Origin of the sequence: Chryseobacterium indologenes (assembly GCF_018362995.1) — a bacterium.
Taxonomy (GTDB): domain Bacteria; phylum Bacteroidota; class Bacteroidia; order Flavobacteriales; family Weeksellaceae; genus Chryseobacterium; species Chryseobacterium indologenes_G.
Map to the genome: position 1 here is coordinate 3573445 of NZ_CP074372.1, position 230686 is coordinate 3804130.

Annotated in this window: 189 protein-coding genes (2 of these 189 running past the window's edge); 75 read left to right on the forward strand and 114 right to left on the reverse strand. The window is 36.6% G+C overall.

Annotation, left to right across the window (positions count from 1 at the left end):
• The 4 genes in view from hemE to hemA are tightly spaced (at most 52 nt apart) and all read right to left on the reverse strand, a layout consistent with a single transcriptional unit that may run on beyond the window.
• On the reverse strand, positions 1–16 hold the 5' portion of the coding sequence (gene hemE, locus DYR29_RS16230) for a uroporphyrinogen decarboxylase (RefSeq protein WP_213277685.1). 1016 nt of this gene lie to the left of the window's left edge; only the first 16 of its 1032 coding nucleotides appear in the window; its start codon is at positions 14–16; the stop codon falls past the left edge of the window.
• A 47-nt stretch (positions 17–63) separates the two neighbouring features.
• Positions 64–747, reverse strand: coding sequence for a uroporphyrinogen-III synthase (locus DYR29_RS16235; RefSeq protein ID WP_213277686.1), 684 nt, complete (start codon positions 745–747; stop codon positions 64–66).
• Between the two features lie 52 nt (positions 748–799).
• A complete protein-coding gene (gene hemC / locus DYR29_RS16240) occupies positions 800–1708 on the reverse strand; it encodes a hydroxymethylbilane synthase (protein ID WP_213277687.1) in 909 nt (302 codons plus the stop codon).
• Positions 1695–2969 carry a glutamyl-tRNA reductase gene (gene hemA / locus DYR29_RS16245; RefSeq protein WP_142717305.1) on the reverse strand — a complete coding sequence of 425 codons (1275 nt, stop codon included), beginning with the start codon at positions 2967–2969 and terminating at the stop codon, positions 1695–1697. Before hemA ends, hemC begins: the two co-directional genes overlap by 14 nt.
• A gap of 450 nt (positions 2970–3419) precedes the next feature.
• On the opposite strand from hemA, the gene DYR29_RS16250 reads away from it, so the two are divergent.
• The 6 genes from DYR29_RS16250 to DYR29_RS16275 all read left to right on the forward strand — a co-directional run bounded on the left by DYR29_RS16250 (position 3420) and on the right by DYR29_RS16275 (position 9778).
• Positions 3420–4445 carry a rod shape-determining protein gene (locus DYR29_RS16250; protein ID WP_045491741.1) on the forward strand — a complete coding sequence of 342 codons (1026 nt, stop codon included), beginning with the start codon at positions 3420–3422 and terminating at the stop codon, positions 4443–4445.
• A 28-nt stretch (positions 4446–4473) separates the two neighbouring features.
• Entirely contained in the window at positions 4474–5328 is an 855-nt protein-coding gene (mreC, locus tag DYR29_RS16255; RefSeq protein WP_047422195.1) for a rod shape-determining protein MreC, read from the forward strand.
• Positions 5321–5827, forward strand: a complete 507-nt coding sequence (locus DYR29_RS16260) for a hypothetical protein (protein WP_002982456.1) — start codon at positions 5321–5323, stop codon at positions 5825–5827. The genes mreC and DYR29_RS16260 overlap by 8 nt, the downstream gene beginning before the upstream one ends.
• Positions 5824–7869 carry a peptidoglycan D,D-transpeptidase FtsI family protein gene (locus tag DYR29_RS16265; RefSeq protein WP_213277688.1) on the forward strand — a complete coding sequence of 682 codons (2046 nt, stop codon included), beginning with the start codon at positions 5824–5826 and terminating at the stop codon, positions 7867–7869. Before DYR29_RS16260 ends, DYR29_RS16265 begins: the two co-directional genes overlap by 4 nt.
• Complete coding sequence (gene rodA / locus DYR29_RS16270) at positions 7866–9095, forward strand: rod shape-determining protein RodA (RefSeq protein WP_213277689.1); 1230 nt, start codon at positions 7866–7868, stop codon at positions 9093–9095. Before DYR29_RS16265 ends, rodA begins: the two co-directional genes overlap by 4 nt.
• A 107-nt stretch (positions 9096–9202) precedes the next feature.
• Positions 9203–9778 (forward strand): pentapeptide repeat-containing protein, encoded by a 576-nt coding sequence (locus tag DYR29_RS16275; RefSeq protein ID WP_213277690.1) that lies wholly within the window; start codon positions 9203–9205, stop codon positions 9776–9778.
• 188 nt (positions 9779–9966) lie between these two features.
• On the opposite strand, the gene DYR29_RS16280 is transcribed toward DYR29_RS16275, so the two are convergent.
• Complete coding sequence (locus DYR29_RS16280) at positions 9967–10677, reverse strand: C40 family peptidase (RefSeq protein ID WP_047422199.1); 711 nt, start codon at positions 10675–10677, stop codon at positions 9967–9969.
• Between the two features lie 339 nt (positions 10678–11016).
• Complete coding sequence (locus DYR29_RS16285; protein WP_213277691.1) at positions 11017–13212, reverse strand: glutamine synthetase III; 2196 nt, start codon at positions 13210–13212, stop codon at positions 11017–11019.
• 495 nt (positions 13213–13707) lie between these two features.
• On the opposite strand from DYR29_RS16285, the gene DYR29_RS16290 reads away from it, so the two are divergent.
• The 6 genes from DYR29_RS16290 (at position 13708) to DYR29_RS16315 (ending at position 19962) form a co-directional block, all read left to right on the forward strand.
• The gene (locus DYR29_RS16290) at positions 13708–15399 is read left to right on the forward strand and encodes a DUF6909 family protein (protein WP_213277692.1); all 1692 of its coding nucleotides are present in this window, start codon (positions 13708–13710) and stop codon (positions 15397–15399) included.
• A 46-nt stretch (positions 15400–15445) separates the two neighbouring features.
• Entirely contained in the window at positions 15446–15928 is a 483-nt protein-coding gene (locus tag DYR29_RS16295; protein ID WP_213277693.1) for a cysteine peptidase family C39 domain-containing protein, read from the forward strand.
• Between the two features lie 4 nt (positions 15929–15932).
• Positions 15933–16403 (forward strand): DUF1572 domain-containing protein, encoded by a 471-nt coding sequence (locus tag DYR29_RS16300; protein ID WP_213277694.1) that lies wholly within the window; start codon positions 15933–15935, stop codon positions 16401–16403.
• 147 nt (positions 16404–16550) lie between these two features.
• A complete protein-coding gene (locus DYR29_RS16305) occupies positions 16551–18389 on the forward strand; it encodes a M1 family metallopeptidase (protein ID WP_213277695.1) in 1839 nt (612 codons plus the stop codon).
• Between the two features lie 223 nt (positions 18390–18612).
• On the forward strand, positions 18613–19371 hold the full coding sequence (locus DYR29_RS16310; protein ID WP_213277696.1) for a type III pantothenate kinase: 759 nt from the start codon (positions 18613–18615) through the stop codon (positions 19369–19371).
• Between the two features lie 63 nt (positions 19372–19434).
• The gene (locus DYR29_RS16315; RefSeq protein ID WP_213277697.1) at positions 19435–19962 is read left to right on the forward strand and encodes a GNAT family N-acetyltransferase; all 528 of its coding nucleotides are present in this window, start codon (positions 19435–19437) and stop codon (positions 19960–19962) included.
• Positions 19963–20059: 97 nt separating this feature from the next.
• On the opposite strand, the gene DYR29_RS16320 is transcribed toward DYR29_RS16315, so the two are convergent.
• The 13 genes from DYR29_RS16320 to DYR29_RS16380 all read right to left on the reverse strand — a co-directional run bounded on the left by DYR29_RS16320 (position 20060) and on the right by DYR29_RS16380 (position 37799).
• A complete protein-coding gene (locus DYR29_RS16320) occupies positions 20060–20242 on the reverse strand; it encodes a hypothetical protein (RefSeq protein ID WP_142717296.1) in 183 nt (60 codons plus the stop codon).
• A gap of 104 nt (positions 20243–20346) precedes the next feature.
• Positions 20347–20778: a nucleoside deaminase gene (locus tag DYR29_RS16325; protein WP_213277698.1), complete on the reverse strand. Its 432-nt coding sequence runs from the start codon at positions 20776–20778 to the stop codon at positions 20347–20349.
• Positions 20779–21396: a hypothetical protein gene (locus DYR29_RS16330; protein WP_249413520.1), complete on the reverse strand. Its 618-nt coding sequence runs from the start codon at positions 21394–21396 to the stop codon at positions 20779–20781.
• A gap of 53 nt (positions 21397–21449) precedes the next feature.
• On the reverse strand, positions 21450–22370 hold the full coding sequence (locus tag DYR29_RS16335; protein ID WP_047422207.1) for a helix-turn-helix transcriptional regulator: 921 nt from the start codon (positions 22368–22370) through the stop codon (positions 21450–21452).
• A 216-nt stretch (positions 22371–22586) separates the two neighbouring features.
• Positions 22587–24938 (reverse strand): M14 family metallopeptidase, encoded by a 2352-nt coding sequence (locus DYR29_RS16340; protein ID WP_213277699.1) that lies wholly within the window; start codon positions 24936–24938, stop codon positions 22587–22589.
• Positions 24939–25414: 476 nt separating this feature from the next.
• On the reverse strand, positions 25415–25801 hold the full coding sequence (locus DYR29_RS16345; protein WP_213277700.1) for a hypothetical protein: 387 nt from the start codon (positions 25799–25801) through the stop codon (positions 25415–25417).
• Positions 25802–25805: 4 nt separating this feature from the next.
• Entirely contained in the window at positions 25806–28487 is a 2682-nt protein-coding gene (locus DYR29_RS16350) for a hypothetical protein (RefSeq protein WP_213277701.1), read from the reverse strand.
• Positions 28487–28843, reverse strand: coding sequence for a hypothetical protein (locus DYR29_RS16355; protein ID WP_213277702.1), 357 nt, complete (start codon positions 28841–28843; stop codon positions 28487–28489). Before DYR29_RS16355 ends, DYR29_RS16350 begins: the two co-directional genes overlap by 1 nt.
• A gap of 16 nt (positions 28844–28859) precedes the next feature.
• Positions 28860–33014 (reverse strand): hypothetical protein, encoded by a 4155-nt coding sequence (locus DYR29_RS16360; RefSeq protein ID WP_213277703.1) that lies wholly within the window; start codon positions 33012–33014, stop codon positions 28860–28862.
• 128 nt (positions 33015–33142) lie between these two features.
• On the reverse strand, positions 33143–35374 hold the full coding sequence (locus tag DYR29_RS16365; protein WP_213277704.1) for a M14 family metallopeptidase: 2232 nt from the start codon (positions 35372–35374) through the stop codon (positions 33143–33145).
• Positions 35375–35604: 230 nt separating this feature from the next.
• Positions 35605–35775, reverse strand: a complete 171-nt coding sequence (locus DYR29_RS16370; RefSeq protein ID WP_213277705.1) for a hypothetical protein — start codon at positions 35773–35775, stop codon at positions 35605–35607.
• Between the two features lie 230 nt (positions 35776–36005).
• The gene (locus tag DYR29_RS16375; protein ID WP_213277706.1) at positions 36006–37043 is read right to left on the reverse strand and encodes a patatin-like phospholipase family protein; all 1038 of its coding nucleotides are present in this window, start codon (positions 37041–37043) and stop codon (positions 36006–36008) included.
• Between the two features lie 255 nt (positions 37044–37298).
• The gene (locus tag DYR29_RS16380) at positions 37299–37799 is read right to left on the reverse strand and encodes a M15 family metallopeptidase (protein WP_047422210.1); all 501 of its coding nucleotides are present in this window, start codon (positions 37797–37799) and stop codon (positions 37299–37301) included.
• A 194-nt stretch (positions 37800–37993) separates the two neighbouring features.
• Here DYR29_RS16380 and DYR29_RS16385 point away from each other — a divergent pair, with 194 nt between their 5' ends.
• Together DYR29_RS16385 and DYR29_RS16390 are read left to right on the forward strand one after the other, a co-directional pair.
• Positions 37994–39577, forward strand: a complete 1584-nt coding sequence (locus tag DYR29_RS16385; RefSeq protein WP_213277707.1) for a Na+/H+ antiporter — start codon at positions 37994–37996, stop codon at positions 39575–39577.
• 182 nt (positions 39578–39759) lie between these two features.
• Positions 39760–41031 carry a Y-family DNA polymerase gene (locus DYR29_RS16390; RefSeq protein WP_213277708.1) on the forward strand — a complete coding sequence of 424 codons (1272 nt, stop codon included), beginning with the start codon at positions 39760–39762 and terminating at the stop codon, positions 41029–41031.
• Positions 41032–41033: 2 nt separating this feature from the next.
• On the opposite strand, the gene DYR29_RS16395 is transcribed toward DYR29_RS16390, so the two are convergent.
• Together DYR29_RS16395 and DYR29_RS16400 are read right to left on the reverse strand one after the other, a co-directional pair.
• Positions 41034–41645, reverse strand: a complete 612-nt coding sequence (locus DYR29_RS16395) for a YdeI/OmpD-associated family protein (protein ID WP_213277709.1) — start codon at positions 41643–41645, stop codon at positions 41034–41036.
• 5 nt (positions 41646–41650) lie between these two features.
• Positions 41651–42784, reverse strand: coding sequence for a serine hydrolase domain-containing protein (locus DYR29_RS16400; RefSeq protein ID WP_213277710.1), 1134 nt, complete (start codon positions 42782–42784; stop codon positions 41651–41653).
• A gap of 99 nt (positions 42785–42883) precedes the next feature.
• On the opposite strand from DYR29_RS16400, the gene DYR29_RS16405 reads away from it, so the two are divergent.
• Positions 42884–44212, forward strand: coding sequence for a M48 family metalloprotease (locus DYR29_RS16405; RefSeq protein ID WP_249413521.1), 1329 nt, complete (start codon positions 42884–42886; stop codon positions 44210–44212).
• Between the two features lie 126 nt (positions 44213–44338).
• Here DYR29_RS16405 and DYR29_RS16410 read toward each other — a convergent pair whose 3' ends face one another.
• A complete protein-coding gene (locus DYR29_RS16410; RefSeq protein ID WP_213277712.1) occupies positions 44339–45868 on the reverse strand; it encodes a hypothetical protein in 1530 nt (509 codons plus the stop codon).
• Positions 45869–45950: 82 nt separating this feature from the next.
• On the reverse strand, positions 45951–47492 hold the full coding sequence (locus DYR29_RS16415) for a glycine--tRNA ligase (protein ID WP_213277713.1): 1542 nt from the start codon (positions 47490–47492) through the stop codon (positions 45951–45953).
• A 182-nt stretch (positions 47493–47674) separates the two neighbouring features.
• On the opposite strand from DYR29_RS16415, the gene DYR29_RS16420 reads away from it, so the two are divergent.
• Entirely contained in the window at positions 47675–48370 is a 696-nt protein-coding gene (locus DYR29_RS16420; protein WP_213277714.1) for a pseudouridine synthase, read from the forward strand.
• Positions 48371–48759: 389 nt separating this feature from the next.
• On the forward strand, positions 48760–49797 hold the full coding sequence (locus tag DYR29_RS16425) for a quinone-dependent dihydroorotate dehydrogenase (RefSeq protein WP_213277715.1): 1038 nt from the start codon (positions 48760–48762) through the stop codon (positions 49795–49797).
• Positions 49798–49827: 30 nt separating this feature from the next.
• On the opposite strand, the gene DYR29_RS16430 is transcribed toward DYR29_RS16425, so the two are convergent.
• Together DYR29_RS16430 and DYR29_RS16435 are read right to left on the reverse strand one after the other, a co-directional pair.
• The gene (locus tag DYR29_RS16430; protein WP_213277716.1) at positions 49828–50718 is read right to left on the reverse strand and encodes a hypothetical protein; all 891 of its coding nucleotides are present in this window, start codon (positions 50716–50718) and stop codon (positions 49828–49830) included.
• A gap of 21 nt (positions 50719–50739) precedes the next feature.
• Positions 50740–51984, reverse strand: coding sequence for a DUF445 domain-containing protein (locus DYR29_RS16435; protein WP_213277717.1), 1245 nt, complete (start codon positions 51982–51984; stop codon positions 50740–50742).
• A gap of 95 nt (positions 51985–52079) precedes the next feature.
• Here DYR29_RS16435 and msrB point away from each other — a divergent pair, with 95 nt between their 5' ends.
• Positions 52080–52607, forward strand: coding sequence for a peptide-methionine (R)-S-oxide reductase MsrB (gene msrB, locus DYR29_RS16440; RefSeq protein WP_213277718.1), 528 nt, complete (start codon positions 52080–52082; stop codon positions 52605–52607).
• Positions 52608–52734: 127 nt separating this feature from the next.
• Positions 52735–53490: a murein L,D-transpeptidase catalytic domain family protein gene (locus DYR29_RS16445; protein WP_213277719.1), complete on the forward strand. Its 756-nt coding sequence runs from the start codon at positions 52735–52737 to the stop codon at positions 53488–53490.
• A gap of 33 nt (positions 53491–53523) precedes the next feature.
• On the opposite strand, the gene DYR29_RS16450 is transcribed toward DYR29_RS16445, so the two are convergent.
• Positions 53524–54897: a HAMP domain-containing sensor histidine kinase gene (locus DYR29_RS16450; RefSeq protein WP_213277720.1), complete on the reverse strand. Its 1374-nt coding sequence runs from the start codon at positions 54895–54897 to the stop codon at positions 53524–53526.
• Positions 54894–55580, reverse strand: a complete 687-nt coding sequence (locus tag DYR29_RS16455) for a response regulator transcription factor (protein WP_213277721.1) — start codon at positions 55578–55580, stop codon at positions 54894–54896. The genes DYR29_RS16450 and DYR29_RS16455 overlap by 4 nt, the downstream gene beginning before the upstream one ends.
• A 239-nt stretch (positions 55581–55819) precedes the next feature.
• On the opposite strand from DYR29_RS16455, the gene DYR29_RS16460 reads away from it, so the two are divergent.
• From DYR29_RS16460 to DYR29_RS16470, 3 genes are read left to right on the forward strand one after another with little or no spacing between them, the layout of a single operon-like run.
• Positions 55820–57148, forward strand: coding sequence for a porin (locus DYR29_RS16460; RefSeq protein WP_213277722.1), 1329 nt, complete (start codon positions 55820–55822; stop codon positions 57146–57148).
• A gap of 11 nt (positions 57149–57159) precedes the next feature.
• Positions 57160–57579, forward strand: coding sequence for a Dabb family protein (locus tag DYR29_RS16465; protein ID WP_213277723.1), 420 nt, complete (start codon positions 57160–57162; stop codon positions 57577–57579).
• A 21-nt stretch (positions 57580–57600) separates the two neighbouring features.
• Entirely contained in the window at positions 57601–58080 is a 480-nt protein-coding gene (locus DYR29_RS16470) for a hypothetical protein (protein ID WP_223598376.1), read from the forward strand.
• A 140-nt stretch (positions 58081–58220) separates the two neighbouring features.
• Here the strand turns inward: DYR29_RS16470 and fabF are convergent, their stop codons facing one another.
• The 6 genes from fabF to DYR29_RS16500 form a co-directional block, all read right to left on the reverse strand.
• A complete protein-coding gene (gene fabF / locus DYR29_RS16475; RefSeq protein WP_213277724.1) occupies positions 58221–59462 on the reverse strand; it encodes a beta-ketoacyl-ACP synthase II in 1242 nt (413 codons plus the stop codon).
• A 2-nt stretch (positions 59463–59464) separates the two neighbouring features.
• The gene (locus DYR29_RS16480; RefSeq protein WP_047422224.1) at positions 59465–59890 is read right to left on the reverse strand and encodes a PaaI family thioesterase; all 426 of its coding nucleotides are present in this window, start codon (positions 59888–59890) and stop codon (positions 59465–59467) included.
• An 11-nt stretch (positions 59891–59901) separates the two neighbouring features.
• Positions 59902–61170, reverse strand: coding sequence for an acetyl-CoA C-acetyltransferase (locus DYR29_RS16485; RefSeq protein WP_213277725.1), 1269 nt, complete (start codon positions 61168–61170; stop codon positions 59902–59904).
• A 10-nt stretch (positions 61171–61180) separates the two neighbouring features.
• Positions 61181–61786 carry a TetR/AcrR family transcriptional regulator gene (locus tag DYR29_RS16490; RefSeq protein ID WP_213277726.1) on the reverse strand — a complete coding sequence of 202 codons (606 nt, stop codon included), beginning with the start codon at positions 61784–61786 and terminating at the stop codon, positions 61181–61183.
• A gap of 174 nt (positions 61787–61960) precedes the next feature.
• Complete coding sequence (locus DYR29_RS16495; RefSeq protein WP_002982623.1) at positions 61961–62380, reverse strand: OsmC family protein; 420 nt, start codon at positions 62378–62380, stop codon at positions 61961–61963.
• Positions 62381–62468: 88 nt separating this feature from the next.
• A complete protein-coding gene (locus DYR29_RS16500) occupies positions 62469–63335 on the reverse strand; it encodes a helix-turn-helix domain-containing protein (RefSeq protein ID WP_213277727.1) in 867 nt (288 codons plus the stop codon).
• A 200-nt stretch (positions 63336–63535) separates the two neighbouring features.
• Here DYR29_RS16500 and DYR29_RS16505 point away from each other — a divergent pair, with 200 nt between their 5' ends.
• The 12 genes from DYR29_RS16505 to DYR29_RS16560 all read left to right on the forward strand — a co-directional run bounded on the left by DYR29_RS16505 (position 63536) and on the right by DYR29_RS16560 (position 84238).
• Positions 63536–64414: an AraC family transcriptional regulator gene (locus DYR29_RS16505; protein WP_047422228.1), complete on the forward strand. Its 879-nt coding sequence runs from the start codon at positions 63536–63538 to the stop codon at positions 64412–64414.
• A 388-nt stretch (positions 64415–64802) separates the two neighbouring features.
• A complete protein-coding gene (locus tag DYR29_RS16510) occupies positions 64803–67766 on the forward strand; it encodes a SusC/RagA family TonB-linked outer membrane protein (RefSeq protein ID WP_213277728.1) in 2964 nt (987 codons plus the stop codon).
• Between the two features lie 10 nt (positions 67767–67776).
• Positions 67777–69399, forward strand: a complete 1623-nt coding sequence (locus DYR29_RS16515) for a SusD/RagB family nutrient-binding outer membrane lipoprotein (protein WP_213277729.1) — start codon at positions 67777–67779, stop codon at positions 69397–69399.
• A gap of 172 nt (positions 69400–69571) precedes the next feature.
• Entirely contained in the window at positions 69572–70873 is a 1302-nt protein-coding gene (locus tag DYR29_RS16520; protein ID WP_213277730.1) for an MFS transporter, read from the forward strand.
• Positions 70874–70903: 30 nt separating this feature from the next.
• Positions 70904–71875 (forward strand): glycoside hydrolase family 130 protein, encoded by a 972-nt coding sequence (locus DYR29_RS16525; protein ID WP_129038662.1) that lies wholly within the window; start codon positions 70904–70906, stop codon positions 71873–71875.
• 128 nt (positions 71876–72003) lie between these two features.
• Positions 72004–74235 carry a GH92 family glycosyl hydrolase gene (locus tag DYR29_RS16530; protein WP_213277731.1) on the forward strand — a complete coding sequence of 744 codons (2232 nt, stop codon included), beginning with the start codon at positions 72004–72006 and terminating at the stop codon, positions 74233–74235.
• A 31-nt stretch (positions 74236–74266) separates the two neighbouring features.
• A complete protein-coding gene (locus tag DYR29_RS16535) occupies positions 74267–75694 on the forward strand; it encodes a glycoside hydrolase family 125 protein (RefSeq protein WP_213277732.1) in 1428 nt (475 codons plus the stop codon).
• Positions 75695–75802: 108 nt separating this feature from the next.
• Positions 75803–77956 carry an endo-beta-N-acetylglucosaminidase H gene (locus DYR29_RS16540; protein ID WP_213277733.1) on the forward strand — a complete coding sequence of 718 codons (2154 nt, stop codon included), beginning with the start codon at positions 75803–75805 and terminating at the stop codon, positions 77954–77956.
• Positions 77957–78012: 56 nt separating this feature from the next.
• Positions 78013–80421: an endo-beta-N-acetylglucosaminidase H gene (locus DYR29_RS16545; protein ID WP_213277734.1), complete on the forward strand. Its 2409-nt coding sequence runs from the start codon at positions 78013–78015 to the stop codon at positions 80419–80421.
• Positions 80422–80551: 130 nt separating this feature from the next.
• A complete protein-coding gene (locus tag DYR29_RS16550) occupies positions 80552–81412 on the forward strand; it encodes an ROK family protein (protein ID WP_213277735.1) in 861 nt (286 codons plus the stop codon).
• A gap of 21 nt (positions 81413–81433) precedes the next feature.
• A complete protein-coding gene (locus DYR29_RS16555) occupies positions 81434–83716 on the forward strand; it encodes a GH92 family glycosyl hydrolase (protein ID WP_213277736.1) in 2283 nt (760 codons plus the stop codon).
• Between the two features lie 24 nt (positions 83717–83740).
• Positions 83741–84238 carry a phosphoheptose isomerase gene (locus DYR29_RS16560; protein ID WP_213277737.1) on the forward strand — a complete coding sequence of 166 codons (498 nt, stop codon included), beginning with the start codon at positions 83741–83743 and terminating at the stop codon, positions 84236–84238.
• A gap of 94 nt (positions 84239–84332) precedes the next feature.
• On the opposite strand, the gene DYR29_RS16565 is transcribed toward DYR29_RS16560, so the two are convergent.
• The 10 genes from DYR29_RS16565 to DYR29_RS16610 all read right to left on the reverse strand — a co-directional run bounded on the left by DYR29_RS16565 (position 84333) and on the right by DYR29_RS16610 (position 99035).
• Positions 84333–85685 (reverse strand): sugar porter family MFS transporter, encoded by a 1353-nt coding sequence (locus tag DYR29_RS16565; protein WP_213277738.1) that lies wholly within the window; start codon positions 85683–85685, stop codon positions 84333–84335.
• Between the two features lie 5 nt (positions 85686–85690).
• A complete protein-coding gene (locus tag DYR29_RS16570; RefSeq protein ID WP_213277739.1) occupies positions 85691–87445 on the reverse strand; it encodes a class I mannose-6-phosphate isomerase in 1755 nt (584 codons plus the stop codon).
• Positions 87446–87456: 11 nt separating this feature from the next.
• The gene (locus tag DYR29_RS16575; protein WP_213277740.1) at positions 87457–88395 is read right to left on the reverse strand and encodes an ROK family protein; all 939 of its coding nucleotides are present in this window, start codon (positions 88393–88395) and stop codon (positions 87457–87459) included.
• A 54-nt stretch (positions 88396–88449) separates the two neighbouring features.
• Positions 88450–91776 (reverse strand): glycoside hydrolase family 38 C-terminal domain-containing protein, encoded by a 3327-nt coding sequence (locus tag DYR29_RS16580; RefSeq protein WP_213277741.1) that lies wholly within the window; start codon positions 91774–91776, stop codon positions 88450–88452.
• A gap of 61 nt (positions 91777–91837) precedes the next feature.
• Positions 91838–92599 (reverse strand): GntR family transcriptional regulator, encoded by a 762-nt coding sequence (locus tag DYR29_RS16585; protein WP_213277742.1) that lies wholly within the window; start codon positions 92597–92599, stop codon positions 91838–91840.
• Between the two features lie 171 nt (positions 92600–92770).
• The gene (locus tag DYR29_RS16590; RefSeq protein WP_213277743.1) at positions 92771–95476 is read right to left on the reverse strand and encodes a TonB-dependent receptor domain-containing protein; all 2706 of its coding nucleotides are present in this window, start codon (positions 95474–95476) and stop codon (positions 92771–92773) included.
• 69 nt (positions 95477–95545) lie between these two features.
• On the reverse strand, positions 95546–95908 hold the full coding sequence (locus tag DYR29_RS16595) for a hypothetical protein (RefSeq protein WP_052186342.1): 363 nt from the start codon (positions 95906–95908) through the stop codon (positions 95546–95548).
• 19 nt (positions 95909–95927) lie between these two features.
• Positions 95928–96569, reverse strand: coding sequence for a hypothetical protein (locus tag DYR29_RS16600; protein WP_213277744.1), 642 nt, complete (start codon positions 96567–96569; stop codon positions 95928–95930).
• Between the two features lie 72 nt (positions 96570–96641).
• Positions 96642–97328 (reverse strand): response regulator transcription factor, encoded by a 687-nt coding sequence (locus tag DYR29_RS16605; protein ID WP_002982671.1) that lies wholly within the window; start codon positions 97326–97328, stop codon positions 96642–96644.
• A gap of 162 nt (positions 97329–97490) precedes the next feature.
• The gene (locus tag DYR29_RS16610) at positions 97491–99035 is read right to left on the reverse strand and encodes a sensor histidine kinase (protein WP_213277745.1); all 1545 of its coding nucleotides are present in this window, start codon (positions 99033–99035) and stop codon (positions 97491–97493) included.
• Positions 99036–99236: 201 nt separating this feature from the next.
• Here DYR29_RS16610 and DYR29_RS16615 point away from each other — a divergent pair, with 201 nt between their 5' ends.
• Complete coding sequence (locus DYR29_RS16615; protein ID WP_213277746.1) at positions 99237–99728, forward strand: SRPBCC family protein; 492 nt, start codon at positions 99237–99239, stop codon at positions 99726–99728.
• A gap of 110 nt (positions 99729–99838) precedes the next feature.
• On the opposite strand, the gene DYR29_RS16620 is transcribed toward DYR29_RS16615, so the two are convergent.
• The 5 genes from DYR29_RS16620 to DYR29_RS16640 all read right to left on the reverse strand — a co-directional run bounded on the left by DYR29_RS16620 (position 99839) and on the right by DYR29_RS16640 (position 104129).
• Positions 99839–100180, reverse strand: a complete 342-nt coding sequence (locus DYR29_RS16620) for a hypothetical protein (RefSeq protein WP_047422243.1) — start codon at positions 100178–100180, stop codon at positions 99839–99841.
• 111 nt (positions 100181–100291) lie between these two features.
• A complete protein-coding gene (locus DYR29_RS16625) occupies positions 100292–100582 on the reverse strand; it encodes a four helix bundle protein (RefSeq protein ID WP_249413523.1) in 291 nt (96 codons plus the stop codon).
• Between the two features lie 7 nt (positions 100583–100589).
• Positions 100590–102635, reverse strand: a complete 2046-nt coding sequence (locus DYR29_RS16630; RefSeq protein ID WP_213277747.1) for a S9 family peptidase — start codon at positions 102633–102635, stop codon at positions 100590–100592.
• A gap of 171 nt (positions 102636–102806) precedes the next feature.
• Entirely contained in the window at positions 102807–103547 is a 741-nt protein-coding gene (locus tag DYR29_RS16635; protein WP_149834373.1) for a uroporphyrinogen-III synthase, read from the reverse strand.
• 12 nt (positions 103548–103559) lie between these two features.
• Positions 103560–104129 (reverse strand): DUF4271 domain-containing protein, encoded by a 570-nt coding sequence (locus tag DYR29_RS16640; RefSeq protein ID WP_342213422.1) that lies wholly within the window; start codon positions 104127–104129, stop codon positions 103560–103562.
• Positions 104130–104470: 341 nt separating this feature from the next.
• Here DYR29_RS16640 and DYR29_RS16645 point away from each other — a divergent pair, with 341 nt between their 5' ends.
• The 4 genes from DYR29_RS16645 (at position 104471) to DYR29_RS16660 (ending at position 107949) form a co-directional block, all read left to right on the forward strand.
• Positions 104471–105187 (forward strand): polyprenol monophosphomannose synthase, encoded by a 717-nt coding sequence (locus tag DYR29_RS16645; protein ID WP_047422245.1) that lies wholly within the window; start codon positions 104471–104473, stop codon positions 105185–105187.
• A 79-nt stretch (positions 105188–105266) separates the two neighbouring features.
• The gene (locus DYR29_RS16650) at positions 105267–105635 is read left to right on the forward strand and encodes a DUF4296 domain-containing protein (protein WP_213277748.1); all 369 of its coding nucleotides are present in this window, start codon (positions 105267–105269) and stop codon (positions 105633–105635) included.
• Between the two features lie 64 nt (positions 105636–105699).
• Positions 105700–106830, forward strand: a complete 1131-nt coding sequence (tgt, locus tag DYR29_RS16655; protein WP_142717246.1) for a tRNA guanosine(34) transglycosylase Tgt — start codon at positions 105700–105702, stop codon at positions 106828–106830.
• A 6-nt stretch (positions 106831–106836) separates the two neighbouring features.
• Positions 106837–107949, forward strand: coding sequence for an LptF/LptG family permease (locus tag DYR29_RS16660; protein ID WP_142717245.1), 1113 nt, complete (start codon positions 106837–106839; stop codon positions 107947–107949).
• Here the strand turns inward: DYR29_RS16660 and DYR29_RS16665 are convergent.
• Entirely contained in the window at positions 107943–108656 is a 714-nt protein-coding gene (locus DYR29_RS16665; RefSeq protein ID WP_213277749.1) for a biotin--[acetyl-CoA-carboxylase] ligase, read from the reverse strand. The two genes, DYR29_RS16660 and DYR29_RS16665, sit on opposite strands and share 7 nt — an antisense overlap.
• An 87-nt stretch (positions 108657–108743) precedes the next feature.
• Between DYR29_RS16665 and rsfS the strand changes: the two genes are divergently transcribed.
• From rsfS to DYR29_RS16700, 7 genes are all read left to right on the forward strand, one after another.
• Positions 108744–109109 carry a ribosome silencing factor gene (gene rsfS / locus DYR29_RS16670; protein ID WP_047422250.1) on the forward strand — a complete coding sequence of 122 codons (366 nt, stop codon included), beginning with the start codon at positions 108744–108746 and terminating at the stop codon, positions 109107–109109.
• 21 nt (positions 109110–109130) lie between these two features.
• Entirely contained in the window at positions 109131–111152 is a 2022-nt protein-coding gene (ftsH, locus tag DYR29_RS16675) for an ATP-dependent zinc metalloprotease FtsH (RefSeq protein WP_213277750.1), read from the forward strand.
• Positions 111153–111288: 136 nt separating this feature from the next.
• Positions 111289–111870, forward strand: a complete 582-nt coding sequence (locus DYR29_RS16680) for an LUD domain-containing protein (protein ID WP_047422252.1) — start codon at positions 111289–111291, stop codon at positions 111868–111870.
• A gap of 24 nt (positions 111871–111894) precedes the next feature.
• Positions 111895–112767: a phosphatidate cytidylyltransferase gene (locus DYR29_RS16685; RefSeq protein ID WP_213277751.1), complete on the forward strand. Its 873-nt coding sequence runs from the start codon at positions 111895–111897 to the stop codon at positions 112765–112767.
• 4 nt (positions 112768–112771) lie between these two features.
• Complete coding sequence (locus tag DYR29_RS16690; RefSeq protein WP_047422254.1) at positions 112772–113428, forward strand: phosphatidylserine decarboxylase family protein; 657 nt, start codon at positions 112772–112774, stop codon at positions 113426–113428.
• 429 nt (positions 113429–113857) lie between these two features.
• The gene (locus DYR29_RS16695) at positions 113858–114850 is read left to right on the forward strand and encodes a helix-turn-helix transcriptional regulator (protein WP_213277752.1); all 993 of its coding nucleotides are present in this window, start codon (positions 113858–113860) and stop codon (positions 114848–114850) included.
• Positions 114851–115046: 196 nt separating this feature from the next.
• Complete coding sequence (locus DYR29_RS16700; protein WP_213277753.1) at positions 115047–116849, forward strand: hypothetical protein; 1803 nt, start codon at positions 115047–115049, stop codon at positions 116847–116849.
• A gap of 49 nt (positions 116850–116898) precedes the next feature.
• On the opposite strand, the gene DYR29_RS16705 is transcribed toward DYR29_RS16700, so the two are convergent.
• The 4 genes from DYR29_RS16705 to DYR29_RS16720 all read right to left on the reverse strand — a co-directional run bounded on the left by DYR29_RS16705 (position 116899) and on the right by DYR29_RS16720 (position 120780).
• Entirely contained in the window at positions 116899–117246 is a 348-nt protein-coding gene (locus DYR29_RS16705; protein ID WP_213277754.1) for a DUF1801 domain-containing protein, read from the reverse strand.
• An 18-nt stretch (positions 117247–117264) separates the two neighbouring features.
• Positions 117265–119103 carry an ABC transporter ATP-binding protein gene (locus tag DYR29_RS16710; RefSeq protein ID WP_213277755.1) on the reverse strand — a complete coding sequence of 613 codons (1839 nt, stop codon included), beginning with the start codon at positions 119101–119103 and terminating at the stop codon, positions 117265–117267.
• Positions 119104–119337: 234 nt separating this feature from the next.
• Positions 119338–120258, reverse strand: a complete 921-nt coding sequence (locus DYR29_RS16715) for a M28 family peptidase (RefSeq protein WP_213277756.1) — start codon at positions 120256–120258, stop codon at positions 119338–119340.
• Between the two features lie 132 nt (positions 120259–120390).
• Positions 120391–120780: a DUF4293 family protein gene (locus DYR29_RS16720; RefSeq protein ID WP_213277757.1), complete on the reverse strand. Its 390-nt coding sequence runs from the start codon at positions 120778–120780 to the stop codon at positions 120391–120393.
• Positions 120781–120923: 143 nt separating this feature from the next.
• On the opposite strand from DYR29_RS16720, the gene rho reads away from it, so the two are divergent.
• Together rho and DYR29_RS16730 are read left to right on the forward strand one after the other, a co-directional pair.
• Positions 120924–122747, forward strand: coding sequence for a transcription termination factor Rho (rho, locus tag DYR29_RS16725; protein ID WP_213277758.1), 1824 nt, complete (start codon positions 120924–120926; stop codon positions 122745–122747).
• A gap of 197 nt (positions 122748–122944) precedes the next feature.
• On the forward strand, positions 122945–123541 hold the full coding sequence (locus DYR29_RS16730; RefSeq protein WP_213277759.1) for a superoxide dismutase: 597 nt from the start codon (positions 122945–122947) through the stop codon (positions 123539–123541).
• 69 nt (positions 123542–123610) lie between these two features.
• Here DYR29_RS16730 and DYR29_RS16735 read toward each other — a convergent pair whose 3' ends face one another.
• Together DYR29_RS16735 and DYR29_RS16740 are read right to left on the reverse strand one after the other, a co-directional pair.
• Positions 123611–124030, reverse strand: a complete 420-nt coding sequence (locus tag DYR29_RS16735) for a DUF6146 family protein (RefSeq protein ID WP_213277760.1) — start codon at positions 124028–124030, stop codon at positions 123611–123613.
• A gap of 51 nt (positions 124031–124081) precedes the next feature.
• Entirely contained in the window at positions 124082–125272 is a 1191-nt protein-coding gene (locus tag DYR29_RS16740) for an endonuclease (RefSeq protein WP_213277761.1), read from the reverse strand.
• Between the two features lie 250 nt (positions 125273–125522).
• Here DYR29_RS16740 and DYR29_RS16745 point away from each other — a divergent pair, with 250 nt between their 5' ends.
• Together DYR29_RS16745 and DYR29_RS16750 are read left to right on the forward strand one after the other, a co-directional pair.
• Complete coding sequence (locus DYR29_RS16745) at positions 125523–128399, forward strand: carboxypeptidase-like regulatory domain-containing protein (RefSeq protein WP_213277762.1); 2877 nt, start codon at positions 125523–125525, stop codon at positions 128397–128399.
• Between the two features lie 26 nt (positions 128400–128425).
• Positions 128426–129850, forward strand: coding sequence for a DUF5689 domain-containing protein (locus DYR29_RS16750; protein ID WP_213277763.1), 1425 nt, complete (start codon positions 128426–128428; stop codon positions 129848–129850).
• A gap of 94 nt (positions 129851–129944) precedes the next feature.
• On the opposite strand, the gene DYR29_RS16755 is transcribed toward DYR29_RS16750, so the two are convergent.
• From DYR29_RS16755 to DYR29_RS16780, 6 genes are all read right to left on the reverse strand, one after another.
• On the reverse strand, positions 129945–130496 hold the full coding sequence (locus tag DYR29_RS16755) for an inclusion body family protein (RefSeq protein WP_142717230.1): 552 nt from the start codon (positions 130494–130496) through the stop codon (positions 129945–129947).
• A gap of 276 nt (positions 130497–130772) precedes the next feature.
• Complete coding sequence (locus DYR29_RS16760; protein WP_228408605.1) at positions 130773–131243, reverse strand: DUF6702 family protein; 471 nt, start codon at positions 131241–131243, stop codon at positions 130773–130775.
• Between the two features lie 58 nt (positions 131244–131301).
• Positions 131302–132054 (reverse strand): TIGR00730 family Rossman fold protein, encoded by a 753-nt coding sequence (locus DYR29_RS16765; protein WP_213277764.1) that lies wholly within the window; start codon positions 132052–132054, stop codon positions 131302–131304.
• Positions 132055–132062: 8 nt separating this feature from the next.
• Positions 132063–132776 carry a nucleotidyltransferase family protein gene (locus DYR29_RS16770; protein WP_213277765.1) on the reverse strand — a complete coding sequence of 238 codons (714 nt, stop codon included), beginning with the start codon at positions 132774–132776 and terminating at the stop codon, positions 132063–132065.
• Between the two features lie 68 nt (positions 132777–132844).
• The gene (locus DYR29_RS16775; RefSeq protein WP_047427230.1) at positions 132845–133261 is read right to left on the reverse strand and encodes a RapZ C-terminal domain-containing protein; all 417 of its coding nucleotides are present in this window, start codon (positions 133259–133261) and stop codon (positions 132845–132847) included.
• Between the two features lie 93 nt (positions 133262–133354).
• Positions 133355–134374, reverse strand: coding sequence for an aminoglycoside phosphotransferase family protein (locus tag DYR29_RS16780; RefSeq protein WP_213277766.1), 1020 nt, complete (start codon positions 134372–134374; stop codon positions 133355–133357).
• Between the two features lie 240 nt (positions 134375–134614).
• Here DYR29_RS16780 and xrtF point away from each other — a divergent pair, with 240 nt between their 5' ends.
• Together xrtF and DYR29_RS16790 are read left to right on the forward strand one after the other, a co-directional pair.
• Complete coding sequence (gene xrtF / locus DYR29_RS16785; RefSeq protein ID WP_213277767.1) at positions 134615–135145, forward strand: exosortase family protein XrtF; 531 nt, start codon at positions 134615–134617, stop codon at positions 135143–135145.
• Complete coding sequence (locus DYR29_RS16790) at positions 135132–135572, forward strand: exosortase F system-associated membrane protein (RefSeq protein ID WP_213277768.1); 441 nt, start codon at positions 135132–135134, stop codon at positions 135570–135572. The genes xrtF and DYR29_RS16790 overlap by 14 nt, the downstream gene beginning before the upstream one ends.
• Before the next feature lie 9 nt (positions 135573–135581).
• Here the strand turns inward: DYR29_RS16790 and DYR29_RS16795 are convergent, their stop codons facing one another.
• The 20 genes from DYR29_RS16795 to DYR29_RS16890 form a co-directional block, all read right to left on the reverse strand.
• Entirely contained in the window at positions 135582–136580 is a 999-nt protein-coding gene (locus DYR29_RS16795; protein WP_213277769.1) for a cation diffusion facilitator family transporter, read from the reverse strand.
• A 57-nt stretch (positions 136581–136637) separates the two neighbouring features.
• A complete protein-coding gene (locus tag DYR29_RS16800; RefSeq protein WP_213277770.1) occupies positions 136638–137630 on the reverse strand; it encodes an aspartate-semialdehyde dehydrogenase in 993 nt (330 codons plus the stop codon).
• A 66-nt stretch (positions 137631–137696) separates the two neighbouring features.
• A complete protein-coding gene (locus tag DYR29_RS16805; RefSeq protein ID WP_213277771.1) occupies positions 137697–138137 on the reverse strand; it encodes a hypothetical protein in 441 nt (146 codons plus the stop codon).
• Positions 138138–138223: 86 nt separating this feature from the next.
• Positions 138224–140815: a TonB-dependent receptor gene (locus tag DYR29_RS16810; RefSeq protein ID WP_213277772.1), complete on the reverse strand. Its 2592-nt coding sequence runs from the start codon at positions 140813–140815 to the stop codon at positions 138224–138226.
• 208 nt (positions 140816–141023) lie between these two features.
• Positions 141024–141884 carry a carboxylating nicotinate-nucleotide diphosphorylase gene (nadC, locus tag DYR29_RS16815; protein WP_213277773.1) on the reverse strand — a complete coding sequence of 287 codons (861 nt, stop codon included), beginning with the start codon at positions 141882–141884 and terminating at the stop codon, positions 141024–141026.
• 10 nt (positions 141885–141894) lie between these two features.
• Positions 141895–142527, reverse strand: a complete 633-nt coding sequence (locus DYR29_RS16820; RefSeq protein WP_213277774.1) for a hypothetical protein — start codon at positions 142525–142527, stop codon at positions 141895–141897.
• Between the two features lie 14 nt (positions 142528–142541).
• Positions 142542–144113, reverse strand: coding sequence for an L-aspartate oxidase (gene nadB, locus DYR29_RS16825; protein ID WP_213277775.1), 1572 nt, complete (start codon positions 144111–144113; stop codon positions 142542–142544).
• Between the two features lie 33 nt (positions 144114–144146).
• Positions 144147–144773, reverse strand: a complete 627-nt coding sequence (locus DYR29_RS16830) for an NAD(P)H-dependent oxidoreductase (RefSeq protein ID WP_213277776.1) — start codon at positions 144771–144773, stop codon at positions 144147–144149.
• 120 nt (positions 144774–144893) lie between these two features.
• Positions 144894–147152: a T9SS type B sorting domain-containing protein gene (locus DYR29_RS16835; RefSeq protein WP_213277777.1), complete on the reverse strand. Its 2259-nt coding sequence runs from the start codon at positions 147150–147152 to the stop codon at positions 144894–144896.
• A 159-nt stretch (positions 147153–147311) separates the two neighbouring features.
• Positions 147312–149570 carry a lectin-like domain-containing protein gene (locus tag DYR29_RS16840; RefSeq protein WP_213277778.1) on the reverse strand — a complete coding sequence of 753 codons (2259 nt, stop codon included), beginning with the start codon at positions 149568–149570 and terminating at the stop codon, positions 147312–147314.
• A 164-nt stretch (positions 149571–149734) separates the two neighbouring features.
• Positions 149735–150211, reverse strand: a complete 477-nt coding sequence (gene rnhA, locus DYR29_RS16845; protein ID WP_047422277.1) for a ribonuclease HI — start codon at positions 150209–150211, stop codon at positions 149735–149737.
• A 64-nt stretch (positions 150212–150275) separates the two neighbouring features.
• Positions 150276–151862, reverse strand: a complete 1587-nt coding sequence (gene dnaB, locus DYR29_RS16850) for a replicative DNA helicase (protein WP_213277779.1) — start codon at positions 151860–151862, stop codon at positions 150276–150278.
• A 153-nt stretch (positions 151863–152015) separates the two neighbouring features.
• On the reverse strand, positions 152016–154163 hold the full coding sequence (locus DYR29_RS16855) for a T9SS type B sorting domain-containing protein (RefSeq protein ID WP_213277780.1): 2148 nt from the start codon (positions 154161–154163) through the stop codon (positions 152016–152018).
• A gap of 101 nt (positions 154164–154264) precedes the next feature.
• Positions 154265–156361, reverse strand: a complete 2097-nt coding sequence (locus DYR29_RS16860; RefSeq protein ID WP_342213426.1) for a T9SS type B sorting domain-containing protein — start codon at positions 156359–156361, stop codon at positions 154265–154267.
• A 29-nt stretch (positions 156362–156390) separates the two neighbouring features.
• The gene (locus DYR29_RS16865; protein WP_213277782.1) at positions 156391–157002 is read right to left on the reverse strand and encodes a hypothetical protein; all 612 of its coding nucleotides are present in this window, start codon (positions 157000–157002) and stop codon (positions 156391–156393) included.
• 304 nt (positions 157003–157306) lie between these two features.
• Entirely contained in the window at positions 157307–158542 is a 1236-nt protein-coding gene (locus DYR29_RS16870) for an MFS transporter (RefSeq protein WP_047380341.1), read from the reverse strand.
• 92 nt (positions 158543–158634) lie between these two features.
• Positions 158635–158997 carry a hypothetical protein gene (locus DYR29_RS16875; RefSeq protein ID WP_213277783.1) on the reverse strand — a complete coding sequence of 121 codons (363 nt, stop codon included), beginning with the start codon at positions 158995–158997 and terminating at the stop codon, positions 158635–158637.
• A 69-nt stretch (positions 158998–159066) separates the two neighbouring features.
• The gene (locus DYR29_RS16880) at positions 159067–160566 is read right to left on the reverse strand and encodes a GH3 auxin-responsive promoter family protein (RefSeq protein WP_213277784.1); all 1500 of its coding nucleotides are present in this window, start codon (positions 160564–160566) and stop codon (positions 159067–159069) included.
• A 136-nt stretch (positions 160567–160702) separates the two neighbouring features.
• The gene (locus DYR29_RS16885) at positions 160703–160996 is read right to left on the reverse strand and encodes a hypothetical protein (protein WP_213277785.1); all 294 of its coding nucleotides are present in this window, start codon (positions 160994–160996) and stop codon (positions 160703–160705) included.
• A 181-nt stretch (positions 160997–161177) separates the two neighbouring features.
• Complete coding sequence (locus tag DYR29_RS16890) at positions 161178–161573, reverse strand: hypothetical protein (RefSeq protein WP_047422286.1); 396 nt, start codon at positions 161571–161573, stop codon at positions 161178–161180.
• 245 nt (positions 161574–161818) lie between these two features.
• Between DYR29_RS16890 and mfd the strand changes: the two genes are divergently transcribed.
• The 7 genes from mfd to pth all read left to right on the forward strand — a co-directional run bounded on the left by mfd (position 161819) and on the right by pth (position 170660).
• Positions 161819–165187 (forward strand): transcription-repair coupling factor, encoded by a 3369-nt coding sequence (gene mfd, locus DYR29_RS16895; RefSeq protein ID WP_213277786.1) that lies wholly within the window; start codon positions 161819–161821, stop codon positions 165185–165187.
• 372 nt (positions 165188–165559) lie between these two features.
• The gene (locus DYR29_RS16900; RefSeq protein ID WP_213277787.1) at positions 165560–166381 is read left to right on the forward strand and encodes a hypothetical protein; all 822 of its coding nucleotides are present in this window, start codon (positions 165560–165562) and stop codon (positions 166379–166381) included.
• A 2-nt stretch (positions 166382–166383) separates the two neighbouring features.
• Positions 166384–167202 (forward strand): hypothetical protein, encoded by an 819-nt coding sequence (locus tag DYR29_RS16905; protein ID WP_249413524.1) that lies wholly within the window; start codon positions 166384–166386, stop codon positions 167200–167202.
• A 9-nt stretch (positions 167203–167211) separates the two neighbouring features.
• On the forward strand, positions 167212–167949 hold the full coding sequence (locus tag DYR29_RS16910) for a hypothetical protein (RefSeq protein ID WP_213277789.1): 738 nt from the start codon (positions 167212–167214) through the stop codon (positions 167947–167949).
• A 152-nt stretch (positions 167950–168101) separates the two neighbouring features.
• The gene (locus tag DYR29_RS16915) at positions 168102–168974 is read left to right on the forward strand and encodes a hypothetical protein (RefSeq protein ID WP_213277790.1); all 873 of its coding nucleotides are present in this window, start codon (positions 168102–168104) and stop codon (positions 168972–168974) included.
• Positions 168975–169073: 99 nt separating this feature from the next.
• Entirely contained in the window at positions 169074–170012 is a 939-nt protein-coding gene (locus tag DYR29_RS16920; RefSeq protein ID WP_213277791.1) for a hypothetical protein, read from the forward strand.
• Between the two features lie 84 nt (positions 170013–170096).
• Complete coding sequence (gene pth / locus DYR29_RS16925) at positions 170097–170660, forward strand: aminoacyl-tRNA hydrolase (protein ID WP_213277792.1); 564 nt, start codon at positions 170097–170099, stop codon at positions 170658–170660.
• Between the two features lie 133 nt (positions 170661–170793).
• On the opposite strand, the gene DYR29_RS16930 is transcribed toward pth, so the two are convergent.
• The 8 genes from DYR29_RS16930 to DYR29_RS16965 form a co-directional block, all read right to left on the reverse strand.
• Complete coding sequence (locus DYR29_RS16930; protein WP_213277793.1) at positions 170794–171315, reverse strand: hypothetical protein; 522 nt, start codon at positions 171313–171315, stop codon at positions 170794–170796.
• Between the two features lie 121 nt (positions 171316–171436).
• Positions 171437–171781, reverse strand: a complete 345-nt coding sequence (locus DYR29_RS16935; protein WP_213277794.1) for a hypothetical protein — start codon at positions 171779–171781, stop codon at positions 171437–171439.
• A 2-nt stretch (positions 171782–171783) separates the two neighbouring features.
• The gene (locus DYR29_RS16940) at positions 171784–178131 is read right to left on the reverse strand and encodes an RHS repeat-associated core domain-containing protein (RefSeq protein ID WP_213277795.1); all 6348 of its coding nucleotides are present in this window, start codon (positions 178129–178131) and stop codon (positions 171784–171786) included.
• 8 nt (positions 178132–178139) lie between these two features.
• Complete coding sequence (locus tag DYR29_RS16945) at positions 178140–178661, reverse strand: hypothetical protein (RefSeq protein WP_249413525.1); 522 nt, start codon at positions 178659–178661, stop codon at positions 178140–178142.
• Between the two features lie 783 nt (positions 178662–179444).
• Complete coding sequence (locus DYR29_RS16950) at positions 179445–180080, reverse strand: carbonic anhydrase (protein ID WP_213277796.1); 636 nt, start codon at positions 180078–180080, stop codon at positions 179445–179447.
• A gap of 52 nt (positions 180081–180132) precedes the next feature.
• The gene (locus DYR29_RS16955; RefSeq protein WP_142717198.1) at positions 180133–181725 is read right to left on the reverse strand and encodes a SulP family inorganic anion transporter; all 1593 of its coding nucleotides are present in this window, start codon (positions 181723–181725) and stop codon (positions 180133–180135) included.
• A 147-nt stretch (positions 181726–181872) separates the two neighbouring features.
• Positions 181873–182172 carry a hypothetical protein gene (locus tag DYR29_RS16960; protein WP_047380370.1) on the reverse strand — a complete coding sequence of 100 codons (300 nt, stop codon included), beginning with the start codon at positions 182170–182172 and terminating at the stop codon, positions 181873–181875.
• Positions 182173–182193: 21 nt separating this feature from the next.
• Entirely contained in the window at positions 182194–182862 is a 669-nt protein-coding gene (locus tag DYR29_RS16965; RefSeq protein ID WP_142717197.1) for a carbonic anhydrase, read from the reverse strand.
• A gap of 380 nt (positions 182863–183242) precedes the next feature.
• Here DYR29_RS16965 and DYR29_RS16970 point away from each other — a divergent pair, with 380 nt between their 5' ends.
• Together DYR29_RS16970 and DYR29_RS16975 are read left to right on the forward strand one after the other, a co-directional pair.
• On the forward strand, positions 183243–184382 hold the full coding sequence (locus tag DYR29_RS16970; protein ID WP_213277797.1) for a helix-turn-helix domain-containing protein: 1140 nt from the start codon (positions 183243–183245) through the stop codon (positions 184380–184382).
• A 130-nt stretch (positions 184383–184512) separates the two neighbouring features.
• Positions 184513–185118: a DUF2306 domain-containing protein gene (locus DYR29_RS16975; protein ID WP_213277798.1), complete on the forward strand. Its 606-nt coding sequence runs from the start codon at positions 184513–184515 to the stop codon at positions 185116–185118.
• Positions 185119–185143: 25 nt separating this feature from the next.
• On the opposite strand, the gene DYR29_RS16980 is transcribed toward DYR29_RS16975, so the two are convergent.
• The 4 genes from DYR29_RS16980 to DYR29_RS16995 all read right to left on the reverse strand — a co-directional run bounded on the left by DYR29_RS16980 (position 185144) and on the right by DYR29_RS16995 (position 189394).
• On the reverse strand, positions 185144–186349 hold the full coding sequence (locus DYR29_RS16980; protein ID WP_213277799.1) for a phosphoethanolamine transferase: 1206 nt from the start codon (positions 186347–186349) through the stop codon (positions 185144–185146).
• Positions 186350–187170: 821 nt separating this feature from the next.
• Complete coding sequence (locus DYR29_RS16985; RefSeq protein WP_213277800.1) at positions 187171–187725, reverse strand: serine O-acetyltransferase; 555 nt, start codon at positions 187723–187725, stop codon at positions 187171–187173.
• An 11-nt stretch (positions 187726–187736) separates the two neighbouring features.
• Positions 187737–188885 (reverse strand): glycosyltransferase, encoded by a 1149-nt coding sequence (locus tag DYR29_RS16990; protein ID WP_213277801.1) that lies wholly within the window; start codon positions 188883–188885, stop codon positions 187737–187739.
• Positions 188886–188917: 32 nt separating this feature from the next.
• Positions 188918–189394 (reverse strand): acyltransferase, encoded by a 477-nt coding sequence (locus DYR29_RS16995; RefSeq protein ID WP_228408609.1) that lies wholly within the window; start codon positions 189392–189394, stop codon positions 188918–188920.
• Positions 189395–189540: 146 nt separating this feature from the next.
• Here DYR29_RS16995 and DYR29_RS17000 point away from each other — a divergent pair, with 146 nt between their 5' ends.
• The 3 genes from DYR29_RS17000 to DYR29_RS17010 are packed head-to-tail and all read left to right on the forward strand — an operon-like array spanning position 189541 to position 191531.
• The gene (locus tag DYR29_RS17000; protein WP_213277802.1) at positions 189541–190512 is read left to right on the forward strand and encodes a 3-oxoacyl-ACP synthase III family protein; all 972 of its coding nucleotides are present in this window, start codon (positions 189541–189543) and stop codon (positions 190510–190512) included.
• A 27-nt stretch (positions 190513–190539) separates the two neighbouring features.
• Positions 190540–190773, forward strand: a complete 234-nt coding sequence (locus DYR29_RS17005; RefSeq protein WP_047380387.1) for a phosphopantetheine-binding protein — start codon at positions 190540–190542, stop codon at positions 190771–190773.
• Entirely contained in the window at positions 190773–191531 is a 759-nt protein-coding gene (locus DYR29_RS17010; protein WP_213277803.1) for an SDR family NAD(P)-dependent oxidoreductase, read from the forward strand. Before DYR29_RS17005 ends, DYR29_RS17010 begins: the two co-directional genes overlap by 1 nt.
• A gap of 1 nt (position 191532) precedes the next feature.
• Here the strand turns inward: DYR29_RS17010 and DYR29_RS17015 are convergent, their stop codons facing one another.
• From DYR29_RS17015 to DYR29_RS17025, 3 genes are read right to left on the reverse strand one after another with little or no spacing between them, the layout of a single operon-like run.
• Positions 191533–192687, reverse strand: a complete 1155-nt coding sequence (locus tag DYR29_RS17015) for a glycosyltransferase (protein WP_213277804.1) — start codon at positions 192685–192687, stop codon at positions 191533–191535.
• Positions 192687–193526, reverse strand: a complete 840-nt coding sequence (locus DYR29_RS17020) for a glycosyltransferase family 2 protein (RefSeq protein ID WP_213277805.1) — start codon at positions 193524–193526, stop codon at positions 192687–192689. The genes DYR29_RS17015 and DYR29_RS17020 overlap by 1 nt, the downstream gene beginning before the upstream one ends.
• On the reverse strand, positions 193526–194068 hold the full coding sequence (locus DYR29_RS17025; RefSeq protein ID WP_213277806.1) for an acyltransferase: 543 nt from the start codon (positions 194066–194068) through the stop codon (positions 193526–193528). The genes DYR29_RS17020 and DYR29_RS17025 overlap by 1 nt, the downstream gene beginning before the upstream one ends.
• A gap of 167 nt (positions 194069–194235) precedes the next feature.
• Between DYR29_RS17025 and DYR29_RS17030 the strand changes: the two genes are divergently transcribed.
• On the forward strand, positions 194236–195270 hold the full coding sequence (locus DYR29_RS17030) for an acyltransferase family protein (protein ID WP_213277807.1): 1035 nt from the start codon (positions 194236–194238) through the stop codon (positions 195268–195270).
• A 45-nt stretch (positions 195271–195315) separates the two neighbouring features.
• Here DYR29_RS17030 and DYR29_RS17035 read toward each other — a convergent pair whose 3' ends face one another.
• The 17 genes from DYR29_RS17035 to DYR29_RS17115 form a co-directional block, all read right to left on the reverse strand.
• Complete coding sequence (locus tag DYR29_RS17035) at positions 195316–196254, reverse strand: glycosyltransferase family 2 protein (protein ID WP_213277808.1); 939 nt, start codon at positions 196252–196254, stop codon at positions 195316–195318.
• Positions 196255–196264: 10 nt separating this feature from the next.
• Positions 196265–197263 (reverse strand): acyltransferase family protein, encoded by a 999-nt coding sequence (locus tag DYR29_RS17040; RefSeq protein ID WP_213277809.1) that lies wholly within the window; start codon positions 197261–197263, stop codon positions 196265–196267.
• Between the two features lie 13 nt (positions 197264–197276).
• Entirely contained in the window at positions 197277–198104 is an 828-nt protein-coding gene (locus tag DYR29_RS17045) for a glycosyltransferase (protein WP_180565003.1), read from the reverse strand.
• 126 nt (positions 198105–198230) lie between these two features.
• Positions 198231–199097 carry a glycosyltransferase family 2 protein gene (locus DYR29_RS17050; RefSeq protein WP_249413526.1) on the reverse strand — a complete coding sequence of 289 codons (867 nt, stop codon included), beginning with the start codon at positions 199095–199097 and terminating at the stop codon, positions 198231–198233.
• A gap of 176 nt (positions 199098–199273) precedes the next feature.
• A complete protein-coding gene (locus DYR29_RS17055; RefSeq protein ID WP_213277811.1) occupies positions 199274–199942 on the reverse strand; it encodes an NAD-dependent epimerase/dehydratase family protein in 669 nt (222 codons plus the stop codon).
• 57 nt (positions 199943–199999) lie between these two features.
• On the reverse strand, positions 200000–200845 hold the full coding sequence (locus tag DYR29_RS17060; protein WP_213277812.1) for a glycosyltransferase family 2 protein: 846 nt from the start codon (positions 200843–200845) through the stop codon (positions 200000–200002).
• Positions 200838–201962: a glycosyltransferase WbsX family protein gene (locus DYR29_RS17065; protein ID WP_213277813.1), complete on the reverse strand. Its 1125-nt coding sequence runs from the start codon at positions 201960–201962 to the stop codon at positions 200838–200840. The genes DYR29_RS17060 and DYR29_RS17065 overlap by 8 nt, the downstream gene beginning before the upstream one ends.
• Positions 201963–201980: 18 nt before the next feature.
• Positions 201981–202901 carry a glycosyltransferase gene (locus tag DYR29_RS17070; protein ID WP_213277814.1) on the reverse strand — a complete coding sequence of 307 codons (921 nt, stop codon included), beginning with the start codon at positions 202899–202901 and terminating at the stop codon, positions 201981–201983.
• Positions 202902–202944: 43 nt separating this feature from the next.
• The gene (locus tag DYR29_RS17075) at positions 202945–204045 is read right to left on the reverse strand and encodes a DegT/DnrJ/EryC1/StrS family aminotransferase (RefSeq protein WP_213277815.1); all 1101 of its coding nucleotides are present in this window, start codon (positions 204043–204045) and stop codon (positions 202945–202947) included.
• A gap of 4 nt (positions 204046–204049) precedes the next feature.
• Positions 204050–205924 (reverse strand): acyltransferase family protein, encoded by a 1875-nt coding sequence (locus DYR29_RS17080; RefSeq protein ID WP_213277816.1) that lies wholly within the window; start codon positions 205922–205924, stop codon positions 204050–204052.
• Between the two features lie 9 nt (positions 205925–205933).
• Positions 205934–206713 carry an acyltransferase gene (locus tag DYR29_RS17085; RefSeq protein WP_213277817.1) on the reverse strand — a complete coding sequence of 260 codons (780 nt, stop codon included), beginning with the start codon at positions 206711–206713 and terminating at the stop codon, positions 205934–205936.
• Positions 206703–207110, reverse strand: coding sequence for a sugar 3,4-ketoisomerase (locus DYR29_RS17090; RefSeq protein ID WP_213277818.1), 408 nt, complete (start codon positions 207108–207110; stop codon positions 206703–206705). The genes DYR29_RS17085 and DYR29_RS17090 overlap by 11 nt, the downstream gene beginning before the upstream one ends.
• A 43-nt stretch (positions 207111–207153) precedes the next feature.
• Positions 207154–208413: an ABC transporter ATP-binding protein gene (locus DYR29_RS17095; RefSeq protein WP_213277819.1), complete on the reverse strand. Its 1260-nt coding sequence runs from the start codon at positions 208411–208413 to the stop codon at positions 207154–207156.
• Positions 208414–208446: 33 nt separating this feature from the next.
• Positions 208447–209295: an ABC transporter permease gene (locus tag DYR29_RS17100; RefSeq protein WP_213277820.1), complete on the reverse strand. Its 849-nt coding sequence runs from the start codon at positions 209293–209295 to the stop codon at positions 208447–208449.
• 174 nt (positions 209296–209469) lie between these two features.
• Positions 209470–210333 (reverse strand): glucose-1-phosphate thymidylyltransferase RfbA, encoded by an 864-nt coding sequence (gene rfbA / locus DYR29_RS17105; RefSeq protein WP_213277821.1) that lies wholly within the window; start codon positions 210331–210333, stop codon positions 209470–209472.
• A gap of 123 nt (positions 210334–210456) precedes the next feature.
• Complete coding sequence (rfbB, locus tag DYR29_RS17110) at positions 210457–211536, reverse strand: dTDP-glucose 4,6-dehydratase (RefSeq protein ID WP_213277822.1); 1080 nt, start codon at positions 211534–211536, stop codon at positions 210457–210459.
• 4 nt (positions 211537–211540) lie between these two features.
• The gene (locus DYR29_RS17115) at positions 211541–212854 is read right to left on the reverse strand and encodes a UDP-glucose dehydrogenase family protein (RefSeq protein WP_213277823.1); all 1314 of its coding nucleotides are present in this window, start codon (positions 212852–212854) and stop codon (positions 211541–211543) included.
• 215 nt (positions 212855–213069) lie between these two features.
• Between DYR29_RS17115 and rimP the strand changes: the two genes are divergently transcribed.
• The 3 genes from rimP (at position 213070) to infB (ending at position 217841) form a co-directional block, all read left to right on the forward strand.
• On the forward strand, positions 213070–213537 hold the full coding sequence (gene rimP, locus DYR29_RS17120) for a ribosome assembly cofactor RimP (protein ID WP_142717170.1): 468 nt from the start codon (positions 213070–213072) through the stop codon (positions 213535–213537).
• 16 nt (positions 213538–213553) lie between these two features.
• Positions 213554–214789, forward strand: a complete 1236-nt coding sequence (gene nusA / locus DYR29_RS17125) for a transcription termination factor NusA (RefSeq protein ID WP_047097519.1) — start codon at positions 213554–213556, stop codon at positions 214787–214789.
• A gap of 76 nt (positions 214790–214865) precedes the next feature.
• Positions 214866–217841, forward strand: a complete 2976-nt coding sequence (gene infB, locus DYR29_RS17130) for a translation initiation factor IF-2 (protein ID WP_213277824.1) — start codon at positions 214866–214868, stop codon at positions 217839–217841.
• A gap of 70 nt (positions 217842–217911) precedes the next feature.
• Here infB and DYR29_RS17135 read toward each other — a convergent pair whose 3' ends face one another.
• The gene (locus DYR29_RS17135; RefSeq protein ID WP_213277825.1) at positions 217912–218592 is read right to left on the reverse strand and encodes a hypothetical protein; all 681 of its coding nucleotides are present in this window, start codon (positions 218590–218592) and stop codon (positions 217912–217914) included.
• 401 nt (positions 218593–218993) lie between these two features.
• On the opposite strand from DYR29_RS17135, the gene DYR29_RS17140 reads away from it, so the two are divergent.
• The 7 genes from DYR29_RS17140 to DYR29_RS17170 all read left to right on the forward strand — a co-directional run.
• Positions 218994–221858 carry a SusC/RagA family TonB-linked outer membrane protein gene (locus DYR29_RS17140; protein WP_213277826.1) on the forward strand — a complete coding sequence of 955 codons (2865 nt, stop codon included), beginning with the start codon at positions 218994–218996 and terminating at the stop codon, positions 221856–221858.
• Between the two features lie 12 nt (positions 221859–221870).
• Complete coding sequence (locus tag DYR29_RS17145; RefSeq protein WP_213277827.1) at positions 221871–223547, forward strand: RagB/SusD family nutrient uptake outer membrane protein; 1677 nt, start codon at positions 221871–221873, stop codon at positions 223545–223547.
• 92 nt (positions 223548–223639) lie between these two features.
• The gene (locus tag DYR29_RS17150) at positions 223640–225577 is read left to right on the forward strand and encodes a putative porin (protein WP_213277828.1); all 1938 of its coding nucleotides are present in this window, start codon (positions 223640–223642) and stop codon (positions 225575–225577) included.
• 12 nt (positions 225578–225589) lie between these two features.
• Positions 225590–227176: a bacillithiol biosynthesis cysteine-adding enzyme BshC gene (bshC, locus tag DYR29_RS17155; protein ID WP_213277829.1), complete on the forward strand. Its 1587-nt coding sequence runs from the start codon at positions 225590–225592 to the stop codon at positions 227174–227176.
• A 38-nt stretch (positions 227177–227214) separates the two neighbouring features.
• Positions 227215–229185 carry an amino acid ABC transporter substrate-binding protein gene (locus tag DYR29_RS17160; protein WP_249413527.1) on the forward strand — a complete coding sequence of 657 codons (1971 nt, stop codon included), beginning with the start codon at positions 227215–227217 and terminating at the stop codon, positions 229183–229185.
• A 71-nt stretch (positions 229186–229256) separates the two neighbouring features.
• Entirely contained in the window at positions 229257–230132 is an 876-nt protein-coding gene (gene fabD / locus DYR29_RS17165) for an ACP S-malonyltransferase (protein WP_047422329.1), read from the forward strand.
• A gap of 10 nt (positions 230133–230142) precedes the next feature.
• A protein-coding gene (locus tag DYR29_RS17170; RefSeq protein ID WP_213277830.1) for a GYDIA family GHMP kinase crosses the window boundary here: on the forward strand, positions 230143–230686 show its 5' portion. Its footprint extends 362 nt past the window's final position; the window shows 544 of its 906 coding nt (coding positions 1–544); its start codon is at positions 230143–230145; its stop codon lies off the right edge, out of view.

Here is a 230686-nt window from a genome sequence, read left to right on the forward strand (position 1 = left end):
GGTCGTTTTTTATCATAATCTATTTAAACTAATAGTACCGGAAATATTTCGGTAACAAATATTCTAAATTCTACTTCTGAGTTCTCTTCTTATCAGTTCAAAGATCGAAATCAGTGTATTTTCTTCAGAAGTAAAAATTTCTTCCTGGGTGTAATTTCTCAACTCACCGGAAGTGGTTTCGCCAATTGAAAACAGCTTCATGCCTTCCAGAGAATTTCGCTTTGCAAAACTACGAACTCCGCTCGGACTAAAAAATACCGCAGCATGATATTTTTCATTTATTAAAGGATGAGTTTCCTCAGTATTGTATATCGTAACTTTTTTGTACTTAATGTTTTGTAAAGGAAGCTCTTTGTCCAGGACATTGATGGCAAGGTTACCACAGAAATGAAGAAACTGTTCATGCTGACATTTTCCGATAATAAATCTGGACAGTGTCTCAGCATTTTTCAAAACCTTAAATGTTCCGAAGCCATGTTTTCTTAATTCTCTCTTCGTTTTTTCGCCAACACAATAGATCTTGTTGTAATTCCTGGCTGTAAAATCCTCATTAGGCTTAAACTTGTTTTTAAAAAATGAAATGACTCCATTAACACTTGTGAAAATCAATGAGTAATTTTTCAGATCAAAAGGACTGATCATAATGGGTTTGGTCTTAATTACCTCAACACAGTCAGCCAGCATATCCTCTCCTAATTCTTTGGATATTATGCTTTGGTCTATATTTTTGGTAAATAAGATTTTCATGTCTGTACAATTAAGAAGATGAAAAAAGGAGCTGAAGAAGCGGAATCTGGAATTAAATCTGGCTTTTGATTTCTGCCATTAATTCTTTTCCTCCGTTTTCAAGAACGACTTTTGCAAACTTTTCTCCAAAATTTTCTGTTGGAGTATATACAAAGTTTTCATCCACGGCAATGCAGTTTTTCCCATCCAAAGAGCAAAGTGCAGCCTTGAAGCGGATCTGATCCCCGATGATTTCAGCAAAAGCTCCGATAGGGGCAGTACAGCCTCCTTCCAAAGTGCTTAAGAAGTTTCTTTCAATCTCTACGCAGATCTGGGTAGGATTGTGGTTGATCTGACGTACAATCTCGTTGATTTCAGGTTTGTCTGTATGTCCTGCAACGGAAATTACGCCTTGTGATGGAGCAGAAATCATTAACGGAAGCATCTCGTAATCAATTTCCATTTTCATTCTTTTGATTCCGGCCAGAGATAAAATGGTCGCATCAAAGTTTCCGTCTTCCAGTTTTTGAAGCCTGGTTTGAATATTTCCGCGGATATCCGAAAAATCAGTAGTCGGATAATTTCTCAGCCAGAAGGCTCTTCTTCTCAAACTGCTGGTTGCCAGTTTAAGCTCATGGAATTCTTTATTCCTTGCAGATTCTTTTCTGATCAGAATATCCTGAGGATAATCTCTTTCCAGATAAGCGATCATTTCAATATTTTTAGGCAACTGAGTAGGAACATCTTTTAAAGAATGTACGGCAATATCAATTTCGTCATTCAATAAGGCAATATCAAGGTCTCTTGTGAAGACCCCGGTGATTCCTAAAGAATATAAAGGTTGATTAAGATTCTTATCGCCAGAAGAAACGATAGGAACAATCTCCGTTAAATAATTGTTGTTCTGAAGGTGCCTTGCAACCTCTCTAGCCTGCCAAAGTGCAAGTGCGGAATTTCTCGTTCCGATTCTAATGCTTTTCATTGAATTCGTTGTTTGGTTGTTCAACTAATATTTCGTGCATTAATTTACTAATTTCTTCGGCTTTCAAAGGATTGTCAATGATGTATTTTGCAAAACGGTTGGTAATTTTCTGGATCATTTTGTCAGAAAGTTCCATGTCCGTGATGTTTATGTATTTATTCTTTTTGTAAAAATTATGCATTTCATTGCGTTCCATGTTCTTTAAAACAGCTTTGAAATGGTGGATATTCGGTGCTAACTTTCTCTTTTTCTCCCATTCAATAAAGTCTTTCATCAGTTCCTTGATGATTTTTTCAGCTTTCGGGATTTCTCTTTCACGCTGTTGAATCGTTTCCTGGATTTGTTTTGAAAGCTCATCCACATCAATCAATGTTACGTTTTTATTTTCAGTAACATTCTTTTCAACGTTATGAGGAATAGAAAGGTCAATAACCAGCGTTTCTTTTCCGTTCGGGAAATGAGACTGGTTGACAATAGGATGTTTAGCTCCTGTTGCCACAATAAGAATATCAGTATTTTTTAATTCCTGGTCAAAATCAGAATAATCAACGTGAGGAATATTATATTTCTGGGAAATCTTTTCAGCTTTCTCCTGAGTTCTGTTTGCAATTTTAATTTTTGGCTGATAGACATGCTTTACCAGGTTTTCAACGGTATTCTGTCCTATCTCACCTACACCCAAAAGAAGGATGTTCTTTTCAGCAATCCTTTTCTGGCTGTTTAAAATATAATGAACCGCGGCATAAGAAACAGAAGCTGCACCGTTGGAAATTCCGGTTTCATTTTTTATTCTTTTCGAAATCTGAATAGCTGCATTGATGGCTCTTTCAAGATAAGGATTAGAATTCTGTCTTTCTTTTTTGAAACGGCTGTATGCTTTTTTGATCTGTCCAATAATTTCAAAGTCTCCGATAATCTGACTTTCAAGACCGGCAGCAACTCTGAAAAGATGAATCAGAGCCTCTTCCTTGGTCAAAATATTGGCAAACTGAAGGAAATCCGTAAGATGTACTCCAATGGTTTTGCAATATTCTTCAGCCACTAAAAGGTAATTGGGAGAAGTAGTATAAATTTCGGTCCTGTTACAGGTAGAAACCACAAATGCATCCCCAAGATCTTCCTGGTGGACCCTGGAAACAAAGTTTTTGATGTTTTCATCAAAAAATGCAAACTTTCCTCTCGTTTCTACGTCGGCCTTCTCGTAGCTTATAGAAAGCACGGCAAAATTAGACGTTCGATGAATGTTGGAATACTGTAACATAAGCAGTCGCAAATTTACGCTTTTTTTAATTAATCACTCTCAGATAGTGTATATGATAATTATCGTAAAAAACTATAAGGCGGTAAAAAATTAAAGAGCAGGGAAAAAAAATGAACCTACCTCTATTAGGCATATTTCTTTAAATTTTACTATTGATTATTTTTGTTTGTTAGTTTTTTTAAGAAACCTCTAAAATTTAAATATACTGCAGGGTTGGTTAGAAGCCCGTTTAATTGTTGTATGCCGGCTTTTTACCTGTCAATGATTTCGCTTTTTCGTACTTTTAAGAACCCATTAATTTTAGTTTAACTCAAAGTCTGTAAACCTCTAAATTGAAAGTTAATAAAGAATTATAAATTTTAATAAAATTTTAACCAAATTAAGTTGGTGGGAAATTTCTTTACTAGTCTTAAATTTATATCTTTGTAATCTTAAAATCAGAAGAAAAATATGAGTTTATTTGATATGTTTACGCAAGAAATTGCGATAGACCTGGGAACGGCTAATACCCTTATTATCCATAATAATAAAATTGTTATAGATCAACCGTCAATTGTTGCAATTGAACGTTCTACGGGTAAACCCATTGCTGTAGGAGAACAGGCTAAGCATATGCAAGGTAAAACTCACGAAGATATCAAGACTATCCGTCCTTTGAAAGATGGTGTTATTGCTGATTTCCACGCTTCTGAACACATGATCAAGGAGTTTATCAAAAAAATTCCTGGAATCAAAGGTAAATTCATACAGCCGGCATTACGTATTGTAATCTGTATCCCTTCTGGTATTACTGAAGTTGAAAAAAGAGCGGTAAGAGACTCTGCTCAGAAAGTAAACGCAAAAGAAGTAAGATTGATCTATGAACCAATGGCAGCTGCAATTGGAGTAGGAATAGACGTACAGAAGCCTGAAGGAAATATGATCATCGACATAGGTGGTGGTACTACGGAAATTGCTGTAGTTGCTTTAGGAGGTATCGTATGTGATAAATCTGTGAAGATTGCCGGAGACGTATTTACCAATGATATTGCTTATTACTTAAGAACTCACCATAACCTTTATATCGGAGAAAGAACTGCTGAAAGAATCAAAATTGAAGTAGGTTCTGCAGTAGAAGATCTTGATGTAGACATCGAGGATATTCCGGTACAAGGTAGAGACCTTATTACAGGGAAGCCTAAAGAAATTATGGTTGGATATAAAGAGATTGCACGTGCATTAGACAAATCCATCATCAGAATCGAAGATGCTGTAATGGAAACTCTTTCTCTTACACCACCGGAACTGGCTGCTGATATTTACAAAACAGGTATTTATCTTGCCGGAGGAGGAGCGTTATTAAGAGGTCTTGCGGACAGAATTCACAAAAAGACAGGTCTTCCTGTGTTTGTTGCGGAAGATCCGTTGAGAGCTGTAGTTCGCGGAACAGGTATTGCCCTTAAGAATATGGATAAGTTCAATTTCTTAATTAAATAATTTTAACTTTTTACGACTTTATATCTGAATGGGATTTTTGCTGAGATTATTTTCAAAGAATACTCTTTTCGTCTTCTTTATATTTCTGCAAATTATTGCTCTGGTTTTGATATTCTCCAGAAATGCCATGCAGAAATCCTGGATTGCGGGGCAGACTGCTGCTTTCAACTCGTGGGTTTCCGGATATATTGATGAAGGAGTTTCCTATCTGAAACTAAAACAGATCAACGAAGATCTTGTGGTTCAGAATAAAGCCCTTATGACTGAACTTTACGGAAAAGACGGAGCAAAAAAACCTGTTTTCAAAAGAGTTCATGATACCATTGGTGGCGGGCAGATCTATACTTTTGTTGATGGTGAAATTGTTTTCAACAGTATCAACAGAAGAAACAACTATTTTACAATCAACCGTGGCCGTAGAGACGGAGTCTTTCCTCAGATGGGGGTAATGGCACCAAGAGGTATTGCGGGAATTGTAATTAATTCTACAGACAGTTATGCATTAGTTCAGTCGGTCTTAAGTGTTAACAAGATCAGAATTAATGCAGCACTCAAAAATTCAGGATATTTCGGGACTTTAACATGGAATGGTGATAATTCCAGAGTGATGCATCTTGCAGATATTCCAAAATATGTTGCATTGAAAGTAGGGGATACTGTTGTTACGGACGGTAAATCTGCAATTTTCCCTAAGGGAGTAACGATTGGTACTATTGCAGGATATTCTGTAGATAATAAAACCGGTTTCTGGGATATCTCCGTTGAGCTGAGTGAAAAAATGGGAGCGTTGAACAAAGTATATGTAGTGAAGAATCTTAAGAAAGCAGAAGTGCAGAAGATTCAGGACACTATGCAGGCTGTAATAAAAAAAGAAAATGATTAGCAGGACCTTATTTACTGATATATTGATCATGATTTTTCTTGTGGCATTACAGATATTTGTATTGAACAGGATTACGCTTTTCGGGAAATATACTCCAGTATTATATCCTGTATTTGTTATGTTCTATCCTTTTTTCAGAAATAAATTTCAGTTCCTGGCATTGAGCTTTTTAATAGGACTGTCTATTGACGGTTTTCTTTATTCATGGGGAATCAATGCATTTGCAACGACGCTGATTGCTTATTTCAGAACGTTGATTTTCAGGACTTCTACCGATACATCTACGGACTTTTTCTCTTTTCAGTCCCTTCAATGGGCGCAGTTTTTGCTGTTTTTATTCTCAAGTATTTTTCTGCACCAGCTTTTAGTACAGTATATCGAATTCTTTAAGTTTAGCAGATTTTTTGAAATATTGTTTAATGTGTTGGTGACTAGTGTAATTTCGTTTATATTTATAGTCATTTACGCATTAATATTTAAAATCAAACAAAAAGTTTGAACACACGTTATTTTAAAATTTTTTCCATCCTTGTTGTCATCGCCCTTATTTTTGTGGCGAGGCTTGCCTATTTACAGTTGTTTACAGACCGTTATGCATTAAATGCAGCGAATACCTCCATCAAAACCGAATATGTGATTCCACAGCGTGGAGTCATTTTTGACAGAAATGGTAAAATTATGGTAGGTAACCAGCCTGCTTATGAAGTCTCTTTTACACAGGCTTTAATGCGGCCGGATTTTGATACGCTCGGGTTCTGTAGTCTTATGAAGATTTCCAAAGCGGATTTTATCAAAAGAATTGATGTTATTAAAAAGGAAAAATACTATTCCAAACTGACTCCGATGACCTTTCTGAAGGATCTGAGCAGAGAAGAGATCGCAAGGGTTCAGGAAATTATTTTTAAATATCCGGCTTTTAATATTGTACAAAGACCTCAGCGTCAATATGAAGTCTCTACTTCAGGTAATCTTCTGGGATATACCAGTGAAGTAAATGAGCGTGAAATAAAAAAAGATTCTACCTACTATTTACCGGGAGACTTTATCGGAAAAACCGGAGTTGAAAAGTCCTATGAAAAAGAACTCCGTGGAGTAAAAGGGGTGAAATATATCCAGAAAGATATCAGGCTCCGAAATATTGGCCCTTACAAAAACGGATCTCTGGATAAAGATGTAATTACAGGGAAAGACATTACATTAACCATCGATTATGATCTTCAGAGAACCGCTGAAGAAATGCTTGTCAATAAACATGGTGCAATCGTAGCTTTAGACCCTAATAACGGGGAAGTACTGGTTGCGGCTACCGGACCGGATATTGACCCGAATCTTTTCACCGGACCTTACAAATCAAAAAATTTATATGCTCTGTCAAAAGATACGCTTTACGAAAATAAGCCCACTTTTGACCGTTCTTTGCAGGCAGGATATCCCCCGGGATCAACGTTCAAACTGTTGACTGCGCTGGCGGCCATGCAGATGGGAGTAATGGATGAAAAGACTATTTTCCCTTGTGGAGGTGGGTTTTTCTATAAAGGAAAAAGAATTAAAGGACATGGTGGAGCAGATCCGCTTATTCCTTCCATTCAGGTTTCCAGTAACTGTTTTTTTACCTACGCATTTATTGCCATTATCAAAAAATACCCTGGAAATCCTTCAAAAGGTGTTGATGAATGGAAGAAGATCATGAGCAGCTTTGGAGTTGGAGAGTTTTTAAATAATGATTTTGCCGTAGGTGCAAAAGGGAGAATTCCTTCCGGAGATTTTTATGAGAAACGATTTAAAGCCATCATGAAAGCAAGCGGTTCCAAAAGAACTGACTTTAAAAACTGGGACGAAATGTCAACCGGAGCTATTTATAACGGAATGGGTCAGGGAGATGTTTTGGTAACGCCTATTCAGCTGGCCAATTATGTAGGTGCTATCGCTAACAAAGGATGGTATTATACACCTCATATCGTTAAAGCAATTGATGGAAAACCTAATCCTGATCCAAGATTTAAGGTTAAACATAAAACATTAGTTGATCCAAAGCATTTCGAACCTGTTTTAAAAGGTATGGAAGCTGTGGTTTTGAGAGGAACGGCAAGGGGATTAAAATCCAATGACTTTACACAATTAGCCAAAACAGGTACCGCACAGGTACCGCAAGGAAAGGATAACTCTATCTTTGTATTGATTGCTCCTGCTGAAAAACCTAAAATTGTTGTAGTAGCAGTGATGGAGCATGCAGGATTCGGAGCAACGTGGGCTGGCCCGGCCTGTACGGTAATTGCTGAAAAATACATTACAGGGGATCTGAAGCGTGAAAATCTTTATAAAAAGATGATCACCTCGAGTTTCATGCCGGAATATAAAAGGCAGTGGATTTCAGATTTGAAACGTAAAGGGTTATACGTTGATCCTAAACCGGATTCAATTAAACAAAAAAGAATAAAGGACAGTCTGGATCTTGTTAAGCAACAAAAAGCCAAGCTGCAAAAGAAAATAGAAGAGGAAGCTAAAAAGAATAATACTGCTAAAAAAACTGTCAAGCAATGAAATGGACTGAAGGAATAGATAAATTAGGCCTTGGGCTGTATTTCCTGCTTTGTGTTTTTGCCATTGCAAATATTTACAGTGTTGACCAGAAACTTGGGGAAAAGCAATTGATCTTTTTCTGTATTTCGCTGTTTGTAGGACTTATTATATTTTTCAGCAGAAGTAAGTTCTTTGAAAATATGGCCGGGATTATTTACATTGGCGGAGTCTTGCTGCTTATCGGACTTTTTCCATTTGGGAAAGAAATTTTAGGACAAAAGAACTGGTATAAGTTTGGAAGTTTTACCATGCAGCCTGTAGAATTTGCGAAAATAGGAACAGCGCTGATGCTTGCCAACTATGTTTCCGGGCCGGATTTTAATCTTAAAAACAGGAAGTCTTTATTGACTACTTTAGCGATTATAGGAGTTCCGGCGGTTGTGGTTCTTGCTATTCCGGATGTAGGTTCCATGCTTGTATTTATTGCATTTTTTATTGCTTTATACAGGGAAGGACTGAGTGGTCTCTTGTTTGGGGTAGGGTTTCTTTTTGCCGGGGTTTTTCTGATTTCATTAGCTGTTCCCCCTATTTATGTTGTAATAGCAGTTCTGGTAATTGCCGGTATTTTGATTGCAATGAATTATCATAGAATGTCCTGGGATGTAATTTCTATTTCGGGAATTTCAGGATCTATTCTTTTACTGTGCGGGCTGGCTTTCGCATCTCCAACTATTTTAGAAAAACTTCCTAAACACCAGAGAGAAAGAATTGATGTTCTTTATAAAGGTGAAAAGGCATTTAGAGATACTTCAGGATACAATTTATTATATTCCAAAACAGCTATCGGATCTGGTGGACTTTGGGGGAAAGGATACCGTGAAGGATCTGTTACCCAGGGAAAATTTGTACCCGAGCAGGAAACGGATTATATATTTTGTACAGTAGGAGAAGAGTGGGGCTTTTTAGGAAGTGCAATTCTTATCTTATGCTACATGGTTTATATCGGAAGGATATACTATCTCGCAGAAAGGCAGAAGTCTACTTTTAACCGGGTCTTCGGATATTGTTTTGCCTCGATTCTTCTGATGCACTTTTCGATCAATTTAGGGATGGTTATGGGGCTTTTCCCTACGGTTGGGATTCCTCTTCCGTATTTCAGTTATGGAGGAAGTTCTCTGTTGGCATTCTCTATGATGACTTTTATTTTCTTTAAACTTAATTATTCGGATAAAAACAGCTTGGTGTAATGGTCTTTTAAGATCAAAAAAATCAACGGTTAAAAGCTGAAATTTTTATTCTTAATTTAAAATCCGCCTATGGGTGGAGTATATTGCCATTGATAAATCATGAAAATATGAAAGAAGCTTATTTCCTGGATCAGGATTTTGAAAACACAGACTTTTCTCAGCTGGAAAAAGGAGAGTATGAAAACTGTACTTTCCGCAACTGTAATTTTGAATATGCAAACCTTTCCGGATTCAGCTTTACAGACTGCGAATTTATAGAATGTAACCTCAGCATGGCAAAGCTTATGAGAACAGCTTTTCATAGTGTGATTTTCAAAGAATGTAAAATGTTTGGCCTTCAGTTTAATGATTGTAATGCTTTCGGTTTATCTTTTACATTTGATGGATGTGCTTTGAATAATTCAGTTTTTTACCAGACCTCCATTAAGAAAACGATTTTTAAAAATTCGAGGTTAATTGAGGTAGACTTTACTGAATGTGATGCATCAAATGCTGTCTTTAATAACTGTGATCTGTCAGGCGCTGTTTTCGATACTACAAACCTTGAAAAAGCAGATTTTAGAACTTCTGTCAACTATTCAATAGATCCGGCTTTAAACAAGCTTAAAAAGGCCAAATTTTCACTTTCTGAAATATATGGGTTATTGTACAAACTGGATATTGAAATCGATAAGAACAGTTAATATCTTCATCGTGTCCTAATTGCTTATAAAAATATCTATATTGAATCAATAGGAGCGGGTTTTAATCCGCTTTTCTCTTTTAATGTACATTCTTCACTACCACAAGCTGAAACTTAGTGCAAATAGGATAAATAAAAAAGCCATCAGAATTCTGATGGCTTCATTATTTAAATCAATTATTTATAAAATTAAAAATTTGCTGGTGTAGCGGGAGTGATTGCTGCTAAGTTATTGTAAGCTTCTCCTTCCTCATTGATCACTCTTTTAGCGAATCTGAACTTAGGTCCCCAATAAGAATCATTCAGTGAAGAAATCATTACTCCTTTTGATGTTGCTGCGTGGATAAACTTGATCTCACCCTCTTCAGTAACACTTTCTACAATACCTACGTGAGAAATTCTTCTTCCGTGAGAAAAGAAAATCAAATCTCCTTTCTGTAGATCTCCTTTTTCAATTCTTTCTCCTTCCTGAGCCTGAGATGCTGCTACTCTAGGTAAGCTAAGCCCTGCTGCTGCTCCGAATACAGAAAGAACAAAAGCTGAACAATCTATACCGTTTCTTGTAGTTCCTCCGTATCTGTATGGAGTCCCAAGGTATGTTTCAGCTTCTTCAAGGATACCGTCAATGGTTTTATTATGTTTGATTACTTTCGCAATCTCAGAATTCTTAACTGCTTTTTTAGCACTAGCGATAGATGCAGCCTTTTCAGCTAAGAAAGAGTCGATAAGTTTCTGCTTATCCTGCTCCATTCTTTTGTTATCTAAAGAAGCTAGTTTGGCATCTGTTTTGTATTCTTTTGTGTAAGTTGCTGGTTTTGAAACCACATAATTTGTAGCACACGATTGCAATGAAACTGTAGTAACTAAAGCAACTAAATAAAACAAAACTCTTTTCTTCATATATATTTGATTATCCGTGTTAAAAAGGAATATTTATTTTCAAAAGCAATACAAAAGTAAAGATTCCGAGTAAAAGACCCCTGATATGATAATTTTCAGGATCTTACTTTAACACATTTTAACATATTATTTACATATGTTAAAGAAAAATAAACCGCAACGGCCTATTTTTGGTAAGTATGCGGTTTTTTTTATTAAGATTCTTTAACAAACGATATCGATTTTCTTCTATATATCAGGTTTTGCAATTTAAAGTCCTCATTTCCAAGTCTGTTAATAAAACAAAAAAAATTCCCCGGAAAACCGAGGAATTTGAACTAATATGGAACTTTACAGGTGTTATTTTGTGAACAACATTTCTCTGTATTTTGTCATCGGCCATAGCTCATCGTCAACCATCATTTCCAATGCATCAGAAGCTTCTCTGATAGGATCAAATAATGGTTTTACTTTGTTACAATAAGTTTCTGCCTGTTTTTGGCTGTCTGATACGCTTTTTGCGGCTTCTCTGGCTTTGATAAGATCTTCAACACCAAGTTTAATTTTAGAAACATTTTCAGAAATGCTTGTAATTAAACTCATTTGCTCTTTTGCCAAAGATTTGAATTCTTTATCACCAAAGATATCTTTAAGACCTTTTACGTTTTCAATTAACCTGTTCTGGTAATTTAACGCAGAAGGAATGATGTGGTTTCTTGCGATATCACTTAATACTCTTGCTTCAATATCAATAACAGTAGAGTATTTTTCTAATTTAATTTCGTTTCTCGCCTCAACTTCTCTGTGGTTGAAAATTCCCATTTCTTCATACAGATCTAAGAATTTCTTATCCATTTCCTGCTTTAATGCTTCTGGAGTTGTTTTAAGGTTGTTCAATCCTCTTTTCTTAGCTTCTTTCGCCCAGTCATCAGAATATCCGTCACCTTCAAACATAATGTTTTTACACTGCTTGATGTATTCTCTCAATACATTAAAGATCGCTTCGTCTTTCTTAAGACCGGTTTCAATTAAAGCGTCAACTTCTTTTTTGAAATCATTAAGCTGTTTTGCTGCAATGGTGTTCATTACCGTCATAGATTCCGCACAGTTTGCAGAAGAACCTACTGCTCTGATCTCAAATTTATTTCCTGTAAATGCAAATGGAGAAGTTCTGTTTCTATCTGTGTTATCTAACAAGATTTCAGGAATTTTCCCAACTACATTTAATTTTAATTCTGTTTTTTCCTCTGGAGATAATTTTCCGTTGGTTACTTTCTCAAGTTCTTCCAAAACGCTGAACAGCTGACTTCCGATAAATACAGAAATAATTGCTGGTGGAGCTTCATTAGCACCAAGTCTGTGGTCATTACTTGCAGAAGCGATACTTGCTCTTAAAAGGTCTGCATATTCGTGAACCGCTTTGATAGTGTTAACAAAGAATGTTAAGAACTGTAAGTTTTTCTTTGGGTTTCTTCCCGGGCTTAGAAGGTTTTCTCCGGTATCTGTTGCTAAAGACCAGTTATTGTGTTTTCCGCTTCCGTTTACTCCGGCGAATGGCTTTTCGTGGAAAAGGATGTGGAAGTGGTGTTTATGAGCTACTCTTGCCATGATGTCCATCAACAATGAGTTGTGGTCTACAGCAACGTTCACTTCTTCAAACATTGGAGCAAGCTCAAACTGGTTAGGTGCAACCTCGTTGTGTCTTGTTGTTGCAGGAATTCCCAATTTCATACACTCGATTTCCAGCTCTTTCATGAAGTTCATTACCCTTGTAGGAATGGAACCGAAATAATGGTCATCTAACTGTTGTCCTTTTGCAGGAGAATGTCCTAATAATGTCTTACCTGTTAATACAAGGTCCGGACGAGATTGGTATAATGCTGAATCAACAAGGAAATATTCCTGTTCCCAACCCAAAGTAGGAGTTACTTTCGTTACGTTTTTGTCAAAATACTGCATTACATTCGTTGCAGCTTCGTCCACAGCGTTCAAAGCTCTCAAAAGAGGTGCTTTATAATCTAATGTTTCACCTGTATAAGAGATGAAGATAGAAGGAATACATAATGTAGTTCCCATAATGAATGCCGGAGATGTAGGATCCCAAGCTGTATAACCTCTTGCCTCAAAAGTATTTCTGATACCTCCGTTAGGGAATGATGATGCATCAGGTTCCTGCTGGATAAGCATATTTCCGCTGAATCTTTCGATAGCTCTGCCTCCTTCGATAGGAGTGAAGAAAGAATCGTGCTTTTCTGCAGTAGTACCTGTCAAAGGCTGAAACCAGTGAGTGTAGTGTGTTACACCTTTGCTCATTGCCCAGTCTTTCATTGCTACAGCTACCTGGTCTGCAATGTGTCTCTGGATCTTAGTTCCTTTTTTAATAGCATCCATGATAGAACCGAATGCTTCTTTCGTTAAATATTCTCTCATGGTTTCTTCTGAGAAAACATTTTTACAGAATAGCTCTGATAATTTCGCAGGGATTTCAACAGAGTTGTCTTTTCTGAAATCCTTAAATGGAAGGGTTTCTAATGCTTTGAATCTTAAGGTTGACATAATTGGGTTGATTTTTTACAGGGCAAATTTACAAAAAAAATGAATTGAAAATATTTTAACCCCAAAAATTTTAGGGGTGTTTTTAAAATTTACACAAATTAAACAATTGTTTGGGTGTTTTTGATGGGGTGAATTTCTGATTTATGGCTAAAATTTAACATTCGCAGGTTTGGAAAACCAGAGATATTAACTTTAGCTGTACGAAAAGAGAATATACAGTCCGATATAGTAGTGGAATTGTATACCATTAAAATTACAATTATTTTAAACTAGTTCTTGATTTTTTTTCTGAAATAAATAAAAAAATGAAAGAGAAATAGAAAATGAATACAGGAAAGGATTAAAATAATACCATAATAAGTATCAGATAAAACAATAGAGCACGTAAAAATATTCCGGAATAAACCTGCTTGCCTATAGGTTTTAAACAACTTATTAAAAGATAGTTAAAATAAGTTGAGCGGAGATTTTGTATATTTGTGTGAAATTTATTTTATGACAAATTCTAGAGCAAGAGAAACAACGGAGGCTATTGAAAGACTATACATTTCTATGAGACATTTATTTTATAGAGGGTTTTTCAAGCCGGGAGGAGTTTCAGGAGAGAGCATCAGAAGCTTGCTGAAGACAATCAACCCAGAGATTTATGGTACCATGAATATTCCAAGTAAATTGGAACTTGACGGGTTGATGTACGTTTTAGACAGACTTCCGGAAGGAATTGAGGAATGTGCTTTTATTCATCTTACATCAGATGAAGGGTTTGATAAAGGAAGTTTCGAACCTATTGTTCCAAAGAAAAGAAGAAGAAACTGTTATAGAATAGACGAGCACCAGATGAATATTGAAGTTCTTTTGGGACGTTCCGAAATTTATGACATTCTTACCCACCTGACATTCCTGTTTATAGAAGCTGATAAAATCCGTAACCTGGCATTTATCCAGGATGAAAACTGGAAACCGACCCGTGCCTTTAAGATTATCGAAGAGGTTGTGAAAGGTGAAAAAAAATTCAGCAGAAAAGAAAAAGAAGTGGCACTTATTCATCTTTCTTCTTTAATAGGAAGATCTTTTGATGAAACGCTAAGAGCTTACAATACTTTCGGTGATGATCATAATCCTGATCGTTTATTCAAAATTATCTACAACTTAGGAAAAGTAAGTCTTGAAGATGCGAAAAGCAGCAGAGAAAGAGAAATTTATTTCAGTTCTATATTAAAGGAAAGAGTAGGACACCATTATTTTGGTGAAAAATGGGCAAATAAAGTGAAAGAGGTTTTATTTGAAAATGACCTTCATATGAGACCTTTGCACATTATTTCTGCCAATATGCATTCCGTGAAAAATATGCTGTATGCCAATAATGCTCTTAAAAAGAAGCAGCATCACGAGATCGACTATAAACTATATGAAGATATCTCCAACAAAAAAGAACTTCGTGACAAAGTATTAAAGTATGCTTTGGATGAAGGGATGATTCATATTGCTGATAAAAGCGGAAGTAATATAGATGTTCAGATTATAGACCTCAGCAAAACGGATCTGAAGAATACACCGTTTGCAGACAGTAAGTTTACAGGCGATGATGTGATCATGGTCTTCGATTATGCTTTCGGAGAGCAGGCTTTTGAGGTAATGGATGAGCTTTTAAGACCTTTTGAGCACAAAGGGGAAATCTATATGATGAAAGTGAAATCTGTTTCTATTATGGGTAAAGCGGGAATTCTTACAGGAGAAAAAGGAGATATTATGATTCCTACTTCTCATATTTTTGAAGGAACTGCGGATAATTATCCATTTGAGAATGCATTGAAGCTTGAAGACTTCAAAGATGATGAATTAAAAGCTTTTGAAGGTCCGATGATTACGGTTCTAGGAACTTCACTGCAAAACAGAGATATCTTATCCTACTTTATGAATACTTCCTGGAAAGCCATTGGGCTTGAAATGGAAGGTGCACATTATCAGAAAGCGATCCAGGTAGCTTCAAAGATCAGACACCATATTTCACCCGATCTTTTTGTAATGTATGCTTATTATGCATCGGATAACCCGCTGGAAACAGGAAGTACATTATCTTCAGGAGGCTTAGGTCTTACAGGAGTAAAGCCAACATATCTGATTACTTTAAGAATCCTTGAGAAGATTTTAAGAAGTGGAAAGAAAGAAGCTTCGACTAAAAAATAATTACATTTTTAAGATGACTTTTCTTTATAAATTAAGAAATATTTTCATGAGCGTATCTTTTATGCTCATGATTTTTTTTGTATCAAGTTGTAAAAACGTAAAAGAAGAACAAAATTTTCCTTTTTACCAGCAGAAGAATGAAAATAACTGTGGCCCAGCTTGCTTAAAAATGATTTTTGAGTATTATGGAAAAATCTATTCAGAAAAATACTTAGGTGAAATGACTCATGTCAATAGTAATGGAATAAGTATGCTTGAATTATCCGATGCCTCAGAAGAGCTGGGATTTAAACCTATAGGACTAAAGGTTGATTTTCCAAATCTGAGTAAAAATGTAAATTTACCATGTATTGCTTATTGGAAATCTAAGCATTTCGTAGTAGTTTATAGGATAGAAAATTCAAAAGTTTATGTTGCAGATCCAGGAGACACCTTAAAGGTTTATGATAAGAATGAGTTTTGTAATTTGTGGGAGGATCCTCAATATATTGGTGAAAAAACTGGATATATTTTAGAAATTAATAAATAAAACTATGAGCCAAATCTTACAATTATCAAAAAGATTCAGAGAAGTTTTGCTGGATGGTCTCTGGATTGCCAATACCAATTTTAAAGACCAGCTTTCAGATGTGACCTGGGAACAGGCTGTGACAAAGATAGATTCTTTAAATACCATTGCTATGCTCACTTTTCACATTGATTATTACATTGCGGGTATTGTCAATGTTTTTGAAGGAGGAGATCTTGAAATAAAGGATAAATTCAGTTTTGATCTTCCACCCATAGAATCACAGAAGCAATGGGAAGACTTGTTAGGTAAGCTTTGGGTAGATTCTGAAAAATTTGCATCCTTATTGGAACAGATGCCGGATTCCAGACTTGATGAGGTTTTTGTGGATGAAAAATACGGAACCTACCGGAGAAATATCGATGGAATGATTGAGCACAGCTATTATCATCTGGGACAGATTACTTTAATCAAAAAACTCTTGAAAAGCCGATAAAATATCCTTGTCAAGGTTTAAAAAAGAATTTAACAACCCGAATTAAAATTCATCTAAAACCATATTAAACAGAATAAAAATCTCAAAATAACTCCTATTTGAGGGTCTTGTTTAAATTACCTACCTTTAAAAAAAATAAAATTTTAAATGAGAAAATCGGCTGCAATCATTTTTGCGTTTATCATTTCACAATTTCAGGCTCAGCAAGGAGCTTATTATCAGCAGGCTGCGAAGTACAAGATGGATATTGATGTCAATGCTGAAAAATTTACCTATCAGGGAAAACAGACTTTAGAATACACCAACAACTCTCCGGATGAGCTGAATGTAGTGTATTTCCATCTATATTGGAACGCTTTCAAACCTAATTCCATGATGGACCAAAGAGTGGCTTCCCAAGGCAAGAATGGTGATGGAAGGTTGCAGAAAGACGGTATTTCAAGGCTGGCTTCCATTCCAAAAGATCAGGAAGGAGTTCAGAATATCCACTGGATAAAACAAAATGGGAAAGATCTGAAATTTGAAGTTCAGGAAACCATTATGAAAGTTTATCTGGCAGAGCCTATTAAACCAAACTCCACTACTACCTTTACGATGGACTGGGATTCTGTGATTCCTCAGCAGATCAGAAGAAGTGGTAGAAATAACAGGGAAGGAGTAGATATGACGATGACCCAATGGTATCCGAAAATTGCAGAGTACGATTACGACGGCTGGGCAACTTTTGACTATCTGGGAAGAGAATTCCACGCTCCATTCTCAGACTTTGATGTTACCATTAAAATCAATAAAGATTATGTTGTAGGAGCAGGAGGTATTCTTGAAAACCCAACAGAAGTAAAAGGTTATGATGCCAATGCTAAAATAAAAACTGAAAAAGATAAAAAGGCAACCTGGAGATGGACAGCGAAAAACATTCTTGATTTTGCTTGGAGTGCAGACAGAGATTATTCTGTAGAAAGCTTCAATGTTCCGGAAGGTCCGAAAGTATACTTGGTTTATCAGAAAAACGATAAAACAAAAGCATGGGGTGAAGCGCAGCCTTATATTACCAAATATTTCCAGATCATGAACGGTCACTTTGGAAAATATGTATATCCTACCTATGCATTCATTCAGGGAGGAGACGGCGGAATGGAATACGGAATGTGTACCATGATTTTAGGTGAAGCGAAAAGCATTAAAGATTTAATGGGCTTAATGGCTCACGAAGGATCTCACTCATGGTATCAGCAGATGCTGGCTACCAATGAATCTGTACGTCCATGGATGGATGAAGGTTTTACAAGCTATGCGGAAGGATATACCATGTATCAGTTATTTCCTGAAGATCTGCCGAATCCATTTGCCAAAACACTTGATGCTTACAGAAACTTTATTAAAAAAGGAATCGAAGAACCTGCAGTTTGGTTAGGGGATCACCATGATAACGGTACAGCTTATACTTATGCATCTTACGTAAAAGGTGAATTATACCTGGTGCAGCTTGGATACATTATGGGAGAACAAAACCTTGCAGAAACCCTGAAGCAATATTATGATCAATGGAGCATGAAGCATCCTTCAGACAGGGATTTCCTTCACATTGCACAGAAAGTTTCCGGGATGGATCTGAAATGGTTCCATAATTATTGGATCAATACAACAAAGACGATTGATTACGGCATTAAAGATGTAAAATATGATGCGAAATCTACAACCATTACTTTAATCAACAATGGTCAGGTTCCAATGCCGATAGATTTTGGAGTGATGACAACGGATAAAAAAATCGTTACTTATCAGATTCCGTTGAATATGACTCATACATGGAAGCAAAAGGATATTTATGGTGATCTTAAAACAGTGCCTTACTGGCCTTGGACCCAAAAAGAATATACCCTTACTATTCCTTATACCAAATCTCAGTTGTCTGTCTTGGGAATTGATTTCAGTCAGAGAATTGCAGATGTAAACATGGAGAATAATTTTGTGGAAGTAAAATAATGAATACAAAATAATATTATAAACGGCGCGGAAATTTTATTTCCGCGCCGTTTCTTTTAAAGAAAAGACTGGCCGGGAAATGTTGATGTGGATATATTTTTAAGATAGACTTAATTTATAGGAGATTCAGGGCTTGTTTTTATAAAAATGATTAAATTTAATCCCTCAAAATCAAGCAGGAATTTCAATTATAAATCACGAATTTCTTCTGAAAAATATGTCAATGAATTCAATTGTAATAAACGTAGGAAACAGCAATATCAGATTTGGTCTTTTCAATGGTGATAATTGTGATATTTCATGGGTGATCAATACAAAACCTTACAGAACGGCAGATGAACTTTATGTACAGATGCTGATGCTTTATCAGACCTATAAAATTGATCCACAGGAGATTGATAAGGTAATTATCGGATCTGTGGTACCTCAGCTCACCAAAGTAATGAGCTCCGGGATCAAAAAGATTCACGGGACTACTCCTGTAATTGTTGATAGATCAACCCCTTCAGGCGTTCAGGCAAAATCTAAACAGATGGGAACAGATATCTATGCCAACCTTGTAGCAGCACACAATTTGTATCCAAACAGAAAGAAAATTGTCATTGATTTCGGAACCGCACTTACGGCAAGTTGTGTAACGGAAACGGGAGAGACGCTAGGTGTGATTATTGCTCCGGGAATTGTTACCTCACTGAATTCATTGATCAATCAGACTGCACAGCTTCCGGACATTGAACTGAAAAAACCGAAGTCTGTTTTGGGACTGGATACGGTAACCTGTATGCAAAGCGGAATGGTATATGGTTTCCTGGGAATGGTAGAAGGTTTTATCAACCGTATCAATGAAGAGGTGAACGATGACTGCTTTGTAGTGGCAACAGGTGGTGTTTCCCATATTTACAAACCTCTTACAGATAAGATTCATGTGATGGACAGACTTCATACATTGAAAGGTCTTTATTTCCTGGGGAAAGATTTATAATGAAAGATTAAGACTAATTTCAGCTTAAATTATACCCTAACCCTCAATTCTAATTTTAATACAATGGAAAAATTTCCTGTCATAGAAACGGAAAGACTTATTCTTTCACAACTGGAAGAAAAAGATGTTCCTTTTATTATTGAATATCTTCAGCATAGGATTTTTTCTGATCTTACCTCTAATATTCCTTATCCTTATGTTGAAAATGATGCCAGATCATGGCTGAAAATGTCAAAAGAAGCTTTTGATCATCAAACAGGATATACTTTTGCCATCCGGAATAAAGAAGGGCATATCATGGGTGCTATCGGGCTGCATGACAGGGATGATGATAAGGCAGAGCTGGGATACTGGATAGGAATTCTTTACTGGAATAAAGGACTGGTGACCGAAGCTGCAAAAGCGATTTTAGATTTTGGTTTTAAAAAAATGGGGTTCAATAAAATTTTTGCGACACACTTTCTTCACAATCCGGCTTCCGGAAGAATAATGGAGAAAATAGGAATGGAACAGGAGGCTGTTCTGAAACAGGAAATAAGGAAAGACGGAGAATACTTTGATATCGTGAGGTATGCTATTTTTAAAGACTGATCTCGATGAATATCAATGCATTACTGATTCTATAAAACAAAAGCCAGAGAATATCATATTCTCTGGCTTTTTATCTACTATTATTTTATGAACTATTTTAAAGTCCGCCAAGACATGCGTCGCATTCTTTTAATGGATATACCCAAACTCCACTATCATCTTGGAAAGGGAAATTTTTGCATCCTACTTTTCTTGCGCCGTTGTCATCAATATAAAAACATTGATCCGGACGGATACCTCCATTAATTTTTGCAGTTTCTTTTCTTGTTAATTTTTTCATGGTATTTTATATTAGTTGTAGTCAAATATAACTAATTATTCAATTCATTGAATATATTTTACTGAATTTTATAATTTGATGAAGAAATATGCTTTAACAAAGGTTTATCTTTTACTTTTAAAAAAATCTTTAACAATAGAAGAGCATTCGGTTTCCATGATGCCTGTAATAATTTCTGTTTTCGGGTGCAGAGAAAGATGTTTATTGATAAAACCCCTTTGTTCATCCCGCGCACCAATCACTACTTTTGAGATCTGAGACCAGGAAAGTGCACCTGAGCACATTACACAAGGTTCCATTGTTACATAAAGAGTACAGTCTTTTAAGTATTTCCCTCCAAGGAAATTTGCCGCTGAGGTAATAGCCTGCATTTCTGCATGAGCGGTAACATCATTCAATGTTTCAGTAAGATTGTGGGCTCTTGCAATGATCCGGTTATTGGAAACCACAACACATCCAATAGGAACCTCATCTTTTTCCAAAGCGACTTCTGCTTCTAGCAGGGCCATTTTCATGTAGTATTCGTCTGTAAACATTTAGTCGTTTATCGTTAAGGTCAAAGGAAGTTTAAAACGGTAGGTTGTAGGATCACCTTTTATCATTGCGGGAGAAAATTTTTCGGCCAGAGAATATAATGCAATTTCTGCCTGCCTGTTGAAAGTGAAATTATCACCCTGTGCATGAACATTGCTGACGGTGCCATCTTTTTCTACAATAAAATCAACGTCTGTTTTTATCATTTTTTCTACGGAATAGACGCCATCAACGTATAGAAGATTAGCAACTTCCTGTCTCAAAGAATTAAGTCCTCCGGGATAATCTGCAATCTTTTCTGCATCTGAAAATTTTTTAGTTGAGGTTAATTTAGGATTTTTGAGAGTTTGGAGGTCTTCCAGGTTTCTTACTTTTAATAAGGCTCCAATCAGGGCATTGTTTTCAATGCTGTCCATTTTTTTCATGAAAAAGAGAAAATCTCCTTTTATTGCCATCTTTTTATCCGTATTGGATTCAGCATCAAACTTTTTTTTGAATTCTTTATTCAGCATATTTCTGTGCTGGTTGTAATAGCTCTTTACAAGCCGGAATTCTTCTTTCTGCTGTGCCAGAAAAAAGGTGGAGATAAAGCAGCTGATGCCAACAAATAAAGTTTTCAATAAGGGTATATTTATGTAAATATAACAAAAAATATGAAATATATTTTTTATGATCAGCTTTCAAGATAACGGTTCAAAGATTCCTGCAAATGATTACGGATATCATCAACTAAACCTTTAGGTTCCAGAACAGTAACTTCTTTTCCGTAAGAAAGAATTTCCTGCATAAAGTCATAAGTAGGGTGGAGGAAGAACTCAAAGTAAATTTCTTCAGGAGTTTCTTTGGTCTCTTTCTGTGATTGATGAAGGGGGAAGCTTCTGATATATTCTCCCTGATGACGGCTGCATTTTAATACAATATTCTGCGGTTTCTGTTCCGTCAGATTCATGACTCCGAATGCATTTTTAAAATGCTCCCTGAAATTATATTTGTACTTCTCTCTAAATTGATTTTTAGCTACATCAAGATAGTTGATTCTGTCAAGCCCGAAGGATTTTAAAACTTTATCTTTTGTATCAATAGCAATAAGATACCATCGGTCCTTGGATTCTTTTAAGGCTAAAGGATGAACCTTTCTGGAGGTCATCAGTTTGTTTTTGTAATTGTAGTGTTCAAAGCTTACAACTCTTTTATTTCGGATGGCAAAGAACAGATCATAAAAATGTTCCACACCGGTTGGCTTACGGCTTTCAAAAAAGATAAAATCTGAAAAATCAGGGTGAAGATTCAGAGCGTTGCTTACCTGAAAAGACTCCAGCAGTTTTTGGTTGTATTCATCCACTTCCATGATCGGGCGGCTCTCAATATAATATCGGTTGTCACCCTTTTTCTTGTTGTGAATAGAAAGATTGAAAAGATCGGAAATCTCCCGGATATCCCTCTGCAGGGTACGGATAGAGTAGCTCTTTATTCCTGCGTCCTGGAATTCAAAAGAGTTTAAAAGATAGTCCTCCAGTTGGGAATAGGTAGCCGGAGAACTTTCTAATCTTTTTATAATTAAGGCATATCTTGTCAAATAAAAATCTTTCTTCATTTCTCTATTTTTAGGGTGCAGCAGAACTGCGTTTCAGGGTAAAGTTTTATAAGACAAATATATGCGGTTAATGCGACAAAACGTGTCGTGTTTTATTTTTTGTTGGAAATTTATGGGATAATATTCTTAAGAATACTCAGGTTGGAATACTCCCGATATTTATATTAATGGTTATTAGTTTTTGAACTTTAAAATTATGTATTGATATGATATCGATTAGTACATTCTGTTGTTATAAAAATCAACAGCATATTTACCCATTGAATAAAATGTATTTACGTAGGTTTCTATACTTCTTGTAATGACATTATTGTTAAAGGATGTTGGATCTGTTGGATTGTAATAATCACTCTGATCAGTCTCCATTGTCATTGCTACTACCTGCTGATTCCCCATCCAGGCCTGAGACATCGGAGAGCTGCCATCAATATCTGAAAAAGCAAGCAGATCTTTATCCGCTAAATAACTATATCGTTTTCTTATTTCAGCATCTAATCTGTCACATAATGAATAGATGGCATTCTGAACAGTATTAAATGATGATGCAAACCAGACAGCCCGATAATCAATATTTACTCCTGATCCAAAATTATGACAGTCAATAAATAATACAGTGTCTGTTTTAATAGCATTGAAAGTATCCCTTACCAATTGTGATTCTTTTTCGCTAAATGGTGCAGTTCCTTTATAGGATTGTGAGCCAGCGCCACCATCTGCATATTCTGCCCAGCGATAATCAAAATTTCTGTTAATATCCACACCGTTATGATTCCATCTTACCGATTCTGTACCACTCACATTTCCAACATTCAACGCATATGGATTAACCAGAGGAATCAATGTCCAGTCATAGTTAGTACGTAAAGCATCTATCATCTCATCCTTATTAGGATTTTCAAGCAACAGTTTAAAAAATAAATAGGTTGTGTAAACACTTAGCTTTTCGCCTCCATGGGTGCCAGCACATACGAATATACGAGGCTTTCTGCGCCTTTGTGTTGGTGGCATTTTTCTATTAAATGAAATATCAATTCGCAAAATATCATAAGGTGCCGGACCTTCTGTCTGGCCTATGACTGTTTTAGTGACATTATTTGAGAAGGGTGCTATTACACGATCATACATTGGATAAAGAACATCTGATGTAAGAGTTAAAGGATTGAAGGCAGGATAAACAGGAGCACTCCAATATTTAATTCCGAAATTGTCGACTGCAAATTTATTCATTTGCCGTGTGTCCTTTTGAGATACGGGAACTCCGTTTACAGAATAATTTTTCAGGCCGGTGACGTAAAAAGTAGTGAAAGCACCGCTATACCGGTAAGTAAATAAAATCAAATGGTTTAACAAAGGAGCAGATGTCTGGCTTTGAACAATGATTGTATTGTTTGTTTTATTATACAATACAACACCGGCCGTTATAGCAGAAGGCAAATCTATACCCGCAGTTGAGATGGGCAGGCTAATTCTTCCCACAGTTGTGTTTCCTGTATCAATGATTGCTCCCCCGGAAATTATGATTTTACGATTAGCTAAATCAAAATTGATGTCGGTATCATTGGTATTTAAGATGGCAACCTGTTCGTTGATCGTATAAATCGTAGATGGCAGAGGCTTGCTTTTTTTACTTTCATTTAATAACTGATCATACTTACTGGCACTGATATTCTTTAAAATATATGTGAAATCAAGACGGTCCTGCTCGGTAACGATTTCTGTTGGAGTATTCTTTTCAAAAACTATTCTCACCTGATTAGAGGTCAAATTATCTACTGAAAAGTCATTGGTCGTAACATTCTGGTTGGCAAATATTCCATCCTTATAGAAAACAACACGGGAAATTTTATATCCTGATTTCTGGCTAATCAAATATTTACCGGAAACTACCGGAATTAAAGCAGTTCTTATCCCTGTGTCAGAGGTAGAATTGAAACCATTATTTACTGCTATCCTGCCGATTTCTGTAGGAATATTCTCTCCTAAATTAATTTCTAAATTATTGTATTCTGATATGACTTTTATAGAAGCTTTTGCATTTTCTACAATATCATTAAATGTGATTGACTTAGATGAGTAACAATTAATCTTAATTGCATTTAATTCGGGCTGGGTAACTGTTTGCGTTTTGTCAATATGATGCAGGGAAACTTTCCATTTCTTTGCTGTTGCAGGGATGGTTGGCGTAAATGTTTTTGCATTTATATCCTGTTTTGAAATAAAAACATTCGTATCGGAATAATAGAAAATAGTTTGCAATAACATATCACCCAGAAGTTCAATTTGGTTGGCATAGACGATATCTAAAAAAGAATCCGTCCTTCCTCTTATAGTCGATCCTGTGGGAAACCCGACAGACCCGGAAATTGCCAGTGCTCCAACTTCCAGGGTTGGGTTCATATAATCATTGAAACTGCTGTTTTGCTGTATAATTTGGCCACTATTTTGAATTTGGTTTATTGGAATCAAATCGTTTTTATGCCAGTAAGAATCCTGCCATTCCCAGAATTCTTCCTGTACTGGAATATCCCCGTTTTCAAAATATTTTTTTAATTCTTCTTTTGTTTTCATAATAAAATTTGGTGATTTTTGTATTAAATGGTTAAGTTATTGAGGCTCAGTTTTTTAAAACTGACTATGTTTCAATCTTTAGATTCTCAGACATAGTTATGGCTGTTCAGCATTTTGTAAATGCTGAATTCTAAGAGTTTTTAAGATTTTAATGGTTTTTGTTGTGTCTTTGTTTATGCTTCAAAAGTAATTTGGGAAAACGACAAAACTTGACGTGTTTTAATTTTGTGGGAAGTTTATTAAAATAGAGAGTTTGAAATTAAAAGAAAGTTCTCCAGCTATGAATGGTTGGAGAACTTTTTAATCTTTTAATAATGAAGGCGTATTTGCCAGATAAAAATTTTTATTTTTATGTTGCAGCAGTGATGCGTTTATGGTAAAGCTTTATGAGACAAATATATGCGGTTAATACAACAAAATATGTCATGTTTAATCTTGTAGATAAGTTTTGTTATATAAAACTTATTGGAAGTGTGTTAAAAATTCTTCCTTACAAAATTTTTAAAGTCAAAATTTTGATGTTTGAAATATGTATCTTCATCAACAACAGTGTATTGATTATTTTTATCTTTTATAGCATAAACAAACCTCGGTTTGTCATCTCCTAAAAAAGAGGTCATGTGAAGAGGAACACCACTATCTAAAAAGTATATAAAAAAAGATTTATATTCATTATCATATTTTTCTTTACTATTCACACTAAAATGCCATCCGTCATGTTCATAATATCCATCATTGCCTAATGAATATACTTTTACTTTATCTTTTGTTGCTGAAGCCGTTTGCAAATTATAAGCTTCTTTAAAGACATCATCAACTACTTTTAATCCTATTTGTATGATTTGTTCTTTTGTCGGTTTCATATTTTTAATAATGTATATTTAATTTTTTTAACTCATTTTTTAAATTCCATTCTCCAGCAAGATAGTCTTTATCTAATTGTTCACTTATATTCGCATTTTTACGATATTTATTATTGATATTATCAAGCTCTATATCGAGTTCTTTTATATCTAGTGCTTTAGATTTTGTTGCTAAAAACCTGTGGACAACATATTCCTCTTTTATGTGAGTTGGTATTTTGTCAATAAGCATCTGGTATTTTTCCAATCCTAATTGTTCGATAAGTTTAGCGTGCATCTCGACGTGGAATACCTCATGTTGCAATGTATGAGCTTTGATTTTCATAAATCCATCAGAAGTATTTCCGGTAAACAGATATATTCTAGGCCCTTTTAATTTAATACCATATCTTCTGTATACTCCATTTCTAGGAATGAAAACCCCTTCTACTCTCGGTTCATTTTGCCAAGCTTTAAATAAATCAAATAATTCTTCATTATTTCTGTCAACGATATGAATATCAAAGTTTTTAAGTTTTGTTGTTTTTCTGATTCTATCTGCAATTTTGGCAACGGATTTAATGTCGACCTCTGCGATACTAGCTAAATCATCTCCAATATTTAAAGTACGAACTTTTTCTTCAACAATTTCATATAATTCGTCTAAAAGATCATCTACATTATATTTTCCTTTGGAAGCTTCTCCTATTATTTCATCCTCATGCTCCAGAATTTCTTTAGCACTTTTTCTCAATCCATTATGAATTGCTACAGAAAGTTCACCGGATAAAGATAATAATTCCAGCCAAAATAAATACTCAGATAATGATTTGCCCCATGAGGCATCTCTTGCTCCGGAAAGTTTCAGTAATGTATTGACTGTACCGCTGGTAATTTCTACTACGGCTGCTGTTGCTGCTACGGCCTTTCTTACATTCGCTACGGCTCTTCCTGCTTTACTTACAAATCTAAGCTTCTCTGCTTTCGCTGCAAATTTTGCCAGATATCTGAATTTTCCAATGTTTCCTACTCCGGAAACGGTAGTTAAAATATCTGCGACATATTCTGCGCTTGTAATGACGTTACTCCAGAACTGTTTGTCACGATTGGCTTTCAACATAAAGGCTGGGACAACAGAATCCAGCTTCATTTCTGTTTCCTGATTTTCAATATCCTTAAGATAGATAGGATAAAAAGGATGATACCAGAACTGATCTATAATAGGAATCTGCGTAGGCACTAGATTATCAGTCTTCAGACCTGGCCTCATTTCAATTTCTGTTTTTCCCGTATCATATAAAGTTTTTATCAGCCTTCCTTTTTGCTGATGGGTCTCAAAAGACATACTTACATTACTGAAATAAAACCCGAAAGCTTTTTCAGAGGCATAAGGAAGGAATAAAAGTCCGTCGGTAGTTGCAAATTCAGGATTTTTTTCTGTATCCGGATATATGAACCTTGACTTTTTCCATACCTGGCTGATCAGTTTTGCAAATTCCATGAAATTTTCACCATTGATCCTGTCATAAATAAATTCAAACTTGGAAATATTTTTGTCTCCGTCCTTTATTGTCTCTAGGAACCAATTCATGAGTTTTATTTCCTGTCCTTCTTTTTGCAGAATAATTTTTATAAGTTTTATAAAAATGTTTTCTTCCGCAAGATCTTTTTTATTTGTAAGGCTATCCCTTCTTACAGCCATTTCCATAAGTTTCCATAGGAAGTCTTCATTAAACATTACAGCTACAGATTCTGGTAAATAAAACAGCGTTTTCATGGCATCGTAGTAGGCAAGGGTACTTTTACTTTTAATGCTGTCTTCTATTTTATGTATAACCTGGTTCATAAACTGATCTCTGAAAGAATCTCTCTGGGGATTGCTGTTATCTCCTTTTTCTAAGGAGAACCCTTCACTAAACAGGGTTTGGTCTAAAAAAGCAAGTATTCCGCCGATACTTGTAAATTTTAATATAATGGAGCATTCATCATCATATAGGAAGAACTTTGGTCTGTATCCTTTTTCATAATATCTGTATTTTAGTATGAAATTCTTTAGCCCGTATTCTATCTGAAGGAAGGGAATCAAAGTCATTCTGCCTTCCTTTTCAGATTTCAGAACCTGAACCTTCTTTTCCGGATTATTCCATAAATATTGTTCATTCTCAAATAATATTTTTATAATTTTTCCAAAAGTTGTCACATGATCAGTATAATCGTAAGTATAGGTGTCATTTTCTAAATCTTTCAGATATTTTCCATTGGGGTCATAGTATATATTGTCTGGAAAAATGGTTACAGCCTTTAGACTTTCAGAATAAATGGCCACTAGATTTTTAACGGTATCATAAATGTAGGAACTAGTCCCAAATTCTAAGGGAAATTCTATAAGTGATTCATCATCAGGTATAGTTTCAGTAGTTTCCTCTAAAAGATTGAAATACTTTCCAGAAATGGTTTTTACATAATATTTATTGTTTCCACTGGTTTTCAGCAGATAAATAGCTTCAGCATTATGGCTATTCAGAATACTAAAAATTCGCTTATATTTATTAAAATCTGTTTCAAAAATATTTTTATTGACATTATAGGCAACACCATCATCCAATGCTGTTAAAAGAATTTCAGTGGGAGGTAGTGCATTTTTTGCCGCTTCTTCAGATCTTCGATAGAGTCTGAGAAATTCAATTATTTGTTCAAAATCAGCCATTATTTTTTTGTTTTAGAATTTATGGGTGATAATTCATTTTCCGGAAAAATCATTGTAAGCTTATTGTTGTAATAATGCTTCTGAATTGTTTCTTCATCTAATACGAGAAGATCCAGATAGTAATCTTTATCAAGGAGTGTGTGGGCATTTTTAAGTTTGCATTTAGCCTGTACCAAAACATCCCAGTCTTTTCCTTCCAGCGTATTCCATTCATCAAAAGGAATCCGCCCCCTGCTTCCGAAAAGAAATATCTTTTCTACAGCAGTAATATCATCAATCTTGTCCTTTAAGGTTGTGAGGATATAAGGCAGCACTTTATCGTGCTGCCAAATAGCCTCGAGTTTTACTCGGCTCATGGTTTTTTGTTTTAGATTAAATCAGGAATCTTGATAGAGAAAGCTTTTCAGCATATTCTTGGACATCAACCAGCTTATCGTCTTTATCAAAAAGTCGGTTGGATGAACCGGTGAAGAAATCATCAGCAAATTTTAGAAAAGTAATTCCATCCGTTGTAAAGGCTAATGTGTCTGACATTTCTGTATAAGGAGGTTTGACAAATTTGAAACTTTTGATTTTGTCTATGTCTACTCGGATCGTAACTCCATTTTCTGTATTGGCAAAAGCTTCAATGCCATCTATTCCTGAAAGTCCGGAGGCTAAAGCTCCATAAACCTTCACTAGAGAATCTGTTTTTGCCCATGTTGCGTCTCTTACAACCTCAATGTTTTGTCCCATACATTCGTATTTTCTAGGAAACTCACCTGCTTGGTCAAGATCACCAATGGTATTATACGAGCCTGTATTATCTAATTCTTTCAGAGAGAATTGAATCTGTTTTATGCTGGATTTGTTTCCCATTAAAGAATTATCCTTCACAAAGTTACTTTCCGTAATCACCTCTCCCGGTACTTCAAACTCATTAGGATCTTCGGCACTGAATGGTAAAGCATGCGCTACTTTTAAGCCGATGCTTTCAGCCTGAAGAATATTTAATGGAGTTGGAAGTCTGGTAATCCAGGCTTTTCCTTGTTTTATGCCTTTAGGCTGTTTCATTTCATCTACAATAGATAGATAAAGAGAATCTCCAATGACAGGAACTTCTCCTCCATTCCAGATTTTACCTGTTGCCATATAGAACTGAACAGCATCTTCAAATCCTGGGCGTACCGTAGCAACAACTCTTGCCATACCACTTTGCAGGAATGCTCTGAATAATGGGTCTACATCTTCAGCCTGGTAAAGATTAGTCCATTCTGTTTTATTAGCCCAATAGTAAGGATACAGATAATAAGAAAGGTTTTCCCATTCGAAGGCCTGTTCCATGAACTTAAGGAAGGCTGTATATTTATCCAGTGTTGATGACAGGTCTGTTTCATAATCTGTAAATGTGCTTCCGGTAGTTAGCCCTGCCATACCATAGCCATGGGTAGAATTGGCTGATCTGTTGATCATATAGGAGATACAGTTTTTACGGAGTACCGTATTCTCGATCTGACGATAGAATCCTGGATTGGATCCTTTAATCTGGATACCGGTAGCTTTTTCTTCCGCTATTTTCTGTTCGTAAATTGCTAAAGCCTTTTCATAGCTGTCAATAATGGCTTTGAATGTTTTCTGAAGCCATGCATTTCTTGCTTCCGGAGTAAGCTCTAAATTCAGTTTCAGAGTACCTTGCATAATTGGGCTTTCTCCTGTAGCAAAACTAAATTCCAGTTTATTTTTGATATTCAAGGTTGTTGTTGTTCCACTCACCTGTGTGCTGTTCGGTGAAGAAATCCAGTAAGTACCTTGCCCTCCAATGGTCATGAAAGCCTGGTGAGCCCCTTTAAAGCTGTGTGGATAGGTTTGGAAAGTATAATCAACAGTTTTTAATAAATAACCTTCCGGAACTTCAACTTCTCCGTTTCCGTTTACAATCTGAACCTTGTCATCATCTTTTCCTCCGAAGTTTCCATCACGTCCACTGAATGATTTACTTATAGCAAAGGATTCTGCAGGTCTCTCATCAATTTCGGCATTGTATTTACTTATCCAATATTTTAATGCGGCTTCGTTACCTAAAGATGAATAATTTTCTAATGGCAGATAGCTTGCTTTTCTTGGGTCTTCAGGTTTTACAAGATCACTCTTCGTTGCTGAATTGTCCAATGTCATTCCCAGCGTATGTAATTTAGCAGGTTGAGGAATCATAAATTCGAACATCAGACGCTTGCCATAATTATAGATCTGGTTTTTCATAAGTTTGTCTACCCAACGGAAAACACCTACAACATGCTTATCTCCTTTGGTATTGTCAAAGCCGTGTTTGTTATTCTCTTCGAACTCTTCAATGATCTTTTCAATTCTTTCCTCATGAACTTTTGTGACCACTCTGTCTAATGCTCTTGCTGTAATATCCTGAGCTTGGGTAAGCGCTTGTCTTGTACTTTCTTCTTTGGAAGAATGAGTGGCATATCCACCGGCAATTCCTGTACTTATTGTTGCCCCCATTGCTCCTGTTCCGGTTTTCCAGGTGGCATCAAAATGTGCCTGTACATTGGCATCTCTGGATTCCTGCAACATTTTGGCAATCTCAGTCTGCATTTCAAATCTGGTTGCAGTAGTGGTGTCTGTAAGTTTTTCTCTTTCCGTATCTGAAGATGTAGTATTGGTGTTTTCGCTTCTTCTTAGTCTTCTTGTTGCTTTTTCACGGTACTCACGGGCCATTACGTTTTCAATATGAGCCACTTCCCCTTCTACATAAGCATGGGTAGTCTGTTCAACTTTAAGATAGTCAGCAATACCGATTTGCTTAAATCCAAATCCGGAAGGGATATAAGAATCATCAGGTTCCTGCACAGGATCTTTAATTTCATTTACGAACTCAAAAGATGAGGTGTAGCAGGACTTCATTGAAATAATTCTTGGGAAGAAAGTCGTTACCTTACCATTGGTAAAGGTGATTTTAACATCCATTGTAAAGTTCTCTGTTTGAGAAATGTATACACCGTCTGTTGTTGCGCTTCCTAATAATTTACTTAAGAAAATCTTATTACCAACACGGCTTTTTTCAAAATAGGTCCCGGAAATAGGTCCTGCATTGGTATAGAAAGTATAGCTCATACTTGCTACATTCCAGGAAGCATCAGGAACATCGATAGATAAGTCCAGACATGTATTTCTTAAAATATGCCTTGGGCATAACTGATAGGTAAAAGGAATCGTTTCTACTCTTGAAACAGGAAGAATGACTCCGCCAATGCTTGTATAGCTTTCAGAATTATCCATGATATTATCCAGAATAACTTTATTAGCACTCTCCGTAGCATTGGAAATAATATCTTTTAATTCATTGAACGTATTTCTTCCTGCCAGCAAACTATCAATTAGTGATGAGTCATCAATCCTTTCTTTACCCGTCTCTGAAAAATCATATTCTAAAAGGGATAATATTGTATCAATACTGTCGGGTTTCAATCCACTTACAAGAGTTCTCGCATCAACTTCAGGGCGGAAGGAGAATTCAAATTTCGGAAGCTTCGGATAGAGAATTTCTTCTGGTTTGTTACAAGGGTCTTCAGGATCATATGGCAACTCAGGATTTCTGATCTCACAATATTTTCTCCTTGCTTCTTCTACGCGGGCATAATATTCGTCAAGGATGGATTGGTTGGATTCGTTATGTTTTTCTTCACTGGCTTTATATTCTCGTGTATATTCTTTTTTATAGCTGTTCTCAATAAGAGACATCTCTTTGGTTAACACTTCATATCTCTTAAGAAGAGCCTGGGCTTCCTGGATATTTTGCTGCTTTTCCATGTAAGAGGACGGTGATGTAACTTCTCCCGATTCTTGTTCCTCCATTTTTGAAGCAATACCAATTGGGTTGGCATCCGGAGAATCTAGCATAAGCTCTTTAGGAATAACTACTCGTGCAGATAAAAGTTCCATAAGTTCTTCGTTATTAAAGGCAGACTGATCAGTTTGAAGAGTATGAGCTGCCAGTAATACCTGCATTAATGCTTCTTTCAGATAAAAATCTTTTTGTGTGGCAATCTGATAAATTAAATTGTTCCATAAATTGATCAGATTAGGAAAAGCATACAAAGGAGATGTCTTTACTTCATGAGATTTAATCATGTACTGATTGGTAGTACAGGTATTTTTATTTTTTGCAAGCCATAATGCATAATCGTACACAATACCATAGGTTTGTTTCATTGCTTCCATATCAGCAATAAAATTGGCATTCTGTGCAAAAACAGCAGCCCTTTCTTTCAACAATTCCTGTTTAGGTCTTGTTCCTGAAGCTACAGGTATATAAAATGTATTGTCACTTTTTAAAGAATCCGGAATTGTAATGAATTTTTTATTTTGCTTATCTTCATCGGGTAATTGCGGGCTTCTTAAGCTTACGAATCTGAAAAGTGTTTGTGATGGATTGTTTGTGTTCATAGTGTTTGTTTGTTTATAATTAATAATTCCTTCTCCTATTAAGGATTTTCCGACGGTAAATGCGGATTTTGTTGATGTATTATTTGTTGGCATTTTGTTTATTTTTTTGTGAACTCAAGAGCTAGAGTAAATGAATTATTATATATAGGGTTATATAAGTTTTAGGTTTACGGAATGCCAGCATTTCCAAGGCCTAAATCACTGAATACAGAAACTATTTTCTATTTTGTCCTGTTATATTCTTCTAAATGCTCAGCAAGAAAAATTCGTAAATAGTTGGTAAATGTTTCCAAGCCAAAAGTAATAGCATCACTGTCGTGGCTTTTAAAAGCGGGATTGAATCGGAAGTTCTGACAGACTTCAAACGTTGAAGCATAAAGAGCTCCCAAAGATTTCATAGCAGAACCACTAAAGCCCGGGCCGTTATAGTTATTCGACTGTCCGATACAATAATCATCAGATTGCGGAATTAGTAAAGATTTAGTCTTATATTTTGCTGACAGTTCTTTCATTAAAATATTAGCTGAACTTTGACCTAATTCAGAACCAAGATTTACAACCCATGCCATATTGTAATTTTTTGGATCTGTCTGGGGAGTACCATGAAAATTGTGAAAGTCTATGCCCAGTATTGTGTTTGGAGTGATTTTTTCCTGCATGTATCTATATATTGCCTGGGATTCAATTTCTGATAATGTTGCTTGACCAGGATATGTAGAATCTGAAGGAGTAGTGCCTCCACCTGTCCAGAATGTTGGAAAATTTCTGTTTAAATCCACTGAGTTGAAATTCTTTCGCGTTCCTGCACCCGATCCGGCATTCCATCCGTGCGGATTAGCAAACGGAATAATAACAAATTCAACATTAAATCTTAGGTATTCTAAAAACGGATGAGATTTCCAATTCGTCAGAACTTGTTTCATGAGCTCATAAGTAACAAATGAAGGTGTTTTTTCAAAACCATGGATTGAACAATTTAAAATAATTCGTGGTAACGTCTGAGCATTATTCCCGGTAGGATCCCCAGCGGTTAGTTTTCCGGGTAAAAAAGTATAACCATAAATTGGCAGCTTTCCTTCAGCATTGGTATCTGTAGGGACATCAGTTGTAAGCGTTTCCTTACTAATTGAATATCCGGGAGGTACATTTGTTATAAGTTCATCCCACTTTAATGACCATTCTCTGCAGTCCTCATAGGGTTTTTTTGGAATGCCTGATCCATCCGGACCTGCATAACTGTCTAATGCCGGAGCAGAATAATAATCATTGAAACTGCGGGACTTTGCAAACTTTACAAATCCTAAAGGATTATTAAAGACTTCTGATTTTTTATACAGCGTCCTGCTTAGGTTACTATTATTGGTAACACCCGAGTTACTTTCAACGACTCTTTTCTGATTAGGAACCTGAGACCAGTCAATTGTTACTTTTCCATATATTGTTGTATTGGATTCCCTTTTTGTTCCTGACCTGAGAAAATAGGTTTTAACTCCTGTGTGCAATAAAGGATCATAAGGTGCAGAGAAAGCATTATTAAATTCGTCTGCATACAAGAACAGTGCAGGCTTAGCTCTTTCTGTATAAATAAAACCAAGATATGAATTGGTAGTTGTAACATTTTTTCCTAGTCCGTATAATGTAACCACCGCACTGTCTTTTACATTATAAAATTCAGCATCTAAGATGGCTTTACTAAGCCAGAATTTTTCATCTGATGTTCTGGATTCATGCCAGGTTGAAAATGTTTTATTGTATAAAACGTCAGCAGTTGCTACAGGCTTTATCGGGTAAGTGGTTGTTTCTGTTGTATTGATTAACATATATCCTTTAGCTCCAAAAACCTCCTGTAAGGTTGAATTTAGATTGAGTACATAAAACAAAACATAATCATTAATTCCCAAAGGTCTTGCTGCATTATCATAGACTGTAACCGCTCTTGCATTTGTACTTGATGTATTATAGACAATTGCATAATATGTTGGATTTGCCGAGGTGTCAACAGTCTGTGCCCTAACATTAAATACGCCTTGGTTTGTAATAAGTTTATTTGTTGAGGTACCAATTAATGTAACTGTGTTAGTAACAGTATCAATTGTTAAAGTGGTTGAATGTGATGTGAAAATACCCGGTGATTTAGGAAATGGAAAATAAATCTCCCAATTAGCATTATTACCCGGAACCGCACTTGTAATATCTATTTTAGCTTTCCATAAAATATTTAGATATCTGACAACTTCCCCAGCTTTGTAAGAGCCCAGAACCCAATCCCTGACCCCTCCTGTTTTTATATTGCCCAGCAAGTCTCCGACACTTACGGCATCAACATCCGCAATTTGGTTTAATGGAATCATTTCATCCTTATGCCAATAAGATTCCTGCCACTCCCAGAAATCTTCCTGTACCGGAATATCTCCGTTTTCGAAATATTTTTTTAATTCTTCTTTTGTTTTCATAAAACGTTGTGTGATTTTTTAGTTAATAAATTGATTATATGTCCTGCCTTTAGCATAGCAGGCTCATTATTACTATATTTTCAGACATAGTTCTGGCTGTCCAGCATTTTGTGAATGGTGAATCAAAGATGTTGAGAATGTTTAATGAGATTGCTGTGCGCGTATTATAGAGATTTCAAAGGTAATGGCAGACAGCGTCAGAACTTTGTCGTGTTTTATTTTTCTTTTATTTAAAGAGTATCTTCTTCAAGTACTGTTTCTTCAAAATCTTCTCTGAAGAAGTTTTCAATATCATTGAGATAGTTTTCATAATCTATCTCAGTCTTTTCAATGTCACTCCATTCTATAGTATAGAGGTTTTCATCGAAGAGTATGTTGGTATTAAGATTGGGAGTTTCCATGTTTTGTGTTATTGGGTGTTGGTTATATTTTGAACATATTTCAGGCTGTTCAGCATAAGTGCATGTTGAATTCAAAGGCGTTTAAAAATTTTTATAGATTGTTGTTTTGTGTTTTTTTATACTCCAAAGGTAGTGGGGCAAAACGACAAAACTTGACGTATTAAAAAAATATTTTCTAATTTTAAATATAATCTTTAAAGCTTATATTAATTAGTTATAAGGTCCAAAGCTTATATTTTATTTTTGATGAGTTTTTGAACAATCTGGTTTAAGATTTCTCTGTTGTCATCAATATAGCTCAATCCGGCCTGTATCAGATTTTCAATATTAGACCTTCTTACATTATCCATTGCAGGAGAGGCATTTTTCAGTGAAGGATTCACGCGGTAATAGTTTTTCTGATTTCTCAAACCCAGTGTCTGAAACATCTGTTCCAACTGATAGTCTACCGTTTCTGCATTGGCAGACATTAAAATATCAATAATCGGGCTTACCCAGCCAATTTTTCCGGCTTTTTCCAGTTTTTTAAAAGGATAAGGCCTGGCTTCAATTCCTGTTCCGATAGAAACAATAATCATATCATTTACACCCGGATGGTTGGCTTTCTGATGATTTTTTAAAACCTCTGCAAAAGGAATTTTTCTTGCTTCTGCATAAGCACAAAGAGCAGGATTATTTGCAAACATTCCTCCATCAATCAGACTGAAGATCTGTCCATACATGGATTTGATCTGTACCGGACTAAAATACGTTGGTGCGGCCGAAGTCGCTCTGCAAATATCTTTTACATAAAAGTTATCTGTGCTGAGGTTGGCTTTCCATGAGTTGAAAAGCTTTGCTCTTCTGTTTTCAATATCGTAACTTGTTATTAAACATGGTTTTATTAATTCTTTTAATTCTAAATTTCCAAAAAAGTCATTTAAATTCCTTTCAAGAGATTCCTGTGGAATTTTTTCATTCAATAATCCGAATGGATTAACCAGTTTTTCCCAAAAGGAAACCTGGAAGATATCGCCGCCCTTTTCCGCATATAATTCTAATCCTTTCTGAATAGAATATTTTGCTTTTCGGGTTTCGTCGGGACATAGAATAATAGAAGCAATCAGACCTCCGGTACTGCTGCCTGCCACCAGATCAAAATAATCCCCAAGCTTTGCCGTAGGCTTATCATAATACTGGAGCTGTTCTTCTATGTAGCGTAGAATAATGCAGGTGATGATTCCCCTTATTCCACCCCCGTCCAAAGAAAGAATGGTTGTCTTTTTCATGTTATTTTTTCATTTTTTTTAAGAAACATTTGGCAGCTTTAGACAAGTAAAACCAATAGATTTTCGAAAAAATGTCTATTGGTTTCAGCTTATTATAAAGGTTGCTTTTGGTGTTTTCTTATAAAGCAAAGATAGGTGGGGGAAGCGACAGAACTTGTCGTATTATAAATGATTTTAATTAATTTTGTTAAAAAATAGAGCTTTAAATCAATGAGTTAGATTTGCTTGTGTTTTTTTTAATTTGAATAAATGAAACTAAAAAACAACATAATTCTGCTTATCTCTCGGCATCTTCAAGAGTGTCCTCCAGCTAGTTTTTACAGGACCTTTTTTAGAAGGAATACTCTTTTTTTCAAAGTGGGGAAGATCCTTGAATGTTTTCCAGTTTCCGCCCCAGTCCCAGCCATGGCGGGCAAAGATCTTTACACACTCATACCAATCGGCAACCTTGTCATTGTCCCAGTCTTTTACCGTGTCCCAACTTGCTGTTTTTCCGTCGATCATCAAGCAGATATCTACAGCAAGACCATAATTGTGGATGCTTTGTCCTGCCTTGGCATTGGTCACTTTTTTTCCTGAAGTAATTCTTCCGATCGCATACAGCTTTTCCTGCTCCTCAAAAGATCTTAGTCCCTGAGTGATCCGTATTCTGGCTCTTCCGGTAAGGGCTTCATCACATTCTTGTATGATTTGCTTCACTTCATCTCTTACCATCGGGTGAAGTTTCTGAATTCGTTCTAAGGTTACTTTATCCATATTTCTTATTTTGTATGATAACAAAAGTATAGAACAGAAGCGACGGAACTTGACGTGTTTTATCAGAAATTCGGTTAAAATTTCAGAACATTCATTCTCAGGGAATAAACATACAGAACAGGAAAAAAAATTGCTTTAAATTTTTAAAAACCAAATAGAAGTAGTAAATATGACAGATAAAAACACAATATCAAATGCATACGATCTTACCTTTTTTACTTGCCATGATAGCCGCCATCGTGCTGCTGAATATGTGGGCGGCAAAACTAAAAATTGCTTATCCTATTTTGCTTGTCGTATTTGGGCTTCTTGTTAGTTTTGTGCCTGGTCTTCCGGTGGTAAAGATCAATCCGGATCTCATTTTCTTTATTTTTCTACCCCCTCTGCTGTTTGAAGCAGCCTGGTCTATCTCTTTTAAAGAAATGAAAAGATGGTGGCGTATTATTGGAAGCTTTGCTTTTTTAGTGGTCTTTTTCACCGCACTTGCCGTTGCCGTGACAGCTAATTACTTTATACCCGGATTTACTATTGCACTCGGATTTCTGCTGGGAGGAATTGTATCTCCGCCTGATGCGGTGAGCACAGGAGCCATCATGAAGTTTGTAAAAATACCCTCTACAACATCTGCTATTTTGGAAGGAGAAAGCCTGCTGAATGATGCTTCCTCACTGATTATATTCCGTTTTGCTTTAATTGCCGTAGGGACCGGTCAGTTTGTATGGCAGGAAGCTTCGTTGAATTTTTTATGGATGATAATAGGAGGGGCAGGAATCGGGTTGGTATTAGCATGGCTTTTTGTACAGGCTCACAGGAAACTTCCTACAGATGCCTCTTCAGATATTGCCTTAACACTTATTGAGCCTTACCTGATGTATTGGATTGCAGAGCAGTTCCATGCTTCCGGAGTCCTGGCTGTAGTCTGTGGAGGTTTGTATATGTCAGGCAAACGGATGATATTCTTAAATAGTACCAGTCGTATAAGAGGCTATAGTGTATGGGAGAGTTTTGTTTTCATTCTGAATGGTATTGTATTCTTAATTATCGGACTTGAGCTTCCTGAAATTGTTGGTGGTCTCAGGTCCGAAGGTATTTCTTTGAAAATAGCCATTCAATATGGGGTATTGGTGACTGGTATTCTGATTGCTGCCAGAATCATAAGTTCCTATGCTGCAATGTTTGCGACTTTGATTTTCAGGCCAAGTGTTGCGCCCCGTGCTTCTTCCGGAAGAAGACGTCTGCTGATGCCCCTTATGCTTGGATGGACGGGTATGAGAGGTGTTGTCTCATTGGCAGCTGCTCTGGCGATTCCAATTAATCTTGAAAATGGACTTCCTTTTCCCAACAGAAACCTTATTCTGTTTATTACTTTTGTTGTGATCCTGCTTACATTACTTGTTCAGGGGCTCACATTGCCATACTTTATAAAATATGGTCATGTATTTGATGACTTTACAGATGAAGAGAAAGATAAACAGGGCAGGGAAGAAATAAAGCACAAGCTGAAACAGCACATTTATCATTTTCTTAAAAATAAACATGAAAGTGAACTGAACAGCCATGCTGGATTAGAAAGAATGTTGAAGCACTGGGAAGAAAAAATACAGGCCAATGAAACTGAATGGATGAATGAAAAAACAAAAGAGATCTTTTTTGAAATGCTGGAAAGCCAAAGGAAATTTCTTTTAGAACTCAATAAAGATATTTCCGTGAATGAAGAAATTATCCGCCATCAGCTTTATCAGATTGACCTTGAGGAAGAGCGTTTGAGAATGATTTGATTTGTATCACGATAATGTTTTTAAAAACAAAATTAAAGCACTAATACGACAAAACATGTCGCATTTAAAAAAATTATTCATTTGTTTTTCAGATTGTTAAATATGATGTTAATTATGGGCTAAAAGATTATTTTATTCTTTAAAAGCTATAATTTTGTACAAATATTTACGATACAATTGTCATGTATGCTCTGGTAGATTGTAACAATTTTTTTGTTTCGTGTGAAAGGACCTTGGATCCTGATCTTGAAGGCAGACCCGTTGTGGTTCTTTCCAACAACGATGGATGTGTTGTATCCAGAAGTAAAGAAGCAAAAGACCTGGGAATTCCTATGGCAGCTCCGGCATTCAAGTACAGGGAGCTTTTTCAGCAGTATGATGTGAAAAGTTTTTCTGCAAAATTTGAATTGTATAACTATAAAAGTCAACAGGTTATCAATATTGCCAAATCCTATGTTCTTGATCATGAAGTCTATAGTATTGATGAGCTTTTCCTTGATTTAACAGGATTTAAATACATCGATATTTATGAATATTGCTTTAAAATCAAAAAAGAGATAGACGAGAAAGAAAATATTCCTGTAAGTATCGGAATTGCTCCCACTAAGACTTTATGCAAAGTTGCGAATAGAATTGTAAAAGATTTTCCGGATAATTTTAATGGAGTGTATATTCTGGATACCCCTGAAAAAATTGAAAAGGCACTAAAATGGCTTAATATCGGTGACGTTTGGGGAATCGGAAGAAGACTGGCTGTCAAAATGAATGATAATGGTGTTTATAAAGCCTGGGATCTTCTTCAGAAACCTGAAATATGGGTTCGGAAGATTATGGGAATTCATGGAGTAAGGATGATCAATGAACTGAAAGGGATTCGTCAGCTGGAACTGGATACTCCTTCTCCTAAAAAATCTATAGCTGTTACCCGAAGCTTTATGCAGATGCTTACGAAAAAAGAAGAAGTAAGAGAAAGGGTAGAAACTTTTGGAATGTACTGTTCAGAGAGATTAAGGAAGCAGAATACCTGTTGTAAAATGATCACTGTTTTTGTACAGACCAACCGTTTTAGAAAAGATCTTCCTGAATACAAAAATGCAATGACCCGGATTCTTTCCAATCCTACCAACTCATCAATTTTAATAGGAAGAGTGGTTAATGAACTTTTTGAAGCCATTTACAGGGACGGGTTTCATTATAAAAGGGCTGGAGTGATGGTGAACGACTTTGTGCCTGAAGACCAGAGACAAATCAGTCTTTTTGAAGAAGATATACAAAACCAGCACCTTCCCGTAATGAAAGCTATGGATGCCATGAACAGGAAATATGGTAAAGATAAAGTTCGCCTTGGAAGCATGAGTGGTGAAAATACCTTCGGACGTGCAAAGCTGACTCCGGAATATGAGGCTTTCCTGAAAAAAAATACATTACCGGAAGCTAATTTCAGGTTTCATTAGAATTATTTTCTTTCATATTTCCAGTTTCTTCCTTTACCTTCGGCTATCCATTCCAGAGACTGTTCCATTCTTTTATTTCTGGTGGTTTCTGTTTTGGCTTCCGTAATCCAGGAAATATATTCCTTTCTGAAGGACGGGGAAGCTTTTTCAAAAATTTCCAGCGTTTCAGGCCGAGCATCCAGGGCTGACTGAAAATAGTCAGGAACTTCCATTTCTGTCTTAGAAGGTGAGGCCTTTTTCATAGTGACACCCATATCCGTAAGTTCCATAGCTTCTTTAATAGCTTTTTGAAGCTGAGGTTTAGAGGGAAGATCTTCCACTGCTGTTATTTTTCCTAAGCTGAACATTGAATTCTTCTCAATATTCTGAGTCATCTCCTGCATGGTTTTCATTTCCTTTTCCAGCCAGAATCCAAAAGTACAGTGTTGCTTGAAGGAAGCCATAGCACACAGGTTTTTTCCTTTATAGATAAAATGAGGAAAACTCCATTTCATGGTTTCTTCAGCATCAGGGCAGAATTCATGAACCGTTTCACGGATATAATGCAGAACAGGCTTAGCAAAATCCTGTGATTTTTCAATATAGGTATCTATTTTCGGGCTGTATTTCTCCATATTGTTTATTGGAATAATTGTACAATTTCGTTTACAAAGAATTTTACCTGATCAGGTCTTCCTCTGTCGTTTTTAGGATTATTGGAGTAGCTTCCGGTTTTTACAATAACGATATTGTGCTCCGGAACCATAATGATATACTGTCCCTGTAATCCCAGGAAATAATAATGTTTGATAGGGTTGTCATGATTGATCCAAAGCCCCATTCCATAAATGTTATCAGACTTTCCTGTTGGAGTTCTCATCTGTTCAATAAAATCAGCGTTGAGAATCTGCCGATCTCCGGCTGTTCCATCATTCAGAAAAAGCTGTCCGAGTTTAGCAAAATCTCTTGCATTGGAATGAATGCAGCAATACGCTTTCTCCATACCATAATCGTCTGTGCTCCATTTCGCATTCTGCTCCATTCCCAAAGGAATCCAGAATTTTTCTGATAAATAGCTCGCCAGAGGTTGATTCAAAGCCTTTCGTAGGGCAAAGCCAAGAAGTTGTGTAGTGCCGCTTTGGTATTCAAATCTTGTTCCCGGTTCTTCTTTAAATTTTCTTGAGAATACCGCTTTTACAAGGCTTTTTCCATAATAGGCCTTGGCATTGGGTAAAAACGGATTATTGTAATTTTCATCCCAGTCCAGCCCGGATTCCATTTGAGCCAGGTTTTTAAGGGTTACCTGATTTCCGAATGTTTTATTTTTAAATTCCGGATAAAAATCAGATAACTTTTCATCAATACCAGAGATAATACCTTCTTCCAATGCTTTCCCCAGCAACATGACAGTCACTGCTTTTGCCATCGAAAAAGAATTGGTCTGTGAAAGCTGATTATACCCTTCCCAATATTGCTCATGAAGAATTTTTCCATTCTTTATTACGACAAAAGCAGCTGTTCTGGAGTGTTTTAAATTGTCAACTAAATGTTTAGGTAAATCCTTTTTGTTGTAATCCGGATCTTCTTCCCAGAGTATAGGCTCTTCTGTAGCAATGGGATTGCTCGGGAAAAGGTTTCCGTCATCAATATATGCACTTGATTTTCCTTTAAGATAGGTTTTGGAAATACCATTAAATAAATAATCATATCCCAGAAAATAAGCGGCTGCCGCACCAGCTACCGCTCCGCCTATCATGTACTTTAGTATTCTCATTTTTTCATGAATGGGTCTCTAACAAATTTAGAATAATTTGGCTATAAAAATTAAAATGAATCATCAAATAAGTTATTTTTGTTCTTATTGATGAAAACTATGACCAGAAAACTTATTGTATTGGGGTACTTCTTATTTTCAATCATGGGAATGGCCCAGATTTATAAACCGATAGACACTGCAGATTATATACAGAGGAAAGCTTTTTTAAAGAGTTTTGAAGGAAATAATGAAGCTACTGTAAAGAAATTAAAATCTCAGTATTCCGGGAAAACAGGCTCAGAATTATCCAAAATCTATAAAGAATTCGGAACAGACTTTCAAAAGCAGGTAAAGAATAAGGATTTTATCTTTAAATCTGAATTTGAAACCAGCATACAGTCTATGATTCAGCGTCTTAAAAAGAACAATCCTACCATTCCTCAGGATTTGAAAATACTGGTCGCAAAAGACAATACTCCCAATGCTTATTGCCTTGCTGACGGAACTTTTGTAATCAATATGGGGCTTTACAGCTGGCTCAATAATGAGGAACAGATTGCGGCCGTGATTTCCCATGAACTGGGGCATAAAATAGAGGAACATTCCCTGAAAACCTTTTTAAAAATTATCGAGCAGGATAAATTGGATAAGGTATTGGTTGAGAATATAAAATCAACTACCACAAGCCGAAGTCATAGCCAGAATCAGAAAGCTTTTGATATCTTTAAAAATACAGTGTATAAAAAAGGGATTGAAAAGAGGCAAAGTGAAATGCAGGCAGATTCTTTGGGGTATGTGATTTTTAAAAACAGTGATTTTAAGAAAGCAGAATTTGTAAATGCACTTCAGAGATTGCAGGATTTTGATACTATTTCACCAAGGGAACTGAAGATGGAAACGTATAAAAAGCTTTTTAATCTTCCAAAGCAGGCGTTTAACGAAAAATGGATGAAGAAGGAAGACTTTTCACTGTACAATTATAATTTCTACAAAGAAAAACTGAATAAAGATTCCCTCGCATCACATCCTGAAGTATCCAGAAGAATTGAGATGCTTAAAAAAACATTCACAGAACTTAAAACTCCAATTGCTCCGGAGAAACCGTCGGACCTGTTTGTAACATTAAAGAAAACAGCGAGAATGGAAATTTTACCTAATTATTTCCACTCAGAAGATTATGGACAGGGGATTTATGCGGCTATGCAGTTTCTGCAGGATGAAGAGGAAGAAAAATATTATAAAAGCTGGCTGGGAAGATGCTTTTCCAAAATATATGAAGCAAGAAAAAACTATAATCTGAACCGGTATCTGGATAGAATTGAACCTAAAAACCAAAGTGAAAGCTATCAGCAGTTCCTGAACTTTATGTGGAACCTAAGTCTTGATGAAATAAAGAATATTGCAGACTATTATCAGGCGAATGAAACCATAGCAAAGGTAAACTGATTTTATTATCAATGAGTAAAATATCAATAGGGACGGGCTTTAGCCCGTTGTAAATAATAAAAAATTCTATTGGCTTTAGCCAAAACGTAAAAGAACCCTGATATTTCATCAGGGTTCTTTTTTATATTAGTAATTTAATTTCTCCAAACGGATTTTATTAAATTTTTCTTTTTCATTATACTCTCTAAGAAGAATATAGCCCTCTTTTCCTACATAAGGTGTTACCGCATAATTGTCTTTTTCAGAAATAGGAATGATCTCCTGTTTGAATTTTCCGTCAATAATGGTATTGATAAATAAATTCCATCTTTTTTGCTTGGTTACTTCATCTTTCTGATAGTCGCGGTAGAAAAATACTACATCTTTTCCTCCATTGAGGTATTGTGAAAACAGGTAATCACTGTTTACCCATTTTGATTTTTCTTTTTCAAAGACCTGTACATTTTTCACTTTAAAATCTTTGTCTGTGTAGATATAAACAAGGTCTGTAGTTTTGGGAGCGTTATACTGTCCTGCAGGTTTATATTTTTCGGACAGGATTCCCACGCTTCCGTCATTCATAAAATACATGTCTTTGGTCTGAAGCATATACCCGTTTTCTACCATTCCGTTTTTATTCACTTTTGGAAGGAAAGCTGAGATATTCGGCTCATAATTGATTGTTTTAGTATCTGCAGTAAAGTTTTTCTTGTCCACCATCATTCTTGCAAACCCTACTGATTCGGAATCATCATAGTTTCTTCCCAGCAGAACGACTTTATCATCAAAATTTTTGTCATTGTCAAGCTTTCTGTAATTGGAGTAGAAGGATTCAATATTGTCTATGGTATCATCAGATAGCCCGGTTACCGGCTTGTTGGAAGTTTCTTTTCCTGTTTTCATATCAAGAACAAGAAGACTGAATGTTTTCTGTTTTTCATTCACTTTCTTCATGATGCAGTACATGTAGTTTTCATCTCTTTCCAGAACAGATAAGGTGGAATAAATTTTTTTGCTCCCGTCTGTATTGTATTTATATCTCCAAACTTCCTTCTTGTTTTCATCAAACCTCATAAGGCTGTTGTTATTTTCATACTTTCCGTAATCTTTATATTCCACAGCAAAATAACCGCCTTCTTTTAGTTCACCTACGGCAGAGACGTAGTTGTACCCCTTATCTTTTTTCTCATCACGATTTTCCTTACGCTGTTCTTTCCAGCTCTTCGGCTCGTTGATTTCTTTGAAAGTACCGTTTTCCAGATAGTCATAATATATTTTTCTGGTAATAGAGTTTGTCTTAGGATCAATCACCATAGAAACCGGTGTAAATACTTCTCTGCTTTTTACCAGAGAATAATCCATCATTGAAGGTTTTAAGATAATCTGGCCTTTAAAATCAACATATCCTAAGTAAGATGCAGCAGTGATATCACCTTCAAACTCTTTATTGGCAACAGGGTTGAGGTTTTTATCCAGAATTACATATTCAAATTTTTTGGTCTTATCACCGGATTTTCCGTAAGAATATAGAGAAACGTAGCCGTAAAGATTGTCTTTATCATCGAATAGAGCATTCATTCCCACATGATCCCCAGCGGCAAGTGTTGTCAGATCCTGGGTTTGGGAAAATGCAAATGTCTGGATCAGTCCAAACACTATCAGTGTTATTTTTTTCATGGTTAAAATTTGAGGGATAAAAATAATAAATTAACTCATATGTTGATAAAAATAAAAAAGCCCTGAAACCAGGGCTTTTAAATTATAATTGAGAAAGTAAATTTCTGAAGTTCGTTTTTTCGTCGATGATTCGTCTCAACTCTGAAACAGGAACTCTTTCCTGCTGCATCGTATCTCTGTCTCTGATGGTTACTGTATGATCAGTAAGAGAGTCGTGGTCAATAGTGATACAGTATGGAGTACCGATAGCATCCTGTCTTCTGTAACGTTTTCCAATCGCATCCTTCTCCTCGTAGAATAAGTTGAAGTCATACTTCAGATCATTGAAGATTTTTTCTGCATATTCTGCTAAACCATCTTTCTTCATCAATGGAAGAATAGCCGCTTTAATTGGCGCTAATGCCGGAGGTAAAGATAAAACCGTTCTTTCTGAACCGTCTTCCAATACTTCATCTTTTAAGCAGTGAGAGAAAATGGATAGGAATAATCTGTCTAAACCTACTGAAGTTTCCACTACATAAGGAACATAGTTTTCGTTTCTTTCAGGATCAAAGAACTGAAGTTTTCTTCCTGAGAATTCTTCATGCGCCTTTAAGTCGAAATCTGTTCTTGAGTGAATACCTTCCAGCTCTTTAAATCCGAATGGGAAGTTAAACTCAATATCAGCCGCAGCATTCGCGTAGTGAGCCAATTTCTCATGATCGTGGAATCTGTAGTTGTCATTTCCAAGACCTAAAGCTCTGTGCCAGTTCAGACGTTTTTGTTTCCACTGCTCATAGAACTCAAGCTCTGTTCCCGGAGCAACGAAGAACTGCATTTCCATCTGTTCAAACTCACGCATTCTGAAGATAAACTGTCTTGCAACAATCTCATTTCTGAATGCCTTACCAATCTGCGCAATACCGAAAGGAAGCTTATGACGTGAAGTTTTTTGTACGTTTAAGAAGTTAACGAAAATACCCTGAGCCGTTTCCGGTCTAAGGTAAAGATCCATTGCACTGTCTGCAGAAGCTCCCAGCTTTGTTCCGAACATCAGGTTGAACTGTCTTACTTCTGTCCAGTTTTTAGAACCGGTATCAGGATCTGCAATTTCAAGTTCTTCAATCAAAGCTTTTACATCAGCAAGATCTTCATTTTCCAGAGATTTTGCCAGTCTTGAAAGAATAGCCTCTCTTTTTGCTCTGTATTCCAGAATTTTTGGATTTGTGGCAACAAACTGATCTTTATCGAAAGCATCCCCGAATCTTTTCGCCGCTTTTTCAATTTCTTTGTTCTCTTTATCTTCAATTTTAGCACAGTAGTCTTCCACCAAAACGTCTGCTCTGAAACGTTTCTTAGAATCTTTATTATCAATCAATGGATCGTTGAAAGCGTCTACGTGGCCTGATGCCTTCCATGTTGTCGGGTGCATCAAAATCGCCGAATCAATACCCACAATATTTTCGTTAAGCTGTACCATAGCTTTCCACCAGTATTGTTTGATATTATTTTTAAGTTCGGCCCCGTTCTGTCCATAATCATAAACAGCGGATAAACCATCATAGATCTCACTTGATGGGAAAATAAAACCATATTCTTTAGCGTGAGAAATCACTTTCTTGAAAACATCTTCTTGCTTTGCCATAATTTTTTTACGTCTGATGTGCAAAAATAGTGAAAATGTGGGAAGATAGAAGCGGGAAGATGGAAGTTTTTATAATGCAGGAATTTAGGAGCCGGGAACCTGCTTTTCACTCTATCTTTTGCTTGCAAAAGGATGCCGTTGCAATCAGGGCTATATCGGTTGAAAATTTCTACTTTTGCACCATGTTAGAAATTCTTTATCGCGACGAGCATCTTATTGCCATCAACAAACCCAGCGGATTACTGGTTCATAAATCTTTCTATGCGGGAGAAGCCGATACCTACGCTATCCAGGAGTTGAAGAAACAGATTGGACAGAAAGTGTTTCCTGTGCATCGATTAGACCGGAAAACTTCAGGTGTTCTGCTGTTTACTTTAGATAAAGATACGCTTAGAACGATGAGCGAACAGTTTGCATCACGCGAAGTGGAGAAAAAATATCTTGCAATTCTTCGTGGTTGGGCTAAAGAAGAAGAAACCATCGATTACGACCTGGTTAATGAAAATGAAGTTAAGCAAAATGCTGTTACTTATTATCGTCGTTTGCAGACTTCGGAAATAGATTTACCTTTTTTAAAACATCAGACTTCTAGATATTGTTTGGTAGAAGCTATTCCTGAAACGGGAAGGTTTCATCAGCTGAGAAAACATTTTAAACATATTCTGCATCCTATTTTAGGCTGTCGTAAGCACGGCTGCAATAAGCAAAATAAATTGTGGCTTCAGACATTTGACATCAATAAAATGACGCTCCATGCCCATCAATTGATTTTTAATCATCCTGTTTCTAACGAAAGAATTACGGTAAATGCCACTATAGATGAAGAGTTCAAAAGAGTAGGGGATATTCTGAAATTCGATCTGAGTGCATACTCTTAATTAGAACCTTAAGATTTTAATATCCTTGTCAAGGTTTTACACCTTGACAAGGATGGGATTTCTAAGTATCTCATTCCATGTAGCGGAGAATGGAGATATTTCTCTATTATTTTAACGCAATGCTCGCAAAGTTTATTGATAAATAACTTTTATTTCCGATCGCAAAGGCACTTCGTTCAGCAAAGGCTGGTGCACGCACTTCGCTAAGTGAAACGCCCTTGCGAACAAAATGTTTTCAGGATCGAAACCTTTGCGATCATAGCGTTTTAAAAATTTATTTTACCGGTATTTTATTCTTATAGATACCATATATCAAACATTTTGATAAAATATCATAGGTTAATCGAGCATTAATTTTAAAATGAGTAATTTTGTAAAACTTTTTTTCAATGTATAAATCGCTCATTCGTCCGATTCTTTTCAAATTTGATCCTGAAGATGTTCATCACTTTACATTTTCAATGCTTAAGAATTTTGGATTTTTCACTAAATTATTTTTCCCAAAACCTGTTGAAGACAAACGTCTGGAAAGAGAAGTTTTCGGATTGAAATTTAAAAATCCTGTAGGATTGGCTGCCGGTTTCGATAAAAATGCAGTTTTGTTCAACGAATTGGGAGACTTAGGTTTCGGATTTGTAGAAATCGGAACGGTAACCCCAAGAGCACAGGCCGGAAATCCAAGAAAAAGATTATTTCGTTTGATAGAAGATGGCGGAATTATCAACAGAATGGGATTTAATAATGAAGGTCTTGAAGCGGCTATTGAAAAATTGAAATCCAACAAAGGAAAAATTATTATCGGTGGAAACATCGGAAAAAATACAGATACAAGCCCGGAAAACTATACTCAGGATTATCTGGATTGTTTTGAAGGTCTTCATCCTCACGTAGACTACTTTGTACTGAATGTAAGCTGTCCCAACGTTGGAAGTCACGCCAAACTTGAAGATGTAGAATATTTGAGAGAGCTGATTACAGAAGTGAAGAAGATCAACCAGTCAAAATCTGTACAGAAACCTATACTCCTGAAAATTGCACCGGATCTTAATAATAATCAATTAGACGAAATCATTGATCTGATCGCAGAAACAAAGATTGATGGTATTGTAGTTTCCAATACTTCTGTCAACAGAGAAGGTCTGAAAACCTCTCCGGAAGTTTTAGAACAGATTGGAAACGGAGGTTTGAGCGGAAAGCCGATTCGTGAAAGAAGTACAAAAATGATCAAATACCTTTCCGATAAAAGTAACAGAGCATTCCCAATCATTGGAGTAGGAGGAATACATTCTGCAAAAGATGCAATGGAGAAATTAGATGCGGGAGCCAGCCTGATCCAGTTGTATACAGGATTTATTTATGAAGGACCGGAACTGATCAATGAAATCAATAAGGAACTTCTGAAAAGAGCAAGCAGATTACCGAGATAAAATAAAAGAGAGTTTACACAACTCTCTTTTTTATTTTGACTTTATAATAGAAGCTTTTTTTATATCTACAGTAAATTTATAGGCCGGAGAAGAAAAAGATTTATTTACTTTATATTGTATCGTTTCTTTGTCCTTTGATTTTGTTTTCGTCGTATCATAAATGTTTTCCCAGCAGCTTTCAGTCAGGAATTCCTCGTAGTTTTTATAATTCCAGTCCTTTGTAAAATAAAGAACTCTGTAACCTTTTTCACCATCACTTGCTCCACATTGTCCGCAGGCGTTAAAATTTGAAGTCTGCTCAAAATACAGAAGGACCCTGTTCCCGTTTTCCCCTGAAGAGTAGGAAACAAGTTCATTTCCTCCGGCTTTATTAATTAAGTCGAATGTATTAATCTTTTTATTATTGGGCAGGAAGAGATAATTGTTGAGGCGGTAAATCATTGCATTACCTGTAAATAGCTGCATAGGCTGAGTTTTTTTGCCAAGCGAAAAAATCCCAGCAATCGGGTTGTTTTTCATGCTGATATTTTCCAATATAATAGATTCCAGAGGAGCTAGCTTTTGTGCTATTTCATTCGTTTTTTCTACTTTTTGCAGCGATGTTATCTGATCTTTTAAAATCCTGGAATTCTGTTTTTGTTTGGTCCCGAAATTATATAATGACAGATCACCATAATAATCATATATTCCGGTGAGCGGGATTTTCTTTTTGTATTTATCATAATAATACCATCCGTCAACGTAATGCTGATACTGATCACAATCTACGATGCCCGTGTAGTTGAGCTGCATGGTAATGGGTGCTCCTCCAATCTCTCCGGTGAAAATCTGTGAAGAATCAGTTACTTTCTTTAATTCAACTTTTTGACTGAGAAAAAATGTGAGACTTAAAGAAAATAATAAAGAAAATATTTTTTTCATGGTTGGCTGTCGTTAGTTTTTTTAGAGGAAGAAATGGGCGATGGTGTAGATAATAAGACCAACCAGCCCGCCGACCAGCGTTCCGTTGACCCGGATAAACTGCAGATCTTTCCCCACTTCCAGTTCCAGTTTTTCACTAAGCTCTTTTCCCTGCCAGTTTCCAACGGTGGTACTGATGAGGTTTCCGAATTGGTGGGTGTTTTTCAGAATATATTTATAGGCCGTTACCCGAACCCAATGATCTATTTTGTTCTGAAGGTTTTCATCGGTCTTTAAGTTCTGTGCAAATTCATTCAGGTTTTTAGAAAGATAGTTTTTCAAAGCGGAATTTTCTTCCTGAAGCTCTTTCATCAGTGTTTTTTTGATAGAAACCCAGATATCGTTAGAGTATTCATCCAGTTTATCATTTTTCAGAAGTCCGTTTTTGATGGTTTTAAATTCCTCATCCCATTTCGGGTCTTCCTTCAAATCCATAGAAAACTCATGGATCTTCTGAGTAATCAACCCTCTTACCTCATGCTGAGGATCTTCTTCTATTTCTTTAAAAAAATCAGAAAGTCCGTCAGCAATTTTATCGGCAATTTTATTATCTACAAACGAAGGAATGAATGTGTAACTGCCTTTTTTTACACGGTCTTTGATCATTTCATCGTTCTCTATGATATATTCTTTGATCTGTTTAGAAAGATTGGTAATGATTCTCTGATGATCATTTTTTTCAAGAATATAACCGATTCCGTTTCCTACTACTTTATTCAGCTTTATATCATCCGTCATTTCAGACACCTTTTTGCTGATAAACTGGCTTACCGTGGAATCATCAAGTTTACTAAGAATGTCAAGAACGATATCTGAAAGGTTTTTAATCAAAATATCCTGGCTATTTTCCTTACCCAGCCATTCACCGACAAAATTGGAAACTTTAAGTTTTTGGATATAAGGACGTATATTCTGGGGAGAAAGAAAGTTACCTACTACAAAACTTCCAAGGTTGTCTCCCAATCTCTGTTTACTGTTTTCAATCAGGTTGGTATGGGGAATCGGAAGCCCCAGAGGATGGCGGAATAATGCGGTTACAGCAAACCAGTCAGCCAGGGCCCCAACCATAGCAGCTTCGGCAAAAGCACGAACATAGCCGATCCAATGAGAGGTATTAGACTTCTGTAAAATAGTGGTTACAATGAAAATAACAGCCATCAGAACGAATAATCCTGTGGCAAATGCTTTATATTTTCTCAGTTGTTTTCTTTTTGCTTCGTCATTCATATTCTCAAATTTACTAAATTTGGTTATGAAACCGTTTAATCTTAATAAAAGCTTTTAAACCTCAAAACTTTTGTGGTTAAAGAATGAAATTTACGATGAAATTTTTAGTTTCAATCACCCTATTATTTTCTCTGCAGGCATGTACGCAGAAATACGAACCTATTAAAACCTCCCCTATGGAAAATACAGAAGCAAAAAACAATCCATACTATTCCAGAACAGATACTACAAAACTTAATGTTTCCAATGATGAATGGAAAAAAATCCTCGCGCCAGACTTGTATGCAATCGCCAGAGAAGCGGCAACAGAAAGAGCTTTTACCGGAAAATATAATGAGTTTGACGAGATCGGAGAATATTATTGCGCGGTGTGCGGAAATCACCTGTTCCGCTCTACATCCAAATTTTCCAGCAGCTGTGGCTGGCCAAGTTTCTTTGAAGCGGATAAGGAAGGAGTTTATTATGTGAGAGATCAGTCTTATGGAATGGATAGAGTAGAGGTTCTTTGCAAAAGATGTGACTCCCATCTTGGACATGTTTTCGATGATGGCCCGAAGCCTACAGGACTGCGTTACTGTATGAATTCTGTGAGCCTGGAATTTGTGGCGGATACTCAAAAATAAGACTTTTAATTCACAGAATCAGGACGTTAAAGTTTCTTAAATAGCGTTAAACTTTTTAGAGTTATAACCCCTTGGTAATTATGTTTTTATAATTTTGCCCCACTAATTTGGATTTACATATTATTGAATGAAAGGATTTTATAGCGTATTAGGCCTTGTTTACATGGTGACGACTTCATTCTACATTTCTCCAAGAATGGCGGTGAAAAGTGAGAATGTCAATACAACGAAAACAGAAAAAGTAGCTGAAACGAAATCTGAGAAGAGCACAACAGCTGTATCTTCATCAGAAGCACTATACCAATCAATTGCATTTGATCCTGAACATGAATTGAATTATGAAGTGTTCTCAAAAGCATTGACTGGGTATGAAAATTTAAAAAAAGCAGGATTGCTTACCCAAGACTCGCATTTATTAACTATTTGCGATTTTTCTATGTCTTCTAACACAAAAAGACTTTGGATCATTGATCTGGAAGACAAAAAAGTTCTGTTCAACTCATTGGTAGCACACGGAAAAAATACAGGCGAAGAATTTGCGACGAATTTTTCTAACAGGGAAAGTTCGTTACAGAGCAGTTTAGGATTTTATATCACGGATGCAACCTATCAGGGTGACAACGGATATTCTCTGAAGTTATTGGGAATGGATAAAGGGTTTAATGATGCGGCTTACAGAAGAGCAATTGTATTACATGGTGCTGATTATGTAAGCGATGCATTTGCAGCCATGCACAAAAGAATCGGAAGAAGCTGGGGATGTCCCGCGGTTCCAAGAGAACTGACACAGTCTATCATCAATACGATTAAAGGTAAAAACTGTCTGTTCATCTATTATCCCGACCAGAATTATCTTTCTTCCTCAGAATGGTTGAAAGCATAAAGATAAAAAACAGTCAGTTTTTGACTGTTTTTTTTATTTTTTGGAGGGAAATGTTACAGTAAATACACTCCCTTTTGACACTTCAGAATCGATCGTCAATTTGCCTTCGTGTATTTCTATAATCCTTTTTACAATGGAAAGACCAATACCGTTTCCTTTTTCGAAATTCTTATTGGAACCTCGGTAAAACAAATCAAAAATTTTCAAAAGATCCTTTTCTGAAATACCAATCCCATGATCAATAAAACGGATTTTTATATGGTCCGAGTTGGTCTCTATTTCAATATGGCAGCTTTTGTCTGCTGAATATTTACAGGCATTCTCTATCAGGTTAGAAAAAGCAACCTGCAGCAGGTAAGGATTACCATGAAAATCATAATTGTTTTCATCATCATCTGACGCATTACCCATATAATTGATCCCTATTTTGTAGCCAGCATTTTTCTGCAGCAATGCAAGCTTGGCTTCTGCTAAAATTTCATCCAGACGCAGATTGGTAAAACTGATCTGTGATACATCATAGCTGGCTCTGGCGAAATCCAACAAAGCAGAAGAAAGCTCCGACGCATCATTGGCATCCTGCAGGGCATTGTCAATAGAAAGCTTATAGTCATCCAGTGTTACATTCAGTTCCTTGGCAAGCTCCAGCTCTGCAATTAAGGTGGAAAGAGGAGTCCGGAATTCATGAGAAATGGTGGTGACGAATTGTTTGTGATTATTAAAAGATTTTTCCAGCCTGTTGAAGGTAGAATTAAAAGTTTCAGTCAGTTCATAAATCTCATCTTTTGCTTTGGGAATATCCAGCCGTTTATTCAGATTATGCTCCGAAATATCGCGGATCTGGAGGATAATATCCTTTAAAGGCTTAAGGGTATAGTATGAAAAAAGAAATCCTATAATAAAAATGATGACAATGGAACTGATATAAATAATGATAATATCTTTTTTAAACTCAGAAATATGGGCTTTTCCTGTGACATCTACTGCACTTCCAATGATATAATATTTTTCTCCGTTTGAGTGAAACTGAATGGCAATATACTGACGGTCGCCCTGATGCCAGAATATTCTGTTTTTATTGGATCTGATAATTTTATCCAGATATTTTTCATTGCTTTTGAGAGGAGGAACATCCGTGAAAGTTAGCTCTTTTTTACTGTTATAAACACTGATGTCTGCCTCATTAAGCAACTTTTGGTTACGCTGGTGAAGCTCACGGATTTTTTCATCACTGATTCTGACATCGAAGATAAATTCTGACCTCCAGATCACCTTATATCCTAAACGGTCGTTAAACTCATCCTCCCTGTTCTTTTCAGATACAAAATAGAGAACATAAGCAAACAAAAATAAAATGCCTGCGGTAAGGATAGAATAAATGAGTGCTGTTCTGGTTGCTATTTTCATAATTGTGAAGCGAAAATAAATCCTACTCCGGGTTTGGTGTGAATCAGTTTATGATCAAAATTTTTATCAATCTTTTTCCGTAAATAAGCAATGTAGACATCAATATAATTGGTTCCTGTGTCAAAATGATTTCCCCAGACATTTTCTGCAATCTCTTCACGGGTAAGAATTCTTTCGGCATTGTTTACCAGAAATACCAGGAGTTTAAATTCTTTGGGAGTGAGTTCTATTTCCGTTCTGTTTCTGAAAACCCTGTTGAATTTTTTATCAATCTTCAGGTCGTGATATTCAAGATCGGTCAGATATGCTTCTTTATTTCTGGCTGATCTTCTTTGCAGAATGGCTTTGATTCTTACGTAAAGTTCCCTGATTTCAAAAGGTTTTACCATATAATCATCTGCTCCGGCGTCAAATCCTTCAATTTTCTCATCAATCGTGCCCAGAGCGGTGAGCATAATGATGGGAAGATCAGGGTATTTCTCTTTGATCAGTTTGCATAGATCAATACCGCTCATTTTTGGCAGCATAATATCTGTAATCGCCAGATCGAAAGATATTTTATTCAGCAGGACAATAGCATCTTCTGCATCTTCCGAAATATACACCTGATATTCCTGGCTCTCCAGCCCTCTTTTCAAAAGACTTGAAACACGCGAATTATCTTCTACAATTAAAATTTTCATAAAGAAATACTATGGGATATATACCTTGGTTTTCAAATGTTTTTTTGATTTTAAAAGCTTGATTTTCATCTGTCCCCAAAGCACTGTACAAAGGTATTTCATATTTTTCTTTTATCAGAAAACATTAACCCTTTTAATAGTTTTCTATAAGGTTTCTAATAGATTTCTAATACCTGTCCAGACATTCCCGATCTAATTTTGTCCCGTTGAAATCAACAAAAAGATAAGAATAGAAAAATATGAAGACTACCTCTTTCAAAACTGCAATTGCTTTGTTTTCCTTAGTGGGACTCATGGGAAAATTAGAAGCTCAGAAAAAAAATGACTTTAATAACCCCGGATTGACCCATTACTTCAATGAAGAACACTCACGATATATTTCTCTTAGCGGATATGCAGAATTGTGGGCCAGATATACACAGCTTAACCCCGGAAGCCTTGTCAATAATGAGGCAAAATCGGATTTGTCTGACCTGTCTCTTCGAAGAGTTCGTGTAAAAATGACTTATAAGCCCACCGAAAAGCTGATGTTTGTTTTGCAGGGAGGAACCACCAATGTGAATGTAAATGCTAAAGGAAGTAATTATTTTGACCTTCTGGATGCTTATGCTGAATATGCTTTTAATGATAAGATTGCTTTTGGTGCAGGGCGTTCCACATGGCGCGGTCTTTCAAGATTTACCACAGGACCTCTGAATACGCTGTTATACGATCTACCAGCTTATGCAACATCCAATGCAGGGACTACAGATTATACAGTAAGAGAACTGAGTGCCTATATTAAAGGACAGCTTGGAAGATTTGACTACCGATTGGTGGTGGCCGATCCTTATACCATGGCAACTTCAGATCCGAAACTGAATGTAGCTTCATTCAGTAAAAATTCTCCGGGAAAAGACTTCTCCGGGTATTTCAGATATGCTTTTTTAGATAAAGAGAATATTTCTACACCTTTTAATTCCGGAACCTATGTAGGAAAAAAGAATGTATTGAGCCTGGGGGCTGGTTTTGATTACATTCACAATGCATTATGGCATCTGGATACAGGCAAAAATACAGTAAATGATGATATGAAGAGCTTTGCGGTAGATTTATTTTATGATGCACCGCTGAACAAAGAAAAAGGAACGTCAATAAGCGCATATGGAATGGCGATGCACAACGACTATGGACCCAATTATATCCGGTATGTAGGAACCAATAATCCTGCAACTTCTGTAGATGTTACACAAGCAAGTCTGAATGGAGCAGGAAATGCAATGCCTGTTATCGGAACCGGAAATACTTATTATGTGCAATTGGGAGGAACGCTTCCATATCTTGATAAAGAAAAGAAAAACCTGCAGCTCCAGCCTGCTGTAGGAATGCAGCTATCTGATCTGAAAGGACTTCATGACAATGCAGTGATTTATGATGCCGGAATCTCCCTGCTGATGAACGGAATGTCTTCCCGGTTAACCTTTGACGCCCAGAACAGACCAGTTTATACCAATGATCCCTCAAACAATGCTGTAGTTTCTGACCGGAAATGGCAGTTTGTCCTTAAATACAGAATAGATTTTAATTAAAATAAATGACAATGGAAAGAAGAAAATTTTTATTCCGCTCAGTACAGGCTTCTGCCCTGCTGCTGGTTTCAGGAAATATGTTTGCCTCTGCTTTACCCATGTTTAACCCTATAAAAAAGAAAAAAATGTACTTCCATTATTTGTTGTTTTGGCTTAGAAAAGATCTTTCGGAGTCTGAAGTAAAAGAATTTGAAAATTTTTTTGAAGGTCTTAAAAAGCTTCCTTATCAGAAAAATCTCCGTTATGGAAAGCCTGCCGCTTCCACCCCGAGAAGTGTTTTAGACAGCACATTTACCTATAATGCTTCTATGGAATTCGATAGTTTGGAGGAACTTGAAGCGTATGGAAAACTTCCCGAACATCTGGTTTTGGTTCAGAAATATAAACCCTTTTTTGAAAGAATGCTGGTTTACGATACTGTTTATAATTAAAAATAAAAAATTAAATTTATAATGAAAAACATCATGAAAGGCTTAAGCCTTGTTTTAGTAGTAAGTACTGTAGGATTTATGAATGCACAACACAAAAACCATAAAAATGTAAGTGTCACTGCGGAAACCTCCACTGAGTTTATTCCTGCCATAAGACTAATCAACCATCCTGACGGATCATGTGCTTTTGAGAAAGGAAAAATACCTACTCTTAAACACATGAATACCACTACATTCTGGATGAGCAATAAAACGGAAGAGTGGGAAAAAAATGCACATCCGGCGCCCAGAAGACAATACGTGATTACCATCAAAGGAAATATAAGATTTAAAGTAACAGATGGTTCCACTTTTATAATTAAACCTGGCGTGGTTCTTCTGGCTGAAGACCTTAAAGGAACCGGTCACAGCTGGGATATGGTGAAAAGCAAGGAGTGGGAAAGACTTTATATTCCGATTGCTGAAAATGCCGATGATTTTTTTATCCCGGATGCCCAATAATTACAAGTCATTTTCTTTTTTTGGAAAATATATAATTCGTTATGTTTTGAAGCAGCCAGTTTTTGGCTGCTTTTTTAGATTTAAAATCAAAAATCCCTGCATGATTTCCATACAGGGATTTTTATTATTATTTAATCAAATTAACTGAATTTCTTAAATACTACGGTGGCATTATGACCTCCAAACCCAAAGGCATTACTTAAAGCATAGGTAATATCTTTTTCTTTTGCTTCTCCAAAGACAATATTGATATCCTGCGGAATATTCTCATCAATGCTGTGAAGATTGATTGTTGGAGGAATAATTCCATTTTGAATGGCTTTAATAGAAAGAATGGCCTCTACAGCTCCCGCAGCTCCTAACAGGTGGCCTGTCATGGATTTTGTGGCACTGATATCCAGGTTTTTGCTTCCTTTAAATAATTTATTAATTCCATTGAGCTCAACAAGATCTCCAAGAGGAGTAGATGTAGCATGAGGATTAATATAATCAATATCATCTGTGTTGATTCCAGCTTCATGAAGTGCTAGTTGCATAGCTTTAATTGCGCCCACTCCATCCGGATGAGGTGCCGTCATATGATAAGCATCAGCTGTCATGGCTGCTCCTACCAATTCCGCATATATTTTTGCTCCTCTTGCTTTAGCGTGTTCATACTCTTCAAGAATCAATGTTCCTGAACCTTCACCCATTACAAAACCGTCTCTCTCTGCATCGTAAGGACGACTGGCTGTCGCGAAATCATCATTTCTTGTAGACATGGCTTTCATAATGGAAAATCCACCGATAGAGGCAGGAGAAATAGCAGCTTCAGAACCACCGCTTACAATGACTTTTGCTTTTCCAAGACGGATATAGTTGAAAGCATCCATCAACGCCGTATTTCCTGTTGCACATGCAGAAACTGTAGTATAATTAATTCCCTGCAAGCCATATTTCATAGAAATCATTCCTGATGCCATATTGGCGATGAATTTCGGAACAAAGAAAGGATTGAATCTTGGCGTTCCGTCACCGGCTGCAAAATTCATGACTTCACTCTCGAAAGTCCACATTCCACCTTGTCCTGTTCCCCAGATAACACCTACATCAAACGGATCCATATTTTCCAATTCAAGTCCTGAATCTTTCAGTGCCTCTGCGGTGGAGTACATAGCATATTGTGAGAATAGATCACTTCTTTTGATTTCGTTGTGTGTTAAATGGAGTTTTGGATCAAAATTTTTAACCTCACAAGCAAAATGTACTTTAAATTTTTCCGTATCGAAATGGGTAATCTGATTTGCTCCACTCACCCCATTGATACTGTTTTGCCAAAATTCTTCGACATTATTTCCCAAAGGCGTCACCGCGCCAAGACCTGTAATGACAACTCTCTTCATACTTAGTTATTGATTTTGAATAAATTCGAGGTTCCTCTTGCGATTAATCGTGTTTTATCTGCATTCCATATTTCGCATTGTGCATTTACGAATTGCTTACCTCTTTTAATGATTTTAGTTTCAGCTACAATATTATCATTTTCTTTTGCAGTTGAAAAATAATCTATGACATTATTTATAGTGGTAATGAAAGAATTTTCATTTAAAGAAAACATGGTGGCGCCAATAATATCATCAACAATAGCAGCGGTAACGCCGCCGTGAAGATTTCCTATAGGATTCAGCCACTCCGGTCTTACCGTATATTGAAATTCCAGTTGGCCTTCTTTAACGGAAAGAACAATTGGGTTCAGCCATTTCATAAAAGGAGATGGTGACTGATCAAATTCTTTTCCGATGAATTGCTGTAATTGTGCTAATCTATCCATACTTTCAATTTTTATTTTTCTAAAATCATGGTTACTCCCTGTCCACGGGCCGCACAAATGGATATAAAGCCTTTTCCACTGCCTTTTTCGTGAAGTAATTTTGCCAGCGTTGCGATAATTCTTCCTCCTGTTGCGGCAAAAGGATGGGCTGCAGCAAGGCTTCCTCCTTTTACATTCAGCTTACTTCTGTCAATCTTACCCAGCGCCTTTTCTAATCCGAATTTTTTAGCAAGGTCATCGTTTTCCCAGATTTTTATGGTGGCCAAAACCTGTGCAGCAAAGGCTTCATGGATTTCGTAATAATCAAAATCTGAGAGATTCATCCCAGCTTTTTTAAGCATTCTTTCTGCAGCAAAAACGGGTGCTAAAAGTAAATCCTGTTTATTTTCAACATATTCTATCCCTGCCAATTCTGAAAAGGTTATATAAGCTAAAACAGGAAGATTGTTGGCTTTTGCCCATTCTTCACTGGCAAGTAAAACGGCTGAAGCTCCATCCGTAAACGGTGTAGAATTTCCTGCTGTTAAAGTTCCGTTTTGCTTATCGAAAGCGGGTTTCAGCTGTGATAATTTTTCAATACTGCTGTCACGGCGTATGTTATTATCTTTATCCAGACCAAAAGCGGGAGTGATCATATCATTAAAGAAGCCCTCATCATAAGCTTTTGCCATATTCTGATGACTTTTTAACGCTAATTGATCCTGTTCTTCTCTGGAAATATTGTAATATTTTGCAGTGATTTCTGTGTGTTCACCCATGACAAGACCTGTTTTAGGCTCCTGTCCTTTATAAGGAATAGGCATCCAGTCTTTCAGTTTCGGGCTTAGCAGTTGTTTTAATTTCCCGAATGCTGATTTTTCTTTATTCGCCTTTAACAAAGCTTTTCTTAATCGAGGCGAAGATTCAAACGGAATATTGCTCATTGCTTCTACGCCACAAGCAATACCACAGTCTATCTGGCCAAGAGCAATTTTATTTCCAATGTAAATGGCCGCCTCAATTCCTGTATCGCACGCCTGCTGAAGATCACATGCAGGAGTTGCAGGATCAAGAGTGGTATTCATTACGGTTTCCCTGATGAGGTTGCTTTCAGAAATATGTTTGATAACAGCACCTCCGGCGACTTCTCCGAGCCTTTTCCCTTTAAGGTGATAACGTTCTATCAATCCGTTCAGAGATGCGAGCAGCAGATCCTGGTTTCCCTGTTCTGAATAAGCGGTATTCATTCTGGCGAAAGGAATTCTGTTGTATCCTATGATAGCCACTTTTTTTGTTTCCATGTTGTATAATTTATGATGGAAGAATATTGAGTTCATGATCAATCATGTGGGCAATTTTGTCTAAAGCATGGTTTAGAAAACTTTGATCACCCATTGTTTTTGAAAGCAGGATTCCGCCTTCAATAAGCATAATAAATAAGGAGGCATATTGCTCAGCATTGATTTTTTTATCAATTTCCCCATTCTTTTGTCCCTCCAGAATAGTGGCTGATATCTTGACCATCCATTGTTCAAAGGATCTTTTAACCTGAGTTTTTAAAGCCGGGAAAGAATCATCTGCTTCTGTGGCGGCATTCATTATTGGACATCCGCCATTGGAAAATACAAACTTCCAGTTTTTTCGGTAAAACGCTGCAAAAGCATGAAGCTTATCCACGGATTTAGGATATTCTTCACCAAAAGAACGACTAAGGGTTTTTCTCAATAGTCCGGCATTGTATTTATAGACTTCAATCGCTACTTCATCTTTGTTTTCAAAATTTCCATAGATACTGCCTTTCGTCAGTCCGGTTGCCTGCGTAATGTCTGACAGCGATGTGGAAATGTAACCCTTTGTATTAAAAAGAGTTGCTGTTTTCTCGATGATGTGCTGTTTTGTTTTTTCTGCCTTCGACATTATTAATGATTAAATATATGCAAATATACAAAAATATACCACTCGGTATATTTTATTTGAAAATTTACCAACTACAGATATTAGAAGGGGAAGTTTTGGCTAAAGCCAATAGGATTGTTTTTAAAATAAAAAACGGGCTAAAGCCCGTTCCTATTGATATAAATGCTTTGAATTTTAATTTTCCAAAGTAGCATTCAATGTAATTTCAAAGTTGAATGCTGCACTTACCGGACAACCTTCTTCAGCAATTTTAGCAAACTTTTGGAATTCTTCTTCTGAGATTCCCGGAACTTTTGCCGTTAAAGTCAGCTCAGATTTTGTAATCTTTCCGATATTAGGATCAAGAGTGATTACAGAAGTTGTTTTTAACTCTTCAGGATTGTATCCTGCCTGTGAAAGCTCTGCATCTAGTTTCATCGTGAAACATCCGGCATGAGCTGCTGCTAATAATTCCTCAGGATTTGTTCCTACACCATCCGCGAAACGGCTGTTGAAAGAATATTGAGTTTGATTTAAAGTTGTACTTTGAGTAGTTAAGTGTCCTTTTCCTTCTTTGATGGTACCGTTCCAAACGGCTGTTGCGTTACGTCTCATAATGTTTGTTTTTTTATTTTTAATATTGTTTGATTTTGATGATACAAAGGTAGGTCTGTGATAGGGAGTATTCAATAGATAAAAAGACTTAAATATTGTACTTTTTTCCCGAGGAGTAATTTTTCTTAAAATTAGCAGGCGTATTTCCTGTTTTGTTGGTAAAAAGACGGTTGAAATAGGCAGGATCTTCATAGCCCAGATCATAAGCAATTTCTTTTACAGGTTTATCTGTATAAAATAGTAACCTTTTTGCTTCTAATAAAATTCTGTTGATGATCAACTGATTGGGAGAATCCAGATTTAAATTTTTAAACTTATGCGTTAAGGTTTTTGGGGCAATGTGAAGCAGATCTGCATAATCTGCAACATTATGTTTTTCTCTGAAATGAATTTCCAGATGTCTGCTGAAATCTCTGAAAATATCCAGTTCATTACCTGGTATTCTGAGTGTTTCATTATCTAAATTCTGTTTTTTCCATTTTCGGGTAGCCCGGATGATAATCTGTTTTACGTAGGTTCTAATCATTTCTTCGGCAGAAGAATCTTTCCATTCAAGTTCATCTTTAATATTCTGAAAGAGGTCTTTAATAAGAGTGGTTTCGGAAGGATCAAGTTCTACAAAGGGGATTTCAAATACATTATGAAAGAGCAGCCCATCACAAGCAACTTCTTTATCATGAATCTGGATGCAGTAAAAATCGCGGTTGTAGAAAAGAAGAACAGATTCATCTTTTCCTTTTTGGATGCTTAGATGCTGGTTAGTCAGGAAAAAAAGTGAAGGTTTTTTTGTCTTATAATGATTAAAGTCTACCGTAAGTTCGTATCCTGAAGGAATGAAAAATACTTTGATATCAGTTCTGAAATGATTCCCGTTAAAATTCTCCAGATTTTCTCCTGAAAATATTTCCAATCCGAGTCTTTTATAGTGATCTTCAAAAACAAGTTGTTGTGGCATACTTTAACTTTAGTTTAAAGATACAAAAAAGCATGATTTAAGCTGTATTAAATTATTGAAACCCAAATTTCTGATGTCTGACATATAAAATTGGAATAAAATAAATCGGAAATATGTTTTTACATTGATATTATTTTATCATTTTTACAAAGATTTGTACTGCGACCTACATTATTAACCCTTTTTTCATAACTCCCTGTATGAGCGAATTAGAAAATATTCTGAGAGAAATAACTCCACTATCTCCTGAAGATAGTTTTCTCGTGTTTGACAGGATCAAAGCGTCATTCGACTTTCCGTATCACTATCATCCGGAAATTGAAATTAACTTCATCTACAAAGGGAAAGGTTACCGCAGAATGGTAGGAGATCACACCGGAGAAATCGGGAATATAGAACTGGTATTGGTAGGACCAAATTTACCACATTGTTGGGCGAATTACAGATGCAAAAACAGGAAAACCCACGAAATAACGATACAATTTAATCAGGATTTCTTTCAACAGTCGCTTATGGAGAAAAATATTCTGAAACCCATCAACAATCTGATGAAAGACTCTATCAGAGGGATTCTTTTTTCTTCCGAAACCGCTGAAAAACTAAAAGATTCGTTTCTCAATCTGTCCAAGATGAACAGCTTCGAATCTTTTATAGAAATTATGAAGATTCTGAATGAACTAGCAATTGCTGAAAATAAAACACTTTTGTCATCATATAGTATTGAGCTTGAAACCTTTGCTGACAATGACAAGATGAAGATTATCCACGACTTTGTTCATAAAAATTTTGAGAATAAGATTACGCTGGATAAAGTGGCTTCTATGGTAAATATGAGCAATGTAACATTCAACAGATTCATTAAAAAAAGAACAGGGAAGACTTTCATTAATTATCTTAATGAAATAAGAATCAGCTATGCTGCACGCTGGCTGATGGAAAAAAACCTTACCGTTTTTGAAATTGCTTTTGAAGCAGGCTTTAATAATATTGCCAATTTCAATAAAGTATTTAAGTCCATCAAAAAGACAACTCCAACTGAATTTAAGGAACAATTTAAAGGCGTGAAAAAAATTGAATAATACGCTTTTGAAATTCACTTTTTTCTGTACAATCAATTCAAAATAAAATAAAAATCCGGGTATCCACATCCGGATTATTTTTTGTTAAAAATGACGATAAATCCTCTTTTTTTGATTGTTTTTTATATGGTGTATTTTGCTGATATATAGTGATTTAATTGCTTTAAAATAAAATTGCTGAAAAAATAATATCGTTTTATGATAAAATAGTATTATATCAGACTGGTTACAAAATTTAGATTTGTGAATGTGAATTAAATCTTAACAAAACTTTAAATAATTTAATACATAAACGGCAAAGTTTTGCTGAAAAAACAATAATTTTTTTTGTATTGAAAAATAAAGCAATGTATTTGATTCTCAATTAAATCTAACGAATCTAAACCTTATGAGAAAAGCAGTTATACCTGTTCTGTTCGTTTTTTCACTTTCTGCGAATGCACAGGAGAAAAAATCGGCCGACACTACGAAGACAAACAGTATTGAGGAGGTCGTAGTCACCTCTTTGGGGATAAAAAGGCAGGCCCGCTCTTTGACGTATTCCAGTCAGCAGATCGGTGGGGATGAGCTTACAGAAGTGAAAACTCCCAATCTATTAAATTCGATCAATGGAAAAGTTTCCAACGTACAGATCAACAGAACCAATGGGGTAGGAAGCTCGGTAAGGGTGATTATGAGAGGAAATAAGTCTGTATCAAACAGCCAGCCATTGTATGTAGTCGATGGAATTCCTATCATCAATGGAACAGGGAAGTCTACAGATATAAGCCAATATGCTAATATGCCGGACCCGGGAGATGTATTAAGTTCCATTAATCCTGATGATATTGAAAGCATCAACTTTCTGAAAGGAGCATCAGCATCAGCATTATATGGTTCAGCAGGTGGAAACGGAGCTATTTTGATTACCACAAGAAAAGGAAAAATAGGTAAGAGCTCTATCTCTTACAGCACAAGCTTAACGGCAGAAAGAGCTTATAGTCTGCCAAAATTGCAGCATAGTTATTTGTCTTATGACCCATCCGATCCTACTCAATCTCCAGGGAATAATATTGAGAGCTGGGGAGCCAAAGGTGCTTCAAAAGACTATCTTAAAGATTTTCTTCAAACCGGAACAACATGGGTAAACAGTCTTTCTTTCCAATCTGGAAACGAAAAATCAACCAACTATTTTTCCATTGGAAATACTACCAATAAGGGGGTGATCCCAATGTCTTATTTTGATCAGTATAATGTCTCTTTTAGAAACTCAAGTAAGTTTCTGGATGATAAACTGACATTGGACGCTAACTTCATTGGCTCCCTGCAGGACAGTAAAAACAGACAAACACCAGGAGCTTCTTTTTCTCCTTTGACAAGTTTATACTGGTTGCCAAGAGGAGTAGATTTTGATCAATATGGACCTGACAATTATTCTTTCATAGATAAAAAGAGACTTTTACCTGCACAAAATTGGTGGGAGGTAAAGCCGGATGGAAGTTTCAAAGGAAATCCGGAAACTCAAAACCCATATTGGATTTTAAACAGAAACCCGGTTACTGTTAAAAATAAAAATGCATACAGCGCCGTTTCATTATCTTATCAGATCAATCCATGGTTGACAGCACGAGTAAGAGGAAACTATAGCTGGAATAGTTCAGACAGCCAGCGTGATATTTCTGCTTACTCAGCGCCTTCGTTATTGGCTGTGCAACAAGGAATTAATGGAAGAATGCTTAAAAATGTCTATGAAAATTCATCTACCTATGGTGACGTTTTGTTGATTGGTAGTCCAAAATTAAGCGAATCAATTTCTTTAGACTTTACCGTTGGAGGAAGTGTGAATACGACGAGCAATAAAGTAACGCAAATTGATAATGCTTATCTGTCCATTCCTAATTTGTTTGCAATAAACAATCTGCAATGGAATGTAGACCGAAGCCCGGGAGATGGATATCATAATAACTACTGGAATTTGAAAAAACAGGTGCGATCGGTTTTTGCAAGTGCTTCAGTAGGATATAAGAATATGTTTTATGTAGATATGACCTTTAGAAATGACTGGGATTCTACTTTAGCATTAACAGGAAGAAGCGGATTTGATTATGAGTCTGTAGGAGCTAATGCAATCTTATCATCTATCTTTAAACTTCCGGAAGTGATCAATTTCTGGAAAGTAAGAGGGTCTTATGCAACTGTTGGTTTAGGATTGCCAGCCAATATTTCTAATGCGATGGTAGCCTATTATAATGCATATTCTTATGGAGTAGATGCGGGAAGTATTGTATATCCAAAAAGTTCATTCGTAACCAGCCGACCAGATCTTATTCCACGCCCGGAACTTAATAAAACTTTTGAGGCAGGAACTGAGCTGAGAATGTTTAGCAACAGATTAAATTTTGATCTTACCTATTATAACTCTAATGCCAGCAATCAATTGCTGGAGACTACTATAGGCTCTAACTTTGGAGGGATTCCATCAGGGTCATATTATATTAATGCAGGTAAAATACGCAATACAGGTTTTGAAGCCTCTTTGTCATACAAAGTTTTTGGTACAGAAAAGTTTGGCTGGACAACTACAGTGAATGCCTCAGCGAACAAAAATACAATTGTTGAATTATTTCCATCAGGTTTATCTATACCCGAAAACCAGCTTTTCTCATTAACTGGAGGAGGAGATTTTACAAAACTGAGACTGGGAGGGTCTTTTGGAGACCTTTATGGGGTTAAATTCAAAAGAGATGATCAGGGACGTATTTTAGTAGATGAAAATGGAGTTCCATTAGCTACTACAGGTGATCCTCAATATTTGGGTAATCCAAACCCTAAGTTTATTCTAGGTTTTAATAACTCTTTTAATATTGGTAAACTGGGAATATCTTTCCTTATTGATGGTAAATTCGGAGGTAAAGTATTGTCTCTTACTGAAAAAGCAAATGATTTATATGGAGTAAGCCAGACGACTGCTGATGCAAGAGATGCTGGTGGAGTATCCATTCCAAATGCGGTATATGCCCCAGGAACACCTTTAGCAGGGCAGGCTTATAACGGAGTTACTGATTCAAAAGCATATTATAAGAGAACAGGTGGTGCCGGTGGTATGGGAACAGGAATTGACGAAGCTTATCTGTACAGTGCAACAACTGTACGTTTACGTCAGGCATCTATTTCATATAGCTTTGATATCCAATCGAAATATATGAGAAATGCGACAGTAAGTTTAGTAGGAACCAATTTATTCTTCTTTTACAAAAAAGCACCGTTTGATCCGGAGCAGGTATCAGGAAATACACCTGGTGGGGTAGGAGTTGATTCATTTGGACTTCCGGTTACCCGATCAATAGGACTATCATTAAAGACTAACTTCTAATTTAACGAAAATGAAATTCAATAATATTAAAACACTGGTATTGGGTGCAGCAGTCTTAATGGCTGCTTCCGGATGCAGTGATCTGGATCAGTATAACCAGGAAAAGCTGGGGAATCCTGAAAACATGTACGCAGATTATAATGCGGTTGTTAATCCTTTAAAATCCCTGCAAAGAGGTCTTCAGTCAGATTATCAGCTATATCCCAATCTAAGTGCGGATATGTTTAGTGGTATGTTCAGTACGGCAACTCAGTTTAATGGAGGGAAGAACAATACAACTTATTTTATGATGGATGGGTGGAATAACAGGATTATTGCCAGACAGCAGGATATCTTCAATTATTCTATCATCATCGATAATGCTGCTAAGAACTTCTATCCGGGAATAGATTTTACAGGGACATTTGCTGTTAAAAAGATTTTAAAAGTAATCACTGCAGCAAGAGTATCAGACAATCATGGTCCGGTAGTGTATAGTAAATATGAAACCCCCAATGCAAACGGAGTAACTGATTTTGATTCTCAGCAGCAAGCCTATCAAAATTTTATCAATGATCTTACTGTAGCTATTACGGACTTACAAAAAGTTCAGAATATGCCTGCTACAGGAAATGAAGGTGACAAAGCTGCATTAAAAAGAGCTGACCTTGTGTACGGCGGAAATATGGCTCAGTGGGCAAAACTTGCCAACTCACTAAAACTGAGGTTAGCGATGAGAATGAGCTATGCTGATCCGGCGAAATCTAAACAATATGCTGAAGAGGCATTAGCTTCATCTGCAGGATTGATCACTGACAATGCAGATAACGCTTTAATCAGTGTAGGACAATCAGAATTGAGCTTTATCATCTACTCATGGGGAGACTGTTTAATAGGAGCACCTTTGATGGCTTATATGAACGGATATAATGACCCAAGACTTCCGGCATATGCTATTCCTGCATCTGACCCAAGCTTACAAGGGAAATACATAGGAATACGTCAGGGAATTGATTTATTAAATGGTAAGTCAACTTATGGAGGATTTTCACAACCACAGGCAAAATCTGCCAACGGAGATTATTTTTCCGGGACTGATGGAAAAATGAAATTATTCACCGCTGCAGAAACATGGTTCCTGAAAGCTGAAGCTGCTTTGAGAGGATATGCAGGCGCTGGAGATATTCAAACCAACTATACAACAGGAGTTCAGCAATCTTTCGGAGAATGGGGGAAAAGTGCTAATGTTGCTGCTTATCTTGCCGATAATACTTCTACTGAAGCACCTTATCTTGATCCGAAAAATGCAGACAATAACGTACTTGTTGGAAACCCTCAGTTAAGTACCATTACGATTGCATGGAATAACGGGGATACCAACGAAAGAAAATTAGAAAGAATTATTACCCAGAAATGGCTTTCTCTTTATCCGAACGGACCGGAAGCATGGGCTGAGCAAAGAAGAACAGGATATCCGGTTCTTTTCAAAGTAAGAAAAAATGACAGTGGCGGAGCGATCAGTACAGAAGCAATGATCAGAAGAATTCCTTTCACCATTGATACCAAAACTTCACTTTATAATTACCAGCAAGCTGCACAAATGCTTAACGGACCTGATACCGGAGGCACTAAGCTATGGTGGGATAAGAAATAAAAGATATTCAGAATCACTCATCAGTAAAGAGACATCTCAAGATCAGATTTATTTGATACATTCATTGAGGCGGGAGAATAAAGTAGAATCTCCAAAAAATTTATAGTTTCGTTTTTTTAGCCTGAATGAATCCTTGAGATGTTCTCTTTTATTTAGAATCTTATTTTCAAATATGGGAAAAAACAACTCCGGAACCCGTCGGATCCAGCCAATTCTTTGGATTTCAACATTATATTTTGCAATGGGTGTTCCCTTTGTAACCATTAATGCGGTTTCAGGAATCATGTATAAAGATATGGGTGTTTCAGATTCACAGATTACATTCTGGACAGCCCTTATCCTTTTCTCCTGGACATTAAAACCACTTTGGAGTCCGTTTCTGGAGATCTATAAAACAAAAAAATTCTTTGTTGTTTTTACTCAGTTTGCCATAGGAATTCTCTTTGCATTAGTGGCTTTAAGTCTGCCGATGCATGATTTTTTCAAATATAGTATTGCACTTTTTGCAGTAATAGCATTTTGTGGAGCTACCCATGATGTGGTAGCAGACGGAACGTATATTGGCTTTCTTACCAATAAAGAGCAGGCAAAATATATCGGCTGGCAGGGCGCCTTTTACAATCTCGCGAAGATTATCAGCAGCGGCGCACTCGTTTATTTTGCAGGTGTTTTAGAAAAAACAAAAGGAGTTACCAATGCCTGGATGATCATTATGGTGATCTATGCACTGCTGTTTTTTCTATTAGCTATTTATCACTATTTCATTCTGCCGAAAGAAAACAAAGAAGAACATAAAGAAGAGAAAAATGCCGGAAATGTTCGTAAAGAATTATTGGAAGTGATTACCTCTTTCTTTACAAAAAAGAAGATTCTGTGGTGTATACTCTTCATTATTCTCTATCGTTTTGCAGAAGGATTTGCGATCAAAATAGCGCCTTTATTTTTTAAAGCTCCAAGAACTTCAGGAGGATTGGGATTATCAACTTCCGATATCGGACTTATTTATGGAACGTACGGTTCTGCGGCATTTATTTTAGGTTCTGTACTGGCAGGATATTTTATCTCAGCCCGCGGACTGAAAAGATCTTTGATATGGTTGTGCTGTGCATTCAATATTCCATTTGTGGTATATGCATTACTGGCTTATTATCAGCCATCAGATCTTTTACCTGTAGGAATTGCAGTGGTAGTGGAGTATTTCGGATATGGATTTGGTTTTGTAGGGTTGATGCTCTACATGATGCAGCAGATTGCTCCCGGAAAACACAAAACCGCCCACTATGCATTTGCAACAGGAATTATGAACCTTGGTGTGATGATTCCCGGAATGTTCAGCGGAATGATCAGTGACTGGATTGGATACAAAATGTTCTTTATCTGGGTCCTGATTGCTACGATTCCTGCTTTTTTAGCCACCTTATTCGTTCCTTTCCCTTATCCGGAAAATCAGAAAGAACAGCAAATCAACTCATAATAATTAAAAATAAAAAGTAAAAAATACTTTATGACAGCTCAATCAGTAATGATCCCCTGGCAGGATCGCCCGGAAGATTGCAATGATATCATGTGGAGGTTTTCCGAAAACCCGATCATTAACAGATATGCGATACCAACATCCAACAGTATATTCAACAGTGCAGTAATCCCTTTTGAGGATGGATTTGCAGGGGTCTTCCGTTGTGACAACAAGGCCGTACAGATGAATATTTTTGCTGGTTTCAGTAAAGACGGAATCAATTGGGATATCAATCATGATCCTATTGAAATGCAGGCAGGAAACACAGACATGATTGAATCCGATTACAAATACGATCCACGTGTCACTTTTATAGAAGACCGTTACTGGATTACTTGGTGTAACGGATACAATGGTCCTACCATCGGAATTGGGTATACTTTTGATTTTAAAGAATTTTTTCAGTGCGAAAATGCCTTTCTTCCATTCAACAGAAACGGAGTTTTGTTCCCTGAGAAAATCAATGGTAAATATGCTATGTTGAGCCGTCCTAGTGATAACGGACATACTCCTTTCGGAGATATTTATATCAGCTATAGCCCTGATATGAAGTACTGGGGAGAACACCGTTGTGTGATGAAAGTAACCCCTTTTGAAGACAGTGCTTGGCAGTGTACAAAGATCGGGGGAGGACCTGTTCCTATCAAAACAGAAGAAGGATGGCTGCTTTTCTATCATGGTGTAATCAATACCTGCAGAGGATTCAGATATTCAATGGGAGCAGCTTTGCTTGATCTTGAAGATCCTACAAAAGTATTGTACAGAACGAAGCCTTATCTGTTGGCTCCAGCTGAATTGTATGAACTGACAGGAGATGTACCGAACGTGGTTTTCCCTTGTGCAGCACTGACGGAAGGAGATAAAGTAACAGTATATTATGGTGCTGCTGATACCGTAGTTGCGATTGCCTTTGGATATATCTCAGAAATTATTGATTTTATGAAAAAGAATTCAATCTAATTAGTAATATAAAGTTTTTAGGAAATAGGTTAATCATCTTAATTTTCCCTTTTTTTGGGAATTTTATAATGGTTTTCCTATTTTTAAACCAACTTTTAAACAAAAAAATCTCCGATACCTCTCTTATCATGAAAAAAGAACTGCTTATCTGCTTTTTTACAACCCTGATTTCTGTAGCGAATGCCCAGCAAAATAAAAATGATGTTTTATCCTGGGTAGACCCTTTCATAGGAACAGGAGGTCATGGACATACCTTTCCAGGGGCGACTACGCCATTTGGAATGATACAGCTGAGTCCGGATCAGAATACGAAAAGCGGCGACTGGGATTGGTGTTCCGGATACCACTACAGCAGTAAAACGATCATGGGATTCAGTCATAACCATCTTAGTGGAACGGGTTGGGCAGACCTTGGAGATATTCTGGTAATGCCAACGGTAGGACAAGTAAAAATGGTTCCGGGATCAGAAGATCAACCGGAAACTGGTTACCGTTCAAAATTTACACACGATAAAGAAGTGGCATCTCCGGGATATTATTCCGTAATGTTGGACAGCTATGGAATTAAAGCTGAGCTGACCGCTTCCCCAAGAGTAGGATTTCATAAATATACTTTCCCGAAAAGTGATGAATCTAACATCATTATTGATCCTACCAATAAAATCTTCGGAAATATCTACCATACTTTAGTGAGTGTGGAAGGCAATAATAAAATCAAAGGGTACTGCTACAGCAATGGCTGGGGAGGTAAACGGTTTGCTTACTTCGTGATGGAGTTTTCCAAACCGTTTAAGTCTTACGGCGTGTATGCTGACGGAAAAATCAAAAATGATGAAAAAATTGCCCTTGCCAAAGATGCTAAAGCATTCGTAAGATTCTCCACAGAAGACCAGGAAAGCATTGAAGTAAAAGTATCTTTATCTCCGGTGAGTACAGAAAACGCACAGGAAAATTTCGATACCGAAGCAACAAATATTGATTTTGCAAAAGCGAAAGAAACAGCTCAAAAAACCTGGAGAGACCTTATCGGAAGATTCCAGGTGACAGGAGGAACAGACAGTCAGAGAAAAATTTTCTACACAGGCGTTTACCATACATTCATTGCTCCAAACCTTTATATGGATGTGAATGGAGATTATGTTGCCGCTCAGGAAAATATGAATACAAAATGGTTCACGAACTACAGTACTTATTCATACTGGGACGGATTCAGAGCAACACACCCGCTTTTGACCATTATGGATCAGAAACATACAAAAGAATTTGCCAATTCCTTAATCAGCAGATATACAGACCGTAAAGATCATATGCCCATCTGGGAACTTTGCGGATATGATAACTTCTGTATGTTAGGCTATCATAGTGCTTCAGTAATTTGGGATGCCATTTCCAAAGGAGTTCCGGGTATTGATGGAGAAAAAGCATTTGCAGCAATGAAAGATGCTTCTTTAACAGACAAAATGAGCAGCAGTGACGGAGGCGGAGGTCTTAATGATTATATCAAGTTAGGCTATACACCATCAGAAAACGGTGCTTCAGTTTCTGCAACATTAGAATATTCATATGATGACTGGTGTATCCAGCAGCTTGCAGAAAAATTAGGGAAAAAAGAGGAAGCAGAAGTGTATAAAAAACGTTCTATGAACTTCCTGAATACCTTCAATAAAGAAAATAATCACTTCTGGCCAAGACAAAAAGACGGGAAATTCTTAGCGGATTTCAAGCTTAATGATTGGAAAAAACTCCAGCCACACTGGGTTTCCGGAAATATCTGGGCCTATGATTTCTTTGTTCCGCATCAGATTGATGAAATGATGAATCTGTATGGAGGGAAAAAAGGATTTGAAGAAAAACTGGATAAGACCTTTACAGAAGCGCTTCATATGGAAGGAGAACAGCATGTAGATATCTCAGGATTTATCGGGTCTTTAGGATTTGGAGATGAACCTGGACATCATGTTCCATACCTGTACAACTATGCAGGAAGTCCTTACAAGACTCAGAAAATGGTAAAATTTATCCGTGACAATATGTATGCGGCAAAACCGGACGGAATAGTAAACAACGAAGATTGCGGTCAAATGTCTGCCTGGTATATTTTCTCATCATTAGGATTCTATCCTGTGACGCCAGGAAAGCCAGTTTATACTATCGGAGCTCCACAATTTCCGAAAGCTTCATTAAAACTAGAGAATGGAAAAACTTTTACCGTGATCGCTGACAAGATATCCGACAAGAATATCTACGTTCAGAAAATGTTCCTGAACGGAAAAGAATATAAAAGCTGGGAGTTGAATCACAGTGATATCATGAACGGTGGCGAACTAAGATTCGTAATGGGAAGCAAACCGGTAAAATAAGACTCATAAAATAAACGAAACAAAAGTATCAATGGAAAGGAGAAATTTTATTAAAACAAGTGCACTGGCAGGAGCCGGATTGCTGTTTACTCAAAATGTTTTTGCTAAAAATTTAGTGCTGGATGATTTTCCTGTTGTCCGTGTCCCTAAAGAGAAAAGACATTTTACCAGCGAATCCGTAGAAAATGCTATCGCTGCTTTTAAAAAGAAAGTTAAAAACAAAGAACTCGGCTGGCTCTTTGAAAACAGCTTCCCGAATACATTAGATACTACCGTTTTCTATAGTGAAACCAATGGAACGCCGGATACTTACGTCATCACAGGAGATATTGATGCGATGTGGCTTCGTGACAGTTCCGCACAGGTTTTCCCTTATCTGCAGTTCTCTAAAAAAGATGAAAAGCTGCACAAACTGATCTCAGGGGTGATTCATAAGCAGACGACTTTCATCCTGAAAGATCCTTATGCAAACGCTTTCTATAACGATGACCAGAAGATCAGTAAATGGAAAGAATATGATCATACCGATATGAAACCGGGAACCCATGAAAGAAAATGGGAAATAGACTCTCTGTGTTACCCTATCCGTCTGGCATATCACTTCTGGAAAACAACCGGAGATACAAAACCTTTCGACGCTAACTGGCTGAAAGGAATTAAACTTACCCTGCAGACTTTCACAGAACAGCAAAGAAAAAATGATCTGGGACCTTACAAATTCGAGCGTACAACAGCGTGGGCAACAGATGGAATTCCTATGGGAGGATATGGTTATCCGACAAAACCGGTAGGCCTTATCAGCTCTATGTTCCGTCCAAGTGACGATGCTACTATTTATGGATTCCTGATTCCGTCTAACTTATTTGCCGTAGTAAGCTTACGTCAGGCAGCGGAAATGGTTTCTCAGATTAAAAATGAAAAAACGTTGGCTCAACAGCTGAACAGCCTTGCTGATGAGGTAGATGCAGCCATCAAAAAATACGGAATTTACAATCATCCTGAATTTGGAAAAATCTATGCTTTTGAAGTAAATGGCTTTGGAAGCTACAACCTGATGGATGATGCGAACTGTCCAAGCTTGCTGGGACTGCCTTATCTGGATGCGGTGAAAGCTGACGACCCTGTATATTTAAATACAAGAAAATTTGTGTGGTCAGAAAATAATCCGTTCTTCTTCAAAGGTAAACTGGCAGAAGGTATAGGAGGTCCACATATCGGACTTGACATGATCTGGCCAATGAGTATCATCATGAAGGCCCTCACTACGAAGGACAAAAGTGAGATCAGATGGTGTATTGATACTCTACAGAAAACGCACGGCGGGACAGGCTTTATGCATGAATCCTTCCATAAAGACGATGCCAAAAAATTCACCAGAGAATGGTTTGCATGGGCGAATACATTATTCGGTGAGTTGTTATGGAAAACCTTTAATGAAAACCCTGAGCTACTGACATAGCCCTCCTTTTTATATGGCTTATTCATCTGAGATACTTTCATGAAAAGAAGGGATCAGGGAAAAGCTATATAAAATTCAGACACCAAAGCACCTTAAAAAAATTATACAATGAAAAAAAAATCCATCCTTACCGCACTGATTGCCATGATGCTTCAGTCAGGTTCTCTGATCAACGCACAACAGCTTAATCCTACAGGAATTTGCTATGTGGAAGTGAATAACAACAACCTCCTGAATGCGGGAGCGTACAAACTGCAGACATCGAACAGCTATCTGTTCAATGTGGTGAATATTTTTGCGGCTAATATTAATTATGACACCAGCCGTGGAAGAGCTTATCTGTATTCCAATAATAATGTCACGAAAGTGCTTACCAATGCGGATACTTACATAAAGCCACTTCAGCAGAAAGGAATGAAAGTAGTCCTGACTATTTTAGGAAATCATCAGGGAGCAGGAATCTGTAATTTTCCTACCCGCGAAGCAGCAAAAGACTTTGCATTACAGCTTGCCAATACAGTGAATACCTACGGTCTTGATGGAATTGATTTTGATGACGAATACTCTGAATATGGAAATAACGGAACTGGGCAGCCTAACGACAGCTCTTTTGTAATGCTTGTTCAGGAGCTCAGAGCATTATTGCCGAATAAGATTATTTCATTCTATTATTATGGTCCTGCTGCTTCAAGACTTTCATGGAACGGGACAAGAGTTGGAGATAATGTTAATTACAGTTGGAATGCAATGTACGGAACATTCTCCGCTCCTAATGTACCTCCTCTTACCAAAGCACAAATCTCTCCAGCCGCTGTATGGATGGGAAATACTTCCAATTCTACAACAACCAGCCTGGCCACTCAGACTAAGAACGGTGGTTACGGAGTATTTATGTGGTATGATCTTCACGGAACTAATGAAACATCACAACTTTCAGCAGGAACTCAAACATTATACGGAGAGCCGACCGTTTTAAGCGGTACTTTACAGTCATGGACACAAGGCACAAACTGTGATGCACCTATCGGACTGTACACAAGCAATCTTACCGGAACAAGTGCAAAACTGAACTGGTCAGCCGTAGGAACCAATACCTATGATATTGATTATAAGCCGGCTTCTTCAACAACATGGACGAACGCCGTATCTGCAACGAGCGCTACTTCTGTAACTGTTTCAGGCTTAACAGCCAATACAGAATACGATTGGAGAATCAGAACCAACTGCAGCGTGAAAAGCGCTTATATGTTTGCATCAAGATTTACCAGTACTTCAGGAACAACCCCTACAGGTTCTTATGCATTATCTCTGGATGGAAGCACTGAATCAGGGGCTGCCGGAAGTATGAACTTGAGCGGTTCTGCATTATCTTTTGAAGGCTGGATCAAACCTTCGTCCTTCAAGTCTGCTTCTCCTTATATTTCTTCTATCATGGGAACTGAAGTAAGTGATAGTAATTCCGCATTCTTACGATTAGGAGATGCCAGCCTGGCCAATAATAAGCTTCAGTTTGTAGTAAGTATTAATAATGTTCAGCAAAAACTGGCTTCTGCAACCGCTTTGAATGCCAATACCTGGTATCATGTTGCCGCAACATATGACGGTGCCAATATGAAATTGTATATCAACGGTGTTCTGGATGCAACTAAAGCACAAACCGGAAGTGTAAATTCAACCGGAGCATTCAACGTAGGCTATCTATACAATACTTCCCGAAATTTCAATGGCAAAATAGATGAAGTAAGAGTTTGGAAACGTGCATTGAGTCAAACGGAGATCAGTCAGAATATGTGTAATGTATCAGTTCCGGCTACATCATTGGCAGCTTATTGGAAGTTTAACGAAGGAAGTGGTTCTACTGTTCAGGATACATCAGGAAACGGAGTGACTTTAACCTTAACAGGTGTTGATGCTTCCAATTGGGGAACAGATCTGCCATGTGCAACAGGAAGTTCACTATTGGCAAGAAATGCATCGAGTCAAAAAGCAATAAACGCAGGACAGACCAACATTAAAAATCAAATCAAATTGTATCCGAATCCGGTAAGCAAATCTTCATCACTTACAGTTTCAGTTCCGGATGAATACAGCAAAGGAAAATTAACGGTTTATGATTTTAATGGAAGAATCGTTGACACAAAATCACTGAATTCCGGAGATAATCAAATTGAATTGACAAGACTTTCAGCAGGAAGCTATATCGTTCAGTTTGAATCTCATGATGGAAGTTTAAAACAATCCGAAAAACTAATTGTAAAATAACAAAACCAGTCATTGGGCTTCGGCCCAATGATTTTTCTACTACAAATTAATATACTATGAGAAAAAAATCCTTTTTTATTCCCTTAATGGCCCTCATGCTTCAGACTGCCCCGTTGCTCAAAGCACAGCAGCTTGATCCTTTGGGAGTCTGCTATGTGGAAGTGAACAACAATAATATGCTGAATGCAGGTTCTTATACTTTGCAGAATACCAACAGACAGCTTTTTGACGTTGCTATTATTTTTGCCGCCAACATCAACTATGATGTTTCTAAAAACCGTGCTTATATCTCCAACAATAATAACGTTACTAAAGTCCTGAATGATGTCAATACCTATGTAAAACCTTTACAGCAAAAAGGAATAAAAGTACTTCTGGATCTTTTAGGAAACCATCAGGGAGCGGGGATTTCTAATTTTCCTAACCGTGAGGCGGCAAAAGATTTCGCTTTACAGGTAGCTCACACTGTTTATACTTACGGTCTGGATGGGGTAGACCTTGATGATGAATATGCAGGATATGGAAATAACGGAACAGGACAGCCTAATAACAGCTCTTTTGTCATGCTTTTGCAGGAATTGAAAGCAGCAATGCCGGATAAACTGATTACATTCTATTATTACGGACCCGCTACCACAAGACAAACTTATAATGGAGACTTAGCAGGAAATTATATCGATTACACCTGGAATGCGATGTACAGTACATACAATGCTCCTGTAGTTCCCCCTCTTAATAAATCCAAAATCTCAGCAGCTGCTACATGGATTCAAAACTCGAATCCAAGCTCAACTTCTGCAACGACATTGGCAAACTTAGCGACCAGCACGAAAAATGACCAATACGGCGTTTTCATGTGGTATGACCTGGCAGGAACCAATGTTGCCAGCTATCTGAGTACAGGTTCCAATATCCTTTACAACGAAAATACGCTCTTAAGCGGTCAGTTATATTCATGGTCTCAGGGGCAAACCTGTGATCCGCCATTGGGACTGGATGTTTCCAATGTGACAGGAACTTCAGCAAAACTGAACTGGACTTCCAACGCATCCCAATCTTACAAAATTGATTACAAACCAGCCAATTCAACGGTATGGACGAATGTGGCCAATAATTATTCAGGAAATAATATTGTAATCAATAACCTTACGCTGAATACAGACTACGACTGGAGAATACAGTCCAACTGCTCACCGACATTAACAAGTACTTATATTTTTGCACCAAGGTTTAACTCCGGAAGTGGCTGCACTACGCCGTCAGGATTAATTTCCGGAAGTTTCCTTGGTAATACAACACAGCTGTCATGGGATGCAGGAAATGCAACTTCATATACATTACAGTATAAAACTGCTGCTGCCACAACATGGTCTGAAATCCCGAATATTACCACGAATTCCTATTCATTACAGAACCTGACACCTAATACAAATTATGTATGGAAAGTGCAGGCAGGATGTGCTGGAGGAACTACAAGTACCTATTCAGGAGAAGGATCATTCAACAGCGGTTTTGCTCCTGTTACAAGTCCTGGTGCAAGATCTCTTTCTTTCAACGGAAGCTCTCACTATCTGAATGCAGGTCAATTTAACCTGAGTGGAAATGCGATGACATTTGAAGGATGGGTAAAAGTAAATGCTTTCAAAACAGGATTCCCTTATATTTCATCAGTAATGGGTATTGAAGTGGGAGATAATAACTCGGCAATGCTTCGTTTCGGAGATGGAAACCTGGCCAATAACAAACTTCAGTTTATATTGAGTTTCGGTTCATCTCAGGTGAAGCTTAACAGTAATACAGCATTTAATACCAATACATGGTACCATATTGCAGCCACTTATGACGGTGCAGCAATGAAGATTTATGTCAATGGAAACCTGGATGCAAGTTCAGCAGTGACGGGTAATTTCAATGCCAACGGTATTCTTTATCTGGGTAGAAATTATGATAATTCCCGTACAATCAATGGATTCCTGGATGAATTCAGAGTTTGGAAAAGAGCCTTAACTCCTCAGGAAATAGTAAGCAATAACTGTAATGTTCCTGCCAACTCCACAGGGCTTGAAGCCAACTGGAAAATGGATGAAGGAAGTGGTAATGGTGCCTTAGATGCTACAGCCAACACTCATTTTGCAACCCTGATCAATATGACAGATGCCAACTGGAGAACAGACGTTGCCTGCGCTTCATCTCTTGCCGTGAAAGATATTGAATCTGTTAAGGAGAACAGCGCAGTCTATCCGAATCCTGTGAAAAGAGGAAATGATATTCACTTTGCTATCAGCGATAACTCAGCAACTGAAGTGGCATTGTATGATACTTCAGGAAAATTGTTCAAAAAACAGAGTATTAATCAAAATAATAACGCAGTCAATACACAGGATTTAATCAGTGGTACTTATATTTACAAAATTACATCCTCAAACAGTAAAGTACTATCGACTGGTAAAGTGATTGTAAAGTAAGATTCAGATAATGAAATAGTTATCAGAATTAATAATATAAAGTCTGAAATACAAAGCAGACAGACAGGTTGTGTATTCCTGTTTGTCTGTTTTTTCAGTCAAAGGATGTTTGAATTTAAAATAATAAATAATGCAGAATATAGTAGGAATAGATATCGGAGGATCGCATATCACGCTGGCTCAGGTAGACCCGGAAAAACGTGAAATCATTTCATCCACTTATGTAAGAGAACACGTAGATGCTTTTGAAAACAAAGAAGTTATTTTCTCCGCATGGGTTTCGGCCATTCATAAAGCGGCCCATGATCTGGTAAAAGAAGATCTTTTAATTGGGATTGCAATGCCGGGGCCTTTCGATTATGAAAATGGAATATCACTGATGCAGCAGGGGAAATTCATCGATATCTATCAGGTAAATATCAAAGAAGAGCTGGCCAAAAGATTGTCTGTTTCTCAGGCACAGATTCATTTTGTAAATGATGCGGCAGCTTTCATGGAAGGTGAGGTATTCGGAGGATGTGCTCAGGGATTCAATAAAATTTTTGGTGTGACACTCGGTACAGGATTGGGAACAACCTTCTTCAATGGAGAATTTGCTACCGATGAAGACTTATGGGATTCTCCTTTTAAAAACTCTATCAGTGAAGATTATCTGGCAACACGATGGTTCGTGAATCGTTATAAAGAACTCACCGGAGAAGAAATTTCAGGGACTAAAGAATTGTTGGATAAACCAGCGGAAATACAAACCCAAATATTTGATGAATATGCAGATTCTTTCTCTGAATTTATTGTGAAATATGTAGACCATTACAAACCGGAAGTTTTAGTTATAGGAGGTAATATTGCCAAAGCTTATCCTTATTTTGAACAAAGATTTATTCAGAATTTAACAAAGAATAATATTAACTTGCAGGTTAAAATTTCTGCCATATTTGAAGATGCAGCCATTCTTGGAGCGGCCAGCTATGCATTAAAAAAGCTTATATAAATTAACAAACGAAACGATACAATGAAGTTTATATTTTCTACCTGCTTCCTGTTATTACAGGCCTGGGCCTTTGGTCAGAATGTATCTCCCGTAGATTATGTGAATCCTTTAATGGGAACGCAGTCCAAGCCTTCCTTATCCAACGGAAATACCTATCCGGCAGTCGGACTTCCCTGGGGAATGAATATCTGGACACCGCAGACCGGTAAAATGGGCGATGGATGGGCTTATACCTACGATGCAGATAAAATAAAAGGATTTAAACAAACGCATCAGCCTTCTCCGTGGATGAATGATTACGGCGCATTTGCCATCATGCCGGGAGTAGGGAAAGTGAAATTTAAAGAAGACGAAAGAGCAAGTTGGTTCAGCCACAAAGCTGAGGTTACAACTCCTTATTTCTATAGTGTATACCTTGCGGACATCAATGTAACTACAGAATTTACACCTACAGAAAGAGCTTCCTATTTTAAATTTGATTTTCCGAAAACAGACAGCGCTTACATCGTTGTAGATGCATTGAACAAAGGTTCTTACATCAAAATTTTACCTAAAGAAAGAAAAATCATTGGGTATACCACAAAATATTCTACCGGGAAATATGATAATTTTAAAAACTATTTCGTGGTTCAGTTTGATAAAGATTTTGAACTCACAAAAACCTGGAAAGATGATAAACTGGTTAATGACCAATTAGAAATTACCAGCGATCATACAGGAGCTGTCGTAGGTTTTAAACTTAAAAATAAAGAAACGGTTTATGCAAAAGTAGCCTCTTCATTCATTAGCTTTGAACAGGCAGAACTGAATCTGAAAAGAGAAATAGGGACCAGAAACTTTGAACAGGTAAAAACCGATGCTAAAAATATCTGGAACAAAACATTAGGCAAAATAGACGTAAAAGGAGGAACAGATCAGCAGATGAGAACCTTTTACTCCTCTTTATACAGAACTTTATTCTTCCCGCAGAAACTATATGAAGTGGATGCTCAGAATAAAATAAAACACTGGAGTCCCTACAACGGTAAAATTGTTGATGGAAAAATGTTTGCAGGAACCGGTTTCTGGGATACTTTCCGTGCTTTGTACCCTTTCCTGAATCTTGTTTACCCAAGCATTAATGTAGAAATGCAGGAAGGATTGGCTAATGCTTACAAGGAAGGTGGATTTTTACCGGAGTGGAGCAGTCCTGGATATTCTGATATCATGATAGGAAACAATTCTGCATCAGTTGTAGCAGATGCTTATATCAAAGGACTTCGCGGATACGATACGGAAGCTCTTTGGCAGGCCGTAAAACACGGAGCCAATAACGAAGGTCCTATAGAAGCAGTAGGCCGTGCAGGAGTAAAGTATTATAATGAATTGGGTTATGTGCCTTACGATGTAAAAATAAATGAAAATGCGGCAAGAACATTAGAATATGCTTATGACGACTTTTCAATTTATAAGTTAGGAAAAGCATTGGGGAAACCCACTTCAGAAATTGATATTTATAAGAAAAGAGCTTATAATTATAAAAATGTCTTTGACAAGGAAACAGGTTTGATGCGTGGTAAAAATAAAGACGGGAACTTCCAGAAACCTTTCAATCCTTTCAAATGGGGAGATGCGTTTACGGAAGGAAACAGCTGGCATTATACATGGTCTGTTTTCCAGGATATTGACGGTCTCGCAGAATTGATGGGTGGAAAAAAGAAATTTGAAGCCAAACTCGATGAGGTTTTCTCATTGCCACCGGTTTTTGATGACAGCTATTATGGAGGTGTTATCCATGAGATCAGAGAAATGCAGATCATGAATATGGGTCAGTATGCCCACGGAAACCAGCCTATTCAGCACATGATCTATCTGTATAATTATGCAGGAGCGCCTTACAAAACACAATATTGGGCAAGACAGGTAATGAATAAACTGTATCATGCAACTCCTGATGGATATTGCGGTGACGAAGATAACGGACAGACTTCTGCATGGTATATTTTCTCAGCCCTTGGGTTTTATCCCGTAACGCCGGCAACAGATCAGTATGTGTTGGGAGCACCATTATTTAAAGAAGCAACCATTTATCTTGAAAATGGTAAGAAAATTGAAATAAATGCTCCGGAAAATAATTCCGAAAATCTATATGTAAAATCACTGAATGTAAACCAACAGCCTTATTCCAAAAACTGGTTAAGTCATAAAGAGTTGATGAAAGGAGCTGTGTTAGACTTTAAAATGGATAACAAACCAAATAAAGAAAGAGGTTCACAGGAAAAAGATTTTCCATATTCAATGTCAAAAGAAGAATCAAATAAATAATTTTTAATTTAAAAATATAGCTGTATGAGTACAGAAAAAAAAGAAATATTCGATAGAGTAGAAAGCATTTTGCAGACACAAGGTTTTAACATTGCAGCTAAAGACGATACAAGACCATGGGGTGGTTTCTTTGTCATTGATGAAACACAGGCTCAGGATTTTGCCAATCAGTATTTTGATGGGATTGATGTAGAAAACTTGAGAATAGGAGGGAAGCTAAGCCCAAAAATTCTTATCGTGGCTCCTGAAGCAAGATTAAGCTGGCAGTATCACCACAGAAGAGCCGAAATCTGGCAGGTAGTGGAAGGAACTGTAGGAATCAAAAGAAGCAATACCGATGAAGAAGGAGAATTAGGAGAATATGGACCAAAAGATCAGGTAAAACTTCAGCAGGGAGAAAGACACAGATTAATCGGTCTTACAGGCTGGGGTATCGTTGCAGAAATCTGGCAGCACACCGATGCATCCAATCCTTCCGATGAAGATGATATCGTAAGAGTACAGGATGATTTTGGAAGATAATCCGGAATAAGCAGATATTACAAATCCCATTTTAGTAAGTCATAGGGCTCTAAAATGGGATTTTTTTATTGAAATGGAAATAAGATAATAGTACTTAATTTTTCCAGGTTTTTTCTATCTCTTCCAGTGTTTTTCCTTTGGTTTCCGGAACCATTTTCCAGATAAAGAGAAAAGTAATCACAGCGACAAGCATATAAATCCAGAATGTATAAGCATTCCCGATAGATCCTATAAGGACGGGAAAGGTTTGAGATACCAGAAATACCGCCAGCCAAAGAAAGAAAGTAGCCACAGACATTGCCGTAGCACGGGCTTTTGTAGGGAAAATCTCAGCAATAACAACAAATGTCAAAGGCCCCAATGACATAGCAAAGCAGGCAATATAACCCAGAATTGCGATGAGTACCAGATATCCCTGCTGTTGGGTATAAAAGGCAAAACCTACAATAAACAGGCAGATAGCCATCCCGGAAATTCCCAACAGAAGAAGTTTTTTCCGGCCCCAGAGATCTACATATTTTATAGCAACAAAAGTAAAGATCAGGTTAATAACCCCCACCAGAATAGTCTGTATAAAAGCAGAATCTGATCCTACACCAGTTGATTTGAAAATTTCAGGAGCATAATACATAATCGCATTGATTCCCGTAATCTGTGAAAATACAGCGAGTAAAATTCCAATAATAAGAGCCCGTTTTAATTGGGGTTCTTTTATCTCGGAAAAAGAAAAAGGAGTTTTGTCTTTCAGGGATTCACTGATAGATTCCAGTTCCTTTTGAGCCACATGGGTTCCATTGATCTGTGTAAGAATAGCTAATGCTTCATCGTTTCGTTTTTGCTTTGCCAGCCAGCGAGGGCTTTCAGGTACAGTAAGTAGTAGCAGAATAAAGATTATTGAAGGAATAACTCCTGATCCGAACATCCAGCGCCATCCTGTAGAAACATTCCAGCTCTCACCATGAATACCTGCGATATAAGCATTCACAAAATAAATAACAAGAATACCTGTCACAATTCCCAGCTGAAAGATGGATATCAATCGCCCCCGAATTGCTGCTGGCGCCATTTCTGAAATATACATCGGAGAGAGCATTGAAGCAATCCCGATTCCCATGCCACCAATAATCCGGAATATAACAAAAATCCAGAGGTTAGGAGCTAATGCTGTACCTACAGAAGAAATGATGAATAAAATGGCAGAAAGCATTAATACTCTTTTCCTTCCCACCTGATCACTGAGTTTTCCGGAATACATGGCCCCGATGATACAGCCCAGCAAAGCACAGGAAGCTACCCAGCCAGTCATCACATCAGAAAGCTGGTAATAAATCTTCATAAAACCAATGGCTCCTGAGATCACAGCAGTATCATAGCCGAACAATAAACCACCCACAGAAGCCACCAGAGTCGATTTATAAATAATATTTGAAGAGGTGTTTGTTGACATACCGTTTATTTTAAAACTTTACCTGCAATCATTTCCGTACGGACACCGGCTTTTATCGTAGCACATTCCTTACCTGTACTTTCACCATGAGGAGTAATGGTATAAGCTCCTACATGAGCCGGAACAATAAAGGTTTCGGCATAATGAATAATATAAGGCTCAAAACTGTTATCCGGACTCTCAATAATTGCTTCACGGCCTTCCACAAGATTCAGAACATTTACAACACCTTCTGTGTGATGATGAACTTTTTGGGTAAACCAATGTCTCCGGGTTTCAATAAATGACCATGCATCCAGTCCGGTACGTTCTTCCCGCCATCCTTCTCCTTCAGCAATCAGTTCTGTGAGGTTAAGAATATGATCCTGAGTCCATGAAGCAGTACGATCCCATTGGATTACGTTTTTGCCATGGTCAAGGGAAATCGGTCTTGGCTTACCATCCAGTCCCATTCTTCCCCAATCCCAGAGTTTAAATGTAAAAATATAAGGAGTTGCACTTATTTCCAACACTACAGAATTAGCCCCTGAGCAATGTATGGTTCCTGCTGGTATTGATACATGATCATGTTTGCGGACGGGCCATTTTTGTACATATTCCTCAGCATCAAAAATGAGATGATCATTTTGAACCGCAGTAAGCGCTTTCATCATAAGATCGGGATTTACATTTTCTTTCAGGCCAAGATATACAAAAGCATTGTCTCCGGCATCCAACATATAATAGCTTTCGTCCTGGGTATAAGACATTCCGAACTTTTCTTTGATGTATTCTTTCAATGGATGTACCTGTAAGCTTAAATTTCCACCTTCCATGGTATCCAGAAAATCAAAACGGATTGGAAATTCATCCCCAAATCCTTCATAGACTTCTTTTCCAAGTAAAGCATCCGGCTGGAAAAATACAAGATTGATCGATGGAATTTCCACAACCTGATCTCCAAATTCTAATAACAAACTGTTTTCTTCCGGTACACAATCGAAGCCCCATGCATAATTGGGTGCGTTTCTGTCCAGATCACAGACTTCTTTCAGCCATTGTCCGCCCCATGGCCCCGGATCAAAGAAAGGAACCACTCTGAAAGGCTGTTTCACGGTCTGCTGAAGAGCTTCAAACAGCGCATCAGTACTGATCATTTTAGGCTGATGAGGAATGGTGGTATCCAAAACAAAATGACAGATTCTCAGAATTCTTTTTTTATAACGGTCACAGACGCGCCAGTCTACAAAATAGGCATGTTTGTACTGGTAAGAAAAAGCATCCGTATAATTAGTTCTGCCCAGATTACAGGCCGTATTGTTTCGGAAGCGCATCTGTATCTCCCATCTCGGCATATCAGCATAAATGATAAGATCAGGCTGGCTGGTAATCAAAGTTGCTCCTGGGCCTATAACTACTGTAAAGCCCTTGTTATCATCAATCTTTTGTTGAATTTCCAATACTTTTGAAGCATCAAAATAATCTTCAAGTTCTAACGGAGCCATATAACCGAATACAGGATCATCTGTAACATATTCCTGTACCATTGCCGCAATATCTTTTTCAGGTTTCATTGCTTCTGAAGTATCAATGATCAATCCGGGGTTTAAGAATTCCTGCACTGAGCTGATGATCTCTTTGAGAAAAACACCGGGATAGCATTCAATGGCAATTATTTTATGGGTATTTTTTTTAATTTCTCTGAAAATACCTTCCCAGCCTGTTATGCAGGTATGGTTTTGTATTTTAATGACAGGAAACTTATTGAAATTTGATTTCATTCTGATTTTTATTAATGATTGACAAGATGTGCGATCCCCAGCAAAGCTGCAGTACCGGGAAATGCGCCTTCTTCGATATTTACATTTCCCCAGGGAGTCCAGGCGTGAGTATCTATATATTGTTTGATATAAGGAATAATCTGTGAACTGCTGGCCATAATTCCGCCCGTCAGTACAAGGACTTCCGGATCATAGGAATGGATGAGGTTAATGGCAGCTGCTGACCATGCCTGTAAACTTTGGTCTCGTAGATGCAAAGCCATAGTGTCACCTTCTTCAGCGAGTCTGAAAACAAGTTCGTAATCAATAACGGGAGATGCAGACAGCTTACTTTTGGTAAAATCTTTATCTGATCTTGCCATTGCCGGAAGATTCCATGTAGAAGCTTCAGTTTCTACACAGCCTTTATTTCCACAGTTGCATGAATCTCCTTTATAATTAATTACAGAATGCCCACCCAATATGCCGGCTGTGAAATGCTTACCCTTAAGCAATTGCCCCTCCATGACGGCAGCGCTTCCAACACCTGTTCCTAATGTCATTAAAACAATATTCTCATAATTTTTGGCATTTCCATATTTCCATTCTCCCAGTAATGCAGAACGGGCATCATTTTCTATAGCAAAAGGCAGATCAAATGTCTTTGAACACCATTCTTTCAGATCGATATCAGGAGCATCTCCGAATTTTTTATCAATAGAAAGAATTTTTTTCTGAACACTGTCTACAATCCCCGGAGAAGCTATCCCCAGTCCTGCAATATCTGCGGTGGAAAGTCCAAGTTGATGTAACATGTTTTCCACTGTTTCCTGTATGAAAGGAAGTCTGTGCCGGAGACCTTTACCGGAATGAGCATCAATGGATGCAGAATATAGGATTGTATCATCTTGTATGATTCCTGTTTTAATTCTGGTACCACCCATGTCTATAGCAATTACTGGCTTTGACATCTGCTTTTGGTTTAAATGTTTTAAATAATATAATCTTTGATTTAAAATCAAAAACTAAAGAACTATTCTGATTTCTATTACATCCATTCCGGATAAACTAATTTTTTCGTCAGGAGATAATACTTTCCCGCTTTTAAGCTCAATAATCTTTGAAGGTTTCAGTTGTTCCCATACAAAAGCAGTTGTTTGCTCATTTTCAGAAGGGTTGTAAAGTCTGATAAGGAAACTCTTATCTTCCTGCGGGGTAACACTTGTTACAACAATATTATCATTATTCATACGGAAAAGACTTTTTCCGGCAGGTGTTTTTTCTTTGACAGGAATGGCAATAAGAGGCTGTGTAAAAGCAGTGGCGGACTTTTCATTTTCTACAGCGTCGAAAGCAGCATGAGGACGTAGTGTATAGCGATAATGCACAGGGCCTTCCTGATCTGCTTTATAGTTGGTATGCCAGTAGTTATTCATCGCATAGCTGAACCAGTTTGTCGTTCCCAGGGTTCCCTGATCTTTCCATTTTTTGTGGCTATTGTCAATTGTCATTCTTTCATCAATCATTTCTGCTGCCTCAATCAATGGTGTTTCCAGCATCATCCACTGCATTCCCTTTTGTCCGGAAGAGGCATCTACCCATCGGCGGCTGTACCAGTAATCCATATTCGAGCCGGGAAGCTGATCTTTAAGATATTTCATTGTTCCATAACCAGCATCTATTGTAATATTTTTAAAATCTGCATTGAAAGGAAAGCCAAAATGTACAGATTCTTTTGTACGGACAGGGTTTTTATCTATAATATTTTCCAGCGCTACTTCGTCACTTCCGGCTGTCAGCGTAATGATTCTTTCTAATTTTTTAGCTCCGGGAGCTTCTGATGTAATTGAAACTTTAGCGATCACAGGACCATTTTCCAATACTTTTACCATTACGTTGGCATTTGATACTGCTTCTTTCGGGTCAGATCCCGGTACGTACCAATAACTGTTTAATCCCTGATCATTGAAGCTTCCTGCATAATTTGTTGAATTGTTATCTGCAAAGCGGGTAATACTGCCTGTTTTAGGATCCCATGTCAAAGACACTTTTCCATTGGAGACTCCGGTATCTGTAACGGTAAAAGAATTTGGAGTTATCACCTTATTTTTAATGACAGTATAGATAGCAGATCCTAATGCAGGAATATCTTTAGCAAAAAATACCATTGTTCCGTTCTGCAATTTCTGAAGAGGTATTTTATTTCCTACAATATCCTGAACAGCATTTCCCCAAGCTATTTCCGGAATTGTGACCATACCGCTTCTTGCCCATGATGAGGTGTTGAAAACGGCAATTGTTTTAGAAGAAAAATCAGTGAGAGGCTGCAACAGTTCTTTTTCCAATTTTTCAGAAAGAGAATTTCCATCAAGAGAAAACTGTCTTTTCACTTTCCACTGATCTGCCACGAACGGAATATCAGGAGCCGTAATACTGTTGAAAGCTCCCCATGTATGCTCATGGAACAGAATCACATTTCTCCAGGCTTCATAAAAACTCTGATGATTATATTGAGCAGGGTTCAGCATAGCATAAAGTGTAGTAAGCTGCTGCAGTTTCAGGCTGCTGTTCCGGTTGATACCTTCTTCTTTTGCAGTGGACATTGCACCATCTTCCCAATAAGGACTGATGTCACCTTTTACTACAGGGATCTGATCACCATATTTCTTTTCAAATACTTCAAACATCTTTTCATTCGTGCTTAAGATGATCTTAGGCGAAGTATATTTTTTATTCCATTCATCTACAAATCTGGAAACCGAAGGATCTATCGGGCCATTGTCTGCTACAATATTATAGCGCCACTGTACCATATCATACGGATAGTTATTTTGAGTAAGATCATTCAGATACTCAGCAATTTTTTTCTGTCCGGTCTCAAATACAGCTCCCGGATGTACTCCGTGCCATGAAGAATATCCTCTTCCCGCCGTCCAGAATAGTATTTTTTCTTTTCCGGAAGGAGACTGCCACCATACAGGTTTATCACCCCAGTTTTTCACAAAATTTCCTACGCGATCTCCCAGATAAGGATTCGTTTTTCCTAAATAATTAGGTCCGCTGGAAAAATATTTTACTCCGGATGATGTTAAAGCAGGAACTAATGCCCAGGCAAATCCAGGTACATCAGACATCATTGCACTGTTGATCTTTAAGCCAAATTCCTTTTCAAGTTTTTGAGCATATTCTGTGTAGTGGAAAAGTTCTTCCGGCTGGCTTAGCCCTGTTAAAATATTTCCGTACATGGCAGAAAGACCGATTCCACCTTCCTTTACAGCTTTTACAAATGATTTTTTATCTTCTGCAGTCGCATTTTTCATGAAATTTTCCACATCCCAAAGCGCTTCAACATTCCATTTGAAACGGGCTTCTTCCGGAAGGTTTTTGGTTTCTTCAACCATTCTGATGGCATCGTAGATATTTTGGGTATGAATTTTTTCTACCTCGGCCTGCAGATGAGAATATCCCACATCAGTATGAGAATGATGAATAAAATAGAGCGTGCGCGGAACAACTTTTCCGGCTTCAATATTTTTCCGGAAAAGTTCCTTTTTTCCTGAGGTTACTAACAATTGTACTGAACCTCCTTCCGATGACAGGGTAACTGGGATATCAAACGTTTTGATTCCATCCGGCATGGTGAAGGAATGGATGTCTTTACCGTTGATCGTTGCCGTTATCTTTTGATCCGGACCAAAATGTAAAGTGGTAAGAGTGATCAGCCGCTTTCCGTCTTTCAGGATAAAAGGAGTGGAAGCAGCGTCTATTTTTTCTTCAAAAGTAAATTTATAGGTCATAAACCAGTCCCGGCTGTTCTGAGCCTGACCAACCAGTTTTAAACGGAGTGGTTTTCCCGGAGTTATTTTACTGACCGGAACGCGTAAGTAGGCAATTCCATAAGAATCTTTCAGACCATCCACTTTAGTTTGGTGAAATACAAAAGCAGTACTGTCAGCAGCCTTTGATATCCAATCCGGACGTTGATTGGCAGGGTAGGTGTTGAGGGTTAATGCTTTCTGATCATTGATGTACAGATCAAAATTTCGGATTCCTCCGCTGGTTCCCGATGAATGTGATACCAACCAGTTAAAATATATATAAGGACCGGTATTCTTTTGCGGTACAGGGGCCGTTTCCCATTCTATCGTTTTGGCGCCATCTGTGGTACGGGTAAGAAGTGCACGGGTAGCATGATCTGGAAAAGCAGAGAAATAATCAATGTTTTCACCTGTTATTTCACGGTTATATCCGTTAATGACCTCTACATTGCCAAAATAGGGCACTTTTTTCTGACCAGTTGCAATATTGCTTATCAGGAAAGATACAAGCAAAAGAAAATACCTGTTATACATAAGCTTAGTTTTTATAATTATATGTTAGAATGTTTGAACATATTGATTGTTAAAAAAAGAATTAACTTCCCGGAGATTTGTTAATATCTATGGTATACGTAAATTTATCCGAACGGTAATACCCTACATTATATTCTACAGGTTTACCATTGATATCGTACACAAAACGTTCACGTTTCAAAACAGGAAAAGAAGCAGATACTTTCAGTTTTTTTCCTATTACAGAACCAGCCTGGCAGGCACTTATATTTTCGCGGGAACGATGTACGGTTACTCCATGATTTTCCTGCAGCATACTGTATAACGGCATATTGAAGTCATCATTTTTATCAACCCCGATTCTTGGGTGGAAGTAGCTTTCAAAATAAACAATCGGATCTCCTGAGCTTTCTCCCTTTAACTTTGAAAGTTTAAATATTTTTTTATCCGGCGCACAAAGAAAGAAATTGCATATCTCTTCATTGGGCTGCACCATCGTTGTTTTCAGCAACTGATTGATGACATGGATTCCTTTTGCCTGCATTTCCCTGGTAAAGCTGTACCAATGATCCAGACCAGTTACCAGACTTTTCTTTTCAGCAACACGGGTTCCGATCCCTTTTTTACGAAGGATCAAACCTTCATTCTCAAGCTTGTTAGTCGCCTGACGGATGGTGTTCCTGGAAACTCCCCACAGATTGGCAAGATCAACTTCTTTAGGTAATAAAGCCCCTTTTTTATAAACCTCCATTTGGATAAGTTTACGGAAAAGATCCTCTACCTGTACATGCAGAGGGAGTTTGCTGTTATGATCAATTGTAAAATCCTGATTAGGTATGTTCATACATATAAGAAAGTGTAAATATAGTATTTTTTTGATTTGATGATGATTTTTTTTAATAAAAATGAAAAAACAGTATCAATCTGATACTGTTTTCTACTATTTAAAAGATCTGATGTGAACTTTATTGGTTGCATAAGCCTATAAGAGGCTTTGTTTCTTCTGTTCAGGGATTTAAAACGTCACATCCAGTCCCACATAGAAGTTCGCCTTCATGATCGGGGCATACACCATTCCTCCATCAAAATAATTCCCGAAAGGATTTTTAAAATCAACAATCGCATTTTTCTGATAATAAGAAGTCAGGTTTTCTCCACCTACGTAAGCTCTGATCTTTTTATTGAAGTTTCTTGAAATCTGAGCATTAAGAACCGCATAAGATTCCGAATACGCTGGCAACTGAAATTCTGCCGGATTACCTGAAGTATCAGGAAGTCTCTGTTTTCCCACCCAGTTTAATGTCGTATCAAAACTCCAGAATCCTCCATTGTTATTTTTATTGGTAGAATAGGCTAGATTCACAAATCCTCTGTGCTTTGCCATGAAAGGTACTTCTCTTCTTCCGCCAATATAATCTGCCTGTACATCATAATACTTATAAGCAAGTCTTACATCAAAGTTTTTGAAAGGAGTGAAATCCCACTGAGTCTGGAATGAGTTTGCAAACGATTTTCCTTCCAGATTGTAGAATGTCAGCTGCTGAGGAGATTTGTCAAGATCTACCAATACCTGATCCTGGAAATCTGTTCTGAAGAAATCAGCAATAATACTCGATTTTCTTCCGAATAATTTGAATTCCTGCTGTAAACTTGCACCGTAATTCCATGCGATTTCAGGTTTTAAGCCATAAATATTTCCTCCGTTGGATAAAATGTTAATGGCTCTGTTTGATGCAAAATACTGCTGGCTTTCTGCAAATACATTCGCTGTTCTGAATCCTCTTCCTGCTGACAATCTTAAAATAGTCTGAGGCGTGAAATCATACTTGAAGTTTAGCCTTGGGGTAAACTGAGTTCCTGCAAGATTATGGAAATCCACTCTGGTTCCTGCTACTAAAGTATATTTTAAACCTGTTAAAGTATACTCAGCAAAGATTCCCGGTACAATTTCATTTCTTTTCAGGTCATTCAATAAATAGGTTTCCTTATAACCGTCATATAAGAAACTTGCTCCAGCTTTGTACTTATGATTGGTATTCCCGATAATGCTTTCAAAGATTAAATTGGAATAATACGTGTGCTGCTGTCCCGCATAATTTCTCAGTCCGAAGAAACTATCCTGCTGGTGATACACATACTGGTTCATCCATCCGATGCTTTGGTATGGTTTTCCTTTAAAAACATATCCGGTCTTATTCCAAATCTGGAACCTTGAAATATCAATTCCTACTCCATAAAAAGGCTGTTTGTCCTGAGCCAGTTTTTTATCAAAACCAATTTGCCCTGCCGTTCTTTCATCTCTGATAAAATTAATTCCGAAGTGAGATCCGAATCCTGATTTTTCAAGATCATTATAATTCAACAAATAGGCAGCATTGATCTGGGTTCCTTTCGGCCTGTCCAGAAAACCGTCATCATTCATATCCGTATTCCCGAAAGTTCCGTTTCCGTGAAGAAGGAAAGTTTGTGACCATTTATCGTTGATAGAAGAAACATTGGTAATATTCACTTCCGCTCTTCCATTGAAGTCAGAAAAAAGGTTCAGTGAAGTTTCCGGAGTTTTTGCATTCTTCAAAAGTTCGGTATTAATCTGGCCTGTGATGCTTTCGTAACCATTCGTTACAGTACTTCCTCCCTTAGTAAGCTGGATACTTTCGATCCATCTTCCCGGAATGAAATTTAATCCATACGCAGAAGCCAAACCTCTGATTTCGGGCAATTGTTCTTTTGTTAAGCTTGTATATTTCTGATCCAGACCGAGCATTTTCAGCTGTTTTGTTCCGGTTACAGCGTTGCTGAAAGAAACATCAACTGTTGCATTGGTTTCAAAACTTTCTGACAGATTACAACAAGCTGCCTTTAAAAGTTCTTTTTTATCAATATTAAAAACAAGACCAGCTTCTTTCTTGCTTAAAGAAGTTGCTGCTTTAGAACCTGTTACCACTACACCATCAATGTTTTTTTCATGTTGGGAATGGTCTTCTTTAGCTGGTGAAGTCTCGTGGTCTTTATGATCTCCTGGTTTTGTTTCTTCTTCGTAATGTGTCTTTGGATTGGCTTCACCAAAAGTAAAATCTCTGTCATACAGGCAGCATCCCGGAAGGGCGTTGTATGTTGCATCCGAAGTTTTATATTTTTCATTATCATGACCAGCATCGGCAATCGCTTTTAAGATCTTATCTGCTGAAGTTTTTGACGGGTCAAAATTTAAAGTAACAGTTTGCTTTTCTGCATTCCATTCTGCGGTATCTGCACCTGCACCTTTTGAAGCCTCTTCAATTCTTGCCTTACAGGAAGCACAGTTTCCCCTAACATAGAATTCATTTTCTTTTTTATCAGAAGCATTGGTATTTGCATGATGTTCGTGATGGGTTTCCGCCGGGGATGACTGTAGATCTCTGTTATACAGACAACATCCCGGAAGGCTATTGTAAACTGCATCTGAAGCTTTGAATTTTTCATTATCATGGCCTGCTTCAGCCACTTTTTGAAGAATATCATCTGCAGATACCTTGTCTGTTTCTAAAGTTAAGGTTTGAAGATCAACACAATAGACAGCTGTTTTTGCCCCTGCTTTTTTGGCAGCACCTTCAATTCTTGTTTTGCACATTTCGCAGTTCCCTTTTACCTTGAACTGATTTTTTGAAAGTGTCTGAGCAGATATAAATTGTGTAAATAGGAATAATGCACCAAGTATCAACCTGGAAATTGGTAATTTCATTTTGTTTAAAAGTTTAAATTAATTAAAAATCAGTTCATTATAGACTATAATGAACCCATGGTGTTTTAATTAACCTATCTTAGGTGGCTGCCAGATTTCCTTTAAACGGTCTGAAAGATAAGGATCTGAATATCGGAACTGAGCATTCTTATTCGCTTTGTAATAAGACAGTTCCAGACGTAGATTTTTTGAGAAAGGAGTTTCAATAAAAGTATAGCAGGCAACACATGATGAGCAGCAGTCATCATTACATGATTTTGTTTTGTCATGTTTGCTGTCTTTTTTTGAAGAATGGTTTTTGCAGCAGTCAGTTTTTTTAGAAGATTCTGCTTTACAGCATGTTTCCTGCATTGCCTGCGCATAGAAATTGTCCTTGGGAATTAAAAAAACTCCCAGGCAAAATACAATTGCAAGTAGGTGAAACAGCTTCATATCTGCAAAAATAAGAAATTTATGGCAAAGGATCACCAACTTTTAGAGAACAGCTGTGCCAAGGTTCTCCGTGTGCAGGGTTTAGCTTGGGTTTTTCTCCCATCGCCAGATTCTGTGTTGCCGGTGCTGGAGCAGGAGTTGTCTGTACTACATTTTGGGCTGGTTGAGGAGCTGGTGCAGGTTTGCTGTTTAATGGCTGTCCTACCGGAATATCACATCGGTGACCAGGCTGTCCGTGTGGAGGGTTCATCCCCGGAGCTGTTTTTGCCAGTTTTCCGTTATTATCAAGAGTAATTTTTCCCGGGGATACTGCATTAGGATCAATCTGAACAATATTATTTCCGTTTGTATTTATATTTTGTGAAGTAGGAGCTGCAGCATGTTTGCTGTTCAGCGGTTGTCCTACCGGAATGTCGCATCGGTGGCCAGGTTGTCCGTGTGGAGGATTCATTCCCGGTGCTGTAGCCATAGGAGCAGGATTGGGGCTGGATTGGATGCCTGCCTGATCCATTAGTGATGTTTTTGAGGGTGTATTAAGGGCAACGCTGGGCTGTCCGGCATTGGCTTCTTCTTTTAAATAAGTTGCTTTTTCATCCTTTTTGCAAGATGCAGCTAATAGTGATACGGCGATCAAACCTATAAATGTATTCTTCATATCCATGGGTATGAAACAAAATTAGCAAAACATTTTCAATTGTTTTGCTAATTCTATACTTATAATTTGATTTTTGGATTAATTTTTTACCAAAAGTCTAAACCCTTCTCCGTGAACGTTGATGATTTCCAATCCTTCGTCGTCTTTTAAGAGCTTACGAAGTTTTGCAATATATACGTCCATACTTCTTGCTGTAAAGTAATTTTCTTTTTTCCAGATCTTTCTTAAAGCAAGATCTCTAGGCATGAAATCGTTTCTGTGGATACACAGAAGTTTCAATAATTCATTTTCTTTAGGAGAAAGTTTGTATTCTTTATCACCTACTTTCAACTGTCTCAGCATAGAGTCAAAGAAAATATTACTGATTTTAAACTGCTCCTGCTCCTCATTTTCCAATGTAGAACTTCTCTGAAGAATTGCTTTTATTTTGTATAAAAGAAGTTCAGTATCAAAAGGTTTTGTAATATAATCATCCGCTCCCAACTGGTATCCTTTCAAAATATCTTCTCTCATATTTCTTGCCGTAAGAAATATGATCGGTGTATTTTTATCAATCTTTTTTACATCTTCAGCCAATGAAAACCCGTCTTTTTTAGGCATCATTACGTCAAATATGCAGATGTCGAATTCATTTTCTGTAAATTCTTTAAGTCCCTGCTCCCCATCAGTGGCAAGTGTTACTTCAAAATTATTGATCGTCAAATAATCTTTAAGTACTGCCCCGAAACTCTGATCGTCCTCTACTAATAATATTCTGTTGCTCATAACTTTTAATAATTAATAATTAACAATTAAGAATGAACTTCCTCACTCTATCTTCTATATTTTGATATTTGGTTAAACTTTTTATAATTGATAAATGATCATTGATAGTTGATGTGAAGTAAGTTTTTTATCATCTATAACTGATCATTCATCATTTGTATTTTATCCCATTGGCAGTTTTATCGTAAACGTACTTCCATTTCCTTTATGAGAGTCAACGATAATCTGTCCTTTGTGTAGTTCTACAATTTTCTTCACATAGGAAAGACCTAATCCTTGTCCTTTTACGTTGTGAATATTTCCGGTTTCTTCCCTGAAGAATTTTTCGAAAATTTTGGTTTTATTCTGAGTATCCATTCCCATTCCCTTATCGGAAATTTCAATGATATACCAGTGTCCTTCATTTCTTGTTTCCACATGTATTTCCGGTGCTTCAGGAGAATATTTATTGGCATTATCCAGCAAGTTGACCAGCATGTTTGAAATGTGGAATTCGTCTATTTTAAAATTATAATGTGTGGCGTTGAATTTCTGGGTAAGCGAACCGTTTCTTTGCTGTACAATCAGATTGAAAGATTCTGTAGTCCTTTTGATCAATTCCCTTACATTGGTTTCTTTTAAAAACAGTTCTACTTCATTTCTTTCAAGTTTGGACATATTAAGCACGTTTTCCACCTGCTTTTTCATTCTCAAATTCTCCTGCTTGATCAGTTCCGAGTAATATTTTACCTTATCCGGATTGGTGGCAATTTTGTCATTTGCCAAAGAATCCGTTGCTACAGAAATGGTTGCCAGTGGTGTTTTGAACTCATGAGACATGTTATTGATGAAGTCTGTTTTTACTTCAGCAAGCTTTTTCTGCCTCATCATATAATTGATGGAAATAATATAAATTCCAAGAATAGTAAGAAGGGAAAGAAAAGTTCCTAAAAGCATTGGCCAGTTATTCATCGCCAGTGAGTATTCTTTTTTAGGGAAAACCAATGCGAGGCTGTACAGGGTATTTTTTTTATCTGCAAAAAGTGGAAAGCTGTAAATGTTACTGTCTTTTTTCTCTTTGTAAGCTTTATTCACAATGCTTGTAAGCTTGTTGTTGCGGTCAAGAACTCCATATCCGAATTTGGCAGATATTCCTCTTATTTTAAGTTCTTTAGCGATCACGGAATCAAGCGTTTTCGGATCCACTCTTTTGGTGATAGGGAGATTATTGCCATATACTTTCACAAATTCTTTCATGGAGTAATCTCCGGTTTCAATCTCCTGATTGATATCTGTGGTAAGAAGTTCACGATTGGTGGTATCTCTTTTTATTTTATAGGCTGCCTCGTCTGTATATAATGTTGTCAGCTTGATAGAATCTCCTTTTTGAGAAATCGGAAGCTGTGTTTTTTCAATAATATTTTTGGAGTAAATAATCTGTCTCTGAGTACCGGAATCTTCAACCTGTTGAATAGTCGTTAAAGAAGGCTGTTTGCTGTTCGCAAGAATATTTTTTCTGAAATCCTTATAATCCTGATTCAGGTATTTGTCGGCTTCAATCTCTTCAATACTTTTTGAAGTACTTTCCAAAACTGCATACACTTTATTTGAAAAATCCTGTTCCAGTACACCGTAATAGCCTTTCAACCAATAAAATTGGAGCGTCACAAAGACAATCAGTGAGATCGTCATAAACACTGAAATTATTGGGATGAATTTGTTATTCATTATTTAATTATATATGTTTTGGAAAAATGAATGTTAAAATTAATTGTTTTAAGACTACATGAACAAAAAACGAGCCAAATAATTGTTTTATTTTTCTTAAAAGAGTGTTTTTTAACAATTATTTATGAATTATCTTTTACTTGTCATATGAAAAGTCCCTTTCAATAAATAAAGTGCTAACTTTATTAAAAATAAAAATATATGGAATCTAATATCATTTTCAACAAAGATTTTGATGCAGCCTCTATTTATGTCATGAAAATCTATAAGGCTGATGTTTCAACAGTATGGGATCACTTTACCAAATCCGAATTATTGGATCAATGGTGGGGACCTAAACCCTGGAGATGTGAAACGGTAAAACAGGATTTCAGAGAAGGTGGAATCTGGATGTACTCAATGATAGGACCAAACGGTGAAAAAGGGCCTATGTATGCTCAGTCTCAGTATGGCGAAATTACGGAACACAGAAGCCTTGACTGGATGAGTGCTTTTTGTGATGAAAATGGGAAGATCAATGAAGATTTTCCAAGGTCAAAATGGCTGCTTGGTTTTACCGGAGTAGAAGAGGGAACCAAAGTGACGATCAATATCCATTATCATTCCCCGGATGTCATGAAAAAAATCCTGGATATGGGATTTGAAGAAGGCTTTACTATGGGACTCAGTCAACTTGAAGAACTGATTGGATAAAATTTGAAAATGTATAGAATACAGTTATTTATAAAAAAGAGGGTTTTCCATGGAAAACCCTCTTCTTATTTATCAGAATTTATTAACTTCTTACTTCTTTTTTCCAGCTTTTACAAAAGCTCTTCTTCCTGGAAGTAGTGAATAATTGCCTTTTTCATAAGCAAGCTCTGCTCATTGGGCTTTAATTCCGGAAGGTCTTCAAGTTTGTCAAACTGAGGCCATCCGTCTTCATAATGTGTGAATTTATAATAGCCAAAAGGCTCAAGCAATCTGCACACAGCAATATGAATCAGGTTTACCTTGTCTTCTTTAGTATATTTTTGCTGGCCGCTTCCCAGCTCCTGTAACCCGATCAAAAATAAAAGGGTTTCGATGGGCGGATTCTTCTCAGTCTGGAAATTGTCTTCGAAGAACTGTTCTATTTTTTTCCAATATTCGGACTCGTTGATCATAATTTGATAAATAATAAGTGATGATTGATAAATGATAAAGTCATTCCCTTAGCATTTTTCTGTACGAAGAAGTTACTTTCAATATTTCTTCAGTGTTTGTTTTTATATCTGTTAAAATTGTTTTTTGAACATATTCCAGTTCTCCAACATTTCAAGCCAAAATAAAGTTTCATCAGTTTCCTCTATCACTATGGATATTTTAGAAAATCTTTCAGCTTTTGATCTTGCTCTACACATGGCTCTGTAATTGGCTGCCATGGATGTAGAAGATCTGTATATTTGCTTTCTGATAACTGAAAACGCTTCGTTATAGGGCTGTTTAGATAATTCCTTAATAATAGTGACGGCTAGCTGCTTTGTTTTAGAAGCAAAAATTGTGTTATAATCAGGGCTATCCATCATTGATCATTTATGAATTATCATTTATTTTCAACAGAAATGCATATTCTAATGCGTCTTCTTTCAGAGATTCAAATCTTCCGCTTGCTCCTCCGTGTCCGGAACTCATGTCGGTTTTAAAGACTAAAATATTATTGTCTGTCTTTAGTTCTCTAAGTTTTGCCGTCCATTTGGCAGGTTCCCAATACTGCACCTGTGAATCGTGGAATCCTGTAGTGATCAGCATATGGGGATAATCTTTAGCTTCTACATTATCATATGGAGAATAGTCTTTCATATAATGGTAGTATTCTTCATCATTTGGATTTCCCCATTCATCATATTCTCCGGTAGTTAAAGGAATCGTATCATCCAGCATTGTGGAAACAACGTCTACGAAAGGAACCTGTGCTACAATTCCGTTGAATAACTGAGGTTCGTAATTGACCACAGCACCTACCAACAGACCTCCGGCACTTCCTCCCATCGCGTACATATGTCTCGATGAAGTATAATTTTCTTTGATTAAATGTTTCCCTGCATCTATAAAATCAAAGAATGTATTTTTCTTGAATAACATTTTTCCATCTTCATACCATTCCCTTCCCAGGTATTCACCACCACGGATGTGAGCAATAGCATAAATAAAGCCTCTGTCCAGAATAGATAATCTTACATTGGAAAAGCTGGCGTCAACCGTATGTCCATAACTTCCATATCCATACAGAAGAAGTGGAGTATCAGCCGATTTTTTGGTGTTTTTATGATATACTAATGAAATAGGAACTTTTGTTTTTCCATCTCTGGAGTCTGCCCATATTCTTTCTGAAATATAATTTTCAGGAACAAATTTTCCACCCAATACTTCCTGTTGTTTCAGGAGCTTTGTGGTTTTGTCTTTCATATTATATTCGTAAGTGGAACTAGGTTGTGTGAGAGAGGTATAACCGTAACGTAAAATTTCTGTATCAAATTCCAGATTAATTCCGATATAAGCTGTATAAGTAGGATCGAAGAATGGTAAATAATAAGATTCCTGCGTCTTCTCATCAATAATTTTGATCTGAAGCAATCCTCTTTCTCTTTCCTCAAGAACCAGATAATCTTTGAAAATTTCAAAGCCCTCTAACAAAACTTCCGCACGGTGTGGAATGACATCTACCCAGTTTTCCATACTGCAGTTGTCAATCTTTGTTTTTACAATTTTAAAGTTGATGGCATCATCAGCATTGGTAATGATGTAGAATTCATCTTCGTAATGCTCTACTGAATATTCAAGATCGTCTATTCTTGGCTGTATTACTGTCCATTCCGCAAATACATTGTCAGAAGGGATAAAACGGTGTTCATCAGAAATAGTGCTTGAACTTGCAATGAAAATATATTGTAAAGATTTTGTCTTAAATACGTTCACGTCAAAAGTGTCATCCTTTTCATGAAAGATAAGTGCGTCTTCTGAGGAATCAGTTCCTAATTGATGTCTGTATACCTGAAATGCACGGAGACTCTTGTCTTTTCTAATGTAAAAAACATGCTGGTTGTCATTTGCCCAAACTGCTTTTCCTGTTGTATTTGGAATAGTGTCCGGTAAAATTTCTCCTGTCTTTAAATTTTTGAAGTTAAGCGTATAAATTCTTCTTCCTACGTCATCAGAAGAGAAAGAAGCCAGTTCATTACCAGGGCTCACGGCTACACTTCCTACTTCAAAAAATTCTTTGCCTTCCGCCAGAATATTAACATCAAGTACAATTTCCTCCTCGTTGTCAAGGCTTTTGTGCTTTCTGCAGAAAATAGGATATTCCTTACCTTCTTCATAACGTACAATATACCAGTATTCGTTAAAGAAATAAGGCAGAGATTCATCATCCTTTTTATAACGGGCTTTCATCTCTTCAAAAAGCTCTTCCTGAAGAGCTTCTGTATCTTTCATGATGAATTCTTCGTAGGCATTTTCTTCTTCAATATATTTGATGACTTCAGGGTTTTCCCTTTCATTCAGCCAAAAGTAATTATCAATCCTTTTATCGCCGTGGGTTTCTAATATTTTTTCTATTTTTTTTGCCTGTGGAGCTTTCATCCGGATATTTTGATTTTTTATTGAACAGAGTTTGTCTTTATACTTTCTTTCTGAAAGTAAGCAATTTATGCAGACGTCTCATTCAATGTTAATTTTCGTTCAAATTTAGGTAAAAAAAAACCATCTTTCCTTTATTGAAAAGATGGTTGATGGTATTTTTATAATTAAAGACTATTTATGAAGTGCTTTAATATACTTTTCAAGGGCCATTGTCATGGAAGGAGTCTCCTTCGTAGGTGCCATTAAATCTACTTTTAATCCAGCTTCTTCCGCAGCAGCCAGCGTCGTGTTTCCGAAAACTCCGATTTTGGTTTCATCCTGCTTGAAGTCAGGGAAATTTTGTTGTAGAGATTTGATTCCCTGCGGACTGAAGAAGATCAACATGTCATAATCTTTAATGTTGATATCGGTAAGGTCGCTGCATACCGTACGGTACATGATTGCTCTTGTCCAGTCTGCATTAGATGCATCCATGGTTTTCACAATATCCGGGCTTAAAACATCTGAAGATGGCAGCAGATATTTTTCAGTTGGGAATTTTTTGAAAAGAGGAAGCAGGTCTGAGAAATTTTTCTCCCCAAAGCTGATTTTTCTTTTTCTGTACACAATATGCTTTTGAAGGTAGTTGGCAATTGCTTCCGACTGGCAGATATATCTCATTGTATCCGGAACGGCAAAACGAAGTTCTTCCGCAAGTCTGAAGTAATGGTCAATCGCATTTTTACTGGTAAAAATAATACCGGTATACTGCGTCAGATCTATTTTCTGTGTTCTGAGCTCTTTATTGTCAACCCCTTCGACGTGGATAAATGGACGGAAATCAATCTTTATTTTTTCCTTCTTCGCTATATCCAAATATGGAGAAGACTCACTAGGCGCTGGTTGAGAAACCAATATAGACTTTATTCTCATCATTGACATTTATTAAAAAAATAACAACTTCCAAAGCAATAATAATGGTGCGATTTGGAGGGTGCAAATATACAAAAATTTATAATACCATTTTTCGGGAAGAATCTTGTTCTTGTGAAATAAATAGAAAAAAACTTTGAAAATGAATACAAAAGAAAAGAAACACAAATAATACAAGAACATTTTATTTCTGTCGATAGGGAAGTAATAATGGGCTACACAAAGAATTATTAACAAAAATGTAAGGATAAAATAAAATTTTGTGGAGGTAAAATAAAAAATAGTCCATTTTTTTCCGTCCCCTATACTTTGATAAAATAAAAAACCAAATGTTGATTTTATTAAATAAAAAAACAGCACAGCCAGCAAAGTATACCCAAATTTATTAAGCTGATACCCAAAAAGCTGAAGATCGGCAATATATTTCGGTACAACAGGAATATATTGCGAGATCAGAACAGATAAAGTGAGGGTTGTCACACAGGAAGTAATGATCCAGCTGGGAAGGTTGTTGCTGGCATCAAAATACTTTTGAAGCAGAAAATCCCTGAGACTGGCATCCCTTTCTATGACGTTCATCATAAAAACATATAAAAATATACAGCCCACGAGGATAAAGATTACCCAGTCATTATTCTCAGGTATTCTTACGTGATTGATGAAGTGTTGTGATGATGGCAAAATTTAAGCTTTTATTATTTATTATTTAACTTCTGATAGCATAATCCGGCACAGATTTTCCTGTCACCTGTTTCATGTATCCGCAGTTAAAATATTTGCTCTAATCGATTTTACGTATTGTCCAGATCTGTTGAATAAAAGTTTCTGTCTCATCCGCTTAATCCCCGAGAAATATTTTTGCAAAATTATAGATTATTTTGTATAAAATAAAAAGGTTAAATAAACTATCTTTGCAAACTGAAATGAAAAAACTCGTCATTATCCCCACATACAACGAAAAGGAAAATATTGAAAATATTATTTCCGCGGTTTTTGCATTGGAGGACGACTTTCATATCTTAGTTGTGGACGATACTTCCCCGGATGGAACAGCAGAGGTTGTAAAAGAACTGCAGAAGAAACATCCGCACTATTTACATCTGTCAATAAGACATGTGAAAGACGGGTTGGGAAAGGCATATATTCATGGATTTAAATGGGCTATCGAGAATAAATACGATTATATTTTTGAGATGGATGCCGATTTTTCCCATAATCCTAACGACCTGCCGAAGCTGTTTGAAGCATGTATGAATGCTGATATGGCCATCGGTTCCCGATACTCAAAAGGAGTGAATGTGGTGAACTGGCCCATGGGAAGAGTACTGCTTTCTTATTTTGCATCAAAATACGTAAGATTTGTATTAGGTCTTCCGATTCATGATACTACAGCAGGATTTGTCTGTTTTTCAAGAAAAGTGCTGGAAGAAATAGGATTGGATAATGTAAGATTGAAAGGCTATGGGTTTCAGATAGAAATGAAATTCAGAGCATTCAAAAAAGGCTTCAGAATTGTGGAAGTTCCTATTATATTTACCAACAGAATTTTAGGAGAAAGCAAAATGAACGGTGGAATTATTCATGAAGCGGTTTTTGGAGTACTAAACTTAAAGTGGAAATCAATCATCAATAGACTATGAGACAAAGCATAAACATTTTTCTGACAGAAGAAGTATATGTGAAGTTCCATAAGATCATAAAAAATAAAAAAATTAACTGATGAAAAAGCTGATCTTTATTTTCGTTTTGCTGGGCATGTTTTCGTGCAGCGATTATATCGATAAGCCTAAAAATCTGATCGATAAAGATGTGATGGCAGAAATCATTGCAGATCTTGCTATTAATGATCAGGCGATCTTTGTATATCCTGACAAAAATATGGAGGCCGGTACAAGAGCTGTCCTGAAGTCGCATAAAGTGAAATCTGAAGACTTTGTAGAAAGTTTCAAATACTATGTGATCAAAGAAGAAATGGATGGGATTACCAATGATGCACAGCAAATACTGTTGAAAAAAGATCCCAAAGCAGATAAATACATAAAGGATAAACTGAAACAGAACGCTGTTGTACCCCCTTTGGTGAGATAATGCAGACAAAGTTTCTAACCTGTAAGAAATCACTGATAACAAGGTGAATTAAAAAAGTAGAAAGATGAAATTTTTTAATATAGAAAAAACCTCTGAAGGAAAAGCAAGAGCAGGGGAGATTACCACAGATCACGGGAAGATTCAAACTCCTATTTTTATGCCTGTGGGAACTGTGGCAAGTGTAAAAACAGTTCATCAGAGAGAATTAAAAGAAGACATTAAAGCTCAGATTATTCTGGGGAATACTTACCATCTTTACCTTCGTCCGGGTATGGAGACAATGCAGGATGCAGGTGGTTTACATAAATTCATGAACTGGGACCTTCCTATTCTTACCGATTCAGGAGGTTTTCAGGTGTTTTCACTGGCGAGTAACAGAAAAATGACAGAAGAAGGAGCGAGATTTAAATCTCACATCGACGGAAGTTATCACATGTTCTCTCCGGAAAGATCAATGGAGATTCAAAGACAGATCGGAGCCGATATTTTCATGGCTTTTGACGAATGTACTCCTTATCCTTGCGATTATAACCAGGCAAAATCATCTATGGAGCTTACGCACCGTTGGCTGAAAAGATGTATTGAATGGACGAATGATAATCCTGAATTGTATGGGTATAAACAAAGACTTTTCCCAATTGTTCAGGGCTCTACTTATTCTGACCTCAGAAAAATTTCTGCAGAAGTTATTTCTGAAGCAGGTGCCGAAGGAAACGCCATCGGTGGACTTTCCGTTGGAGAGCCTGAAGAAGAAATGTACAGAATTACAGATGAAGTGACAGATATCCTTCCAAAAGAAAAACCAAGATATCTGATGGGAGTGGGAACTCCATGGAATATCCTTGAATCTATCGGATTAGGAATTGATATGATGGATTGTGTAATGCCAACAAGAAATGCAAGAAATGCAATGCTTTTCACATGGCAGGGGGTGATGAACCTTAAAAATGAAAAATGGAAGCGTGACTTTTCGCCTTTGGATGAATTTGGAACCAGTTTTGTAGATCGTGAATATTCAAAAGCGTATCTTCGCCACCTGTTTGTATCTAAAGAGTATCTGGCAAAACAGATTGCTTCGATTCATAATCTTGCATTCTATCTGGATCTGGTGAAAGTAGCCAGAGAACATATTATTGCCGGAGATTTCTACGAATGGAAAAACTCCATAGTGCCGGTTCTTAGACAAAGATTATAAGAGATTATGCTTAAAATTGTAGACAGATATATCATTAAAAAATACCTTGGAACTTTCAGTTTCATGCTGGTGTTATTGTCTATAGTCGTATTGGTAATTGATGTTCAGCAAAAGATTCCAAGGATAGAAAATGCCAAGGCCATTGATCCGAAGCTGGATCTGATGTATTTTCTGGTACATTTTTATCCCTTCTGGATTATTAATCTTGTGGTGACTTTCCTTTCCATTCTGGTATTTATTTCGGTGATTTATTTTACCTCCAGGATGGCAAATAATACTGAAATTGTAGCCATTATCAGTAGTGGAGCCAGTTTTTACAGGTTTTCAAAACCCTATTTGGTAACTTCCATTTTTATTGGTTTGATAGCCCTTGTGGTATATCATATGGTTCTTCCATGGGCGAATATCAAGAAAAATGAGCTGGAGGCTTATACCTATAATGCCGCCAATAAAGAAAAGATTTTAGGAACTGCTCCAGCCTCTTCACAGCTGAGCAAAACAGAATATATCTTCGTTGATTCCTGGAATAAAAGAGAAAAAAGAGGATCAAGTTTCGTTTATCAGAAATATGATAAAGACAGAAAAATGACCTATGAGCTGAAAGCAAGTGAAGTGTATTGGGATAAAGCCAAAAAGCAGTTTGTTCTCAATAATTATCTGGAAAAAACAATTAATAAAGACAACACCGAAAAACTCGGCAACGGAATAGAATTAAGGAAAAACTACGGGCATTCTCCGGAAGAACTTTTCCCTAATGAACTTTTGGGCCAAAATAAAACAACACCTGAGCTTCTGAAATTCATTGAAAGAGAAAAGGCAAGAGGAAACAGTAACCTGAACTCTTATCTGAATGAGCTTCATCAAAGAACGTCAATGCCTGTTTCTATCATTATTCTGACATTCCTGGCACTTTCTCTGTCATCACAAAAGAAAAGAGGAGGATTGGGGATCAACCTGGCAATAGGGATCTCATTGGCCTTTATCTTCGTGTTTTCTTTTGAAGCCTTGAAAGTAGTTTCAGAAAATAAAAGTTTGTCTCCTGCTGTAGCCATGTGGCTGCCAAACATGGTGTTTTTACCGCTTACCCTTTATCTGTATATCAAAAGAGCCAATCAGTAAAGCAATTTTACTTCTTTGTGATAAAAAGAATGCAGTCCGTCTTCCAGTTCGATCCAGAGTTCGCCCTTTTCGTCTGCATTTCGGATGATGCCATTTTGGCGCTCTTTTTCAATTTCAAAGACAGAGATCTGGTCTTTTCTGAAAAGATTGGCGTTGAACCCATCCAGAATTTCCTGGTCAGAAGGAATGTTTTTCAGCTTCTCAGACATATATTCATGAAGGTTTAATGAAACTTCTTCCAGATCGAATGGGATACCTGTCTGCGTCAGGAGTGATCCTGCATTAGATATTTCATCAAATTTGTCCTGAAGAATATTGATTCCGGCTCCTATGATGAAATAATTATTTTGATTAATTTTTTTCTTTTCTATTAAAATTCCAACGATTTTTTTACCTTTAAGGATAATATCATTTGGCCATTTGATTTTTACCTCTGATTCAGACAATTTGGCAAGGAAATCCCGGATAACCATTGCGGTATAATAATTGAATATAAAGTCAGAGCACAAGATGTTCTGAGTATTGACTGCCAGCGTGTAAGCCAGATTTTTTCCGGCAGTTTGAGTCCAGACATTTCCATACTGACCACGACCTTTAGTTTGATTAAAAGTATGCAGTCCAATAAAATCTGAATTTTCGTAAAGTAAAAACTTTGATATTTCGTCATTAGTAGAAGAACATTCTTTCAGATAGAAGAGTTGGCTCATTTAAGAAAACTTTAAGACATTAAGAGGGTAAAAGTAAGGTTAAAGTAAAGAAAAAACAATAAATTTGCAGATTATAGTATTTTTTTAATGAATAAAACAGCAGAAAAACAAGCGTTAATAGATAAAATCGTTGAAGCTATCCAGGATGTAAAAGGAGAAGACATTATGATCTTTGATCTTTCCAACATCGAAAACTCCGTAGCAGAAACGTTCGTGATATGTAGTGGAAACTCAAATACACAGGTAGCTGCATTGGCAGGAAGTGTTGAGAAAAAAGTAAGAAACGAACTGCAGGACAGACCTTGGCATGTAGAAGGTACTGAAAATGCAATGTGGGTATTGGTAGATTACGTTTCAGTGGTGGTTCATATATTTCAGAAGCAGGTACGTGAGTACTATGATATAGAAGAGCTTTGGGGTGACGCAGTCATTACCAAAATTGAAAATCAATAATAAAAATTTTAAAAAGTCTAAATGAATAATAAAGGATTCAACTGGTTCTTTCCAATTGCAATCATAGCTCTTTTGCTCTTCTTTGGCTCCAATTTCCTTGGAGGTGACAGCGCAAAATCTATTGATGAAGATGGTTTCTTTAGAGAAATGCAGGCGGGGAAAGTCCAGAATATAATTATATACAAAGACATAGAGAAAGCTGATGTTTTCCTAACAAAAGAAGCAAAATCGGCAATGGTTTCCAAAGCCGGAAAAGAAAATAACCCTCTTTCTGCCTTTGAAATGGCTCCTAAAGCAGATTTTTCTGTGAAATATGGAGACCTTCAACTTTTCCTTCAGAAATTTGAGCAGGTGAAAGCCAGCAATCCGGTTATTAAAACAACAAAAGATTACGGAACAGGAAAAAGTGCATTAATGGACATTTTAGTTCCTGCACTGGTCTGGATTTCGATTCTGGGATTATTCTACTTCCTTCTTTTCAGAAAGATGGGCGGTGGCGGAGGCCCTGGCGGACAGATCTTCTCTATCGGTAAATCTAAAGCAAAGCTTTTTGATGAAAAAGAAAGAATCCAGGTGACATTTAAAGATGTTGCAGGATTAGAAGGAGCTAAAGAAGAAGTTCAGGAAGTTGTGGATTTCTTGAAAAACTCTGAAAAGTATACAAAACTGGGAGGTAAAATTCCTAAAGGTGTCCTTTTAGTAGGCCCTCCGGGAACGGGTAAAACGTTATTGGCAAAAGCCGTTGCAGGTGAAGCTAAAGTTCCGTTCTTCTCACTTTCAGGTTCTGATTTCGTTGAAATGTTTGTTGGAGTAGGAGCTTCCAGAGTAAGAGACCTTTTTGCTCAGGCTAAAGCAAAATCTCCGGCGATCATCTTTATTGACGAGATTGATGCTATCGGACGTGCAAGAGGAAAAAATAACTTCTCTGGCGGAAATGACGAAAGAGAAAATACATTGAACCAGCTTCTTACCGAAATGGATGGTTTCGGAACAGACGTCAATGTAATTGTAATGGCGGCTACCAACAGAGCAGATATTCTTGATAAAGCATTAATGAGAGCAGGTCGTTTTGACCGTTCTATCTATGTGGACCTTCCTGAACTTCACGAAAGAAGACAGATTTTTGACGTTCACTTGAAAAAAATCAAGCTTGATGATAATGTAGACAGAGATTTCTTAGCAAAGCAAACTCCTGGATTCAGTGGGGCAGATATTGCGAATGTTTGTAATGAAGCAGCATTGATCGCAGCAAGATATAACCATACCTCTGTTACAAAACAGGACTTCCTGGATGCAGTAGACAGAATTATTGGTGGACTTGAGAAGAAAAATATGGCCATCAAGCCATCTGAAAAAAGAAGAGTTGCTTATCATGAGGCAGGTCACGCTACCATCTCATGGTTGGTAGAACATGCATCACCACTTCTGAAAGTAACCATTGTTCCAAGAGGACGTTCTTTAGGGGCAGCATGGTATCTTCCGGAAGAAAGACAGTTGACCACTACTGAGCAGATGCTGGACGAAATGTGTGCAACACTGGGAGGTAGAGCTGCAGAACAGGTAATCTTCAACAATATCTCTACAGGAGCACTTTCTGATCTAGAAACAGTAACGAAGAGAGCACAGGCAATGGTAACAATCTACGGATTAAGCCCGAATATTGGTAATATTTCTTACTACGACAGTTCAGGTCAGTCTGAATATTCTTTCGGAAAACCTTATTCTGAAGAAACTGCTACTAAAATTGATGCGGAGATCAAATTGATTATCGAAAATCAGTACGAAAGAGCAGTAAGAATTCTTGAAGAAAATAAAGATAAACTGGATGCTCTGGCTAATAAACTACTGGAAAAAGAAGTGATCTTCCGTGAAGACTTAGAAGAAATATTCGGAAAAAGAGCATGGGATCCTGAATTGACAGAGAAACCCGTTACCAATACGATTCCTGAAAAAGATCAGCCGGTAGCAGTGGAAGCACCTCAGATCAAAGATAAAGAAGAAGAAAGCGAAATACAGGCTCCAGAAAGCCCGACACAGCTTTAAGACTCTTAAAAAATAAACCTTATAAAAACCTGACAACTCCAAAATTGTCAGGTTTTTTCATATTTAAAGAGATATTTTGGACTCTATTGTAATTTATTTTCTATTTTTGTATAAAGTTGACTAAAAATAGATTAAGTTGAATTTATTCAAGAGGATTGTAAGCAAACTTACCAACCAGCCTGAAGAAGAGGACAAACAGAGCCTGGAGAAGCTTGGGGATTCGCTGAAAAATGCGGATCTTGACTATAAGTTTGCGCAATTATTTACGCATTCGGGGGGATTTTTTAATTATTGTGCAGATGAAGCGGAGGCTCTACAAACTTTAAATCAAATTATCAAAATAGAGGGTATCCACAACCTTTTCTGTTGGGATAAAGAACTTCATAACTTTTTAAACGTTGTGAAGACTTCTTACACGTCAGAACTGCAGCCGTCTAATGATGCAGCATTCATCACTTGTGAATACCTGATCGCCTATGATGGCAGGATCATGCTTTCGCATAATAATATTCTTCACTATCATTCTTCAAGACTTCCCGATAGAATTATCATCATTGCCAATGTTTCTCAGATTGTGAACAACCTGAATGATGCCATGGGAAAAATAAAAAGAAACGGAAATATCAAGAACCTTACTTCCATCAGTGGAAGCCAGTCAAAAATGGACAGTTCTTCCAATTCCAATACAAAACTGTTTTTATTGCTGCTTGAAGATTAAGCAACCACTTCTAAATTTTAAATTTTGGATAAAAATCTCATTCAAAGAACCGTATCAGGTATAGTTTATGTAGCCGTCATTATTCTTTGTTCGACTCCGCTGGGAGCGCAACTGTTGAACAGCATTGCCCCTGGCCTTATCAAACAACAGTATCTTTTTTATGGCTTAATGAGTCTGTTACTGATTGTGGGGACCTGGGAATGTGTTAAAATCATGAAGTTTGGAAACGGCTATGAAAAATGGATCGTATATCCATTGGTCATTTTTATATTCTATATTTTTTCCAAAAGATATTTCAGCCACGATTTCTTTTTTGATTTCAGACTCAGTGAAATACTTGCCCTGGCTCTGATTGGGATTGCTGTGGTTACTTTATTCAAATATCCCAACGAATTATACTTCGACAGCGGAAAACTTATTTTTACCGTTATTTACGTAGCGCTCCCATTCAGTTTTGCATTGGGACTGCCAAAGTTCTCTAGCTATAATGATACTTTCTCACTGGAAGTTTTATTCTTGTTTATCCTCATCTGGAGTAGTGATACTTTTGCATATCTGGTAGGAAAGTTTTTTGGTAAACATAAAATGGCCCCTAAAATTTCTCCTAAAAAAACATGGGAAGGATATGCAGGAGGTGTAGTGCTTACATTGGTTTTATCCTACTTTATTGAGCATTATCAGCCTGAACTGAGAGGGAACTGGATGGTCGTAGGATTTTTAGTTGCTGCTTTTGCTCCGTTAGGCGATTTGGTAGAAAGCCAACTGAAAAGAAATTTCGGTGTGAAAGACAGTGGAAACATCATTCCAGGACATGGGGGAGTTTTAGATAGACTGGATAGTTTTATTATCTGTGTTCCTGTCGTATATTTGTACTTTATTTTAGAAAAATTTATTTAGTCTCATGAAATTACATAGAGAATCAAAAGGAACAATTACCGTTGCGACCATACTTTTTATTATTTTGGGCGCTTTAGCAATTTATTTCCTTAAAATATGGTCCCTGCTGATCATTATGCCTTTGTTGGTTATTTACAGTTTAGTTTTCTGGTTTTTCAGAGTTCCGGATCGTAATATATTGGATCACAAAGAAAACGTGATCGCTCCGGTGGACGGAAAAGTAGTAATGATCAAAGAAGTGGATGAAGATGAATTTATAAAAGGGAAAGCCATTCAGGTTTCTATTTTTATGTCCCCGCTGAATGTTCACATCTGTAGATATCCGGTTTCGGGTGAAGTGATTTACAAAAAGTACCATCCGGGAAAATATCTGGTAGCCTGGCATGAAAAGTCTTCTACAGAAAATGAGAGAACGACTGTAGCCGTACAAACTTTAACCCATCATAAAGTAGTTTTCAGACAGATTGCCGGATATGTGGCAAGAAGGATTGTTTTCTACTGTAATGAAGGTGATAAAGCAAAAGCCGGACATGAGTTCGGATTTATTAAATTTGGGTCGAGAATGGATGTATTCCTGCCTTTGGACACTGAGATTATCTGTAAGATCGGAGATATTACAAAAGGAGGCTTGGATGTTATTGCCAAACTGAAAGAAAATTAAGATTCTTATCGAATATAAACTGAAAAGAGAGCCTTTATGGCTCTCTTTTTTATTTGAAGGATGAAAGAGTAATCTGCTCATTTGAGTTTAACTACGCATGAGTAATATTGCGTATATAGGAAAGAATGCTTTTTTGTTTGTATTAAATAACTTTGCCTGTTAAAAAAACACAAGCTATTTATACTTTTAAATGAGATAGAACAAACAATATTAATTTTTATAAAAATGCTTTTTTATTTGTTTATTTTAATGTTGGATTTTAGTAAATTGTATCTGGAAAACACAAATCATATTCTTTTATCACTAAAAATTACAGACCTATATTTTGTTTTGTGAGTTTTTATTTAAAAGCTGTTAATATTGGAAAATTTATGCTTTCAGTAGTACAAATGCCAACCTGAGCTTGTGAAAACATAAAAAAACTACACGATGATTTATAAGTTTTTCTATAAGATGATCAATGATGAAACGGAGAAAATGAACGATGATTTTGACAGTAACTATCTGAATCTTATTAATCGTTATCTGCTTTTATTGTTTCTCATCTTCCTGTTTTATTCCGTTTTTATTATTACTTTTTTCGGGGATATGCTGATCTCAACATTTCTTACGGTTATTACCTTTTTCTGGTTGTTTCTAATGGCACTGAAAGGGAAAACAAAACGGTTTAGAAAGGTCTTGAAAAGTTTCATCCTCTTTATATTTGTCTTACTGACTTTCATAGTGAGTTTCTTTAATATTTATACTTATAAAAATGCGGGGGTAGAGTATTTTTATTTCTGTCTTCTGTTTGCTGTCCCATTCTTCCTGAACTATAAAAAAGATGCTTTTGCCATCTTTTTCATTACGTTTATGATCAGTATTAATTTTATTGTAGTTCTGTATTTTGATTTTGACTTCCTGTCTAAGAGTCAATTTATAAAAGCCGGGGATTTTAAAACAATAAAGTTGCTGAATATTTTATTTTCCATTGCGTCTTTCCTGATGGATATCGTTTTTATTACTCAGAAAGATGCGTTGATTCATGGCTTGATTTCTGATAAAAAAAAGAAAGATTCTACCATTAAAGATCTGGTAAAAACAAATACGGAACTGATGAAGCATCAGATCCTTATCAACCATCTTTCAGAAGAAAATATTGAGGAGATTTTAAGTCTGGCAGAAAGTAATTCTCCCATGTTTTTTGAAAAATTCCAGGTGTTTTTCCCTCATTTTATACCTGATGTTTTAAAAATAAATCCTAACCTTATTCATTCTGAGCTGTATTTCTGTGCTTTGATGAAGCTTGATTTTGATACCAAGAAAATAGCGCAGTGTACTAATAACAGTATTCGGGCTGTAGAGAGTAAAAAATACAGGATTAGAAAAAAACTTAATATTTCCTCTGAGATCAATATCAACAGCTTTTTGATTAAAATATAGACAAAATTTTGATTTTTGTTACTCACACGTAATGTTGGGTACTGGTGGGGTGGTATTTTTTGTTTTTGTGAGTTTTACTACGCGTGAGTAGTATTGCGTAGTGAGAATTAATTTGTAATTGTCTGAGGGTTATAATTTTGTGACGGTTAAATGGCTTAGTCAAAAATTTTAATCATTAAACAAATTATAACTTAAAATGATGGAAACAAAATTTACAATTCCCCCAATCAAGGTCTTGCTGATAGCGTTGCTCTTTGCCTTTGGAAAATTTTATTCACAAGCCAATAATGGTGCGGTAGGAATTAACACCACTACCCCTAATGCTAATTCTGTTTTGGATGTTATCTCAGGAAATAATAACAAAGGAGTGCTGATTCCGCGGCTTACAGAAGCACAACGAAATGCCATTGTAATTAATCAATCCAAAGACGACGGACTGACGGTTTACAATACTACAGAAGATTGTTTTAATTACTGGAGTCTTGCGGATAACGAATGGAAAAGTGTCTGCGGGCAGATGGGAAAATCTGTTTTTACTATAGATTGCTCCACGTCCAAAGCAATGGGAAGCTATGTAAAAGGAAAAGAGCTTACGAATTCTAATTATCTGACTATTGCGGTCAATGTTACAAAAGTTGGTAACTACACTATTTCCGGAACTACAACAAACGGATATAACTTTTACGGAACGGGAGTGTTTTTGAATACAGGCACCCAAACGATACAGATTCCGGGACAAGGAACTCCTCAGAATATCCAGACAGATAACGTATCACTTGAAGCCAATGGAGCAGCTGTTACCTGTACTCCGGCGATATCAATTACAGTATTGAGCCCTGCGGGAACATATACCATGAGCTGTGGAAATGCAACAGTAAATGGCGTGTACAAAGTAGGAACCGCTCTTACAGCTTCCAATACTATTACGTTACCGGTCAATGTTTCAACATTGGGAAGTTACACCATTACATCCAATACAGTTGACGGAATTTCTTTCAGTGGATCAGGAACATTTACAGCTACAGGAAATCAAAATATAACATTAGGCGGAACAGGAACACCATCTTCTACATCAGTGAAAACTATTACTATTACTTCAGACAGCCAGGGAGGAGTATCTACAACCTGCTCTGTAAATGTAGTGGTTGTAATTCCTAAGAAGACAGTACTTCATATCGGATTAGAAACAGCTTACGGATATAGTGCTTACACCGGTCCTTCACGAAGCCTGATGGATGCTCCGACAAATTTTGGCACAACAGCCTCAAGTATTGTCAAATATGAAGGTTTTACCCATATATCTTTAGGAAACTCACCTTCATCAGCAGCTCTTCAGACAGCTCTTAATAACAAGCCTGATATTGTTGTCATTGGCTATAACTATACACCTAATGCTACAGATGCAGGCTATATTGCTTCTTATCTTAATAAAAAAGGAGTTGTAATTGCCATGACAGATGATACAGGTACGGCGCAGAACTTATTCAGAGGAATATTCTCTGATCCTACCATTTCAGCTTCTTATGGAGGCGGTGCAGGTTCGGTTTATGCTCTTACCAATTCTGATGATCCTATCCTTAACGGACCTTTTGGAGATGTAAGAGGTAAAAACTGGGGGGAAGATGCTTCTACAACCGTCAATATTTCCGGATTGACAAGTGGATTTGTTCCTTACAGCTATGCACAGCCTATTAACAGTACAACTGCAAGAACAGGAATTTCGGGATTAAGAAATACCAGTTTAAACTTTATATGGTTTGGTGACGGTGGTTTTTTAAGTAATGAAAATGCGAATGGAAATCAATATGCAAGCAATACCATTGAACCTTTTGTAGCACCGAGTTCGGGAGGATATTTCCCGGTTCAGAAATCTTCTTACGGATATGCCGGAAACGGATATGCAACAGGATCAATGCAGGTTCAAAATTCGATTCTTTTTGCCAATATGATTGCCTGGGCAATTAAACAGGCAGAATTCAGCGGAATAAACACACAATGATAAAGTTTTTTAAAGAGGGCTCCGGTACGATGATTCGTGCCGGAGTTTTTTATTTTATATACTTTTTAATCTCTTCCGTGAGGTTTAATATGAATTCTACGGGAAGATCTTCTTCAGGATCAATCAAGAGGATTTTAAACTTCTTTCTGCCATCCAGAATCAGCTCCGGATAATCCAGTTTGTCACCATGATAAAAGCTGATATAATGTTTCTTGTATTTTTTGCTGTAATAAAAATAACACAGCATCTTCTTTTTGTACTTGATAAAAGGAAGCCCGAAACTGAATGTTTCCGTAATATTTTCGGGATCGGAAGCTAAAATAGAATCATGTAAAAATAAAAGAGTACTTCTCTCAGGCTCTTCGATTCTGTAGAAATACTCTTGTATAGGATTCATTTTAATTGAATTAAAATATTAGTCGAAGTTTTGAAGTTCAACAAGTTTGTTATACATTCCTTTTTTAGCAATCAGGTCATGATGTGTTCCCTGTTCTACGATGTCACCTTTTTCCATCACTACGATCCAGTCTGCTTTCTGAATTGTTGAAAGACGGTGGGCGATTACCAGGGAAGTTCTGTTTTCCATCATTTTCTCCAGTGCATCCTGTACAAATCTTTCAGATTCCGTATCCAGCGCAGAGGTGGCTTCATCCAGAATCATAATTGGTGGGTTTTTCAATACGGCTCTCGCAATAGAAACTCTCTGCTTCTGACCTCCGGAAAGCTTACCTCCATCATCTCCGATATTGGAATCATACCCTTCAGGAAGCCTTGTGATAAATGCATCTGCATTGGCAATTTTTGCGGCAGCAATCACTTCTTCTCTTGTAGCATCAGGTTTACCCATCAGAATATTATTGTAAACGGAATCATTGAATAATACAGATTCCTGGGTTACCATACCCAGAAGCTTGCGGTATTCATTTAATTTTAAATGTTTAATATTGGTTCCGTCAATCATGATTTCTCCTTCAGAAACATCATAGAACCTTGCTAAAAGATTGGCAATGGTTGTTTTACCACTTCCACTTTGCCCAACAAGAGCAACCGTTTTTCCTTTTGGAATAGAAAGTGAGAAGTTTTTAAGGATGGTATGGTCTTTATCGTAATAAAAACCAATATTATTAAACTCGATTGAATGATTTAATGTTGAGATAGAAACAGGATTTGCTATTTCATCAATTTTTACATCAGCATCCAGAATGGCTAATACTCTTTCAAGAGAAGCTTCTCCTTTCTGTACATTTGAAATTGACTGTGACAAACTTTTCACAGGAGGTAAAATCTGGAAGAAAATACCCAGGAAAACCAAGAAGTCAGCTGGTGAAATACTTTGTTCTACAATAATTTGTTTTCCACCATACCAGGCAATAATTAGGAAGGTAACCGAACCTAAAAATTCGCTCATCGGAGATGCCAGTTCCTTTTTTCTACCTAATCTTATGGAACTGTTGATCCATTTCTGCATTGACTGCATAAAACGGTTATCCATTATTTTTTCGGCACTGAAAATCTTAATCACTTTTGTAGATTTCAATGTTTCATCTACAATTGAGAAAATAGTTCCCATTTCATTCTGAGCTTCATGAGAATCTTTTTTCAGGCTTTTTCCTATTAAGGCAATCATCGTTCCCATTACAGGCAATACCAGAAGTGAGAAAAGAGTCATCTCAGTACTTAAGAAGAAAAGAGTTACCAATGTGCTTATCAACATGAAAGGTGCATTGATTAATTCCACTAAGCTTCCCAAGATATTACCTTCAACTTCACCCACGTCATTTGACATACGGGACATCAGATCTCCCTTTCTGCTTTCCGTAAAAAAGGAAACAGGTAAAGCAAGAATCTTTCTGTACATTGCTCCACGAAGGTCTTTAGTAACCCCTACACGATAATTGATCAGTAAAAACGAACCCAAATATCTGAAAAGGTTTCTCAGTAAAAACATAAAAGCCGTTATCACACAAAGCCATGCCAAAACATTAAGGGCTCCATGCTCAGTTACTAAAGTCTGAACGTAATAATTGGCGTATTCTTTTGCATAAGAGAAAAAATCTAAAATCTCTCCTGAATAAACAGGAGGATGACTGTATTTTTTAGCCTCTATGGTTCCGAAAAGCATTCCCAAAACCGGTAGAATAGTCCCAAGGGAAGCAATCTGAAATACAGAATACATAAGGTTGAAAAACAAACTTCCGTAGATGTATTTTTGGTGAGGTCTTGCGAACTTCAGTATTTTAATATATTGGTTCATTCAATGAAAAAATTGGATAGCAAAATTACGTAAAATTAAAAGATAAGACGTTCTTAATCCTGTTTTACTTTAATGGATATGTTCCAAAAAATGTCTTTTTGTTACAACTCAGGAGTATTGTACTTTATTTTTTATTAAATAATCGGACATTGAAACTCAATGTTAAAAGATAAAAGGCTGTGGCTGTTTAACAAAAGAACCGCTGAAAAAGCGGTTCTTTATAGGATAGTTTAATTAAAATTTTACCTGATCGTTATACTTTGGAGTAAAATTTTTAGGATTCAGTTTATCCAGCGTTTTTCCAAAATTATTGATAATCTGTGTCATATTATCGAAATCTACGATGTTGATATCGTCATTTTCGTGATGATAATGAGAAGCTTTTGTCATATCAACGGTAGAGAATGAATGGGCAATGATTTTCTTTTTTACAAAGCTGACATTGTCTGAACGGTAAAACAGCTGTTGTTTTGCATAGGGATCTGCATTGATTTTTAATCCGTTTACAGCATTTTTATTGAAAAGCTCATCAAGATCGGAGAATCCGTCTCCCGTCATATATAATGCATTTTTTCCCCATTGTGATTCTGTAGCTACCATTTCAAAATTGAAAAGGGCAGTCATCTTATTATAGATAGGATCCAGGTTTTTGTCCGTCGAAATTGCTCTTGAACCTAACATTCCTTTTTCTTCCCCATTGAACGCCATGAAGACCATTGAAAATTCTGGCTTTTTATTTTTAAAATAGTCGGCAATACCTACCAGAGTTGTAATTCCGCTGGCATCATCATCTGCTCCGTTATAAATGTTGTCACCACTTTTGTCACTGGTCCCGATATGATCAAAATGCCCTGAGAATCCAAGATATTGATCTGTTTTTCCCTTTTTGACCCCGCAGACATTGTATACCGTTTTCCCATTATAATCAAATGGTACCAGATATGATTTTCCGGTACAGTATTCCAGATTATTTTCTTTGAAGAGCTTAGCAATGTAGTTGGCAGCATTTTCATTTTCCTGAGTTCCGATTTCACGGCCCTTCATTTCGTCTGAAGCAAGAGTGGAAAGAACTGTTTTTACTTTTTCTTTGGAAACTTCCTGTGCAAAAGTAACTATAGAGAATAGTGATAAAGTAAGGTATGTTAGCTTTTTCATTGTCTTTTATTAAAAGTTATATGATCTGTCGTGGTTTTGATCAAAAAGGTGCATTGAAATTACAGAATATGTGGGAAATAAAAAAACAGCTCCTAAAAAGAAGCTGTTCTCACTCAAAAAATCGTTGTAAGGCTATCGAAGTCTGTCTACAGATTTTACGAGCCTCTCATCTTTACGGATATACATATTTGCAATAAGCAGACATATTACCGCAATCAATGGGAAAATCGGCTCAATACCCTTCTCAGGAATCTGAATTCCTCCGGATAAGTTTAGTAACCAGTACGCCAATACACCAATCAACAAAACGTTTATAATGATGCTGATGGTATTCAGCAAAATTTGTCTTTTTCTGTTTTTGAAACTAAAAATACTTAATGCTCCCACAATAACAAGCACTATACTGCTAATATTAAGTAAAGGAATACTGTCTGAAATCACAACATCCTGTCCCGTTATAAAAAGGAAAACAGCAGCTAAAACTGCTAATAAAGTCCATATAGTTTGTATTCTCTGTAGCATTGAATATTAAATTCTTGGCAAAAATAACATAAATTTTGCACAATTCAAAAATAAGTGTAGATTTGCATTATACAATGTACTTGAAAACCAAAGTCGCCGGACTTACTTTTCTTACTCACAATTAATTACATTTTTACATAAATATGTTTAACATAGAAACGTTAAGGTCAAAATCCGTAACGGAACTGACTAAAATCTTAAAAGATTTGGGCGTTAAAGTTGCAAGAACCAGCAATGAAAATGACAAGATCTTTGCTATTCTTGACTTTCAGGCTTCTAACCCTAAAGTTGCAAAAGATTATTTCAACGCCACAGAAACCGCCAGTATAAATACTGAAGAGGCCCCAGCAGATAAACCTGCTAAAGCCCCAGCAAGAAAAGCTGCTCCGAAAAAACCGGCAGCCAAGCCAAAAACCAATACAAAAGCTCCGGCAGAAGAACCTAAAGCAGAAGTGAAAGTAGAAGAAAAGGTATCCGCTTCTGAAGAAGTAAAACCGGAAGAACCCAAAGCTGAAGCAGCTGCAGTAACAGAAGAATCAGCAGCAAGTGCCCAGGCTAAAAAGAAAAGAAAAAGAGTTTCTACCAATACAGGTAATGCAGAAGTATCTCAGGAAAAAACAGAAGCTCCAAAAAACACAGAATCTCAAGAGCCTGCTCAGGCCGATGAAAAGCCTAACAATCCTCAACAACAGGCTAACAGATCTCAAAAAGGACACAACCATCCACAGAACAGTGGAAACCAACATAAAAACCAAAACCAGCAACACCAGCAGCATCAAAACCAGAATCAGAATCAAAACAGACATTCTGAAAAGGCAGAGGAGCAGCATGACCATAAAAAAGAATTCAATTTCGATGGTTTGGTAAGTATTGAAGGGGTTTTGGAAATATTACCGGATAACTACGGATTTTTGCGTTCTTCAGACTTCAGTTATATCTCTTCTCCTGATGACGTGTATGTATCTACTGCACAGATTAGAAATTATGGGTTGAAAACCGGAGATACTGTAAAAGGGATTGTAAGACTTCCGAAAGAAGGAGAGAAATATTTTTCACTATTAAAACCTACAGAAGTTAATGGTCGTGATCTTGCGTTCATTAAAGACCGTGTGGCTTTTGAATATCTTACGCCACTTTTCCCTGAAGAGAAATTCAATCTTGCAGGAAGTGAATCTACGGTTTCTACAAGAATTGTAGACCTGTTTGCACCTATTGGAAAAGGACAGAGAGCAATGATCGTTGCACAGCCTAAAACAGGTAAGACGATGTTGCTGAAAGATATCGCTAACTCTATTGCTGCTAACCACCCGGAAGTATACATGATGGTTCTTTTGATCGATGAACGTCCGGAAGAGGTTACTGATATGGAAAGAAGTGTAAATGCAGAAGTTATTGCTTCTACATTTGACGAAGCAGCTGAAAAACATGTGAAAGTAGCTAACCTTGTTCTGGCGAAAGCACAGAGAATGGTTGAGTGCGGACATGATGTTGTTATCTTACTGGATTCAATCACGAGATTGGCAAGAGCATACAACACCGTTACTCCTGCATCTGGTAAAGTTCTTTCCGGTGGGGTAGATGCCAATGCTCTTCACAAGCCGAAAAGATTCTTTGGTGCAGCAAGAAAAATCGAAGGAGGAGGATCTCTTACGATTATTGCCACTGCATTGATTGATACAGGTTCTAAAATGGATGAAGTGATCTTTGAAGAATTTAAAGGTACAGGTAACATGGAGCTTCAGTTAGACAGAAAAATTGCTAACAGAAGAATTTATCCTGCTATCGACTTAATTTCTTCAAGCACCCGTAGAGATGATCTTCTTCTGGATGAAGTAACTTCTCAGAGAATGTGGATCTTCAGAAAATACCTTTCTGAAATGAATCCTGTGGAAGCAATGGAATTTGTAAATAAAAACATTAAAGGAACTCTTAATAATGAAGAATTCCTGATGTCTATGAATAAATAAATTAATTTAATTATTGTTTAATAGAAAGCACGGGCCATTGGGTTCGTGCTTTTTATTGTCATGGAGATAAATATTTTAAAACGTAATTCATTCTAAATCAATATATCAATGTTAAAGATTTATTAAAGTAATATTCAATCCTTGATAATCCCTTAAATATTGGCTAATTTTGGAATATAACATTAAAAATAAAGATTATGTCATTTGAATTACCAAAACTAGGATATGCATATGATGCATTAGAGCCAACTATTGATGCAAGAACTATGGAAATCCACCATACAAAACACCACCAGGCATACATTGACAATTTAAATAAAGCAATTGAAGGAACTGAACTAGCAGGAAAAACTATTGAAGAAATCTGCCAGACAGGAACTGATAAACCAGCAGTAAGAAATAATGGAGGAGGACACTTCAATCACTCATTGTTCTGGGAAATTTTAACTCCGGGAGGAAGCAAAGAGCCTGTAGGAAATGTAAAAGCTGCTATCGAAAATTACGGAGGTCTTGAGAAATTCAAAACTGACTTTTCTGATGCTGCTAAAACAAGATTCGGTTCAGGATGGGCTTGGTTAGTAAAAAATGCTGACGGTTCTGTATCTGTTTCTTCTACCCCAAACCAGGACAACCCATTAATGCCTGTAGCAGACGTTAAAGGAACTCCGGTTTTAGGATTAGATGTTTGGGAGCACGCTTATTATTTAAACTACCAAAACAGAAGACCTGACTATGTTGCTGCATTCTTTGAAGTTGTAAACTGGGATAAAGTAGAGGAGTTATTTAATAAATAATTTTCAAGCTATATAAAAATAAAAAGGTTCAGAATTTCTGAACCTTTTTTATTGAGAGTCATTGTATAATTACCTTATGGCATCGCTTCCGGATAATCCGTTCATTCTGAGCTTATACTTCCAGTTTACATATACAAAAACCTGGTATAATTTATATTCAAACTTGATCCCATAATTTTCCTGAGGATTATAATCTATCCCGGATTCTATGATATTTCTGTATCTCCCGGAGTTATAATAACTGTTCCATTCGTTGACCAAAAATGTGTTCTTTGTCTTCAGATAAGATTCTGTATACTGGCTGATGGGTTTGGCAACAGCGCTCAAAAAATAATCGAATTGTGTATCAATGACCGTAAGGTCCCATTCTCCGTCTTCGTTTTTGGAAGGCTTCATTTCATGTTGTTCTTTATCTTTCTTTGGTTTTTCCTGAGAAAAACAGCTGTAAGGTATTAATGCGATCAATACCAATAAAATAATATTTTTCATGATTAAGGTATTTACATAAAAAAAGCACTCCAATAAGAGTGCCTAACTTGTTTATGGTTCTTTCTGAAGAACTACAAATGCCGGGAAGTGGTCACTGTAGCCTCCTGTAAATTGATCTCCATTCCAGGATCTGAAGGGATATCCTTTATAATTTCCTTCTTTATTGACTAAATAAGCCGGGGCAAAAATTTCGGTTTTGTACACCGAATATTCTTTAGTTACCTGATCTGAAATTACGTTTTTAGAAACAATAATCTGGTCAAACAGGTTAGGTGCATCCTGATAGGCAAGAGATGCCACGCCTTTTTTATATAAAGGATACATCAGATTCAGGTAAGGTGTTTCTTCACTTAAATCTTTAGGTGCTGCCTGAGCTTTCAGGTGGTTTTTTAAACTTGGGCTTACAGGATCATCATTAAAGTCGCCCATTGCAAAAAGCTTAGTTGTTGGATCTGCGGCTCTTATACTGTCCATTTGTTGTTTCAATAAAGCTGCAGCTGCATTTCTTTTCGGTAAAGAAATTGCTTCACCTCCTCTTCTTGAAGGCCAATGGTTCATAAAGAATGCCACTTTTTCATTATCTAAAAACCCTGTTACAACAAGGATATCTCTTGTATACTCTCTTCTTCCGTTGTCACCGTATATTTTCAGTTCTTTTTTTAATGAATTGGTAGGGGTGAATCTTCTTTTCTGATAGATCAATGCAACGTCAATCCCTCTGTAATCGTAAGAGTTGTAATGAATGATTCCGTAATCATATTTCTTTAAAGCAGGTTCATTGATCAGATCCTGGATAACCTGTCTGTTTTCAACCTCAATTAACCCAACTACTGCCGGAGCTGTTTTGGTATATTGTGCTCCCATTTCAGAAATTACTTTGGCTTCATTGGCCAGTTTTGCTTTATAAATTTTAGTCCCATAGTTCTTTGCACTTTTTGGGGTAAATTCTTCAGAACCACCTTGCTCTCTAACTACTTTTTTACCAATCAGAGCACCGTCACTCCATGGTCCGTCATATTTTTCAGCTTCCAGAAATTTGATAGAATCTATAGGAATACTTCTGTGAAAGGCAGGATTTTTAATGTCTTTGGTCCCATCAATATAATCCGCTGAACGGATAGTGTCCCAAAGGTTTTCTACGTTTAAAAAACCTACAGTAGCTACTTTTCTCAGTTTTCCTTGTTGCTGTGAAAATGCCATGATCGAAATAATGATGGCAAACAGACTCGAAAATCTCTTCATCCTCTTTGAGTTATTATTAATACTATTTAATTTACAAATTTACTTTTTTTAATTCACTACGTTTTAAATATTTGTAAATTTAAAAGCAATTGTCTTAGTGTCAATTATATAATGATTCTTAAAACCTTGCAGTGTTAAGGAAAAATAGGGTTAAAAAAGTTGTGAATTACAAAATTTGATTAAATTTGTGCCCCCAACTTTTAAACTGTTGAAAATTAATAAGAAAAGTATTAAAAAAATAAACATAGTCATGATTAAAAAATTATCATTGATCTCTTTATTTACTTTGCTGCCTGCTTCATATTATTATGCGCAGACAACAGTGTTTGCGTATCTTAAGGATGCGGAAGGAAAGCCTGTTGAGCAAGCAAGTGTAGATTTAAAAGGAGCAGGAAATGATGCGAAGGCAGACAAAATCGGATATTTCCAATTTACGGATTTGATGCCAGGACATTATCAGATTATGGTTACAAAGCCAAATTTTGAAACTAAAATTTTTGAATTTGATGTAACCAGTGATGAGAAAAGAAAAGATCTTGGAGTAATCACTCTTTATTCTGCATTGAACGGTGCAGATCAGGGGCTTGCTATCATAGAAGACTCGGGAGAAAGTGATAGCGGTGGTGTACAGCAAACAGCCACTGTAGGATTACTGCAGGCTTCTCAGGATGCATTCAACAGAATTGCAAGTTTCGATTTAGGACCGTACTGGTTCCGCCCAAGAGGAATTGATAGCAGAACAGGGGAGAATATGATCAACGGGGTTTCTATGGCCGCTGCGGATAATGGAGATGTAGATTTCAGTACCTGGGGCGGATTGAACGAAATTACCCGTTACCCGGAAATTTCAGCTAATCATGCACCTTCTGAATATGCTTTCGGAGGAACTACCGGAGTATTTTATAAGAATACCAGAGCCAGCGAGTACAGAAAAGGAAGTCAATTGACATACTCTCTAACCAACAGAAACTATACGAACAGACTGTCTTACAGATTCTCTTCCGGAATGAATAAGAACGGATGGGCATTTACAGGAATGATCGCAAGAAGATGGGCACAGGAAGGGATTCAGGATGGTACTGCTTATGATGCATACAGTGGATATATTGGTATTGAGAAGAAATTCAGTGATAGCCATACAATTACCTTAAATGCCATTGGTTCCAAATATTCAAGAAGCTCTTCAAGTCCAAGCACTCAGGAAGTGTATGATTTCCGAGGTGTTCATTATAACTCTTATTGGGGATGGCAAAACGGAGATAAAAGAAATGAAAGGGTGAAAAGAGGTTTCCAGCCCATGATTCAATTGCAGGATTTCTGGAAAATCAATAAAAACTCTCAGTTATGGACGTCTGTTTCTTACCAGTTTGGTAAAGAATACAGTTCTAGGCTGGATTGGTACAGAGCTAATAACCCGTCTCCAACCTATTACCGTAACTTACCAAGCTATTGGTTAAACTATACAAATCCGTCTCCGGAACAAGCCGCCAACGTCGGAATTACAAGAGACTGGTGGACCAATGATGATCAGTCGCATACACAGATCAACTGGGATAATCTTTATAATGCCAACAGAAACGTAGAGTATAATGCCATGTTTGGAGGGAGAAGAGCAGCTTATTATCTTGTGGACGATGTAAAAGATGATAAAGTATGGAATGTCTCTACACACTACACTTATAACTTTAGCGATACCTCCCGTTTTATTTTAAACTTATCTTACCAGAACTACAGATCTGAACAGTACAGAGAAGTAAACGATCTTTTAGGAGCTGACTTTGCCCTGAATATGGATCCGTTTGCATCCAATACAACAGCAGGGAGTGTTTGGGGTAAATTTAATACAAGAGAAAATGATACTGATGTTGCCAAAAGAGAAGGTGACAAAATCGGATACAGTTATATTTTCAGAAGACAGGAATTTAAAGTAAATCCTGCTTTCAAATTCTCAACAGGGAAATTTGATGTTTTTGTTTCCGGATTATTTGGTTATACAACAAACAGCAGAGAAGGATTGTTCCAACACTACCTGTATGAGTCTTCTTACGGAAAAGGAGCAGACCAAAACTTCTGGAATGCAGGGGTTAAAGGTCAGGTTACCTATAAAATCAATGGTAGAAACTTCCTGGTTTATAACGGAGCTTACTTTTCACAGTCTCCTTTCTTAAATGATATTTATTTTAATACAAGAGTAAGTGGTGTTACGACTCCGGGAATCAAGAATGTTGTTGTTGATGCCAACGATTTGAGTTATGTAATCTCTACTCCGATTGTAAAACTTAGATTGACAGGTTATCTTGTTAACACTCAGAATGAAACAAGTGTACAAAGATATTTCGCACAGGGAGTTAAGTTAACTACTCTGACTGAAAGCGGAGATCAAGCTCCTGTTCAGGATGGGGCTTTCATTACACAGGTATTGGCAGGGGCTAATAAGAGAAACATGGGGATCGAACTTGGTGCACAGGTGAAACTTACCCCTACTTTGACAGCCAGCGGATTACTAAGTGTAGGACAATATACTTATACTAATAACCCTACCGTTTATTTTGCATCTGATGCTGTAGGAACATTCAGAGAACTTGATGGAAACGGAAATATCGTATCAAGGTCTTATACCAATATGGGAGAGGCTACCCTTAAAAACTACAGACAGGGAGGAACACCTCAGGAGGCGTATACTTTAGGTCTTCGTTACAGCAGCCCTAAATACTGGTGGGTAGGAGCTACATGGAACTATTTCGGACATTCGTTCCTTGACCCGTCTCCTGTAACCAGAACAGAAAGATTCTATACAAACCCTAATACACCGGGAGTTCCTTATGATAACGTAACTGAAGAAGAACTTGCAAGAATTCTGACTCCTACAAAATTGCCATCAGCATTCTTCTTCAATGTGAATGCAGGTAAATCCTGGCTGATTGGTAAGTATTATGTATTGGTGTCTGCATCGGTAAATAATATCCTTAATAACAGAAACTTTATTACAGGAGGATTTGAGCAGACAAGAAACGTTAACTATACTGACTATGCTAATGATTATGACAGCGGAAACATGGTATTTGCTCCTAAATATTGGTATAATCAGGGTAGATCTTATTTTGTTAACCTTCAATTCAGATTCTAAAAAATTAAAATTAAAAATCGAAAACAATGAAAAATATATATTTTAAAGCGGTGATCTTTAGTGCCATTTCAATGCTGGCAATCTCGTCTTGTGTAAAAACTGATGATTATGATGTGCCGGAAATCAAATGCACCAACAAATTTGCTGCGGCTAATCACCAGTTATCTGACATTACAACCATTGCAAAAGCAAAGCCCGTTGAAGCTGATATCATTAAAGAAGATTTCATCGTAGAAGCTTACGTTTCTTCAAGTGATGAATCCGGAAATCTTTACAAAATGATGTTCCTTCAGGATAAGCCTGAAAACCCGACACAAGGTATTGAGATTGACATTGATGGTGCAAGCCAATATCTTGATTATCCGGTAGGAGCTTTAGTAAGAATCAACCTTAAAGGATTGATCGTTCAGGGAGTTAATGGAAACATTAAAGTAGGTACTTATGATCCTAACTATCCTATCGGTAGAATCAACCCAAATAAAGTTTCAAATTACATGGCAAGAGTTTGCGATGGACAGAAGCCTGTAGTAGCTGCTATGAAACCATTAGAGTTCAACTTTATCTCTGATGCTCTGAAAAACGGTGCGCACATTAATCAGCTTGTGAAAATAAAAAACGTTCAGTTTGAAGAGCCTGAATTGGCAAAGAACTTTGCTGACGAATCAGCTACAGGGGATCGTTATATCACGGATAAAAAAGCAGGCAGATTAGATCTTCGTTTCAGTAATTTTTCAACTTTTGGAAAATCTCCGATCGCTCCTAAATATGAAAAAAGTGGTGATATCGTTCTTGTTTTAAGCCGTTTTACAAGCTCAAATAACGCGACGGTTTTCACAGATCAGGCTTATATAAGAGATCTTAATGATATTAATTTCCCTAACGCCAGATTCACTCCAGGAGAGCCGGAACTTCCTTCTGCTAGTGCTGTAAATCTTTTCCCGAGCTCTGATTTTGAAAACTGGGCATCTTTCCTGTCAAGTTTAAATAGCTTTGGGCTTATGCCTTATGCATCTCAAGGTAGTGGGTTGGGGTATAACGGGACAAATTCCCTTCAGATTAAAGGTACACCTGCCAATAATGACTATGTATTTACAGCGAATGCTGCGTCAGGAATACCAGCGGCTCCAAAGAGAATTACAATGTATATCAAAGGTACTGCGTCAGGGAAATCACTTTCTTTCAATGTATATAGAGCAACACCACTGGCTCCTAATACGTCTGCTTTCTATACATTCAATTTAGGAACATTCTCTACAGGTGCTACTTTAAGCCCTGAAAGTACGAATTCATATACCGGGTCAATTAATACAAACGGACAATGGAGACTGATTGAGCTTACCCTTACAGGTCTTACCGATCTTAACGTTACCTCTGGAAAAACTATGTTTGCCCTAAAAACAGGAAAAGACGGAATATATGATCTTCAGATTGACAATATCAAAATTGAGTAATAAATTAGGATAAAATATATTCTAATATACTTTATAGAAATCGGGCAGCTCGTACGAGCTGCCCGATTTTATTTATAAGAGGTTTTATTTTCGTTTACTTAACCGTAATTGTTGGATCCCAGTAAAAGTACCCGTACAAAATCTGTTTGTTACTGTCATTCGGGTCTAAAATGTAAAGGCCGAATTGTACATAGAAGTTCTCTTTTCCAGTAGATCTAACTTTTGAGTCAATACTGGCAAAGCTGATATCTGCAGAAGTGGCAGGGAGGCCGTTTAAAGAATTTACATCTGGTACAGCAGCTTGCTTTCTTCTCACAGAATTATATACGAAATTATTAAAAACCTGATCTCCTGACCAGTATTTAATATTATAAATAATAACTGCGTCATCGGAATTCTGGTAGATGGATGTTCCTCTGAAAGAAACTGTATCTCCTGCTCTTGCGCTGAAGTTCAAGTCAGCAGAACCCTGTCCTGAGATAGCATTGGCATTGGAAACAATCATATGCTGGCTGTTATGGTCAATTCCTACAGGTCTGTTTGGATCCGTACTGGGGCTTTTATAATTTGCCCGTACATAATCCGTGTCAATTACGATCAGGATATCTATTGCCTGACTCGATGATTTAAGTGTTGCATCGTCCATGATATTTCGTTTTTAGTTTGGTATTTCTTACTCATTTGGCTTTTCAGATTTCGCCCCGTTATTAAAGTGATTCCGGCTTCACGTTTGGTTGTAATTACAATACAAATGTACATTGCTGATAATGAAAATATTATAGTGTAAATGCTGAAATTTACAGTTAAGTATTTGTACGTAATTAATCTCTTTGATGTGACTTGTTTGTTTTTCAACAAAAAAATACCCTGAAAATTTTACTTTCCAGGGTACCCATTTTATAATGGTTAAATCTAATTCACGTTAAAAAGAAACCTCATTCACTTCTTTTCCTCTTTGGAAGTTCATTGTTTTCTGGCTGCCTTTGTAGGCGATGTTCACCAGATTGATCTGCTTAGGAAAAGCGCTTAAGAGAATCGTATTTTTAATCTTTAAGGTATTGATATCTGAAACACCTCCGGTTTCAAAATACACCCATACAGTTTCTCCACTGACCTGACTTCCTGTGAAGGTTATCGTTTTAGGAGCACCATTGACAAACACATCAAAATTATTGTTCACATATTTTTTTACCTCCGCTTCAAATCCAGCCGTGTTGGGGTTGATCTTGATGGCATCAGAGATGTGGCTTGTATTCATTTTTGTGGTAAACTTCAATGTCTTGCTTCCATCAACATAATCCACTTTGGTCATTGAAGAGAAAAAGTCTACATACATAAAACTCATTAACACAAAAAATGTTAAAATTCCTGATATATATAAAAGTTTTTTCATCTTAATTAATAGATTTACAATCATACTTGCTAGTTATAAGTCACAAATAATATGCCAATTAAAAATTTACATTCACAGAATATTTATCATAAAAGGCTTTAATATGTGCTACAGCCTCGTCAGCGGTATCTACCACACGATAAAGATCCAAATCATCTTCAGCAATCATTCCTTCTTTCAACAGAGTTGCCTTGAACCAGTCTAATAATCCTCCCCAGAATTCGCTTCCTACCAGAACAATTGGAAATTTTCCTATTTTGTTGGTTTGAATAAGAGTCATCGCTTCAGTAAGCTCATCTAAAGTTCCGAAACCGCCTGGCATTACTACAAACCCCTGAGAATATTTTACAAACATTACTTTTCTCACGAAAAAGTAATCAAAATTCATAGAATAGGATTTATTGATATAAGGATTAAAATGCTGCTCAAAAGGAAGATCAATATTCAATCCGATAGATTTTCCTTTAGCATTGAAAGCACCTTTGTTTCCTGCTTCCATAACACCTGGACCACCTCCTGTGATGATTCCGAAGCCTATTTTGGTAATCTTCTCCGCAATATCTACCGCCATTTCATAATACTTGTTCTCCGGCTTCAAGCGGGCAGAACCAAATATAGAAACACATGGTCCAATCTTGGCCAGTTTCTCATAACCGTCTACAAATTCAGCCATGACCTTGAAGACCATCCAGCTGTCTTTGGCGATTGTTTCGTCCCAGGCTTTTTGTCTGAAACTATTATGTAGTTTTGTTTCGTTAATGTCAAGTTCCGGATTTACTAAACTCTCATCCCTAGTTCCATCAATTTCCATTGCAAAATTTATTTAAAGTGTTTTTCGGCTTCTGTTACAGATGAAGGTCTTCCGACGTCGATAAGAATACTGTCATGTACAAAACCGTGTATATGCTCGGTCTGCATCAGGTCCAGATATTCTTCCATAACAGAAAATTTGCCTGTTCTTTTTATTTTTTCGAAGATCGTAGGATTGATACAATGAATTCCGCTGAAAGCAAGCGCTTTAAAGCCTTTATTAAATTCTGCCAGCCTTTGTTCACCAGTTTGTACATTCAGCCAGCCTCTCAAAACCATATCATCATTGAAAAGGAGTTTTCTCGAGCTTTCTCTGTCGGAAACCGCTAAAGTAGCAAAATCTTTTATCTTTTTGTGGTATTCTACCAACGCATTGATGTTCAGGTCTGTGAGAATATCCGCATTCATGATCAAAAAATCTTCTCTATGATCAAGAAATTTTCTCGCAAAAATCAAGCCACCGCCTGTTTCAAGAAGCTCGTTGGTTTCATCAGAAATTTCAATCCTGCATCCGAAATTATTGTTTTTATTTAAGAAATCAACAATCTGATCTCCAAAATGATGAATGTTGATAACAAAATCCTTTATTCCGAAACTTTTCAGGTAATTTATATTTCTTTCCAGAAGTGGAATTTCGTTTACTTTTGCCAACGCTTTCGGATGGTGATCTGTAAATGGTTTCAATCTGGTTCCTTTTCCTGCTGCGAAAATTAGAGCTTTCATAATTGTATAAGTAATGAGTGATAGGTAATGAGTAATATAAGTATAATTAGAAAATTACTTATTGCTCATTATTGATTACTAATATTCAGTTGCGGTTGTTCATCATGCTGAAGGGTGATTTCCGTTCCTTCAGGATATTTTTCTTTGATAAATTCAGCAATTTTTATGGCACAATATACTGATCTGTGCTGTCCGCCGGTACATCCGAAGTTGATCTGCAGATGTTCAAATCCTCTCTCAAGATAGTTATCGATATTGATTGAAACAATGGATTTTACCAGTTCCAGAAACTTTGGCATTTCCGTTTTTGTTTCCAGATATTCCTGAACCCCAATATCATTTCCGGTCTGAATTTTATATTCTTCAATTCTTCCCGGGTTTAAAATTCCACGGCAGTCAAAAGCGAAACCTCCGCCGTTTCCTGAATTGTCTTTAGGAATTCCTCCTTTCTTGTATGAAAAACTGTGTATCTCGATGTGTAGCATATTCTTTCTTTTAAATTTTAAACCATTAAGGTTTATTTAGTAATGTCGAAGTGTCTTTATTTCGTTTCTGTCAGTCTGAGCGGAGTCGAAGACTTAGTTATTTAATATTTCCTCAATTTTTTGCTTTGCTCTGTCTGAAATCAGTTGTTGAATTACTTTTTTCAGTTCAGGATAATCATTCATCTGCTCCCATGAGTCGGCAAATTGTGTAATATTCTGAATTCCTTTTTCCAGGCTGGCTATGAAATGCTGTTTTCTCTGAATCAAACCTCTGAATCCATAAGCTCCCAATACCTGTAAAAATCTCATCATCTGAATGGGCATCACTGCATCTTTCAGTTGAATCTTCGTTTGAGGATTTTCAAACCGCTGAATATAAAATTCCAGCATTTCCTGTTTAAAATCGTCGGTGAAATTTGCTTTAGCCTGAAAAAGAAAAGAGATGACATCGTACATTAATGGGCCCCTCATTGCAGACTGGTAATCAATGAAAGAAACTTCATTCTTTTCATTCACCATGATATTTCTCGCCTGGAAATCACGGATCATAATTCCTTTAGGCTCAATGTTTTCAATGAGTAAAGCGATTTTTTTGAATTCCTTTAAAAGTGTTGATTTGTTGTATTCAAGCTCCAGGACATCAGCCACAAAATTTTTAAAATAATAAAGATCATGAATCACAGGAAGCTCATCATAACTTTCGTATTCAAAGGTTTTTGAAAAATCAATTTTTCCCTGCGTCTGCATCTGCATTTGGAAAAGTTTTTTCAATGTCTGCTGTACCAAAGATCTTACAGTGGAAGATTGTTGCTCTTTTGTAATGATCTCCGAAAGGGTGTGTTGTCCCAAAAATTCCTGGATGTACATTTTTCTGTCATCAGAAACAGCAAGAATAGAAGGGGTATTGAGTTTCAAATTTGAAAATAACTCAGAATAGTAAAGGAAACTTTCATTTTCCGGGATATTTTCATTGTAGGTGATGATGTATTTTTCAGTGCCGGCAGTGGCCAGAAAATTTACCCTCGCAGAGCCGCTTTGAGCTAATGTGACGAATTCGGAAGATTTTTTACCCAAATGGTTTTCAAAAAATCGTTTTGCGTTTTCAGAAGTCATAATATGGAAACAAATATACTAAATAAACGTGAGTTGGGAATTATAGTTTAAAGAAGTGAAAATGTGAGGGGAAGAGACCGTTGTAATGAAGGAATAAAAAAGTGTTGAATATTTATTTTATGGAGAATTTTAAAGAAAATTTTACAGTATTATATCCCATAATCGAAAGATCTGATGGGTGTTTTTTAAGTTTCTTGATTCAAATTCAGGATATTACAGGCTAATTTTTATCTTTGTAGAATGTTGAAAGACTTTAAACCTGTTTTAGGTATTTTATTGCGTTTCATTATTATTTACCTGGTATTGCTTTTTGCCTATCAGTTCTATCTGAATAGTGGTAAAGATGCCGGGTTGGATTCTTTTTCAAGAATAATTGCCAATCAGGTAGCTGCTCTGCAGAATAGCATAGGTTATCCTACGGAGCTTTATGATGACGTAAAGAATGAGCAGGTTTGGTTTTATGTAAAACAACGCTATGAGACGAGAATGGTGGAAGGCTGTAATGCTGTTTCTGTTATCATTTTGTTTATTTCTTTCGTTTTTGCTTTTTATAAAGGAATGAAAACCTTTGTCTTTGTGGGGGCAGGACTGATTATCCTGTATATCATGAATCTTCTGAGAATTGTTGGGTTGAATATTGTCATGACAGATCATAAGGAGTATGGTAAAGTATTCCATGATTTTATTTTTCCTGCCATTATTTATGGAAGTGTCGTTGTGCTTTGGCTGATCTGGATTAAATTTTTTGCTTTAAAACATGAAAATTCTTAATTGGCTTCTGGTTATAGCAGGAATCTGTGGATTGATAGGGGTGAGAGCTCTGGAGGATACTCTTTTTTATGATCCTTTCCTTGGTTACTTCCATGAAGCGAATAAACATATTGAATTCCCTGCATTTGAATGGGGGAAACTGATTACTGGACATTTGTTTAGATTCGTTTTAAATCTTTTGTTTTCCTGCCTGATCATTCATGGTTTATTCAAAAACAAACAATGGACATTGCAGGGCGCAGTGATGATCATTGTTGTCTTTGCTATTACATTACCGATTTACTTGTACTGTATTTATGATAAATTTGAAATAGGATATCTTTTTTCTTTCTATATGAGAAGATTTGTAATCCAGCCTTTGATTATACTGCTGATTGTTCCGATGTTTTATTACAGAAAGCAGATGATTGATAAAGAGGGAAGATAAGTGAATGTATTATTCTACGGTGTGTTTATCTACACTGGTTACATTCTCCGGAGTCCATTCTACACGTTTGACAAAATCTTTTTCGCGGACAGGGCAGTCTTTGATCTGGCAGACCGGGCATGAAATCGGTTTACAGTCATCCATATGAAAATTGAACTCAATGCTTCGTTTCATATTTTTGGCAAGAAGGATAATTACCTTTTCCATTTCACTGTGGGCATCACGAAGGTCATAATACCACGGAAGGGTAATGTGGGCATCAATATGTAGGGAAGAACCGAATTGCTGTATTTTCATATTGTGTACATCGATCCATTCTATCTGTCTGTTTCCTTCAAGGATTCTGATGACCTGATTCAGTATTTCAGGATCCTGTTCATCCATAATACCACTTAAAGATTTTCGGACGATTTTATAGCCTACAAATATGATATAAAGTCCGAAAGATAATGCCACCGCTGAATCCAGCCAATAAATTTTAGTAAAATAAACAATCACTAAGCTTCCAACTACTCCGAGGGTGGTAATGGTATCGGACTGAAGGTGTTTTCCGGATGAAATAAGAACCAGAGAGTTTTCTCTTTCCCCTTTTTTTATAGAAATATATCCCAGCAGATAATTAATAACTGCAGTGGCTGCAATAATCCATATCCCAAGGTCAATTTTACTCAGCGTTTTTCCTACGATAAGACTGTGAATCCCTTCATAGATAATCATAACACCGGCAATAGCGATAAGAGCTCCTTCAATACCGGCAGTCACAAATTCTACTTTTCCGTGACCATATGGGTGGTCTTCATCTTTAGGCTTAGCAGCAAGATGGAGGGAATATAATCCCATGAATGCGCTGATGACATTAACGACACTTTCCATGGCATCAGAAAATACAGCATCGGAATTGGTGAGCTTCCAGGCAATAATCTTTCCAATAAAAAGGATAACTCCAAACACTGCAATAAGTTTTTGAAATCCTATTTTCTCTTTGTGGGTATTTTTCTGGGTATTCATATGGAGTTTGATAAAAAAAAGAATCTCAATTTTGAGACTCTTTTTTATTTTGTTAGTTTATACTAAGTTGTTTGCTACAAGATATTCTGCGATTTGTACAGCGTTTGTTGCTGCTCCCTTCCTCAGATTGTCTGCAACGATCCAGAGGTTGAGCGTTTTAGGCTGTGACAGATCTCGTCTGATTCTTCCTACGAAGACCTCATCTTTTCCTTCTGAATATAAAGGCATCGGGTAGTGGTTGTTTTTCACATCATCCATTACGATGACACCGGGAGTCTCGGATAAGATTTTTCTTACTTCGTCCAGTTCAAATTCATTTTCGAATTCAATGTTCACACTTTCAGAATGTCCTCCCTGAACCGGAACTCTTACAGCGGTTGCTGTTAAGTTAAAGGTATCATCCCCTAAAATCTTTTTAGGCTCCTTCATCAGTTTGATCTCTTCTTTCGTGTAATCATCATCAGCAAATACATCACAGTGTGGCAGTGCATTTTTGAAGATCTGATAAGGATATACTTTTGCGATAGAATCATCTCCGCTGATTTCACCGTTTAACTGGTCTACAGCAGCTTTACCAGTTCCTGTTACAGACTGGTAAGTAGAAACAATTACTCTTTTTAAATCATATTTTTTGTTCAAAGGTCCTAAAACCATTACCAATTGAATGGTAGAACAGTTCGGATTTGCAATGATTTTATCTTCTTTTGTCAAAACATCAGCATTGATCTCAGGAACTACCAGTTTTTTATCAGGGTCCATTCTCCATGCAGAAGAATTATCAATTACTGTTGTTCCTGCTTCTGCAAACAGAGGTGCGAATTCAAGGGAAGTAGATCCACCTGCAGAGAAGATTGCAATATCCGGTTTGGCAGCTATAGCGTCCTTCATGCTTACGATGGTAAATTCCTTCTGTTTATACTTCACCTTCTTGCCTACAGATCTTTCGGATGCTACCGGGATTAATTCTGTTACAGGGAAGTTTCTCTCCTCCAAAACTTTAAGCATAACTTGTCCAACCATTCCTGTTGAACCTACTACAGCTACTTTCATTGATTTAATTAAAATTTAAGATTAAATTATTTATAAATTATAACGCATATAATTTCTTTGTCTGTTTTAAGCTCCAAAGACTCTTAGCCAAGGGAAAGCAAATGCAAATAAACCTGCCGCGATCAATCCCATAATAACTACTCCCAGAGAGATGGTGTCGTTGGACTTTACTTTTTTGTTGATAATGGTCATTAATATTGCTGCGATTAACATAGAGAATGGATGCTCAACAAATGTTTGTCTGGTGTAAGCATCTTTCATTAATGTTCCTGCATCTAAAGCGGCTTTGAAACCTGGGGAAAATATGAATAACAAGCATATTCCTATTAAAAACTGAACATGGAAGAAAATCATTGTGAAGAGAGTAGTCTTCTTTAAAAATTTGTTCACTTTTCCACTGAAGCCAAACATGGTAGCTAAAAGTGCAATGATAAATAATGCAACTAAAAGAAGTTCTAAATACCCGAATCCTTTGTGTGCACTAAGAAAAATCTTGTAAAAATCCATAATCCTATTTTTTTGTACACAAAGATAACAAAAATCCCGGCTCAAAGCCGGGATTGATATTTATAAAATCTAATATTGTGATATTATTAGAAGTTGAATGATAATGTTGCTGCCCAAGTAGTTCCGAAACCGAAATAAGCACGGTTACCTGTTGCAATACCATTGTACATTCTACCAGCCTCTTCATAAGTTTTTCCTTTGTCAGGGTCATTGTTTGCTGTAATTTTATCAGTCCCGAAGATACTTGTCGCAGAATCAGAAATATAAATTTTATCAAACAAGTTATAAACGTTAGCTCCGATTGTGAAGTACTGAGCTTCGTTTTGTAATCTGATTTTGTAAGAGAAACCTACATCAAATAAGTTAAAGTCAGGTAATTTCAATACTCCTCTATCCTGAGCAGCAACATTGGTGAATGTTCCGGCGTCAATAGTAGAATAAAGTTTACCTACATATCTCCATGTTCCGAAAATATTAAGATCTTTTACTGGTTTTACAGTAAGTCCTAATGAGGCAGTCATCTGAGGGATACTGTTGTTACTTGAACCTCCTACTTTTACTTTATCTAAGTATAGTTCGTTTCCTGCTGAACCAGCTAAAGTAACAGGATTATTATTATCGTCGAATGAAGCTACATTAGCATTTCCTTTGTAATAATAATCTCCCCAAGAGAACATCCCCTGAATTTCTAGGAAACGGTTCGGTTTGTATACTCCATCAAATTCTACTCCCTGGTGAACTTCTGTAATACCATTGATTTCAGAATAACCTGTAGTTGTTGTACCGTCTGCTAAAGTGAAAGTCTGGCTAGTTTTTCTCAACCATCTGTCTTTCCACTGTGTTCTGTACACGTTAACATTAGCAGTGAATTTTGCAGATCTGAACCCATAACCAACTTCTGCTGAAGAAATCTTCTCGTTAGTTAGATAAGGGTTAACAAGTTGTTGGTTACTTGGATAAACTGTGTTAAGGAATGGTTGCTTGCTATAATAACCTAAGTTAGCAAAAACGTTATGTTGCTCGTTAATGTTATAGTTAGCTCCCCCTTTAATATTATATCCGAAAATATTTTTAAATCCTGTTTTCGTATTGATGGTTTGGCCTCTCAATGTGCTTCCGTCTACTACGTAGTTATCAATTCTCTGGTAACCTTGGTTAGATACGGAACCTTGTAAGAATGCAGATAATTTATCTTTTGTATATTCTACCTGTGCAAATCCACTGTACCAAATAACTTCACCATCATTGCTGTATCCTACCTGATCTTCAGCTGGGGCTAATTTGCCTCCAAAAGGATTCCAAGAAAGTTTTTTGTAATCGTAAAGAGCATTTACAATTCTTGGAGCAGGTAAATTTTTGTTGGCATTATCTTTATATCCTGCTGCTCCATATAAATCGGTAAGGACTTGATAATGATAACCATAGTAATATCTGTCATCTGTACCGATTGAGAAATTCCAGTTATCGTTAACTTTATGTTGGAAGTTTGCTAAGATACCATACCAGTTGTGTGAATTGATACTTGATCGACGAACAATAGTACTTCCTGCCCCTGCAGTATTTAAATTAACTGCTGCGTTTGCTGCAAAAAGAGCATCATAGTTGATGTGTCCTGAAGCATCTGTAAAGCTGGGATCATTGATGCTTTTAGTTCCTAGTCGTCCTAAGTCACCAGTTCCACCACCTCTACCGTTTGACATATATAAAACTGTACTTAACTTAGACTTTTCGCTCATTGTCCAGTCCCAGTTTACCATCATTACAGGCTTAGAATAGTAGTTAGCTCTGTTTGCTAAAGCTACTTTATTTCCGTTTGCATCAGTGTAGTATCCAAAATCTGAGTTATATCTTCTGTAAGGATTTCCGTCATGATCAGGATTATAGTTGATATAATTTTGGATAGTTGGTGCAAAAGTTCTTTGATCGTGCCACTGAGGTGCAGAAGTAATTGAGAACTGTAAGTTATGCTTTTTGTTGATTTCATAACCTAATGCAAAGAAATATGCATAAGATTCATAATCAGTATTTTCAATATAAGTACCTCCGGCTTGTCTGCTCATTAAGAATGATGCAGAAATACCATCCTTGGATTTTCCAGTATTATAAGCAAAAGATGTTTTTAAATAGTCATTGTTACCAACTCCTAATCTAATAACCCCTCCTCTTTTCATATCTGCAGACTTGGTGATGAAGTTCATTGTACCTCCTACAGAAGCAATCGCTAATTTAGACGAACCTAAACCTCTTTGAACCTGCAATGTACTTGTTACGTCAGATAATCCAGTCCAGTTTGAGAAATAAACAGTACCACCCTCCATATCATTTACAGGCATACCGTTTACCATTACTGCAATGTTTCTAGATTCAAATCCACGCATAACAATTTGTGAATCACCAAAACCACCACCTCCTTTTGTAGCATATACGGAAGGTGTTGTGTTTAGTATTTCGACAAGTTCCTGGTTTCCTTGTCTTTCTAAAATCTGTGCAGCTTTGATAGTAGATACAGCAACAGGTGTTTTTCTATCTTTAGCGATATCCGTAACACCTCTTAAGATTACCTCGTCAATATCTTTGGACTTAGTTTGCACTGTGTCCTGAACTTGTTGAGCGTAATAAACACTAGCTGTAGATAATGTAATAACCGCAGTTAGTATCGATTTGTTGATTAATTTCATAATCGTTAGTAATAGTTAGATTTAATTTTCTGCAAAATTCGCAAAATAAAATTTAACTATTATTAACTCAATGTTAATTTTTAATCAGTCTTAATAATGTTAATGTGTTAAAAATCAGTGTTATGGTTAAAAATTGAATTTTTTTATGAAAAAAGTCATGTTATTGAATTTTTAACAAAGTGGGGGTGTTTTTGTTAAAAATTCAATGCTATTTCACTGCTTTGAGACTCAAATCTATATTCTCAGCAGAGTGTGTAAGGGCCCCTACAGAGATGAATGTAACTCCTGTGGAAGCAATTTCTTTAAGCATATCGCGGGTAATTCCACCTGAAGCTTCAGACTCACATGAACCGTTAATCATTTTTACAGCCTCCTTCATGGTCTTCACATCCATGTTATCAAGCATAATTCTGTCGACTTTTGCATTGATGGCTTCCTGAACTTCCTCAAGGTTTCTTGTTTCAACCTCTATTTTTAACTTTTTTTTGTTCTTTTTAACGTAGTCTTTGGCCATTGTCACTGCATTGGTAATGCTTCCGTTGTAATCAATATGGTTGTCTTTCAGCATAATCATGTCATAAAGGCCATATCTATGATTAGTACCGCCACCTATTGCAACTGCCCATTTTTCACACATTCTGAAGTTAGGAGTTGTTTTTCTTGTATCTAAAAGTTTAGTTTTTGTGCCTACCAACCTGGAGTCCCAGTCGTGGGTAAGGGTGGCAATACCACTCATTCTCTGCATGCAGTTAAGAACGAATCTCTCTGTAGAAAGAATAGATCTGGCACTTCCTGTTACAATAAGAGCTACATCTCCGAATTTGCAAGGAGTTCCATCTTTAATGAAAACTTCTACTTTCAGATTTTTGTCAAAAGTCTTGAAAATGATTTCCGCCAGCTCAACTCCTGCAAGAATGCAGTCCTGTTTTACTAAAAGCTTTGCACTTTGTACAAGATCTTGGGGTATGGTAGACAAGGTGGAGTGGTCTCCGTCCTGAATATCTTCCTCAAGTGCGTTTTTTATAAATGTCTTTAATGCTTTATCTGTTACGTATGCTGGTCTTTTCATAATTTTGATTTTAGTAATAAAAGGAGGATCTTTTTCCGAATAATAAATCGTGAATAATGAAGAGCAAAAGAACTTCATTTTGCTTTGCGTCTATTTTTTCAAAATCTATATTGTCTTTTATTTTTACGTTGTTTTGATTAATGGCTTGAAACTCCAATACCTGTTTTCCGTTTCGTCCTTGTGGTATGATTTTATAGTTCCATTTAAAATTATCCCAATTATATTCCTGAGTGTAGTAAGTGATTTTTTCTCTATTGAATGTTAAAATCGGATATTGAGAATTATTGATATAGTATAGCGTTAAGCGTAACTTATTATCTTTAATTATATTATTTAAATCAAATTTTAAACTTCCATAATAATCTGGTTTTCCCAACCCTTGCATGTTGCATAAAAGATTTAAAGCTAAAGGGTATTTGGATCTGGGAACAATAATCTTTTTTAATAATGTGACACTATATAATGCGAAAAAAATTTCCAAAAGCATTATTCCTGCAAGGATGGCTATGTTTGAAAAAGTATCAATTTTTTTATCTTGCTCCCAAAAATTCAATAATACTAAACCACAAGTCAATGAAAGTATCATTCTTGAATAGAATAAAATATTAACTGTTGTAAGAATATTTAAATTCAGGGTTTTCATTTGTTTAAATAAAATTAAACCAAATCTTTATTATAAAATGCTCCCTTATTCTCCGTCATTTCCATAGATTGGGTAATGATGAGGTGGGCAACGGTTGTAAGGTTTCTTAATTCCGATAATTGCGGAGAAAGAATAGAGTAGTGATAGATTTCATCTACGGCAGCGGCAATTTCCTGATGCTTTTGTAAAGCCATATTCAGACGTCTGTTGCTTCTTACAATACCTACCAGGTCGCTCATCATTTCCTGAAGCTGTTTTCTAAGATAGCTTACAATGACCATTTCGTCCATGATTTTCATTCCTTCTTCATTCCATTCCGGAACGGCTTTCAGGTCGTCAAAGTTGAAATTGTTTTCATTCAGAAGTTCTACGGTTTTCATAGCAGCATTGTGCCCGAAAACCAAACCTTCAAGAAGTGAGTTTGAAGCAAGTCTGTTGGCTCCGTGAAGTCCTGAGTTGGTACATTCACCCACAGCAAAAAGATTTCTGATGGAGGACTGTCCGTCTCTGTCAACTTCAATTCCACCCATTAGATAATGGCAGGCTGGTACAACAGGGATTAACTGAGTGAAGGGATCAATTCCTTCGTCTCTACATTTTTTATAAATATTGGGGAAATGTTCTAAGAATTTTTCATGGTTCATTTCCTTGCAGTCTAAACCGACAAATTCGTCTCCGGTAATTTTCATTTCGGCATCGATGGCTCTTGCAACAATATCTCTGGATGCTAATTCTTCACGCTCATCATATTTATGCATGAATTTTTCGCCTCTTTTGGTTCTCAATTTTGCCCCGTCTCCACGAACGGCTTCTGAAATTAAAAACAACATTCCATCCATTTTACTGTATAAAGCTGTTGGATGAAACTGGTAATACTGCATATTGGAAACTTTTCCTTTGGCACGGGCTACGAAAGCAATTCCGTCTCCGGTAGCGATGGTAGGATTGGTGGTGTTTTTATAAACATGTCCTGCCCCTCCTGTTGCAGCAAGTGTTATTTTGGAAGTGATTTTTTTGATGGTCTTGGACTTTTCATCTAGGATGTAAGCGCCATAGCAATGGATATCGCCTTCGTTGAGCTCTTTTCCGGGAACATGGTGCTGGGTAATGATATCAATGACATAATGATGATCAAGAATTTCAATATTCGGGCTGTTATTGGCTGTTTCCAGCAAGGCTCGTTCAATTTCAAAACCTGTAATATCTTTGTGGTGTACGATTCTGTTTTCAGTATGGCCTCCTTCTCTTCCTAAAGCGAATTTGCCGTTCTTCATGTCAAACTGGGCACCCCATTCTACAATTTCGTTGAATCTTGCAGGGGCTTCCCTTACTACCATTTCTACGACATCGCGCTTATTTTCTCCGTCACCGGCACGCATCGTATCGTCAATATGTTTTTGGAAATTGTCATTCTGGAAATCTGTAACAACAGCCAGACCGCCTTGTGCATATTTGGTATTGCTTTCGTCTTCGTCAGATTTTGTTACAATAATGATTTTGGCATCAGGGAGCTGTTCAGAAACTTTAATGGCATAGGAAAGTCCGGAAATGCCGGAACCGATTACTAATACATCCGCTTTTATCATATGCTTGCTTTAGGTACAATCGTTTAAAAACGATTAAATAAATTTAAACAATTTTTCGTTTGGTTTCCTTACTTTTTTCATGTGCTGAAAATGGTCTTCTTCAGAACGGTAGCCTAAAGCGAGGGTAACAGTTACTTTTTCTGTTTCGGGATTGATATTCAGAATTTCTTCTATAATATCCTGACGGAAGCCTTCCATAGGACAGGAGTCTATATTTTCAATAGCCGCGGCATACATAAGGTTGGCCAATACTATATAAGATTGTTTTTCTGCCCAGTTGAAAATTTCATCCTGTGTTTTCTGGGTGATATGCTGATTAATACTGTTTCTGAATGGATCCAGTTTTTCAACAGGAGTGTCTCTTACTTCAGAAATATGATTAAAATATCCCCGGATATAGTTCTCTTCAATGATTTTTTTTGAAATAATGACAATAAGATGAGAACAGGTAGATATCTGAGACGGATTATAGAAAGCCGGAATTAATTTCTGCTTCATTTCCTCGCTCTCAACAATAACCATTTTATAGGGCTGAAGTCCCAGAGAACTGGCAGACAGCTTTCCTGACTCAAGAATATTGTGAAGAGTTTCCTGAGGAATAATCTGATGATTGAATTTTTTTACAGAATATCTTCTGCTTAAAGCTTCCAAATAATTCATAGGACAAATTTAAGAATTGAATATGAATAAAGAGTCTTTAAAATGAAATATCTCTGCCCTATTAATACAAAAATCACCCCGGCTTGCGGGGTGATTCTTTTGATGCGATGGAAAGTGTAATTATTCTCTGTTTTTTACAACAATCCAACCTGAGAATTTTATCGGAGTACTGTTTTTATTATTTTCATTCCATGAAACAGAATACCAGTAATTTCCTGTAGGAACTTTTTTACTTCCATTAGTGGTACCTGCCCACTTGTAGCCATTGGTTTTATCGGCCTGGAACATTTTGTAACCATATCTGTCGAAGATGCCTATTTCCAGATTCTGTTTATTGGCAAGTGCAGAATAATCTACAAAATCATTAATGCCATCATCATTAGGAGTGATCACGTTGATCAGATTAGGTACCGTAATATTAACTTCCACAGGAACGCAATTATAACCGTCTCTTACATATATTTTAGCTTCTCCTCTGGCAATATTGGTGAAGATATTAGAATCCTGCCAGTTGATATTATCCATAGAATACTGGTAAGGAGGAGTTCCGCCATTGGCATATATTGTCACTGTGCTTCCTGAAATATCAACAGTGGTAACAACCGGATTATCGGAAGGATATACTGTTACTTTTTGAGTGGCAATACAATCTCCGGTTTTAAGTTTTACCCAATAAGTCCCTACACCTACATTCTTGATAGATTGAGTTGTAGCTCCTGTGCTCCATTCATAGCTTTTGAAACCTGCCCCTGCATCTAATGTGGTTGTATTTTCTATACAGATCGTCTGATCAAGTAATGTTCTTGAGAAAACCGGAGGAATGACAGTTAAAGTAACCTTGGCAATTGAATAACATCCGTTTGCGCTGAATACTTTAATGTAAACAACTCCATTAGGTGCGATGTATGCTGCCGGCGTAGAGATCGCATTTGTTCCGCTGATGGCGTCAGTTAAAGATGGGTAATATTCTTTTGTTAGTCCACCTTGAGAAACGACAGCTCCTGTAAGATTAAACGATGCCATAGATGGATTGGTTTCTATAAAGCAGGATTTTATTTCAACATCATTGACAACAACAACAGGATAGATGTTAAGTGTAACTTTAGCTGTACTTACACAACCCTGAGGAGTAGTTACTCTTACATATAAAGTAGCTGCTGCTGAAGCGTAGGCGGAAGGGTTTGTAATTTGATTAGTTCCGTTATTGAGATCATATAAAGTTGGATAGAATTCTTTGGTAGCCCCAGCTACAGTCGTTACAGCGGCAGTGTTAAGATCAAATGTGGCTGTTCCTGCATTGTTATTATTACAACCTGTAAGGCTTGCATCTGTTGCAGCAAATGGAGTAGGATTAAGCTGAATGACTCCGTCACCATTATCACAAAGCGTAGAAGTAGGATCTTTTACCACAACCTTGATGGTAGTATTTCCTGAATATTGGAAACTTGCAGGATTGGCAATAGGGGTGGAACTTCCCAAAACATAATAAGTGAAAACGTAGTTTGCAGGATTATTGACAAATTGAGAGTTGAAAGAAGTAAGGTCCACTACACCATTTCCGGTAGCGGGATTTGTACATACGAAAGGAGTTACCGTATTACTTAAAATAGGAACTTTATCTACGAATACTTTAACATCTTTAATAGAATGTCTTGCACTTGCACCTCCGGTTGCGGCAGAAAAACCGAAATACCCCTGTGACATTCCCACTGCACCTCCGGAAGGAGCAAAAGACTGATCTACGATAAGTACCCCGTTGATTCTTACTTTAATAATCCAGTTTGTGGGATTGGTAAGGTCTGTTTCTCCGTTTACTTCAACGTGTCTGTAAGTATCTCCTACAAACGGTTGAGTGGCAATAAGGTCCGGAGAATGGAATGTACTTCCCGGAGTAGTGTTGAATTCGATATTATTACCAGCTGTATTATTGGTGCCATAAAGAATGTGAACTTTACTCATCTGCCCCTCAGTAGTGTTATTGAAGATATCAAAACCAACCATTAGTCCGGAAGCATTTGCGGGAATACCAAGCCCTCCTCCTGAAACGAATCCTGTAGGTGGATTGGCAAGATACCAGAAAGTAAAGCCATCTCCTTTTCCGAACTGAGCAGTTCCGTTTCCGTCAATTCTGAAATCGAATTCCACTTTCCATTTATCACAATAGCTCAGGGTAATAGGAGTGGATAATTTTACAGCCCCGTATCTGCTGGTCTGATCGGTGGTAAGTCTTACAAAGTCTCCGCTTACTATAGCATCAGAGACAAGATCCCAACCTGTTGTATTTATAGGGTTTCCGGTAAGTTGGTATGTTTGTGAAAATAACCTTCCCGGCAAGCATAATAAGATAGTCAGTAAAAAAATGAGTATATCTTTTTTCATAGTGGATGGATTATGATGTTATTTGTTTTTTGATATAAAATTGATTTGTTACATGTTTAATTTGATTATAAAGACAATATTTAATTTCAAATTCAGGAGGTGAGAATCCTTGTTTTAATATCGAAACTACCCCATATGAGGTAGTTCCGGATACTAAATTTATTCTCTGTTTTTAACCAACACCCAGCCTGAATATTTGGTTTCTGTATTGTCTTTATTGTTCTCATTCCATGAGATCGTGTACCAGTAAGTTCCTGTAAGAACTTTTTTACCGGAAGCCGTTCCGTCCCATGTGAAGTTTCTCATTTTTCCTGCCTCATATAATTTATTACCATATCTGTCGTATACGATGAATACCAGATTTTTCTTGTAAGCAAGTGCTGAATAGTCAATAAAGTCGTTTACGTTATCGCCGTTTGGAGTGATGGCATTAATCAGATTAGGTACGGTAATCTGAACTTCAACAGGAGTACAGTTGTAGAAGTCTTTTACATACACTCTTACTTCTCCTCTTGCAAGTCCGGTGAATATATTGCTGGTCTGCCAGTTGACTCCATCCAGAGAGAATTGATACTGAGGTTTTCCTCCTGCTACATTCACTGTGATTGTGTTGTTGTCAATATCAATGCTGGAAATCACAGGATTTGCAGATGCGTTTATTTTTACAATCTGTGTTGTGAAACAGTTCCCAGTTTTAAGTCTCACCCAATAAACACCTACTCCCAGATCTTTAACAGATGAGGTGGTTGCTCCGGTGCTCCATTCATAGCCATCAAATCCAGGACCTGCATCCAGATCTGTTTTTTCACCTATACAAATGGTTTTGTCTTTCAACACCGAAGATGTTACGGGTGGTAATACAATAAGGTTGATTTTAGCAATATTGAAACATCCGTTGGCATCTGTTACTTTTGCGTACACGACAGTACTTGTAGATAAGTACTGAAGGGGATTCATGATCTCATTGGTTCCGTCTAAAGCATTAGCAATGGAGGTGTAGTATTTTTTTGTCACACCGCTGTTTAATGTAGTAACATTCGCAGTGGTCAGATTAAAAATAGCACTGGTAATATTAGTTTCAATAAAGCATGATCTAAGTGTAGCTTCCTGCACAGGAGTGTCCGGGTAAAATGCCAGCGTTATTTTTGCTGTACCTGTACATCCCTGAGGGGTTGTTACTTTTACATATACTTCTCCGGGAGCAGAGAAGTAACTGCCTGGATTTTGAATTTCATTCGTGTCTGCATTAAGATCAGCTAACGTTTTATAATATTTTTTAACAGCGCCGGGAACACCTGTGACATTTGCTGTATTCAGGTTGAAAGTGGCTGTTCCTGCTTTGTTATTGTTACATACCGTAATCGTTTTGTCCTCAGCTTTAAAAGGAGCAAGAACCAGTAATATTTTACCATCCGGGTTGTCACAGAGCAGTCCTGCATTATCTTTAATAACAACAGTAACTGTTGTATTTGCATTGAATTGATAGTTGGCAGGGGTAGCAATAGGAGTAGAGCTTCCCAGTGGATAATAACTAAATGTATAATTTGAAGGATTGCTGACAAATTGCGAGTTGAAAGATGTCAGGTTTACAGATCCGTATCCGGTAGTAGGATTAGGACAGAAAGACTGAGTTGCTGAGTTTTGTAAAATAGGAACTTTATCAGTATAAATTTTTACATTTTTAATAGAATGTCTTGATCTTGCACCTCCTGTAGAAGCTGAAAATCCAAAATATCCTACCGTCATTGCAGCAGCTGTTCCGGAAGGAGCAAAAGACTGATTACAAATTACATTACCGTCTATTGTGATTTTTAAGATCCAGCTTGTAGGAGCCGCGGGATTTACCTGTGCGGTTACTTCAACATGCTTAAAGGTGGTACCCTGAAAAGGTTGTGTGGTGTTCAAATCCGGTGAGTGAAAGGAGCTTCCTGCAACATTGAAAAATTCAACGTTATTGGTATCGGTCGTATTTTGAACCTGTCCGTAAGCAACGTGAACCTTGCTCATCGTAGCAGTGGTCGTGTTATTGTAAGTATCCAGTCCTACGATAAGTCCAACTGCGTTTTGTGATACACCCAATCCGGATCCTAATACGCTGGCGACAGGCGGATTGGCCAGATACCAGAACGCAATTCCATCTCCGTTGGAGGTTTGGTTGGAATCCATTCTGAAATCAAATTCCACTCTCCATTTATCACAATATTTTAAGTTGATAGGGTCATTCAGTCTGATAGAGCCGGATTGGTTATTGGTATCCGGGGTGAGCTGAATAAAATCTGTGTTTACCTGGGTAGGGGAAACCATCGTCCATCCAGTAGTAGTCACTGGGTTTCCGGTAAGCTGATAAGTCTGGGCAAAGGACTTCCCGGCTATACAGAGTAAAAAAACAGATAAATACAATAATAGATTTTTATTCATTTAAAGGGGACTTTGATTAATGTGTAAAGATATTAAATCCCGATTAAATAATATGTATTTAGTGTTAATTTTGCTAAAATTTTAATAATATTTTAAAAAAACACTGCTTATTATGATGTAATGGTGAATATTGTAGTATGGATTACGTATTTATATGAATTAAATTAAAATAAGGAATTGCTATCCAAACCCTCAAAATAAGTATCAATTTCGAGATCGGAAGAATTGGCTGCTGCAACTGCTAGTTTGTCGCAAAGCTCGTTCTCAAAGTGCCCTGCATGGCCTTTTACCCAATGCATTTTAGGGGTGTGTTTGTTGTATAACTCAACGAATTTTTTCCAGAGGTCGGGGTTCTTTACATTCTTCCAGCCTCGCTTGATCCACCCGGCAATCCAGTTTTGGTTGATCGCATCAGATACGTACTTGCTGTCAGTATATACATGGATCTCGTTTTCTGTAGATTTCAGTTTTTCCAGTGCAGTGATGACTGCCAGAAGTTCCATTCTGTTGTTGGTGGTTTTTCTAAACCCTTTAGAAAATGTTTTCTGATAATTTTTTTCAGGAACGCGCATGAGAATTCCATATCCGCCTTTTCCCGGATTTCCGCTGCAAGCCCCGTCGGTATAAATTTCGATTCTCAAATCTGCTTTTTAAAAATTGAATTATGGGTTGTGAATTTAAACTGAATTGGGTTTAAGCTTCAACTTAAAACGGAAAATCGTCATCATCATCAAAGTCATTCATTGATGAGCCGGAAAGTTTTGAGCTGTCCGGAAGGTCAAATGCTGCCCCTGGCTGAATGGTGGTTTTGATTTTATCAAAGCCGCTCGGTTCTCCAAAGTTGGAAGGGTATCCTCCTCCGGCTCCGTCCATTGCCGCTTCAATATCACCAAATTTTGCAAAATGCTTTAAGAAAGATAGTCGGACATCTGCCGTAGCACCATTCCTGTGCTTTGCAATAATCAGCTCGGCCTGGTTTTCAGTAGAAGTTTCCTGTCCTTCTTCATCATTATCCCAAACGGTAATTTTATAATATTCTGGTCTGAAGATGAAAGATACAATATCCGCATCCTGCTCAATCGCCCCGGATTCCCTCAAATCTGAAAGCTGAGGTCTTTTTCCCGGACGGGCTTCCACACTTCTCGAAAGCTGGGAAAGAGCAATCACCGGAACGTTAAGTTCTTTTGCAATTGCCTTTAATGAACGTGAAATCATAGAGATCTCCTGTTCACGGTTTCCAACTCCTTTTCCATTGCTGCTTCCGGCTGTCATCAGCTGAAGGTAGTCGACCATGATAAGTCTTACTCCATGCTGCATAACAAGTCTTCGGCATTTTGCACGGAAATCGAATATCGAAAGGGAAGGAGTTTCATCAATATATAAAGGAGCGTTTTCCAGTTCAGATACATTGGAGAATAGTCTCTGCCATTCTTCATCATCCAGCGTTCCTTTTCTTAGTTTTTCAGAAGAGATTCTTGTTTCAGAAGCAATCATCCTGGTGATAAGCTGTACTGATGCCATCTCGAGAGAGAAAAGAGCCATAGGAATTTTGTGTCCCACTGCAATATTTCTTGCCATTGAAAGAAGAAATGCCGTTTTTCCCATCGCCGGACGGGCTGCAATAATGATAAGGTCAGAGTTCTGCCATCCACCGGTTTCCTTATCCACATCTCTGAATCCTGAAGGAACCCCTGAAAGTCCTTGTTTATCTTTTAAAGATTTAATCGTATCAATAGCCTGCTTTACTAATGAATTGGCAGTATCGAATCCCTTTTTAATGGTTCCGTTGGTAATTTCGAAGAAAGATTGTTCTGCTTTATCAAGAAGTTCGAAAACGTCTGTTGATTCCTTATAAGAAGAGTCGATAACATTAGCAGAAACATTGATAAGGCTTCTTAAAATATATTTTTCAAGAATAACACGTACATGGTATTCAATATGGGCAGATGAACTTACTCCCATCGTCAGGTCAATGATATAGTGGTCACCGCCGGCCTGGCTTAGCTTATCTTCTTTTTTTAATTCCTGAATAATGGTCATTAAATCTACCGGATGGTTGCTTTCATAAAGCTTTAAAATGGTAGAAAAGATGACCTGATGTCTCGGATCATAGAATACTTCTGAAGTAAGAAGGTCAATGGAATGGTCAAGACCTTTTTTGTCAATCAAAAAAGTTCCGATAACAAGTCTTTCAAAATCCACTGCATTGGGAGGCATTTTCCCATCCGCAATAGACAATTCTTTTGCAAAGTTTCCGTGTGTCAGGGATGATAATGTTTCTTTCTGCGCCATGGTGCAAAGATAGTTTATTTAAAAAATAATAAAAAAATAGTATTCAACAATTTATTGGCAGTCTTTCGGAAAATGCTGTCAACAGGAGATTGATCTTGTTGATAAAAAAAATCACCTCGGTCCGAGGTGATTTTTTTAAAGATTGAGTATAACTTATTCTTTATTTTTTACCAATACCCATCCTGAATATTTGGTTTCTGTATTGTCTTTATTATTTTCGTTCCATGAGATCGTGTACCAGTAAGTTCCTGTCAGGATTTTCTTACCGAAAGCAGTTCCGTCCCAAGTGAAATTTCTCATTTTGTTGGCTTCATGAAGTTTGTTTCCATATCTGTCATACACAACGAAGACAAGGTTTTTCTTGTATGCCAGTGCAGAGTAGTCAATAACATCATTTACGTTGTCTCCGTTTGGAGTGATAGCGTTAATAAGGTTAGGAACAGTAACTGTCACCTGAACAGGAGTACAATTATAAGTATCTTTTACATACACCGTATTCTCGCCTCTTGGAAGTCCTGTGAATGTATTGGAATCCTGCCAGTTGATGCCGTCTACAGAAAACTTATATGGAGGAACTCCACCTGTAGCGGTAACGGTAATGTTGTTGTTTGAGATCTCTATCCCGGAAATCACCGGCTGAAGGCTTGGATGTACACGTACTTCCTGAAGAGTGAAACATTTTCCGGTCTGAAGTTTTACAAAATAAACTCCTACTCCTACGTTATTGATAGATTGTGTAGTTTCCCCTGTGCTCCACTCATAGCTGTCGAATCCAGGTCCGGCATCCAATGTGGTTTTGCTTTCAGCACAAATCGTTTTATCTTTTAATACTGCTGATTTTACAGGAGGTAATACTTTCAGTTCAATCTTAGCAATTGAATAACACTGTTTGTCATTGTCTACTCTTACAAATACCGTTTTGCTTTCTGAAAGATAGTTAAATGGCAATGTAATAGGGTTAATTTGGGCTTTGGCATCAGCTACCGATGTATAATATTTGATGATCGTTCCTGTAGGTGTTGGTACAGGTACTCCGATATCTGCTTTAGAAAGATCAAAAGTTGAACGGGTAACATCGTTATCAATATAACAGTTTTGAAGTACAGCATCTTTTAATACTACCGTTGGGTAGAACAATAGCCTGATGGTAGTAGTTGCTTTACACCCGAAAGCAGAAATTACTTTTACATATATAGTTGTTTCCGGAGAAATATAGTTGGTAGGGTCAGTGATTTCGTTGACTTCTGCATTCATATCATCAACGGTAGTATAATACTTGATGGTTGCTCCACCTCCGCCGAATACATTAGCTGTCGTTAAATTATATTTTGCAGTACCGGCTCCATTGTTATTACAAGAATATAAAGTAGCGGTATTGGCTGAGATGCCTACATTCACAAACTTAAATTTCCCTGTTATGAAACATCCGTTGATAGGGTTGGTTGGGTTATTCGGGTCTTTATATACAATTCTGTAATAATAGGTTGTTGTTCCGTCTACAGTTGCTATTGTAAGAGGGTTTTCTCCTGTAAGAGCATCATTGGTTGTCTTATGATACGTAACCTTGAAGTTAGTACTGTTACCATTAATGATAGCTGCTGACAGGGTTGTAAAATCGAATTGTGAAGGTAAAGAACAAACCATTACCTGGGCTGGATCATTAGGAGTAGCTCCAGGAATTCCCGGTGGGATAAATGGATTAGGAGAAAGAACAGGATCGTTAAATGCAGAGCTTAAACTTGCAGTACCTGACCATTCCATAGAAAAACCATTAATGGATCTACTGAAGTTATCAATAACCAAATAATAGGTTTGACCTACTAATACATCCATATATGGGCTCCATTTACCATTGTTCATGCTGGCTGTAGTGCCGGGAGGATTGGTAGGAAATACTGCAGGAGGAGCAAGAGCAAGATCCAGACCTGTGTCTCCCGGAGTCCCGCTATAGTTACATCTTATAGGCTGTATGAAGACGTGATCTGCATTCTGTAAAGAAGCACAGCCGTTTGCTGTAGGTCCATAGACTGCAAAATCGTAATCATCACCCTGATCGTTAGGTTTTATTTTAAATGCAAGAGTACCTGGTGTAGATACAGTGAAAGTGTACCAAACGGTATATCTTTCGTTGGTGCTGAGACATCCTCCGTTTGCGTTAAGAATTTCTATAATATTCCCAGGTCCCGAAGGCGTGTAAGAAATGTCTGAGTTACCACAGATTGGAATTGCTGTGATACAATCTGACTGTGAGTAGACTATCTGTGTTATCAATAAAATAAAAAGAAGTAGTATTTTTTTCATTGTTGAAACGATTTTTGTTAAACAAAATTGGGATCAATTAATTTTTCATGGTTTGTTAAAAGAAAAAGCCGCCAAAGCGGCTTTCTCATATTATATAATGATTATTCTCTGTTTTTTACAACGATCCAACCTGAAAACTTGAACGGAGTGTTCTTCTTGTCATTCTCATTCCATGTTACAGAATACCAGTATGTACCAGTAGGAATCTTCTTCCCTGCAATGGTTCCGTCCCATTTGTATCCATTGGATTTGTCTCCCTGGTGGATTTTTGTTCCGTATCTGTCAAAGATACTCAATACCAGGTTTTGTTTGTCTGCAATTGCAGAATAATCTACAACGTCGTTCACACCATCTCCGTTTGGAGTAATCATATTGATCAGATTAGGAACCACTACGGTAACTTCAATAGGTTCGCAGTCAAAAGCATCTTTTACATATACTTTATATGTTCCTCTTGCTACATTCGAGAATGTATTGGAAGGCTGCCATATGATTTTATCCATAGAATACTGGTAATCCGGTGTTCCTCCTATAACATTGATTGTTAATGTAGTGTTGGAAACATCAATGCTTGATACAACCGGCTGATCAGAAGGGTATACAGTGACTTTTTGTGTTGCGATACAATCTCCTGTTTTCAGTTTTACCCAGTAAATTCCTACTCCTACATTTTTGATAGACTGAGTGGTTGCTCCTGTGCTCCATTCATAACCGTTGAAGCCTGGGCCGGCATCAAGAGTTGTGGTGTCTTCCATACAGATAATCTTATCTTTCAGAACACTTGATGTCACAGGAGCAATTACTGTTAGGGTGATTTTTGCAACGGTATAACATCCGCGGTTGTCTGATACTCTAACGTATACAAATCCACTTGGAGCATTATAATTATTAAATCCTAAAATTTCGTTTGTCGCATCTATTGCATCTGTCAATGATGGGAAATATCTCTTGGTTGTGGTTCCTGTAGGACTTGTAACCGCAGCGTTTGCCAGATTGAATAAGGCAGTAGATGGGTTTGATTCTATAAAGCAAGATCTTAATGAACCATCTGTCGCTGTAACCAAAGGATAGAATTTAAGTGTAATTTCAGCAGCAGCTGTACATCCAAATTCGTTGGTTGCTTTTACAAAAACTGAACCTTCTGCCGAAACGAACATGTAAGGATTGGTGATCTCATTGGTTCCATGGGTAAGATCATACATGGTAGGATAATACTTTAATATATGATTGGGAGCAGCTCCTACAGTTGCTGTAGATAGATCATACATTGCAGTTCCTGAATTATTGTTGCTGCAAGAAGTAAGTGTTGCAGGGTTCAGTGTAAAAGATTTATCAATGAATTTTATCTGTCCGTATTCTCTACACTGATTCAAGAAGCTGGTCGAGCTATTTGGATCAACATAGCTGATTGCATAAGTGTAAGTGGTAGCTACATTAATATTCGTAGGCGTAGTAATTGCGTTTGAATCGTCTAATGCATCTGTTGCTGAAGCATAATATTTTACTACAAAATTAGGGTTGGCATTTAAGATCTGTGCAGAAAATGTAGAAAAATCATAGTTTACAATTTTCCCACATACGGGGATCTCTCCGTTTTGGGTAGGGCCAGGCTGTAAAAACGGATTAGGTTGATAAACCTGTGACGAATTATGATCAAACGGAGTAAGAAGCTTAGCTGTTCCTCCAAAAGTTAAGGTAAATGGAGCAATGTCTATAGAATAATTATTTAAAAGAAGATGGTATACTTGTCCGGGAAGCACATCAATGTATTTTACATAACCGTCGCCGCCTCCTCCTTCAGTTGTGTCCGTAGAAGTCATGTTAAGCCCGGTAGGGTTGATGATGCTTCCATTAACGCCGGCATAAGAACATCTTAATGGGGTAGCTGTTGTATTGGCGCAGTTGTGATTGGGACCATACAAGGCAAAGTCATAGTCAATACCCACAGCAGTGGGACCTGTAGGAGTTACTACAAAAGTAAGTGTTCCGGCAGTTTCTATGCTGAAAGTAAGCCATATGGAATTACTCTCTCCATTAGGGCCAAGGCAGCCCACCTGACCTTCTTTGACAGTTCCCCAGCCGTTAGGCGTAAGAGAAATAGCGGCATCGCTGCATATCGGTATGGCAGTAATACAGTCCTGCTGTGCAAAAGCCATTTGAGCTAAGAAAAATAGAAAAACGAGTAGATGTTTTTTCATGTGGATCATTTTAATTTTTTATCTTCAAATTATTGAACAGAAGGTACAAGTTGTTTTCCCCATGTTGGAGATTTACTGTCTGAAGAGTTTGGGTTGGAAAATTCGTTTAAAGCCTTACGGTATAAAATGTCAGCATTCTGTTGATCACCAGATTTTTCTTTGATTTTTGCCTGAAGAACAGTCAGTCTTGGATTGTTGACAGAGTGGGTTTCAGCTTTTACTATACTTTGAGAGATGACATCCTGATCCGGTTGACTGTTTTGAGAGCCATCAATCTGAATTTTCTGAACATACAGTAAACCTAATAATATATTGATCTCAGCGTTATCTCTTTGTGCTGTCCATATTCCTGTTGCTATTTTTCTGGCAAAAGCATTGTCATCCATAAGGCTTGCTCCGGATGATTTCTTTAACAGGGTTTCATTTTTAAGGTAGAGAGCAACAGCGGCATAATAATTAGACTGCCACGTTTCTGAAGTTTTTGCTCCTGAAAATTTATTGAAAACATTGTCGTAATCATTAGCTGTTTTGGAAGCGTTGAGCTGCAAAACGGCTTGGGTTAACGCTTTGTCAGTGAAATTCTGGGCTTTTGCCGAATAATTTACAATGAAAAAACTAAAAATTAGTAAAAGTTTATACATAGGGGGATATTTTATCAAGCAAATATAAAAAATTATTAACGTTAAATTAAAGATTTTGAGATATATTTAATGAAACTAATATATTGATTTATAATATTGTATTTTGTTATTTAAGTTAAATTATACAGAGGTCATAAAGATATTAATGGTTTCACTGAATATTTGGGATTTAATCCTTTGAATAATTTTGAAAAAACACCTATAAAAGTAAAATCAGAATAGAAAACGTTCTATTCTGATTTTAAGTATTTCGAATTCTGATTTTTTTTGTAACAGATTTTTAAATAGACTGATAAACAATAAATTAATATTGCATCTTCCTCAATTTAGGATTGGTGCTTCCTACAAGCAGGGCAACTAAAACAGTCATACAGCCGCCAAATACAACAGAGCGCACTACTCCTAGTAATTTTGCCATAACACCGCTTTCAAACTGTCCCATTTCATTGCTGGACATAATGAAAATTGAATTTACACTGAGAACACGTCCTCTTATATGATCAGGTGTTTTTAACTGTACAATGGTACCCCGGATGACCACGGAAATTCCATCAAGCATCCCGCTCATCACAAGGAACATGAAAGACAGCCAATACAATTTGGATAAACCGAAACCAATGATACAAAGCCCGAATCCGGTAACAACTGCAAGAAGTATTTTCCCCTGATTCTTTCGGAGAGGAACAATGGACAGAATGGTAATGATACACATTGATCCAATATCAGATGCCGCGTTCAGCAATCCGAAACCTTCAGCTCCCGAATTTAGAATATCAGTAGCAAATACAGGAATCATAGCCACTGCACCTCCAAAAAGTACAGCAAACATATCAAGACATAATGCTCCTAAAATTTCTTTGGTTTTGAAAATATAAGAAATTCCTTCACGCATACTTTCCACAACATTTACCGTTTCCTTTTTGTACTCCGAATGCTGTTTGTGAAGCTGCCAGAAAAACAATGAAGCCACAAATATTAATGCTAAAATAGCGACCAATGTCCATTTTACACCGATAAACCCAATAAGAATACCACCTACCGCATGTCCGCACACAGAAGATATCAGGAAAGTGGCCTGGTTCAGAGTAACCGCATTGGGAAGGTTTTCTTTCTTTACAATTTTAGGAATCATGGAAGGAACAATAGGACCAATGAATGCCCTTGCTATTCCGGTGAAAAAGATAACTCCATAGATATAATAGGTGATCTGATGTCCGGTGAAATGCATTTCTACATCAAAGAAGGCAGGAATCAGCAGCAGTCCGATCAGGAAAATATAAGCATAGTTACAGATTAGAAGCAGTCTCTTTTTCTCATTCATATCAATAACATGTCCGGCATACAGTGCACAGCTTACAGCAGGAATTACCTCCGATAACCCGATAAGGCCTATTGAAAAAGGATCTTTTGTTAATTGATACACCCACCATCCTAATAAAGTGGCCAGCATTCTGAAAGCTAAAACAATAAAAAATCTCCCGGTGAGAAGATTTCTGAACTCAACATTTTGTAATGTTTGTAACGGGGTAAAGGAAATCATGAACAAAAATAGCCCTAAAAATTTATTTAGGGCTATCCATATGACAATTTTTGAAAGATATATTAAATATACCTCAAAAGATAAAATCTATTTTAGTCAGCTCTTGAAGAACTGATTACGATGGCAGCAACACCCGCAGCTCCGATAAGAGTAGCTCCGGCAGCAATTCTTGCTTTTCTTCTGTCTTTTACAGCCGCTACATTTGATTTAGGGATGATGACTTCCGTACTGTCTTTCTTGCCTGCTGTACCTACAAGATTATCACCCACCACGTTTCTGAATAAGATGGTTTGTTTCGGAGAACCATCTCTCATTGTTACTTTGTAGATTTTTCCGGCTTCAAGATTAGAGTAGTTGTTTTTTGAAATATCTTCGCTGTATTTTGTCGTCGCACAAGACGTAATAACAAATAAAGAGGTTAGTAAAGATGATTTCAACAGTACAGATGCTTTCATTATTTTCTTTTAGTTTTTCAAATTTATAATTTTTTTCGAATATACGTTTTTGGAATTGAAAAAATATGATTATTTTTTGTAAATTTCTAAGATATCTGCAATGTTTCTGTCATTAGCCAATCTCGGAGTCTTGTTTTGGCCTCCCAATTTCCCCTGGGATTTGGCATATTCATGAAAGGCATTCTTTTTAAGTCTGGTAATATGCAGTTTCTGTAAAATATTTCCGGAAATAAGATCGTCATAATAGGTGTTTCTTGCTCTCAGCTGCAGATCCAGCTCATCTCTGAATACTTCCAAATCCTCCGGTTCCTTTTCAAATTCTATCAGCCACTCATGGTATGGAAGTCCTTCACCCGGGTTTACCTGCGGAGCAAGATGGAATTCTGTAATCTGTGCCGGATATTTTTCAAGAGTAGCTTTCATCGCTTCTTCCACTTCAAAAGCAATCACGTGTTCCCCGAATGCCGAAGTAAAATGTTTGGTCCTGCCGCTTACCAGAACCCTGTAAGGATCTTTGCTGATAAACCTTACAACATCACCGATAGAGTAGGCCCACAGTCCGGAATTAGTGGTAAGGATCAGTGCGTAATCTTTATGAAGCTCAATTTCTTTTAACGTTAATCTTCTCGCTCCAGGCTTGCCATATTCTTCCAAAGGAATAAATTCATAGAAAATTCCATGATTGGTCAGCAGCAGAAGACCTTCTTTTGTATAATCGTCCTGAAAAGCAAAAAAGCCTTCAGAAGCGGGAAATGTCTGGATGATATCTACTTTTCCTCCCAGAAGATCCTCCATTTTATCACGGTAAGGTTCGTAATTGACACCTCCGGTAACGATAAGCTGCAGATTCGGGAAAAGCTGTTTGATCTTTTTGCTGTGTTTTTCTGTTAGCTTCTCAAAATACATGATCAGCCATGGTGGAATTCCTGAGATCAGCGTCATGTTTTCACGTTCCGTTTCTTCAATGATTTTATCTACTTTGGCTTCCCAGTCTTCCATAATATTGGTTTCCCAGCTTGGCAGACGGTTTTTCTGTAGATAATTAGGGATATGATGTGCTACAATGCCGGATAATCTTCCTGTTTTTATTCCAAAAACTTCTTCCAGCTCAGGGCTTCCCTGCAGAAAAATCATTTTCCCGTTTACAAAGTCCGCATTATTCTTTTTACTGATATAATGAAATAAAGCACTTTGGGCACCGGCAACCTGAAGCGGCATTCCTTCTTTGGAAATCGGAATATATTTAGATCCGGAAGTTGTTCCCGAGGTTTTGGCAAAATATTCAGGTGTTTCTGTCCATAGAATATTGGCCTGCCCTTTTTTCACCCGCTCTATATAAGGTTTAAGATCTTCATAATCTGCTACCGGAACTCTGTCCTGAAAATCTTTCACAGAACGGATGTTTTCAAAATCATGTTCCCGGCCAAAAAGTGTTTTTTGAGCCGTATTAACCAGAGAAAGTAATAAATCCTCCTGGTTTTTCTCTGCATTTTTTTTGAAATCCTCCGCTTTTTGGACGTGTTTCTTTGCCCAAATCAAAGCCGCATTTTTCTTGAAGAAGTTTAACATGGGTCAAATTTATAAATAAGTAGAGAATATGGAATCATTTTTTACAAAGCTTCACATAAAAAAAACCGATGGAACAAGTTCCACCGGCTTTTCGAAATTTGATTATGAAAATAACAACTATATGTTAATGTTATGCTTATTTGTTCACCTTGTACCTTTTATCAGGAGTACCATCTTTTTTCAGATGCTTGTTTTCTTTATATCTCTTGTCAGGTGTGCCGTCTTTTTTCATTTTGGCAGCCGGTTGTGCAGGCTTCGCTGCTTTTGCATCCATTGCTGGTTTTGCAGCTTTTACTTCTGCAGGTTTAGCGGCTTTCACTGTAGTTTTTACAGGTGCATGAGCCTGAGTGCTTGTAGCGGGAGCAGTCTGCTGAGCAGTTGCAAGTCCTAATCCAAGGATCAATGACATTGCAGATAATAATTTTTTCATAAGAATTACTGTTTGTTTTTTGTTGAATAAAGATATGCAAAAAGCAGGCTGAAAAAGTTGGATTTTTAAACTTAACTAAAGTTTATTACTGCTTAAAAAAAAATTAAAACGCTTATTTACAATAGAAAAGCCTGTTTTCATCTGAAAACAGGCTTGCAATAATATATAAATAGACAGGAGGTTAGCGCGTACAGTTGGCTGTCCACGTTTTACCATCCTTTGCGTAGAGTATTTTTAACGTATTGTTGTCAATTCTGATATAAGAGGTTGCTGTAGAACCAATCATAACAAGAGTATGATCTCCTTCCTGATTAAACTCTATTCCGTTAAGATCCGGAATGCTGTTTGAGAAAGCGAAATTATACTTGGTACCACTGGCGATTTTCGTTACAAAAACACTCCCGTTATCTGTGCTTATATTGGTAGACCCGCCATCGTTATAAGAAACACTGCCTTTGTATGTTCCTGCAAAGAATTCATTGTTTACCGGGTCATCATCCTTACTGCACGACGAAAAAGATAATGCTGTAAATACTAACAGCATCATAACTCCTAAGATTTTAATTGCTTTTTTCATAATACTTAAATGTTTGGTTAGGCTTAAATTCCCAAACACTATGCCATGAAGGAATAATTCGTTTTTTTTAACGGGTTCTTAAATAAATTTGTAAAAATTTAAGATTTATTATGCTAAGTCATTCATTTTAAATCCGAAAGTATCTGGCTTTTTAATGAAAGAAAAAAATATCCGTACCTTTGTATATCATCAACGGTTTCGGAAAACTCCCGAAATCGCTTTTGTCGTTTATACCAATACTATTTATGCAATTAAAATCCATCAACGAAAAGTTTCTTCCAGATCTGATGCAGAAAGAGTTCGGGAAAGAAATTTTCACCCGGTTAGAAAACAACCAGCATATTGCCGTAAAGGGAAGTGCAGGATCTTCGGTTTCTATTTTTGTGGCTGAGCTTTTTTTAGTTCAAAAGAAAAATATTCTTTATCTGGTAGATGATAAAGAGGATGCACTGTATGCCAATACTGAGATGGAAGATCTTCTAGGTAAAGATAAGGTGCTGTATTTTCCGGCCACTCACCTTGAGCCTTATCAGGTAGAAAAAACACAAAATGCCAATCTGGTTTTAAGAACTGAAGTTTTAAATAAAATTAATTCCGGAAGATCTCCGAAAGTTATTGTGGCCTATGCCGGAGCTTTATCTGAAAAAGTACTGAAAAAAGAAGATTTTAAAGCAATCTCTCATCATATAAAAGTAGGGGATCAGCTGGACTTTGATTTTGTAGATGAGCTGCTCACGCATTATCATTTTCAGCAGGCAGATTTTGTTTCGGAACCGGGAGAGTTTTCTGTAAGAGGGGGGATTGTAGATGTTTTTTCTTATTCATACGAAAAGCCATACAGGATTACATTCTTCGGTAATGAAGTGGAAAGCATTAAAACTTTTGATATCGAAACCCAGCTTTCTGTAGATAAGGTAAAGGATTTTCAATTGGTTTCCAACATGAATTTCTCTGTTACAGGAAGCAGGGTGTCATTGCTGCAGCTATTGCCAGATGAAAGCTTTGTAGTTTCTAAAAATGGAATGATAGGAATACAGAAGATCAGAACATTCTATGAAAAGTCCCTGGAGAAGTATGATGCATTAAGTAAAGATATTGCCCACAGAACTCCTCAGGAGCTTTTTATTTCTGATCAGGAGTTTTTATTCGATTATAAAAAATTCAAAACAATTGATTTTGGCGGGTCAGTGATCGAAGGATTGAAAGAAATTACTGAGATTAAGATGGAGCAGCTTCCTCAGCCTTCTTTTCATAAAAACTTTGAACTGCTGATTGAAGATATTGAAGAAAAACAGAACAGCGGATTTGATACCTGGATTTCCTTTTCAACAGAAAAGCAGAAAGAAAGACTGGAGTCTATTTTTGAAGAGCTGGAACATGAACTTCCTTTTAAAAGCTTTAAATCTGAGCTGCATGAGGGATTTGTAGACAACGGCCACAAGCTTCTTGTTTATACGGACCACCAGATCTTTGACCGTTATCAGAGATATAAGGCGAAGAATACTTTTGCGAAATCAGAACAGCTTACATTGAAAGATCTGATGTCTCTGAAAATAGGGGATTATATTGCCCATATCGATCACGGGATCGGAAAATTTATGGGACTGGTCAAAGTAAATAATGACGGTAAGATTCAGGAATGTTTCAAACTGACTTATAAAAACGGAGACTTATTATATGTAAGTATTCACTCCCTGCATAAGATTTCGAAATACAACGGACCGGAGGGAAAAGAGATTGTTTTGAGCAAACTTGGTTCTCCTACCTGGAAATCCCTGAAACAAAAAACAAAAGCGAAGGTAAAACAAATTGCTTTTGACCTTATTCAATTATACGCACAGCGAAAAACGGCAAAAGGTTTTGCTTATACCCCGGATTCTTATCTGCAGAATGAACTGGAAGCCAGCTTTATTTACGAAGATACTCCGGATCAGGAAAAAGCAACAGTGGATGTAAAGAAAGATATGGAAGCTGATACCGTTATGGACAGGCTAGTTTGTGGTGATGTAGGTTTCGGTAAAACGGAAGTTGCCATCCGTGCGGCATTTAAAGCGGCGACAGACGGTAAGCAGGTTGCTATATTGGTCCCAACAACCATTCTTGCTTTTCAGCATTACAGAAGTTTTAAAGAAAGGCTGAAAGATTTTCCTGTAAATGTAGACTATGTGAACAGATTCAGAACTGCCAAGCAGAAATCGGAAACCTTAGATGCTTTAAAGAATGGAAAAGTAGATATTATTATCGGAACACATCAGCTGGTAAGTAGTTCTGTGAAGTTTAAAGATCTGGGTCTGTTGATTATTGATGAAGAGCATAAGTTTGGGGTTTCAGTAAAGGATAAGTTGAAAACACTTAAAAATAATGTGGATACACTTACGCTGACAGCGACTCCTATTCCAAGGACCTTGCAGTTTTCATTAATGGCAGCAAGGGATTTATCTGTTATCAAAACACCACCACCTAACAGACAGCCTGTAGATACACAATTGATAGGATTTAATGAAGAGATTCTCCGTGATGCCGTTTCTTATGAGCTTCAGAGGGATGGACAGGTTTATTTCATTAATAACAGGATTGAAAACCTGAAAGATATTGCAGGACTTATTCGGAGATTGGTTCCGGATGCAAGAGTGATTACAGGACATGGGCAGATGGAAGGCAAGCAGCTGGAGAAGAATGTTCTGGACTTTATGGAAGGAAAATATGATGTTCTTGTATCCACGACTATTGTAGAAAGTGGGGTGGATGTCCCGAATGCCAATACTATTTTCATCAATGATGCACAGAGGTTTGGGATGGCAGATCTGCATCAGATGAGAGGAAGGGTAGGACGTAGTAACAGAAAAGCGTTCTGTTATCTGATTACGCCGCCATATGATATGATGACTTCCGATGCCAGAAAACGTCTTGAAGCCATTGAACAGTTTTCGGACCTGGGAAGTGGTTTCCAGATTGCAATGAAAGACCTTGAAATCCGTGGTGCCGGTGACCTGTTGGGTGCTGAACAAAGTGGATTCATCAATGAAATGGGGTTTGAAACTTATCAGAAACTAATGCAGGAAGCGCTGGAAGAGCTGAAAGATGATGCCGACTTTGAAAGTCTGTTTGAAAACGAGGAAGACAGACAAAAGCTTTTCAAATCTGTGAAAGATGTCAATATCGATACTGATCTGGAGCTGATGTTACCTGATTTCTATATTTCCAATACTGAGGAACGATTGATGCTGTACCAGAAAATTGCAGAAATTAATAATGAATCGGATCTTCATCAGTTTGAACTTGAACTGATTGACCGTTTCGGAGCATTGCCGAAAGAAGCTGTCAATCTGTTGAAAAGTGTTTCTCTGAAATGGCTTGCTGCAGATATAGGTTTTGAGAAGATTGTTATGAAAAATGGAGTGTTCTTAGGATACTTCCCAGGAAATCCTCAGGATAAATTCTACCAGACGGATAGATTCAGGCATATTATTAATTACTTAACCCGAAATCCGGCTGAAGCACAGCTTAAAGAGAAGTCAGGAAAAGAAGGTAATCAACTGATGATGAGGAAGGAAAGAGTGAAAAACGTAGATGAGGTTAATATGCTGCTAAAAGCTATTATTGAGCATAATTAAATTATAGGTTTTGTTTGTTGTAAACAAATTTGTAAAAGATGTGAAAAGCGTATAAAAATCTTAAATTTTTATACGCTTTTTTGTGATTGTTATCATGTTTTTATTGGCTAATATTCCTTTAAAAGGGAATTAAGGCCGTTTTAAGCCCGTTAAAATCACTTTCCTATGATTAAAAAAATCCTGTAGATCCCCGTACAGTAAGGGTTTGAGACATTAATTAATTTTTTTTAAACATAAAAAGTGGAGTTATGTAGAAATAATTCTACTTTTATGTGTGATTAATTCTATGTTGTAATCTGTTTATTTCTATAGGTTTATGGATATATAACTGGAATTTTTAGGGCTTCATTGCGTACCTTTGCAGTCCTTATTATGAAAAAAATTATATATTGCTGCGCGGCTGGATTTCTTTCTCTCTGCGCTAACGCACAGGTGGGAATAGGTACTGCAAAACCTAAATCTGTTCTTGACGTGAATGGAAAAACCACCTTAAGAAAAGAACTTAGAGTAGGCGGAACTTCAACTCAGGCTGGAAATGCCGGGTTAAACGGCCAGGTTTTGGTTTCTCAGGGTGAGGGTTTACCTCCCGTGTGGAAGTCTTTGAACATTTCCTTTATGGAAGAGGGACAGTATAAGTTGATCAACTCTTATCTGTCGTCAGATCAAGCAGGTATTATATCACTTACTGATGGTACTGCAGGTGATGGTGTCTACAAAAACAATGTTGGAGACAATATTACTGATGCTACCAAAGGAATATGGAAAAAAATTGATGGGCTAAAGAATGACTTCACCATCAAAAATGGTAAGAACAGACTTACCTATCAGTTCCAGACAGGGATCGAAATCAAAGCACCTACCTCTACAACAATAGAAAGTGTAAGATTTGCCTGCGGTGTTTTCAGAAACGGAACTCTGGTAGCGGTACGCCCGGATAGAATTGCCTCTAACAATAACAGCGGGAAAAATGGTCTTCAGGACTATATCTTTACCCTTAATTATACTGAACAAAATGTTCCTGTTGGAGCTCATACGATTGAGATTGCATGCAGAAAGATTGATACTTCAAATTCTACTTCACAATTTGCTATCGGACGTAATGTACAGGCTTCAAACGGAGCTTCCAGTGCATTCACTTTGGAATCTACTATGAAAATGGACGTTATTGAATACGTGAGCTATAAAACCAACTAATGATGAAAAAACTATTATCAACACTGTTTCTGACCATAGGACTTTTGGCTTCAGCTCAGGTAGGTATAAAAACAGATACTCCTAAAGCCACTCTTGATGTAAACGGAGATGTAAACCTAAGAAATAAAATCGCGGTTCTTAACACAACCGATAACTCAATATCTCAGGGGAATAACGATCAATTGCTTGTGTCCCAGGGAGAAGGTTTTGCCCCGATCTGGAAATCACTTCGTATTCCTGAATATGAACCTAATAAATTTTACCTGATTTATAACAACTCTTTTTCAGATAAAGTAGGGGTTTCATTTTCTTCTTCTGAAGATTCATCGGTAGGATTGGCTTCCAGAGGGGGAACTTTTACCAAAGGAAAAGACATCAGCACTCTTACTAATTTTAAAAAAATAAACAATCTTTCACAGGTGATCAGTGTATTCAGTACTCAAAGTAAAGCGTACTTCCAGTTTGAAACGGTTGTGCAGGCGGACTTCGGAGCGGCTGGATCTACAGATACCTCAATAGATTATGCCTGTGGAATTTTTGTAGACAATAAGCTTGTGAATCTGAGACAGAGAAACTTAAAGGCAATCAGCAGTACATATCCTTTCCTTACCCATACTCAGATTGGTATTGTAGATAATCTTGCGAAAGGAAATCACACCGTAGATGTTGCCTGTACAAGATTGGGTTCTTATGGAACGTCCGGCAATACCCTTACGATAGGAACGAATGTATATACCAATATTAATGGCTTTATTTCACAATCATCTCTTAAAGTAGATGTATATGAAGTTCCAGAAGTGTTTAACACCATTATAAACTAAAAGCGGATTATGAAAAAAATATTATTTGTAACGTCACTTCTGTTCACTGTTGCAGCTACTGCCCAAGTGGGTATTAATACTCCTAGTCCGACTAACATGCTGGATGTAAACGGAGATCTGAATGTTGGAAAAGAATTAAGAACAGGAGGTACAGATGTACTGAGAGGATCTGCCGGAACAGCAGGTGATATATTTCACAATAATGCAGACCTGGCTACCAATGACTGGAAAGCGATAAAAATTGCAGATGGACAGGGAAGTATGTCTGTTTTTTCAATCAATACGGTTGCTGATAAAACAGGAGTTACTTTTGTAGCGCCAAATGGGGCTACTACTCCTTATAACGACGGAGATGCTTTAGCGGGGAACTGGACTGTGCTTCCGGGAACAGTGGATACATTTTCTGTAACCAATATGGTAAATAAAGCTACATTTTCCTTTCAGACTACGGTTCAAAAAACAGGAACAGGCTCAGCAAGTTTTGCCTGCGGCATTTTTATTAATGATAAACTTAGAGCAGTAAGAACAGATGTTTTATTAGGTGATAGTGGTGCATATAAGATTTTTAATCTTAACGCTACGCTTACCAACCTTACTCCTCAAAACCAATATAGTGTGAAAGTGGCCTGTATCAAAAGAGCCCTCTCAGGAACAACTCTGGGAATAGGAAGAGCTGTGGATGCTAACTTTCTTAATAGTGATATGTCACAATCTGTTTTGACAACATCTATATTGCAGCCTTATTAATTTTTATAATAATACAATAATTAGGAATCTAAAAACGTTATGTTTTTAGATTTTTTTTGTTTATTAACTCTATTTCTTGTGAATTTGTCCATATAAATTGAAGTGTATTATCGAAAATTGAATTATATTTGGACAAGCTAAAAAAATTCTATATGGTAAAAAACTATTTTTTAAAAATGTTTGCCGGTATCGCTTTTCTTGGACTGCTGGCAGCATGTAATACTACCTCAGATCCCACAGAATCTATCCCGAATCCGGATGATGGGCCGCCGCCTAAAAAGGTTTTAGCAAAAGTGAGTGCTAATAATATTTCTCAGGAAGAATATACTACAGCAGCAGTAACCGGAGATTTGCAGACTGCGGTCTCTAAAGATGAATCTGCTTCAGGTGCTTTTTATACAGGAACGGTAACGTATACCAACAAGGATATTACAAAAATTAAATATGTAAGTTCAGCATCATCCAGCCTGGTTTATGAATTTAATATTGTTCCTGATGCTACAGGTAAAAAGATTTACAATGCTACTTCTACTGCAACAGGCGCCACTCCATCAGCTTCTGTGATAAGTGACTATGCTTTTACTTATAATGCAACGACCAATAAACTTACTAAGATTCTTGAGAAGAGAAAAGAAGGCGGAATCAGTGCTTATAACAAATTTATAGATTATACTTTCGTGTATAACGGCGAAAATGTTATTCAGGTAGTTTGTTCCAAAGGACTATTGGATATCAATGGGAACCCGAATATGGGGACTGCAATAGTAAGCAAGTATAGCTTTCAGAACTATGATGCTCAGAAGAGCCCTTACTCTACACTTTCACCGGTTTATTTCATCACACGAAGTCTGATAAATCCGGCTCAGTTCTATAAGATTTCTCCGAATAATCCTACTTCAATGTATATAGAACTGCCGCCACCTGCTTCTTCAGTGAATACAGCCCAGAGTTATTCTTATGATAACCAGGGGTACGTGGTTGTAGAGAAAAATCAGAATGTTGTTTTCACCTATAAAAATTTATAGGAGAGAGATAATCATTAATCTTACCGGAATATAAAATAATCATATAATTTTTAGGTAAAAAAAATTATATTTGTCAAAAAAATAATCAATTACAAGGAAATGAAACAAATTTTCTATTTTATTTTACTCATCGCAGGATTTTCCTCAATACATTCCTGCAAGGACATGCTGGATGAGGATGGGAATCCATTATTGGATCTTAATAATACAGGGGGATTAAGCGGTCCCAGAGCATTATACAGAGAAATTACAGATAAAGATACTATCGCAGAATATCAGTACAGCGGACTTTTAGTAACTAAAGTGCTTACAGACAGTGCTTCAGTTACTAATATCATGTACAGTGGAGATAAGATCAGCCAGATTAATTTCAATGGCTTTTTGGACCTTGACGGAAACGGAAAGCTGGATAAAGATAGTGTATCATACACTCAGTTATTCACTTACGCAAATAATAAGCTGCAGAAGATTTCTGAAAATCGTTCTATCTTTAGAAGACCTCCGCCTGTAATACCGGGAGATCCTCCGGGGCCACAGACATTATTGAGAAAAGAGAAAACATCTTATGAGACATTTTATAGTGTTTCTACAGGAAAGCTGGATTCTATCATTATGAAAAATGGTGCTGATGCTCCTGGAACACAATTTGTTTTTACCGATTATTCCAAGACAGCTTATACCTATGTTGGAGATAATGTATCTAAAGTATTGAGATATTATGGTAAAATGGTTGGTACTACTGGTGATGTCTTTGGTGCTGTTACAGGAAAGTATAGCTATGAATATTATGCATATGATGATCAGGTAAGCCCGTTCACATTATTGCCACACGTATACAAGATTTCAAGACTATTATCTACAGTAATCAATGATAAAGAAAGTCTTATTTTATCTCCAAACAATCCTAAGAGATGGTCGGTAACAGATCTTTCGCCGCCTATTCCAACTCCGATTGTGAAGAGTACCAATTACGTTTATGATCCTCAGACTTACATGACAAAAGGATATGGCGTTAATTATATCTACAAACCACAATAGAAGACTTTTTAACAATATTCAAACTCAATCTTTCATAAGGTTGAGTTTTTATTTTTTATCCCTTAATTTTGCAAAAAATTTCTGATGAAATATTTAATCGTTGGGCTTGGCAACAAAGGCTCAGAATATGAAAATACACGACACAATATAGGCTTTAAAGTAGCTGAAAAAATAGCGGAAACTCTTGAAGTATCATTTAATACCTCCAATTTTGGCTGGCTGGCAGAGGGAAAACATAAAGGCAGAAAGGTTTTTGTTCTTAAACCGGATACTTACATGAATCTTTCCGGAAATGCAGTGAAATACTGGATACAGAAAGAAAATATTCCTTTGGAGAATGTCCTGATTGTTACGGATGATCTTGCTCTTCCTTTCGGAACCTTAAGATTAAAAGGGAAAGGGTCTGACGCAGGGCATAACGGACTTAAAAATATCAATGAAGTTTTGCAGACTCAAAACTATGCAAGACTGCGTTTCGGGATCTCTGCTGATTTTTCTGCCGGAAAACAGGTAGATTATGTTTTAGGAACCTGGAATGAGGAAGAAGCAGAAAAGCTTACGGAAAGAATTGAAACCTTTTCCAAAGCCAGTCTTTCTTTCGTTTTTGCAGGTTTGAATAATACAATGTCTACCTTTAACGGGAAATAATTTCATTATGGATATTGTTAATGAGATGAAAAATAGTTTTAAAAAGAAATTTATATAAAAAAATGACTACCCCGTTTGAGGTAGTCATATTATTGTTTTCGAGAATAATCTCCATTCTTAAGATCAGTTTAATTTATCCAAAATCCTTAGGTATAAATTCTTCTAATTTAGAAATATCAATTTTCTCACTTTGCCAAAAATGTTCAATTTTCATCAGTTTATCTAAATCATTCCATAATATCATCCGGCCTAAGACATTTGAATAGTATTCAGCAATATCTACTCTTATTCTTTCAATTCCTAAATGGTATTTTTTAATATCTGAATGGAGTGCTTCATCAAATTGAAATAAGAGTTTGCAACAATAAAAAACTTCTTTCTGTTTTAATGGGACAGTATTAAATACAATTGGTCTCAACCTATTAAGCAAAGATTTATTTTGAGGGATAAAATTGAAATTCTTAAAATCTGTTTGAGGTAAATTAAAACTATTAATAAGATATTGAGCGATTTGAGAAGGTGTTATAATACCTTTAAAGTAATCCTGAAGCTCATCCCAAGTAGTCCACTTGCTTCTGTCAAGCGAAAGATCAACTAATCTTAAATAAGCATATAAAAACAATAATTGTGAATAGTCTAATTGAACATTTTTCATAATATAATTTAGTCAGCTTATTAAATTTGCATATATTCTATGGCTATTTTAAAAAAACCTATTGCGTGTTTTTAGAACGCAATAGGTAATGAGTTATTAAACTAATATTTATAAGTTTTTATCATATATAATTGAGATCGGGTTTCCCAAAGGATTCTCCCATTATTTGAAGAGTATTTTTAGCCATTTCTCTTACTTTATTCCATTCTGAATTTGAAAAATCATCCAAATCTATATTTCTTAAACACCATTGTACTTTATTATTCAAACGTAAAATTGATGCTATTGAAGCATTGGAAAATTTATTACTTTCTATAAGAGCAGGTAATAATAAAAAAGCATTTTCAAAAGTTGAGGTAACGTCATCTGGGACATCTGCAAAATCGGGCAAATATTTTTCTTGTTCCTCTAACGAAGAGGCTAGTAATTTTAAACTTTCTGTTATCTTTTTATATTGATGTATCATAATTATGGATTTACGGGTATTCTAATAGGGGGGCGATTATTTCCAGCTGATACTTTCCAATATGGCTGACCATTAAAGTGCCTCGGAGTACCTGGATGATATTGTATCATTTTATCTGTAAAATCAGTGCCTTTAGAATTCATTTCACGGAGCACCCAACCATTTGCTCGGGTACTTTTTCTCATAACATCATTAACCCAATTCTTTGAGTTACCTAAAATACTTCGTACATATCCATAAGATTTCCCTTCTAAAAGATTAGGATTAGCCATAACATCGTCAACGCTTTCTAAAACTGTACCAACTTTGCGTAATGCAGTGGTTGTCTTTGATGTATACTCTCCTTTATAGCTGAATTTTGGTGTTTCCTTATATATAGGTATTTTGGTTGCTCCCTCGTCAGCAAGTTGATAACCAATGACTTCGTCAGCAAAACCACCATTTACATCTCCAATTATTACAGGAGTTGTTTTCACAGGAGTTGTGCCAACGGTGGTAGTTTTTGGTGTATTGTTTAAAGTCCATGCACTTCTTCCTTGGGCAATAGGAGCACCTTTAAGTATAGTTCCTTGTGGAGCACCTATTTTAGCTGCCTGTGCATTTTGGGCCATCTGCCCAATGGCTCCGGATACAGCTCCTAAAGCCCCTCCTATAGCCGCGCCGGACAAACCTCCCATTACTGTTCCCTCAATTACATTTTCCCCAAACATTACTGAGGTTGCAAATCCGTTAATAGCTCCGGCTACCGCACCTCCTGATGCCCCGGCAATAGCTCCTCCTAAGAGACCGCCATTTATCCCATAGGCCGTCGCCGCAGCCAGGGATGCAGAACCAACTGCTGCTCCAACACCTCCGGTAAAGGCACCTACTGCAGCTCCCATTGCGATTTTCCCCCAAGTGGCTCCCCAGTTCCATTGTACAGGATTCCATGAGCCGTTAGCTTTTACTCCTGTCAAATAGCCGCCTATAACTGCGCCTACAGCAATCCATACGAACTCTCCGTTCGGATCATTGTAGATCAACGGATTATTCATTACATACCCGTACCTGTTATAGATTTGGGTGTTAAATGGGGCTTGGATATTTTCATCCGCATTCAGGAATCTTCTGAGCAGTGGGTCGTAGAGCCTTCCGTTCATGTGGATAATGCCTACTTCCATAAAATGCTCGTGACCGGTATAGCCTCTTTCTATTAACATCCCTTCGGAATTGTTTAAAAGCATGGCTATGTCGGCTTTGCCGGCAGCCAAATTACTGTTTCCAATTTGTAGATGGGTTAAATTGCCCCACGCATCAAAATGCCTTTGTTCAAGCATTTTTCCAGCTTCATCACTAATGGCTAAAATACTGCCCAGATAATCTTTATGCAAGAATTTAAAAGAACCCTTATCCTCGTCAAAGTTCTTCAAAAATACAATATTGCTTTCATATGGATTACCCTCAATATAAATGATGTGTTTTTCTTTTCCATTTATATTGTTTTTTACTACTTCAAAACTCCCTTCTTCACTATATAGTTTGGTAAACTCTCCATCAGATTCGGGGTCAAAAATTCCTTTATAAGTCACTCTTTGTCTCATACCAGCTAACCCATACTGGAAGGCCGCAGAACCCTTTTCGCCTGAGATATATACAGGATCATTATTCTCATTATAAAGTACAGTCTGCACTAAATCCTGATCATAATTCTGTATCCCTTCATTATTCAGAGTCATACCAGTAGCTTGGTAGATCTTGTCAGCATTTTCATATTTAATAGTCCCCACCTGATCATTTACCAGGATTCTGCCTTTTACATCATAGATATTTCTGTTTGTTGAAGGCATATTTCCTGTTACCGGATCTATCCAGTTTACTAGGCGATTGTTGTCATCATAATAAAAGTATTCTGTAGTAAGAGTACCTGATTTTCTATTCTTAAGCTCATTTTTAATTGCATCAAAAGAATAAGAGATTTTAAGGATATCTGGCTTAACTGTGGAAGAATGATTCACATTAGTCAAAAATCCGTTAGAATCATACGTATTCACTATCTCTGCAGTACCCAGCTTAGCTTTTACCAGCAGTCCTTTAGCGTTGGCTTCTTTTAGTTCCCATAAAACTTTTCCGGAAGTTTTTTCCTTAACCTGATACAACTCACCATTCCATACATTGTACAGGTTTTCAACGGAAACACCAGTTGTTCCTACAGAAGTCTGTATTGTCTTTTCATAAGAACTTATCCTTCCTTTACTATCATAGACAACATTCTTGTGTGAAAAGTAGGCTTCAGGAGTATCCTGAAAAGAAGAAATAGTCCGTCCCTGCGGATCATAGTTTATCGTGTACGTATATTTCTTTCCATTGGATGTTCCTGTTTTTTCAGTAAGTCTTCCCTTATTATCATAAGAAAAATTTATGACTTTATCTGTTTCATTTCCTGTAGTTGATTTTTCATTTTGAATGATAAGCTGTCCAAGGTTATCGTATTGATACCTTTTCTCACCTTTTGGGCTTATTACTCTTGATAGAGTGCCCATATAACCGAGATATTGATATTCATATACTCCGGTAGAAGGATCTTCTACCTTTATTTTATTTCCCCAGTCATCATACATTGTGGTCACAATATGTTCCGCATATTTGGCCTTTGTCTGTTGACCTGCTGCATTATAAGAAAACTGTACTGTTCCGCCCTTATCGGTAGATGATAGTATATTCCCTAAGGCATCAATTGTCTGGGAAGTTGTTCTGCCATAATCCAGAGGACTGGTTTCTTTTACTGTTGTAGTGAGTCCTGATATAATGGTCTCTGTTTGCTTCCCGGTAAATGCTGTAGCTTTTACCTTCGCCGGGAATGCTGTATCATCATATGAAAAGATATTCCACTGAGTGGCTCCCTGCCCTTCAAAGTAAGGCTCAGATTCCTTGAGTTTCCTTCCCAGTATATCATACTGAATGTCTTTAGAAACATACTGCCCTTGTGCGAAAGCTTTGGAAGATGTTTTATATTCCTGTCCTAGCTTATTGGTAAAAACTTTTGAGACATCTCCATCAGGATCATTACGGGTAACAGTCTCATTGTACTGGCTGTCTTTGTTGTACAGGTAAGTCGTAGTGCCTGCGAGGCTGGAAGCAGAACTCTGGAGCTTACCCCATACATCATAGATATTGGTAAGGGTGTTTCCATTGGGATCTGTTTGGGTAAGGACCTGTCCCAGGCTGTTATAAGTGAACCCAGTTTCTAGGCCGAGATTGTCCGTTTTTTTAATAAGAAATCTACCTTCAGGATTATATTCATCTTTCTGGCTCATTGAATTTCCGTCTAAGCCTGAAGTTGTCTTTTTACCCGTGATATTTCCGAATCCGTCATAAGAATATTCTTCTGTTACAGCTTGGGTTGCATTATTTCCAGGAAAAAACTGAGTGCTTTTTAAAAGGTTGTTCTCATAGGTATAGGTCGTAAAAGTATTTTTTACATCCCCATAAGCCTCTATTATTTCAGCCTTATTTGTTGGTCTTCCAACATAATAATTAGTTCCTGTTCCTCCAATATTATGAGTGTAATCGAACTCAGTGGTAGATACTCCATAGCCATTGTTAGTATTGATCTCAATTTTGGATGGCAGATAATAGTTCCCATAGGTTGTTACTTTCTGAGTGAATGTTCCGGTTAAGAAATCTTTAGTTTTGACAAACTTAGGAACAATGGCAGTGACAATTTTTGATTGATATCCGGAAGGTACAGAAGTAATTACCTGACCATTCAACAGTTTATCTGCTTTATAATCTGCAGATTCAAAGCTTAGCAGCTGGCTATTATTTTCTGAAATATCTGCTGGAAAAATATTGCTTTCATTGTTGGTTCTGATACTCCATTCTTTTACCGGCGCTCCATCCAAATTTGGATCTATTTGTGATCCCGACCATATTTTTGTATTTTCAAACCCATCAGCATACCAGGAAGAACGGGCGATCTGCTGAAATCCAAATAATTTTTTTCCCTGTAGGTTTCCCACTAGTCCTCTGTAGCGGAAATCCTGCTTTCTGCCTTCTTCTATAAGCTGGGACACGGCATATGCCTGATCTACCCTGGTCATAGCATAGTTAGGATAAATCTCTTTCTTTTCTTTCTTGTAGAAATCAGGTGTCGTTGTATTACCTGGAACTATTTCAAGATATTTTACTGTAGTAGTCACTCCACCCTGAGTAATAGAAGAAATTCTAGCCAATTCAGATACAGGCGTTGGCCCTTTTATTTTCTTCAGGAACTGCTTCCAGTATAAAAAGACGTTATAATAGTTATTTCCTGATTTTATAGAATTGGTAATCGGAGTAAAGAGGGTAAGATCAAGCAGATCCTGTGTGCTGTAAGTTGGACTTTGAAATAACCAGTTGGGAGTAAAGTTCGGTGTTCCGTTAACATCTGATCCATTAGCCATCTTAGCACTTAAAACATAACCGAAATCTCTTGAGCCACCTGCATTGAACATATTGATCTGGTTATAGGAAAATACCTGAACGATATCAGATTTCCCATCTTTGTTCATGTCCGTAACCGAAAAGAAATATTGTTTGGCAAATTTGGCGTAATTCCCGGTCATTTCTTTCTGGAATTTTCTATAGGTAAAAAATTCCTGTTTTAAGAAAGGATTAAACCCTTTATCGGTTCCCATGTAGAATCTCCAGTCATCAGGTTTTCCTATAGCATAATCAGTAATAGGAATTGCGAAGTCAAGTTTCCCGTCTCCATTGTAATCGCCAAACAATACTGGAAATTCAGGATCTTTTGTCTCCAAAAGGTTTCCATTAAATTTTATTTTCTGCAGATATTGTGTAGCATTGTATTTTACAAATTCAAAAACAGTATATTGTGTACTAGATACATTAATAATTTCCACTTTTCCATCTCCATCGATATCCAGATACTTGCGCTCCTTATAATCATTTTCATTAATTCCAGCATCAAGTAGCAGACTAATTAAAGGAGTAGTTGGATTTTTAAGGTCTACAATTCCTTTTGAGTTAAATCCAACCGGGGCTCCATCATCAAGAAAAGCATCAGGTATACCATCCCCATTGAAATCCCCAACTTCAAGAATTAAATTATCGCCTAATCCATAAAAAACAGTGTTGCCCAGACTTTTATCGAATACCTTTACAAAATCATTGTTTCTAAAAATATATCCATAAATTCTACTGTCTTTATATTCAACAATTCCATTTCCATTATATACTTGCCCTTCTTCGTCTAATAGTGTACTGACTATTTTAGCGTTACCAGCAAAAGTTTTACCTGTAGTAATAGTGGAAAAAGTCTCGTTAAAAGCTCCCAGTTTTACAGTACCGTTATTCATCAGGAAATCCAGATAAGAATCTCCATTAAAATCTGCCACCAATTTGACATCATTAAAAGGTTCAGGTTCAGCTGTATATTCTGCATATGAAGAATTGACCATAGCTGGATAACTGAAAGTAACAGGATTAGCAGGCTCGTTATTAGCATTATATTCAGTAATTTTTCCAGCAAACTGATAATTGGTCCCATTGCCTGTATATTCTATGCTGTACCGCTTAAACTGATTATTATTGGTAAGTACTTTTACCTCTGAAAGAATCTTGTTTTGGTAAGATTTAAGTCCCTGTACATAGGATTCCTCTTTTAAGTCTCTGTCATTATAGGAAAACTGTATGGTGTTCATATGAGGCTTGTTCAAATCCTTGTTGCCACCCCAGCTTATATTGCTTATCATGGCAGTACGAGTTCCCTGAACATAGCTGTATGAGATGTAATTTCCCTGTGGATCTTTCCATTCACTTATATTATACTCAGTTGGAATTCTGGAATCTGCACCACGGCCATACCAGGCCTGAGAACCATCCTCGAAAGTAACTTCCCAATATTCCGGGCCATACCATCCAGCTGCAGTTCCTATAGATTTAAATTTGGTATTGGAATATTTTTCTGTAACATATTCAGCACCGTCTTTGCCATATACACCTGATTTCAGTACAAGTCTTTTGCCATTAAAACTGTAATAATCAGAGAAGTCCATCTGAACTCCCTTTACTTCTCCTTCATTTTCAATGTTCTTACCTGTTCTGCTGATAGTGGTTATTCCTGAAATACTCCATCCATATCCGGCAATACCGTTTTCTGTTTCACTGTTGTATACTAAACCTACCTGAGGTGAAACTGTTTTAATCCCAGGAGGCAGGTCAAGTGGTAAAGAAAACTGAAGCTGCCCAACTCTGTTGACTTCAATATTTCCCTTAGTATCATGAAAATTCTGTGAAAAGCAGAATATTGAAATGAAAGATAATAACAACGATGAAAATATTTGTATTTTCTTATAATTATACTTTTTCATGATGCATTTTATCTTTTAGTGATATTTTTACTGAAAATTCTTCCGTCTTTCAAGGTAAATCGCAATACATATACACCCCAATCATAGCTTGTCATATTGATTTTTAATTGCCTGTTAAGACTTGGAATATTTTGCTGCTGAAATTTCCAGTGAACTGTGCTATGCTGATAAAGAGAAACAGACTCTATAAGTTTGTCCGTTTCCTCCGTCCAGTCAATGGTTAAAACATCATTGACCGGAACTGGGTACAACCGTACCTGTTTCCAAAAGTCTTTTTCATTTATTACCTGAGTTCTAGCCAGAGAGTTGGTTTTAAGCTGTTTTGAAACTTTTCCGGCAAGGTCTTCAGGACCACGGTATTTCTGGCTTCCTGCTTCATCGTATTTGAAATAGACTTCGGTTTGGGAATATCCCCAAAACCCGATCAGGAGGAGAATTAAAGGAAAGATTTTCCTTTGTAGTATTATTCTTCGGGCCGACTTGCCCGGAGCGGTACATTCAGAAGATATACCCCAATAAATTTTTTTCATTGTGTCTTGCTTTAAAATTAAAAGTTGATTTGGTTATCCCAATGAAGAGAAATTTCCGTTATATTTAACGGTGTTTTTGCGACAAGAAATTGTTATCCTGATAGATAGTATGTTTTCATACATTTTGTTTTTAGGTTGTAAGGATATAACCTGACTGAAGTCAGGTATCAAAACAGGTAGTTTAGGAGATCTTAGGCTTTAAAGCCCTACACAAAAGAAGTAAGGAGAATACCTTATATTGTGCATGCAAGAAATTAAGTTAGAAAACATAATTTCTTTATTCATTTGTTATAGTTTTTCGGTTGGGCCTACAGTTATGTAATAATCTTATAACCCAAAAATCAGGTTTTTGCGATAAGAATTTCAGAATGTATTCATATTATTTTTATTTTGAGATGTTGGTTTTTAGTTTCTTTCTTGTAACAAAGCTATTGCTTCATAGCGACAAATAATGTCGTATCTTTTTTTCTTATTACACAAAAAAATGTCAAGACAAACTTTGATATCAGAACATTTATAATCTATCTATATTTATTGTTTTCTAATACTATCTAATATTGAAATTTTTTATTATTAAAAACAATAATGCCAATATATAATTAATCTTTGATAATAAAAAATAAATCTTATTTAAATGAAATATCTGATTGTTTTTGTTATTTTAGTTCATGAATAAGTTTATTATTTACTTGATTTAGAACAAAAAACAATAAAACATAAATGCCACCGGATTTCGGTGGCATTTTCTGTAAATTATAATTGAAATTTAATGAGTTTCATCTTTTATAACCAGCTTACTGCACCTGTTTCAACATCATAATTGGCACCAACAATTTTAATTTTACCTTCTGCTTCAAGGTTTTTAAGGGTTGAGCTTTGCTTACGGATGTCTTCAATAGCACTTTTTACGTTTTGATGGTTAAGTCTTTCAAGAAGAGAACTGTTTTTTGATGAACGTTCTTCATTTTCTTCAATGATCTCATTGATGATAGGGTTGAAATGATTGATCAGGTGGTTAAGGTTATCCATTCCCAATCCTTCAATCTGCGCCGCATCAAGGCCTCCTTTCAATGCACCGCATTTCGTGTGACCTAAAACTACGATAAGCTTGGAACCGGCAACATTACAGCCAAATTCCATAGATCCAAGGATATCCTGATTAACAAAATTACCGGCAATTCTGATACTGAAAACGTCTCCCAATCCCTGGTCAAAGATAAGTTCCGCAGAAGTACGGCTGTCTATACAGCTCAAAACTACAGCAAACGGCCACTGTCCTTCACGGGTAGCATTCACTTGTTCAAGAAGGTCTCTGTTTGCTTTAAGATTGTTTACAAATCTCTGATTTCCTTCTTTTAAGAATTCTAATGCTTTCTCCGGAGTGATAGTAGACTGTGTTTCGTATGTATGTGCTTTCATATTATGTATTGTTTTCGAATTTAAAGTTAAAAAAATTAATTAATTATTGAGATTACATGGCTCTTTTGTGAGTAACCAGAATATGGGAATCCTCACTTCTTTCGTAATCTCTGTATGAAGTTTTAAAGCCTATAAGCTCTACATTGATATCCTGTTCCTTTGCACGAATATTGGCAAAGTCCTGAATCATTTCCAGTACATCCGTTGCAATGTAGGAAGTGCTTCTGGCGTCAATGATCACTGTAGAGTTTGGTTTTATATTTTTAAGTGTTTTTTTGATCGCTGCTTTATTTAAAAATGAAACTTCTTCAGCCAGTTTTATGTTGATCCCATCTGCATCATCCAGCCTTTCTCTGCTTAAATAATAAGCTCTTTTCATATTTCCCTGAAGAATATAGAAAACAGAGATGGTAAGACCAATTCCGACTCCTTTTAATAAATCTGTTGCCACTACCGCTACCACCGTTGCTACAAACGGAATAAATTGGAACTTTCCTAACTTCCAGAAATGTTTGAATGTAGCTGGCTTTGCCAATTTATATCCTACTAAAATTAATACCGCAGCCAAAGTAGCCAATGGAATTAAATTTAAAATAACAGGAATAGAAAGTACACAGATCAATAAAAATATTCCGTGAATAATAGCCGACATTTTAGAAGTTGCTCCGGCATTTGCGTTGGCAGAACTTCTTACGACAACAGACGTCATTGGAAGACCACCAATAAATGAACTGATAAGGTTCCCGATTCCCTGAGCCTTAAGCTCAAGATTGGTATCTGTAATTCTTCTCTGTCGGTCTAGACGGTCTGATGCTTCGATACAAAGTAATGTCTCAATAGAGGCTACAATAGCAATTGTTGCTCCTACAATCCATACTTTGGGATTTGTGAAACCATTAAAATCCGGAGTGGTAATCAGGTTTTTGAAATCATCAAAAGACTGTGGAACAGGTAAAGAAACCAAATGCTGGGTTTGGATAGCCAGAGAGCTTCCGGACATCTTAAAGAGTTGATTCAGGAGAATGCTTACAATTACGGCAACTAGCGCTCCCGGAAGCATTTTCATCCTTTTCAGTACGTGGATTTTATCCCATGCGATAAGAATTGCTACAGAAACTAAAGTAATAACAATGGCACCCGGATGGATAGCCCCCAATAATTCTGTAAAATATCCGAAGTTTAAGCCATTATCAAAAATAGATTCATGACCTTCATAATCTTTGTCAAATCCTAAAGCATGCGGAATCTGTTTTAGAATAATAATGATTCCTATGGCAGCAAGCATTCCTTCAATCACGTTATTGGGAAAGTAGTTGGAAATACTTCCGGCTCTTACAAATCCTAAAACCAACTGAATAAGTCCTGCAATAATCCCTGCACAAAGGAAAAGCTCAAATGCGCCAAGATCTGTTATAGCTGTTAAAACAATTGCCGTTAAACCTGCTGCAGGCCCGGAAACTGAGATATTAGAATTACTGATTGTTCCTACTACCAGACCGCCTACAATACCGGCAATAATACCGGATAATGGGGGAGCACCTGATGCTAAAGCAATTCCTAAACACAACGGAAGTGCTACTAAAAATACCACGAGTCCTGAAGGAAAATTTTCCTTGATTCCTCCTATTAATGATGTCTTTTTCATAATGTGAAGCTGTAAAGTATAACCGGCTTATTTGTTCTTAAATAAGTCAATTATAAAAAGTTGAGAAAAAATAATTTTTAAAGTACGTGCGTATCCGATATCAAAAAATGATATGGAAATAGTATCAAAAAAATCTAACTATAGGAATTACGCTTCCGGAGGGGGAGAAAATATAGTAAGTAAAGGTGATAAATGAAAAGAATCATCTATCAGTACAAAAGAAACGCCCTGAAAATCAGGTTCGGAAAACTTCAGATAGTCAAAAACGTCCAAAGGTTTCGGAATAGTCTTTTCGTAAACAATAAATGAGGACGGATGAGAATGTGGTTCTTCTTCGTTGATGATTATATTCGTTCTTGCAATATCCCAGCCCGCTACCGCAGCAATGCCTGGCAGCGCTGTAAAATTCAGAAAAAACGTTAATACAATAATACTCCAGAATTTCATTTTACATTCTTTTTAGAAAAACTACTTGGTCTTTCTGCTCATTACCCAATCTGAACTCGTAAGATTGTAGATCTTCTGGATGTCTTTTAAGGTTTTCTCAAAATCAATCTTCAGATCAATAATTTTACCTGTTCTAAGGTCAAATACCCAGCCATGTACAATAGGTTGTTCTTCTAAAATATACCTTTCCTGTACACAGGCCATTTTGATTACGTTGATGCACTGCTCCTGAACATTAAGCTCTACAAGTCTGTCATAACGCTTGCTTTCGTCTTCAATAGAATCCAGCTCTACCTGATGTAATCTGTAAACGTCACGGATGTTTCTCAGCCAGGGATTCAATAGTCCCAGATCCTGAGGCGTCATCGCTGCTTTTACACCACCGCAGTTGTAATGTCCGCACACAATAATGTGCTTTACTTTCAGATGTTCTACAGCATATTGAATAACGGCTGTGGAACTCATATCTAAAGTATTGACAACATTGGCAATGTTTCTGTGAACAAATACTTCGCCTGGCTTTGCTCCCATCAGTTCTTCTGCTGTAGCTCTGCTGTCTGAACATCCGATATAAAGGAATTCAGGGTGCTGAGTTTTTGCAAGTTCCTTGAAGAAATTCGGGTCTTCAGCTACTTTGGATTCTACCCATTTTTTATTGTTTTCGAAAATAACCTCGTACGATTGTGACATAATTTTAAATTTTTAAAAGTTTATAATTATTTATTTCGTTTAAATTATTTCCAAAATCAATAGACTAAATCAATAATTGTACAAAAATATACTTTTTGTTAAAAAGTCAATCACTTTTAACAAAGTTTAATATTAAAATATGCTTAAAATCATATCTGATATTCCGGTATACTTTGTTTACAGCCATTAGGCTTATAGGGTAATCCAAACGTTTAAACCATGATAAAATTACGAAGTATAAATTAAAATTCGGGATTTGTGAATTAAAATATTCTTAATTATTTGTATGATTACGGATGTGCTGCAGGAAAACCTACTAAAAAAGCTGTCATATATGTCAAAAAATGAATAATTTAACACCTTGATAATCTATCTATTTGATGTCTGAGCTTGGTTTGCAATCTTTATCACCACTATATTACTGGGCAGGAATTTTTATTGCCTTTTTTTCATCCTTTCTGATATTGGGGAAATCCAAAAAGGTGACTGCAGATTATGTGCTGGCAATATGGTTTATGATCATAGGAATGCACCTTATCTTCTTCATTTTATTTCGTGGGGATGGTTATTTGAATTTCCCTTCCCTCATTGGTTTTGAAATTCCCTTTCCTTTTATGCATGGTCCGATGCTGTATTTGTATATCTTGTGTGTCACCAACCCAAACTCCGTTAAAAAGATCTGGCTGTTGCATTGGCTTCCGGTTGTGATGATCTATATTGCCTTATCTCAGTTTTTATTTCTCCCTCCTCAAGATAGAGCAACAGTATATCAGAATAAAGGAAAAGGATATGAAACCTTGAGCCAGGTGATCAAAATACTTATGATTCTCTCTGGGATTCTGTATGTAGGATTAAGTCTTGTTGCAGTCAGAAAATATAAGAAAGAAATTTCCAATCAATATTCAAATACTGAGAAAATCAATCTGAATTGGGTATATTATCTTATTATCGGAATAGCGCTGATATGGATTGCCGTTATAATAAGAAACAATATTCTTATTTTTTCTATGGTTGTTTTGTTTATCCTGGTTGCAGCCTATTTCGGAATCAGCTGGGTGGGTATTCTGGATTATTCAGTTGTAAAAACTGAGGGTTTTATTGAAAAAACTACAGTTGAAAATAGTCCCGAAGTTCCAAAATATGAGAAAACTTTTGCCGGAGAAGAAGCAATACAGGATATATATAATAAACTTGTGATTCAAATGGAAAAGGAAAAATTGTATAAAGACCCTGAACTAAACCTTAATTATGTTGCAAAACTTTTGAGTGTTCACCCGAATATACTTTCCCAAACCATCAATTTTGTTGAAAATAGAAACTTTTACGATTACATCAACCGTCAGCGGATTGAAGAATTCAAGAGAATAGCAATATTACCTGAAAATGGAAAATTTACAATTCTTTCATTGGCATTTGAGAGTGGATTTAATTCAAAAACTTCATTTAACCGGAATTTTAAAAAATACATGAACTGCTCACCGAGAGAATTTCTAAAAAGTCAGAGTATTACTATGGAATAACATGCTTATGGTTTTTTTTGAGGGTAAGTTGTTTTATTCTAGTAATTTAAATATTTGTTCCACCTTTCATTTTGGAACAGATGGAGCGTTTATAATCCTCATTTTTACAGGAAAATTGAATCAGACCTTTATGAGAAAATTATTATTTGTAATCATGTGTGTGTTGGCATTGCTTATTGGTGCTTATCCTCTTCTTTATGCTTTTGTGGAGCATAAACATACCTTTTTAGGTTCCAAATCTCCAGAAATACTTCATAATATCATCTGGAAAACTGCATTTTTTACCCATATTATTTTCGGAGGACTGGCGCTTTTTATTGGCTGGCGTCAGTTTGGCAGTTCATTCAGGAATAAATATATCAAGATCCATAGGAAGCTTGGAAGTATCTACGTAATTGCAGTGGTCATAAGTTCTGTTTCAGCTGTTTATATGGGCTTCTATGCTAACGGCGGAGTGATTTCTGCAATAGGTTTTATCAGCTTAGGAAGTACTTGGCTGATAACAACTCTTGTAGCAGTTGGGCAGGTAAGAAAAGGAAATGTTTTAATGCATCAACAGTTCATGATTTATAGCTATGCCTGTACTTTTGCTGCGGTAACCCTGAGATTGTGGTATCCTTTGCTAACCAATATTACCGGTGATCCTGAGAATTCTTATATTGCCGTTGCCTGGTTGTGCTGGGTTCCTAATCTATTGATTGCTTATTTGATCAATAAAAGAACAGCTGTGGTATAGATTTCTTTCACAGGAAGATAATATTCTACTCCGGCAGCTTTTCATATTCCATACTTTTCATCTCTAAGTTTAAGTATTTATTTCCTTCATTTTTATAATGCTGCGGAGCCTCAAGACCCATATATTTCATAATCAGAGGATAGATGTAAGTTGTTTGGGTCTGCTTGGTTTCATGTCCGGTAATTCTATACGTTGCAGGAACCTTATCTCCATACCATACAAAAAACGGAACCTGGGTAGATTCTTTAGAGTCTATGTGCAATAATTTATCACCCTGTATTTTAAGTCCATGATCTGAAGCATAGATGACTACAGAATTGGTGTTTTTCAACGTTCGGAAAATATTATTAAAGACATAATCTGTGTATTTTATAGAGCTGTCATAACAGTTTAAGTTCTCGGAATTCCAATTGGGGGGAAGCCTGTTACATGGATTTGGATGGCTTCCCATGATGTGGAGAACCACAAATTTATCCTCTTTTTTCTGAATGACCTTCTCCAGTTCCGGAACAATCACTTCATCATAACCATTTACCCATTTCTTATTTTTAGACATCGAAGCGATAGCTGTTATTCCTCTTGCGCTCGCCTGTGTGCTGAGCCAGAATGAGTTGTATCCGATTTGGTTGGCCAGATTGATGATATTGTAGGATAGCTTGTCATAATTATATCTGAATTCATCCGGATGAATACTGGACAGCATTAAAGGGACGCTCAGGTTGGTAATTCCCGCAGGAGAAACAGCATTGTCAAAAATCATCATATTTTGAGCCTGCTGATCCGTATAAGGAGTTGTTTTTTGATGATAACCGTACAGCGACATATTTTGCTTTCTTTCAGACTCTCCGATGATCAGAATTACATTTTCTATTCCCGGTTGTATTTTTTTGATGTTGAAAACCGGAATATTCTTTTTTATTTCGTTAATGTCCCTTTGTATATTCAAAGCGGTATTGAAATCGGATAAATGATAATAAACATTCTTGATCATCCTGCCTCCTCCTTTATTGCTTACATAGGTATGTTTAAGATGGTATCCGAATGGCAAAATAAGCCACAGTAAAGCAATAATGATAAATTTAGCATCAATCTTGACTACATTTTTTTTAAGGTAATTCACAGAGTACAGTACCATTCCCAGAAAAATGAAAAACAAAATGCCCGGAAGAATAAACATATAAGACATGCTCATTGCCTCATCAGGATTAGACTCAAGAATACTGATCGCCATTCCTACATTAAATCCGGAATGGTAGATAAGAAAACAGGATACTGATATCAGAAAGTTAATGCTTAATAATAAACAGAGAATAACAGCAATTACAGACGTATATCTATTCTTAAAAAGAAGAGCATTGAATACAAGAAACGAACAAAACATAATTCCATACTCAAAAATATTCCGGATACTGTCCAATTTTTCGGGGCCAAATAAATTATCAAAGATATAAGGGAATGAAACCAAAAAACCTGTTAGGTATATTATAATGAGAAGAATGGGAACTATTTTTTTGAGCATGGTTGTAAATATGTTTTCGGGGCTGTTAAGATCTTTTTTATAATCTTTTTTAAGAATCTTCCACGTGAGAGCTGAATATCAGAATTATATGTTGCATAAGAAGAATTAATATCAGATAATAATTCTTAGAGATTGCGGATATTATATCAACTCAAAAAAGAAACTTTTGAAAGATAAATTGCTACAGTTGCATGATAGAAAGTTATTTCTGTCCGTTTAGTTTTTCAATGATGGTAGAAAACGTAACTATAGAGCTGATATTGCAGATAAAGAATGGGAATAATGAGGGTGTGTTTCTTTCATCAAAAAATTATTTTTTTTAATTAATAATAAGTCTGGGTTGTGTTTTTAATATTAAGCGATTTTTTTCAGGACAAGTGATATTGAGGCCATCCGGATTATAGAACAAGATATTGTTTATAAAACCAGATAATTGTATCGTTATTTCATAACCAAACAATGCCTTTTTTACAAATGTACACGAAATTACCAATAAATGCAAGTAGAATTTTTACTATAAGTGGCTGGGATTACTATACTTTACGGTTGATATAATCCATTGTAGCATTAGGGGTAGGGATGATTTTTGCCGGGTTTCCTATGACAACAGAATTGGATGGAACATCAAAATTGACATAAGAATTAGGAACTATCAATACATTATTTCCGATAGTGACAGCGCCTACAATAACGGCATTGGTGCCTATCCAGACTTCATCACCAATAATTGGAAAACCTTCATTCTTTCCACGGTTTTGCTGGCCGATAGTGACTCCTTGTGCGATATTGCAGTTCTTGCCAATGACTGTTTTCGGATTGATGACAAGACTTCCCCAATGGCCCAGATAAAAACCTTCTCCAATCTGAGTTTCAGGATAAATCTGAAATCCGTATTTGATCTGATAATGCCTTAATACAATTCTCCAGAACGTATTCAAAAGAGGGCTTTTCTGATACTTCTGAGCCTTTCTCAGAATGTAAACAAAATGAAGATTAGGATTAATACACTTTTTCCAGATCTGAAATGTTGAAAGCCACTTTCCGCTTTCCCGGTAAAAGTCTTTTTGAATGATAGAATAATCAGCCATTGTCAATGTTTTTATACTTCATCAATTATTTTCTGAAGATGTTCTACAGATTTTTCCAGTACAAACGGCAGTTCTGTTGCTGAGATCTGTTTTTTGTATTCTTCAGTGATATTTTTATCGGTAAGAAACTTTTTCATTCCTTCGTATATTCCTTCTTCGGAATTTGCAGTAATATTGCCCAGTTTTCCGTCCTGCAGAAGGTCTCTGATACCGGAAATATCCGTTGCAGAAATAGGTTTGTTGAGAATAAGAGCTTCGGCAATGATTGTAGGGAAGCCCTCATGTCTGGATGACATAATATAGAAATCCGCCTTTTTCATATACGGGTACGGATTACTGCTGAAACCCAGCATTTTTGCCGTATCCTGAAGCCCCAGTGCATTGAGCTGATCCTGGGTTTTATCAAAATCATAACCGTCACCAATGATCAGAAGCTGATGTTTCAACCCTTCATCGATCAGTTTTTTATGAACATTCAACAATCGGTCATACCCTTTCTGAGGATACACGGTTCCTACCGTTACAAAAGTAGGAAGATCACTGTTGAAAGGATAATCATTGATTTCAACATCTGCCTTTCTTAAGGTATCATTCCTATCAATTGGATTAAAAATCTTAATTACAGAAGCCTTTTCCGCCTCGTTTTTAGCCAGATTATGCATTCCTTCCTGCAGCTTGTTGGAAATCACAAGAATTCTGTCAAATCTGAAAAATTGTCTGATGACTTCCGGAGTGTATTCTTTCAGATTGAAGATATCATTCTGTACCCAGATAATCTTTTTGGAATCCTTTTGAGGGCTGGACAGTATTTCCTGATGCATGGCATGAATGGCTGCAATCTCTACATCATATTTTTTATTTTTTAAAACAAATTTATAAAGAAGAGAAGGGAACCAAAGAAACATTTTCTGATAAAGAACCCTGTAAGCTTTCACAGGAATATCCTGCGGTCTGTTGGTCGTTATCATTTCTCCTTTTGTCAGATAGTATAAAGTAACCCATGACGGAACTTCTTTAATATATAATCCCGAATAGAGGTTGACCAGCAGGTCTACTTCATATTTATCGGGAGGAAGATTTTTCAGAAAGTTGATTAATACTTTTTCTGCACCGCCATGACGTAATGAACCTATACGAATGAGGAGTTTTTTCTTTTTCAATTTGTTTATTTTATGATTTTACAAGATTAAATTTATTTAATTTTTCTTGCTTTTTTATACTTATGAGGAAGATTTTCTTTGATATAGGCATCCAGTTTTTTCCTGTCTTTTTCCAACTCACGGGGATATTCCGGGTTGTTTTTAAGAACAATATCACCATAGTCTTCAATGGTACACAAGAATTGGGCCGGATTTCCAATAAACACCGTATTATCTGGCATAGACTGTGAAAGCACAGAATTAGCTCCCAGAATACAGTTGTTACCAATCTGTACATCCTGCATGATTACAGCATTGAGACCAATTGTACAGTTATTTCCTATTTTTATTCTTCCAAGAATTCTGGCATCTTCGTATCCGGGAAGTCTTCTCAACAGAGTAGTGGTTCCGCCGTGATTTACAAATCTTACGTCTCCGGCAATATTCACATTGTCACCAATCTCAATAAGATAAGGTTCAGTTCCAAAATACACTTTATCGGGCATATTGAAGTTTTTTCCTACCTTCATACCTCTATATTTAGCCACTTCAAGACTGCCTCTATTCAAAAAAGATTGATAGAGAGCGTCTATTTTTAATAGGATTCTGAATATAAAAATCATCACAAGTGTAAAGTTGTTTTCGTTACTTTTGCAAAGAAAGAGAATTTATTAATATGATGAAAATTTCAAAAATAGAATATTATCTGCCTCAGCAGGTGTTAACTAACGAGGGGCTTGAAAAATTGTTCCCCGAATGGAGTTCAGAACGCATCAAGGAGAAAGTAGGTATTTCTCAACGTCATATTTCTTCAGACAACGAAACGGTGCTGGATATGGCTGTACAATCTTCCGAAAAAATTTTCGAAAACTATGACAGGAACAAAATAGATTTTATTTTGTTCTGTACCCAGAGTCCGGAGTATTTTCTGCCTACAACGGCCTGTATTTTGCAGGACAGATTGAGGCTTAGGAAAAATATCGGAGCTATAGATTTTAATCTTGGCTGCTCAGGGTTTGTGTATGGATTAGCGTTTGCGAAAGGTTTGATTGCTGCTGGAGTTGCAAAGAGTATTCTTTTGGTGACTTCAGAAACGTACACCAAACATATTCATCCTGATGATAAAGGAAACCGAAGCATATTCGGGGATGCTTCAGCCTCAGCAATTATTGAAAAAGCAGAGGGGAATGACTATCAATTCTGTCTGGGTACAGACGGGAGCGGTGCTGAAAACCTTATCGTGAAGAAAGGAGCTTTTAAAAAAGACTTTGAACTGAATCCTGAGCATGAATTCAGCCCGGAAAATATTTATATGAATGGTCCTGAAATTTTTAATTTTACAATTGAAAATATCCCGGGATTGGTAAAAGAAACCCTTGAAGTGAACGGAATGACCATGGATGATATTGATCATTTTGTTTTTCACCAGGCTAATTCTTTTATGCTGAATTATTTAAGAAAGAAAACAAAAATACCGGCTGAAAAGTTCTATATTGATATGGAAAATACCGGAAACACTGTTTCTGCAACTATTCCTATTGCCCTTAAAAATATGATGGATAAAGGAATGCTGAAGGAAGGAGATAAAGTTTTAATGGCAGGCTTTGGAGTAGGTTATTCATGGGGAGCCACCATTATGGAAATTTAAGATAACAAACATTTAAAATTATAAAATATGAAGACATCCGTTTTTTTAGAAAAACTACAAGAAGAATTGGAGGAAGATGAAACATTGACCACTGAAACGAATTTAAAATCTTTGGAAAGCTATGACTCTATCAGTTTACTTTCTGTTATTGCATTTGTAGACGAAAATTTCAGCAAAAAAATTGATACCAAGCATTTTAAAGATATCGAAACCGTTTCTGATCTGATGAATGTTATAGGAAAAGAAAATTTTGAAGATTAATGGATGCTTTCTCATTAAAAAATAAAATTGTTCTCATTACAGGCGCTTCTTCCGGAATAGGGAGAAGCTGTTCTGTAGAATGCAGCAAAAGCGGCGCAGATTTGATTCTTGTGGGAAGAAACCAGGAAGAACTGATGAAAACCGTTGCTCTGCTGAATCCTGAAACCAAATTTGAGATCATTGCCGAAGATATTACCCAATCTGAAAACCTTGAAGCTGTCATTGCAGATAAAGTTTCAGTTTTAGGCAAGATTTCAGGATTCATACACTGTGCCGGTATCGAGAAAACATTACCGTTAAAAAAGCACAATCCTCAGTTGTACCAGGATATATTTGCAGTGAATGTCATTGCCGGACTTGAAATTGCCAAAATCCTTTCTCTAAAAAAGTATAAAGAAGAGACGTCCAGTTTTGTATTTATTTCTTCTGTTGCAGGAATGGTAGGGGAGGCTGGAAAAGCGGCTTATTCTGCCAGTAAAGGGGCTGTCATTTCAGGTGCCCGTTCATTGGCAATGGAACTTTCCAGAAGTAATATCCGTGTCAACAGCATAAGCCCTGCCATGGTGAATACCCCGATTCTGGAAAAAATGTTTGAAGATATTGGTGAAGAAGCTTCATCAGAAATCATAAAAAAGCATCCGCTGGGAATAGGTGACCCTAAAGATGTAGCGAATGCTTGTATTTTTCTATTGTCCGACGCCTCAAGATGGGTTACAGGAACCAATCTTGTCATTGATGGAGGATATTCTGCACAGTAACTTATTTTTTGTACAGCGTTTCTATAATATTTTCTACGCTGTCAAATATTTTCTTATTGTCGAACTGACTTTCAATATTTTTAAGATTTTCTCTGATATGGAGAACAAGGCTGGGATCGGTAAAGAATGTCTTCATTGCCGAATACATTTCATCAACCTCATAACTGATAAGGTATCCCGTTTCCCGGTCTTTGATCATCAACCCTACATCACCTACATTCGTTGCAATAATAGGCTTCTGAAGGATTAATGCTTCAGCAATTACCAGAGGCCATGCTTCAGATTCGGAAGGAAGAATGAAGTAATCTGCTTTCTTGATGTACGGATAAGGGTTCATCTGATTTCCGGCCAGAATAAATGTATTTTCAACATTGTTTTTTGCGACCTGAGCTTTAAGGTTCTTCATTTCATCACCATCTCCAATGACAATGATGCTGTGATGAAATCCTTCGTTGATAAGCCTTGTATGGGCTTCAATAAGTTTATGATATCCTTTTCTTGAATGAAGTCTCCCGATAGACGCAAAAACAGGTCCTTCAGGGAAGTTGTCAATCTTTTCTTCAGCCTTTCGCTTTATTTCTTCGATAGGAATAGGATTGATAATAACACTTTCAGCGGGATAATTGAGATCTGGATAATACTGATGCATCATATCCTTTATTTTGTGAGAGCAGTACACCATATGATCAAACTGCGGGAAGCTCTTTAAAATATCAGGCACCAAAGGCTGAAATTTTGGAACATTGATTTCAGAATGAAACCATCCGATTTTTTTTGAATTTTTATGGGTAGAACTCAGGATAGCATCATAATCCCTGTAATCCATCCCTATTTCTATATCAAAGGTATCATTGATAAGCCTGTCAGCAATAGCTGGGTTGTTTTTCAGTTTACGAAGCTTTAACCTTCTCTTGGCAAGCTGAAGTTTTTGAAGCAGAGAATTGTCTGAAAAATCCTCTTTTCCATCAGTAAGGTATATTTTTCTGATATGTTTCGGAAGCTCATCACGCAGCTTACCCTGGTTAAGAGTAAGGCATACCGTCATTTCAAATTTGTCAGGATTCAGATTGTTGAGAAGTCCCAACAGTACTTTTTCTACGCCTCCCATTTCCATGGAGCGGTGTCTGAACAAAATTTTTATTTTTTTTTCTATCATTATCCGAAGATTGATTGTAAAGTAATTTTTATTTTTTTCTTGATACGGAAAGGAAACTTGTGCTGATATTGTAACAGACCGAATATTTCATCCGCACCTGTATAATGATCCGGGATTTTCTGTCCATTGATGGTGGTAAGTCCTCTGCGCTTCATTGTGTTGAAAATCACCTGCGCGAAATACTCATGGGATTTCTTTTTATTCTCATTCTGGGAAATTCCGCCCTGGTGAGTTCTGTAGAGATAGTTAGTGTCATTAATGAACTGAACTTTTCCCTTTTCATACATTTTAAGATACAGATCCTGGTCTTCACCGATTTTCAAATCCGGATTCATTTTTTCAGTCTGTTCATACACTGCTTTTCTGAAAGTTACAAAATGAGCAATCTGAATCGGGAAATTAAAAAAATAAGGATCACCATTCGGGACCTGCATTGCAGATCTGAACGGAGAAATAGGTTTCAGATTCTGGTCACACGTCATAAACCTTGAATAGGTAAGGACTGTATTTTTTTTAGTCTGAAAAATCTCCATACATTTTTGAATAGCTGTAGGGTTGATAGCATCATCAGGATCTAAAAATCCACAGATTTCCCCTTCAGCGAGCTCAATCAGTTTACTTTTCGTAACGCCTACACCGGAATTTTTTTCATTTTCAAAAAATTTAAACCTTTTATCACCTGAAATCATTTCCCGGATCATTTTCTTTTCGCTTTCAGAAGAGGCGTCATCCAGAATGATGGCTTCCCAGTCTGTATACGTCTGCTGAAGTATGCTTTCAAAACAGTCTTTGAAAAAATGAGCATTATTATAATGGGCTATAAGAATAGAAAACTTCATTAATGTTCCTTAAATATTAATTCCTGATGATTGATTACGGTTGTATTGGAAGGCACATCTTTGTAAATGGTACATCCTGCCCCAATAATACAGTCGTCCCCGATAGTAACTCCTTTTAGAACGGTAACATTACTTCCGAGCCAGCAATTGCTTCCGATTCTGATGGGAGCTGTGGTAAACTCAGCGTGAGACAGTTTAAAATCCGGATGAATCTGATACGCATGGTTGTGATCATACAGTTTTACATTTTCTCCGAATAATGTATTGTCACCTATTGAAATACTGTCCAGACAATTGATGGAACAGAAGTTATTCATGAAAAAATTGTTTCCGATTTCTAAAGTGGCATTCTGTTGTACAAGAACATGTACATAATTTCTGAAACTGACCCCGTGGCCAATCGTCACTTTCTTTATATTTTCATGCAGAATAAAATGATCACTGATCCCAAGTTTTATCCCCTTGAAAGAAACATAAGGGTGTTTTTTGAGAAGAGAAATCTGGCTTTTTCGTTGAATTTTTGCTATAATTTCATAAAGCATACCTAAATTTATTTTCACATTTGTAGCCTACAAATATAATTTGTTTTACATAATTATAATAATAAATCTTATTTTTGTGCCTTAAAATTAATACTTTATATCAAATAAAAACAGCTTTCAGAGTTGGGTCTGCTGTGTTTTGATAAAGTAAAGCATTTTGCGATTCTGTGAAGATAAGTCAGATTACATTTACCAGGTTTGTTGCCGCTATGGCAATTGTCATTTCCCATTTCAATAAAGATCTGTTTTTATATAAGATAGATTATATTTCCAATCTTTTTTTGAGAGCGAATGTAGGGGTAAGCTATTTCTTTATTCTTTCAGGGTTTATCATGATTATTGCCTACCATAAGAAGGATAAGATTGATTATCTGGAGTTTTACAAAAACAGGTTTGCCAGAATCTATCCGCTCTATATGCTTGGACTTCTGCTGTATTTCATGACGAGATATGAACTGTTTGACTGGTATAAGCTGGTTTTATATGGATTGGGTATTCAGAGCTGGATACCGGGAGAAGCCATGATTCTGAATTTTCCGGGATGGTCTATCTCTGTAGAGTTTTTCTTTTACCTGCTTTTTCCGTTTTTATATAATTATTTTTACGCAAAGAAAAATAAAATGATTTGGGTATTTGCCATTGGACTCTGGCTGATTACTCAGGTGTTTTCTAATCTGTATCCGGTATATGGAGCGTATGAAGGGCCACACACGAAAAGTCATGAGTTTCTTTATTATTTTCCTTTCTGGCATCTTAATGAATTTCTGATCGGGAATCTGGCAGGAATATTTTTTGTAAGAAATTACAAGCAAAAAAATTACGACCGTCAGGTGATCGCAGTCTTTTTACTGATCCTTGTGTCTCTGATGTTTGTTCCGCTTTTTTATCACAACGGGTTGATGGCTTTACTTTTTGTACCTGCAATTCTTCTGATTTCGGCTAATAACGGAAGAGTAAGTAAGCTCTTTTCATTGAAACCGCTGGAATATCTTGGAGAAATAAGTTATGGTATATACATCACTCATATTCCCGTTCTTTATCTTGTAAGGGAGTTTTTAAAATGGAAGGAATATACGTTCAGTATTGATATTGTATTTGTGATTTACATTATTGTTATGCTGCTCAGTTCTGCAATTTTTTATCAGTTTATTGAAAAACCAATGCGTGATCTTTTAAGAAAGATACATTTTACCAAACAATAAAACTAAAGTATTATTTTAAACTAAACATTTAGTTTAATTATATTGTTAGAACAAATCGTTTCTAAAATTAATATTATACAGCCCTGAACGGATACTTTTATAGTCTGTAAACAAATACTTTGTAATCATTCCCCATTTTTTGAGTAGAGGAGCATTGGCGATTTGGAAACTCCTGTATACTCTTTTGATATGAATTTTAACATCATTGGGGATGGTATTTTCATTCTCTGCCCAATGGTTAACTTCTTTCCACAGAACAACTCTTGTTGAGGCCGGCTTAACTTCTCTGGAGTCTATTTTGGTAATTCTGTTGTTCTCGTGAACTCCTCTTACGGCTACTGCCTTATCAAGAATTCCCGGATATAAATTCAGATAGTAGGAGAGTCTGAATAGAAATTCAGTGTCCTGATGAAGCTTTAAATGTGTTTTAAAGAAATACTCCATGTTTTTCAAAGAACTTTTACGGATAGTCAATGCATCAATGCTGAAAAGTCCGAAAGTTCCTATCATGTTAAGCTGTCCCGGAAATACATCTCTCGGAGGATGTTTCTTGTAAACTGTAGTCAGGCGGTCTCCAAAGACCTTATAATATTGTTCTTTTGCTTTCTCAGAATAATAATGAACCCCGATGGCACCATAAACTCCATCTACATCTATATTGGGAAACAGTTCTTTTTCTGCATCAAAACGGTTGGGAAGGTAGTAATCATCTGCATCCAGGAAAGCAATAAAATCTCCTTCCGCTTTTTCCAACCCTAAATTTCTGCTGGCACCTGCTCCATGATTGCCTTTATCAGGATGCTGAAAAAGCTTTACCCTATCATATTTTTCAGCAAGTTCCCTACAAACCTGCAATGCATTGTCCGGAGACTTGTCTTCTACCAATACCACTTCATACACCTCTTCGAACTGAAGAGCGGAATCTACAGCCTGCGAAACATATTTTTCGGCATTGTAAACGGGAATAATTACTGAAATTTTCATTTGTATCGGATTATGCTTTTAATTTAATTTTTAAATAATTGGTTACTTTTTTCTCAACAAAATAATACAGAAGTGATGCCACTATAATGACCATGACAATCTTAAATAGAAAAAAGGGAAAACTGAGGTAGCCTTCAACTTTAAATCTTTTTAAAGCAATTTCTACAAAAGGATGTGACAGGTATAGTGAATAGGAAATGTCTCCCAGAAAAATTAAGGCTTTGTTTCCTTTAAAATGAAATATATAATCAAAAGTTAAGAAAGAAAATACAAACAGGGAGATGATGGCCAGCTTTATCATATCATTATCTGTAGGGATAATACTAAGCAGTACCAATATAAATAATATAATTCCTGTTACAGAAAGTAATGTTGCCCAGATCTTTGGAATTGTAAATCTATTCAGTAAAAGTGAAAAAAGAATTCCCACAACAAAATAAAGATTCAGCGAGTGGGTTACCATTCGCAGATAAGGACTTTCAAATTGAATAAAAGAACCTAAAATTGATGTCAGGATGAAAAAACCTGCAATGAAGTAATACCTTTTTTCTTTAAAAAATAATGAGAGTCCGAATATGAGATAAAAGAACATCTCAAAATTTAAGGACCAGCCTAAGAAAAGGACCGGAAATTCTTTTTTCGTGGGAAGGAATAATAATGAGTGGATAAGCTCATAAAGCCCTGCACCATGAAAATAGAGGAGAAAACTTCCTCCGGGAATCATTGCAGCAAAAGTCAAAAGATAGTACAGCGGAACAATTCTGATCACCCTTCTTTTGTAAAATAAAGTGATCTGCTGAAAAGAATCTTTACTGAAATTTATTTTTTGAGTGGTGAAAGCCATGATAAATCCACTGATAATAAAAAATACGGGAACACCGATACTTCCTTTTTTAAAGAGAATATCGCCAAGATTCAGCCCAGGTAGATTTATTGTTTCACGGAAATGAAAGCAACATACCAATAAGGCTGAAATCCCTCTTAATATCTGGAGGTTGTTAAGCTTCATGACTGGAGGAGTCTTATTTTTTAAATATCTTTTTCAAAATAAGTCCCATTACAAACGGTACTCTGGCAATATTGTGCTGAAGTGTCTTGAACCCGTCTATTGTAAATTTGGTGTCCTCTGTCATTCCGTATTCTGAAAAATCTACTTCAGGAACCGCTTTATGTTTAAAGGTAACGTTCATTAAGTTGTACTGATGGATAACCTGAATGTACATCTCTTTACTGTCTTCTACAGAAAAATTCGGGTAATGACGATAGCTGTTGTGAGCTCTTTCCTTCAGCATTGTTTTGAAGTTGTCTACACTTTCCGCTAAGCTTACAAACGGGTTTACTACGGCGTTATAAACATTTACTACCGCTTTACGGTCCGGAAGCATGGTAAGCTGGTATCCTCTTCTTAAATCTATGACCAGGTCATGAACCGGTTTGAAATGCTCCTGAACGGTTTTTATATAATCCTGATGAAGCATGTCATCATTATCCAGCTCGCTGGTAATCACAAATTTTGTATCAGGAGTGAAAAACTGTGGGATTATTTCTACAGCTTTCGTTTTCATAACATCAAAATCTTCTACAAATACCGCTTTGAAAGTTGGGTATTCTGTTTCAATTTCTTTAATGATTTTTCTAAACTTATCAGATGTATTGGTGTCGAAAAAGGTAAGCCAGACGTAGTTTTGGTTGGTCTGATTTTTATAAGAAGGGAGCACGTAAGTTCTGAATAACTTGAACCGGTCATCCAGCCATTCTTCAGTAAGCGGTTTATATCCTGAACGTGTTTCGTTCCAGCCTTTTGTAGGAACATTGAATCTTGTCATGATTACGTGTACAAATTGACTCATCTAAATAAATTTATTTTAAGTTATATAATTTATAAGGGTTTCTGCTGTATTTCTGTTTGGCAGTATCCACTCATTTGTGTAGTTTTTATGGAAATATAGTTGTCCGAAGTACATTAAACTTAAAGTTTAGCCATCTACTTTTTTTCTAAAAAGCTTGTAATAAAACCTTTTGAAAGAAAGATATTTTGCGACTACAGCCAGGGGAATCATTTTTTGAAATTCGCGTCTTTGCTGTATAAGCTGGGTGGTACGAACGTCTATGATATGATAAGCCAGCTTGTCATGTACCTCTTCACCGTAAAGTTTTTTTAAGGTAGGTAAAATTTTAAGGCGCTGCTTCATAATTTTGATCGGATCAGCAGACATATTATCGTTGACATCTTTTCGGTAATGCGCAAGAGCTTCATTGATCAGGAGAGCGTCAGGATGATCTTTGGTGATATAAATCCACATTACCCAGTCTTCACAACTGGTAAGGGTAGTGTCAAAAAGAAAACCTTCCAGAAGCTTTTTGCTTATCAAAGCACAGTGTATCGGGATGGAAAATTTAAGATCCCAATCGTATACAATTCCATCAAAGGTCAGGAAACTCTGCTCAACATTTTTATAGCCAGGAAGATGGGTTTGGTTTCTGTAGATAGTGTACTGACTTACAATCAACGGATATTCTTTGTCTCCGGAAAGGCTTTTTGAAAACTTTTCACGGTGTATCAGATCATCAGAATCCAAAAACTGTATATAATCTCCGGTAACGATTTCCAGTGCTGCATTTCTTGCAGAAGACAGACCTCCGTTTTCTTTATAAAGATATTTAAAACGGTTGTCTTTTTTTACCCATTTATCAGCTACTTCATCAGTATTATCAGGTGATCCGTCATTGACAATGATACATTCCCAATTTTCATAAGTCTGATCCAGGATAGACTGCAGACATTCATCTAAAAACTGAGCCTGTTTGTAGCAGGGGACAATAACGGATATTTTGGGATTCATTTTCATTTTTTATTCAATAGGTTTAATGTGTTTTTATTCTTCAGTTGGCCGTAAAACCACTACTTTTTATTACTTTTTCTTGGCTTTAATACTATCTGAAGTTTTCTGGCCGAAGGTACAAAATTATTTTTTCCGGTACAGAAGGGTATCTTTCAGGAGCAGCCATGTATTATCTTTTATAGATAAGATGAATAGAGTTTCTTCAGGTATTCATCAGGAGACAGACCCGCAAAAAAATCTTCTGTCAGGCTGTTGAACTCTATATTATAAAAGGAACCCTCGTTCACTGTTTCATAATCTGCATTTTTTGCAAGATGATTCTCCAGCTGAGATAAAATCTCCGGTAATGAATACTGATAAGGATAGGCCAGATTGACAATCTCATTGTTGAGGTTTTGCATATACTTCCCGACAAATGATGCAATGTCATCTGTACCAATCAGGATTCTTCTTGCATTGCTGTGAATTGTGAGCTTATTTTCAGACAGGATTGAGTTTTTAAGAAAGTTGATCAATGTGTTGGGATTTCCTCCGCGGCCTACAGCATTTCCTACTCTGAAAATAATAAAGCTTGAACAATGCTCAGCAATTATTTTTTCGATCGTAATTTTATGAAGGACATACGGGCTGTCGGTTTTGGTGGGATCATAAATACTGCATGTGGAAAAATAAATCAGCTTTTTATCCGGATGCTGGCTGATAACTGATTTTAGCAGGGATATTTCTCTTTCAAATTCCGCAGGATTCTTTTCCAGCGAATTGGAAACTCCTGATGCAAAAAAAATAACATCCTCCTTATCATAAAGTCTTACGGCGTTTGCCAGAATTCCACTACCAATTATCATATGCTTCTTTTCTCATTAAGATGTTAGTTTTTAAATCTTTTACGTGCTTCAACAGATTTAAAGTTTTTTAAAGATTTTAAAAAGTCCAAGTGTATTTCCCAGTTTTGCCCATCTTGAATTTTTTACATGATTCAATTGGTTGAGTGCCTGCTCATATTTCTTTTTCGGGACATAGCTCTGAAGAAAAAGGTCCTCCACACTGATGTTTCTTCTTTCTGCCATTTTGATCAGGGCAACCCAGTGCCAGAACAATGCTTTTTCTGAATTTTTCGTAGTAGAGATCCCACTGTCATGGATTCTGTATAAATATAAATCTTCATCAATATATTTTACAGGAGCAACCTCGCACATTTTCATGTACCAGTCTTTATCTTCAGCAATTTTTAAGAAAGGATCAATACCGGCGGTTTTCTCATAAATTTTCTTTTTAAAAGTGACAAAATGTGAAATCTCAGCATTGAAATTATAATAAGCCTGATCCAGCGCTGTGATTTGTTTTGCTTTATGTACAGACAGAGGAGTAAGATTCTCATCACAACGTACAAAATTGGAGTAAACCAACCCTGCTTCAGGATATTCAGTATGTGTTTTTAAAACAATTTCCAAAGCATGAGGAGCCAAAGCATCATCAGGATCTAAAAAACCGCATATTTCTGACTGTGCAAGTTCTATTAATCTCCTTTTTGTATATCCGATTCCTTTGTTTTGATCATTCTGATGTATTTTAAACCGGGAATCATCACCAATAATTTTTTTTATAACTTCAAGGGAATCATCAGTAGAGCCGTCATCCAGAATTACTGCTTCCCAATCCGTTTCAGTCTGCGCGACTAAGCTTTGGCAGCATTTTTCAAAAAAATGGCCATTGTTATAATTGGCAATAAGTATACTGAATTTACTCATTTCGACTGTGTTTATTCAAGATTTTCTTTAATGCATTCAGATATCCGAAACCATATTTTCTATCCGGTTCCAGAATATTTCCTTCTGCCCATTCATTCCAGGATTTAACAATTAAAAACTGTTCCGGGTAGTCTTTTTTCTCTTCAAGATATTTTGCAGCTTTTTCAACCTGTTGTTCGAATATTTCCGGGGAATTATTAGCCAATATGATGCCTCTGTATCCGCTTCTTGGAGTATTGTCCCAATTAGGCAGGATACATGGATAGGTAGGAACGTTGCTTTCTTCAAACTTTAAATCATTCACTACCGCCTGGGCATCCTGAATTCTGACTTTAGGCTGTTCTTTTTTCTTAATTCCGATTAATCCTTTTATTCTGTTTTTATAATATTGAGAATGGGAGATATATTCTTTTTTGTCAATATGAGGTATCCATGCTTTCTGAAAAGCATTAGAAATCTTACTGTCATATCCCATAGAACTAAAATCAAGATCATCACGGAGTTTATTGGATGCCATAACATATAAGCCATCAAATCCGTTTTCTTTTGCAAGTTCTCTGAATTTGGAAATATAATGAGGATCTCCGTCATTCAAATGGTTGGGATCATAGATAATGAGAAGAGGTTTGTTGTCTACTTTTATATACCTTTCGTCCTTGAAGAAAGGAAGAAGATATTCGAAATGAGCAATTAAGTCCTGTTCATTAGGATAAACCTGCTGAGCCAGAATTTTTTCTGATAATCCGTGCCATATGCCCGACCATGTTTCATTGGCCCAGCAGAAGCAAAATGGGAAATCTGGTTTTCCTGATTTTAGAACATCATTGGCAACACGTTCCAACAACTGTTTGCCATTACCAAACCAGTAATGATAATAGATAAATCCGTGTACTCCATAATCTTTCGCCATCTGAGCCTGCTGTTCTCTTACTTCAGGAACGCGCAGGTCATAATATCCCAGCTCTCCTGGGTGTATAGGCTGTTCGTGTCCTTCAAACAAAGGTTGGGCTTTTCCTACATTCGTCCATTCTGTAAAACCTTTTCCCCACCATTCGTCATTTTCGGGGACAGGGTGGTATTGAGGGAGGTAGAACGCAAGGGGTTTTATTTTTTTCATAATTGATTAAGAATAATGTTACCAACTTTTATAATAAACTTTTTGAAGATAATGTAGTGTGTTAAAAGTGAACTTTCCTACATTTCTTAAAATTAATTTCTCGGTAAGTGTTTTATTATCAAGTTCTCTAAGGTATTTTTTATGACCTTCAGTCAATCTGTTTTCTTTATATGCCTCATGAATAAGTTTTAGTATTTTCTTTTTCATTTCAGGCTGTTCTTTGTGTTTCAGATAAATATCAAAAAAAGATACATCTAAAAAGTTTTTCTTTTTATGAGAGTTTGTAGCATGCATTCTATAGCTGCAGGATTTGTAGTCATCATAGATGAAATCATATTTTTGGCTTAATCTCAGCCACATATCGTAATCTTCAAAAGTTAAAGCTTCATCCCAGCCTCCAATCTCCTTTAATATAGAAGATTTGGTTACACATGACATTGCAGGAAGAAAATTATCTTCGAGTAATGTTTTGTAAAAGTTCCCGGATTCAATAGTCAGATATCTGTGAAAATAAGGAATGAAAGTATTTTGAAAACGTATCGAATTATCATCTATTATGTGAGCATTTGAAAATACCAAAGCTTCGTTAGGAGATGAATTTTCAAGAATCGTTACATGTCTTTCTATTTTATCAGGCTCCATAAGATCATCAAGGGCTATGGTAATAATATACTTACCCTTTGATATATTCAATAGTTCGTTTAATGATTTACAGATTCCTTTATTTTGAGAATGAGGAATAAACCGGATATCCAATTGAGGATTGTTTTTAATCCAGTTATTGATGACTTCAACAGAATTGTCTTTAGAGCAGTCATCACAAATCAGAATCTCAATATTACTGTATTTCTGAGATTTGAAACTTTCTAAAGATTCTGTTACAAACCGTTCCTGGTTGTAACTAAGGCATAAAATTGAAACCAGAGGCAATTCTGTCATGATATTTACTTTATTGAATTCAAGTTTTTTGATCAAAAAAACTTTAAAATCTATTTACAATTTCTATTACTTTTTCAACTTCTTCCTCTGTCATTACAGGGGAGATTGGTAAACTTAATACTTCTTCATGGATTTTTTCACTGATGGGGAAAGACTGATTATTCCATTCTTTATAGGCATCCTGCTTATGAGGCGGGATCGGATAATGTATCAATGTTTGAATGCCACTTTCAGTTAAATACTTTTGAAGCTCATCACGGTTTTCTGTTCTGATGACAAATAAATGCCAAACATGCTCATTTACATCTGCTGGGTTTTCCGGAAGAGTTATTTTGGGATTTGATATTTCTGCAATATACCTTTTCGCAATATTTTTTCTTACCGTATTTTCCTCATCAATATATTTTAACTTAACGTCCAGAACTGCAGCCTGAATTTCATCCAATCTTGAATTTAATCCCTGATAAATATTGACATATTTCTGATTAGATCCATAGTTGGCCAATGCTCTGATAACTTTTGCTAAATCATCATCATTGGTTGTAATAGCTCCTGCATCCCCTATAGCTCCCAGATTCTTTCCAGGATAAAAGCTAAAACCTGCTGCATCTCCTAAATTACCTGTTTTCTGTCCATTCCATATTGCACCGATAGCCTGAGCATTATCTTCTATTAATTTTAACTGATGCTTTTCTACTAGATCTTTAAGTTGATTTGAGAAAACAGTTCGTCCGTATAGATGAACAATCAGGATTCCTTTTGTTTTTGAAGTGATTTTTTCTTCAATTTTTGTGATGTCAATATTATAATTATTAATATCAGGCTCTACAAGAACAGGAACCAGGCCATTGTCTGAAATAGCAAGAATGGAGGCAATGTAAGTATTGGACGGTACAAGGATTTCATCCCCACGATCCATAATTCCCATTTCAATATATCCACGCAGTATAAGGCGTAAAGCATCTAACCCATTGGCTACACCAATAGCATGTTTAGCTCCTATGTATTGAGAAAGATTACTTTCAAAAGATGAAAGCTCCTGCCCCATAAGAAACCATCCGGAACGGAATACCTGAGAAAGTTTTGTTTCTATTTCTTCCTGATGCTTTAAATTGATTTTTTGTAAGTCTAAAAATTTAATCATCTTTTTAATTATCTTTATTTGTGTTGATATTCAGTGTTTTGTATATTCTTTGTGATAACACATTTTTATATTGTTCTGTACCAAACAGTGTTAAATGATTGGTATCATATATATACGGATAGTTTTCTGGAGATACTTTGTCAATTCTTACATTGAGCAAGTCGATATATTGATCACCCAGATAGTTTTTTAAAAAAGCATTGAATTTTTCAGTCTCTTTGATTTTCTTCTCCTCTGCATACATATTTGCATTATACTTTTTCTTGATGTAATAGTATGTCGGGAAATCTATCACGTAGAAATCAGTCATGCCTATGTAAAGAGTAGGCACTTTATATTTTGAAAAATATTGTCCGGTTATTTTGAGATTATTTTTTATCTCTTTTTCAGGATATCCCGAATAATTAGCATTAATAATGATAAGGTCTATATTTTTATAGTATTTGGGAAAATATTCCGTGAATATATAATTGAAATATTGCACAGGATTAGGATAAATACCTTTGGAATTTTCCATAGGGTAGGTAGCGTCTGCAGTGATCTGGATAAGATTAATATCTTTTTTATCTGCAAAGATATTATTAACTGTTTCTGAAAACATTCCTGCATGACTATCTCCTAAAAGAACGACATTTTTTTTATCAGAAACAGGAATATCTAAATTCTGTATAAGTGTTTTATAGTCCTTTTTATGGGTAAGGTGTTTTGTGTCAATTTTATATTGATCTTCAGCTTTTTTACTATACTTATAGTTTGAGGTAGTATTGATCAGATCTTTATTTTCATCCGTATAATTCTCAGCATCTACTTTTGTAATGGAGAATGTAAAAATGAATATAATCAGACTCACTGTGAGAACTGATTTAGCCTTATTAGAATAATTTCTTTTTTCAATCCCCTCGTAGGAAAGTATAGCAAGAATAAATGAAACACATATTGCCAGAACACGATATTTCAAACTGATATCCACTTCAAAAAACAGAATCAATACATACAATGGCCAGTGATACAGATATAGGGAATAAGATATATTTCCAAGGTAGGTAACTGTTTTATTTTTGTACGCTATGAATTCATAATTCAGGCTGATAAGCAATGCTGTGAAGAATACGGGAATGATGGTATACAACGATGGCCATGAAGATGCATGAAAGAGAAAAATAAAAGATATTATTGCTGAAAGAGAAGTCAAAGCCAAGACTAGCTTTACTTTTTTCTGAATATGCTGCATTTTATCTTCCAACAGAAATGCAAGTCCACCCAACATCATCTCCCAGGCTCTGGGATAAAAAATGTAAAAAGAGAAATCAGAGTCATAATTGCTATGAATGAGCATAGCACCAAATGAAATAAAGGCTAATGCTAAAAAGACTGCAGTAAAGCTATTCTTTTTTGTGGTATATAATTTCTTTAAGAGAAGTAATATGAGCGGATAAATTAAATAAAACTGCCATTCTACGGAAAGTGACCATGAATGTAATAGAAAGTTGTACTGAGAAGAGGCGTCGAAGTATCCGTTATTTAAGTAATAATAAATATTAGAAAAAAACAGAACGCTGGAAAAAGCACTTCTGAAAAAGTTGACAATCTGCGGCTGAAGAAAAAAGAATATGACCAATGAAAAAGTAACAACTAATCCTAAAAGTGCAGGAATAATCCTGATTATTCTTCTTCTGTAAAAATCCCAGAGATTAAAGTTTCCCTTATGAAAAGAAGACAAAATGATTTTGGTCATTAAAAACCCTGAAATAACAAAGAATATATCGACACCGATAAATCCGGACTTAAACCATTGAAATTTATAATGATAGAAAAGAACTGCGAGTACAGAAAATGCCCGCAGAAAAGAAATATCGTATCTGAAACTATTGTTTTTCAATTATTTCGCTTAATCGTTTTCGTATCCGTTATCTTTTTTCCATTCATCAAACCCTTGTTTTTCCCAAGGTAGGCCTCTTGAAAAATTATAAGGCCACGGGTAATGGGATTTGCCTGTCTCTCTCGATTTCATTTCTCTGACATCCTTGATTTTTTTTCCAGGATTTCCAAGAATTAAAGAATAATCTTCATAATTACCTCCCACCAGTGATTGGGCTCCTACAAGACAATGTTTTCCGATTGTTGTTCCCGGAAGTAAAACAGTGCCTACAGCTATCTGAGAAAAATCTCCGATGGTAGCACCTATACACACATCAGAAGGAGGAGTAGGATCATTAGTAAGTACTACATAAGGATAAATAAAAACAAAGTTTTCTATGGTAGACTTTTGACCAATATGAACATTGCTGTGAAGCCAGCAGTTATTACCAAACGTGACATGTCCCTGTATATCTGTTACCGTACCCAATCTACAGTTATTCCCGAAAACAGAGTTTTCTCTTATTGTAACTCTGTGTCCGGTAGAAAAATTATTACCAAAACGGGAACCTGCATATAAAATCGTATGACTTCTTATTAATGCATTTTCACCAATTATAGTTTCAGGATTTACATAATCATCTTTAAAATAATAATCATTAAGCGGCTCTCCAATGACACAGTCATTCGCAATAATAGAATTATCACCAATAATAACGTTGTCATAAATTACGGTATTGTCACCTATTTTTACGTTTTTGCCTATTCTGGCTTTATCGCTTATGGATACATTCTTATTATTAAATTTCATTTGGGTAATTTTTAAAATCCTGATAATTTCTGAAATAGTCATCCTCGTCGTATAGTTCGGATGCCAGACATAATAATACGGCGCTGTGGCTGAACTTTATATCTCTCCATACTAATTTAGGAATATATAAACCTGTATTGGGACTGTCTAATACGAAAACTTCTTTTTTCCCATCTTTATCTTCTGTATTGAACGTAATTGTTCCTGCTACGGCAACAATTAGTTGTTGAAGGTTTTTATGGGCGTGTCCTCCACGGCTTACATCCTGTGGGGTATAATAAGTCCAATATACTCTTTTAATATCAAAAGGTACATCTTTCTGTGCTTCAGAAATAGTGATATATCCAAGTTCGGGAGAACCTATTTTGTTTAAATTTATTATGTGAGGGCCTGTCATAAAGTTGTTTTTGATAAGACGATAAAACGAATGTTATAGGCAGTTATGGTGTTTGTACTTTATATTCAAATTGAGGTCTGGTTACTCCAGGGTAAACATACATGATGTTTCCTACTTTTACATTTTCTACTTCAAATCCAATAAAATTATCAATTCCATATAGAAGCGTTTTCTGATCTTTTCCAAAATAAAGTCTAAAATAATAATTTCCTGCATTTAGAAGCCCTGTCGGAATATCAAATTCTACAGTATATTCACCTACTTTTGCATCTCCTTTTGCTGAAACAAATTTTCCAACATGGAAAATGACTAACTCATCATAGTTTTTCAATTCAAAGGTTGTATCAAGTGTAATGTCAGGACAGTAATTATGAAAGACAAGTTTTACATGCACTCCGGAATCAATATCTAACAAGTCCCCATTTATAGGAGATACTGAAAATTCTTTTACCCTGATATTTTCATTGCCTATAGCTTCATCAAGATTTCCGTTATAAATATAAGAGCTTTCTCTTGCGCTGCTTTTTTGATATTCTATAATTGTGCTAAGAATATCACCTTGATAATCAATTTGCCCTTGGTTTAAAAGAATTCCTTTTGTACATAATTCTTTAACGGCCGTCATATTATGACTCACAAAAAGAATTGTTCTGCCTTCTCCTCTTGTTACATCATTCATTTTTCCAAGGCATTTTTTCTGGAATTCAGCATCTCCAACTGCCAGAACTTCATCTACAATAAGAATTTCAGATTCTAAGTGCGCTGCTACAGCAAACGCAAGACGAACGTACATTCCCGAAGAATATCTTTTAACAGGAGTATCAATATATCTTTCAACCCCTGAGAAATCTACAATTTCATCAAATTTTCTCTTGATCTCCTTTCTTGTCATTCCCAGGATGGCTCCATTAAGAAAGACATTTTCCCTTCCCGTCATTTCAGGGTGGAATCCTGTTCCTACTTCCAATAGAGAGGCAATTCTTCCGTTGGTATAAATCCGCCCTGTTGTAGGTTTTGTGACTTTACTTAAAACTTTTAATAATGTAGATTTTCCTGCACCGTTTCTACCAATAATTCCTACAGCATCTCCTTTTTCGATTTCAAAATCAATATTGCGAAGAGACCATACATATTCTGAATCTCCTTTTGTAGTTCTATCATTTGCTTCTCCAATTTTAAGATAAGGATCTTCTTTTCCTCTTACTTTATGCCAGAATCTGTTAAGGTCATGAGAAAGAGTTCCTGTCCCGACTTGTCCCAGGCGGTATTGTTTAGATATATTTTCTGCTTTTAAAGCCAGCATGTTTTTTTAATTTAAATTTTTAAAAGAAAATAATTACACGGTATCCATAAAAGTTTTTTCAACCTTATTGAATACAACAATTCCTATCATTAAAAGGATAAGAATAGTACCAGTACTGATCCCAAGCATAGCAGGGGAGAAATCTCCCACACCGATCCATGCATATTTAAAACATTCAAAAATACCTGTCAAAGGATTGTAGTAAGCTAATTTTTTAAAAAATCCCGGTAATGAAGAGACAGGATATATTACTGGAGTTGCATACATATATAAGCTTACCCCAAAACCGAGTAGCATTGCCAAATCTTTATATTTCGTAGTAAGGGCAGAAAATATCATTCCAACTCCTAATGCAAAAAGTGCCATCAGGAATATAAGAAATGGAGTTGCCAAAATCCAGATGTTAGGATGGGCTTCTCCTTTATTGTAATAATAAGCCCATGCAAGGATGAATAGAACAAACTGTACTCCAAATCGCATAAGGTTAGAAATGACAATAGAAAGCGGGGTAACCAGTCTTGGAAAATACACTTTTCCGAAAATTCCGGCATTTCCTGTAAAAGTAGAGGATGTAGCCAGTAAAGAGGAAGAAAAATAATTCCAAAGAGTAACGCCAGCCAGATAAAAAAGAAGAGGTGGAGCCCCATCTGTTGGGAGCTTGGCAATTCTTCCAAAAATAACCAGATATACTATAGTTGTTAGAATGGGATTAATAAAAAACCATATAGGTCCTAAAATAGTCTGCTTAAAACTGGATATAAAATCTCTTTTTACAAACATGTAAACAAGATCTTTGTATTTCCAGACTTCTTTTAGCTTCAAGTCAAATAACGAATGATCTGCATCAATCGTCTCAGTCCACTTCTGTTGTGGTTCATTCATCTGTGTAAGTTTTTGCAAATTTATAATAATTAATTCTTACCGTATCTTTTCGTTTATAAATTTTCATAATAAATAAAACTAAAAATCAACAACTAATATATTGATAATTGGCGGTATGAACAAAAACTATTGGCCATAAAGCCAATAGTCTATGATTTTTATAAATTGTTTTTGTTATTTGCTGATAAGTTGTTTCAGGTATTCGCCATAGCCGCTTTTTCCGTATTTTACCGCAGTTTCAAGCAGTTTTTCTTCATTAATGAATTTGTTCCTGAACGCGATTTCTTCAATACAGCCGATTTTAAATCCTTGTCTTTTTTCTATAACACTTACAAATTCTGAAGCGTCATGAAGAGAGTCAAAAGTTCCGGTGTCCAGCCATGCAGTACCTCTGTCGAGAACAGCAACCTCAAGTTTCTCGTTTTTTAAATAGACGTTGTTGATATCGGTGATCTCCAGTTCGCCTCTTGCAGAAGGCTTGATGTTTTTAGCAATTTCTACCACATCGTTATCATAAAAGTAAAGGCCTGGTACCGCATAATTTGACTTAGGGTTTAGAGGTTTTTCTTCAATAGAAACTGCTTTTAAATCTTTATCAAATTCTACAACACCATATCTTTCCGGGTCAGCAACGTGATAGGCAAAAACAACGCCTCCATTCGGATTGGTTTTATTTTTTAGTAAAGTTCCCATTTCGGAGCCGTAGAAAATATTATCGCCCAGTACAAGGGCAGCAGAATCATTGCCGATAAACTGGTCTCCTAAAATAAATGCCTGTGCTAAACCATCAGGGCTTGGCTGTACAACGTATTCTATATTACAGCCAATTTGTGAGCCATCGCCCAGAAGCTTGATAAAACCTTCCTGGTCATGTGGCGTAGTGATGATAAGAATATCCTTTATTCCTGCTAAAAGTAGTGTGGAAAGCGGATAATAGATCATGGGTTTGTCGTAAACAGGCATCAGCTGCTTGCTCACTGCTATCGTTAGAGGGTAAAGTCTTGTTCCGGATCCCCCGGCTAATATTATTCCTTTCATTTGGTGGTGCGTATTACGCTTATTTCTTTTGTGTTATGAATTGTTTTTTTTGCTATTCAGAGGCATGATAAAGAATGGAAATTTGCTATACTTCATTCTTTATTTTTCTCAATAGCCGGATTTTTAGCTGTATTGTTTGCTATAGTAATCCTGATAATTTCCTGAAGTTACATTTTCAAGCCATTCTTTATTTTCAAGATACCAGTCAATGGTTTTACCCAATCCTTCTTCAAAGGTTACCGATGGTTTCCAGCCTAAATCTTTATTTAGCTTTGTTGCGTCAATAGCGTAACGCTTGTCATGGCCCGGTCTGTCTTTTACAAAAGTGATCAGTTTTTCAGAATAACCTTCAGGTCTTTCCAGCTTAGCATCCATCTGTTTGATCAGCTCTTTTACAAGATCAATATTCTGCCACTCATTGAATCCTCCGATATTGTAAGTCTCGCCTGTTTTTGCTTCATTAAAGATCTGATGAATCGCTTTGGCGTGATCGATGACAAATAACCAGTCTCTGGTATATTTTCCGTCACCATAAATAGGAAGAGGTCGTTCGTTGATGATATTTGAGATACAAAGAGGGATCAGTTTTTCAGGAAAATGATTGGGTCCATAATTGTTTGAACAGTTAGAAACAATAAATGGCATTCCGTAGGTATTTCCATAAGCTCTTACCAGGTGGTCAGATGCTGCTTTTGAAGCAGAATACGGAGATTGAGGATCATATGATGTCGTCTCTAAAAAGAATCCTGTTTCCCCTAAACTTCCATATACTTCATCAGTCGAAATATGGTAGAAAAGGTTGGTTCTTTTTTCATTTGGGAATCTGCCATGAGTGTGGTCAGGGTTTAATGTCCAAAACTCTTTACAAAGATTCAGAAGATTAGCTGTTCCGTTTACATTGGTGTTAATAAACGCCATGGGGTCAGTAATACTTCTGTCTACATGACTTTCAGCGGCTAAATGTACTACAGCATCCGGATTGTATTTTTCAAAAACCCTTCTAAGTTCTTCAGGATTTGTGATGTCTGCTTTTTCGAAAACATAATTAGGTTCATTTTCAATGTCCTTTAAGTTTTCCAGATTTCCGGCATAGGTAAGGGCATCAAGGTTGATGATCGTAGTATCCGGATTGTTTTTTACAAATTCTCTTACAACATGGGAGCCGATGAACCCGGCACCTCCTGTAATGATAATGTTTTTCATTTGTTTATTTTGAGATGGTCTTTCTTCCTATACTTTTATAATGAAATCCGTTTTGTTCAGGGATTTCCAGCGGATACATATTTCTGCCGTCAAAAATGACTTTGTTTTTCATTTTTTTAGCCATAAGCTCAAAATTTGGATTTTTAAACTCCGGCCATTCTGTAGCAATAAATAATGCATCAACATCTTCCAGTGCATCATACATTCCTTTGGCATATTGTATTTTGCTGCCAAGGAGTTTCTGAACATTGCTTTCGGCAACAGCGTCATATGCTATGATTTCTGCTCCTTTTTCTAATAAAAGAGCAATATTATCTAAAGATGAAGCTTCTCTGATATCATCTGTATTGGCTTTAAAGGCAAGTCCCCACATGGCAATTTTCTTTCCTTTTATATTGCCGCCGAAATACTTCTCGATTTCAGAGACTAAAATTACTTTTTGAGCGGTATTTACATTTTCAGTAGCTTCAAGAATCTGAAAGTTAAAATCTTCCTGCTTGCCTGATTTTATAAGAGCTTTTACATCTTTTGGAAAACAGCTTCCTCCATATCCGATTCCCGGGAATAAGAATCTATGCCCGATTCTGTCATCACTACCCATTCCCAGTCTTACTTTATCAACATCTGCACCTACTTTTTCGCAGTAGTTTGCAATTTCGTTCATAAAAGTGATCTTTACCGCTAAAAATGAGTTCGCTGCATATTTTGTAAGCTCCGATGATTTTTCATCCATAAAGATGATCGGAATTCCAGTATTGGTAAAAGGCTGGTAAATTTTAGACATGATGTCTTTTGCTCTTTCTGAGCTGGCGCCTACAACTACTCTTGAGGGATTCATAGAGTCTTCAACGGCAAAGCCTTCTCTTAAAAATTCAGGATTTGAAACTACATCAAAAGGGAGATTTGTTTTGGAAGAGATGGTTTCTCTTACCCTGTCTGCAGTTCCCACAGGAACAGTACTTTTATTGACAACGACTTTATATTCCGTCATCATTTCGCCAATATTGTTGGCTACCTGAAGTACATAAGATAAGTCTGCAGAGCCGTCTTCTCCCGGGGGAGTTGGTAATGCCAGATATATAACTTCACTTTTATCTAAGGCTTCTTTAAGATCAGTAGTGAAAAATAATCTTTCAGACTGGATGTTTCTTAAAAACATTTCTTCAAGATTCGGCTCATAGATGGGAACAATGCCGTTTTTCAAACCTTCTACTTTTTTTTCATCAATATCAACACAGTATACTGAATTACCAAGTTCTGCCAGAGTAGTTCCTGTAACTAATCCTACATAACCTGTTCCTACAATCGTTATGTTCAAAATGTTTGTTTTAAAATTCTAAAGACAAAAGTAATAAAAATCCTGTGACATATTCCTTTAATTTATTGTAAATGAATCTGGCGCTATTTGCTTGATACTTAAGATAATTTTGTGTTTTTGGAAAAAATGCTTATATTTGCAATGGATTTACGGGAAAAAATGGGAAGGCTTCGGAAGAAAGCCTTTTTTCGTACTGTAAATCAAGATAAAATTATATGGAGTTTAGAAAAAGAATTGACGAATTATTAAATGAATTCCTTGAGACCAGAAAAGATCTGTTTCTTATTGATCTTAAAATTTCTGCAGGGGATGATATTACAGTGATTTTAGATGGTGATAACGGAGTTTCGCTGCAGGACTGTCTTGATGCAAGCCGTGCAATAGAATTCAATATGGATCGTGAAGAGCATGACTTCAGCCTTCAGGTGATGTCTGCCGGATTGAGCGAGCCATTATCCACACCAAGACAGTTCGGTAAAAACATTGGAAGAGAGATTGAGGTGATGCTGGAAGATTCTTCTAAAATAGAAGGAGAATTGTCAAAAGTAGATGATGAAAAGATCACGCTTACTTTGCGTTACCGTAAGCCGAAAGATATCGGAAAAGGAAAAGTAGATGTAGAAGAGGAGAAAGAGATTTCTTACTCCGACATCAAGAAAGCATTAGTAGTAATTAAATTTTAAAAAGAAAAAAGAATAGATGGATAATATAGCGTTGATTGAATCCTTTGGTGATTTTAAAGACGAAAAGGGGATCAGTAAAATTGATCTTATGGCAATTATTGAAGATTCTCTGAAGACTCTTTTGAGAAAAAGATTTGACTCAGATGATCATTTTGATGTGATTGTAAACCCGGATAAAGGAGATTTTCAGATATTTTTAAATAAAACAATTGTAGAGGACGAAATGTCTGAAGATGATGATTTGGAAATTGAAATTTCTGAAGCAAAGAAGATTGACCCTACCTTCGAAGTAGGTGAGGACTTTACAATGGAAATTCCTGTTGCTCAATTGGGGAGAAGAAATATTCTTACCCTTAAGCAAATTCTGGCTACAAAACTTCAGGAGCACAATAATGCAATGCTGTACGAGCAGTTTAGAGATAAAATTGGAGAAATAGTTGTAGGAGAAATCCACCATATCCGTCACAAGCACGTGATTCTGCTGGATGATGAAGGAAATGAATTTATTTTACCAAAAGAAAACCAGATCCCATCCGATTTCTTTAAAAAGGGTGAGAATATCAGAGCTATTGTTGAAACAGTAGACTTTAAAGGTTCTAAACCACAGATTATTATTTCCAGAACTGCGCCTAAATTCCTTGAGAAATTATTAGAGCTGGAAATTCCTGAAATCCAGGACGGAACAATTATGCTGAAAAAGGTAGTAAGAATTCCTGGTGAAAAGGCGAAGATTGCAGTAGATGCTTATGATGACAGAATTGATCCGGTAGGTGCCTGTGTAGGTGTTAAAGGATCCAGAATTCATGGGGTTGTAAGAGAGTTGAGAAATGAAAACATCGATGTTATTCAGTGGTCTAAAAACCCTGAGATTTTGGTGAAGAGAGCTTTAGGAAACGTTACTGTCAATAAGATTGACATCAATGAGGATCAAAACTATGCATTAGTATATACTCCTGTTGAAGAGATTTCTAAAGTAATTGGAAAACAAGGACAGAATATTAGACTGGCTTCTTGGTTGTCAGGATATGAAATTGATGTATACAGAGAGTCCAGCGAGGATGACGATGTTGAATTGAGAGAATTTAATGACGATATCGAGCAGTGGATTTTGGATGAGTTTAAGAAAGTAGGACTTACAACTGCAAAATCAGTATTGGATAAAGAAACTGAAAGTCTTTTAAATATGGTAGACCTTGAAGAAGAAACAATTGAAGAGGTAAAACGTATTTTGAGAGAAGAATTTGAAGATTAAGATTTAAATAAATTTTAATAAACAGTAAAAAGGAAATACTTTAATTTTAAAAATTAAAAAACAGTAAATAATATAGATGCCAAAAATTAGATTAAATAAAGCGGTTAAGGAATTCAACATTTCGATGTCCAGATTAGTAGAGTTTTTACAGTCAAGGGGTTTCGAGGTTGAAGGCAATCCTAACGCTCAATTGGAAGAATCGGCATATTCTGCATTGGAGGCTGAGTTTGCTAAAGACGGCGAACAAAGAAAGGCTTCCCATGAGGTGGTGATCACTAAAGTTCCGGAAGAAAAACTGGAAATTGAAGAAAAGAAAACCCCTGAAGTGATAAGAGCTAAAGCAAATAAACCAGAAACTAGAATTTTAGGTAAAATTGATCTAGAACCTAAGAAGCCTGAAGTTGAGGAAGCTCCTGCAGCTCCTGTGGCTCCTGTTGCAACACCGGTTGAAGAAAAGAAAGAAGAAATCGTGAAAGAAGAACAGCCGGAAGTAAAAGCAGCTCCTGAAAAGCAGGAATTCAAAGTTTTGGATAAAATTGATTTGTCTCAAATAGAATCTAGAAACAGACCTGTGAAAAAAGACAAGCCAAAAATGGAGGAGAAAAAAGAAGAAGTAAAACCTGTGGAACCAGTAAAAGAAACTCCAAAACCAGCTGTTGTAGAGGAGAAAAAAGTGGAAACTCCAAAAGCAGAGGCTGAGCCTGAATCTCAGGAACCTCAGAAAATTGAGACAGTATATCAAAAACTTGACGGTCCTAAGATCGTTGGAGAAAAGATTGACTTGACTCAATTTGCACCAAAACCAGGTGCCGGGGCAAAAAAGAAAAGAAAGAGAATTGAAAAACCTGGTGGCCAGAATAACCAACAAGGTCAGGGGAATAATCAAAACTCAGGAAATAATAATAACCAAGGTGGACAAGGCCAAGGAAACCGTCCGCATAATAACGGTGGACAAGGTGGAAACCGTCAAGGGCAAGGAGGGCAAGGAAATCGTCCTCAAGGTCAGGGTGGCCAGGGTCAAGGTGGGAACCGTTTTGGAAACAACCAAGGTGGTGGAAACCGTCAGGGACAAGGTGGTGGTGGCTTCAAAAAAGGTGGCCAAAACAACAGACCTGGACAAAGAGTTATGCCAGTTGAATTAACTGACGAGCAAGTTAAAAATCAGATTAAAGAAACATTAGAAAAGCTTACTAATAAAGGAGGTAAATCTAAATCTGCAAAACACAGAAAAGATAAAAGAACTTTCCGTAGAGAGCAGGATGAGCGTCAGCAGGAGCTTGAAGCACAGGACAGAACTCTTAAAGTAACAGAATTCATTACTGTAGGTGAATTGGCAAGTTTGATGAACGTTTCTCCAACTGAAGTAATTTCTGCTTGTTTTTCACTAGGGGTAATGGTTACCATGAACCAAAGACTTGAAGCTGATACCCTATTATTGGTAGCAGATGAGTTTGGTTATAAAATTGAATTCTCGGATGCTGACCTTGAAGAAGGCGATAGCGAAGATGAAATCGACAGCGAAGAAAGCTTAGTGTCAAGAGCACCGGTAGTTACTGTAATGGGACACGTTGACCACGGTAAAACTTCATTATTGGATTATGTTAGAAAAACTAACGTAATTGCAGGTGAATCCGGAGGTATTACACAGCACATTGGTGCTTATAACGTGAAACTGGAAAACGGTCAGAGAATTACATTCTTAGATACTCCTGGTCACGAAGCCTTTACAGCAATGAGAGCGAGAGGTGCACAGATCACGGATATTGCGATTATTGTAATTGCTGCCGATGATGATGTAATGCCACAAACGAAAGAGGCAATTGCTCACGCGCAGGCTGCACAGGTGCCAATGATTATTGCAATCAATAAAGTTGATAAACCAAATGCAAACCCTGATAATATTCGTCAACAGCTTTCAGGCTTAAACCCTCCGGTTTTAGTTGAAGAATGGGGAGGAAATGTTCAGGCGCAGGAGATTTCAGCGAAGTTTGGTAATAATGTAGATGTATTATTGGAGAAAGTTTTATTACAAGCTGAAATGCTTGAACTAAAAGCGAATCCTGATCGTTCTGCAAATGGTGTTGTTATTGAAGCATCTTTAGATAAAGGTAGAGGTTATGTTGCTACAATGCTAGTACAAACCGGAACCTTAAGAGTTGGAGACTATGTAGTAGCTGGTAAAAATCACGGTAAAGTAAAAGCTTTACTAGATGAAAGAGGGAAAAACCTTGCGGAAGCAGGTCCTTCAATTCCTGCAACAATCTTAGGTTTGGACGGAGCGCCAACAGCTGGTGATAAATTCCGTGTATATGCTGACGAAAGTGAAGGTAAGGCTATTGCTAATAAGAGAGAGCAGCTTCAGAGAGAACTTTCTATCAGAACGAAAAAACATACAACGCTTGAAGAACTAGGTAGACGTATTGCTTTAGGAGAATTCAAAGAATTGAATATTATTCTTAAAGGTGACGTGGATGGTTCTGTGGAAGCACTTTCTGACCAGTTACAAAGATTATCAACAGAGGAAATCAGCGTGAAAATTCTTCACTCAGGTGTAGGACAGATCACTGAATCTGATATCAATTTAGCGGCAGCATCAGATGCAATTATCATTGGATTCAATGTGAGAGCAGGTGCTAATGCAAAAGAACTTGCAGACCGTGAGGAAATTGAAATCAGAACATATTCTGTAATCTATAAAGCTATAGACGAGGTAAAAGAAGCAATGGAAGGAATGCTTTCTCCGGAAATTCAGGAGCAGGTAATTGGTAATGTTGAAATCCGTGAGGTATTCAAGATTTCTAAAGTTGGTTCAATTGCCGGATGTATGGTTCTTACCGGAAAAGTTACAAGACAATCGAAAGTGCGTCTATTAAGAGACGGTATTGTTAAATTCGACGGAGAACTTGAAAGCTTGAAGCGTTTCAAAGACGATGTTAAAGAAGTAACAAAAGGTTACGAATGTGGTCTGAACCTTAAAGGTTATAATGATATTGAAATCGGTGATATTCTTGAAGTTTACGAAGAAGTAGCAGTTAAGAAGAAACTAAAATAATAATTTCAGATAAAATATAAAGCAGGCATCTCAGATGCCTGCTTTTTTATTATAATACTTCTAAATATTTTTAATTCTGATTCAAAAAAGTAACAAGCTTTATCAAATCTTCGTCTTTATCAAATTTTATTTTATTGGACTTAAAGAAACCACTTAAACTATCTTTTTTATCAGGGAATTGTTCAATGATTTCTTTTTGATTTTTAGGTTTCTTTATAAAGCCTTTATCTGTTTTGATGTAATATACTGGCGCTTGTGTCTTAAAGTTGGCTGGTCTTTCACTTGCGTAAGAATTTGCAGCCGGAACAACATCAGTAAATTTAGTTTTGATTTTTTTGTATAAAGTGTTTTTTCCGTTCACCAATTCAAAGAAATATCCATTTAAATCATCTGAAGTATCGAGTAATACGATCACCCGTTTAGGTGACAGAATTTCAATTCTTGAAAAATCAGTTGTTTTTGGAAGAACCTGAATATTTCCGTTTTTCTTAAATTCAATTTCATCAGTGTAGCTATTATAGCGTATAGGAACCTGTTCATAATTAACAGCAATCTTTGCATCGGAAAATTCTTTGCCAATATATGGGGAATCTCCTGCAATTTCATCATATTTAAATGTCTTACCTGTAGTTGAGTTAATGCCATCAAATACGGATTGTGCTCCTGTAGCACCATTTACTGAAAGTGTATTTTGTGCAAAGCTAAAACTGAAACTGGCTATGGCTAATGTTGTTAAAACAATTTTTTTCATGTTTAATTTATTTTAGGATATAAATATATTACTTTTAAAAAGAAACCCGTGTTTATTTTTTAAGTTTAATGAAAGAAGATATTTGCATTGTTGAAGAATTAAATCAAAGATGATACTAAATTAAAAAAACACCTAGATGCTTGAAAATTAGCATCGTTGCAATTTAGAATAATTATAAATAATTATTTTTTGATTGTCTTGAAAGTGTTAAAAAGTGAGTATTTTGAGTTTTTGATTTAAATTATAATAATTTTTAACGGGCAATATTATGAATTATGATGTGTGTGGTGGGTTTGAATTAGTTTATCATGAATATATCTAAGATTTGTGAATCTGAAAAATTTGCTAGTGTTAATATTTATTAACATATTTGCTCCTAAAATATATTAAAATTTGTTAATATGAATGTTAAATTACGTGTATTAACGGCTGGTGTTTTGTTTTTTACAGGACAGGCTGTATTTGCTCAGGAAAAAGACTCCAAGGACAAAAAAGACAAGGAGACAAAAATTGAGGAAGTAGTTGTCTTAGGATATAGTAAGACCGCTACAAAAGCAAAATCTACAACTTCTTCAGTGACAGTAGGTGCTGAAACATTAGAAAACAGACCTAACATTTCTGTTCTGAATTCAATTCAAGGAACAGCACCAGGTATTGTTATTAACTCTGGATCTGGTTCTCCAGGTTCTGGTAAATTCAATATCTTGATTAGAGGTATGAGCTCTTTGAATGGTTCAAGAGATCCGTTGTATGTAGTAGATGGTGTTATCACTTCAGGTTCACAGTTTAGAAACTTAAACTCTTATGATATTGAGACATTCAGTATTCTGAAAGATGCACAAGCTACAGCGATTTATGGTAACAGAGCTGCAAATGGAGTTGTTGTAATTACAACAAAAGGAGGGAAATTTAATTCTGGACTAAGGATTTCTTATGATGCATTGACCTCTTTTTCAATGATACCAAAGCCTGACTATAATATGTCAAGCGCTAAACAACAATTACAAATACAAAAAATTTATGGAGGTGGGTTCGCTGCAGACCAGGGCTTATCTCAGGAAGATATTGATAACTGGGCAATAGATACTGACTGGAGAAAACAATTTACTCAAGTAGGTATTTCCCAGCAGCATAACCTAGCTATTACAGGAGGAGGAGAAAATATAAACAACTTCTTGTCTTTAGGATATTTAGATAGTGAAGGTACTGTAAAGTCTACAGATTTCAAGAGATTTACCTTAAGAAATAACTTAAGTGGTAAGTCTAAAGATGGTAGATTAACTTTTGGGACAATTCTAGGTTTAGGATACTCTAAAAGAAACCAGTTAGATGATGAAGAAAATACAGGAATTAGTTCCAATGTAATCCAAAATGCATTATTTGGAAGTGTGCTTTCACCTTCTTATGTAGCGCCTAATCCGTATTCTAATGGGGTACAGCTTTTCAATGCTATTGGACAAAATAGTGCAGGAAACAGAGCTTGGATTCTTCAGGATAACATTAATGGAGGAGTAAGAAACAGATTTACTGAATTAAGTATTTCTGCTAATGCGAATGTAAATTATAAGCTTACTGATTACCTAAGTGTAGGTAACAGAACAGGCATAGAATATAAAGAATACGAAAGAATTTTTGCTAGAGGAGCTCAAGGTTATTTATCTACAGCTGTAGCTGCAGGAGCAGGGGCTAAATATGGAGGATCAGAAAGTTTTACTACAACTCAAGATCTGACATTTAACAGTATTACAAACATTACTTTCAACAAGACATTCGGTGATCATACTGTTTCGGTAGCTGCTTACATGGATTATATCAAAGCTCATGTAAATACAAATACACAAACTCAAAACGGATTAAACCCATTACAGTGGCAGTTTGGTGCAGGAACAGGATACATTCCTTTTAATCCTGATACACCTAATATTTACAGACCTACTGTAGGTGCTTCAAAAGTAACTGCTGGAACTTTAGCTTATTTCGGTACATTAGACTATGACTATAAAGATAAATATGGAGTAAGTGGGGTTATCAGAAGAGATGGATCATACCGTTTCTTACCTACTAACAGATGGGAGACGTTCTGGTCAGCTGCTGTAAGATGGAATATTGATAAAGAAGATTTCATGTCTAACTCTGGATTCAGATTGCTTAAACTAAGAGCATCAATTGGTACTACAGGTAACCAGAATTTAGGAGTTGCAGCTAATAACCAAAACCCATTAGCTTTACTTCCAAATAACTTCCTTGATTTATATTCAGGAATCTCAGGATACCAAAACTTGTTAGGATATAACTTTGTGAACTTATCGAATCCATATTTAAAGTGGGAGCAGGTAAAACAAACGAATGTCGGTGTTGATTTTAACTATAAAGGTCTTGTAGAAGGTAGCTTTGACTACTATCAAAAGAGAACTACAAGAATGTTCAATACTTTACAAAGATCAGCTGTTACAGGTACTTACGGTATTAGAGGAAATGATGGAATCCTTGATAACAAAGGAGTTGAAGGTTTAATCAGGTTTAATGCAATAAGAACAGAGAACACTAAGCTATCAATCTTTGTTAATGGTGCTTACAACTCTAACAAAATCGTTTCAATGAGTAACGAAGATTTGTCAGGAGATGTTGTTAATGCTATCGGAGGTCCTGCTAGTCAGTATCAACTATATCCATACGTAGGAGTAAACGCTGCAAATGGAAATATGCAATTCCTTGATATCAATGGAAATATTACAGAAAACCCACAACCTTCAGATAGAAGATTGACAGGGAAATCTCCATATGCTAAATTTACAGGAGGTTTTGGATTTAACTTCCAATATAAAGGATGGTTCCTTGATACATTATTCTCATACCAACAAGGAGGATATATTTATGACAATTTATACTCTTGGGTAATGAATCCTGATTATGCGGCTGCTAATATTAATGTATCTGCTAATTTATTGAATGCTTGGACTCCGGAAAATACTGGATCTGACGTACCTAATTTATTTGCTGATAATGCTGGTACAGATGGTTCTTCAGATAGATTCTTATATAAATCAGATTTCATAAGACTTAAAAATGTTTCTTTAGGATATTCATTTACTAAAGATCAGTTAGGAAAATTACCTGTTAAAGGAATTAAAGTATTTGTTCAGGCTGAAAACCTATATACATGGAGCAGCTGGAAAGGATTTGACCCTGAGCCGGTTACTACGTACTCATTAAATGTATATCCTAACCCTAAAACAGTATCAGTTGGGTTAAATGTTGATTTTTAATAAAAAAGAATTATGAAAAGAATTATAAATACAGTTTTAATTTTAGCAACTTTATCAGCAACAGGATTTGCTTTAAACAGTTGCCAGGATGCACTAGATATTAAACAGGCTGGAGAATTGAAGCCTGAAGAAGTATTTACTAATGTATCAAATTTAAACGAAGCTTTAAATGGATCTGTTTATGCTCTGTTTGATCCAATTGATGAAATATATTTTACTGCAGTTTTTACAGATGAAGTTAAGCCTGGAAGCGGTAGTGGTGGTCAGGAGTACGAGCTACACAGATTTTTCCTAGATCCATCTACTCAAGTAGTTGGAGGAGGGGCTGTAAGTACTGGCTCAAGTGATGGAATCTGGCTTAACAATTACAAAGTAATTAATAGAGTTAACAGATTATTGGAAGGGGCTAAAAGTATCACTCCTAATGCTAATGAAGTTGCTCAGTATAACAGTATCCTTGCACAGGCAAGAGCGATCAGAGCATTTTGCTATGTTCAATTGGAATCTTACTTTGCACCTAACATGAAGGACCCTAATGGATTAGGTGTTATTCTTATAAAAGATGTGCCGGCAACTGATGCGAAGTTACCAAGAGCCAAGAATCAGGACGTTTATGACTTTATTAATGCAGATTTGGATTATGCTAGAAGTATTTTAGCATATTCTACTACTGAACCTTCAAGATATACTGTAAGTAAAGCATTTGTTAATGCACTTTCTGCTCGTTTCAATTTGTATAGAGGAAATACTACATTAGCTAAACAATATGCTAAAGAAGTAATAGATAATTCAGGTATTTCACTTACTGTTGCTACTCCGATAACAGGGTTTAACCCTCTTATAAATAGTGGCGCTGGTGGCGATTCGGGTCCTCTTACCAATCCAGCTTCTGCTAATTGGAATAATGCATTCTATGGAGGTCACTTAACTTCAAATGGGAATGGTCAACTAGGGTCGTTTAATCCATATAGAAATTTATGGAATGACAGATCTAGAGGTGAGATTCTTTTCTCTCTTAACAGACTTCCTCTGGGTGCTGGTGCTACTATCGGATCAAGATGGAACACAAACGCATCAGCTGCAACTGGAGTTCCAATGTGGTTCTTAGGTAGAAACTTATTCAATTTAATTTATACTCCTGCGGGACAACCTGATAAAGGGGATGTTAGAAGATACACTTATATAGATCCAACATCAATCATTTCTGCAAATTATCAAAATGTTGACTCTAGAAATGATAGATTGGTTATTGATAAGTATCCTGGTAAAACAAGTACAGCTACAAGAAATGACCTTAAAGTATTCAGATTGTCAGAAATGTACTTTATTTTAGCAGAAGCAGAAGTCGCTGCAGGTAACTTAGCTTCGGCTCAGGCACTTATTCAGCAGGTGAGAGTTGCTAGAAACTATTTAGGTACTGCAACAACTCCTGTATATGCTAATGCTCAATCTGCTTATGCTGATATCTTGAAAGAGCGTAGAATTGAACTTGCTCTAGAAGGTCACAGATATATTGACTTAAAAAGACTTGCTACAGTTGCAGGAGTAACAATGGATAGAAACATTAAAGATGATTTTATCACATTACCGACTCTTAACTTACCAAATGATAGTTATAAGTATACACTACCTATACCTGTACAAGAAACTTCTGCCAATCCAAATTGTCAGCAAAACCCTGGTTATTAATCATACAATAATCATATTATACAGAACCCCTGCTCAAAGCAGGGGTTTTTTATGTCCTTTTATTTCTTATTTTTGCTGTACAATAATGAATAATGAAGTACATCCTTTTCATACTCTTCTCTTTAAGTTTTGTAGCCAAGGCTCAGGTCGTTAATAAAGCTGATACAAAGCCTCAACCTAAAAAAGAAGATACTCTTGTGATAGATTCCGGGAAAAAAGATTCCCTGAAAATTTTCAAGCCTACTATTAATGATTATCTGTATCAGACTCAGTTTTCTGAAAAGAAAGTTTTTGATACCGTAATGACTTTTGATAAAACCTATATCTTTTCACAACAAAATAATAAAGATAATTTTGGGAGAGTACAGACTGCCAATATAGGATCGGGATTCAATCCTCTTGTATTTGAAGTGAATGATGAGCAGAACCTATCTTTGCTACCATCCAATAAATCTTATATGATCATTGGGGCCAATGACGTGAAATACTATGATGTAAAAACACCTACCGCTACATTTGTTTATCATAATGCAATGCGAAACGGGGCTGCTTTAACATCTACTTATACCCAGAATATTGGAAAAAGATTTAATTTTGCTCTTGAGTATATGGGTCTTCGTTCTCAGGGACTTTACAGAAACTCATTAGCAGCGAATAACAATACTTTATTTTCAGGTCACTATATTTCAAAAAGTGGAAACTATGAAATTTTCGCTCACTATCTTCACCAAAATGTAAACAATCAGGAAAGTGGGGGTATTACAGAAGATAATCTTTTTATGAATGGTGACAGTAATTATAGCAACAGACAAAATGCCCAGGTGAATCTGGCATCGAGCAGCTCACAGTTTTCTTACAGAAGATACTACTTGAGCCACCAGTTCACTCCATTTAATTCCGGAAAATTTCCTTTCAGTATAAGACATATTATTTCGCATCAGGGGAATAAATATTATTATAACCAGTCAGCTTTAGAATCTTATTGGTATGATGCTCCTACTGAATTGGTTAATGGTTTCCCATTGACTACAAAAAAATATTCTGAAAACTTCAGCAATACGGTGAGCTTGATTTTTAATAATGAGAAATTCAAACTTGATGCTGGTGTACGTTATCAGATGATCAAATTGGGAATAAGAGATATTGTTGCCCTTAATGGTGTTCCTTTTCCTGGTGAACTTAAAGAAAACAGAATCGGAGCGGTAGGAAACTTACAGGTAAAACTTTGGGATAAAATCCAGCTGAATTCATTCCTTGAATTTTCAAACGGAAGCCAGTTCAAAAGCTACCTTAAAACAACCAATAATCTAAAGTTTGAGCCTATTAAAGATTATTTTGTTAATGCCAAAGTAAATTTCCAAAGTGCCTATCCTTCGTTTAATTACTTGTTGAATACTTCCGTTTACAACAATTTCAATTATTATCTTGAAAATGCAAAGAACCAGTCTGTCATGGAAGTGGGTGGAAGTATCAATTTGAAATGGTTTAAAACAGAGATTTTTGCCAACTATTTCAGAATAGATAACTTTACTTATTTTGACAGCAACGGAAATCCAAAACAAAGTGATAATTCTGTGAATATCTCTCAGATCGGAGGTGATGCTACATTCAGCTTCAACAAATTCCATCTGAATACAAGGGTACATTTCCAAAATACTTTAACAAATAAAGAATTGCTTCCTATGCCCGGCTTTATTGGTAGAGCCAATTTCTTCTACCAGACACAGGCATTCAAAAAAGCAGCAGAAATTCAGGCAGGTATCAAAGTATATTACTTTTCTAAATTTGCCTCAAGAGATTATTTCCCTGTTCTTAACGAATATATCCTCCCAAGAGCAGATTCATTTTCAATTGGAGGACAGCCTATCGCCGATATCTATATCAATATGAAAGTTAAAAAGATGTTCTTTTTCATAGAAGGTCAGCAGATAGGAACTGTTATTTCCAATAACAAAGCATATGCATTTCCACATTATCCGGTATATGATTTCAGATTGAATATCGGGATCGTGTGGTATTTGTTCAACTAAAAACTGTACAGGTTGAAAACAATAAATAAAATATCATTCAACGATATAGAAAGTATTCCTCAATTGGTAAAAGATTTTTTGACTCAGAAAATTGAGGGTTTTGAAAATAATACATTTTCTTTAGATCATTTTAAACAACAGATTCATCTGAAAAAAGACTCTTTTTCATCGGGGAAGAGAGAAGTTTTATCAGAGGTGTTCGAAAACCAGCTCTCAAGCTTATCTCTTTCTTCAAAACAGAGAGAAAATCTTGAAAATCTTAGACAACCTAATACATTTACTATTACGACGGGACATCAATTGAACCTGTTTTCGGGACCTGTTTTCTTTGTCTATAAAATTCTGCAGACTATAAAGACATGTACCTATCTGAAAGAAAATTTCCCGGATTTTAATTTCGTACCGGTATATTGGATGGCCTCAGAAGATCATGATTTTGCAGAGATCAATCATTTTAAAACCGAAAATAATTATTATGAGACCAATGAGAAGTCAGGTGGTCCGGTAGGAAGAATTCAGATCAGCGATACTTATTTTATTTCTGAATTTGAAAAAGAATTCAAAGATTCTATTTTCGGAACCGAGCTGATCTTAATGATGAAAGAAGCTTATAAAGCAGGAAACACTTTAACGGAGGCAATTAAGATTCTTGTCAACCGTCTTTTTTCAGAATTCGGGCTTTTGATTTTGGATGGAGATTCTAAAGAACTTAAAAATCAAATGAAGGAGATCTTTAAAGATGAACTTCTTCACTTTGGTTTACAGAAAACATCTAAGAATAAAGTAGATTTTCTGACAGAAAAATATGGGAAAGTTCAGGTAAATCCCCGCGAGATTAACCTTTTCTATCTTTCTGAAACCAGAGACAGAATAGAATTTAACGGACAGAAATACATTATTGTAGATAAAACGATTCAGTTTACAGAAGAAGAAATACTGGCTGAATTAGAAAATCATCCGGAAAAATTTAGTCCTAATGCTTTAATGCGACCGGTGTATCAGGAAAATGTACTTCCGAATCTGGCTTATATTGGAGGAAATGCTGAAATTATGTACTGGCTGGAACTTAAAGATTATTTTTCAAAAATTAATATCCCATTCCCTATACTGATTCCAAGAAACTCAATGCTTTTCCTGAAAGAGAAAACATTACGGAAAATTGAGAAACTGGATCTTAAAATAGAAGACTTTTTCCAGAATTTTACCGTACTTACCAATCATAAAATTTTAAAAGATAATCCGATTTTACAATTACTCGACGAGAAAGAGGAATTGTTGATTAGCAATTTTTCTGCATTGAGAGCTTCAGCAGAAACAACCGAAAAGTCTTTCGGAAATATGGTAAAGGCAGAAGAAGTACGACAACTAAAGTCATTTAAGAGAATGAAAAAACGTCTGCTTAATGCTGAAAAAATAAAACAGAATGAATTGCTGGAAAGACTTGAAAATCTGTTTTTAGATGTTCATCCCGCAAAAACATGGCAGGAAAGAGTGTATAACTTTAGTGTATTCTTTTCAGATTACGGCTATTCGTGGCTTGAAAATTGTTTGGAAGAAATGGTGGTTCAAGATTCAAAATTAATAATTGTTGCCATTTAATTTTAAAGAAGTATTTTTGTAAATTATAATTATCGACTATGATAAAGAGGTTTTTTATTCTATCCAGTTTATGTATGGTTTTGGGAGTTTCAGCCCAGAAATCACATACGGTTGTGCAAGGTGACAATCCTTACAACATTGCAAAAAAGTATGGAATGACTGTAGATGAATTGCTGAAGCTAAACCCAAAACATAAAGATGGCAAACTGGCGATCGGAGATGTTTTAACTATAAAATCAGATAAAGCAGCCACTCCGGTTGTGACAAAAACGGCCCCAGCAGAAAAAGTAACTTCAACAGTAAGTACTTCTTCTCTAGGTAAAATTGTTTTGCAGCCAAAACAAACGATTTATGGCATCACAAAACAATACAGAATCTCTGAAACTGATTTAAGAAAGCTGAATCCTGAACTGGATTCTCATATGAAAATCGGAGACGAAATTACTTTGCCTCTTGCAAGCATCAAAAAATATGGTGGTACTCAGCAGACTGTAACAACAGGAGAAAAACATGCTGAACCTCCTGTAGAAAAAACAATAACAACCATTACTCCTGCAGTTGTAACGGCTGCTGTAGAAGGAGAATCTTATGTAATCCAGGCTAAAGATAATTATTATAGAATTACAAAACAGTTTGGAATCAGTCAGCAGGATCTTTTTGCTTTAAATCCAGGATTGGAAGAAAAAGGCCTTAAACCTGGCGAAACCATTAAAGTAAAAACATCTCATACTAATACAAACACAGATAGCGTTGCTGAACCAGCAAATCCAAAAGCAAAAATGGATTCAGGTAATGAGAAATCGACTGCCTCTTCCAATGTTGCTACAGGAGATGATTATGTAACGTATACCGTTCAACAAGGAGATACTGTATTTTCCATCGTGAATAAATTCGGGGTTTCTATTGATGAACTTATTGCCCTTAACCCGGACCTTTCTCATGGTTTGAAAACCGGCATGGTTTTAAAGATCAAAAAGCAGGATGCAGCATACATTAAGAAAAACGGTGATGCTCTTAGTGTGATCCTAATGCTTCCATTTGGGTACAGTACAAACGAAACCCAGTACAGAACTATGGCACTTGACTTTTTAACAGGAGCTAAACTTGCTATTGAAAGAAATGCCAGAGGTGGGCAAAAACTGGATATCAAAATCGTGGATTCAGGAAATGAAGCGTCATTCAAAAACTCTTTGACGCAGATCAATCCTGATAATACAGATCTTATTATCGGGCCTTTCTTTAAATCTAATGTAATTGATGTTCTTGATTTTACCAAAAATCAGAAAATCCCGGTTGTTGCACCATTTGCCAACACTCCGGAATTATATAACTACAGTAATCTTATTATCGTTGAAACCAACAATCAGACGTATGCTGATAAGATTGTAGAAGAAGTAAAAGGAATTTATTCTGACCAGAAAATATATGTAGTGGCAGATGCAAAGAAAGAAAATGCCAATTACATCAAAGCAGGGCTTGAAAAAGCGGTAAAAAACCCTAATATTATTATTGTTAACTCTCCGGCAGATATTCAGCCTGATCAGAATATGATGACAGGTCAGTCTGCTCCGGTTATTGCCATTCTGGCTAATGATGATAATGCAGCTGGAGATGCTTTTGCTAACAGGGTCATCACTATTTCTAAGGAAGTACAGGGTGTGAAAGCATTCAGTATGTTCTATTCTCCAACTTTTGAGAAGAAAGTTGACGAGCTGAGCCAGGCAAGTCTGGTGTATCTTATGGACAGAAAGATCAATACAGAAGGTGGTTTTGAAAAAGAAATTCTTGCCGCCTATAAAAGCAAATACTGTAAAACTCCTCCAAAATACGCTATCGTAGGTTTTGATGTAGTAAACGACATGTTAACCAGAGAAAATAAAAAAGGTGAGATCTTTAAACAGATGAATAAAGTTCAGACTCAGCTTGCTACAAAATTTGAGTTTGTAAAATCTAAAGCTAATGGTGCTTATGTAAACACCGGTTACAGGGTAATCAGGCTGGTACCTTAACATGATTTATAGCTCATTAAAAGAATATTGTTAACATTATAGTTATATTTGCATAATATTTAATTCAATACATGAAAGCACTTGTATTTCCAGGGCAGGGTTCTCAGTTCGTAGGAATGGGAAAAGAATTGTATGATTCTAGAAAAGATATTAAAGATCTGATGGAATCTGCCAATGAAATTTTAGGTTTCGACATTCTTTCCATTATGTTTAACGGAACGGATGCGGATCTTAAAAAAACAGAGGTTACCCAGCCTTCAATATTTATACATTCAGTAGCAGCATTAAAAGCCGTAAACGGTCTTGGTGCTGAAATGGTTGCAGGACACTCTTTAGGAGAGTTTTCAGCCTTGGTTGCCAATGGAGTTTTATCCTTTGATGACGGTTTGAAATTAGTTTCCGAAAGAGCAAAAGCTATGCAGGATGCTTGTGATGCCAATCCAAGTTCTATGGCTGCTATCTTAGGATTAGATGATGCTAAGGTTGAAGAAATCTGTGCACAGATCAGCGGAATTGTGGTTCCTGCAAATTATAACTGCCCGGGGCAATTGGTGATCTCAGGAGAAACACCTTCAGTAGAAGAAGCTTGTGCAAAACTGAAAGAAGCAGGAGCTAAAAGAGCATTGTTACTACCGGTAAACGGAGCTTTCCATTCACCATTGATGCAGCCTGCACAGGAAAGACTGGCGGCAGCTATCGAAAAAACAAAATTCAGAAAAGCAACAATTCCTGTATATCAGAATATCACTACAACAGCGGTAACAAACCCTGACGAGATCAAACAAAACCTGATCGCTCAGCTTACCGGTCCTGTAAAATGGACACAATCTGTTCAGAATATGATTAAAGATGGTGCCTCTAACTTCGTAGAAGTAGGACCAGGGAAAACCCTTCAGGGATTGATCAAAAAAATTGACGGATCAGTAGATGCTGCTTCTGCAATCTAATTAAAAATATATGAACGCGATATTTTCACCGGGCAAGCTTATGCTTACTTCAGAATATTTCGCAATCGATGGAGCTCTTGTCTTAGCGGTACCTACCAAGCTGGGACAAGAGTTTTTTTTTGAAGAAAAAGAAGATGGCAAGTCACTTATTTTTTGGGAGGCTTATCATCAAAACAAATTCTGGTTGAAGGCTGTCATTGATTATAAAAACTGGCAGATCTTAGAAACCAATATTCCATCAAGCGCTGAATTTATTGTTAAAACATTAAAGAATGTTCAGCAGTTTTCTAATATTAAATTCAAGTCCACTCTTACTTACCATTTAAAGACCAACCTTCAGTTTCCTGCGAATTATGGTCTTGGGAGCAGTTCCACATTGATGAACAATCTTGCAGAATGGGCAGAGATTGATCCTTTTCACCTTAATACCATTAGTTTAGGCGGAAGTGGATATGATATCGCAGTTGCAAAAGAAAAATCTGCAGTTCTTTTCCAAAGCAAACCTGAGATTAAATATGAGAAAGTAGATTTCAATCCTTCATTTAAAAATGAAC

What these genes read in the sequence shown, in the direction of transcription:
- DYR29_RS16380 (WP_047422210.1), bottom strand. Translation starts at nt 37,799, where the DNA reads ATGGATAAAGTAACCTTAGAACGAATTCAGAAACTTCACCCGATGGTA.
- DYR29_RS16250 (WP_045491741.1), top strand. Translation starts at nt 3,420, where the DNA reads ATGAGTTTATTTGATATGTTTACGCAAGAAATTGCGATAGACCTGGGA.
- nadC (WP_213277773.1), bottom strand. Translation starts at nt 141,884, where the DNA reads ATGAAAAGACCAGCATACGTAACAGATAAAGCATTAAAGACATTTATA.
- nusA (WP_047097519.1), top strand. Translation starts at nt 213,554, where the DNA reads ATGGATAATATAGCGTTGATTGAATCCTTTGGTGATTTTAAAGACGAA.
- msrB (WP_213277718.1), top strand. Translation starts at nt 52,080, where the DNA reads ATGAAATTTTTAGTTTCAATCACCCTATTATTTTCTCTGCAGGCATGT.
- tgt (WP_142717246.1), top strand. Translation starts at nt 105,700, where the DNA reads ATGAAATTTTTTAATATAGAAAAAACCTCTGAAGGAAAAGCAAGAGCA.
- DYR29_RS16495 (WP_002982623.1), bottom strand. Translation starts at nt 62,380, where the DNA reads ATGAGACGTAACGCAACAGCCGTTTGGAACGGTACCATCAAAGAAGGA.
- DYR29_RS16830 (WP_213277776.1), bottom strand. Translation starts at nt 144,773, where the DNA reads ATGAATTATTTGGAAGCTTTAAGCAGAAGATATTCTGTAAAAAAATTC.
- DYR29_RS16385 (WP_213277707.1), top strand. Translation starts at nt 37,994, where the DNA reads ATGCATACGATCTTACCTTTTTTACTTGCCATGATAGCCGCCATCGTG.
- DYR29_RS16630 (WP_213277747.1), bottom strand. Translation starts at nt 102,635, where the DNA reads ATGAAAGCTCCACAGGCAAAAAAAATAGAAAAAATATTAGAAACCCAC.
- DYR29_RS16935 (WP_213277794.1), bottom strand. Translation starts at nt 171,781, where the DNA reads ATGATACATCAATATAAAAAGATAACAGAAAGTTTAAAATTACTAGCC.
- DYR29_RS16370 (WP_213277705.1), bottom strand. Translation starts at nt 35,775, where the DNA reads ATGGAAACTCCCAATCTTAATACCAACATACTCTTCGATGAAAACCTC.
- DYR29_RS16890 (WP_047422286.1), bottom strand. Translation starts at nt 161,573, where the DNA reads ATGAAAAAAGCAATTAAAATCTTAGGAGTTATGATGCTGTTAGTATTT.
- DYR29_RS16745 (WP_213277762.1), top strand. Translation starts at nt 125,523, where the DNA reads ATGATTAAAAAATTATCATTGATCTCTTTATTTACTTTGCTGCCTGCT.
- DYR29_RS16950 (WP_213277796.1), bottom strand. Translation starts at nt 180,080, where the DNA reads ATGAAAGCACATACATACGAAACACAGTCTACTATCACTCCGGAGAAA.
- DYR29_RS16540 (WP_213277733.1), top strand. Translation starts at nt 75,803, where the DNA reads ATGAAAAAAAAATCCATCCTTACCGCACTGATTGCCATGATGCTTCAG.
- DYR29_RS16720 (WP_213277757.1), bottom strand. Translation starts at nt 120,780, where the DNA reads ATGCTACAGAGAATACAAACTATATGGACTTTATTAGCAGTTTTAGCT.
- DYR29_RS16400 (WP_213277710.1), bottom strand. Translation starts at nt 42,784, where the DNA reads ATGAGAATACTAAAGTACATGATAGGCGGAGCGGTAGCTGGTGCGGCA.
- DYR29_RS16295 (WP_213277693.1), top strand. Translation starts at nt 15,446, where the DNA reads ATGAGCGTATCTTTTATGCTCATGATTTTTTTTGTATCAAGTTGTAAA.
- DYR29_RS16505 (WP_047422228.1), top strand. Translation starts at nt 63,536, where the DNA reads ATGAGCGAATTAGAAAATATTCTGAGAGAAATAACTCCACTATCTCCT.
- DYR29_RS16760 (WP_228408605.1), bottom strand. Translation starts at nt 131,243, where the DNA reads ATGAAAAAACTTTTATATATATCAGGAATTTTAACATTTTTTGTGTTA.
- DYR29_RS16835 (WP_213277777.1), bottom strand. Translation starts at nt 147,152, where the DNA reads ATGAAAAAAGATATACTCATTTTTTTACTGACTATCTTATTATGCTTG.
- DYR29_RS16810 (WP_213277772.1), bottom strand. Translation starts at nt 140,815, where the DNA reads ATGAAATTAATCAACAAATCGATACTAACTGCGGTTATTACATTATCT.
- DYR29_RS16905 (WP_249413524.1), top strand. Translation starts at nt 166,384, where the DNA reads ATGAAAAAACTATTATCAACACTGTTTCTGACCATAGGACTTTTGGCT.
- DYR29_RS16800 (WP_213277770.1), bottom strand. Translation starts at nt 137,630, where the DNA reads ATGAAAGTAGCTGTAGTAGGTTCAACAGGAATGGTTGGACAAGTTATG.
- DYR29_RS16375 (WP_213277706.1), bottom strand. Translation starts at nt 37,043, where the DNA reads ATGAAAAAGACAACCATTCTTTCTTTGGACGGGGGTGGAATAAGGGGA.
- DYR29_RS16260 (WP_002982456.1), top strand. Translation starts at nt 5,321, where the DNA reads ATGATTAGCAGGACCTTATTTACTGATATATTGATCATGATTTTTCTT.
- DYR29_RS17040 (WP_213277809.1), bottom strand. Translation starts at nt 197,263, where the DNA reads ATGAAGCTTAACAACCTCCAGATATTAAGAGGGATTTCAGCCTTATTG.
- DYR29_RS16705 (WP_213277754.1), bottom strand. Translation starts at nt 117,246, where the DNA reads ATGAATCCTATACAAGAGTATTTCTACAGAATCGAAGAGCCTGAGAGA.
- DYR29_RS16520 (WP_213277730.1), top strand. Translation starts at nt 69,572, where the DNA reads ATGGGAAAAAACAACTCCGGAACCCGTCGGATCCAGCCAATTCTTTGG.
- DYR29_RS16235 (WP_213277686.1), bottom strand. Translation starts at nt 747, where the DNA reads ATGAAAATCTTATTTACCAAAAATATAGACCAAAGCATAATATCCAAA.
- DYR29_RS16490 (WP_213277726.1), bottom strand. Translation starts at nt 61,786, where the DNA reads ATGTCGAAGGCAGAAAAAACAAAACAGCACATCATCGAGAAAACAGCA.
- xrtF (WP_213277767.1), top strand. Translation starts at nt 134,615, where the DNA reads ATGTTGAAAGACTTTAAACCTGTTTTAGGTATTTTATTGCGTTTCATT.
- DYR29_RS16445 (WP_213277719.1), top strand. Translation starts at nt 52,735, where the DNA reads ATGAAAGGATTTTATAGCGTATTAGGCCTTGTTTACATGGTGACGACT.
- DYR29_RS16395 (WP_213277709.1), bottom strand. Translation starts at nt 41,645, where the DNA reads ATGGAGAAATACAGCCCGAAAATAGATACCTATATTGAAAAATCACAG.
- rfbB (WP_213277822.1), bottom strand. Translation starts at nt 211,536, where the DNA reads ATGAAAAACATTATCATTACAGGAGGTGCCGGGTTCATCGGCTCCCAT.
- DYR29_RS16575 (WP_213277740.1), bottom strand. Translation starts at nt 88,395, where the DNA reads ATGTCAAAGCCAGTAATTGCTATAGACATGGGTGGTACCAGAATTAAA.
- DYR29_RS17070 (WP_213277814.1), bottom strand. Translation starts at nt 202,901, where the DNA reads ATGACAGAATTGCCTCTGGTTTCAATTTTATGCCTTAGTTACAACCAG.
- DYR29_RS16280 (WP_047422199.1), bottom strand. Translation starts at nt 10,677, where the DNA reads ATGAAGAAAAGAGTTTTGTTTTATTTAGTTGCTTTAGTTACTACAGTT.
- DYR29_RS17025 (WP_213277806.1), bottom strand. Translation starts at nt 194,068, where the DNA reads ATGCTTTATGAAATTATAGCAAAAATTCAACGAAAAAGCCAGATTTCT.
- DYR29_RS17150 (WP_213277828.1), top strand. Translation starts at nt 223,640, where the DNA reads ATGAAGTACATCCTTTTCATACTCTTCTCTTTAAGTTTTGTAGCCAAG.
- DYR29_RS16870 (WP_047380341.1), bottom strand. Translation starts at nt 158,542, where the DNA reads ATGATTTCCTTTACCCCGTTACAAACATTACAAAATGTTGAGTTCAGA.
- DYR29_RS16610 (WP_213277745.1), bottom strand. Translation starts at nt 99,035, where the DNA reads ATGAATAACAAATTCATCCCAATAATTTCAGTGTTTATGACGATCTCA.
- DYR29_RS16480 (WP_047422224.1), bottom strand. Translation starts at nt 59,890, where the DNA reads ATGGATAGATTAGCACAATTACAGCAATTCATCGGAAAAGAATTTGAT.
- DYR29_RS16880 (WP_213277784.1), bottom strand. Translation starts at nt 160,566, where the DNA reads ATGTTAAACTTCTTCAAGAAAAATGCGGCTTTGATTTGGGCAAAGAAA.
- dnaB (WP_213277779.1), bottom strand. Translation starts at nt 151,862, where the DNA reads ATGGCGCAGAAAGAAACATTATCATCCCTGACACACGGAAACTTTGCA.
- DYR29_RS16430 (WP_213277716.1), bottom strand. Translation starts at nt 50,718, where the DNA reads ATGAAAAAAATATTTTCTTTATTATTTTCTTTAAGTCTCACATTTTTT.
- DYR29_RS16510 (WP_213277728.1), top strand. Translation starts at nt 64,803, where the DNA reads ATGAGAAAAGCAGTTATACCTGTTCTGTTCGTTTTTTCACTTTCTGCG.
- DYR29_RS16640 (WP_342213422.1), bottom strand. Translation starts at nt 104,129, where the DNA reads ATGATGAACGTCATAGAAAGGGATGCCAGTCTCAGGGATTTTCTGCTT.
- DYR29_RS16715 (WP_213277756.1), bottom strand. Translation starts at nt 120,258, where the DNA reads ATGAAAAAGCTAACATACCTTACTTTATCACTATTCTCTATAGTTACT.
- DYR29_RS16410 (WP_213277712.1), bottom strand. Translation starts at nt 45,868, where the DNA reads ATGAAAAAAATAACACTGATAGTGTTTGGACTGATCCAGACATTTGCA.
- DYR29_RS17135 (WP_213277825.1), bottom strand. Translation starts at nt 218,592, where the DNA reads ATGAAAAAAATTGTTTTAACAACATTAGCCATAGCCAGTTTCAGTTTT.
- DYR29_RS16420 (WP_213277714.1), top strand. Translation starts at nt 47,675, where the DNA reads ATGTTAGAAATTCTTTATCGCGACGAGCATCTTATTGCCATCAACAAA.
- DYR29_RS16775 (WP_047427230.1), bottom strand. Translation starts at nt 133,261, where the DNA reads ATGCTACACATCGAGATACACAGTTTTTCATACAAGAAAGGAGGAATT.
- DYR29_RS17050 (WP_249413526.1), bottom strand. Translation starts at nt 199,097, where the DNA reads ATGAATCCCAAAATATCCGTTATTGTCCCCTGCTACAAACAGGCTCAG.
- DYR29_RS16650 (WP_213277748.1), top strand. Translation starts at nt 105,267, where the DNA reads ATGAAAAAGCTGATCTTTATTTTCGTTTTGCTGGGCATGTTTTCGTGC.
- DYR29_RS17015 (WP_213277804.1), bottom strand. Translation starts at nt 192,687, where the DNA reads ATGATAGAAAAAAAAATAAAAATTTTGTTCAGACACCGCTCCATGGAA.
- DYR29_RS16365 (WP_213277704.1), bottom strand. Translation starts at nt 35,374, where the DNA reads ATGAAAACAAAAGAAGAATTAAAAAAATATTTCGAAAACGGAGATATT.
- DYR29_RS16465 (WP_213277723.1), top strand. Translation starts at nt 57,160, where the DNA reads ATGGAAAGAAGAAAATTTTTATTCCGCTCAGTACAGGCTTCTGCCCTG.
- hemA (WP_142717305.1), bottom strand. Translation starts at nt 2,969, where the DNA reads ATGTTACAGTATTCCAACATTCATCGAACGTCTAATTTTGCCGTGCTT.
- DYR29_RS16765 (WP_213277764.1), bottom strand. Translation starts at nt 132,054, where the DNA reads ATGGAAATTGATGGAACTAGGGATGAGAGTTTAGTAAATCCGGAACTT.
- DYR29_RS17075 (WP_213277815.1), bottom strand. Translation starts at nt 204,045, where the DNA reads ATGATTAAATTTTTAGACTTACAAAAAATCAATTTAAAGCATCAGGAA.
- nadB (WP_213277775.1), bottom strand. Translation starts at nt 144,113, where the DNA reads ATGATAAAAGCGGATGTATTAGTAATCGGTTCCGGCATTTCCGGACTT.
- DYR29_RS16840 (WP_213277778.1), bottom strand. Translation starts at nt 149,570, where the DNA reads ATGAATAAAAATCTATTATTGTATTTATCTGTTTTTTTACTCTGTATA.
- DYR29_RS16645 (WP_047422245.1), top strand. Translation starts at nt 104,471, where the DNA reads ATGAAAAAACTCGTCATTATCCCCACATACAACGAAAAGGAAAATATT.
- DYR29_RS16315 (WP_213277697.1), top strand. Translation starts at nt 19,435, where the DNA reads ATGGAAAAATTTCCTGTCATAGAAACGGAAAGACTTATTCTTTCACAA.
- DYR29_RS16290 (WP_213277692.1), top strand. Translation starts at nt 13,708, where the DNA reads ATGACAAATTCTAGAGCAAGAGAAACAACGGAGGCTATTGAAAGACTA.
- DYR29_RS17145 (WP_213277827.1), top strand. Translation starts at nt 221,871, where the DNA reads ATGAAAAGAATTATAAATACAGTTTTAATTTTAGCAACTTTATCAGCA.
- DYR29_RS16515 (WP_213277729.1), top strand. Translation starts at nt 67,777, where the DNA reads ATGAAATTCAATAATATTAAAACACTGGTATTGGGTGCAGCAGTCTTA.
- DYR29_RS16550 (WP_213277735.1), top strand. Translation starts at nt 80,552, where the DNA reads ATGCAGAATATAGTAGGAATAGATATCGGAGGATCGCATATCACGCTG.
- DYR29_RS16560 (WP_213277737.1), top strand. Translation starts at nt 83,741, where the DNA reads ATGAGTACAGAAAAAAAAGAAATATTCGATAGAGTAGAAAGCATTTTG.
- DYR29_RS16960 (WP_047380370.1), bottom strand. Translation starts at nt 182,172, where the DNA reads ATGAAATTCTGGAGTATTATTGTATTAACGTTTTTTCTGAATTTTACA.
- DYR29_RS17045 (WP_180565003.1), bottom strand. Translation starts at nt 198,104, where the DNA reads ATGAGTCAATTTGTACACGTAATCATGACAAGATTCAATGTTCCTACA.
- mreC (WP_047422195.1), top strand. Translation starts at nt 4,474, where the DNA reads ATGGGATTTTTGCTGAGATTATTTTCAAAGAATACTCTTTTCGTCTTC.
- DYR29_RS16320 (WP_142717296.1), bottom strand. Translation starts at nt 20,242, where the DNA reads ATGAAAAAATTAACAAGAAAAGAAACTGCAAAAATTAATGGAGGTATC.
- DYR29_RS17060 (WP_213277812.1), bottom strand. Translation starts at nt 200,845, where the DNA reads ATGAGTAAATTCAGTATACTTATTGCCAATTATAACAATGGCCATTTT.
- DYR29_RS17000 (WP_213277802.1), top strand. Translation starts at nt 189,541, where the DNA reads ATGATGAAAATTTCAAAAATAGAATATTATCTGCCTCAGCAGGTGTTA.
- DYR29_RS16690 (WP_047422254.1), top strand. Translation starts at nt 112,772, where the DNA reads ATGAAATTACATAGAGAATCAAAAGGAACAATTACCGTTGCGACCATA.
- DYR29_RS16625 (WP_249413523.1), bottom strand. Translation starts at nt 100,582, where the DNA reads ATGATGGATAGCCCTGATTATAACACAATTTTTGCTTCTAAAACAAAG.
- fabF (WP_213277724.1), bottom strand. Translation starts at nt 59,462, where the DNA reads ATGAAGAGAGTTGTCATTACAGGTCTTGGCGCGGTGACGCCTTTGGGA.
- fabD (WP_047422329.1), top strand. Translation starts at nt 229,257, where the DNA reads ATGAAAGCACTTGTATTTCCAGGGCAGGGTTCTCAGTTCGTAGGAATG.
- DYR29_RS16855 (WP_213277780.1), bottom strand. Translation starts at nt 154,163, where the DNA reads ATGAAAAAAATACTACTTCTTTTTATTTTATTGATAACACAGATAGTC.
- DYR29_RS16970 (WP_213277797.1), top strand. Translation starts at nt 183,243, where the DNA reads ATGTCTGAGCTTGGTTTGCAATCTTTATCACCACTATATTACTGGGCA.
- DYR29_RS16340 (WP_213277699.1), bottom strand. Translation starts at nt 24,938, where the DNA reads ATGAAAACAAAAGAAGAATTAAAAAAATATTTTGAAAACGGGGATATT.
- DYR29_RS16660 (WP_142717245.1), top strand. Translation starts at nt 106,837, where the DNA reads ATGCTTAAAATTGTAGACAGATATATCATTAAAAAATACCTTGGAACT.
- DYR29_RS16795 (WP_213277769.1), bottom strand. Translation starts at nt 136,580, where the DNA reads ATGAATACCCAGAAAAATACCCACAAAGAGAAAATAGGATTTCAAAAA.
- DYR29_RS16405 (WP_249413521.1), top strand. Translation starts at nt 42,884, where the DNA reads ATGACCAGAAAACTTATTGTATTGGGGTACTTCTTATTTTCAATCATG.
- DYR29_RS16885 (WP_213277785.1), bottom strand. Translation starts at nt 160,996, where the DNA reads ATGAAAAAATTATTATCTGCAATGTCATTGATCCTTGGATTAGGACTT.
- DYR29_RS16470 (WP_223598376.1), top strand. Translation starts at nt 57,601, where the DNA reads ATGAAAAACATCATGAAAGGCTTAAGCCTTGTTTTAGTAGTAAGTACT.
- DYR29_RS16695 (WP_213277752.1), top strand. Translation starts at nt 113,858, where the DNA reads ATGATTTATAAGTTTTTCTATAAGATGATCAATGATGAAACGGAGAAA.
- rfbA (WP_213277821.1), bottom strand. Translation starts at nt 210,333, where the DNA reads ATGAAAGGAATAATATTAGCCGGGGGATCCGGAACAAGACTTTACCCT.
- DYR29_RS16335 (WP_047422207.1), bottom strand. Translation starts at nt 22,370, where the DNA reads ATGAAGAAAGATTTTTATTTGACAAGATATGCCTTAATTATAAAAAGA.
- DYR29_RS17035 (WP_213277808.1), bottom strand. Translation starts at nt 196,254, where the DNA reads ATGAAAATTTCAGTAATTATTCCCGTTTACAATGCCGAAAAATATGTT.
- pth (WP_213277792.1), top strand. Translation starts at nt 170,097, where the DNA reads ATGAAATATTTAATCGTTGGGCTTGGCAACAAAGGCTCAGAATATGAA.
- DYR29_RS16590 (WP_213277743.1), bottom strand. Translation starts at nt 95,476, where the DNA reads ATGAAATTACCAATTTCCAGGTTGATACTTGGTGCATTATTCCTATTT.
- rsfS (WP_047422250.1), top strand. Translation starts at nt 108,744, where the DNA reads ATGAATAAAACAGCAGAAAAACAAGCGTTAATAGATAAAATCGTTGAA.
- DYR29_RS16285 (WP_213277691.1), bottom strand. Translation starts at nt 13,212, where the DNA reads ATGTCAACCTTAAGATTCAAAGCATTAGAAACCCTTCCATTTAAGGAT.
- DYR29_RS16930 (WP_213277793.1), bottom strand. Translation starts at nt 171,315, where the DNA reads ATGAAAAATGTTCAATTAGACTATTCACAATTATTGTTTTTATATGCT.
- DYR29_RS17100 (WP_213277820.1), bottom strand. Translation starts at nt 209,295, where the DNA reads ATGAATGAACCACAACAGAAGTGGACTGAGACGATTGATGCAGATCAT.
- DYR29_RS16555 (WP_213277736.1), top strand. Translation starts at nt 81,434, where the DNA reads ATGAAGTTTATATTTTCTACCTGCTTCCTGTTATTACAGGCCTGGGCC.
- DYR29_RS16805 (WP_213277771.1), bottom strand. Translation starts at nt 138,137, where the DNA reads ATGGATTTTTACAAGATTTTTCTTAGTGCACACAAAGGATTCGGGTAT.
- DYR29_RS16605 (WP_002982671.1), bottom strand. Translation starts at nt 97,328, where the DNA reads ATGAGCAACAGAATATTATTAGTAGAGGACGATCAGAGTTTCGGGGCA.
- DYR29_RS16940 (WP_213277795.1), bottom strand. Translation starts at nt 178,131, where the DNA reads ATGAAAAAGTATAATTATAAGAAAATACAAATATTTTCATCGTTGTTA.
- DYR29_RS16615 (WP_213277746.1), top strand. Translation starts at nt 99,237, where the DNA reads ATGGAATCTAATATCATTTTCAACAAAGATTTTGATGCAGCCTCTATT.
- DYR29_RS16425 (WP_213277715.1), top strand. Translation starts at nt 48,760, where the DNA reads ATGTATAAATCGCTCATTCGTCCGATTCTTTTCAAATTTGATCCTGAA.
- DYR29_RS16920 (WP_213277791.1), top strand. Translation starts at nt 169,074, where the DNA reads ATGAAACAAATTTTCTATTTTATTTTACTCATCGCAGGATTTTCCTCA.
- DYR29_RS16500 (WP_213277727.1), bottom strand. Translation starts at nt 63,335, where the DNA reads ATGCCACAACAACTTGTTTTTGAAGATCACTATAAAAGACTCGGATTG.
- hemC (WP_213277687.1), bottom strand. Translation starts at nt 1,708, where the DNA reads ATGAAAAGCATTAGAATCGGAACGAGAAATTCCGCACTTGCACTTTGG.
- DYR29_RS16450 (WP_213277720.1), bottom strand. Translation starts at nt 54,897, where the DNA reads ATGAAAATAGCAACCAGAACAGCACTCATTTATTCTATCCTTACCGCA.
- DYR29_RS16780 (WP_213277766.1), bottom strand. Translation starts at nt 134,374, where the DNA reads ATGACTTCTGAAAACGCAAAACGATTTTTTGAAAACCATTTGGGTAAA.
- DYR29_RS16820 (WP_213277774.1), bottom strand. Translation starts at nt 142,527, where the DNA reads ATGAAAACCCTGAATTTAAATATTCTTACAACAGTTAATATTTTATTC.
- DYR29_RS16995 (WP_228408609.1), bottom strand. Translation starts at nt 189,394, where the DNA reads ATGAAGGTAGGAAAAAACTTCAATATGCCCGATAAAGTGTATTTTGGA.
- DYR29_RS16730 (WP_213277759.1), top strand. Translation starts at nt 122,945, where the DNA reads ATGTCATTTGAATTACCAAAACTAGGATATGCATATGATGCATTAGAG.
- DYR29_RS17090 (WP_213277818.1), bottom strand. Translation starts at nt 207,110, where the DNA reads ATGACAGGCCCTCACATAATAAATTTAAACAAAATAGGTTCTCCCGAA.
- DYR29_RS16530 (WP_213277731.1), top strand. Translation starts at nt 72,004, where the DNA reads ATGAAAAAAGAACTGCTTATCTGCTTTTTTACAACCCTGATTTCTGTA.
- DYR29_RS16525 (WP_129038662.1), top strand. Translation starts at nt 70,904, where the DNA reads ATGACAGCTCAATCAGTAATGATCCCCTGGCAGGATCGCCCGGAAGAT.
- DYR29_RS16900 (WP_213277787.1), top strand. Translation starts at nt 165,560, where the DNA reads ATGAAAAAAATTATATATTGCTGCGCGGCTGGATTTCTTTCTCTCTGC.
- DYR29_RS16665 (WP_213277749.1), bottom strand. Translation starts at nt 108,656, where the DNA reads ATGAGCCAACTCTTCTATCTGAAAGAATGTTCTTCTACTAATGACGAA.
- DYR29_RS17055 (WP_213277811.1), bottom strand. Translation starts at nt 199,942, where the DNA reads ATGATAATTGGTAGTGGAATTCTGGCAAACGCCGTAAGACTTTATGAT.
- DYR29_RS16585 (WP_213277742.1), bottom strand. Translation starts at nt 92,599, where the DNA reads ATGAACATACCTAATCAGGATTTTACAATTGATCATAACAGCAAACTC.
- DYR29_RS16310 (WP_213277696.1), top strand. Translation starts at nt 18,613, where the DNA reads ATGAATTCAATTGTAATAAACGTAGGAAACAGCAATATCAGATTTGGT.
- DYR29_RS16355 (WP_213277702.1), bottom strand. Translation starts at nt 28,843, where the DNA reads ATGAGCCGAGTAAAACTCGAGGCTATTTGGCAGCACGATAAAGTGCTG.
- DYR29_RS16740 (WP_213277761.1), bottom strand. Translation starts at nt 125,272, where the DNA reads ATGAAGAGATTTTCGAGTCTGTTTGCCATCATTATTTCGATCATGGCA.
- mfd (WP_213277786.1), top strand. Translation starts at nt 161,819, where the DNA reads ATGCAATTAAAATCCATCAACGAAAAGTTTCTTCCAGATCTGATGCAG.
- DYR29_RS16435 (WP_213277717.1), bottom strand. Translation starts at nt 51,984, where the DNA reads ATGAATGACGAAGCAAAAAGAAAACAACTGAGAAAATATAAAGCATTT.
- DYR29_RS16750 (WP_213277763.1), top strand. Translation starts at nt 128,426, where the DNA reads ATGAAAAATATATATTTTAAAGCGGTGATCTTTAGTGCCATTTCAATG.
- DYR29_RS17085 (WP_213277817.1), bottom strand. Translation starts at nt 206,713, where the DNA reads ATGAAATTTAATAATAAGAATGTATCCATAAGCGATAAAGCCAGAATA.
- DYR29_RS16955 (WP_142717198.1), bottom strand. Translation starts at nt 181,725, where the DNA reads ATGAAAAAGACATCATTAATAGGAGGAATCAAGGAAAATTTTCCTTCA.
- DYR29_RS16415 (WP_213277713.1), bottom strand. Translation starts at nt 47,492, where the DNA reads ATGGCAAAGCAAGAAGATGTTTTCAAGAAAGTGATTTCTCACGCTAAA.
- infB (WP_213277824.1), top strand. Translation starts at nt 214,866, where the DNA reads ATGCCAAAAATTAGATTAAATAAAGCGGTTAAGGAATTCAACATTTCG.
- rho (WP_213277758.1), top strand. Translation starts at nt 120,924, where the DNA reads ATGTTTAACATAGAAACGTTAAGGTCAAAATCCGTAACGGAACTGACT.
- DYR29_RS16790 (WP_213277768.1), top strand. Translation starts at nt 135,132, where the DNA reads ATGAAAATTCTTAATTGGCTTCTGGTTATAGCAGGAATCTGTGGATTG.
- DYR29_RS17140 (WP_213277826.1), top strand. Translation starts at nt 218,994, where the DNA reads ATGAATGTTAAATTACGTGTATTAACGGCTGGTGTTTTGTTTTTTACA.
- DYR29_RS17020 (WP_213277805.1), bottom strand. Translation starts at nt 193,526, where the DNA reads ATGAAGTTTTCTATTCTTATAGCCCATTATAATAATGCTCATTTTTTC.
- DYR29_RS16945 (WP_249413525.1), bottom strand. Translation starts at nt 178,661, where the DNA reads ATGAAAAAAATTTATTGGGGTATATCTTCTGAATGTACCGCTCCGGGC.
- DYR29_RS16980 (WP_213277799.1), bottom strand. Translation starts at nt 186,349, where the DNA reads ATGGCGATCAGTATTCTTGAGTCTAATCCTGATGAGGCAATGAGCATG.
- DYR29_RS16565 (WP_213277738.1), bottom strand. Translation starts at nt 85,685, where the DNA reads ATGTCAACAAACACCTCTTCAAATATTATTTATAAATCGACTCTGGTG.
- DYR29_RS16875 (WP_213277783.1), bottom strand. Translation starts at nt 158,997, where the DNA reads ATGAAAGCATCTGTACTGTTGAAATCATCTTTACTAACCTCTTTATTT.
- DYR29_RS16535 (WP_213277732.1), top strand. Translation starts at nt 74,267, where the DNA reads ATGGAAAGGAGAAATTTTATTAAAACAAGTGCACTGGCAGGAGCCGGA.
- DYR29_RS16635 (WP_149834373.1), bottom strand. Translation starts at nt 103,547, where the DNA reads ATGAGAATAAAGTCTATATTGGTTTCTCAACCAGCGCCTAGTGAGTCT.
- DYR29_RS16860 (WP_342213426.1), bottom strand. Translation starts at nt 156,361, where the DNA reads ATGAAAAAACATCTACTCGTTTTTCTATTTTTCTTAGCTCAAATGGCT.
- DYR29_RS16735 (WP_213277760.1), bottom strand. Translation starts at nt 124,030, where the DNA reads ATGAAAAATATTATTTTATTGGTATTGATCGCATTAATACCTTACAGC.
- DYR29_RS16345 (WP_213277700.1), bottom strand. Translation starts at nt 25,801, where the DNA reads ATGAAACCGACAAAAGAACAAATCATACAAATAGGATTAAAAGTAGTT.
- DYR29_RS16455 (WP_213277721.1), bottom strand. Translation starts at nt 55,580, where the DNA reads ATGAAAATTTTAATTGTAGAAGATAATTCGCGTGTTTCAAGTCTTTTG.
- rimP (WP_142717170.1), top strand. Translation starts at nt 213,070, where the DNA reads ATGGAGTTTAGAAAAAGAATTGACGAATTATTAAATGAATTCCTTGAG.
- DYR29_RS17010 (WP_213277803.1), top strand. Translation starts at nt 190,773, where the DNA reads ATGGATGCTTTCTCATTAAAAAATAAAATTGTTCTCATTACAGGCGCT.
- DYR29_RS16755 (WP_142717230.1), bottom strand. Translation starts at nt 130,496, where the DNA reads ATGGACGATGCAACACTTAAATCATCGAGTCAGGCAATAGATATCCTG.
- DYR29_RS16915 (WP_213277790.1), top strand. Translation starts at nt 168,102, where the DNA reads ATGGTAAAAAACTATTTTTTAAAAATGTTTGCCGGTATCGCTTTTCTT.
- DYR29_RS16975 (WP_213277798.1), top strand. Translation starts at nt 184,513, where the DNA reads ATGAGAAAATTATTATTTGTAATCATGTGTGTGTTGGCATTGCTTATT.
- rodA (WP_213277689.1), top strand. Translation starts at nt 7,866, where the DNA reads ATGAAATGGACTGAAGGAATAGATAAATTAGGCCTTGGGCTGTATTTC.
- DYR29_RS16325 (WP_213277698.1), bottom strand. Translation starts at nt 20,778, where the DNA reads ATGTTTACAGACGAATACTACATGAAAATGGCCCTGCTAGAAGCAGAA.
- ftsH (WP_213277750.1), top strand. Translation starts at nt 109,131, where the DNA reads ATGAATAATAAAGGATTCAACTGGTTCTTTCCAATTGCAATCATAGCT.
- DYR29_RS16300 (WP_213277694.1), top strand. Translation starts at nt 15,933, where the DNA reads ATGAGCCAAATCTTACAATTATCAAAAAGATTCAGAGAAGTTTTGCTG.
- DYR29_RS16360 (WP_213277703.1), bottom strand. Translation starts at nt 33,014, where the DNA reads ATGCCAACAAATAATACATCAACAAAATCCGCATTTACCGTCGGAAAA.
- DYR29_RS16305 (WP_213277695.1), top strand. Translation starts at nt 16,551, where the DNA reads ATGAGAAAATCGGCTGCAATCATTTTTGCGTTTATCATTTCACAATTT.
- DYR29_RS16965 (WP_142717197.1), bottom strand. Translation starts at nt 182,862, where the DNA reads ATGTCACAATCGTACGAGGTTATTTTCGAAAACAATAAAAAATGGGTA.
- DYR29_RS16460 (WP_213277722.1), top strand. Translation starts at nt 55,820, where the DNA reads ATGAAGACTACCTCTTTCAAAACTGCAATTGCTTTGTTTTCCTTAGTG.
- DYR29_RS17095 (WP_213277819.1), bottom strand. Translation starts at nt 208,413, where the DNA reads ATGCTGGCTTTAAAAGCAGAAAATATATCTAAACAATACCGCCTGGGA.
- DYR29_RS16595 (WP_052186342.1), bottom strand. Translation starts at nt 95,908, where the DNA reads ATGAAGCTGTTTCACCTACTTGCAATTGTATTTTGCCTGGGAGTTTTT.
- DYR29_RS16710 (WP_213277755.1), bottom strand. Translation starts at nt 119,103, where the DNA reads ATGAACCAATATATTAAAATACTGAAGTTCGCAAGACCTCACCAAAAA.
- DYR29_RS16570 (WP_213277739.1), bottom strand. Translation starts at nt 87,445, where the DNA reads ATGAAATCAAATTTCAATAAGTTTCCTGTCATTAAAATACAAAACCAT.
- DYR29_RS16985 (WP_213277800.1), bottom strand. Translation starts at nt 187,725, where the DNA reads ATGGCTGATTATTCTATCATTCAAAAAGACTTTTACCGGGAAAGCGGA.
- DYR29_RS16770 (WP_213277765.1), bottom strand. Translation starts at nt 132,776, where the DNA reads ATGAAAGCTCTAATTTTCGCAGCAGGAAAAGGAACCAGATTGAAACCA.
- DYR29_RS16865 (WP_213277782.1), bottom strand. Translation starts at nt 157,002, where the DNA reads ATGTATAAACTTTTACTAATTTTTAGTTTTTTCATTGTAAATTATTCG.
- DYR29_RS16580 (WP_213277741.1), bottom strand. Translation starts at nt 91,776, where the DNA reads ATGTATAACAGGTATTTTCTTTTGCTTGTATCTTTCCTGATAAGCAAT.
- DYR29_RS17160 (WP_249413527.1), top strand. Translation starts at nt 227,215, where the DNA reads ATGATAAAGAGGTTTTTTATTCTATCCAGTTTATGTATGGTTTTGGGA.
- DYR29_RS16600 (WP_213277744.1), bottom strand. Translation starts at nt 96,569, where the DNA reads ATGGATATGAAGAATACATTTATAGGTTTGATCGCCGTATCACTATTA.
- DYR29_RS17065 (WP_213277813.1), bottom strand. Translation starts at nt 201,962, where the DNA reads ATGAAAAAAATAAAACCCCTTGCGTTCTACCTCCCTCAATACCACCCT.
- DYR29_RS16700 (WP_213277753.1), top strand. Translation starts at nt 115,047, where the DNA reads ATGATGGAAACAAAATTTACAATTCCCCCAATCAAGGTCTTGCTGATA.
- DYR29_RS16350 (WP_213277701.1), bottom strand. Translation starts at nt 28,487, where the DNA reads ATGGCTGATTTTGAACAAATAATTGAATTTCTCAGACTCTATCGAAGA.
- DYR29_RS17005 (WP_047380387.1), top strand. Translation starts at nt 190,540, where the DNA reads ATGAAGACATCCGTTTTTTTAGAAAAACTACAAGAAGAATTGGAGGAA.
- DYR29_RS16910 (WP_213277789.1), top strand. Translation starts at nt 167,212, where the DNA reads ATGAAAAAAATATTATTTGTAACGTCACTTCTGTTCACTGTTGCAGCT.
- DYR29_RS16390 (WP_213277708.1), top strand. Translation starts at nt 39,760, where the DNA reads ATGTATGCTCTGGTAGATTGTAACAATTTTTTTGTTTCGTGTGAAAGG.
- DYR29_RS16485 (WP_213277725.1), bottom strand. Translation starts at nt 61,170, where the DNA reads ATGGAAACAAAAAAAGTGGCTATCATAGGATACAACAGAATTCCTTTC.
- DYR29_RS16275 (WP_213277690.1), top strand. Translation starts at nt 9,203, where the DNA reads ATGAAAGAAGCTTATTTCCTGGATCAGGATTTTGAAAACACAGACTTT.
- DYR29_RS16545 (WP_213277734.1), top strand. Translation starts at nt 78,013, where the DNA reads ATGAGAAAAAAATCCTTTTTTATTCCCTTAATGGCCCTCATGCTTCAG.
- DYR29_RS16620 (WP_047422243.1), bottom strand. Translation starts at nt 100,180, where the DNA reads ATGATCAACGAGTCCGAATATTGGAAAAAAATAGAACAGTTCTTCGAA.